At 68.7% G+C, this 205,991-nt stretch carries 197 protein-coding genes, 6 tRNA genes, 1 other RNA gene, 3 pseudogenes and 1 riboswitch (1 of these 208 cut by a window edge); of the genes and pseudogenes, 90 read left to right on the plus strand and 117 right to left on the minus strand.

Annotated features, from left to right (window positions below):
- Window positions 1-404, minus strand: partial view of a C40 family peptidase gene (locus TBIF_RS01765; RefSeq protein ID WP_038169386.1) — the 5' portion only. The gene continues 202 nt to the left of window position 1, outside the view; 404 of the gene's 606 nt are visible here — the first part of the coding sequence; it begins with the start codon at window positions 402-404; its stop codon lies off the left edge, out of view.
- Window positions 405-420: 16 nt separating this feature from the next.
- A riboswitch (cyclic di-AMP (ydaO/yuaA leader) is annotated at window positions 421-572 on the minus strand.
- Window positions 573-959: 387 nt separating this feature from the next.
- Between TBIF_RS01765 and TBIF_RS01770 the strand changes: the two genes are divergently transcribed.
- Window positions 960-2,696: a DEDD exonuclease domain-containing protein gene (locus TBIF_RS01770; protein WP_200182721.1), complete on the plus strand. Its 1,737-nt coding sequence runs from the start codon at window positions 960-962 to the stop codon at window positions 2,694-2,696.
- A gap of 34 nt (window positions 2,697-2,730) precedes the next feature.
- Window positions 2,731-3,006, plus strand: a complete 276-nt coding sequence (locus tag TBIF_RS01775) for an Lrp/AsnC family transcriptional regulator (protein ID WP_024793168.1) — start codon at window positions 2,731-2,733, stop codon at window positions 3,004-3,006.
- A 25-nt stretch (window positions 3,007-3,031) separates the two neighbouring features.
- Here the strand turns inward: TBIF_RS01775 and trpD are convergent, their stop codons facing one another.
- Both trpD and TBIF_RS01785 read right to left on the minus strand, forming a co-directional pair.
- Complete coding sequence (trpD, locus tag TBIF_RS22660) at window positions 3,032-4,132, minus strand: anthranilate phosphoribosyltransferase (protein WP_051461306.1); 1,101 nt, start codon at window positions 4,130-4,132, stop codon at window positions 3,032-3,034.
- 95 nt (window positions 4,133-4,227) lie between these two features.
- On the minus strand, window positions 4,228-4,716 hold the full coding sequence (locus TBIF_RS01785) for a hypothetical protein (RefSeq protein WP_235174427.1): 489 nt from the start codon (window positions 4,714-4,716) through the stop codon (window positions 4,228-4,230).
- Between the two features lie 146 nt (window positions 4,717-4,862).
- Here TBIF_RS01785 and ctaE point away from each other — a divergent pair, with 146 nt between their 5' ends.
- The 5 genes from ctaE (at window position 4,863) to TBIF_RS01810 (ending at window position 10,844) form a co-directional block, all read left to right on the plus strand.
- Window positions 4,863-5,474: an aa3-type cytochrome oxidase subunit III gene (gene ctaE, locus TBIF_RS01790; protein WP_024793170.1), complete on the plus strand. Its 612-nt coding sequence runs from the start codon at window positions 4,863-4,865 to the stop codon at window positions 5,472-5,474.
- An 82-nt stretch (window positions 5,475-5,556) separates the two neighbouring features.
- Window positions 5,557-6,441: a cytochrome bc1 complex diheme cytochrome c subunit gene (gene qcrC, locus TBIF_RS01795; RefSeq protein ID WP_024793171.1), complete on the plus strand. Its 885-nt coding sequence runs from the start codon at window positions 5,557-5,559 to the stop codon at window positions 6,439-6,441.
- Window positions 6,438-7,589, plus strand: coding sequence for a cytochrome bc1 complex Rieske iron-sulfur subunit (qcrA, locus tag TBIF_RS01800; protein ID WP_024793172.1), 1,152 nt, complete (start codon window positions 6,438-6,440; stop codon window positions 7,587-7,589). Before qcrC ends, qcrA begins: the two co-directional genes overlap by 4 nt.
- Window positions 7,586-9,199, plus strand: a complete 1,614-nt coding sequence (gene qcrB, locus TBIF_RS01805; RefSeq protein ID WP_024793173.1) for a cytochrome bc1 complex cytochrome b subunit — start codon at window positions 7,586-7,588, stop codon at window positions 9,197-9,199. The genes qcrA and qcrB overlap by 4 nt, the downstream gene beginning before the upstream one ends.
- Before the next feature lie 133 nt (window positions 9,200-9,332).
- Complete coding sequence (locus tag TBIF_RS01810; RefSeq protein WP_024793174.1) at window positions 9,333-10,844, plus strand: 3-hydroxyacyl-CoA dehydrogenase NAD-binding domain-containing protein; 1,512 nt, start codon at window positions 9,333-9,335, stop codon at window positions 10,842-10,844.
- A gap of 20 nt (window positions 10,845-10,864) precedes the next feature.
- Here the strand turns inward: TBIF_RS01810 and TBIF_RS01815 are convergent, their stop codons facing one another.
- Window positions 10,865-11,197 (minus strand): cupin domain-containing protein, encoded by a 333-nt coding sequence (locus TBIF_RS01815; RefSeq protein ID WP_024793175.1) that lies wholly within the window; start codon window positions 11,195-11,197, stop codon window positions 10,865-10,867.
- 154 nt (window positions 11,198-11,351) lie between these two features.
- Between TBIF_RS01815 and TBIF_RS01820 the strand changes: the two genes are divergently transcribed.
- Entirely contained in the window at window positions 11,352-11,801 is a 450-nt protein-coding gene (locus TBIF_RS01820; RefSeq protein WP_024793176.1) for a carboxymuconolactone decarboxylase family protein, read from the plus strand.
- Window positions 11,802-11,914: 113 nt separating this feature from the next.
- Here TBIF_RS01820 and TBIF_RS01825 read toward each other — a convergent pair whose 3' ends face one another.
- The gene (locus TBIF_RS01825) at window positions 11,915-12,331 is read right to left on the minus strand and encodes a cytochrome c oxidase subunit 4 (protein ID WP_024793177.1); all 417 of its coding nucleotides are present in this window, start codon (window positions 12,329-12,331) and stop codon (window positions 11,915-11,917) included.
- Between the two features lie 14 nt (window positions 12,332-12,345).
- The gene (gene ctaC / locus TBIF_RS01830) at window positions 12,346-13,461 is read right to left on the minus strand and encodes an aa3-type cytochrome oxidase subunit II (protein ID WP_038169393.1); all 1,116 of its coding nucleotides are present in this window, start codon (window positions 13,459-13,461) and stop codon (window positions 12,346-12,348) included.
- A 263-nt stretch (window positions 13,462-13,724) separates the two neighbouring features.
- Between ctaC and asnB the strand changes: the two genes are divergently transcribed.
- The gene (gene asnB, locus TBIF_RS01835) at window positions 13,725-15,650 is read left to right on the plus strand and encodes an asparagine synthase (glutamine-hydrolyzing) (protein ID WP_024793179.1); all 1,926 of its coding nucleotides are present in this window, start codon (window positions 13,725-13,727) and stop codon (window positions 15,648-15,650) included.
- Between the two features lie 61 nt (window positions 15,651-15,711).
- Here the strand turns inward: asnB and TBIF_RS01840 are convergent, their stop codons facing one another.
- From TBIF_RS01840 to TBIF_RS01850, 3 genes are all read right to left on the minus strand, one after another.
- Window positions 15,712-16,689 carry a carbohydrate kinase family protein gene (locus TBIF_RS01840; protein ID WP_024793180.1) on the minus strand — a complete coding sequence of 326 codons (978 nt, stop codon included), beginning with the start codon at window positions 16,687-16,689 and terminating at the stop codon, window positions 15,712-15,714.
- Window positions 16,690-16,790: 101 nt separating this feature from the next.
- A complete protein-coding gene (locus TBIF_RS01845; protein ID WP_024793181.1) occupies window positions 16,791-17,156 on the minus strand; it encodes a HesB/IscA family protein in 366 nt (121 codons plus the stop codon).
- A 157-nt stretch (window positions 17,157-17,313) separates the two neighbouring features.
- Entirely contained in the window at window positions 17,314-18,363 is a 1,050-nt protein-coding gene (locus TBIF_RS01850; RefSeq protein ID WP_024793182.1) for a glycerate kinase family protein, read from the minus strand.
- 67 nt (window positions 18,364-18,430) lie between these two features.
- Here TBIF_RS01850 and TBIF_RS01855 point away from each other — a divergent pair, with 67 nt between their 5' ends.
- The 3 genes from TBIF_RS01855 to TBIF_RS01865 are packed head-to-tail and all read left to right on the plus strand — an operon-like array spanning window position 18,431 to window position 20,995.
- A complete protein-coding gene (locus TBIF_RS01855; protein WP_024793183.1) occupies window positions 18,431-19,123 on the plus strand; it encodes a DUF3043 domain-containing protein in 693 nt (230 codons plus the stop codon).
- A 5-nt stretch (window positions 19,124-19,128) separates the two neighbouring features.
- Window positions 19,129-20,205 carry a nicotinate-nucleotide--dimethylbenzimidazole phosphoribosyltransferase gene (cobT, locus tag TBIF_RS22665; protein ID WP_038169395.1) on the plus strand — a complete coding sequence of 359 codons (1,077 nt, stop codon included), beginning with the start codon at window positions 19,129-19,131 and terminating at the stop codon, window positions 20,203-20,205.
- Between the two features lie 49 nt (window positions 20,206-20,254).
- Window positions 20,255-20,995: an adenosylcobinamide-GDP ribazoletransferase gene (locus TBIF_RS01865; RefSeq protein ID WP_235174455.1), complete on the plus strand. Its 741-nt coding sequence runs from the start codon at window positions 20,255-20,257 to the stop codon at window positions 20,993-20,995.
- Between the two features lie 29 nt (window positions 20,996-21,024).
- Here the strand turns inward: TBIF_RS01865 and TBIF_RS01870 are convergent, their stop codons facing one another.
- Window positions 21,025-22,128: a branched-chain amino acid aminotransferase gene (locus TBIF_RS01870; RefSeq protein ID WP_024793185.1), complete on the minus strand. Its 1,104-nt coding sequence runs from the start codon at window positions 22,126-22,128 to the stop codon at window positions 21,025-21,027.
- A gap of 144 nt (window positions 22,129-22,272) precedes the next feature.
- On the opposite strand from TBIF_RS01870, the gene TBIF_RS01875 reads away from it, so the two are divergent.
- Both TBIF_RS01875 and TBIF_RS01880 read left to right on the plus strand, forming a co-directional pair.
- On the plus strand, window positions 22,273-23,004 hold the full coding sequence (locus TBIF_RS01875; RefSeq protein WP_024793186.1) for a DUF6544 family protein: 732 nt from the start codon (window positions 22,273-22,275) through the stop codon (window positions 23,002-23,004).
- Between the two features lie 81 nt (window positions 23,005-23,085).
- The gene (locus TBIF_RS01880; protein WP_024793187.1) at window positions 23,086-24,594 is read left to right on the plus strand and encodes a leucyl aminopeptidase; all 1,509 of its coding nucleotides are present in this window, start codon (window positions 23,086-23,088) and stop codon (window positions 24,592-24,594) included.
- 66 nt (window positions 24,595-24,660) lie between these two features.
- On the opposite strand, the gene TBIF_RS01885 is transcribed toward TBIF_RS01880, so the two are convergent.
- The gene (locus TBIF_RS01885) at window positions 24,661-25,032 is read right to left on the minus strand and encodes a hypothetical protein (protein WP_024793188.1); all 372 of its coding nucleotides are present in this window, start codon (window positions 25,030-25,032) and stop codon (window positions 24,661-24,663) included.
- A 441-nt stretch (window positions 25,033-25,473) separates the two neighbouring features.
- Between TBIF_RS01885 and sucB the strand changes: the two genes are divergently transcribed.
- The 5 genes from sucB (at window position 25,474) to TBIF_RS01910 (ending at window position 30,931) form a co-directional block, all read left to right on the plus strand.
- Window positions 25,474-27,231 carry a 2-oxoglutarate dehydrogenase, E2 component, dihydrolipoamide succinyltransferase gene (gene sucB / locus TBIF_RS01890; RefSeq protein ID WP_024793189.1) on the plus strand — a complete coding sequence of 586 codons (1,758 nt, stop codon included), beginning with the start codon at window positions 25,474-25,476 and terminating at the stop codon, window positions 27,229-27,231.
- 129 nt (window positions 27,232-27,360) lie between these two features.
- Entirely contained in the window at window positions 27,361-28,248 is an 888-nt protein-coding gene (locus TBIF_RS01895) for a TIGR01777 family oxidoreductase (protein WP_024793190.1), read from the plus strand.
- Between the two features lie 48 nt (window positions 28,249-28,296).
- Complete coding sequence (gene lipB / locus TBIF_RS01900; RefSeq protein ID WP_024793191.1) at window positions 28,297-29,061, plus strand: lipoyl(octanoyl) transferase LipB; 765 nt, start codon at window positions 28,297-28,299, stop codon at window positions 29,059-29,061.
- A gap of 58 nt (window positions 29,062-29,119) precedes the next feature.
- Window positions 29,120-30,130: a lipoyl synthase gene (lipA, locus tag TBIF_RS01905; protein ID WP_024793192.1), complete on the plus strand. Its 1,011-nt coding sequence runs from the start codon at window positions 29,120-29,122 to the stop codon at window positions 30,128-30,130.
- Window positions 30,131-30,172: 42 nt separating this feature from the next.
- Window positions 30,173-30,931 (plus strand): DUF4191 domain-containing protein, encoded by a 759-nt coding sequence (locus TBIF_RS01910; protein ID WP_024793193.1) that lies wholly within the window; start codon window positions 30,173-30,175, stop codon window positions 30,929-30,931.
- A gap of 169 nt (window positions 30,932-31,100) precedes the next feature.
- Here the strand turns inward: TBIF_RS01910 and TBIF_RS01915 are convergent, their stop codons facing one another.
- Window positions 31,101-31,577 carry an RDD family protein gene (locus tag TBIF_RS01915; RefSeq protein ID WP_024793194.1) on the minus strand — a complete coding sequence of 159 codons (477 nt, stop codon included), beginning with the start codon at window positions 31,575-31,577 and terminating at the stop codon, window positions 31,101-31,103.
- Window positions 31,578-31,803: 226 nt separating this feature from the next.
- On the opposite strand from TBIF_RS01915, the gene glnA (TBIF_RS01920) reads away from it, so the two are divergent.
- The 3 genes from glnA (TBIF_RS01920) (at window position 31,804) to TBIF_RS01930 (ending at window position 37,078) form a co-directional block, all read left to right on the plus strand.
- Window positions 31,804-33,237 carry a type I glutamate--ammonia ligase gene (gene glnA / locus TBIF_RS01920; protein WP_024793195.1) on the plus strand — a complete coding sequence of 478 codons (1,434 nt, stop codon included), beginning with the start codon at window positions 31,804-31,806 and terminating at the stop codon, window positions 33,235-33,237.
- A gap of 160 nt (window positions 33,238-33,397) precedes the next feature.
- The gene (locus TBIF_RS01925; protein ID WP_024793196.1) at window positions 33,398-35,815 is read left to right on the plus strand and encodes a M28 family peptidase; all 2,418 of its coding nucleotides are present in this window, start codon (window positions 33,398-33,400) and stop codon (window positions 35,813-35,815) included.
- A gap of 75 nt (window positions 35,816-35,890) precedes the next feature.
- The gene (locus TBIF_RS01930; RefSeq protein WP_024793197.1) at window positions 35,891-37,078 is read left to right on the plus strand and encodes an RtcB family protein; all 1,188 of its coding nucleotides are present in this window, start codon (window positions 35,891-35,893) and stop codon (window positions 37,076-37,078) included.
- A 1-nt stretch (window position 37,079) separates the two neighbouring features.
- On the opposite strand, the gene TBIF_RS01935 is transcribed toward TBIF_RS01930, so the two are convergent.
- On the minus strand, window positions 37,080-38,252 hold the full coding sequence (locus TBIF_RS01935; RefSeq protein ID WP_024793198.1) for an NADH:flavin oxidoreductase: 1,173 nt from the start codon (window positions 38,250-38,252) through the stop codon (window positions 37,080-37,082).
- Between the two features lie 103 nt (window positions 38,253-38,355).
- On the opposite strand from TBIF_RS01935, the gene TBIF_RS01940 reads away from it, so the two are divergent.
- The 5 genes from TBIF_RS01940 to TBIF_RS01960 all read left to right on the plus strand — a co-directional run bounded on the left by TBIF_RS01940 (window position 38,356) and on the right by TBIF_RS01960 (window position 42,679).
- Window positions 38,356-38,823: a limonene-1,2-epoxide hydrolase family protein gene (locus tag TBIF_RS01940; RefSeq protein WP_024793199.1), complete on the plus strand. Its 468-nt coding sequence runs from the start codon at window positions 38,356-38,358 to the stop codon at window positions 38,821-38,823.
- Between the two features lie 170 nt (window positions 38,824-38,993).
- Window positions 38,994-39,647 carry an ABC transporter permease gene (locus tag TBIF_RS01945; RefSeq protein WP_024793200.1) on the plus strand — a complete coding sequence of 218 codons (654 nt, stop codon included), beginning with the start codon at window positions 38,994-38,996 and terminating at the stop codon, window positions 39,645-39,647.
- Window positions 39,640-40,884, plus strand: coding sequence for an ABC transporter ATP-binding protein (locus tag TBIF_RS01950; protein ID WP_024793201.1), 1,245 nt, complete (start codon window positions 39,640-39,642; stop codon window positions 40,882-40,884). The genes TBIF_RS01945 and TBIF_RS01950 overlap by 8 nt, the downstream gene beginning before the upstream one ends.
- Window positions 40,881-41,678 (plus strand): ABC transporter permease, encoded by a 798-nt coding sequence (locus TBIF_RS01955; protein WP_235174429.1) that lies wholly within the window; start codon window positions 40,881-40,883, stop codon window positions 41,676-41,678. Before TBIF_RS01950 ends, TBIF_RS01955 begins: the two co-directional genes overlap by 4 nt.
- Complete coding sequence (locus TBIF_RS01960) at window positions 41,678-42,679, plus strand: glycine betaine ABC transporter substrate-binding protein (RefSeq protein ID WP_024793203.1); 1,002 nt, start codon at window positions 41,678-41,680, stop codon at window positions 42,677-42,679. Before TBIF_RS01955 ends, TBIF_RS01960 begins: the two co-directional genes overlap by 1 nt.
- A gap of 109 nt (window positions 42,680-42,788) precedes the next feature.
- On the opposite strand, the gene TBIF_RS01965 is transcribed toward TBIF_RS01960, so the two are convergent.
- Genes TBIF_RS01965 through TBIF_RS01975 form a run of 3 tightly spaced genes read right to left on the minus strand, consistent with a single transcriptional unit; the run spans window position 42,789 to window position 48,758 of the window.
- Entirely contained in the window at window positions 42,789-45,818 is a 3,030-nt protein-coding gene (locus TBIF_RS01965; RefSeq protein ID WP_038169398.1) for a bifunctional [glutamine synthetase] adenylyltransferase/[glutamine synthetase]-adenylyl-L-tyrosine phosphorylase, read from the minus strand.
- A 2-nt stretch (window positions 45,819-45,820) separates the two neighbouring features.
- Entirely contained in the window at window positions 45,821-47,161 is a 1,341-nt protein-coding gene (glnA, locus tag TBIF_RS01970; RefSeq protein WP_024793205.1) for a type I glutamate--ammonia ligase, read from the minus strand.
- A 46-nt stretch (window positions 47,162-47,207) separates the two neighbouring features.
- Entirely contained in the window at window positions 47,208-48,758 is a 1,551-nt protein-coding gene (locus TBIF_RS01975; RefSeq protein ID WP_038169400.1) for an alpha/beta hydrolase, read from the minus strand.
- 147 nt (window positions 48,759-48,905) lie between these two features.
- Here TBIF_RS01975 and panB point away from each other — a divergent pair, with 147 nt between their 5' ends.
- The gene (gene panB, locus TBIF_RS01980) at window positions 48,906-49,748 is read left to right on the plus strand and encodes a 3-methyl-2-oxobutanoate hydroxymethyltransferase (protein ID WP_024793207.1); all 843 of its coding nucleotides are present in this window, start codon (window positions 48,906-48,908) and stop codon (window positions 49,746-49,748) included.
- A gap of 19 nt (window positions 49,749-49,767) precedes the next feature.
- Window positions 49,768-50,223 carry a hypothetical protein gene (locus TBIF_RS01985; protein ID WP_024793208.1) on the plus strand — a complete coding sequence of 152 codons (456 nt, stop codon included), beginning with the start codon at window positions 49,768-49,770 and terminating at the stop codon, window positions 50,221-50,223.
- Between the two features lie 4 nt (window positions 50,224-50,227).
- Here the strand turns inward: TBIF_RS01985 and TBIF_RS01990 are convergent, their stop codons facing one another.
- From TBIF_RS01990 to rnpB, 3 genes are all read right to left on the minus strand, one after another.
- The gene (locus TBIF_RS01990; RefSeq protein ID WP_024793209.1) at window positions 50,228-51,646 is read right to left on the minus strand and encodes an RNB domain-containing ribonuclease; all 1,419 of its coding nucleotides are present in this window, start codon (window positions 51,644-51,646) and stop codon (window positions 50,228-50,230) included.
- Window positions 51,643-51,825 (minus strand): hypothetical protein, encoded by a 183-nt coding sequence (locus tag TBIF_RS01995; protein WP_024793210.1) that lies wholly within the window; start codon window positions 51,823-51,825, stop codon window positions 51,643-51,645. Before TBIF_RS01995 ends, TBIF_RS01990 begins: the two co-directional genes overlap by 4 nt.
- Before the next feature lie 24 nt (window positions 51,826-51,849).
- An RNA gene (gene rnpB, locus TBIF_RS24330) (RNase P RNA component class A) lies at window positions 51,850-52,272 on the minus strand.
- Between the two features lie 51 nt (window positions 52,273-52,323).
- Here rnpB and TBIF_RS02000 point away from each other — a divergent pair.
- A complete protein-coding gene (locus TBIF_RS02000; protein WP_024793211.1) occupies window positions 52,324-52,851 on the plus strand; it encodes a DUF1697 domain-containing protein in 528 nt (175 codons plus the stop codon).
- A gap of 103 nt (window positions 52,852-52,954) precedes the next feature.
- Here TBIF_RS02000 and TBIF_RS02005 read toward each other — a convergent pair whose 3' ends face one another.
- The 3 genes from TBIF_RS02005 to TBIF_RS02015 all read right to left on the minus strand — a co-directional run bounded on the left by TBIF_RS02005 (window position 52,955) and on the right by TBIF_RS02015 (window position 56,019).
- Window positions 52,955-54,046, minus strand: coding sequence for a bifunctional RNase H/acid phosphatase (locus tag TBIF_RS02005; RefSeq protein ID WP_024793212.1), 1,092 nt, complete (start codon window positions 54,044-54,046; stop codon window positions 52,955-52,957).
- Between the two features lie 2 nt (window positions 54,047-54,048).
- Window positions 54,049-54,789: a zinc ribbon domain-containing protein gene (locus tag TBIF_RS02010; RefSeq protein ID WP_235174431.1), complete on the minus strand. Its 741-nt coding sequence runs from the start codon at window positions 54,787-54,789 to the stop codon at window positions 54,049-54,051.
- A gap of 84 nt (window positions 54,790-54,873) precedes the next feature.
- The gene (locus TBIF_RS02015; protein WP_038169402.1) at window positions 54,874-56,019 is read right to left on the minus strand and encodes a Nif3-like dinuclear metal center hexameric protein; all 1,146 of its coding nucleotides are present in this window, start codon (window positions 56,017-56,019) and stop codon (window positions 54,874-54,876) included.
- Between the two features lie 87 nt (window positions 56,020-56,106).
- Between TBIF_RS02015 and TBIF_RS26665 the strand changes: the two are divergent.
- The 3 genes and pseudogenes from TBIF_RS26665 to TBIF_RS22675 all read left to right on the plus strand — a co-directional run.
- A pseudogene (locus TBIF_RS26665) lies at window positions 56,107-56,763 on the plus strand (HAD hydrolase-like protein); the annotation flags it as partial.
- Window positions 56,764-56,811: 48 nt separating this feature from the next.
- Window positions 56,812-57,261 carry a low molecular weight protein-tyrosine-phosphatase gene (locus TBIF_RS26670; protein WP_304941165.1) on the plus strand — a complete coding sequence of 150 codons (450 nt, stop codon included), beginning with the start codon at window positions 56,812-56,814 and terminating at the stop codon, window positions 57,259-57,261.
- A gap of 66 nt (window positions 57,262-57,327) precedes the next feature.
- Complete coding sequence (locus TBIF_RS22675; RefSeq protein WP_024793216.1) at window positions 57,328-58,287, plus strand: SURF1 family cytochrome oxidase biogenesis protein; 960 nt, start codon at window positions 57,328-57,330, stop codon at window positions 58,285-58,287.
- Here TBIF_RS22675 and TBIF_RS02030 read toward each other — a convergent pair.
- The 4 genes from TBIF_RS02030 to TBIF_RS02045 form a co-directional block, all read right to left on the minus strand.
- Window positions 58,213-59,190, minus strand: a complete 978-nt coding sequence (locus TBIF_RS02030; protein ID WP_024793217.1) for a cobalamin biosynthesis protein — start codon at window positions 59,188-59,190, stop codon at window positions 58,213-58,215. The genes TBIF_RS22675 and TBIF_RS02030 overlap by 75 nt on opposite strands.
- 349 nt (window positions 59,191-59,539) lie before the next feature.
- Window positions 59,540-59,611, minus strand: a tRNA-Val gene (locus tag TBIF_RS02035).
- Window positions 59,612-59,643: 32 nt separating this feature from the next.
- The gene (locus tag TBIF_RS02040; RefSeq protein ID WP_024793218.1) at window positions 59,644-60,108 is read right to left on the minus strand and encodes a peroxiredoxin; all 465 of its coding nucleotides are present in this window, start codon (window positions 60,106-60,108) and stop codon (window positions 59,644-59,646) included.
- Window positions 60,105-60,539 (minus strand): DUF3052 domain-containing protein, encoded by a 435-nt coding sequence (locus TBIF_RS02045; protein WP_038169403.1) that lies wholly within the window; start codon window positions 60,537-60,539, stop codon window positions 60,105-60,107. The genes TBIF_RS02040 and TBIF_RS02045 overlap by 4 nt, the downstream gene beginning before the upstream one ends.
- 415 nt (window positions 60,540-60,954) lie before the next feature.
- Between TBIF_RS02045 and aceE the strand changes: the two genes are divergently transcribed.
- From aceE to TBIF_RS02085, 8 genes are all read left to right on the plus strand, one after another.
- Entirely contained in the window at window positions 60,955-63,717 is a 2,763-nt protein-coding gene (gene aceE / locus TBIF_RS02050; protein ID WP_024793220.1) for a pyruvate dehydrogenase (acetyl-transferring), homodimeric type, read from the plus strand.
- 89 nt (window positions 63,718-63,806) lie between these two features.
- Window positions 63,807-65,042 (plus strand): PucR family transcriptional regulator, encoded by a 1,236-nt coding sequence (locus TBIF_RS02055; RefSeq protein WP_024793221.1) that lies wholly within the window; start codon window positions 63,807-63,809, stop codon window positions 65,040-65,042.
- Window positions 65,043-65,175: 133 nt separating this feature from the next.
- A complete protein-coding gene (locus TBIF_RS02060) occupies window positions 65,176-66,084 on the plus strand; it encodes an ACP S-malonyltransferase (protein WP_024793222.1) in 909 nt (302 codons plus the stop codon).
- Between the two features lie 106 nt (window positions 66,085-66,190).
- Window positions 66,191-66,463, plus strand: a complete 273-nt coding sequence (acpM, locus tag TBIF_RS02065) for a meromycolate extension acyl carrier protein AcpM (protein ID WP_024793223.1) — start codon at window positions 66,191-66,193, stop codon at window positions 66,461-66,463.
- The gene (locus tag TBIF_RS02070) at window positions 66,460-67,707 is read left to right on the plus strand and encodes a KasA/KasB family beta-ketoacyl-ACP synthase (RefSeq protein WP_024793224.1); all 1,248 of its coding nucleotides are present in this window, start codon (window positions 66,460-66,462) and stop codon (window positions 67,705-67,707) included. The genes acpM and TBIF_RS02070 overlap by 4 nt, the downstream gene beginning before the upstream one ends.
- 88 nt (window positions 67,708-67,795) lie before the next feature.
- Window positions 67,796-69,217: an acyl-CoA carboxylase subunit beta gene (locus TBIF_RS02075; protein ID WP_024793225.1), complete on the plus strand. Its 1,422-nt coding sequence runs from the start codon at window positions 67,796-67,798 to the stop codon at window positions 69,215-69,217.
- Between the two features lie 55 nt (window positions 69,218-69,272).
- Window positions 69,273-70,001 (plus strand): polyprenol monophosphomannose synthase, encoded by a 729-nt coding sequence (locus TBIF_RS02080; protein ID WP_024793226.1) that lies wholly within the window; start codon window positions 69,273-69,275, stop codon window positions 69,999-70,001.
- Between the two features lie 104 nt (window positions 70,002-70,105).
- The gene (locus tag TBIF_RS02085) at window positions 70,106-71,098 is read left to right on the plus strand and encodes a TIGR03617 family F420-dependent LLM class oxidoreductase (protein WP_024793227.1); all 993 of its coding nucleotides are present in this window, start codon (window positions 70,106-70,108) and stop codon (window positions 71,096-71,098) included.
- 5 nt (window positions 71,099-71,103) lie between these two features.
- On the opposite strand, the gene TBIF_RS02090 is transcribed toward TBIF_RS02085, so the two are convergent.
- The 6 genes from TBIF_RS02090 to TBIF_RS02115 all read right to left on the minus strand — a co-directional run bounded on the left by TBIF_RS02090 (window position 71,104) and on the right by TBIF_RS02115 (window position 74,154).
- Window positions 71,104-71,616, minus strand: coding sequence for a DUF3145 domain-containing protein (locus tag TBIF_RS02090; RefSeq protein ID WP_024793228.1), 513 nt, complete (start codon window positions 71,614-71,616; stop codon window positions 71,104-71,106).
- Between the two features lie 148 nt (window positions 71,617-71,764).
- Entirely contained in the window at window positions 71,765-72,097 is a 333-nt protein-coding gene (locus tag TBIF_RS02095; RefSeq protein WP_024793229.1) for a DUF202 domain-containing protein, read from the minus strand.
- Window positions 72,098-72,110: 13 nt separating this feature from the next.
- Window positions 72,111-72,473, minus strand: coding sequence for a YidH family protein (locus tag TBIF_RS02100; protein WP_024793230.1), 363 nt, complete (start codon window positions 72,471-72,473; stop codon window positions 72,111-72,113).
- A gap of 51 nt (window positions 72,474-72,524) precedes the next feature.
- A complete protein-coding gene (locus TBIF_RS02105; protein ID WP_024793231.1) occupies window positions 72,525-73,331 on the minus strand; it encodes a serine hydrolase domain-containing protein in 807 nt (268 codons plus the stop codon).
- Between the two features lie 54 nt (window positions 73,332-73,385).
- The gene (locus TBIF_RS02110; protein WP_024793232.1) at window positions 73,386-73,943 is read right to left on the minus strand and encodes a dihydrofolate reductase family protein; all 558 of its coding nucleotides are present in this window, start codon (window positions 73,941-73,943) and stop codon (window positions 73,386-73,388) included.
- A 136-nt stretch (window positions 73,944-74,079) separates the two neighbouring features.
- Window positions 74,080-74,154, minus strand: a tRNA-Ile gene (locus TBIF_RS02115).
- 129 nt (window positions 74,155-74,283) lie between these two features.
- Between TBIF_RS02115 and TBIF_RS02120 the strand changes: the two genes are divergently transcribed.
- Window positions 74,284-74,754 carry a TM2 domain-containing protein gene (locus tag TBIF_RS02120; RefSeq protein WP_024793233.1) on the plus strand — a complete coding sequence of 157 codons (471 nt, stop codon included), beginning with the start codon at window positions 74,284-74,286 and terminating at the stop codon, window positions 74,752-74,754.
- Window positions 74,755-74,761: 7 nt separating this feature from the next.
- Here the strand turns inward: TBIF_RS02120 and TBIF_RS02125 are convergent, their stop codons facing one another.
- Both TBIF_RS02125 and TBIF_RS02130 read right to left on the minus strand, forming a co-directional pair.
- Window positions 74,762-75,331 (minus strand): hypothetical protein, encoded by a 570-nt coding sequence (locus TBIF_RS02125; RefSeq protein ID WP_024793234.1) that lies wholly within the window; start codon window positions 75,329-75,331, stop codon window positions 74,762-74,764.
- A 392-nt stretch (window positions 75,332-75,723) separates the two neighbouring features.
- Window positions 75,724-75,795: transfer RNA gene (locus tag TBIF_RS02130), tRNA-Asn, on the minus strand.
- Window positions 75,796-75,970: 175 nt separating this feature from the next.
- Here TBIF_RS02130 and TBIF_RS02135 point away from each other — a divergent pair.
- Complete coding sequence (locus TBIF_RS02135) at window positions 75,971-76,219, plus strand: hypothetical protein (protein WP_024793235.1); 249 nt, start codon at window positions 75,971-75,973, stop codon at window positions 76,217-76,219.
- A 193-nt stretch (window positions 76,220-76,412) separates the two neighbouring features.
- Here the strand turns inward: TBIF_RS02135 and dnaG are convergent, their stop codons facing one another.
- From dnaG to TBIF_RS02150, 3 genes are read right to left on the minus strand one after another with little or no spacing between them, the layout of a single operon-like run.
- Window positions 76,413-78,374, minus strand: a complete 1,962-nt coding sequence (gene dnaG / locus TBIF_RS02140; protein WP_024793236.1) for a DNA primase — start codon at window positions 78,372-78,374, stop codon at window positions 76,413-76,415.
- A 17-nt stretch (window positions 78,375-78,391) separates the two neighbouring features.
- Window positions 78,392-79,657 (minus strand): deoxyguanosinetriphosphate triphosphohydrolase, encoded by a 1,266-nt coding sequence (locus TBIF_RS02145; RefSeq protein ID WP_024793237.1) that lies wholly within the window; start codon window positions 79,655-79,657, stop codon window positions 78,392-78,394.
- Window positions 79,654-80,304, minus strand: a complete 651-nt coding sequence (locus tag TBIF_RS02150; RefSeq protein ID WP_024793238.1) for a YdcF family protein — start codon at window positions 80,302-80,304, stop codon at window positions 79,654-79,656. Before TBIF_RS02150 ends, TBIF_RS02145 begins: the two co-directional genes overlap by 4 nt.
- Window positions 80,305-80,401: 97 nt before the next feature.
- Here TBIF_RS02150 and TBIF_RS02155 point away from each other — a divergent pair, with 97 nt between their 5' ends.
- The 5 genes from TBIF_RS02155 to TBIF_RS22680 all read left to right on the plus strand — a co-directional run bounded on the left by TBIF_RS02155 (window position 80,402) and on the right by TBIF_RS22680 (window position 85,614).
- Window positions 80,402-82,429, plus strand: a complete 2,028-nt coding sequence (locus TBIF_RS02155; RefSeq protein ID WP_024793239.1) for a TPM domain-containing protein — start codon at window positions 80,402-80,404, stop codon at window positions 82,427-82,429.
- The gene (locus TBIF_RS02160) at window positions 82,430-83,107 is read left to right on the plus strand and encodes an AzlC family ABC transporter permease (protein ID WP_024793240.1); all 678 of its coding nucleotides are present in this window, start codon (window positions 82,430-82,432) and stop codon (window positions 83,105-83,107) included.
- A complete protein-coding gene (locus tag TBIF_RS02165; RefSeq protein WP_024793241.1) occupies window positions 83,100-83,423 on the plus strand; it encodes a branched-chain amino acid transporter permease in 324 nt (107 codons plus the stop codon). The genes TBIF_RS02160 and TBIF_RS02165 overlap by 8 nt, the downstream gene beginning before the upstream one ends.
- A gap of 69 nt (window positions 83,424-83,492) precedes the next feature.
- Window positions 83,493-85,043 carry a succinyl-CoA:acetate CoA-transferase ScpC gene (scpC, locus tag TBIF_RS02170; RefSeq protein WP_024793242.1) on the plus strand — a complete coding sequence of 517 codons (1,551 nt, stop codon included), beginning with the start codon at window positions 83,493-83,495 and terminating at the stop codon, window positions 85,041-85,043.
- A 4-nt stretch (window positions 85,044-85,047) separates the two neighbouring features.
- A complete protein-coding gene (locus tag TBIF_RS22680; protein ID WP_024793243.1) occupies window positions 85,048-85,614 on the plus strand; it encodes a nitroreductase family deazaflavin-dependent oxidoreductase in 567 nt (188 codons plus the stop codon).
- Between the two features lie 37 nt (window positions 85,615-85,651).
- Here TBIF_RS22680 and TBIF_RS25585 read toward each other — a convergent pair whose 3' ends face one another.
- Window positions 85,652-85,801, minus strand: coding sequence for a hypothetical protein (locus TBIF_RS25585; protein ID WP_158506303.1), 150 nt, complete (start codon window positions 85,799-85,801; stop codon window positions 85,652-85,654).
- A 280-nt stretch (window positions 85,802-86,081) separates the two neighbouring features.
- Here TBIF_RS25585 and TBIF_RS02185 point away from each other — a divergent pair, with 280 nt between their 5' ends.
- The 4 genes from TBIF_RS02185 to TBIF_RS25895 all read left to right on the plus strand — a co-directional run bounded on the left by TBIF_RS02185 (window position 86,082) and on the right by TBIF_RS25895 (window position 88,229).
- On the plus strand, window positions 86,082-87,341 hold the full coding sequence (locus tag TBIF_RS02185; protein ID WP_024793244.1) for a PucR family transcriptional regulator: 1,260 nt from the start codon (window positions 86,082-86,084) through the stop codon (window positions 87,339-87,341).
- A 351-nt stretch (window positions 87,342-87,692) separates the two neighbouring features.
- Window positions 87,693-87,842: a hypothetical protein gene (locus TBIF_RS25885; RefSeq protein WP_162835008.1), complete on the plus strand. Its 150-nt coding sequence runs from the start codon at window positions 87,693-87,695 to the stop codon at window positions 87,840-87,842.
- A gap of 11 nt (window positions 87,843-87,853) precedes the next feature.
- Window positions 87,854-87,997 carry a hypothetical protein gene (locus TBIF_RS25890; protein ID WP_162835009.1) on the plus strand — a complete coding sequence of 48 codons (144 nt, stop codon included), beginning with the start codon at window positions 87,854-87,856 and terminating at the stop codon, window positions 87,995-87,997.
- Between the two features lie 64 nt (window positions 87,998-88,061).
- The gene (locus TBIF_RS25895) at window positions 88,062-88,229 is read left to right on the plus strand and encodes a hypothetical protein (protein ID WP_162835010.1); all 168 of its coding nucleotides are present in this window, start codon (window positions 88,062-88,064) and stop codon (window positions 88,227-88,229) included.
- Between the two features lie 114 nt (window positions 88,230-88,343).
- Here TBIF_RS25895 and TBIF_RS02210 read toward each other — a convergent pair whose 3' ends face one another.
- The gene (locus TBIF_RS02210) at window positions 88,344-89,738 is read right to left on the minus strand and encodes a glycine--tRNA ligase (protein ID WP_024793245.1); all 1,395 of its coding nucleotides are present in this window, start codon (window positions 89,736-89,738) and stop codon (window positions 88,344-88,346) included.
- A gap of 152 nt (window positions 89,739-89,890) precedes the next feature.
- Between TBIF_RS02210 and TBIF_RS22685 the strand changes: the two genes are divergently transcribed.
- The 3 genes from TBIF_RS22685 to TBIF_RS02225 are packed head-to-tail and all read left to right on the plus strand — an operon-like array spanning window position 89,891 to window position 90,977.
- On the plus strand, window positions 89,891-90,247 hold the full coding sequence (locus TBIF_RS22685) for an ArsR/SmtB family transcription factor (protein ID WP_051461310.1): 357 nt from the start codon (window positions 89,891-89,893) through the stop codon (window positions 90,245-90,247).
- Window positions 90,244-90,651, plus strand: coding sequence for a Fur family transcriptional regulator (locus TBIF_RS02220; RefSeq protein WP_024793246.1), 408 nt, complete (start codon window positions 90,244-90,246; stop codon window positions 90,649-90,651). Before TBIF_RS22685 ends, TBIF_RS02220 begins: the two co-directional genes overlap by 4 nt.
- Window positions 90,648-90,977, plus strand: coding sequence for a YnfA family protein (locus TBIF_RS02225; RefSeq protein WP_024793247.1), 330 nt, complete (start codon window positions 90,648-90,650; stop codon window positions 90,975-90,977). Before TBIF_RS02220 ends, TBIF_RS02225 begins: the two co-directional genes overlap by 4 nt.
- A 110-nt stretch (window positions 90,978-91,087) precedes the next feature.
- Here the strand turns inward: TBIF_RS02225 and TBIF_RS02230 are convergent, their stop codons facing one another.
- Entirely contained in the window at window positions 91,088-91,717 is a 630-nt protein-coding gene (locus tag TBIF_RS02230; RefSeq protein WP_024793248.1) for a class I SAM-dependent methyltransferase, read from the minus strand.
- 131 nt (window positions 91,718-91,848) lie between these two features.
- Here TBIF_RS02230 and TBIF_RS26410 point away from each other — a divergent pair, with 131 nt between their 5' ends.
- A complete protein-coding gene (locus tag TBIF_RS26410) occupies window positions 91,849-91,977 on the plus strand; it encodes a hypothetical protein (protein WP_268746890.1) in 129 nt (42 codons plus the stop codon).
- A gap of 70 nt (window positions 91,978-92,047) precedes the next feature.
- On the opposite strand, the gene TBIF_RS02235 is transcribed toward TBIF_RS26410, so the two are convergent.
- Window positions 92,048-93,220 carry a TerD family protein gene (locus TBIF_RS02235; RefSeq protein ID WP_024793249.1) on the minus strand — a complete coding sequence of 391 codons (1,173 nt, stop codon included), beginning with the start codon at window positions 93,218-93,220 and terminating at the stop codon, window positions 92,048-92,050.
- A 64-nt stretch (window positions 93,221-93,284) separates the two neighbouring features.
- Entirely contained in the window at window positions 93,285-94,598 is a 1,314-nt protein-coding gene (locus tag TBIF_RS02240; protein WP_235174433.1) for a vWA domain-containing protein, read from the minus strand.
- 247 nt (window positions 94,599-94,845) lie between these two features.
- Here TBIF_RS02240 and TBIF_RS26080 point away from each other — a divergent pair, with 247 nt between their 5' ends.
- Window positions 94,846-94,965: a VWA domain-containing protein gene (locus TBIF_RS26080; protein ID WP_235174435.1), complete on the plus strand. Its 120-nt coding sequence runs from the start codon at window positions 94,846-94,848 to the stop codon at window positions 94,963-94,965.
- A gap of 76 nt (window positions 94,966-95,041) precedes the next feature.
- On the opposite strand, the gene TBIF_RS02250 is transcribed toward TBIF_RS26080, so the two are convergent.
- The 6 genes and pseudogenes from TBIF_RS02250 to TBIF_RS22690 form a co-directional block, all read right to left on the minus strand.
- Window positions 95,042-96,145, minus strand: coding sequence for a DUF475 domain-containing protein (locus tag TBIF_RS02250; RefSeq protein WP_024793251.1), 1,104 nt, complete (start codon window positions 96,143-96,145; stop codon window positions 95,042-95,044).
- A 164-nt stretch (window positions 96,146-96,309) separates the two neighbouring features.
- Window positions 96,310-96,885, minus strand: coding sequence for a TerD family protein (locus TBIF_RS02255; protein ID WP_024793252.1), 576 nt, complete (start codon window positions 96,883-96,885; stop codon window positions 96,310-96,312).
- 134 nt (window positions 96,886-97,019) lie between these two features.
- Entirely contained in the window at window positions 97,020-97,475 is a 456-nt protein-coding gene (locus tag TBIF_RS02260) for a tellurite resistance TerB family protein (RefSeq protein ID WP_024793253.1), read from the minus strand.
- A gap of 262 nt (window positions 97,476-97,737) precedes the next feature.
- The gene (locus tag TBIF_RS02265) at window positions 97,738-99,180 is read right to left on the minus strand and encodes an MFS transporter (RefSeq protein ID WP_024793254.1); all 1,443 of its coding nucleotides are present in this window, start codon (window positions 99,178-99,180) and stop codon (window positions 97,738-97,740) included.
- Window positions 99,181-99,283: 103 nt separating this feature from the next.
- Window positions 99,284-100,144, minus strand: coding sequence for a LuxR C-terminal-related transcriptional regulator (locus tag TBIF_RS02270; protein WP_024793255.1), 861 nt, complete (start codon window positions 100,142-100,144; stop codon window positions 99,284-99,286).
- Window positions 100,145-100,228: 84 nt separating this feature from the next.
- Window positions 100,229-101,609, minus strand: a pseudogene (locus TBIF_RS22690) (cholesterol oxidase substrate-binding domain-containing protein).
- A gap of 150 nt (window positions 101,610-101,759) precedes the next feature.
- On the opposite strand from TBIF_RS22690, the gene TBIF_RS02280 reads away from it, so the two are divergent.
- The 5 genes from TBIF_RS02280 (at window position 101,760) to TBIF_RS02300 (ending at window position 105,277) form a co-directional block, all read left to right on the plus strand.
- Entirely contained in the window at window positions 101,760-102,176 is a 417-nt protein-coding gene (locus TBIF_RS02280; protein ID WP_235174437.1) for a GntR family transcriptional regulator, read from the plus strand.
- A complete protein-coding gene (locus TBIF_RS02285) occupies window positions 102,173-103,027 on the plus strand; it encodes an ABC transporter ATP-binding protein (protein WP_024793257.1) in 855 nt (284 codons plus the stop codon). The genes TBIF_RS02280 and TBIF_RS02285 overlap by 4 nt, the downstream gene beginning before the upstream one ends.
- Entirely contained in the window at window positions 103,024-104,061 is a 1,038-nt protein-coding gene (locus TBIF_RS02290) for an ABC-2 membrane transporter-related protein (protein ID WP_024793258.1), read from the plus strand. Before TBIF_RS02285 ends, TBIF_RS02290 begins: the two co-directional genes overlap by 4 nt.
- Window positions 104,062-104,132: 71 nt before the next feature.
- Window positions 104,133-104,654 (plus strand): hypothetical protein, encoded by a 522-nt coding sequence (locus TBIF_RS24310; RefSeq protein WP_024793259.1) that lies wholly within the window; start codon window positions 104,133-104,135, stop codon window positions 104,652-104,654.
- Window positions 104,648-105,277 carry an RES family NAD+ phosphorylase gene (locus TBIF_RS02300; protein ID WP_024793260.1) on the plus strand — a complete coding sequence of 210 codons (630 nt, stop codon included), beginning with the start codon at window positions 104,648-104,650 and terminating at the stop codon, window positions 105,275-105,277. Before TBIF_RS24310 ends, TBIF_RS02300 begins: the two co-directional genes overlap by 7 nt.
- Before the next feature lie 346 nt (window positions 105,278-105,623).
- Here the strand turns inward: TBIF_RS02300 and TBIF_RS02305 are convergent, their stop codons facing one another.
- The 3 genes from TBIF_RS02305 to recO are packed head-to-tail and all read right to left on the minus strand — an operon-like array spanning window position 105,624 to window position 107,594.
- Window positions 105,624-106,025, minus strand: coding sequence for a hypothetical protein (locus TBIF_RS02305; protein ID WP_024793261.1), 402 nt, complete (start codon window positions 106,023-106,025; stop codon window positions 105,624-105,626).
- On the minus strand, window positions 106,022-106,837 hold the full coding sequence (locus TBIF_RS02310) for an isoprenyl transferase (RefSeq protein WP_084611486.1): 816 nt from the start codon (window positions 106,835-106,837) through the stop codon (window positions 106,022-106,024). The genes TBIF_RS02305 and TBIF_RS02310 overlap by 4 nt, the downstream gene beginning before the upstream one ends.
- Entirely contained in the window at window positions 106,791-107,594 is an 804-nt protein-coding gene (gene recO / locus TBIF_RS02315) for a DNA repair protein RecO (protein ID WP_024793263.1), read from the minus strand. Before recO ends, TBIF_RS02310 begins: the two co-directional genes overlap by 47 nt.
- Before the next feature lie 107 nt (window positions 107,595-107,701).
- Here recO and TBIF_RS02320 point away from each other — a divergent pair, with 107 nt between their 5' ends.
- Together TBIF_RS02320 and TBIF_RS02325 are read left to right on the plus strand one after the other, a co-directional pair.
- Window positions 107,702-109,114: an amidase gene (locus TBIF_RS02320; protein WP_024793264.1), complete on the plus strand. Its 1,413-nt coding sequence runs from the start codon at window positions 107,702-107,704 to the stop codon at window positions 109,112-109,114.
- On the plus strand, window positions 109,081-109,665 hold the full coding sequence (locus TBIF_RS02325) for a TetR/AcrR family transcriptional regulator (protein ID WP_235174440.1): 585 nt from the start codon (window positions 109,081-109,083) through the stop codon (window positions 109,663-109,665). The genes TBIF_RS02320 and TBIF_RS02325 overlap by 34 nt, the downstream gene beginning before the upstream one ends.
- Before the next feature lie 124 nt (window positions 109,666-109,789).
- Here TBIF_RS02325 and era read toward each other — a convergent pair whose 3' ends face one another.
- The 7 genes from era to hrcA all read right to left on the minus strand — a co-directional run bounded on the left by era (window position 109,790) and on the right by hrcA (window position 116,747).
- Entirely contained in the window at window positions 109,790-110,719 is a 930-nt protein-coding gene (gene era, locus TBIF_RS02330; RefSeq protein WP_024793266.1) for a GTPase Era, read from the minus strand.
- Window positions 110,703-112,082, minus strand: a complete 1,380-nt coding sequence (locus tag TBIF_RS02335; protein WP_024793267.1) for a hemolysin family protein — start codon at window positions 112,080-112,082, stop codon at window positions 110,703-110,705. Before TBIF_RS02335 ends, era begins: the two co-directional genes overlap by 17 nt.
- Window positions 112,083-112,102: 20 nt before the next feature.
- A complete protein-coding gene (gene ybeY / locus TBIF_RS22700; RefSeq protein ID WP_038169408.1) occupies window positions 112,103-112,636 on the minus strand; it encodes an rRNA maturation RNase YbeY in 534 nt (177 codons plus the stop codon).
- Entirely contained in the window at window positions 112,633-113,595 is a 963-nt protein-coding gene (locus TBIF_RS02345) for a PhoH family protein (RefSeq protein ID WP_084611505.1), read from the minus strand. Before TBIF_RS02345 ends, ybeY begins: the two co-directional genes overlap by 4 nt.
- A 128-nt stretch (window positions 113,596-113,723) precedes the next feature.
- A complete protein-coding gene (locus TBIF_RS02350) occupies window positions 113,724-114,503 on the minus strand; it encodes a 16S rRNA (uracil(1498)-N(3))-methyltransferase (RefSeq protein ID WP_024793269.1) in 780 nt (259 codons plus the stop codon).
- Window positions 114,503-115,669 carry a molecular chaperone DnaJ gene (dnaJ, locus tag TBIF_RS02355; RefSeq protein ID WP_024793270.1) on the minus strand — a complete coding sequence of 389 codons (1,167 nt, stop codon included), beginning with the start codon at window positions 115,667-115,669 and terminating at the stop codon, window positions 114,503-114,505. The genes TBIF_RS02350 and dnaJ overlap by 1 nt, the downstream gene beginning before the upstream one ends.
- 34 nt (window positions 115,670-115,703) lie before the next feature.
- The gene (gene hrcA, locus TBIF_RS02360) at window positions 115,704-116,747 is read right to left on the minus strand and encodes a heat-inducible transcriptional repressor HrcA (RefSeq protein WP_024793271.1); all 1,044 of its coding nucleotides are present in this window, start codon (window positions 116,745-116,747) and stop codon (window positions 115,704-115,706) included.
- Window positions 116,748-116,860: 113 nt separating this feature from the next.
- Here hrcA and TBIF_RS02365 point away from each other — a divergent pair, with 113 nt between their 5' ends.
- Together TBIF_RS02365 and TBIF_RS02370 are read left to right on the plus strand one after the other, a co-directional pair.
- Window positions 116,861-117,187 (plus strand): type II toxin-antitoxin system VapB family antitoxin, encoded by a 327-nt coding sequence (locus TBIF_RS02365; protein WP_024793272.1) that lies wholly within the window; start codon window positions 116,861-116,863, stop codon window positions 117,185-117,187.
- Window positions 117,188-117,223: 36 nt separating this feature from the next.
- Window positions 117,224-118,057 (plus strand): undecaprenyl-diphosphate phosphatase, encoded by an 834-nt coding sequence (locus TBIF_RS02370; protein ID WP_024793273.1) that lies wholly within the window; start codon window positions 117,224-117,226, stop codon window positions 118,055-118,057.
- A gap of 116 nt (window positions 118,058-118,173) precedes the next feature.
- Here TBIF_RS02370 and hemW read toward each other — a convergent pair whose 3' ends face one another.
- The gene (gene hemW / locus TBIF_RS02375; protein WP_024793274.1) at window positions 118,174-119,370 is read right to left on the minus strand and encodes a radical SAM family heme chaperone HemW; all 1,197 of its coding nucleotides are present in this window, start codon (window positions 119,368-119,370) and stop codon (window positions 118,174-118,176) included.
- 363 nt (window positions 119,371-119,733) lie between these two features.
- Between hemW and TBIF_RS02380 the strand changes: the two genes are divergently transcribed.
- Genes TBIF_RS02380 through TBIF_RS02400 form a run of 5 tightly spaced genes read left to right on the plus strand, consistent with a single transcriptional unit; the run spans window position 119,734 to window position 125,186 of the window.
- Window positions 119,734-121,485, plus strand: a complete 1,752-nt coding sequence (locus TBIF_RS02380; protein ID WP_024793275.1) for a nitrite/sulfite reductase — start codon at window positions 119,734-119,736, stop codon at window positions 121,483-121,485.
- The gene (locus TBIF_RS02385; protein ID WP_038169411.1) at window positions 121,482-122,183 is read left to right on the plus strand and encodes a phosphoadenylyl-sulfate reductase; all 702 of its coding nucleotides are present in this window, start codon (window positions 121,482-121,484) and stop codon (window positions 122,181-122,183) included. The genes TBIF_RS02380 and TBIF_RS02385 overlap by 4 nt, the downstream gene beginning before the upstream one ends.
- The gene (gene cysD, locus TBIF_RS02390; RefSeq protein ID WP_024793277.1) at window positions 122,180-123,112 is read left to right on the plus strand and encodes a sulfate adenylyltransferase subunit CysD; all 933 of its coding nucleotides are present in this window, start codon (window positions 122,180-122,182) and stop codon (window positions 123,110-123,112) included. Before TBIF_RS02385 ends, cysD begins: the two co-directional genes overlap by 4 nt.
- Window positions 123,112-124,437 (plus strand): sulfate adenylyltransferase subunit 1, encoded by a 1,326-nt coding sequence (locus TBIF_RS02395; RefSeq protein ID WP_024793278.1) that lies wholly within the window; start codon window positions 123,112-123,114, stop codon window positions 124,435-124,437. The genes cysD and TBIF_RS02395 overlap by 1 nt, the downstream gene beginning before the upstream one ends.
- A complete protein-coding gene (locus TBIF_RS02400; protein ID WP_024793279.1) occupies window positions 124,434-125,186 on the plus strand; it encodes a sirohydrochlorin chelatase in 753 nt (250 codons plus the stop codon). Before TBIF_RS02395 ends, TBIF_RS02400 begins: the two co-directional genes overlap by 4 nt.
- A 115-nt stretch (window positions 125,187-125,301) precedes the next feature.
- On the opposite strand, the gene TBIF_RS02405 is transcribed toward TBIF_RS02400, so the two are convergent.
- The 9 genes from TBIF_RS02405 to TBIF_RS22710 all read right to left on the minus strand — a co-directional run bounded on the left by TBIF_RS02405 (window position 125,302) and on the right by TBIF_RS22710 (window position 133,201).
- Window positions 125,302-126,726: a dihydrolipoyl dehydrogenase family protein gene (locus TBIF_RS02405; RefSeq protein WP_038169412.1), complete on the minus strand. Its 1,425-nt coding sequence runs from the start codon at window positions 126,724-126,726 to the stop codon at window positions 125,302-125,304.
- A 561-nt stretch (window positions 126,727-127,287) separates the two neighbouring features.
- Complete coding sequence (locus tag TBIF_RS02410; RefSeq protein WP_024793281.1) at window positions 127,288-128,274, minus strand: diaminopimelate dehydrogenase; 987 nt, start codon at window positions 128,272-128,274, stop codon at window positions 127,288-127,290.
- An 84-nt stretch (window positions 128,275-128,358) separates the two neighbouring features.
- Entirely contained in the window at window positions 128,359-128,892 is a 534-nt protein-coding gene (locus TBIF_RS02415) for a hypothetical protein (RefSeq protein ID WP_024793282.1), read from the minus strand.
- Window positions 128,893-128,896: 4 nt separating this feature from the next.
- Window positions 128,897-129,850, minus strand: coding sequence for a sulfate/molybdate ABC transporter ATP-binding protein (locus tag TBIF_RS22705; RefSeq protein ID WP_038169547.1), 954 nt, complete (start codon window positions 129,848-129,850; stop codon window positions 128,897-128,899).
- 8 nt (window positions 129,851-129,858) lie between these two features.
- Window positions 129,859-130,674 (minus strand): sulfate ABC transporter permease subunit CysW, encoded by an 816-nt coding sequence (gene cysW / locus TBIF_RS02425; protein WP_038169414.1) that lies wholly within the window; start codon window positions 130,672-130,674, stop codon window positions 129,859-129,861.
- Window positions 130,671-131,558, minus strand: coding sequence for a sulfate ABC transporter permease subunit CysT (gene cysT, locus TBIF_RS02430; protein ID WP_024793284.1), 888 nt, complete (start codon window positions 131,556-131,558; stop codon window positions 130,671-130,673). The genes cysW and cysT overlap by 4 nt, the downstream gene beginning before the upstream one ends.
- Complete coding sequence (locus TBIF_RS02435; protein ID WP_024793285.1) at window positions 131,555-132,598, minus strand: extracellular solute-binding protein; 1,044 nt, start codon at window positions 132,596-132,598, stop codon at window positions 131,555-131,557. Before TBIF_RS02435 ends, cysT begins: the two co-directional genes overlap by 4 nt.
- 182 nt (window positions 132,599-132,780) lie before the next feature.
- A complete protein-coding gene (locus TBIF_RS26555) occupies window positions 132,781-132,888 on the minus strand; it encodes an Ms4533A family Cys-rich leader peptide (protein WP_369385325.1) in 108 nt (35 codons plus the stop codon).
- Window positions 132,889-132,973: 85 nt separating this feature from the next.
- The gene (locus TBIF_RS22710; protein WP_024793286.1) at window positions 132,974-133,201 is read right to left on the minus strand and encodes a hypothetical protein; all 228 of its coding nucleotides are present in this window, start codon (window positions 133,199-133,201) and stop codon (window positions 132,974-132,976) included.
- 107 nt (window positions 133,202-133,308) lie between these two features.
- Here TBIF_RS22710 and TBIF_RS02450 point away from each other — a divergent pair, with 107 nt between their 5' ends.
- The gene (locus TBIF_RS02450) at window positions 133,309-135,234 is read left to right on the plus strand and encodes a glycoside hydrolase family 15 protein (RefSeq protein WP_024793287.1); all 1,926 of its coding nucleotides are present in this window, start codon (window positions 133,309-133,311) and stop codon (window positions 135,232-135,234) included.
- 99 nt (window positions 135,235-135,333) lie between these two features.
- On the opposite strand, the gene TBIF_RS02455 is transcribed toward TBIF_RS02450, so the two are convergent.
- On the minus strand, window positions 135,334-136,263 hold the full coding sequence (locus TBIF_RS02455; protein ID WP_024793288.1) for an NAD(P)H-dependent flavin oxidoreductase: 930 nt from the start codon (window positions 136,261-136,263) through the stop codon (window positions 135,334-135,336).
- Between the two features lie 20 nt (window positions 136,264-136,283).
- On the minus strand, window positions 136,284-138,104 hold the full coding sequence (gene lepA / locus TBIF_RS02460) for a translation elongation factor 4 (RefSeq protein ID WP_084611506.1): 1,821 nt from the start codon (window positions 138,102-138,104) through the stop codon (window positions 136,284-136,286).
- A gap of 245 nt (window positions 138,105-138,349) precedes the next feature.
- On the opposite strand from lepA, the gene TBIF_RS02465 reads away from it, so the two are divergent.
- The gene (locus tag TBIF_RS02465; RefSeq protein WP_038169416.1) at window positions 138,350-138,865 is read left to right on the plus strand and encodes a type II toxin-antitoxin system PemK/MazF family toxin; all 516 of its coding nucleotides are present in this window, start codon (window positions 138,350-138,352) and stop codon (window positions 138,863-138,865) included.
- A gap of 152 nt (window positions 138,866-139,017) precedes the next feature.
- The gene (rpsT, locus tag TBIF_RS02470; RefSeq protein WP_024793291.1) at window positions 139,018-139,284 is read left to right on the plus strand and encodes a 30S ribosomal protein S20; all 267 of its coding nucleotides are present in this window, start codon (window positions 139,018-139,020) and stop codon (window positions 139,282-139,284) included.
- 150 nt (window positions 139,285-139,434) lie between these two features.
- Here the strand turns inward: rpsT and holA are convergent, their stop codons facing one another.
- From holA to TBIF_RS02525, 11 genes are all read right to left on the minus strand, one after another.
- Entirely contained in the window at window positions 139,435-140,409 is a 975-nt protein-coding gene (gene holA / locus TBIF_RS02475; RefSeq protein ID WP_024793292.1) for a DNA polymerase III subunit delta, read from the minus strand.
- 65 nt (window positions 140,410-140,474) lie between these two features.
- Complete coding sequence (locus tag TBIF_RS02480; RefSeq protein WP_051461313.1) at window positions 140,475-142,031, minus strand: ComEC/Rec2 family competence protein; 1,557 nt, start codon at window positions 142,029-142,031, stop codon at window positions 140,475-140,477.
- On the minus strand, window positions 142,028-143,005 hold the full coding sequence (locus TBIF_RS22715; RefSeq protein ID WP_235174442.1) for a helix-hairpin-helix domain-containing protein: 978 nt from the start codon (window positions 143,003-143,005) through the stop codon (window positions 142,028-142,030). Before TBIF_RS22715 ends, TBIF_RS02480 begins: the two co-directional genes overlap by 4 nt.
- A gap of 99 nt (window positions 143,006-143,104) precedes the next feature.
- Window positions 143,105-143,974: a DegV family protein gene (locus tag TBIF_RS02490; RefSeq protein ID WP_024793295.1), complete on the minus strand. Its 870-nt coding sequence runs from the start codon at window positions 143,972-143,974 to the stop codon at window positions 143,105-143,107.
- Window positions 143,971-144,744 (minus strand): diglucosylglycerate octanoyltransferase, encoded by a 774-nt coding sequence (gene octT / locus TBIF_RS02495; RefSeq protein ID WP_024793296.1) that lies wholly within the window; start codon window positions 144,742-144,744, stop codon window positions 143,971-143,973. Before octT ends, TBIF_RS02490 begins: the two co-directional genes overlap by 4 nt.
- Complete coding sequence (locus tag TBIF_RS02500) at window positions 144,734-145,378, minus strand: histidine phosphatase family protein (RefSeq protein WP_024793297.1); 645 nt, start codon at window positions 145,376-145,378, stop codon at window positions 144,734-144,736. Before TBIF_RS02500 ends, octT begins: the two co-directional genes overlap by 11 nt.
- Window positions 145,375-145,737 (minus strand): ribosome silencing factor, encoded by a 363-nt coding sequence (gene rsfS, locus TBIF_RS02505; RefSeq protein WP_372435108.1) that lies wholly within the window; start codon window positions 145,735-145,737, stop codon window positions 145,375-145,377. Before rsfS ends, TBIF_RS02500 begins: the two co-directional genes overlap by 4 nt.
- A gap of 82 nt (window positions 145,738-145,819) precedes the next feature.
- Window positions 145,820-146,503 (minus strand): nicotinate-nucleotide adenylyltransferase, encoded by a 684-nt coding sequence (nadD, locus tag TBIF_RS02510; RefSeq protein WP_084611488.1) that lies wholly within the window; start codon window positions 146,501-146,503, stop codon window positions 145,820-145,822.
- A gap of 22 nt (window positions 146,504-146,525) precedes the next feature.
- Window positions 146,526-147,971: a vWA domain-containing protein gene (locus TBIF_RS02515; protein ID WP_038169419.1), complete on the minus strand. Its 1,446-nt coding sequence runs from the start codon at window positions 147,969-147,971 to the stop codon at window positions 146,526-146,528.
- An 8-nt stretch (window positions 147,972-147,979) separates the two neighbouring features.
- Window positions 147,980-148,861 (minus strand): AAA family ATPase, encoded by an 882-nt coding sequence (locus tag TBIF_RS02520; protein WP_024793301.1) that lies wholly within the window; start codon window positions 148,859-148,861, stop codon window positions 147,980-147,982.
- 37 nt (window positions 148,862-148,898) lie between these two features.
- Window positions 148,899-150,200 (minus strand): glutamate-5-semialdehyde dehydrogenase, encoded by a 1,302-nt coding sequence (locus TBIF_RS02525; RefSeq protein ID WP_024793302.1) that lies wholly within the window; start codon window positions 150,198-150,200, stop codon window positions 148,899-148,901.
- Between the two features lie 128 nt (window positions 150,201-150,328).
- Here TBIF_RS02525 and TBIF_RS02530 point away from each other — a divergent pair, with 128 nt between their 5' ends.
- From TBIF_RS02530 to TBIF_RS02550, 5 genes are all read left to right on the plus strand, one after another.
- Entirely contained in the window at window positions 150,329-152,698 is a 2,370-nt protein-coding gene (locus tag TBIF_RS02530; protein ID WP_024793303.1) for a RecQ family ATP-dependent DNA helicase, read from the plus strand.
- 118 nt (window positions 152,699-152,816) lie between these two features.
- Window positions 152,817-153,338, plus strand: a complete 522-nt coding sequence (ectA, locus tag TBIF_RS02535; protein ID WP_024793304.1) for a diaminobutyrate acetyltransferase — start codon at window positions 152,817-152,819, stop codon at window positions 153,336-153,338.
- Window positions 153,339-153,433: 95 nt separating this feature from the next.
- Window positions 153,434-154,690, plus strand: coding sequence for a diaminobutyrate--2-oxoglutarate transaminase (gene ectB, locus TBIF_RS02540; protein ID WP_372435107.1), 1,257 nt, complete (start codon window positions 153,434-153,436; stop codon window positions 154,688-154,690).
- 40 nt (window positions 154,691-154,730) lie between these two features.
- The gene (locus tag TBIF_RS02545; protein ID WP_024793306.1) at window positions 154,731-155,129 is read left to right on the plus strand and encodes an ectoine synthase; all 399 of its coding nucleotides are present in this window, start codon (window positions 154,731-154,733) and stop codon (window positions 155,127-155,129) included.
- Window positions 155,130-155,176: 47 nt separating this feature from the next.
- Window positions 155,177-156,118 carry a D-isomer specific 2-hydroxyacid dehydrogenase family protein gene (locus TBIF_RS02550; protein ID WP_024793307.1) on the plus strand — a complete coding sequence of 314 codons (942 nt, stop codon included), beginning with the start codon at window positions 155,177-155,179 and terminating at the stop codon, window positions 156,116-156,118.
- 44 nt (window positions 156,119-156,162) lie between these two features.
- Here TBIF_RS02550 and proB read toward each other — a convergent pair whose 3' ends face one another.
- The 12 genes from proB to TBIF_RS02610 form a co-directional block, all read right to left on the minus strand.
- Window positions 156,163-157,263 carry a glutamate 5-kinase gene (gene proB, locus TBIF_RS02555; protein ID WP_024793308.1) on the minus strand — a complete coding sequence of 367 codons (1,101 nt, stop codon included), beginning with the start codon at window positions 157,261-157,263 and terminating at the stop codon, window positions 156,163-156,165.
- A complete protein-coding gene (obgE, locus tag TBIF_RS02560) occupies window positions 157,260-158,720 on the minus strand; it encodes a GTPase ObgE (protein ID WP_024793309.1) in 1,461 nt (486 codons plus the stop codon). Before obgE ends, proB begins: the two co-directional genes overlap by 4 nt.
- Before the next feature lie 132 nt (window positions 158,721-158,852).
- Window positions 158,853-159,119 carry a 50S ribosomal protein L27 gene (gene rpmA, locus TBIF_RS02565; protein ID WP_024793310.1) on the minus strand — a complete coding sequence of 89 codons (267 nt, stop codon included), beginning with the start codon at window positions 159,117-159,119 and terminating at the stop codon, window positions 158,853-158,855.
- A gap of 61 nt (window positions 159,120-159,180) precedes the next feature.
- On the minus strand, window positions 159,181-159,489 hold the full coding sequence (gene rplU / locus TBIF_RS02570; protein ID WP_024793311.1) for a 50S ribosomal protein L21: 309 nt from the start codon (window positions 159,487-159,489) through the stop codon (window positions 159,181-159,183).
- Window positions 159,490-159,685: 196 nt separating this feature from the next.
- Window positions 159,686-163,297: a translation initiation factor IF-2 N-terminal domain-containing protein gene (locus TBIF_RS02575; protein WP_024793312.1), complete on the minus strand. Its 3,612-nt coding sequence runs from the start codon at window positions 163,295-163,297 to the stop codon at window positions 159,686-159,688.
- A gap of 379 nt (window positions 163,298-163,676) precedes the next feature.
- Window positions 163,677-164,090, minus strand: a complete 414-nt coding sequence (ndk, locus tag TBIF_RS02580) for a nucleoside-diphosphate kinase (RefSeq protein WP_024793313.1) — start codon at window positions 164,088-164,090, stop codon at window positions 163,677-163,679.
- Between the two features lie 54 nt (window positions 164,091-164,144).
- Window positions 164,145-164,564 carry a DUF4233 domain-containing protein gene (locus TBIF_RS02585; protein ID WP_024793314.1) on the minus strand — a complete coding sequence of 140 codons (420 nt, stop codon included), beginning with the start codon at window positions 164,562-164,564 and terminating at the stop codon, window positions 164,145-164,147.
- Window positions 164,561-166,108 (minus strand): bifunctional tetrahydrofolate synthase/dihydrofolate synthase, encoded by a 1,548-nt coding sequence (gene folC, locus TBIF_RS02590; RefSeq protein WP_024793315.1) that lies wholly within the window; start codon window positions 166,106-166,108, stop codon window positions 164,561-164,563. Before folC ends, TBIF_RS02585 begins: the two co-directional genes overlap by 4 nt.
- A complete protein-coding gene (locus tag TBIF_RS02595) occupies window positions 166,108-168,822 on the minus strand; it encodes a valine--tRNA ligase (RefSeq protein WP_024793316.1) in 2,715 nt (904 codons plus the stop codon). Before TBIF_RS02595 ends, folC begins: the two co-directional genes overlap by 1 nt.
- Window positions 168,823-168,912: 90 nt before the next feature.
- Entirely contained in the window at window positions 168,913-169,557 is a 645-nt protein-coding gene (locus tag TBIF_RS02600) for a hypothetical protein (RefSeq protein ID WP_148302124.1), read from the minus strand.
- Window positions 169,558-169,666: 109 nt separating this feature from the next.
- Complete coding sequence (gene mobA, locus TBIF_RS02605) at window positions 169,667-170,257, minus strand: molybdenum cofactor guanylyltransferase (protein WP_024793318.1); 591 nt, start codon at window positions 170,255-170,257, stop codon at window positions 169,667-169,669.
- The gene (locus tag TBIF_RS02610; protein WP_084611508.1) at window positions 170,239-170,781 is read right to left on the minus strand and encodes a GNAT family N-acetyltransferase; all 543 of its coding nucleotides are present in this window, start codon (window positions 170,779-170,781) and stop codon (window positions 170,239-170,241) included. Before TBIF_RS02610 ends, mobA begins: the two co-directional genes overlap by 19 nt.
- A gap of 152 nt (window positions 170,782-170,933) precedes the next feature.
- Here TBIF_RS02610 and TBIF_RS02615 point away from each other — a divergent pair, with 152 nt between their 5' ends.
- Window positions 170,934-173,279 carry an FdhF/YdeP family oxidoreductase gene (locus TBIF_RS02615; protein WP_024793320.1) on the plus strand — a complete coding sequence of 782 codons (2,346 nt, stop codon included), beginning with the start codon at window positions 170,934-170,936 and terminating at the stop codon, window positions 173,277-173,279.
- The gene (gene fdhD / locus TBIF_RS02620; protein ID WP_024793321.1) at window positions 173,280-174,098 is read left to right on the plus strand and encodes a formate dehydrogenase accessory sulfurtransferase FdhD; all 819 of its coding nucleotides are present in this window, start codon (window positions 173,280-173,282) and stop codon (window positions 174,096-174,098) included.
- 101 nt (window positions 174,099-174,199) lie between these two features.
- Here fdhD and clpX read toward each other — a convergent pair whose 3' ends face one another.
- From clpX to TBIF_RS02645, 5 genes are all read right to left on the minus strand, one after another.
- Window positions 174,200-175,477, minus strand: coding sequence for an ATP-dependent Clp protease ATP-binding subunit ClpX (gene clpX, locus TBIF_RS02625; RefSeq protein ID WP_024793322.1), 1,278 nt, complete (start codon window positions 175,475-175,477; stop codon window positions 174,200-174,202).
- A 285-nt stretch (window positions 175,478-175,762) separates the two neighbouring features.
- Window positions 175,763-176,380, minus strand: coding sequence for an ATP-dependent Clp protease proteolytic subunit (locus TBIF_RS02630; protein ID WP_024793323.1), 618 nt, complete (start codon window positions 176,378-176,380; stop codon window positions 175,763-175,765).
- Window positions 176,381-176,437: 57 nt separating this feature from the next.
- Complete coding sequence (locus TBIF_RS02635) at window positions 176,438-177,028, minus strand: ATP-dependent Clp protease proteolytic subunit (protein ID WP_024793324.1); 591 nt, start codon at window positions 177,026-177,028, stop codon at window positions 176,438-176,440.
- Window positions 177,029-177,181: 153 nt separating this feature from the next.
- On the minus strand, window positions 177,182-178,552 hold the full coding sequence (tig, locus tag TBIF_RS02640) for a trigger factor (RefSeq protein ID WP_024793325.1): 1,371 nt from the start codon (window positions 178,550-178,552) through the stop codon (window positions 177,182-177,184).
- A gap of 105 nt (window positions 178,553-178,657) precedes the next feature.
- A tRNA-Pro gene (locus TBIF_RS02645) sits at window positions 178,658-178,731 on the minus strand.
- A gap of 145 nt (window positions 178,732-178,876) precedes the next feature.
- On the opposite strand from TBIF_RS02645, the gene TBIF_RS02650 reads away from it, so the two are divergent.
- From TBIF_RS02650 to TBIF_RS02660, 3 genes are all read left to right on the plus strand, one after another.
- A tRNA-Gly gene (locus TBIF_RS02650) sits at window positions 178,877-178,949 on the plus strand.
- 91 nt (window positions 178,950-179,040) lie between these two features.
- A complete protein-coding gene (locus tag TBIF_RS26085; protein ID WP_024793326.1) occupies window positions 179,041-179,742 on the plus strand; it encodes a hypothetical protein in 702 nt (233 codons plus the stop codon).
- Window positions 179,743-180,111 (plus strand): hypothetical protein, encoded by a 369-nt coding sequence (locus TBIF_RS02660; RefSeq protein ID WP_024793327.1) that lies wholly within the window; start codon window positions 179,743-179,745, stop codon window positions 180,109-180,111.
- 147 nt (window positions 180,112-180,258) lie between these two features.
- Here TBIF_RS02660 and TBIF_RS02665 read toward each other — a convergent pair whose 3' ends face one another.
- Both TBIF_RS02665 and TBIF_RS02670 read right to left on the minus strand, forming a co-directional pair.
- A complete protein-coding gene (locus TBIF_RS02665) occupies window positions 180,259-181,053 on the minus strand; it encodes an Fpg/Nei family DNA glycosylase (protein ID WP_024793328.1) in 795 nt (264 codons plus the stop codon).
- Window positions 181,054-181,069: 16 nt separating this feature from the next.
- Window positions 181,070-181,543 carry a ribose-5-phosphate isomerase gene (locus tag TBIF_RS02670; RefSeq protein ID WP_024793329.1) on the minus strand — a complete coding sequence of 158 codons (474 nt, stop codon included), beginning with the start codon at window positions 181,541-181,543 and terminating at the stop codon, window positions 181,070-181,072.
- A 126-nt stretch (window positions 181,544-181,669) separates the two neighbouring features.
- Here TBIF_RS02670 and TBIF_RS02675 point away from each other — a divergent pair, with 126 nt between their 5' ends.
- The gene (locus tag TBIF_RS02675) at window positions 181,670-182,905 is read left to right on the plus strand and encodes an NAD(P)/FAD-dependent oxidoreductase (RefSeq protein WP_024793330.1); all 1,236 of its coding nucleotides are present in this window, start codon (window positions 181,670-181,672) and stop codon (window positions 182,903-182,905) included.
- A gap of 71 nt (window positions 182,906-182,976) precedes the next feature.
- Here the strand turns inward: TBIF_RS02675 and TBIF_RS02680 are convergent, their stop codons facing one another.
- Window positions 182,977-183,636: a DsbA family protein gene (locus TBIF_RS02680; protein WP_024793331.1), complete on the minus strand. Its 660-nt coding sequence runs from the start codon at window positions 183,634-183,636 to the stop codon at window positions 182,977-182,979.
- 114 nt (window positions 183,637-183,750) lie between these two features.
- Here TBIF_RS02680 and pepN point away from each other — a divergent pair, with 114 nt between their 5' ends.
- Window positions 183,751-186,327, plus strand: coding sequence for an aminopeptidase N (pepN, locus tag TBIF_RS02685; RefSeq protein WP_024793332.1), 2,577 nt, complete (start codon window positions 183,751-183,753; stop codon window positions 186,325-186,327).
- A 69-nt stretch (window positions 186,328-186,396) separates the two neighbouring features.
- Here pepN and TBIF_RS02690 read toward each other — a convergent pair whose 3' ends face one another.
- The 3 genes from TBIF_RS02690 to TBIF_RS02700 are packed head-to-tail and all read right to left on the minus strand — an operon-like array spanning window position 186,397 to window position 187,743.
- A complete protein-coding gene (locus tag TBIF_RS02690; RefSeq protein WP_024793333.1) occupies window positions 186,397-186,882 on the minus strand; it encodes a DUF5130 family protein in 486 nt (161 codons plus the stop codon).
- On the minus strand, window positions 186,869-187,108 hold the full coding sequence (gene ctaJ, locus TBIF_RS25225) for an aa3-type cytochrome oxidase subunit CtaJ (RefSeq protein WP_024793334.1): 240 nt from the start codon (window positions 187,106-187,108) through the stop codon (window positions 186,869-186,871). Before ctaJ ends, TBIF_RS02690 begins: the two co-directional genes overlap by 14 nt.
- A gap of 59 nt (window positions 187,109-187,167) precedes the next feature.
- Window positions 187,168-187,743 carry an HNH endonuclease gene (locus TBIF_RS02700; RefSeq protein ID WP_024793335.1) on the minus strand — a complete coding sequence of 192 codons (576 nt, stop codon included), beginning with the start codon at window positions 187,741-187,743 and terminating at the stop codon, window positions 187,168-187,170.
- A gap of 99 nt (window positions 187,744-187,842) precedes the next feature.
- On the opposite strand from TBIF_RS02700, the gene TBIF_RS02705 reads away from it, so the two are divergent.
- The gene (locus TBIF_RS02705) at window positions 187,843-188,244 is read left to right on the plus strand and encodes a globin (RefSeq protein WP_038169424.1); all 402 of its coding nucleotides are present in this window, start codon (window positions 187,843-187,845) and stop codon (window positions 188,242-188,244) included.
- Here TBIF_RS02705 and TBIF_RS02710 read toward each other — a convergent pair whose 3' ends face one another.
- The 7 genes from TBIF_RS02710 to TBIF_RS02740 all read right to left on the minus strand — a co-directional run bounded on the left by TBIF_RS02710 (window position 188,245) and on the right by TBIF_RS02740 (window position 199,519).
- Window positions 188,245-188,934 carry a DUF8185 domain-containing protein gene (locus TBIF_RS02710; protein ID WP_024793337.1) on the minus strand — a complete coding sequence of 230 codons (690 nt, stop codon included), beginning with the start codon at window positions 188,932-188,934 and terminating at the stop codon, window positions 188,245-188,247.
- Entirely contained in the window at window positions 188,930-189,349 is a 420-nt protein-coding gene (locus TBIF_RS02715; RefSeq protein WP_024793338.1) for an acyl-CoA thioesterase, read from the minus strand. Before TBIF_RS02715 ends, TBIF_RS02710 begins: the two co-directional genes overlap by 5 nt.
- A gap of 37 nt (window positions 189,350-189,386) precedes the next feature.
- Window positions 189,387-194,333 carry an NAD-glutamate dehydrogenase gene (locus tag TBIF_RS02720; protein WP_024793339.1) on the minus strand — a complete coding sequence of 1,649 codons (4,947 nt, stop codon included), beginning with the start codon at window positions 194,331-194,333 and terminating at the stop codon, window positions 189,387-189,389.
- A gap of 168 nt (window positions 194,334-194,501) precedes the next feature.
- Window positions 194,502-194,906 (minus strand): acyl-CoA thioesterase, encoded by a 405-nt coding sequence (locus TBIF_RS02725; RefSeq protein ID WP_024793340.1) that lies wholly within the window; start codon window positions 194,904-194,906, stop codon window positions 194,502-194,504.
- Window positions 194,907-194,911: 5 nt separating this feature from the next.
- Window positions 194,912-196,585, minus strand: a complete 1,674-nt coding sequence (gene ettA, locus TBIF_RS02730) for an energy-dependent translational throttle protein EttA (protein ID WP_024793341.1) — start codon at window positions 196,583-196,585, stop codon at window positions 194,912-194,914.
- A 157-nt stretch (window positions 196,586-196,742) separates the two neighbouring features.
- Window positions 196,743-197,258 carry a single-stranded DNA-binding protein gene (locus tag TBIF_RS22720; RefSeq protein ID WP_024793342.1) on the minus strand — a complete coding sequence of 172 codons (516 nt, stop codon included), beginning with the start codon at window positions 197,256-197,258 and terminating at the stop codon, window positions 196,743-196,745.
- A 197-nt stretch (window positions 197,259-197,455) separates the two neighbouring features.
- On the minus strand, window positions 197,456-199,519 hold the full coding sequence (locus TBIF_RS02740; protein WP_024793343.1) for a bifunctional copper resistance protein CopD/cytochrome c oxidase assembly protein: 2,064 nt from the start codon (window positions 199,517-199,519) through the stop codon (window positions 197,456-197,458).
- Between the two features lie 128 nt (window positions 199,520-199,647).
- Here TBIF_RS02740 and TBIF_RS02745 point away from each other — a divergent pair.
- Together TBIF_RS02745 and TBIF_RS02750 are read left to right on the plus strand one after the other, a co-directional pair.
- Window positions 199,648-199,724 (plus strand) — tRNA-Arg (locus TBIF_RS02745).
- 88 nt (window positions 199,725-199,812) lie between these two features.
- Window positions 199,813-200,076 carry a hypothetical protein gene (locus tag TBIF_RS02750; RefSeq protein WP_024793344.1) on the plus strand — a complete coding sequence of 88 codons (264 nt, stop codon included), beginning with the start codon at window positions 199,813-199,815 and terminating at the stop codon, window positions 200,074-200,076.
- 19 nt (window positions 200,077-200,095) lie between these two features.
- Here the strand turns inward: TBIF_RS02750 and TBIF_RS22725 are convergent, their stop codons facing one another.
- From TBIF_RS22725 to TBIF_RS26095, 6 genes and pseudogenes are all read right to left on the minus strand, one after another.
- Complete coding sequence (locus TBIF_RS22725) at window positions 200,096-200,803, minus strand: TMEM175 family protein (protein ID WP_024793345.1); 708 nt, start codon at window positions 200,801-200,803, stop codon at window positions 200,096-200,098.
- A gap of 24 nt (window positions 200,804-200,827) precedes the next feature.
- A complete protein-coding gene (locus tag TBIF_RS02760; protein WP_038169427.1) occupies window positions 200,828-201,970 on the minus strand; it encodes an NAD(P)/FAD-dependent oxidoreductase in 1,143 nt (380 codons plus the stop codon).
- A gap of 603 nt (window positions 201,971-202,573) precedes the next feature.
- Window positions 202,574-203,179 (minus strand): annotated as a pseudogene (locus TBIF_RS24740) (NAD(P)H-dependent flavin oxidoreductase).
- A 95-nt stretch (window positions 203,180-203,274) separates the two neighbouring features.
- The gene (locus TBIF_RS22735) at window positions 203,275-203,595 is read right to left on the minus strand and encodes a hemerythrin domain-containing protein (RefSeq protein ID WP_084611492.1); all 321 of its coding nucleotides are present in this window, start codon (window positions 203,593-203,595) and stop codon (window positions 203,275-203,277) included.
- 14 nt (window positions 203,596-203,609) lie between these two features.
- Complete coding sequence (locus TBIF_RS26090) at window positions 203,610-203,924, minus strand: Rieske 2Fe-2S domain-containing protein (protein ID WP_369385326.1); 315 nt, start codon at window positions 203,922-203,924, stop codon at window positions 203,610-203,612.
- A 164-nt stretch (window positions 203,925-204,088) separates the two neighbouring features.
- On the minus strand, window positions 204,089-204,529 hold the full coding sequence (locus TBIF_RS26095; protein WP_235174446.1) for a DUF2231 domain-containing protein: 441 nt from the start codon (window positions 204,527-204,529) through the stop codon (window positions 204,089-204,091).
- Between the two features lie 135 nt (window positions 204,530-204,664).
- Between TBIF_RS26095 and TBIF_RS02790 the strand changes: the two genes are divergently transcribed.
- Window positions 204,665-205,991 (plus strand): glycoside hydrolase family 15 protein (locus tag TBIF_RS02790; RefSeq protein WP_024793348.1); only part of this gene is annotated, 1,327 nt, incomplete at its 3' end.

Raw genomic sequence — 205,991 nt, forward strand, 5'->3', positions numbered from 1 at the left:
CGGGGCAGGGCCACGCCGACCTGGTCGTAGGCCCACTGCACCAAGCCGGAGCAGTCGAACGCGTCCGGGCCGGTGGCACCCCACACATAGGGCGAGCCAACCTTGCTGTCGGCGGCCGCGAGGGCGCGCTGGCCCACGCCGCCCTGCGACAGGGGGCTCGACTGCGTGAGCTCGTCGATGCTGAATGCGGGCAAGCCCTGGACCACACCGGGGAACGCCGAGAGATCGGGAAGCGCGATGCCGGCCGGGACCTCGAAAGAACCGATGCCGTCCACGGTGATGGTGTCTGCTGCTGCCGGGCCTGCGGTAAGGGCCATGGCACCTGCGGCGACTGCGGTGACGGCGACTGCGCCTCGCACGCTCCTGCCGATGTTGGACTGCGTGTTCAACCTGTGTTTGGCCATAGCCTTGAGGTCACTCCATTTCTTCCACATCCACCGACCGAGTTAGCTGACGGGTTCGGGCTAGGAAGATTGCCCTACCCCGCCCGCGGTCAAGCAGGCAGGGATTCACCCCAGTAACGATTGGGTCCCCGGCTCGGCAGTACTACGCCGATTAGGTGGTGATTTGCGCTCCCGCCCCGGAATGGCGCGGTGATACTTCGCAATGTCTCAGGAAGGTTACGAAACGGTGACCTTCCGTGTCCAGTCCATCCGCCAGGCACGCGTGTCGGCCACGCCCCAGACCCGCGGGACGCCTCCGCACGCCACCTGGCGCACCCCCGCCCCCCGCGTCCGCCAGGCCGGTCGTCCCCGCTGGTCAGATTGGTATCCCCGTGCCACTTCCAGCCGGCAGGGCCGCGGCGATCGCCGGAATTACGGCGAACATGTTCTGCACAGCGCACTTTTCACTGTGACACACCTCTCTTTGCCAGTGTTGGGTGCGGCCGGATCAGCGGCGCCCGGCGGGGCAGCCGCCGCGCGGCAGTCATGTCAGAGGCGGCCTTTACCCTCGTTCCCATGACCTCCCCACCCGCCGGCGTGCAACTGCGACTCGACGAGCTCGATGAGCCGTTGAACCAGACCATCTTCGTCGTCGTGGACCTGGAGACCACGGGCGGCAAGCCGGGCTCGGACGCGATCACCGAGATCGGTGCGGTCAAGATCCAGGGCGGCAAAGTCCTTGGAGACTTCGCGACGCTGGTGGACCCCGGCCGCGGCATCCCCATCCACATCACCCACATCACGGGCATCACCACCGCGATGGTCGCCGAGGCCCCCCGGATCTCATCGGTGCTGCCAGCCTTCCTCGAGTTCGCGAGGGGCGCGGTGCTGGTCGCGCACAACGCGCCGTTCGATATCGGGTTCCTGAAGGCCGCCGCGCTGGAGTCCGCCACGCCCTGGCCCGCGTTCCGGGTGCTGTGCACCGTCAAGCTCGCCAGGCGGGTGTTGACCCGCGATGAGGCCCCGTCGGTGCGTCTGTCCGCCTTGGCCGAGTTGTTCCGCGTCAGCACCCTGCCCACCCACCGCGCCCTCGACGACGCCCGCGCGACCGTGGACGTGTTGCACGGACTCATCGCCCGCGTCGGCAATCAGGGGGTGCACAGCCTCCCCGAGCTGATCGACTATCTCCCGGCCGTGACCGCCGCCCAGCGGGGCAAGCGGCACCTCGCGGACGCGCTCCCCCGACGCCCCGGTGTCTATCTGTTCCGCGGCCCCTCGGACGAGGTCCTCTATGTGGGGACGGCAGTGGACCTGCGGCGCCGGGTGCGCACCTACTTCACCGGCTCCGAGACGCGGGGCCGGATCAAGGAGATGGTCGCGCTGGCCGTCCGGGTGGATCACGTCGAATGCGCCCACGCCCTCGAGGCCGCCGTGCGCGAGCTCCGGCTGATCGCTGCCCACGCACCTCCCTATAACCGCAAGTCCAAGCAGCCCTACAAGGCGTGGTGGATCAACTTGACCGCAGAGGCGTTCCCACGCCTCGTGGTGAGCAGGACCGCGACCATGGACTCGCTGGGCCCGATTCGCAGCCGGACCGCCGCCGCGGATATCGCGGACGCGTTGGCGACGGCCTGTGGGCTGCGCACCTGCCGCGCCAAGATTCCGGCGGCCGGCCGACACGGCGAGGACTGCGGCGCGCTCGGTCCGGTCGGCGGCTGTCCCGCCATCGCTGCGGACCAGGTCCCGGAGGACGCCGCCGCCTATGCCCCGCGGGCCCAACTCGTGCTCGACGTCGTCCGCGGCCGCACAGACAAGCCGCTGAGAGCCGCACGGGAGCGCGTCGAAGCTCTGGCCACCGCCGAGCTGTTCGAGAACGCCGCGCGGCTGCGAGACCGGCTGGGCGCGCTCACCGCTGCGCTGGGGCGGTCGCAAAGGCTGGGCGCGCTGGCCGCACTCGACGAACTGGTGGCAGCCCGGCCCGACGGCGCCGGCGGCTGGGAGTTCGCGGTGCTCCGCTGCGGACGCCTGGCGGCGGCGGGCTGCGCCGTCCGCGGGGTCGCGCCGATGCCCGTCATCGAGATCATTGGGAAGTCTGCGGCGACCGTCGAACCGTCGCCGGGCCCCCTCCGCGGCGGCATGGCCGAGGAGTTGGGCTTGGTGGCGAGTTGGCTCGCCGGGGACGGGGTACGCATCGTCCGCGGCACCGCCGGGTACGCGGAGCCCGCGCGAGGGGCGGGCGCCTGGCGGTCCTGGGCCGACCGCGCACGAGCGGGTCGCGCCGCCGCCGAGGCGCACTATCCGCCTAGGATCTGAGCACCGGCATGCCCACCACCACCAGAGGAGAACAATGATCACCGCCATCGTCCTGGCCCACGCCAAGCCCAGCCGCATCGTCGAGGCCGCCCAGGCCGTCGCCGACATCGACGGCGTCGAGTCCGTCTACTCCTGCGCGGGCGACGTCGACCTAGTCGCCGTCGTGCGCGTGCGCGACCACGCCCAGATCGCCGAGGTTGTCACCGAGGGCATCAACAGGGTCAAGGGCATCAAGCGCACGACCACCCACATCGCGTTCAACTCGTATTCCAGCGCGGATGTCGAGGCCGCCTTCTCCCTCGGCGAGTAGCCGCCCTCCCGGCTAAGCCGTTTGGCTAGGCCAGCCGGCCGCTGACCGCGACCCAGCTCTCCAGCAGCGCGGCGGCGTCGCCGCTGTCGATCGCCCGCGCGGCATCCACCAGTGCGGGGGCGAGGGCGTCGGCCAGCGACCCCGGCACGCCCCGATAGGCGGCGATCGCCGCGGCGGCATTGATCAGGACCGCGTCCCGCACCGGACCGGCCGCGCTGGCGAAGACCGCCCGCGCGATCGCCGCGTTCTCCTCGGCGTCGCCGCCGCGCAGCGCCTCCAGGGGGGACCGCGCGATGCCGAGTGTCGTCGGGTCCAACGTCTCTTTGCGGACCGTGCCGCCCTGGACGACGTACACGGTGCTGGTCGTCGAGGTGGTGATCTCGTCTAAGCCGTCGTCCCCGCGGACCACCAGCGCTGAGTTGCCGCGCTCCGCGAACACGCCCGCCACGGTCTCGATGAGGTCCTCGAACGCGCAGCCGATCAGGCCGGCACGTGGTTGTCCGGGGTTCGTCAACGGGCCCAGCACGTTGAAGACGGTGGGGATGCCGATCTGTTTGCGGGGCAGCCCCGCGAACCGCAACGCCGGGTGGAACATCGGCGCGAAGCAGAACCCGATACCGGCCTCCCGCACACACTCCGCGACGTCGTCCCCGGCCAGGCTGATCGTGACGCCCAGCGCCTCCAGCACATCAGCACCACCGGACTTCGAGGACGCGGCGCGGTTCCCGTGCTTGACCACCCGAATGCCCGCGGCCGCGACCACAATGGACGCCATCGTAGAGATGTTCACGGTGTTCGCCCGGTCCCCGCCGGTGCCAACGATGTCCACCGACTCGGCCACGCCGTCGATCAGCCGCGCATGGCCCAGCATCGAATCGGCCAGCCCGCGCAGCTCGGTGGCCGTCGGCCCCTTCATCTTCAACGCGACGCCGAAGGCCGCGATCTGGGCGGGCGACGCGTTGTCGGTCATGATCTCGTCCATAGCCCACGCGGTGTCCGACGCAGCTAGGTCCCGACGATCCGTCAACGCGCCCAGCACTAACGGCCAGGTGCGCTCCTGCGAGCCGCCTCCCGAAGCCGCCGAGAGATCCGGGCCAGTGGAGACCCGTCCTGGTTGTTCAGCCATGTGCGCCACCTCGTGGACTAATTGCGGCGAGACTGACCCAGCACGGCCGACCAGTCCCCTTATACAAGCTCCTCAAGCACTGCCCGGAAGCCTAGTCACCGCGCGGCGCCGCCCATCGGATCGGGTTGCAGCGCGTCCCAGCCAAGCGCCCGGCCGCCGTGACGCTGCGCCAGTCCAGCCATCCGGGACCGTTCCTGAGAGCAATGCAGCGCGTCGAGCACCTGGCTACGGGCCAAGACAAGGAGCACCTCCCCGGCCGCGGGCGACCCAACCGCCTCGGCACGGATCGCGGGCACGGGCTCGACGGGGCTATAGCCCGCCAGAGACCCGATACCGACCACCTCCTCGACGGCCGCCGCCGGCACCACCATCGGGTGCCGCAGCAACGCCTGCCGGTCGGCCGCCCACCGCGGGTCCGAGCCCGCCCCCCGCGCCAGCGCCGCCGAGCACGACTCCACATCGTCATAGCCGGCAACCACCACGACCAGGCCTGGGTCGTCGGGCTCCACCACCCCGGCCTCGGCACGACCAAACAACGCCCCGCGTACCCGTCGATACGCCCTCACCACTGCGAAATCACTCACGATCACGAGCTTGGCACGCCATGGGCCGCGTACGCTCATGGGGCCGTTTTGCAAACTCCCAGCTCAGACGCTCCCCAATAAAATTGACGGGACCAATTTTGGACCCGATTGGGCGGAAGTTACTACGAAGGGTCATACTTCCACTTGTGACGAGCGCAGTAGGGACTTCAGGATCCTCCATAACCCAGCGGGTGCACTCACTGAACAGACCCAACATGGTCAGCGTGGGCACCGTCGTTTGGCTCTCAAGTGAGCTCATGTTCTTTGCCGGCCTTTTCGCGATGTATTTTGTCGCGCGAGCGCAGGCACAGGGCGAGTGGCCACCCGAGCCAACCGAGCTGAACATTCCATATGCATTGGTGTTCACGACCATCCTGGTGATTTCATCTTTCACCTGCCAGATGGGCGTGTTCGCGGCTGAGCGCGGAGATGTGTTCCGCTTGCGAGCCTGGTACATCGTGTCATTGGTGTTGGGCACGATCTTCGTGATCGGCCAGGCCAACGAGTTCCGCGAGCTGGTTGGCCACGGCACCACGTTCTCGAGCAGCTCGTATGGCTCGGTCTTCTACATCACCACGGGCTTCCACGGCCTGCACGTGATCGCGGGATTGATCGCCTTTATCTACCTCATCGTGCGCACCAAGATGAGCAAGTTCACCCCGGCACAGGCCACCGCCGCCATCGTCGTGTCGTACTACTGGCACTTCGTCGACATCGTGTGGGTCGGGCTGTTCCTCACGATCTACATCGTTCAATAGCAAATACTCACAAAGTTAGATCGAACGCGAATACATCCGTCTCGTCGTTCAGTCCGTCCCGCGATACAACAAAGGGATACCGATGAACTCATCTCCCCCACCTGTCGTCGGAGCTTCCGACGATGAGTCCCAGGCGACGCAAGTCGCCATCGACCCCGCGAGGGCTAAGCGTCGCCGCAAGCTGCGTCGACGCGCAGCCGGCGCCACTCTGCTCCTCAGCGGACTGGTCGGCGCGGGCGTCTTGTCGGCAGTTCTGACGCCAGCCCCCCAGGTAGCGGTCGCTGATATCAACGACTCCGCTCTGATCCAAGAGGGCAAGCAGCTCTACGACCAGACCTGCATCACCTGTCACGGCGCGAACCTGCAGGGGATCGCGGAGCGCGGCACCAGCCTCATCGGTGTCGGCGAGGCGGCGGTCTACTTCCAGGTCACGACCGGCCGCATGCCGGCAGTGCGCCAAGAGGCGCAGATGCCCATGCGTGGTTGGAACCGCTTCACCCCCACGCAGGTCGACGCGCTCGGCGCGTTCGTCCAGGCGAACGGTGGCGGTCCCGTCGTGGTGCGCGACAGTGACGGCAGCATCGCCGAGGATTCGCTGATCGGCGACAACTCCGCGGTCGGTGGCGACCTGTTCCGCCAGAACTGCGCCTCCTGCCACAACTTCACCGGCAAGGGCGGCACGCTGTCCTCCGGCAAGTACGCGCCGAACCTTGATTCGGTCACGGAGTCGCAGATCTACACGGCTATGCTCACCGGCCCGGAGAACATGCCCAAGTTCTCGGACCGTCAGCTGACGCCGGAAGAGAAGAAGGACGTCGTCGCCTACGTGGTGAACTCCAATCAGGCTCTCCAGCCTGGCGGCTTGGGACTCGGCGGGTTCGGTCCCGCCGCAGAGGCCGGAGTCATTTGGGCAGTTGGCATCGTGGCCGTCGTTGGCGCCACCCTGTGGATCGGATCTAGGTCATGAGCGAGAACAGCGGTGAGAAGTACACCGAGGAGCAGCTCAACGCCATGAGCCAGGAAGAGCTGGTAACGCTCGGCACCAGCCTCGATGGCGTCGAGATTGCCCACCGGCAGGATCGCTGGGAGGTCGAGGGCACCAAGGCCGAGAAGCGCGCTGAGCGCACGGTCGCCATCTGGTTCACGATCGCCGGCCTGTCCGCGCTCGCGTTCATCGGCATCTACCTCTTCTGGCCTTGGCAGTACAAGGGCCTGGGCGAGGAGGGCGAGTTCGTCTACAGCCTGTACACCCCCCTCATCGGCTTCACGATGGGCCTGTCAATCCTCGCGGTCGGCATCGGCGCGGTGCACTTCACCAAGAAGTTCATCCCCGAAGAGGTCTCCATCCAGGTCCGTCACGACGGCCCCTCCGACGAGGTCGACCGCAGGACCATGGTCGCGCAGCTCACCGAGTCCTATGAGAAGTCCGGCCTCGGCCGTCGACGCCTCATCAAGGGCAGCCTGGGCTTCGGCGCGGCCGCCGCGGGCGTCATGATGATCCTCCCCCTGGGCGGATTGATCAAGAACCCGTGGAAGGCCAACGCCACCCTGGACAACAACGGCGACGGCACCTTGTGGACCAGTGGCTGGACCCCGCACTTCGAGGGCGAGGAGATCTTCCTCCGCCGCGACACCGGCAACCCGTACGACGTCGTGCTGGTCCGCCCCGAGGACCTCGACGCCGGCGGCATGGAGACGGTGTTCCCGTACCGCAAGACGGACGAGACGGCCCCCGACTCGCACCATCGCCTGCTCACCGCCATGCGCGGCTCACGCAACGCGGTCATGATCATCCGCTTCCGCAGCGCGGACGGCGCCAAGATGATCAAGCGCGCGGGCCAGGAAGACTTCAACTACGGCGACTACTTCGCGTACTCGAAGATTTGCACCCACCTCGGCTGCCCCACGTCGCTGTTCGAACAGCAGACCAACCGCATCCTGTGCCCGTGCCACCAGTCGCAGTTCGACGCGCTGGAATACGCCAAGCCGATCTTCGGCCCGGCCGCTCGTGCGCTCCCCCAGTTGCCGATCACGGTCAACGCCGAGGGCTACCTGGTTGCGCGCGGCGACTTCATCGAATCCCTCGGACCGGCCTTCTGGGAGCGTAAATCATGAGTAACAGTCGCCTGGCTGACGCCGGCAACAGCATGGACGAGCGCTACCGCGTCTCCGCGGGCCTGCGCCGTCAGATCAACAAGGTTTTCCCGACGCACTGGTCCTTCCTGCTCGGCGAGATCGCGCTCTACAGCTTCATCATCCTGCTCATCTCGGGTGTGTACCTCTCGCTGTTCTTCGACCCGTCGATGGCAGAGACCACGTACCAGGGCGTCTACCAGCCGCTGCGCGGCATCGTGATGTCCAAGGCCTATGAGAGCGCCCTGGACATCTCATTCGAGGTCCGCGGCGGCCTGTTCGCCCGTCAGATTCACCACTGGGCTGCGCTGATGTTCGTGGCGTCGATCATGGTGCACCTGTTCCGCATCTTCTTCACCGGCGCGTTCCGCAAGCCGCGTGAGGCGAACTGGGTCATCGGCTGCGTCATGCTGCTGCTGGGCATCGCCGAGGGCTTCTTCGGCTACGGCATCCCGGACGACCTGCTCTCGGGCACCGGTCTTCGCATCACCTCGGGCATTATGATCGGCCTCCCGGTCGTCGGCACCTGGGTGCACTGGGCGGCGTTCGGCGGCGACTGGCCGGGCACCATCATCATCCCGCGCTTGTACGTCATGCACGTCCTGCTGATCCCGGGCCTGTTGCTGGCACTGATCGGCGCGCACCTCGCGCTGGTCTGGTACCAGAAGCACACGCAGTGGCCCGGCGCCGGCCGCACCGAGAACAACGTCGTCGGTGTCCGCATCCTCCCGGTGTTCGCACTGAAGTCCGGCGGATTCTTCTTCGTGACCTTCGGCCTCCTCGCGATCATGGGCGGCGTCTTCCAGATCAACGCCGTGTGGAACCTCGGCCCGTACAACCCGTCGCAAGTCTCCGCGGGCTCACAGCCGGATATGTACATGCTCTTCACCGAGGGCCTAGCGAGAATCTTCCCGAACTGGGAGCTCTATCTGGGCAACTACACGGTCCCCGCGGTCGTGTGGGTGGCAATCGTGATGGGCGTGATCTTCGGGCTGCTGTTCACGTACCCGTGGATTGAGGCGAAGCTGACCAAGGACACGCAGCATCACAACCTGCTGCAGCGTCCCCGCGACGTCCCGGTCCGGACCTCGCTGGGTGCCATGTCGATCTCGTTCTACCTGATCCTCCTGCTCTCGGGCATGAACGACATCATCGCGCTCAATTTCCACATGTCGCTCAACGCGATGACGTGGATCGGCCGCATCGGCGCGATCATCCTGCCCCCGCTCGTGTACTTCGCGACCTACCGCTTCTGCCTCGGCTTGCAGCGCAGCGACCGCGATGTGCTGGAGCACGGCATCGAAACCGGCCACATCAAGCGGACCCCCCAGGGCGAGTACATCGAGGTGCACCAGCCCCTCGCTGGTCTGGACGAGCACGGCCACGCGATCCCGCTGGACTACCAGGGTGCTCCGGTTCCGAAGAAGCTCAACAACCTCGGTTCCGCCGGCCGTCCCCCGGCTGGCAGCTGGGTCAAGGCCGACCCGCTCGACGAGGCGGAGGCCCTCGACGAGGCTGCGCACGCCGGCGAGCAGCGCCAGCTGCAGATGCTGCGCGACCGCCAGGAGATCGAACAGGGCCGGACGGAGTAACACCGCCGCTCCTCGCTAGAGAAACGTGGGCCCCGAACCGAAACTGGTTCGGGGCCCACGTGTTTCGTGTTCCTCCCCTCCCCCACCGGTGAACCCCGTTCCTCCACTTCCGCCGAGACGCTAGGGTGTCTCCATGGTCGAGTACAGCAATATCCGCATCATCGGCGCCGGTGCGATGGGCCGCGGAATCGCCCAGAGCGCGGTGGCGGCAGGCTTTCCCGTCCAACTATGCGACGCAGTCCCCGAAGCGGTCCCAGCCGCCCTCGAATTCGTCGCCAGGATGCTCCGCCGCACCGCGGAGAAGGGCCTGCGCACTTCCGCCGAAGCGGAGGCCGCCATCGCGCGGCTCTCCGTGGGACCTGAGCCCCACGCAGCCTCCACCGAGGTGGATCTGGTCATCGAGGCCGTGCGCGAGGACTTGGCGATCAAGCAGGCCCTATTCGCCCAACTCGACGCCGCCCTGCCCAACGCGACCCTCGCCTCCAACACCTCCTCGCTGTCGATCACCGCCATCGCCGCTGTCGTCGCTGACCCCTCCCGCGTGCTGGGCCTGCACTTCTTCAACCCCGTCCCCCTCATGCGCTTGGTCGAGATCGTGCCCGGGATGCGCACCGACCCCAGCCGCATCGACGCCGGGATGGGATTCGTCCGGGCCCTCGGCCACACTCCGGTCCTGGCCAAGGACAACCCCGGGTTCCTCGTCAATCTGCTCGGCCGCGGGCTTCCTACAGAGGCCCTGTCCATCCATACCGAGGACATCGCGAATGTGGCGGACCTCGACCGGATCGCCCGTGACACCATCGGCCTCAAAATGGGTCCCTTCGAGCTCATGGACCTCACTGGACTCGACATCTCGCACCCCGTCCTCGAGAGCGTATGGCGGGGCTTCTACTGCGACGAGCGACTCCGCCCGTCCCTGTCCACCGGCATCCGCACCACCGCGGGGCTCCTCGGCCGCAAGAGCGGCGAGGGCTTCTACACCTACGTCGACGGCGCCCAGCAGGTCGCGCCCGAGCCCCAACTGGAGCAGGACGCGACGGCGATCGCCATCCACGTCGTGGGCGGCGGGCCGCTCACCGAGCTACTCGTCAATGCCAGCATCCGCGTCGTCGGCTCCCCCGGACCCGGCGTGATCTCCGTGGTCCAACCGCTGGGCCGGCCAGCGTATCTGGCGGCCATCGAGCACGGCCTCGATGCGAGCCGCACCATCGGTGTGGATCCCCTCAGCGTCGAGACCAAGCGGCTCACGGTCATCGCCCCAGTGCCGGTGGACGTCGAGCTCGGCCGCGCCGCAATCCGGGCCCTTGCGGCGACCGGCAAGGCCATCACCGTCACGGCGGACGGGCCCGCGCCCGTCGCCCAGCGCATTATCGCCTCCATGGTCAACGTCGCGTCCTCCGCCGCCCAGGACGGCCTTGGCACGCCCGCGGACATCGACCTCGGCGCGGAGTTGGGACTCGGCTACCCCCAGGGCCCGCTTTCGCTCGGGGACACCCTCGGGCCGTCGACCATCCTCGCTATCCTCGACGGCCTTCTCGACTACACCGGAGACTCCCGCTACCGGGCCAGCGGCTGGCTGCGCACCCGCGCCGACCTGGGGCTATCTCTGCTGTACGCCGGCACCCGTCCTGCGGCCCTGACCTAGCCAGCTCTCATCGACGCGGCCTAATGCATCTTCGCGACCGTCAACAGCACCGCGGAGTCCTCCACCGCCTCCAGGCTGTGGCTCGCATCGGGCACCACGAGCAGCGTCCCGGTGCGCGCCTCCCAGTAGTCGTTGCCCGAGCACAGCCGCACCCGGCCTGAGAGCACGAAGATGGTCGAGTCATCGAGGGTGACCCGGTCCCCCAGCTTCGCGCCCGCGAGAATACCGATCACCGTCTGGCGCAGAACCTTCTCATGGCCACCGAAAACGGTGGTTGCGGCGCGGCCGCCCGCGGCGGTTCCCGCGGCCAGCAGCTGTTCACGGGCGAGGGCCTCTACCGAGATCTTCTTCATGCCCACCAGTGTCCACGAACGCCCCAATGCGCCACAGGCTAATGGCCATTCCCGCGAGCCCCAGCCCGATCCGTCGGCCCTGGTTAGCATGGAGGACGGGGCGACCACGACGAGCCGTCCACGAAGGGCACGCCGCGGCCCCCAGGAGGCACAGATGAGCACACAGAGGTTATCCGTCTATGCGGTGGACCCCGACGCCTACAGTGGCATGCTGGCCATCGAGAAGTACATCCATGCGGGCGATCTCGCGCCCACAATCATCCATCTGCTGAAGATCCGCGCCTCGCAGATCAACGGGTGCGCCTACTGCCTGGACATGCACGCCGCCGAGGCCCGAAAGGACGGCGTGGTCCAGCGCCGCTTGGACGTGCTGTCCGCTTGGCGCGAGGCCCCGTCCTGGTTCAGTGAGGCGGAGCAGGCTGTCCTGGAGCTCACCGAGCAGGTCACGCAGATTGGCCAGGGCGGCGTCTCCGACGAGGTCTGGGCACGCGTGGGCCGCTCGTATAACGAGGGCCAGGTGGTTCGCCTGCTCATGGCGATCGGCGCGATCAACGTGTGGAACAGGCTCGCCATCGCCACCCATCAAGAGCTCCCGGCACTCTGAACGGCAGCTCCGAAACGACAGCTCCGAAACGACAATGTCGCCGCACCCCGGTGGGGATGCGACGACATTGTCATGTGCTCGGACGAACGGCCGTCACGCGGTTGGGCTGTGGATCAGTGCCGCTCCGCGTTGACGTGGTACTCGAAGACCATGCCGGCGGAGGCGATCAGGATGAACACGACGCCCACGACGAACAGCCAAATCAGCCACAGCGCGAAGCCGATGGCGAAGATGCCGCCGCCGAACGCGATCAGGACCGGCCACCAGCTGTGCGGGCTGAAGAAGCCCAGGTCGCCAGCGCCATCGCTGATCTCTGCGTCGTCATAGTCCTCGGGGCGCGTGTCGAGCCGCCGAGCCACGAACCTGAGGTACGTGCCGATGATCAGCACCAGGCCGCCGCCCAGCACCAACGCCGTCAAGCCCGCCCATTCGATACCCTGCTCGTCGAAGTGGGTGAAGATGCCGTACGCGATTGCGATGACGAAGAAAAAGATCGTCAGTAGCTCGAAGATTCTTGCTTCGACCTTCATATCAGTACCGTTCCTTAGTTACCGGTGGTGAGGCCGGCGACACTGTTCGCCTGCTGCAAGTACTTGGCCTCGAACGGTCGCGTCGTGGTCGACGTCGGGCTGCACAGCTCCTCGCCGCACTCCTCGGTGAACTCCGTCTGGAGCTGGGCGAGGGCCTGGGCGTTGCTCACGATGTCGCCGCCGTTGCGGGACACGTCCCGGATCTCGAGATACCGGGCGAACATCGGCTTGGGGATCGCGCGGATCTCGAAGTTCATCATCGAGTGATACGTGCCGCACATCTCCGCACAGCGGCCGACGAACGCGCCCGTCCGCTCGATCTCAGAGATCGTGAAGGTGTTACGGGACTGGTTCGCTGCGGGATACGGCATCACGTCGCGCTTGAACAGGAACTGCGGCACCCAGAACGAGTGGATGACATCGACCGACGCGAGGGTGAATGAGACGCTGGTGTCCACCGGCAGCACGAGGACCGGGATCTCCGTGGTGGATCCGGTGGTCTCGATGTCGTCCTCGAACAGGTAGGACATGTCCATGCCGGCCTTCGCCTGGCCCTTGATCGTCATCTCCTTGACCTCTTCCGAGACCTCGAGATTCGCGCCGCGCTGACCCTGCTCGTTGGACTCGGGATCGTTCGCGCCGCCGTAGTTGAACTCCGCCGCCTCGCGGTAACCGAAGGTCCAATTCCACTTCTTAGCGGTCACATCGACGACCACACCGACATCGTCGGGGTTCTTGTCGACGTAATTCTGCGTCTGCACCGTGAAGAAGAACAGAATCGCGACGGCGACGAAGGGGAACGCCGTGTAGGCGAGCTCCAGCGGCACGTTGTACCCGGTCTGACGAGGGAACTCAGGCGAGTTCGCACGCTTGCGGTGGAACAGGATCGTCCAGAACACGAGGCCCCAGACCAGCAGGCCCATCACCATCGCGGCCACAATCGACCATGTCCACAGGTGCTGCATGCGGGTGGCCTGAGGGGTGATGCCCTCCGGCCAGCCGGCACGAAGCACCGGGTTGTTGATATCGGTCAACGAACAACCTGATAGAGCCATTCCTGCAAGGCCCAAAGAGCCCGCTAGCCCAGTTCGCCGAATTATCCGACGCCGACCACCGTGTGCCACGTTCACGCCTTCCTGCCATGCCCGAATACGAGGGTTGCTCCTCGGAATACTACGCAGCGTAGACCAGAAGAACCAAAGAACCATCACTCGGGTGAGTACCGGGCCGCTCGCACCACGGTTCTCAGGGCGCCAGCGTGGGCCAACGCCGACCCCACTGCCCATTGTGCGGCATACTCGGCATGCGGAATTGCCGATTCGCCTTCTCTACGGTCTCTACGGTCTCGTCGGTCCTGGAGTATGTCGTCCCCAACAGTGAGGTGTGCGTCCACGTGTGTGGCCTACTCGGATTCTTGACCGCCGATCGATCTGCCGCAGCCGCGGTCCCCGCCATCGAGTCGGCACTGCACTGCCAGCGCCATCGCGGCCCCGACGAGTCGGGCACCTGGAATGACGAGGACCTGGTCTTCGGCTTCAACCGGCTCTCGATCATCGACATCGGGCACTCGCACCAGCCCCTGACCTGGGGCCCGGCGGAGTCGCCCAAGCGCTATACGATGACGTTCAACGGCGAGATCTACAACTACCTGGAGCTCAGGGCAGAGCTCACAAAGGAGCACGGGGCCCAGTTCCACACCTCTGGCGACACCGAGGCGATCGTGGCCGGCTTCCACCACTGGGGCCCCGAGGTCGTGCGCAAGCTGCGCGGCATGTTCGCCATCGCCATCTGGGACAGCCAGACCCGGGAGCTGTTCCTGGCCCGCGACCAGTTCGGCATCAAGCCGATGTTCCTGGCGACGGGCCCGAATGGCGCGGCGTTCGCGAGCGAGAAGAAGAGCCTGCTCGAGTTGGCCGACACCATCGGCATCGGCCTAGAACTCGACCCGCGCGCCACCGAGCACTACATGGTGCTGCAGTACGTCCCCGAGCCCGAGACCCTGCACGCGGACATCACCCGCCTGGAGTCCGGCTCCTGGGCCACCGTCTCCCCCGGCGGCGAGGTGCGCCAGCAGCGCTACTTCGAGCCGACGTTCCCCGTGCGGCCGTTCGCGCCTGGCAGTGAGGACGCCCGCTACCGCGAGATCGCGGCCGCGCTGGAGGACTCCGTCGCCAAGCACATGCGCGCGGATGTCACCGTCGGCTCGTTCCTGTCCGGCGGCATCGACTCCACCGCCATCGCGGCGCTCGCGATCCGCCACAACCCGGACCTGATCACCTTCACCACCGGCTTCGAGCGCGATGGCTACTCCGAGGTGGACGTCGCCGCCGAGTCCGCGGAGGCCATCGGCGCCCGGCACGTGGTGAAGGTCGTGAGCCCACGGGAGTTCGCAGATGCGATCCCGGAGATCATCTGGTACCTCGACGACCCTGTCGCCGACCCCGCCCTGGTCCCCCTGTACTTCGTCGCCAAAGAGGCCCGCAAGCATGTGAAGGTGGTGCTCTCAGGCGAGGGCGCCGACGAGCTGTTCGGCGGCTACACCATCTACCGCGAGCCGCTCTCGCTGGCACCGTTCGAGAAGCTGCCGAAGGCGCTGCGCCGCGGCGCGGGCAAGCTTTCCGAGCGCATCCCGGAGGGCACTCGGGGCAAGTCGCTGCTGCACCGCGGCTCGATGCCCCTGGAGGACCGCTACTACGGCAACGCCCGCAGCTTCAGCGACGCCCAACTCAAGGCCGTGCTGCGCGACTACCGCCAGGAGTGGACGCACCAGGACGTGACCGCGCCCATCTACGCGAAGTCCGAGGGCTGGGATCCCGTCACCCGGATGCAGCATCTAGACCTGTTCACCTGGCTGCGCGGGGACATTCTGGTCAAGGCCGACAAGATCACGATGGCGAACTCCCTCGAGCTCCGGGTGCCGTTCCTCGACCGCGAGGTGTTCGAGGTGGCCCAGCGGGTCCCCGTCGAACAGCGCATCACGAAGGACACCACCAAGTACGCGCTGCGTCGGGCCTTGGAGGGCATCGTCCCCCACCACGTGCTGCACCGCGCGAAGCTCGGCTTCCCCGTGCCGCTGCGGCACTGGCTGGCCGGCACGGAGCTCTACGACTGGGCGCACGAGGTGATCGCCGAGTCCGGCACCGACCACATCTTCGATAAGGCCGTCGCCGCGCAGATGCTCGTCGACCACAAGGCCGGGGTCATCGACAACAGCCGTCGCCTGTGGACCGTGCTGGCGTTCATGATCTGGCACGGCATCTTCGTCGAGGGCCGCATCAAGCCCAACATCCAGGAGCCCGTCTACCCGGTCAACCTGTAGTCCACACGCGGAGAAGGGGCGCGCCCGTTCAGCACGGCGCGCCCCTTCTCTATGTGCAGCCCTAGGCGGGCAGGAGCGCGCCGAGCTCCGCGGCGGCCGCAGGGCCGTACGCGTCGGACAGCCGCGCCAGCGCGACCCCACGGTCCAGCGTCCACTCCTGGGTGCCCGTGGTCTCGAGGACGTGGACGGCCACCAGCGAGCCGAGCTGGGCCGCTCGCTCGAGGCTCAGGCCCGCGCCGCGAGCGGTGAGGAAGCCCGCGCGGAAGGCGTCGCCCACGCCGGTCGGGTCGACGGTCTCATTCGCGGGCACGACGCCCACCTCAACCGTCGTCCCATCCTTGTCGACCATGATCGCGCCCTTCGAACCGAGCGTGGTCACCCGCAGGCCCACCTGCGCCGCGACCTCGGCCTCGGTCAGGCCGGTCTTCTGCAGCAGCAGACCCCACTCATACTCGTTTGTGAACAAGATCTCAGCGCCCTCGATGACCTCGCAGGCCTGCGCGCCGTCCAGACGGGCCAGCTGCTGCGAGGGATCCGCGGCGAATGGGATGCCCAGCTCGCGGCACTCGCGGGTGTGGGAGAGCATCGCGTCGGGATCGTTGGCGCCGATCAGCACCAGCTCCAGGGGTCCCTGCGACGTGGCGAGCTCCGCGATGGAGATGTCGCGGGCCTCAGCCATCGCGCCGGAGTAGAAGGTGGCGATCTGCGCCATCTCGGTGTCCGTGGTGCAGACGAAGCGCGCGGTGTGGGCGGTCTCCGAGATGCGGACGCCCGCACAGTTCACACCGTGGCCCTCGAGCCAGCCCTGGTACTCCGCGAAGTCCGCGCCTGCCGCGCCGACCAGCAGCGGGTTGCCGCCGAGCACGCCCATCGCGAACGCGATGTTGCCGCCGACGCCGCCCTTGCGCATCACCAGGTCGTCAACGAGGAAGCTGAGTGAGATGTGCTCGAGCTGGTCGGCGATCAGCTGCTCGGAGAACTTGCCAGGAAAGCGCATCAGATGGTCGGTCGCGATGGAGCCGGTGACTGCGATGGTCACTGAGGGGGCCTTTCGGTTTGATGATTGGGACAACTAACGCGCATTAGGGACCGCACCACGATCGGTGCGGTCCCTAATGTCCGAAGCTGGGTTCGAGAGCCTTAGTTGAAGGAGTCGCCGCAGGCGCAAGAGCCGCCAGCATTCGGGTTCTCGATGGTGAAGCCCTGCTTCTCGATGGTGTCCGCATAGTCGATGACGGCACCCTCGACGTACGGGCCGCTCATGCGGTCCACGATCAGCTTGACGCCGCTGAACTCGCGCACGAGGTCGCCGTCCAAGTCGCGGTCATCGAAGAAGAGCTGGTAGCGCAGGCCCGCACATCCGCCGGGCTGCACCGCGATCCGGAGCGCCAGATCGTCACGGCCCTCCTGCTCCAATAGCGCCTTGGCCTTCTGCGCAGCCTCATCGCTCATCGTCACGCTGTGGGTATCGACCGCAGCGGTGGTGGTGTCGTTCTCGACAGTCATGGGTTCTCCTTCAGCTGTACAGACCCGTGCCTACTAGTCGAACAGTACGCGTCTGGCTTTCATTCCCGGGGCTGGCATTATTTTTACGAACCGGAACTCGGCAAATAACTCTCGCCTCGACCCTAGTGCCCCGCAGGCGGAATGCGAAGCCCTCGGGTCACTCTCTCCACTCCACCGCGACAATCCGCGTGAGCGCCTCCAACTGTACCGGCGCGGCGGCCATCGCGGCGGCCACCGAACCCGCGAACTCGGTGAGCGAATACACGGCCCGCGTGCCCAGCTCCACCAGCTGCGATTCCGTCAACGACACCTGCCCGGCCAGCACAATCAGCGGCGTCCCCACCTCTCGTGCCTCGGCCGCGAGGCGGGCCACCACCTTGCCCTGCAGCGTCTGCCCGTCCAGCCGCCCCTCCCCCGTGAGGACGACGTCCGCGGCAGCCATCGCCGCCCGTCTGCCTGTGCGCTCCCCCACCACATCCGCGCCCGGCCGCAGCCCGGCGCCCGCGGCCAGCAGCGCCGCGCCCAGCCCGCCCGCGGCACCACCTCCCGCGAGCCCCCCGACAGCGATGCCGCTCGCCGCCGCCAACTGGGCCGACCACTGCGCCAGCCGCCGCTCCAACAGCGCGATGGTCGGCGCGTCGGCACCCTTCTGCGGGCCGTACACCGCGGCCGCGCCCGCTGGCCCCAGGAGCGGGTTGGCCACGTCCGACGCCGCAAGCAGCGGGACCGGGCGGAGGAGATCGAGGTACCGGTCGAGCCCGCCGAGCGCGTCGACCATCCCCCGGCCACCGTCGGTGCTGGCGCTGCCGCCAAGGCCGATCACCAACCTTCTCGCCCCCGCGCCCAACGCGTCGGCGATCATCTCGCCCACGCCGAAGGTGCTGGCCGCCACCGCCGCCCGTGGGGTGGGCCCGCCGCCGAGCAGGTGCAGCCCGCACGCCTGCGCCGCCTCCAGATACGCGACGGAGTCCGCCGTCAGCAGCCACCGTGCCCGCACCGGCGGCCCGAGCGGGCCGGCCACCGCCGTCTCGTGGACGACGCCGCAGCCGGCGAGGACGTCGACGAATCCGGGGCCGCCGTCGGACTGCGCGGCCACCGCCACCTCGTCGAACGGGCGGGCCGCGGACCACCCCGACGCCATCGCGGCAGCCGCTTCCAGCGCCGTCAATGTCGACCCGAATCCGTCCGGCGCCAGCAACACTCGCATCCGGCCAGGTTAGCGGCATAGGCCGCTTTGGCCATAGTGATCGTGCTCCCTATAGCCTTGTGGGGTGATGAAGCTGCGCCGCGGGGGCTCCGAGAAACCGTCCAAGCCTAGTGTCGACGATGTCGTCGACACAGACATCGATGACGCGTCGGCAGACGACGAGTCCACGGCGCGCGTCGCCAAGGGCACCACGGAGAAGAAGGGCCGCCCCACGCCCAGGCGCCGAGAGGCCGAGCGCAAGCGCGGCCCGGCCGGGCCCGCGCCCCTGAACTCCAAGGAGGCGCGCGCCCGCCGCAAGGTGAACAAAGACGGCACCAAGAAGTCGCGTGCCGAGCGCAAGGCGGAGGCCGCCGGCCGCCGGTCCACGATGTCCGAGCGCCGCGAACTGATGATGGACGGCGACGAGCGCTACCTCCATGCCCGGGACAAGGGCCCCGAGCGCAAGTTCGTCCGCGACTACGTCGACTCCAGCCGCCACCTGCTGGGCCTGTTCATGCCGCTGGCGATTGTCATGATCATCTCGCTGTTCCTGAACCCGGCCATCCAGTCTCTGGTCGCGCTATTCATGCTGGTGATGGTGGCCATCATGCTCATCGAGGGCTTCTTCCTCGCCCGCCGGATCTACAACATGGCGCTAGAGCGTTTCCCGAACCTGAACGACAGCAAATTCTCCCTGGGCTGGTACGCGTTCGTCCGCGCCTCGCAGCTGCGCAAGATGCGCACGCCGCGCCCGCAGGTCTCGGTCGGCGCCGAGGTCTAGGACCTGTGACCACCCCACTTCCAGCTTCCCTGTTCCCCACTATCGTGCCGCCTGACGCCGAGCTGCGCAGGGCCGCCGAGCAGCGCCAACTCCAGCTCACCAAGCCGCCGGGCTCGCTCGGCCGGCTAGAGGAGCTCGGCAATTGGATCGCCGCCTGCCAGGGCCAGTGCCCGCCGCATGACTTCAACCGACCCCGCGTGGTCGTCTTCGCCGGCGATCACGGGATCGCACGGCACGGCGTGTCCGCGTTCCCCGCCGAGGTCACCGTGCAGATGCTGCAGAACTTCCTCGCCGGCGGAGCCGCGGTCAATGTGATCGCCGAGGCGCTCGGCGTAGGTGTCCGGGTCGCCGATATCGCCGTGGACTGCGACGAGATCCCTGGCGTCCCCGCGCAGGTCCAAGCGCACAAGATCCGACGCTCCAGCGGCAGCATCGACCGCGAGGACGCGCTCACCGAGCAGGAGACCCTGGACGCCATCGCAGCCGGCCGCACGATCGCCGACGAGGAGGTCGACGCGGGCGCGGACCTGCTGATCTCCGGCGACATGGGCATCGGCAACACCACCCCCGCCACCGTGCTCATCGCCACGCTGACCGGCCTCGAGCCCGCCGTCGCCGTCGGCCGCGGCACCGGCATCAACGACTACGGCTGGATGCGCAAGACCACCGCCGTGCGCGATGCCATGGTGCGCGCCCGGCCCGTCGCCAAAGATCCCGTCGCACTCCTGCGCACCGCGGGCGGCGCGGACTTCGCGGCGATGGCCGGCTTCCTCGCCCAGGCAGCCGTTCGGCGCACACCCGTGATCCTCGACGGCGTCATCGCGGCCGCCGCCGCGCTGGTCGCAAGATCGCTCGCCCCCGGCGCCGAGCACTGGTGGGTCGCCGGGCATCGCTCCACCGAGCCCGCGCACACCTCGGCGCTGCAGCAACTCGACATGGTCCCGCTCGTGGAGATGGAGATGCGACTCGGCGAGGGCTCCGGCGCGGTGACCGCCGTGCCGCTGCTGCGCGCCGCCGTGGTCGTACTCGCGAATATGGCGACGTTCGAGACCGCCGGAATCAGCGCGGGCGATCCTGCCTAGTCCTCATCGTTCTAACCCTCAGCGTTCAGGTCTCCTGCGCGGCGCCGCGATCGGGGTGGCGCTGGCGTTCTCCTGGCTCACGGTGCTGCCGGTGCGTGGGCCGGCGGAGATCGACCGCGTCGCGGGCCGTCGGGCCATCGCCGCCGCGCCGCTCACCGGCCTCGTGCTGGGCGCCGCCGTCTTCGCCGTGCTGTGGGGACTGACATCACTGGGCATGGCTGCCGCGCTGGCCGGGTTGCTGGCGGTGGCCGTCCTCGCGTTGGCCACTCGCGGCATGCACATCGACGGATTGGCGGACACCGTCGACGGCCTCGGCTGCTATGGCCCGCCCGAGCGCGCCCTCGCGGTCATGCGCGACGGCGGAGCTGGCCCCTTCGGGGTAGCCGCGCTCGTCGTGTCCATCGGGGCCCAGGCCCTCGCCTTCGGCACCCTCGCAGAGCAATCCCGTTGGCTTGCAGTCATTCTCGCGATCGCACTGGGCCGGGTCGCCATTGTCCTCGCCTGCCGGCGGGGCACCGCCGCCGCGACCGAGACAGGATTCGGGGCCTTGGTGGTCGGCACCCAGCCACTGGCGACTCCCCTGCTGTGGGCCGCGATCCTCGCCGCGGCGGCCGTGTGGGCGGTGCCGGGGCAGCCCTGGCTGGGTCCCGTGGTCGTGCTCGCGGTGCTTGTCGCCACCGTCCTGCTCACGCGGCACTGCGCCCGGCGCTTCGGCGGCCTCTCCGGCGATGTCCTCGGCGCGGTGATCGAGATTTCCGTGGTGCTGTCCGCGGCCGCGCTCACCCTCTAGGCCGTCCACCCCGCAATAGCGCGGCCCGATCAGGCCAGGCGGGTCATCCAGCCATGAGTGTCCGCGAAGGTCCCGCGCTGGATCCCCGTGAGCGTGTCGCGCAGCGCCTTGGTCACCTCGCCCGCCTCGCCGTCCCCGATCTGGAATTCGCCGTCCACATGCTTGACGAATCCCACGGGGGTGATCACCGCGGCCGTGCCGCAAGCGAACACCTCGCTGATCTCGCCCGACGCGCAGCCGCGCTGCCATTCGGTGGTGCTGATGCGTCGTTCCTCAACCGGGTAGCCAGCGTCGGCGGCCAGCTGCAGCAGCGAGTCGCGGGTGATGCCGGGCAGCAGCGAGCCAGACAGCTCCGGGGTGACCAAACGGGCGTCGGAGCCGGTGCCGAAGACGAAGAACAGGTTCATCCCGCCCATCTCCTCGACGTACTCGCGCTCGATCGCGTCGAGCCACACGACCTGGTCGCAGCCCTGGTCCGCGGCATGGGCCTGCGCGATCAGGGAGGCGGCATAGTTGCCGGCGAACTTCGCGGCGCCGGTGCCGCCAGGGGCCGCGCGCACGTAGTCGCGGGAGAGCCACACGCTGACGGGCTTGAGCCCGCGCGGGAAGTAGGCGCCGGCCGGGGAGGCGATCAAGATGTACTGGTAGCAATCCGACGGGCGGACGCCGAGGCCCACGTCGGTGCCAATCAGGAAGGGCCGCAGGTACAGCGACTCCTCGCCACCGGCGGCAGGGACCCAACCCTGGTCGACGGCCAGGAGCTCGCGCAGCGATTCGAGGAACAGGTCCGCGGGCAGCTCGGCCATCGCGATGCGCTCCGCGGAGAGCTGGAAGCGGTGGGCGTTCGCGTCGGGCCGAAACGAGTTGATGGAACCGTCCGCGTGCCGATAGGCCTTGAGCCCCTCAAAAATCGCCTGCCCGTAGTGCAGGACCGTCGTGGCCGGGTCGAACTGGATGGAGCCGTACGGCCGGACGACGGCGTTGTGCCAGCCCTGCTCCGGCGAGTAGTCGATGGTCACCATGTGGTCGGTGAAGTGCTTGCCGAAACCCGGTGCCGCCAATACCGCCTCGCGCGCCTCCGCCGACTGTGGGGCGGGGTGGGGGACGTGGGCAAACACAGGAAGGCCAGTCATGCCGAATATGTTATCGCAAGCCGCTTTCGGGCCTCGTCGTCGCTCCCACGGCGATGCAACCCCCGTTCACCCCTCCCCCGAAGCCTCCGCGCGCATACTGTGCTCGTGGACAGCCAGCAGCAGCCCCCCGGTGTTGGAGCGACAATGTCCGATTGGCTCGCCCGGCTCCAAGGGGGCCCGGGGGTGACGGCGACATTCGATGAGTCGGAGATCGCCGGACTCGACGAGCCGGTGCGCCGATACCTCTCCACCGCGATCGCGCCCAATACACCCCTGCACTCGTGCGTGCAGATCAAGATGCGCGGCACCATCAAACTACGACGGTGGCTGCCGTTCCGCGCGCGGCAGATTCTCGCCCCCACGACAGGATTCATCTGGCGGGCGCGTGTGGCCGGGCTGATCTCCGGGTACGACCAGTATTTCGAGGAGTCCGGGGCCATGCGGTGGAGGCTGGGCGGACTCTTGCCCCTGGCGCAGATGTCGGGCCCTGACGTGTCCCGCAGCGCCGCGGGCCGTGGGGCGGCCGAATCCGTGTGGGCGCCCACCACATTGCTGCCCCGATTCGGCGTGCGGTGGGCCGCGGTGGACGAGACCACCATCACCGCGAGGCGAGCGCTGGGCCCCACGGAGACCTCGCTCACATTGCGCTTGGACGGCACCGGACAGATCGCCTCGTTCATCTTTGACAGGTGGGGCGACCCGGACTCCAGCGGAGCCTGGGGCCTGCACCCGTTCGGCGGGGAGGTCACGGCCCACCGCGTATTCGACGGGATGTCGATTCCCAGCGCGGGCCGGCTCGGATGGAATTTCGGCACTGGGGGCTGGGCTGCGGGCGAGTTCTTCCGGTTCGAGATCCGCGACCTCGCCGGAGCCTGATCCCCCTGCCTCCGCACCGCCCGGGGCCATCGGCGCCGATGGCTAGGATGGCGACATCAGCCAAACCGTCAGGAGCTATCTGTGACTGCCCGTACATTCCCCGCCCGCGACCTTGGACCGAGCCTGGTCCTGGCCACCGCTGTCGCCCCCGAGGCGCAAGCGCTGATCATCGGCGTGACCAACGCCGACAACGAGCTGCAATTGCTCATCGACTCCGAGGCGCTGCCCGAGGGCCTGTGGGATGAGCTGTTCCAGCAGCTCGAGGCCGTGGGTGCCAAGGGCAAGACCGACGAGGTCACCCGCATTCCGGCCCCCGCCGACTTGGGCGTCGCCAGCGTGATCGCCGTGGGCCTAGGCTCCGCCGATAATGCCGGGGACCCGGAGGCCGTGCGCCGCGCCGCCGGTGTCGCCGCCCGCGCGCTGTCCGGACTGACCCACGTCGCGACCACCCTGTCGCTGCTCAGCATCGAGGGCGCGGCGGAGGGCCTGTTCCTCGGCTCGTACACCTATAACGAGTTCAAGACGGCCGACGCCCCCGCGCCGCTGGCCCGGGTCGACCTGCTGGTCTCGGAGGCCGACGCGAGCGCCGAGTCCACCCTCGAGCGCTCCGTCGCCGTCGCCACCGCCGTGGCCACCGCGCGTGAGCTCGTCAACACCCCGCCGAGCCACCTCTACCCCGAGGAGTTCGCCGAGCGTGCACGCCTGCTCGGCGAGGCGACCGGCCTGGCCGTGACGATCCTCGATGAGGTCCAGCTGGCGACGCAGGGCTTCGGCGGCATTGTCGGTGTCGGCAAGGGCTCGTCCCGCCAGCCGCGCCTGGTCACGCTCGCCCACCGCGGCGGCGTCGAGGGCGCGCCAACCGTGGCGCTCGTCGGTAAGGGCATCACCTTCGACACCGGCGGCATCTCCATCAAGCCCGCCGCGGGCATGGAGCACATGACGTCCGATATGGGCGGCGCCGCGGCGGTGGTCGCGACGATCGCGCTCGTCGCCAAGCTGAACCTGCCACTCAACGTCACCGCCTATGTGCCGATGGCGGAGAATATGCCGTCGGCCACCGCGCAGCGCCCCGGCGACGTACTCACCCAGTACGGCGGCACCACTGTCGAGGTCATCAACACGGACGCCGAGGGCAGACTGGTGCTGGCCGACGCGATCGCGCTGGCCTGCGAGGCCAACCCGACCTACCTGATCGACACCGCGACGCTCACCGGCGCGCAGATGGTGGCGCTCGGCAATCGGACCCCTGGCGTGATGGGCACCGACGAGTTCCGGGACCGCGTCGCGAAGATCTCCCAGGGGGTCGGCGAGAACGCGTGGGCCATGCCGCTGCCGGCTGAGCTGCGCCCCGACCTCGACTCCCGGGTCGCGGACCTCGCGAACGTCACGAACCACCGCTGGGGCGGCATGCTCTCCGCGGCGTTGTTCCTCAAGGAGTTCGTCGCGGAGGGCGTGCAGTGGGCGCACCTCGACGTGGCGGGGCCGGCCTTCAACACCGGCGGGCCGTTCGGCTACACGGGCAAGGGCGGCACCGGCGTGCCGGTCCGCACAATTATCGGGGTCTTGGAAGACATCGTCGCGAAAGGCTAGTCGCGAAAGGCTAGCCGCGCAGGGCTACAGGAGTCCCCCGCAGGTTCTCGAGGGAGCCTGCGGGGCTCAGCCCTCGCTGCGCGGCATGTCGCGCAGCAGCTCCTCGCGCGCGGCCCGCTTGCGCAGGATCCGGGCGCGCTCGAGCTTGTCCCGCATGCGCTTGGGGTAGCCGACCTTGAGCACGTCGTAGACCGGCATCTCCAGCTCGCGGCCGAGCCGTTGCGCGGCCTTCGGCCCCGAGAGTGCGCGCCGGGTCCAGTTGCCGTCGATGTCCACGAGCACAATCGTCAGGTCGTTGAACTTGTTGGCCGGCTCGACGAAGCCCTCGACGCCGGTGTGCGAGGAGCCCCAGGCCATCAAATAGCTGAGATCGGCGTCGTGGGCGTCGCGCTCCGACTTGCTGGCGCCCCACGCGAAACGCCCGGTGAATCGCCCCATCGCGCACCCCTTCCAGGCACCCCATCCCAATGATCAAGACAAGATTGTGCCACTCCAAACTGTGCGAACGCTGAGCACCCCACCTCGCTGCCCCCACCGAGAGCCGCGGGGCGCTGACCCGGTTCGGGCAGGATTCTCGCGAGGGTGCAAGGATGGGGCACAGGGTTACCTTCGCCTATCTAGCAGGAGCAGAATTTGTTCGCGGTCGTCACCATCGAACGCACCGGATTCAGCCCACACGAGCGCGCTGCTGCGCGGTCGCCGTTGAGCTGTCCTATTCCGGCGATCGAAGACGTCCCGAGATTCTGCCCCGGAGTTTGGCATTCGAACCCGCCAGGCCTCCCGGCCGCACCAGAATGAAGCGAAATCATCTTCATAATCGATAGCCAGCAGTACCCGCGTCACCGCATAACCACCCCCAACGTCTAGGAGTCAGACGACATGGCCTTCTCCGTCCAGATGCCGGCGCTTGGTGAGAGTGTCACCGAGGGAACCGTCACGAGGTGGCTCAAGCAGGAGGGCGACACCGTCGAGATTGACGAGCCGTTGCTCGAGGTCTCCACCGACAAGGTCGATACCGAGATCCCCTCTCCCATTTCCGGCGTTCTCAGCAAGATCGTCGCCCAGGAAGACGATGAGGTCGAGGTTGGCGGCGAGCTCGCCGTCATCAGCGAGCCCGGTGAGGCCGCACCGGCCGCCGCCGAGCCCGCGCCCGAGCCCGCCGCCGCCCCCACGCCCACCACCGCACCCGAGCCCACAGCAGCAGCGCCCGCCGCGCCTGCCGCGCCCGCCTCCAGCGCGCCTGCCGGCGCCGGCAGCCCGGTGACGATGCCAGAGCTTGGCGAATCCGTCACCGAGGGCACCGTCACCCGCTGGCTCAAGGCCGTCGGCGATTCCGTCGCCGTGGACGAGCCCCTGCTCGAGGTCTCCACCGACAAGGTCGACACTGAGATCCCGTCCCCCGTGGCGGGCACCTTGCTGGAGATCAACGCCCAGGAGGACGACGTCGTCGAGGTCGGCGGCCAGTTGGCCCTGATCGGCTCCGGCGCACCCGCCGCCGCTCCCGCCCCAGCAGCACCGGCACCGACGCCTGCCGCAGCCCCGGCTCCGGCAGCACCGGCACCCACCCCCCCGCCGGCGCCGACCCCGCCGCCCGCGCCGACCCCGCCCCCCGCGCCGAAGCCCGCAGCGGCCCCGGCTCCGGCAGCGCCGGCTCAGGCTCCCGCCGTGGCAGTCGCGCCGCGGGCAACCGAGGCTGAGTCCGGGAACACCCCGTACGTGACGCCATTGGTGCGCAAGCTCGCCAACGAGCACAACGTGGACCTGAACGCGGTGCGCGGCACCGGCGTCGGCGGCCGCATCCGCAAGCAGGATGTGCTGGCCGCGGCCGAGGCGCAGAAGGCCCCCGCGCCCGCAGCAGCAGCTGCCGCTCCCGCGGCAAAGGCCGCCGCGAGCGTCCGGCCGGAGCTGGCGAATCTGCCCGGCACCACGCAGAAGGCGAACCGCATCCGGCAGATCACCGCGATCAAGACCCGCGAGTCGCTGCAGACCACGGCGCAGCTGACGCAGACCCATGAGGTCGACGTGTCGAAGATCGTGGCTCTGCGGGCCAAGGCGAAGGCGCGTTTCGCGGAGCGTGAGGGCGTCAACCTGACGTACCTGCCGTTCTTCGCGAAGGCGGCGATCGAGGCGCTCAAGGTGCACCCGAACGTCAACGCCAGCTACAACGAGCCCGCCAAGGAGCTCACCTACCATGCGGCCGTGCACCTCGGCATCGCCGTGGACACCGATCAGGGCCTGCTGTCCCCGGTGATCCACAACGCGGGCGATCTCTCGCTGGCCGGGCTCGCCCGCGCCATCGTGGACATCGCCGACCGGGCGCGCAACGGCGGGCTCAAGCCCGACGAGCTCTCCGGCGGCACCTTCACCATCACCAACATCGGCAGCCAGGGCGCGTTGTTCGACACCCCGATCCTGGTCCCGCCGCAGGCGGCGATGCTGGGCACGGGCGCGATCGTCAAGCGCGCGGCCGTCGTGGTGGACGAGAACGGCAACGAGTCGCTCGGTATCCGCTCGATGTGCTTCCTGCCGCTGACGTACGACCACCGCCTGGTGGACGGCGCGGACGCCGGCCGGTTCATGACGACGATCCGACACCGGCTGGAGGAAGGCGCGTTCGAGGCCGATCTGGGCCTCTGATCCTCCACCTATGGCCTCTGCATCGGCCATAACCGCTTAACCCGCATCTCGGGGGCACCGTCGATATGATGGTGCCCCCGAGCTGTTCCCAAGCTAGGGCTCGCAAGCCACAGAGGAAAGGCCGTCACCATGCGTATCGCCGTCGCCGGATCCCACGGATTGATCGGGACGGCGTTGGTGGCCGCGTTGCGCAGGGCCCACCATGAGGTGTTGCTGCTGGTCCGTCGGGAGGCCCGCGCCAGCGACGAGATCTCGTGGGATCCGGTCACCGGCCGGATCAACCCGGAGCAGCTGGCCGGGGTGGACGCGGTGGTGAACCTGTGCGGAGTCGGCATCGGCGACCGGCGCTGGAGCGGTGCCCGCAAGCAGGAGATCCGCGACAGCCGCATCGGAGCAACGGAGGCCCTGGCCGGTGCGGTGGCTGCGGCCGGCGTGCCGACGCTGCTCAACGCCAACGCCATCGGGTACTACGGAAACTCCGGCGACCGGATCGTCGACGAGTCCGCCCCCGTCGGCACCGGCTTCCTGGCCCGCGTGTGCGCGGACTGGCAGGACGCCACCGCGGCCGCGTCAGAGGCCGGCGCCCGCGTCGCGATCGTCCGCAGCGGCCTGGTCCTCGCGAGGACGGGCGGCATGCTCGGCCGGCTGGCGAACCTCTACCGCGCCGGGCTCGGTGGCCGTCTCGGGGAGGGCCGCCAGTACATGTCGTGGATCTCCCTCGAGGACGAGGTGCGGGCGCTGACCTTCCTCCTGGAGCATCCCGAGATCAGCGGGCCCGTCAACCTCACGGGGCCGGCGCCGGTGACCAACACCCGGTTCAACGCCGCGCTCAGCCGCACCGTCCGCCGGCCGGCGCCCTGGGCGGTCCCCGCCTTCGCCCTCAAGGCGGTCCTGGGCGAGTTTGCGGCGGAGGGGGTCCTCGCGGGCCAGCGCGCCATCCCAACCGTGCTGGAGGCCAACGGATTCACGTTCCACCACCACACCATCGGGCAGGCGCTGGACGCCGCCCTGGGCTGAGCGTCCCTGACCTGGGCCCGCTGCGGCCCACCGCGTAGCGTGACCAGCATGAGGAGCGTCACTGCGTCTGCGAGAGCGTCCGCCGAGCCCGTCGTCGTCACCGACCTGGGGCTGTCCGAATATCAACGCACGTGGGACCTGCAGCGTGAGCTCGCGACCAGTCGCGCCGACGGCGAGGGCCCGGACACGATGCTCCTGCTCGAGCATCCCCCCACCTACACCGCCGGCCGCCGCACCGAGCCCCATGACCGGCCCGTCGACGGCACCCCGGTCATCGATGTGGACCGCGGCGGCAAGATCACCTGGCACGGCCCCGGCCAGCTCGTCGGCTACCCCATCATCAAGCTCGCGGAGCCCATCGACGTCGTCGACTATGTGCGCCGCCTCGAGCAGGGCCTCATCGCAGCGTGCGAGTCGCTGGGCCTGGAGTGCGGGCGTATCGAGGGCCGCTCCGGGGTGTGGCTGCCCACCACCGTGGTCGACGGGGAGCTGCGACCCGAGCGCAAGGTCGCGGCCATCGGCGTGCGCGTGCAGCGCGGCGTCACCCTCCACGGCTTCGCGATCAACTGCGACGCGGACCTGTCCGGCTTCGGCCAGATCATCCCGTGCGGCATCCCGGACGCCGGAGTGGGCTCGCTGAGCTCCGAGCTCGGCCGCGTCGTCGCGGTGGCCGAGGTGCGGGACGCCGTGCGCGACGCCGTCCTGGCCGCCCTCGACGGCGAGCTGCCCGTCGCGCACCAGGACATCCGCCGCCCGACCATCGCCGAGTTGAGCCGTCCCGCCACTCCCCTGCCAACCCTGCGCCTGGCCTAGAAACCGCAGGCCGGGACACCACGGGCCCCCGCCAAGGGCGGCGCGTAGGGTGGGGATCGTGACTGTGGCCCCAGAAGGACGCAAGCTCCTGCGCATCGAAGCACGGAACGCTCTAACACCCATCGAGCGCAAACCGGAGTGGATCAAGACCCGAGCGAAAATGGGTCCCGAATACACCGCCCTCAAGGACCTGGTGCGCGGCGAAGGCCTGCACACCGTCTGCGAGGAGGCGGGGTGTCCCAACATTTTCGAATGTTGGGAAGACCGCGAGGCGACGTTCCTCATCGGCGGTGACGAGTGCACCCGCCGCTGCGACTTCTGCCAGATCGCGACGGGCAAGCCGAAGGAACTCGACCGCGACGAGCCCCGTCGCGTCGCAGAGTCCGTCAAGAAGATGGCGCTGCGCTACTCCACCGTGACCGGCGTGGCGCGCGACGACCTGCCCGACGGCGGCGCCTGGCTCTACGCGGAAACCGTCCGCCTGATCCACGAACTCAACCCCGACACGGGCGTCGAGCTCCTCATCCCCGACTTCGACGGCAAGCCGGACCAGCTGGCCGAGGTCTTCGCGACCCGCCCCGAGGTCCTCGCCCACAACGTCGAGACGGTGCCGAGCGTGTTCAAGCGCATCCGCCCCGGCTTCCGCTACCAGCGCAGCCTCGACGTGATCACCGCCGCGCGCGAGTACGGCCTGGTGACCAAGTCGAACCTCATCCTCGGCATGGGCGAGACGCCCGAGGAGATCACGGACGCGCTGCAGTCGCTGCACGACGCCGGCTGCGACATCATCACCATCACCCAGTATCTGCGTCCGTCCGCGCTGCACCACCCGGTGGACCGCTGGGTCAAGCCGGAAGAGTTCGTCGCGCACTCCAAGGACGCTGAGGAGATGGGTTTCGCCGGCGTCATGGCCGGGCCGCTGGTGCGCTCGTCGTACCGCGCGGGCCGCCTCTACGCCCAGGCGCTAGCCCATCGCGGCCAGGAACTGCCCGCGAACCTGGCGCACTTGGCCGAGGCCGGGACCGCCTCGCAGGAGGCCAGTTCCGTGCTCGCGCGCCTCAAGCGCTGACCAGGCGCACAGCGCTTCGCCGTCGTCCGTATCCTAAGGGGCATGGCGAAGGTGAAACCCAGCAAGGAACAGCGCAAAGCGGCCAAGGCCGTCAGTAAAGAGGCTTCCAAGCAGCGCAGGAAGCAAATCTGGCAGGCCTTCCAGATGCAGCGCAAGGAAGATAAGGCCCTTGTCCCGCTGATGCTCTTGTGCCTGCTCGGCACGACGGCCGTCGTGGTCGGGATCGGCGCGTTGATCGGCGACCTGGTGCTGTGGGCCTCGATCCCGATGGGCATCCTGCTCGGCGCGATGCTGGCCTTTATCCTCTTCGGCCGTCGGGTCCAGAAGAGCGTGTACAAAAAGGCCGACGGGCAGCCCGGCGCGGCGGCCTGGGCCCTCGACAGCCTGAAGGGCGCGTGGCGCGTCACCTCTGCCGTCGCGGCGACCACCCAGATGGACGCGGTGCACCGAGTGATCGGGCGTCCCGGCGTGATCTTCATCGGCGAGGGCGCCCCCCAGCGGCTCAAGCCGCTGATGGCGCAGGAGAAGAAGCGGACCGCCCGCTTGATCGGCGACACCCCCATCTACGAGTTCACGGTCGGCAACGACGAGGGCCAGATCCCCCTGTCCAAGCTGCAGCGCACCCTGACGAAGCTGCCGAAGAACATCGACACCAAGACCCTCGACGCGATCGAGGGTCGCATGACCGCGCTCAAGAGCAAGGGCGGCGCCGGCGCGGCGCTGCCCAAGGGCCCGATGCCCGGCAACGCCAAGCAGAAGGGCATGCAGCGCACGATGCGCCGCCGCGGCGGCGGCGCGTGACCCGCTGAGACAACAATCCCCCGAGGCCGCTGGCCCCGGGGGATTGTCCATTCCAGACACTGCTGCTGCGCCCGTGCCCGTGAGTCCGCCGCACCTGCACGGGTCCGCCGCGACTGCAAGCGGGGCCTCGCGGTCAAACCGCGGCGACCGCGGACCTTTCGGCGCTGGGCTAGCTGGTGCGGATGACCGCCGACTGGGTGGCGCGGTCATGCAGGCCGCGGCCGTCGATGTCGTTGAGGAGCGGCGGCATGATGAACACGGTCAGCAGCACGCGGAAGAACGACCGGCCCAGCCCCACCCGCACCGGCGCGTCCACCCGCACGACGCCCATGCCCAACGCGGCCTGGCCGGGGGTGAACGCGAACAGCCACACGCCGACCACGCTGACCAGGATCCACACCAGCAGGGTGGTCGTCGCCTTGTCCGGGGCGCCGTCCCACACGTTCATGACCAGCAGCCCGATGCCGACGCTCAGCAGCCAGTCGATCACCAGCGCCAGGACTCGCCTGGTGGTCGGCGCCAACGAACCCGCGCCGGTCTCCGGCAGCCCCATCCGCTCGCCGCGATATTTTTCCTCGGTACCGTCCTCGCCCTTGGGCAGGGCCGCGGAGGGGCCGTTGAGCCAGGAGCCAATTGAGTCGCGCATGCCTCATAGGGTACGTGGGCGCCGGCGGCTGGTCCCCCGCCGTCGCAGCGCACTGTGGCGCAGGTCCCTAAATCCCCGGGGAACCGGGTGGACGGCCCCAGATACCCGTAACGTGTAACACCGTCGCAACATGTGGTTGACGGCTGAGCAATACCGCGCCGCTACCGTGTGATGTGTAGCCGCGCCTGTCGCACCACGATGGGTATTGACCAAGGAGTCTAAAAAGGTGTTCAAATCCCCCGAAGAGGTCCTCGCCTATATCAAGAATGAGGACATCGAATACGTCGATATCCGCTTTTGCGATGTGCCCGGGGTCATGCAGCACTTCTCGCTCCCCGCGAAGGCCTTCACCGAGGACGTGTTCGTCGACGGCCTCGCATTCGACGGTTCCTCCGTCCGTGGCTTTCAGTCGATCCACGAGTCCGACATGCAGCTGATGCCCGACGTCACCACTGCGACGGTCGACCAGTTCCGCTCGGCCAAGACGCTGAACATGAACTTCTTCGTCCACGACCCGTTCACGCGTGAGGCGTACAGCCGCGACCCGCGCAACGTCGCCCGCAAGGCGGAGGAGTACCTGAAGAGCACCGGCATCGCCGACACCTGCTTCTTCGGCGCGGAAGCCGAGTTCTACATCTTCGACTCCGTGCAGTTCGACTCGTCGGTGAACAGCAGCTCCTATAAGGTCGACTCCTCGGCCGGCTGGTGGAACACCGGCAAGGCCACCGAGGCCGACGGCAGCCCGAACCTGGGCTATAAGGTCCGCATGAAGGGCGGCTACTTCCCCGTCGCCCCGTACGATCACTTCGTCGACCTGCGCGACCAAATGTCCACGAACCTGACCAACGCGGGCTTCGAGCTCGAGCGCCTGCACCACGAGGTCGGCACCGGCGGCCAGCAGGAGATCAACTACAAGTTCAACACGCTGCTCGCCGCGGCGGACGAGCTGATGCTGTTCAAATACATCATCAAGAACACCGCCTGGCAGGCCGGCAAGACCGTCACCTTCATGCCCAAGCCCCTGTTCGGCGACAACGGCTCCGGCATGCACGCGCACCAGTCCCTGTGGAAGGACGGCAAGCCCCTCTTCCATGACGAGTCCGGCTACGCGGGCCTGTCCGACATGGCGCGCCACTACATCGGCGGCATTCTGAAACACGCGCCGTCGCTGCTGGCGTTCACCAACCCGACGATCAACTCGTATAAGCGGCTGGTGCCCGGCTACGAGGCACCGATCAACCTGGTGTACTCGCAGCGCAACCGCTCCGCCTGCGTGCGCATCCCGATCACGGGCAGCAACCCCAAGGCCAAGCGCATCGAGTTCCGCTCGCCCGACTCCTCCGGCAACCCGTACCTGGCGTTCGCCGCGATGATGATGGCTGGCATCGACGGCGTCCGCAACAAGATCGAGCCCGCGGACCCCATCGACAAGGACCTCTACGAGCTTCCCCCGGAGGAGGCCGCGAACGTCGCCCAGGCCCCAACCTCGCTCAAGGACGTCATCGACAACCTCGAGCGCGACCACGACTACCTCACCGAGGGCGGCGTGTTCACCACCGACTTGATCGAGAAGTGGATCGAGATCAAGCGCGAGGAGGAGATCGCCCCGATCAACCTGCGCCCGCACCCGTACGAGTTCGACCTGTACTACGACTGCTAGTCAGCAGTTAGAGCTAGGCGGCGCAAGACCGCAACGCGACCGACGATGTTGAGGCATTCCTCGAGTAGGGGCCTCAACAACGTCGGTCGCGTTGTCGGTGGACGTACCCACGAAGGCCAATGCGCCACGGGACGGTCGTGCGACTCGATAGCATTCGGGCGTGTCGATACAAGGTGATCCAGGTCAGAGCCCGGGAGACGGAGACGTCTCCGCCCCACCCGCAGTCAACGAGCGCACGGCGGGCTCCCTCGCGCGGCGGCTGATCGGCCTTGGGGCCGTCGTCGTGCTGCTGCTCGTCGCCTTGTGGTCGGTGCTGAGCCTGCAACCGCCCGATCCCAAGGGCACTGACGCCCCAGCCGACACGTTCAGCGCCGGGCGGGCGATGGCGACCGTCGACCAGATGGCGGTCAAGGCCCACCCCACCGGCAGCGCCGCGAACGACGCGGTCCGCGAGCGCCTGGTCGCGGACCTCACCGCGCTGGGGCTCGACCCGCAGGTGCGGCCCGCGCTGAGCTTCGACGTCGACGCCCACGACGACATCGATGTCACCAACGCGCAGAACATCGTGGCCGTCATCGAGGGCTCGGACTCGACGGGCCGGCTGTTCCTCGCCGCACACTACGACTCCGCGCAGGTCTCCCCCGGCGCCGGCGACGATGCCTCTGGAGTGGGCTCGATCCTCGAGATCGCCCGCGCCCTCACGGCGGGGCCGACGCCCCGCAACGACGTCGTCCTCCTGCTCACCGACGCGGAGGAGGCGGGCACGCTCGGCTCGGAGGGCTTCGCGCACTCCGACCCGCTGGCCGCGGATGGCGGGGTAATCCTCAACTTCGAGGCCCGTGGCTCGCGCGGCCCGGTGGTGATGTTCGAGACCTCGGATGGCAACGCGGACCTCGCGCGGCTCTACGGCGCCAACGCGCCGCACCCTGTGGCGACCAGCGCGGCCGTAGAGGTCTATCGCAAACTCCGCAACAACACCGACTTCACCTCATTCCTCCAGGAGGGCGGCTTCACCGGGCTCAACTCCGCCTACTTCGACGGGGCGGCGGTCTACCACACCCCGCAGGACACGCCGGCCCGTCTAGACCAGGGCAGCCTGCAGATGATGGGCGCCAACGGCCTCGCGCTGACCCGCGCGCTCGCCGACGCGGACCTCGGCACCTACGCGCACGAGTCCGCCAACGACGCGACCTACTTTCCCGTGCTCGGCTCGCTGGCGCGCTACCCCGGCTGGCTCGTCTGGCCGCTCGCGGCGCTCGCGGTCGTCGCCGTCGCCGGGTTCGGCGCCCTCGCCCGGATCCGGGCGGAGACGACGGCCCCGCGCCTCGCCATCGGGTGGGTGGCCGCGCTGATTCCGCTGGTGCTCGCACCGCTGGCCGCACAACTGCTGTGGTGGCTGCTCGCCGCGATCCGACCCGGCTACGCCCAGAGCCTCGACCTGTGGCGGCCCGGCTGGTTCCGACTCGGCGTCGTCGCGCTGGTGGTCGCCGTATTCCTCGCGTGGGTCGCCGTGCTGCGGCGCCGGCTGGGGACCCTGCCGCTGGTGTTCGGCGCCCTGCTGTGGCTGGCCATCCTCGGGATCGTTCTGGCTGCCGTCGCGCCTGGCGCCTCCTATCTGACGACGTTGCCCGCGCTGGTCGGCGCCGGCGCGGCCATCCTCGCGCTGCTCGCACGCCAGCCTGCGGTCACGGCACTCGCCGCCCTCGTCGGCTCGGTCTTCGCGGTGCTCGTGCTGGCCCCGGCGATCGCGCTGTTCTTCCCGTCGCTCGGCATGTCGATGTCCGCGGTCACCGCGGTCATCGTCGTACTGCTGTGCTTCGCGATCTTGCCGGTGCTCGACCTGCTGTTCCCCGCCCCGCTGACAGCCGACCCGGACACCCGCGACCAGCGCCCGGCCCGGCTCGGCGCCGCCGCGGTCCCGATCACGGCGCTCGGCGCGGCCATCGTCCTCGTCGCGGTCGGGCTGTTCGTCGACACCTTCGACGCAGAGCACCCGGAGCCGGCCCACCTCATGTACGCCATGGACGCCGACACCCGGACAGCGCAGTGGGTCAGTGAGAGCTCCCCGAGCCGCTACACCGAGCAGTACCTCGACGGTCGTGCGGACATCTCCCAGGGCTTCCCGTTTATCGACGGGGAGGTCGAAGTCGGCCCCGCAGAGCCCGCCGAGTTGCCGCCCCCGACCATCACCGTCCTCACAGACACGGCGACCGCCGACGGCCGTGAGGTGACCGTCCGCGTCCAGCCGCAGCGGCCCGTCCGGCTCGTCACGCTGGGCGTGACCACCGACGGGACCATCGAGTCCGCGACGGTGCAGGGCCGCGCGCTGCCCGACGACGCGATGGGCCACGGCAGCAGCGTCGTCACCTTCCACGCGCCACCCGCCGAGGGCGTGGAGATGGTCTTCACGCTCACCGGGGACGGCCCCGTCCGGCTGCGCGCCGTCGACGGCAGCGACGGGCTGTCCGCGCTGCCCGGCTACCAGCCGCTGCCTGCGGACGTCGACATCGCCGGCACGCACAGCTCCGACCTGCTGATGGTCGCCACCGAGCAGGGGCTGCCCGCGGTCCCCCGGTAGACACCCCGGATTCGGTCCGACTCGCCCCGGTACCGCGCAGCGGGGATGATCTGACGGACACATGGAGGTAGTCGAATGACAATCGAGAAGCTGGGGCCGCGGCTGCTGAGCTGGGCCTCGCAGCTGGACGAGACCACCCGCGCGCAGGCGGAGCAGACCGCGCGAATGCCTTTCGTGCACCCGCACGTCGCGCTCATGCCCGACGCGCATGCCGGCAAGGGCTCCGCCGTCGGCACCGTGATCCCCACCCGCGCCGCCGTGATCCCGGCGGCGGTGGGCGTGGATATCGGCTGCGGCATGATCGCGGTGCGGACGCAATTCACCAAGCCCGACGTCGACGCCGTCCGCGGGTCGCTGGCCGGTCTGCGTAGCCAGCTCGAGGCAGCCATCCCCCTCTCGCCCGGCAACTACAACCACACCGAGTCCCTGGACCGCTGGCACGCCCGGCCGAAGATCGCCGAGTTGGAGGCGCTCGCAGAGGCCGAGGGCGTGGATCTGGCCCACTCGCCGAAGTGGCGCGAGCAGCTGGGCAGCCTCGGCGGCGGCAACCACTTCATCGAGCTGTGCCTGGACGAGGGCGACCGGGTGTGGCTGTTCCTGCACTCGGGCAGCCGGGGCGTGGGCAACAAGATCGCCCAGAAGCACATCGCGATCGCGCAGAAGCTGTGCAGGACATGGCATATCGAGCTGCCGAACCGAGACCTCGCCTACCTACCCGAGGGGATCGATGAGTTCGACACATATATCCGCGAGCTCGGCTGGGCCCAGCGCTTCGCATTCCTGAACCGGGCCGAGATGATGGACCGCTTCGCGGAGGTACTCGGCGAATGGATCGGCAGCGCGGTCCACGAGGAGGAGCGGATCAACTGCCATCACAACTACACCGAGCAGGAGCGCCACCACGGTGAGACACTGTGGATCACCCGCAAGGGCGCCATCGCCGCCCATGAGGGGACGGCCGGGGTGATCCCGGGCAGCATGGGCACCCGCTCGTATGTGGTCACCGGCAGGGGCTCCAAGGCCGGGCTGTCCTCCGCCCCGCATGGCGCCGGCCGACGCTACTCGCGCACGGAGGCCCGCCGCCGGTTCACCGCCGACGACCTCGCCGCCCGAATGACGGGGATCGAGTACCGCCACGGCGAGGAGTGGGTCGACGAGATCCCAGACGCGTACAAGGACATCGACCAGGTGCTGGCCGACGCCGCCGATCTCGTCGAGGTCCGGCACACGTTGCGCCAGATCCTCAACGTGAAGGGGACGTGACTCAGCCCTGGGGCACCAGCACACAGCGAGTGCCCGAGTAGATCGTCGGCATGCACTTGTTGCAGTGGATGCACAGCGACTCGGTGGCGGCGTCCGCCGCGATCTTGTTGATCAGGTCCGGCTCGCGCAGCAGCGCCCGGCCCATCGCGACGAAGTCGAAGCCCTCCGCCATCGCCAGGTCCATGCCCGCACGGTCGGTGATGCCGCCGAGCAGCACCAGCGGCATCTTCACGGCCGCCCGGAACTGCCGGGCGCTCTCGAGCATGTACGCCGGCTCGTAGGGGTAGGTGCGCAGGAAGAAGCGGCCGACGGCCTGCAGGCCCAGCTTCGTCGGCTGCGGGAAGGTCGCCGCGAACTCCTTCATCGGGACATCCCCGCGGAACAGGTACATCGGGTTCTTCAGCGAGCTGCCGCACGTCAGCTCCAGCGCGTCGAGCGAGCCGTCCTGCTCGAGCCACTGGGCCACCGCCATGGACTCCTCCAGCCAGAAGCCGCCCGGCACGCCGTCGTCCATGTTCAGCTTCGCGAGGATCGCGATCTCGGCGCCCACCTCGGCGCGGACAGCGGCGGCGACCTCGCGGGCCACGCGCGCCCGGTTTGCTAGCGAGCCGCCGTACTCGTCCTTGCGGCGATTGAGCTTGGGGCTCAGGAAGGCGCTGGTGAAGTAGTTGTGGCCGAAGTGGATCTCGACGGCGTCGAACCCGGACTCCACCGCGTGCCGGGCCGCGCGGGCGTGGTCGGCGGTGATCCGGGCGATGTCCGCCTTGGTGGCAGAGCGGGTCAGCATCATGCTCAGCGGGCTGATCTGGGCACTGGGGGCGAGGGCTGTGCGCCGGTTCGACTTCGCGTTGGCGACGGGGCCCGCGTGCCCGATCTGGGCCGAGGCCTTGGCCCCCTCCGCGTGGACTGCGTCGGTCAGCCGCCGCAGCCCGGGCACCGCCTCCGGCCGCATGTAGATCTGGTGGCGGTCGGTGCGCCCCTCCGGGGAGGCCGCGCAGTAGGCGACCGTTGTCATGCCCGCCCCGCCGGCTGCGACGGCGCGGTGGAACTCGATCAGCTCGTCGGTGACCAGCGCGTCGGGCGTCACGCCCTCGAAGGTGGCCGCCTTGATAATGCGGTTGCGGAGGGTGATAGGGCCGAGTGTGGCCGGGGCGAGGATGTCGGGGGTGGGCATGGGCTTGACACTACTAGAACTGGAACACGTTCTAAAGGGTGCGGGCGCCCTGGATTACAGTCCGAGGCATCGCACGCACCGACACAGGAGGCACGCAGTGGCTATGAACACGCCGCAGAATAATGGGTCGCACACCGGGCCCGATACCGACACCAGCCCGCTCCGGGTGGTCGCACGCTATCTCGACGCGCTGAACGATGGTCGCCTCGAGGAGGCGATGGCCCTGGTCGCCAAAGACATCGTGTACACCAACGTCTCGCTGCCGACGATCCACGGCCGCCGGCGGGTGGCCAAGCTGCTCTCCTTGTTCAACCACGACTGGCTGGACTTCGGCGTCGTCACGCACCGGATCGCCGAGAACGGCACGGCGGTCTTGACCGAGCGCCACGACGCCCTGACCCTCGGCCCGCTCCGCTTCCAGTTCTGGGTGTGCGGCACGTTCGAGGTGGTCGACGGTCAGATTGTGCTGTGGCGGGACTACTTCGACTACTTCAACATGGTCAAGGCCAGCGGCCGGGCGATCGCGGGGGCCGTCATCCCCGCGCTGCGCCCCCGCTTCCCGGACCGCTAACCAAGACAGCCCCACCGCCAGCTGGCCCAAATATCCGAACAATGGTCCCTTTCGTCACGTTCGGGTAACGGAACACGCGCTTTTCGCCCCTTCACCAAGCGGGAGTACCGCCGCTCGGGGCATGGTTGACGAAGCTCGTCGGTAGCTTGCCGACCAGGAAGGACCTGAGCGTGCTTCAAGATCTGTGGGACTTTGTCTCGACTCGAAGAAAACAGCTCGCGATCGATTCCTATCTGCATGTCAGCGCGGTGGTCCAATGCGTGATCATCGCGACCGTGATCGCGGTGATTATCGGGATCCTCGTCTATCGCAGCCCGGTCGGCTCCGCCCTTGCGACCGCCCTGGCGAGCAGTATCTTGACCATCCCGTCGTTCGCGCTGTTGGGCATCTTGATCCCGGTCGTAGGCCTGGGTGTGCCGCCGACCGTTATCGCCCTGACCCTCTACGCGCTGCTGCCGATCATCCGCAACACGATCGTCGGCCTGGACGCGGTGGACCCTGGGACCACCGATGCGGCAAAGGGCATCGGGATGAGCCGGCTCCACGTGCTCCGCACGATCGAGCTACCGCTGGCGTGGCCCTCGATCCTGACCGGGATGCGGGTGAGCACCCAGATGAGCATGGGCATCCTCGCCATCGCCGCGTACGCGAAGGGCCCCGGGCTCGGCAACCTGATCTTCTCCGGCTTCGCCCGCGTCGGCAGCCCCACCGCCGTGCCCCAGGCCCTGACCGGCACCGTGCTCATCGTCATCCTCGCGCTGATCTTGGACGGACTCTTCATCCTCATCGGCAAAGCCACGACCTCGAAGGGGCTCCATGTCTGAGCACGAGACCATCAACCAGCCCGAACGAGTGATCTCCGGCGTCGAGATCGTGCTCGACGAGGTGACCAAGCGTTACTCCGGCTCGAAGCTGCCGGCCGTCGACAAGGTCTCGATGACCATCCCCGCCGGCGAGATCGTCGTGTTCGTCGGCCCGTCGGGCTGTGGCAAGACCACGACGATGCGCATGATCAACCGGCTCATCGAGCCCACCTCCGGCCGCATCACCATCGGCGGCGAGGACGCCCTGTCGATCAAGCCCGACAAGCTGCGCCGCGGCATCGGCTACTCCATCCAGCAGTCCGGGCTGTTCCCGCACATGACCATCGCGCAGAACGTGGGCATGGTCCCGGGGCTCGTCGGCTGGAACAAGAAGAAGATCAACGACCGGGTGGACGAGATGCTGGACTTGGTGGGCCTGGACCCCGACCAGTACCGCGGCCGGTACCCGCGCCAGCTCTCCGGCGGCCAGCAGCAGCGCGTCGGCGTGGCCCGCGCGCTGGCCGCAGACCCGCCGGTACTGCTGATGGACGAGCCGTTCGGCGCGGTGGACCCGATCACCCGAGGGCTGCTGCAGGATGAGTTGCTGCGCCTGCAAACCGAATTGGGCAAGACCATCGTGTTCGTCACCCACGACTTTTCCGAGGCCGTCAAGCTGGGCGACCGCATCGCGGTGCTCGGCGACCAGTCGAAGATCCTCCAGTACGACACCCCCGAGGCCGTCCTCGCGAACCCCGCGGACGACACCGTCGCCGGATTTATCGGCTCCGGCGCGTCGCTGCAGCAGCTCACCCTGCTGCGGGTGCGTGACGTCGACCTGGCCACCTGCCCGACGGCCCACGAGTCCGACACCCCCGACAAGCTGCGCGCCACGCTCACCCCCCGCCCGCGATCGTGGGGGTTGGTGCTCGACGACCGCGATCGCCCGCTGCGCTGGGTCAACTCCCGCCACCTCGCCGGCGTGAACTCCTTGCGCAACGTCGGCGATCCCATCGGCGAGGTCGTCAGCACCCAGTCCACACTGCAGGACGCGCTCGAGGCGCTTCTGGCCGCGCGCAGCGCGTCGACCGTGGTGACCGGCTCCCGCGGCCAGTATGTGGGCCTGATCAGCATCGACACACTCGTCGGTACCATCCGCTCCCTCCGCGAGGCGCACGAGGACGATCATCTCGATTCGGACGACACCACCGAGACCGCCGCGCCGGAAGTTCTCGACAGCTCGACCGGGGCAACCTCATGACCGTCATCATGGAGCTCGAGGGGGGCGCCGCTCCCACCCAGAGCTACGCCAAGAGCTCGGCGGCCGTCGAGTGGGCGAAGCTCCTCATCCAGCCGGCCGTGGCGCTGCTCCTCGCCGCCGGCGTCCTGATCTGGGCGTTCGGCTTCACGGAGCTGAACGACACCCAGCGCGAGACCCTCAACGCGTCCGAATTGACGTCGCGGATCGGCCAGCACGTGGCGATCACGGCCGTCGTGACGATCATCGTCCTGGCCGTCGCGGTGCCCCTGGGTATCCTGGTGACCCGCAAGGGCTTCCGCAAGCTCTCCCCCATCTTGATCGGCATCGGCAACATCGGGCAGTCCTCGCCGGCCATCGGCCTGCTGGTGCTGCTGTTCCTGTGGACCGGCAAGACCGGCTTCTGGATCGGTGTGCTGCCCATCGCCTTCTACGCCCTGCTGCCGGTGCTCCGAAACACGATGCTGGGCATCGAGTCCGTGGAGCCCTCGCTGCTCGACGCCGGCCTTGGCCAGGGCATGACCTCGATGACGGTGCTGCGCCGCGTCGAATTTCCCCTCGCCGTGCCGTTCATCCTCGCCGGCCTGCGCACCTCCCTGGTGCTCGCCGTGGGCACCGCCACCCTGTGCTTCCTGGTGGGCGCGGGCGGCCTGGGCGTGCTCATCGACACCGGCTACAAGCTCCGCGACAATCCCACCCTGTACGTGGGCGCGGCCCTCGCCGTGGCGCTCGCCCTGTTCATCGACTGGCTGGGGGCGCTCGCCGAGCGCTACCTCGGGCCGAAGGGACTCCGCTGATGCGCCCGTTGACGACCCTTTCCCGAACCAGGCGGATCACCGCCGTCCTGGCCGCCGGGATGTGTGCCGCGCTGTTGGCATCGTGCGGGCTGCAGTCAGGCTCCGCCCTGCCGCTGAGTGTCGACCCCGGCAGCATCGTCCCCGTCGAGGGGTTGGAGGGCGCTTCGCTGACCGTCGGCTCCAAGGACTTCACCGAGAACATCGTGCTCGGCTATATCACCGCCTTCGCCCTCTCCGCCGCCGGAGCGGATGTGCGGGACATGACAAACATCCAGGGCTCCAACAGCGCGCGCGACGCCATGCTCGCCGGGCAGGTCGACGTCTACGTCGAGTACACCGGCACCGGCTGGATAAACTACCTGCACAACGAGCAACCCATCAAGGACTCCACCGAGCAGTTCGACGCGGTCCGCGACCAAGACCTCAAGGTCAACGACGTCGTGTGGGTGGATCCCGCGCCCCTGGACAACACCTACGCGATCGCCACGAACCAGGCCACCGCGGCGGAGACCGGCGTCAAAACAGTCTCCGACTATGCGGCGTTGATCACCGCGAACCCGGGCAAGTACTCCACCTGCCTGGAGACGGAGTTCAACAGCCGCCAGGACGGCTATCCCGGCATGGCCGCTGCCTACGGGTTCAACCCCGACGCCACCGACAAGAAGATCCTGCAGACCGGCATCATCTACCAGGCGACGGCCGCTGGCAGCGAGTGCCAGTTTGGCGAGGTCTTCACCACCGACGGCCGCATCAAGGGCCTCGACCTGGTGGTGCTCGAGGACGACAAGTCCTTCTTCCCGCACTACAACGCCGCGCTCACGATGCTGAGCAAGACCAACGACGCGTATCCGCAGATCGCAACGGTCCTGAAGCCGGTCATGGCCAAGATCACCAGCGACGAGATCGCCGCGATGAATACCCGCGTGGACGTCGACGGCATCGAGCCCTCCGACGTGGCCCGCGAATGGCTCGCCGACAACGGCTTCGTCACCATCCCCTAGATCTCGCCCTCGCCCCGCTCGACCTCGCCCCCGTATCTTGACCTCGCTGACGTTACAACAGGGGCCAGGTCAAGATACGGGGGCGAGGCGCGGGAAGGCCGGTCGGCGCTCAGCCGAAGACCTGCTCCACCACGGCCTTCGCCCGCCGCGTGACCCGCAGGTAGTGGTCCAGGAATCCACCGTCGTCCGGCCCGCGCCAACCCGCCGCGAAGGCAACCGCCTGCAATTGCGCGCCGGGACCGGGCAGTTGGTCGCTGGGCTTGCCGCGCACCAGCACCAGGGCGTTGCGGGCTCGGGTGGCCAGCAGCCAGGACTCCCGCAGCAGCGCCACGTCCTCATGGCCTAGCAGGCCCAATTCCCCGATAGCGTCGAGGGATTCGAGGGTGGACGTGTTGTGCAGCGCCGGATGCTCGTGGCCGAACTGCAGCTGGATCAGCTGCACGGTCCACTCGATATCGACCAGCCCGCCGCGGCCCAACTTCGTGTGGGTGGCGGGGTCGGCGCCGCGCGGCAGCCGCTCGGCGTCGATGCGCACCTTCATCAGCCGGATCTCGCGCACCGTCGCCGGATCGATGCCGCCCGCGGGGTAGCGCACGCGGTCGATCATATGCAGGAAGCGCAGGCCCAGTTCCACGTCGCCGGCGACGGTGGTGGCCCGCAACAGCGCCTGAATCTCCCAGGGCTGCGCCCACTTCGCGTAGTAGGCGGTGTAGGAGTTCAAGGTGCGCACCAGCGGGCCGCTGCGCCCCTCGGGCCGCAAATCGGCGTCGACCTCCAGGGGCGGGTCGACACTGGCGCCGCCAAGGACCTTGCGGACCCGCTCGGCGATCTCGATGGACCAGCGCACCGCGGCGGCCTCGGACTCCTGCGACAATGTGTCCCCGGCGGAGCCTTCCCGGCCGGGCTCGCAGACGAACAACACGTCCGCATCGGAGCCGTAGCCCAGCTCCCAGCCGCCCAAGCGGCCCATCCCGATGACGGTGATCCGCGCCGGGGCCGGCTCGCCCCGCTCCGCGACGGACGCCCGGATGACCGCCTGCAGCGCGGCCTCGAGCACCGCGGCCCACACCGTCGACAGCGCCCGGCACACCTGCGGCACATCCAACATGCCCAGCAGGTCGGCGGAGGCGACGCGGGCGAGCTCGTGGCGACGCAGCGAGCGGGCCGCAGCGACCGCCCGCGCGGGGTCGGCGTAGCGCGCGGCGGAGGTCAGCAGGCCCTTGGCGACGTCATCGGGGTCGATCGCCGTCAGCTTCGGTCCCGTGGCGCCGTCCGCGTACAGGCGCATGACCTCGGGCGAGCTCAGCAGCAGGTCCGGCACGTAGGCCGAGGAGCCCAGGACCATCATGAGCCGCTGGGCCAGCGCCCCCTCATCGCGCAGCGTCCGCAAATACCAGGTCTGCTCGGTCATCTCCTCGGAGATCCGCCGGTAGGCCAGCAGCCCTCCGTCGGGGTTGGGGGTCTCCCCCAGCCACGCCAGCAGAGTCGGCAGCAGCAGCGCCTGAATCCGGCCCTTGCGAGTGGCCCCCCTGGTGAGAGCGGTGAGGTGCCCGATGGCATTGCGCGGGGACATATAGCCGAGCGCCGCGAGCTGGCGCTCGGCTGCCTGGGGACTCAATTGCAGTGCGTCCGAATCGATCTGGGTGACCGACTCCAGCAGCGGGCGGTAGAAGAGCTTCACGTGCAGGCGGCGGATCCGCCGGGAGTTCTGCCGGAGCTCATCCTGCAGCACCCGCACCGCGTCGCGCCGGTGGTCCGGGCGGATGTGCGCAGCGCGGGCGAGCCAGCGCAGGCCCTCGGTGTCCTCCGGCGCCGGCAACGTGTGGGTGCGCTGCAGCCGCTGCAGCTGCAGGCGATGCTCGAGCAGGCGGAGGAACTCGTAGGACTCGGTGAACTTCGCGGCGTCGTCGCGGCCCACATAGCCGCCGGCCGCCAGCTGCGCGAGGGCCCGCACCGTGGACTTCGAGTGCAGCGACTCGTCCGCGCGCCCGTGCACCATCTGCAACAGCTGCACCGCGAACTCCACATCGCGCAGGCTGCCGTGGCCGAGTTTGAGCTCACGCGCCCGCATGTCCAGCGGCACCAGCTGCTCTACCCGTCGGCGCATGGCTTGGACCTCGGGCACGAAATCATCGCGCTGGGACGCCGTCCACACCAGCGGACTGAGCTGGTCCACATACTCTTGGCCCAGCGCCATGTCCCCGGCCATCGGCCGCGCCTTGAGCAGGGCCTGGAACTCCCAGGTCTTGGCCCAGCGATCGTAGTAGGCCAGGTGCGAGTCGAGAGTGCGCACCAGGACGCCGCTCTTGCCCTCGGGCCGCAGGCCCGCGTCGACGTCGAAGAAGGCACTCGAGCCGACCCTCATCATCTCGCCCGCGACGCGCGCCGCCATGGAGTCGGCGGGCTCCGCGACGAAGACCACGTCCACGTCGGAGACGTAGTTGAGCTCGCGCGCCCCGCACTTGCCCATCGCGACCACGGCCAGGCGCAAGTCGCTGGACTCATCCGCGGCCCCCTCTGGCACAACCGTGGCCACGGCCACCGCGAGCGCCGCCGTCAGCGCGGCGTCCGCGAGGTCCGACAGATGCACGCCCACCGAGCGGAACTCCAGCTCCGGCTCGTTCTCGACTGTCATGGCCAGGTCCCCGGCGGCCAGCAGCAGGAGGTGGTCCCGGTAGCGCAGGCGCAGGCGCATGATCGCCTCGGGGCCGATGATCGCCGCGCGGTGCACCGACTCCGAGACCCTCGTCGCCTCCACCTGTGCCAGGAGGTCCTCGATCAGGCTCTCCCGGCCCGGCAGCACGTCGGCGTCCGCGAGCACCCGCCACAGCTGCGGGCGCAGCACCAGATGGTCGCCCAGCGCAGTGGAGGAGCCGAGAACCGAGATCAGCCGGGCGCGCAGCCGGATGCTCGAGCGCAACTGCTGGTCCAGCTCGGGCCAACCGTCGCCCAGTGCGTCGCGCACCCGCACCAGGGTGCGCAGCGCGAGGTCTGCGTCGGGTGCGCGAGACAGCGCCCAGAGCAGCGCGACGTCCGAAGCTCCAGTCCAGCCCAGGCTCGCCAGCTCCGCAGCGGCGGTCGGCTCGATCAGCCCCAGCCGCCCCGGGCCGGGGACAGCGCTGCGTGCGGGCGGGCGCATCGTCACAGCCCCAGGTAGTTCTCGACCTCATAGGCCGTGACCTGGCCGCGGTATTCCTCCCACTCGTGACGCTTGTTGCGCAGAAAGAAGTCGAACACGTGCTCGCCGAGCGCCTCCGCGACCAACTCCGAGTGCTCCATCTCCCGCAGTGCGTCGCCCAGCGAGGTCGGCAGCTCCTTATAGCCCATCGCCCGACGCTCCTGCGCGGTGAGCGACCACACGTCGTCCTCCGCCTCCGGCGGCAGCTCGTAGCCCTCCTCGATGCCCTTGAGCCCGGCTGCGAGAAGCACCGCGAACGTCAGGTATGGATTGCATGCCGAGTCGGGGGTGCGGATCTCGACGCGCCGCGACGACGCCTTATTCGGTGTGTACAGCGGCAGGCGCACCAGCGCGGAGCGGTTGGCCCGGCCCCACGACGCGGCCGTCGGGGCCTCGCCGCCGTGGATGAGCCGCTTATAGGAGTTGACCCACTGGTTGGTGACCGCGCTGATCTCCGGCGCGTGCTCGAGGATGCCGGCGACGAACGACCGGCCGGTGGTGGAGAGCTGGAGCGGGTCGTCTGCGTCGTGGAAGGCGTTGTTCTCGCCCTCGAACAGGCTCATGTGGGTGTGCATCGCAGAGCCCGCGTACTCGGTGAACGGCTTGGGCATGAATGTCGCCCGCACGCCCTCCTGCATCGCGACCTGCTTGATCAGGTAGCGGAAGGTCATGACGTTGTCCGCCATGGACAGGGCGTCGGCGTACCGCAGGTCGATCTCCTGCTGGCCGGGCGCGGCCTCGTGGTGGCTGAACTCCACCGAGATGCCCATCGACTCCAGCGCGTCGATCGCATGCCGGCGGAAGTTCGGCGCGTGGTCGTGGACCGCCTGGTCGAAGTAGCCGCCGCGGTCGGCCGGGATGGGCCGTTCGTGCTCGTTCAGCTTCGTCTTGAGCAGGAAGAACTCGATCTCCGGGTGGACGTAGCAGCTGAAGCCCGCGTCGCTGGCCTTGCCCAGCTGGCGGCGCAGCACGTGGCGGGGGTCCGACCAGGATGGCGAGCCGCCCGGCATCAGGATGTCGCAGAACATCCGCGCCGCCGGCTGGCTGCCGTCAGCCCCAGCCCACGGCAGCACCTGGAAGGTGGACGGATCCGGCACCGCGACCATATCTGCCTCGGACACGCGGGAGAAGCCCTCGATGGCCGAGCCGTCGAACCCGATGCCCTCCGTGAACGCGCCCTCCAGCTCGGCGGGCGCGATGGCCACGGACTTGAGATAGCCCAGCACGTCGGTGAACCACAACCGGACGAATCGGATGTCGCGCTCTTCGAGGGTGCGCAGCACAAACTCCATTTGACGATCCATGGGCACGAGCCTATTCACTAGACGTTTCCAGTGTGTGACAACACTGCTAGCCCGGGCATGTCTGCTCGTCGGCGGGGACTGTCAGATCCAGCAAATAGGCGTTGATCGCCTCGTCGACGCAGACGTTGCCGAATGTCGCGGTGTGCGAGGTCCCCTCCACCGTGATCAGCGCCGCGCCGAGCAGCTTCGCCAGGTCCACTCCGGCTTGATAGGGCGTGGCCGAGTCCTGGGTGGTGGAAATGACGACCGTGCGCGGTATCTCTGGGATCTCTGGCGTCCAGTTCAGGGTCGCCGGCACCGGCCAGCGGTCGCAGATATCGCGCGGGGTCTGCCCTGTCCCGTGCCCATTGTCGAGGAACGGGGCGGCGGCGCGATAGGCCGCGTCGGTGGCGGCCCGCTCCTCGCCGGTGAAGCCCGGCCTAACGTCGACGCAGCGGATCGCGGTGAACGCGGCGGCAATATTGGACTGGTAGCGGCCATCGTCGTCGCGGCCCTCGTAGATGTCGGCCAGCAGCAGCAGCGAGTCGCCGCGCGCGTCCGCCAGCTCGGCGAGGCCGCTGCGCAGCGTGCCCCACATCGAGGTGCTGTAGAGCGCCTGAATGGTGCCCGTCAACGCGTCGGACTCGCTGAGCCCACGCGGGTCGGTGGTCTGGGCGGGCGCGCCGCGCAGCCCGTCGACCAGTTCCCGATAGCGCGCGACGGCGCGGGCGGGATCATCGCCCAGCGCGCAGTCCGAGACCTGGGCGCAGTCCCGCGCGAACTCGTTGAACGCGTCTTGGAAGCCTGCCCCCTGATTGACCAGCGCGGCCGCGGGATCCTCCGCCGGGTCCACCGCGCCGTCGAGCACCAGCGCCCGCACCCGGCCCGGGAACTCCTGCGCGTAGACGGTCCCCAGCAGCGTGCCGTAGGAGAAGCCGAGGTAGGTCAGCTGCCGATCTCCCAGGGCCGCGCGCAGGATGTCCAGGTCGTGCGCCGCCGACCTCGTGCCCATCGCCGCCAACACACCGGCGCCGGTGTTCGACACGCAGGCGTCGATGAACTCCTGGTCCTGCCCCTCCGCCGCGGCGACCCCGGCCGGGTCCCCCCAGAAGCTGCCCCCGGCCCGCACCGCGTCCATCTCGGCGCCGCCGAGGCACTCGATCCGCGGGGTCGACGCGCCCACCCCGCGGGGGTCGAAGCTCACCACGTCGAAGCCGTCGCCCAGGGGCCCGCGCGCCACGTAGTCCGCCTCGCCCAGCGCCCATTCCAGGCCTGACGCGCCCGGTCCACCCGGATTGACCACCAGGGATCTCTCGGCCGTGGGCTGTCCCGGCGCCTTGATCACGGCGATCTGCGCGGTCGGCCCAGTCGGATCCTCGTAGGCCAAGGGGACGTTCAACCGCGCGCATAGAAAGCCGGCGGCGGCCCGGTCCTGGTAGCTCGCGCTCACGGCGAAGCCGGCGCACGAGCCCCACGCCAGCTCCTGCCCATAGAAGCGCGCGAGATCTGCGGGCGTGTCCTGTCCGCCCACGACCTGGGCGGGGGTTCCGCAGCCCGCCACCGCCACCAGCACCGCGAGCAGCCAGGCCCTCCCCAGGCCTCGTCCCCGTAGTCGCATGCGGGCATCGTGCCATGCACCGGCGCGGAGCCGTGAGTTGCATCACCGGAGCTGGTCGGGAATTTCGCGCGGTGGCAGACTCGTGGGCGTCACCACCCACACCCGGGGACCCGCAGATCGGGCCTCGAGGTCAGAAAGGGACTGAAGATGACCGACACCTCCCCATATGGCGCTGCACCCGAGCAATCGGCTCCGCGCCGCAAGGTCCGCACCCATCATCTGCAGCAGATGAAGGCCGACGGCGAGCGCTGGGCGATGCTCACCGCATACGACTACTCCACCGCCCGCATCTTCGATGAGGCCGGCATCCCTGTGCTGCTGGTCGGCGACTCCGCCGCGAACGTCGTCTACGGCTATGACACGACGCTGCCGGTCAGCTCCGACGAGCTGATCCCCCTCGTGCGCGGCGTCGTCCGCGGCGCGCCCCATGCCCTGGTCGTCGCAGACCTGCCGTTTGGCAGCTACGAGGCCTCCGACGCCCAGGCGCTCGCCACCTCGGCCCGCTTCTGCAAGGAGGGCCTTGCGCACGCCGTCAAGCTCGAGGGCGGCGTCCGAGTCGCCTCCCAGATCACCGCGCTGGTCAACGCCGGCATCCCCGTGATGGCGCACATCGGTTTCACCCCGCAGTCCGTCAACGGGCTCGGCGGCTTCCGGGTGCAGGGCCGCGGCGAGGCCGCGCGCCAGCTCCTCGAGGACGCGCTCGCTGTCCAGGAGGCTGGGGCTTTCTCGGTCGTCATGGAGATGGTCCCCGCGGATGTCGCCGCCGAGGTCACCGCGAAGTTGTCCATCCCCACCGTCGGTATCGGCGCAGGTGCGCAGTGCGACGCCCAGGTGCTGGTCTGGCAGGACATGGCCGGCCTCACCAGCGGCAAGACCGCGAAGTTCGTGCGCCGCTTCGGGGAGGTCGGCCCCGCGCTGTCCGCCGCCGCGGCCGCCTATGCGGACGCGGTCCGCGACGGTAGTTTCCCCGCGCAAGAGCACTCGTTCTAACCACCTCACGGAGGCCCTGATGACCTTTACCCTGCGCAAGACCGCGCTGTCCGCCCTCGCCCTGGCGGCGGCCGGGCTGTTGGCCGCCGGCTGCACCACCGTCGGCGAGTCCACGAACACCGCGAACTCGGGGACCCCGGGGACCTCCGACACCTCCGCCCCGGGGTCTGCGCCCGCGCCGGCCCCGGTGGACGCGCTGCCGTCAGGGATCACGACCGACATGGCCCAGGACCTGTGCAATGACCTCAGCGCGCAGGCCCAGCCCATGCGCACCTACACGGTGACCGTCGGCAAGGTGACGCTCAACGGCACCGTCGGGACCTGGTCCATGCGGCACAACCTCAACCTCGTCGACCTGGCGCAGCACCGCGAGAAGATCGACCAGATCCTCGAGACGCAGTGCCCCGACGTGCGCGCCGAGGTCATCAGCGCGCTCCAGATCCCGGATATCGCGTCGGGCCTGCTCGGCACGTAGGAGCTCAGCCGGCGGAGTACTCGAATCGCACGGTCCGGGTCGTCGGGTCCACCGCCGCCAGCCGGACGGTGATCTGCCGACCCTCCGGCGGGTTTCCCTCGCATGCCGCAATGGTCGGCGGGTCCAGGACGAACACCTCCGCCGGCCGCTTGCCGTCGGCCGCCCGCGTCACCGCCGCCTCGAATGTCTGCCCGACGCGCGGCGCCAGCAGCGTGGCCTCGGTGAGATCCACGCACGCACGCTCCACCTTGCCGGCGACGGCGCCGGTGCTATGCATTGCCCCGCGCACCTCCGCCAGAGCCTCCGTGGCCCAGGCCGGCGCGGGCTCCCCTGCCGAGAGCGCCAGGCAGATCTCCGCGGCGAAGCGGTCGGCGAGCCGGCGCAGCGGCGCCGTCACGTGCGCGTACGGGGCCCCGATGCCGGCATGCTCGGTAAGTTCCGGCGGCGCGCCGTTGAAGGCGGTGTAGTCGGCCCCGCGCAGCAGCCGGGTCGCGGCCATCATCATGGGCAACGTCCGCGGGTCATCGCCCGCCAGAGCGGCGAGCACACGGCCGGCCTGCTCCCCCTCGGGCCAGTCCACGCCCAGCGCGAGCGCCACGGCCCGCAAGTTCGACAGGGCTGACTTCTCCGCGGGCGGCATGGTCCGCAGCAGCCCCACCCCGCCGTCGAGCATCAACTGCCCGGCGCACATCCCGGTCAGCAGGGAGATCTCCGCGTTCCAGTCGTCGAACTCGGTGCGCGGCTCGAGCTGGATGGACCACTGCCCGTCCACCCGCACCACATCCTGCTCCGGCATCCGCAGCTCGATGGCCCCGCGCGCCACGGCCCCCGCCATCCGCAGCGCGCCAATCACCGGCAGCGCCGCAATCGACGGGTGCAACCGGCCCGCCTCGTAATCGGCCTGCACGCCCCGGTAGTCCAGGCGCGCCACGGACCGCACCAGCGCCCGGCGCACGCTCACCGCCGTCGGCTCGCCCTTGCCGTCGAGCTCTATCCGCCACAGCACGCAGGGGCTCACCTGGTCTGGCAGCAGGCTCGAGGACCCCTCGGAGAGCACGCGCGGATGCAGCGGCACGGAGTCGTCGGGCAGGTAGACCGTCTGACCGCGGCGGCGGGTCTCCGCGTCGAGCGCGCCGCCGGGCGTCACCACCGCGCCCAGGTCGGCGATCGCGTAGTGCACCACGAAGCCGTCCCTCGCGGTCTCCAAGAATATGGCCTGGTCGAGGTCCTTCGCGCCGACCGGGTCGATGGTGACCATCGGCAGGTGCGTGCGGTCGTCGCGCGCGGCCGCATACCGGTCGACCGCCTGCCGCGCCTCCGCCAGCGCCTCCTCGGGGTAGTCCGCCGGCAGCTCGAACTCCGCCCGGATCTCGCTGAAATCGATGTCAGCCGTGGAGAAGCGGGGAAGCCTCTCCGAACTCACTCATCCCACCGGGAGTCGGCGTCGTCCGCGGCCTTGTTGCGGGCTCGTGCGATCTCCAGTGCCTGCGCCGCCGCCGCCTCGCTGGGATAGGGGCCCATCCGGTCGAGGCCGCGCGATTCCTTGCCTTGGCGGACGGTGTGGTCGCTCAAGCAGAAGTACCAGTCGTTGTCATCGCTCATGGCAACATTGTGCCCCGTGGGGGGCGGACGAGTCGGTATATAAGCCGGATCCTGTCCCGTGGCCCAGACTTGCGCCTGCGCCACGGTGGCGACCATCCATCTGGACACACCGTCGCCGGGTGCCTCATGCGGTCCACCCGCAGGCTCGGGCGAGCAGCCCTCGAACACCTGCGCAGCGGCACCCCTTCCAGGATGCCGCCTTTGACCTTGCTCCGGGCGGGGTTTACCTAGCCGCCCCAGTCACCTGGGGCGCTGGTGCGCTCTTACCGCACCGTTTCACCCTTACCGGCCTTGCGGCCGGCGGTCTGTTTTCTGTGGCACTGTCCCGCGAGTTACCTCGGGTTGCCGTTAGCAACCGCCCTGCCCTGTGGAGTCCGGACTTTCCTCGACCTGGGCCTGGGCGCATGCGCGCCTGGTCCCCTAAGCCGCGGCCGCCCAACCGACTCGTCCGCGTCGTAAACAATACGGGTTCCATGCACGACGGCATATTCTGGGCCGATGGCCAGATACATCGCGCTGCTGCGCGGGGTGAACGTGGGCGGGATCAACATCACGATGGCGCCGCTGCGCGCCGCGGTGGAGGCGTTGGGCCACGGCCACGTCCGCAGCGTGCTGGCGTCCGGCAACGTGCTGTTCACCAGCGACCGCACCGACGTGGGCGCATTGAAAGCCGAGTTCGAGGCGATGCTGCGCGCCAGGTTCGGCTATGACGCGTGGATTGTCCTCACCGACGCCGACGCGCTACGTGAGGTCGTGGCCGGCTATCCCTTCGATCCCGACCCGCCGGACCGCCAGCCATATGTGCTGTTCAGCTCGAAGCCCCCAGTATTGGCCGAGCTGGCAGCGCTCTCCGACACCATGGACCCGGCTGTCGAGCGGATCGCGGCGGGCCATGGGGTGATCTACTGGGAGGTTCAGCGGGGGCAGACGGTCAGATCCGCCTTCGGCAAAGCCACCGCCCGCGCGCGCTTCAAATCCTCCACCACCACACGGAATCTGCGCACACTCCACAAGCTCCTCGCCTGAGACCCTCGTGGGGCTGTCATCTGTTGTGCAGCTACGCAGCCCGTGCCCGCGTTTCTCCTGCACAGATGCACAACAGGTTCGGCGACCCTGGAGCAACCGGCCGCTACCGCAGGTGCGAGGTGTCGTTGACCAATCGCACCGAGGTGCCGCCATCAGCGTAAAACTCGGCGACGCTCAGCGAGGCCAGGTCCAGGTGCAGCTTGTAGAGCAGCGCCGGACCCGCGTCCAGTGCCTCGCGCAGCACCATCTTGATCGGCGTGACGTGCGAGACCAGCAGCACCGTCTGGCCGGGGTGCTCCGCGCATAGCTTTTTGCGGGCCCGCGTCACCCGCTGCTGCACCGCCGCGAAGCTCTCGCCGCCGGGCGGGGGCGTGCTCGGGTCGCCAAGCCAGGTGCGGTGCAGCTCGGGATCGGCTGCCATGGCCTCGCGAAAGGTCAGGCCCTCCCATGCGCCGAAATCGGTCTCGATGAGGTCGTGGTCGATCTGCACGCTCAGGCCCAGCGCCTGTGCGGCGGCCTCCGCGGTGGCGCGGGCCCGCGCAAGCGGCGAGGACACGACCACGTCGATGCCGCCCTGCGCCGCCAGCCGCTCCGCCGCGCCCGCGGCCTGCGCGCGGCCCAGCTCGGTCAGCTCCGGATTGCCCCGACCCGAGTAGCGCCGATCCACCGAGAGGGGGGTCTGGCCGTGGCGCAGCAGCAGAAAGCGTGTCGGCTGCCCGACCGCGCCGGTCCAGCCGGGGCTCGAGTCCGCGGCCTTGGCAGGTTCACGCGTGGCGGGTGCAGCTGCGCCTTGGTCCCAGGTGCCGTCCATCGCCGCGTTCGCGAGGCGGTCGGCGTGGCCGTTCTCCGCACGCGGGATCCACGTGAAGCTCACGGAATCGAACTTCGCGGCCAGGGCCCGGGCCTGCGCGGCGAGCGGGATCATGTCCGGGTGCTTGACCTTCCAGCGCCCGGACATCTGCTCCACCACCAGCTTGGAGTCCAGCCGTGCCCGCACCTGCGTCGCGCCCAACTCGGCGGCCGCCTGCAGCCCGGCGATCAGCCCCCGGTACTCGGCCACGTTGTTGGTGGCGCGCCCGATGCCTGATGCCCGCTCGGCGAGGACGTCCCCGCTCTCGCCGAGCACCACCGCGCCGTACCCGGCTATCCCGGGATTGCCGCGGGAGCCGCCGTCCGCCTCGATGGTGACCAGCATGGCTACTTCAGTCCCGACTCTTTGGTCCGGACCAGCACCGCGCCGCACTGCTCGCAGCGGATGACCTCGTCCGGCTTCGCGAGCGCGATCCGCTCCATCTCGGCACGGTCCAGCTCGATCCGGCAGGCACCGCAACGTCGAGCCTGCAGCAGCGCCGCACCGATGCCGGTGCGCGCGCGCTCCTTCTCGTACAGCGCGAGCAGGTCCTCGGGCAGGTCCCCGAGCAGACCGACGCGCTGTGCCTTGCAACGCTCCTCGGCGGTGTCAAGATCCGCGACGGCGTCGTCGCGGTGGCGGCGGGCGTCGATCAAATTCTCGTCGATGGCGTCCACCTGCGCGCCGGCGTGCTCGTGGTCGGCGACCACGGCCTCGCGACGCTCCATGACCTCCAGCAGCTCGTCCTCGAGGTTGCCGCGGCGGCGCAGCAGACTCGTGACCTCGTGCTCAAGCTCGCTGAGCTGCTTGGACGGGATCCCCCCGGCCTGCATCCGGTCGTTATTTCGCTTCTCGCGCAGGGCTACGGCCTCAACCTCGCCCTCGAGCTTGCGGATATCGCGCGCCAGGTCCTCGAGGTTGATCTCGATCAGCACTGCGGAGTCACGGCTGGCGATGCGATCAGCCTCGAGCCTCTCCACCTCCAGCATCTCCGGGAGGGTCTTGCGACGATGCTTGATGCGGTTGAGCTCGGCATCGACATTTGCGAGGTCGAGTAGCCGACTCTGCACTACGGATTCAGCTTTCACGCGGGTGTCTCCTGGCTGCTTTTGAGTTGGGTTCAACCGTACCCTGCCCGGAACCTGTCCCAGTACCAGTCCGCAGCGGCAATCTCAGTGGTGCGCCACCGTCCAGGGGTCTGTCCTGGTTTGGGCCACCGCCACTGTGATGCGGTCGCCAAACGCCGCGCGCAGGATGTCCCGTGCCTGCGCGCACCACGGCTGCTCGCTCGCCCAGTGCGCCACGTCCACCAGTGCCGGCCCGCCCGCCCGCAGATGCTCGTCCGCCGGGTGGTGGCGCAGGTCTGCGGTGACGTAGGCGTCCACCCCGAGCCTGGTCACCGCGCCGAGGTAGGAGTCGCCGGAGCCGCCGCACACCGCCACCGTGCGGATGACGCGGTCGGGGTCGCCGGCTGCCCGCACTCCCCACTCCGTCGCGGGCAGCGCCCGGCCCACGTGCGCAGTGAACTCGGCGAGGGTCATCGGCGCCGGCAGCTCGCCCACCCGGCCCAGTCCCAGCGCCGAGGCCAGCTCCGCGACCTCGAGCGCGTCGAACGCCGGCACCTCGTAGGGGTGCGCGGCGCGCAGGGCCGCGAGGACCTGCTCCCGGAGCCCGCGGGGCGCGAGGAGCTCGATCCGCTCCTCCGCCACCGTCTCCAGCTCGCCCACCTGCCCCAGGGCCGGGTTCGCGCCGTCGAGCGGCCGGAACTGACCGGTCCCCGGCACGCTCCAGCTGCACTGGTCATATGTCTCGATCTGCCCCGCGCCCGCCGCGAACATCGCCTGGCGCACCGCGTCGGCGCTCGCCGTTGGCACCAGCACGGCCCATTTGTCCACCGGAGCTTGGGGTTTCGGCGCGATGGGCCGCAGCGCGGTCAAGCCCAGGGCACCGGCCAGTGCGTCGGAGACCCCGGGGTCCGCCGAGTCGGCGTTGGTATGCGCGGTGAACAGCGCGCACTGGGCCCGGATCAGCTTGTGGACCAACGCGCCCTTGGGGGTGTGCGCGCCGACGGTGTCGACCCCGCGCAGCAGCAGCGGATGGTGCGCGATCAGCAATTGGGCCCCCGCCCCGATCGCCTCGTCCACCACCCCGGCCGTCGGGTCCACCCCGATGAGCACCGAGCTGACCGTCTCCCCCGGGTCTCCGCAGACCAGGCCCACCGAATCCCAGCTCTCGGCCAGCGCGGGCGGATACGCAGCGTCCAGCACAGCGATTATCTCGGCCAGCGTCACCGGCGCTGAAATCTCGGGACCAGTCATCTTCGGACCTCCTCGTGTCTCCGGCAAGCTATCGCATCACCCCGACACTGTGCGGCCGCGCCCGGAAGAACTGGGACAATGGACCGCATGACTGCTTCTGTGGCCACGCCCATCGTGCTGTTCGACCTCGACGGCACCCTCACCGACTCGGCCGCCGGCGTCGTGGCCGGTTTCCAGCACGCGCTCGCCGCCGTCGGCGCGCCCCTGCCCGACGGCGATCTCACGTCACTACTGGTCGGCCCCCCGATGGTCGACTCCTTCGCGCGCCAGGGCCTGGACGCGGTCCAGATCGAGGACGGGCTGGCCCACTACAGCGAGTACTACGACGCGACCGGTTGGGCCGAGAACTCCGTATACCCGGGCGTCGCGGAGATGCTCGACGCGCTGGCCGGCCAAGGCCTGCGCCTCGCCGTGACCACCTCCAAGAACGAGCTCCGCGCGGTGCGGATCCTGGAGCACTTCGGGCTGGCCCACCACTTCGAGTTCATCGCCGGCGCCAGCGACGACGGGGCCCGCCGCGCCAAGTCCGACGTCATCGCACGGGCCCTGGCCAAGCTCGACGCGGACCCCGCCGACGTGCTGCTGCTCGCGGGCGACCGTGAGCACGACGTGTCGGGCGGCAAGGACCACGGCGTGCCCACCGCGTTCGTGTCGTGGGGCTACGGCGCAGCCGGCGAGTCCCAGGGCGCCGCGTGGGTGGTCGACTCCCCCGCCGCGCTGGGCGAGGTCATCCTGGCCCGCGCGAACCCGCCAGCCTCCACCGCGGCCGACGTCAGCGGCGCCGACCTGCACGTGACTTTCATCTGCACCGGCAACATCTGCCGTTCCCCGATGGCCGAGAAGATCCTGGCCGAGGAGGTCCGCCGGGCGGGCCTGTCGGAGCGCGTGCGCGTGAGCAGCGCCGGCACCACGGACTGGCACGTCGGCAAGGAGGCGGACCCGCGCACCAACGACGCGCTGCGGGCGGGCGACTACCCCACCGGCCACGCCGCGGCGCAGATGTCCCCGGACCATCTAGCCGCGGACCTGGTGATCGCGCTGGACTCCGGGCACCGCCGCCTGGTCCTCGACGCCGGCGCCGCCCCGGAGCGCGTGCGCCTGCTGCGCAGCTTCGACGACCGCGCCGACCACATCGATGTGGACGATCCGTACTACGGCGGCCCCGCCGAGTTCGCCCGCACCCGCGCCGAGATCGAGGCCGCCATGCCCGGTCTGCTGGAGTGGATCCGTGCCGAACTCTGACCGGTGCAACGTCGGTCACATGGCCCGTGACCTGCACTCATGCGCGCATGCCTTACGGTTGTTCCTGTGCGAAGACTGAGTTTCCTCCTGCGGCCGGGCTGGCTGATCTTGATTGCGTTGTGCGGAGTGTTCATCTACCTGTGCTTCACGGTGCTGGCGCCGTGGCAGCTGAACAAGAATGACGAGAACTCGTACCGCAACGGGCTGATCGCAGAGTCGATGCAGGCCGAGCCGAAGCCGGTGGGCGAGTTGTTCGGCGAGCAGACGACGCTCGGTCCGGAGGACGAGTGGCGCCAGGTCGCCGCGACCGGCGTCTACCTCGCCGACAAGCAAGTCCTAGCCCGACTCCGCTCGGTGGACGCGGACCCCGCGTTCGAGGTGCTCGCGCCGTTCCAGCTCGACGACGGCCGCATCATCCTCGTCGACCGCGGCTACGTGTGGCCCGACGAGCACATGAAGCCGCCGGCGATCCCCGCGCCGCCGACGGGCACGGTCACCCTCGACGGCCGCGTCCGCACCTCTGAGAGCCCCTGGGGCACCCGCGGGCCGATCGTCGAGGGCGGGTGGACGCAGGTCTACTCCATCCACACGGCCGGGCTCTCCGAGCTCCTCGACGTGCCTCTGCTGGGCAACTACCTCCAGCTCAACGACGGCGCGCCGGGCGGGCTCGGCGTGATCGCGCTGCCGCAGCTCGACGCCGGACCGTACCTCTCGTATGGGCTGCAGTGGATCGCGTTCGGAGTCATGGTTCCGCTCGCCGCCGGCTACTTCGCGTGGGCGGAGATCAAGGAACGACGCCGTCGCGCGGAGGAGGAAGAGGAGCTCGAGGGCACTGCGGATGGCGAAGGCTCGGACGACGCCGACGGTCCCGGGGATTCTGGTGAGCGCGCCGACGATCTCGACCATGTGCTGCTCGGCCGTCGCAAGCGCAAGACAGAGCGCTATGTCCCGCTAGCGCCGCAGAAGGCCAAGCTGCCGCCTGAGCAGCAGGCCACCCTGGCGGAGCGCTACAGCAAGAAACGCTGAGCCGACCGCCGACGCCGTCTGCACCGCCACCGACATCCGCACGGCCCGGCGCAGGTCTGTGGCCGTCGGCGCCGGCCCGTCCCCCAGGCGCGGCCGCTCCTGGACTCCGTACATGTACTCGGTGCGCCCGCCCAGCATCACGCCGAGCGCGCCCGCCATCGACGCCTCCACCGGCCCCGCATTGGGGCTCGGGTGCGCGGCCGCGTCCCGCCGCCACGCCCGCCTGGCGTCCGCCGGCCGGCCGCCCACCAGCGGGGCGAGCACGACGGTCAGCGCCGCCGTCGCCCGCGCGGGCAGATAATTCGCCACGTCGTCCAGCCGTGCGGCCGCCCAGCCGAAGTTCGCATAGCGCGGCGAGCGGTGCCCCACCATCGCGTCCAAGGTGTTCACCGCGCGATAGCCCAGCAGGCCCGGCGCGCCCGCCAGCCCGCCCCAGAACAGCGCGGCGACCGTGGCGTCGGCGGTGTTCTCGGCGATCGACTCGAGCGCAGCGCGGGCCAGGCCATCCGAGTCCAGGACCGAGGCGTCGCGCCCGCACAGCGATGGCAGCAGCGCGCGGGCCGCCTCGAGGTCGCCGGCATCGAGGCGGTCGGCCATCTGCCCGCCCACCCGCGCCAGGCTCGTGCCGCCGCACACCGCCCACGTCGACGCTGAGACTGCGAGGGCATCCGCTGTGGGGCTGCGCCCCGCCGCCCGGTGTGCCAGCCACCCCGTGCCCACCGCACCCCCGACGAGCAGCCCCACATGCAGCACGCCGGCCGCGCGGGTGTCCCGGTAGGTGCTGCGCTCCAGCGCCGCCGCCGCGGTGCCGAACCCAGCAACCGGGTGCAACCGCTGCGGATCGGCCCACAGCCGATCGGCCGCGAACCCGACGAGGAGGCCAAGAGCCCTAGTGCTGATCACGTCGTGAAGTGTTCCCCATGGCCCTCGCCGGCGCTCATCGCGGGGTGTGGCCGCCCAGGCCTCGCCGCGAACCGTCCAATTCCTCACGAACCCCTCTGTGGCAGTTGCCGAATCCAGCATGAGCTGGGGATCCGACCCTAGGATTCGCGAGCGTGTATAGAACCGTGCAGGATTCTGCGAAAACTTGCACGTTCCTCTACACACTCACCGCGGGACGGGCCGCTGCGAGGGGGAGTAGCCGCGGGCTGCGACCACATTGCGGCCACAACGGGCCAGCTGGAACCGCCTGTCGGACGACACGACAAAGCCCCTCACCTTGTTCCCGCTGGTGAGGGGCTTTTCTATCGAGTGGGCGCGATAGGGATCGAACCTACGACCGCCTGTGTGTAAAACAGGAGCTCTACCGCTGAGCTACACGCCCGTGATGCGCCGGAGAACCTCCGGCGCATCCCTTCAGCAATCTAGCGCGGCAAGCGCATTCTCCCAAGCTGCCTGGTCACGGGGCTCGCCCGGACCGTTCATCTCGGCGAATCGCACGATGCCGGTCTTGTCCACAACGAAGGTGCCGCGGTTGGCGATGCCGGCGTCCTCGTTGAACACCCCGTAAGCCTGGGCGACCTCGCCGTGTGGCCAGAAGTCCGAGAGCAGCGGGAATGTGTACCCCTGCTCAGACGCCCACACCTTGTGGGTGGGCGACGGGCCGACAGAGATCGCGAGGATCTCCGCGTCGTCGTTCTGGAAGGTGGGGAGGTTGTCCCGCACCCGGCACAGCTCGCCCTGGCACACGCCCGTGAATGCGAGCGGGTAGAAGACGATCAGGACATTCTTGACGCCTCGGAAGGACGAGAGCGTCACTTCTTGGTTGTTCTGGTCCTTCAGGGTGAAGTCCGGCGCCTGCTCGCCCACGCTCAACGTCATCGGCGAGGCGCGCGGCTCTTCGGCTGGACCAGCCGGCTGCCCGACCAATCGCCAAGGTTCGCGGCGGAGGTCTGGTTCAGCCCTGCGGTAGGCGCCGACTCCGCGATCTCGCTGGGCACGACGTGCCCGGACAGACCGGTCTTGGGGGAAAGCACCCAGACGAAGCCCTCGTCGCCGAGCGGGGTGATGGCGTCCATCAGCTCGTCGACCAAGTCGCCGTCGCCATCGCGCCACCACAGCAGCACGACGTCGACTACCTCGTCGGTGCCTTCGTCCTCCATCTCACCACCAATGATGATCTCGACAGCCTCGCGCAGGCTGTCGTCTGTGTCCTCGTCCCAGCCCAATTCCTGCACCACCATCCCGGGCTCAATCCCGAGTATCTGCGCGTAGTTCGGGGCATCCGCGGCGACCACGGTGGTTGTCTCCATTCGTTCGAGGTATTCGAGGGACAAACCGCCCCAGGAACTGGTTTTAGATAGTACCGATCAATGAAAGCGAACATGGTCGGCGGCGATAGCGCAACCACGACACCCCCTTCGGCGTACGTATCACCGTCTCATTCTCCGCCATCGGACGCAGATTGGCACTAGGTTTTCGCCGAATTCTCGTCAGTCAGAGTCCAGTACGTGAGAACTACTCGCGAGTACCTTGTGAGGTAAGGCACGATGGAGGGGCACGGTCGCCCTGTCAACCTGTACCGGATTCGACCTGCACTGATGTTGTACGACGCCGCCCATACCCCGGGCTGGAGTCAGAGCCGGACGCCTACCGAGCGTCCACTTCGTTTAGGAGCATGGTTTGTCTAATGAGGTTGCGGGTTCCGACCCGCGCACGCCCGCACGGGTGACTGCCGTCGGCGACACCCGGGTTCGGGTGATTCGTGAGGGCGTCGCGTCGTACCTGCCCGATATCGACCCTGAGGAGACGTCGGAGTGGCTTGAGTCGCTCGATGACCTTCTGGCCCGATCCGGCCCCGGCCGCGCCCGCTACCTGATGCTGCGGATGCTCGAGCGCGCCGGCGAGAACCACGTGGCGTTGCCCGCGCTCACCTCCACGGATTTCGTGAACACCATCCCCACCGAGAACGAGCCGTGGTTCCCCGGCGACGAGGACGCGGAGCGCACCTACCGTCGTTGGATCCGCTGGAACGCCGCGATCATGGTGCACCGCGCGCAGCGTCCCGGTATCGGGGTGGGCGGCCACATCTCCACCTACGCGTCGTCCGCGGCGCTCTACGAGGTGGGCTTCAACTACTTCTTCCGCGGCAAGGACCACCCCGGCGGCGGCGACCAGATCTTCATCCAGGGCCACGCCTCCCCCGGCATTTACGCCCGAGCGTTCCTCGAGGGCCGTATCCCCGCCGAGCAGATGGACGGCTTCCGCCAGGAGAAGAGCCACGCGGCGAAGGGCGCGCTGCCGTCCTACCCGCACCCGCACCTGATGCCGGAGTTTTGGGAGTTCCCGACGGTGTCGATGGGCATCGGCCCGATGAACGCCATCTACCAGGCGCGCTTCAACCGCTACCTGCACAACCGCGGCATCAAGGACACCTCCGAACAGCATGTGTGGGGCTTCCTCGGCGACGGCGAGATGGACGAGGCCGAATCCCGTGGCCTAGTGCACATCGCGGCCATCGAGGGCCTCGACAACCTGACGTTCGTCATCAACTGCAACCTCCAGCGGCTCGACGGCCCGGTGCGCGGCAACGGCAAGATCATCCAGGAGCTCGAGTCCTTCTTCCGCGGCGCGGGCTGGAACGTCATCAAGGTCATCTGGGGCCGCGAGTGGGACGCGCTGATCCAGGCCGACAAGGACGGCGCCCTGGTCAACCTGTTCAACGCGACTCCGGACGGCGACTACCAGACGTACCGCGCGAAGGACGGCGCGTACATCCGCGAACACTTCTTCGGCCGCGACCCCCGCACCAAGGAGCTCGTCAAGGACCTCAACGACGAGCAGATCTGGAACCTCAAGCGCGGCGGGCACGACTACGTGAAGCTCTACGCCGCCTACCAGGCCGCGATGCAGCACACGGGCCAGCCGACGGTGATCCTGGCGATGACCGTCAAGGGCTACACGATCACGCACTTCGAGGGCCGCAACGCCACCCACCAGATGAAGAAGCTGACCCTCGACGACCTGAAGGGCTTCCGCGACAAGATGCGGATTCCCGTCTCGGACGCCGAGCTCGAGGCCGACCCGTATCTGCCGCCGTACTACCACCCCGGCGAGGCCGCGCCCGAGCTGCAGTACATGCTCGCCCGGCGCAAGACGCTCGGCGGTTTCGTCCCCGAGCGCCGCACCGCCGCGAAGCCGCTGACGCTGCCCGGCATCGAGCCGTATCAGGGCGTGCTGAAGGGCTCCGGCAAGCAGGAGGTCGCCACCACGCAGGCACTCGTGCGCATCTTCAAGGAGCTGCTGCGCGATAGGGAGATCGGCAAGCGCATCGTGCCGATCATCCCCGACGAGGCCCGCACGTTTGGCATGGACTCCTGGTTCCCGTCACTGAAGATCTACAACCCCAACGGACAGCTGTACACGTCCGTGGACGCGGACCTGATGCTGGCCTACAAGGAGTCCGAGACCGGGCACATCCTGCACGAGGGCATCAACGAGGCCGGCTCGATCGCCTCGTTCACCGCTGTCGGCACCTCGTACGCCACCCACGGCGAGGCGATGATCCCGCTGTACATCTTCTACTCGATGTTCGGCTTCCAGCGCACCGGCGACGGCATGTGGGCCGCCGCCGACCAGATGGCGCGCGGGTTCGTGCTGGGCGCGACGGCCGGGCGCACCACGCTGACCGGCGAGGGCCTGCAGCACGCAGACGGGCACTCGCTGATCCTCGCGGCGACCAACCCGGGCGTCGTCGCCTACGACCCGTCCTACGCATACGAGCTGGCGTACATCATCAAGGATGGCCTGCGCCGGATGTATGGCGGCACGGTCAACCCGGACGGCTCGCTGGCGGAGGGCTTCGGCGGCGAGAATATCTACTACTACCTGACCATCTACAACGAGCCCATGATCCAGCCCGCCGAGCCGGCGAATCTCGACCTCGAGGGCCTGCTCAAGGGCATCTATCAGATCAACTCCGGTGAGGGCTCCGGCCCGCGCGCGCAGTTGCTCACCTCCGGCGTCGGCATGCCGTGGGCACTCAAGGCCCAGCAGCTGCTGGCCGACGAGTGGGGCGTCGTCTCCGACGTCTGGTCGGTCACCTCGTGGAGCGAGCTGCGCCGCGACGGCATCGAGTGTGAGCTCGAGGCCCTGCGCCACCCGGCCGCCACCCCCCGCGTGCCGTACCTCAGCCAGGCCCTCGCCGGCGCCGAGGGCCCGTTCGTGGCGGTGTCCGACTGGATGCGCCAGGTGCCGGACCAGATCCGCAAGTGGATCCCGGGCGACTACACCACGCTGGGCACCGACGGCTTCGGCTTCTCGGACACCCGCGAGGCGGCCCGCCGGTTCTTCAACGTCGACGCCGAGTCCATCGTCGTCGCCGTGCTGGCAGCCCTGGCCGCGCAGGGGAAGGTCGACGCCGGAGCCCCGGCCCAGGCCGCGACGCGCTACCGGATCGCCGAGGTGCTCCCCAGCACCGAGCAGGGCTGACACCCCGCAAGACCCCACAGGACCCGCAGCCAACACGTCGGCTGCGGGTCCTGCGCCGTCCAGGCCAAAGGTCGCGGTAGCGTCGACTAATGACCGATGACCAGCCCGAGAAGGTTCTGTCTGAGATGCTCCTCAGACGAATCAAGCGCAACTCGCGCCGGTTGGCCGTCGAGGCCATGCGCTCGATGGAGCAGCAACTGCCGTTTGTGCGCGAGCTCGACGCGTCCCAGCGGGCCGATGTCCAGATGGTGGTGCAGACGGCCGTCTCCAACTTCGTGGACTGGCTGCAGAACCCCGACGGCGACATCCTCTCCACCGTGCAGGCCTTCCGCGTGGTGCCCCAGGACCTCACACGCAAGGTCAAGCTCCGCGAGACCGTCGACATGGTGCGCGTGGCGATGGAGTTCTTCGAGACCTGGCTGCCGCTGATGGCGCGCGACCAGGCTCAACTGGTCCTGCTCACAGAGTCGGTGCTGCGCTATGGCCGGGATCTCGGCTTCGCCGCGGCCGCCGTGTACGCCTCCGCGGCCGAGGCCCGCGGGGCGTGGGACACCCGGCTGGAGGCGATGGTGGTCGATGCGATCGTGCGCGGCGACTCCGGCGCGGCCATGCTCTCCCAGGCCGCCACGCTGAACTGGCAGCCGGCCACCACGGTCACGGCCATCGTCGGCTCCCCGCCGCCGTCCGACCGGGGCTACGCGGTGGGCCACGTGCATGCGGTCGCCAGCCGCCATGGCCGCTCCGCGCTGGCCGTCGTGCAGGGCACCCGGCTGGTGCTGGTGGTCAGCGGCGAGGTGGTCAGCGGGGAGCCGGGGTCGGCGGGCGAGTTCACCGAGGAGTTGTTGGAGGCCTTCGCCGACGGGCCGGTGGTGATCGGCAGATCGGTCCAGACCCTCGGCGCGGCGCATGAGAGCGCGCAGGAGGCACTGCGCGGTTTCCAGGCGGTCGTCGCCTGGCGCGGGGCTCCGCGCCCGGTCCACGCCTCTGAATTGCTCCCCGAGCGGGCGTTACTGGGCGACCGCACCGCGTTCCAAGCGTTGGAGGAGGTTGTGATCGCGCCGCTGGTCGCCAGCGGCGGCGCGCTCTCGGACACCCTGGATAGTTTCCTCGACTGCGGGAGCTCGATAGAGCGCTGCGCACGCGAGTTGTATGTCCATCCAAATACTGTCCGGTACCGCCTCCGAAAGATCGCGGCTGTGACTGGCCGAGATCCCAGCGATGCACGGGACGCATACGTCCTAAAGGTCGCTTTATCGGCGAGCCGGATGGTACATGCCGGGCTACTTCCGTTCACTGAAGTCACAAAAATCACTCCAGTAACATGATGTAACGATCCTGCATCCGCTACCGATACGGCAAGGTTCACCAGCAATTTGTATAGAACCTACAAAACCCGGCCAAAACCTTCGTTTCGCTCGACACTCCGGAACACCCCTCGGACAGTGTTGTCTGTAGTACGTGATCGCACTGCTCGCCCCAGGACAGGGGTCCCAGACGCCCGGCATGCTCGTGCCTTGGCTCAAGTTGCCCGGCGCCAGCGCCCGGCTCGGCCATTGGTCCGAGGCCACGGGGCTCGACCTTGAACGGCTCGGCACCACCGCCGACGCCGCGGAGATCACGGACACCGCGATCACCCAGCCCCTCGTTGTCGCCGCTGCCCTGCTCGCCTATGCGCAGATCCAGTCGGCGGGCCAGGCACCCGCCCAGCTGCTCACCGCGGGCCACTCCGTCGGCGAGCTGGCCGCCGCGGCCATCGCCGGGGTCATCACGGCCGACGAGGCCGTCACCCTTGCCGCGATCCGCGGCCGCGAGATGGCCCGGGCTTGCGCGCTCGAGGCCACCGGCATGAGCGCCGTGCTCGGCGGGGACGAGGCCGAGGTGCTGGCCTGGCTTGCGGAACTCGACCTCGAGCCCGCGAACCGCAACGCCAAGGGACAGATCGTCGCCGCCGGCACGCTCGTCGCGCTGGCGAAGCTGGCCGAGAACCCGCCCGAGAAGGCCCGGGTCCGCGCGCTGCCCGTCGCCGGCGCGTTCCACACCCACTTCATGGCACCCGCCCAGGACGCGGTCGCCGCGGCCGCCGCGGACATCACCCCCAAGGACGCCGTCCTCCCCCTGCTGTCCAACGCCGACGGCCAGACCGTCACCAGCGGAGCGGAAATCCTCTCCCGCCTGGTCACACAGGTCACCAACCCCGTGCGATGGGACCTGTGCTCCGCCGCGCTGCGCGCCGCCGAGGTCACTGGCATCGTCGAGCTGCCGCCGGCCGGCACCCTCGTCGGGATCGCCAAGCGCGAGCTGCGCGGCACGCCGACGCTGGCGCTGAAGACCCCGGCGGACCTCGACGCCATCGCCGGGCTGGGCTGATCAGCCCCACATTCTGCGCATGCGGGTCTGCGCACTAGTTCCACCGACCCGCCGCCTGCAACACCAGAGAATCCACACGCTGTTAAAGAAATGAAGGGACCACATCGTGGCTGTCAACAAAGATGAGATCGTTCAGAACCTCGCCGAGATCATCGAGGAGGTCACCGGCATCGAGCCGTCGGAGATCACCCTGGAGAAGTCCTTCGTAGACGACCTGGACATCGACTCGCTGTCGATGGTCGAGATCGCCGTCCAGACCGAGGACAAGTACGGCATCAAGATCCCCGATGAGGAGCTTGCCAGCCTGCGCACCGTCGGCGACGTCGTCGCCTACGTCGAGAAGCTTGACGCCGAGGGTGCCTCGGTCGAGGGCAAGTGAGCTCTCCCGTGAACTCCCTTTCGCTGCACCCGGTTGTTGTGACGTCGATGGCGATCACGACTGCGCTAGCGCCTGATCTGGACAGCACCTGGAAGGGGCTGCTCGCGGGCGAAAGCGGCATTGCCACCATCACCGAGGACTGGATGACGCAGTCCGACCTGCCGGTGCACTTCGGTGGTCAGCTCAAGATGAACCCGGCGGACCGTCTCAAGAAAATTGAGATCCGCCGGCTGGACTACATCCAGCAGCTCGCCGTCGTCCTAGGCCGCGATGCCTGGGCCGGGGCGGGCTCGCCGGAGGTCGACAAGGACCGGCTCGGCGTCGCGATCGGCACCGGGCTCGGCGGCACGGAGACGCTCTTCGCCACCACCGCCGCGCTGGATGCCGGCGGGTACCGCAAGGTCTCGCCGATCGCCGTGCCGATGGTCATGCCGAATGGTCCCGCAGCGGCCGTGGGGCTGGAGGTCGGCGCCCGCGCCGGCGTCCACACCCCCGTCTCCGCCTGCGCATCCGGCTCTGAGGCCGTGGCCATGGCCTGGCGGATGATCGCCATGGGCGAGGCCGACGTGATGATCGCCGGCGGCGTCGAGGGCAAGATCACCTCGCTGCCCATCGCCAGCTTCTCCATGATGCGCGCGATGAGCACCCGCAACGACAACCCGGCGGGCGCGTCACGGCCGTTCGATTCCGGTCGCGACGGCTTCGTCATGGGCGAGGCGTCGGCAATCATGGTGCTCGAGCGTGAGGATCACGCCCGGGCCCGCGGCGCGACCATCCACGCTCGAGTCCTCGGGGCCGGCACCACGTCGGACGGGTTCCACATTGTGGCGCCCGACCCCAATGGCGCGGGCGCGGCTCGGGCGATGAGCAAGGCGATCCGCTACGGCGGCGTCACCCCGGCCGAGGTGGGGCACATCAACGCCCACGCCACCTCGACCGGTGTCGGCGACCTCGCGGAGGCCCGCGCCATCCACACAGCGATCGGCAAGCACCCGTCCGTCTACGCCCCGAAGAGCGCCCTCGGGCACTCGATCGGCGCAGTCGGCGCGCTGGAGGCGGTCCTCACCGTCATGAGCCTGCGCGAGGGCGTGATCCCCCCGACTCTCAACCTCGAGAATCAGGATCCGGAGATCGACCTCGATGTGGTCTCGGGCAGCGCCCGGCACGGCCAGGTCGATGTGGCGATCAACAACTCGTTCGGATTTGGCGGGCACAACGTGGCCATCGCATTCGGCCGCGTCTGATCGACCAGGCAACAGGTGGGGGCCCAACCGGGCCCCCACCGTCCGCCGGGCCCCACGGCCCACACCCGGAATGCACTAGGAGAACGCAATGACTCTTCTCGCACCAGGACAGGGCACCGACTCCCGGCAGGATCCCCGCGACCCCCTGGGCCGCCTCGACATGCTGTTCGACGCCGGCACCACGCAGGTGCTGCACCCCCGCGACAAGTCCGGCGTCCTTGCCGCGGTCGGCGAGGTCGGCGGCGTGCGCACCATCGCCTTCTGCACCGACGGCACCGTCATGGGCGGCGCGATGGGTGTGGCCGGCTGCCGCCACATTGTCGACGCCTACAACCTCGCCATCGACGAGGAGTCCCCCATCGTCGGCATCTGGCACTCCGGCGGTGCTCGCCTCGCTGAGGGCGTCGAGGCCCTGCACGCCGTCGGATTGGTCTTCGAGGCCATGATCCGCGCGTCCGGGCACATCCCCCAAATTTCCGTCGTCGTCGGCTTCGCGGCCGGCGGCGCCGCGTACGGCCCCGCGCTCACCGACGTCGTGATCATGGCCCCAGAGGGCCGCGTCTTCGTGACCGGGCCCGACGTCGTCAAATCCGTCACCGGCGAGCAGGTCGACATGCTCGCCCTCGGCGGGCCCGCGACCCACCACCAGAAGTCCGGCGTCTGCCACATTGTCGCGGACAGCGAGCCCGACGCGTTCGCCCGCGGCCGCAACCTCGTCTCCCTCTTCGCCCAGCCCGGCCACTTCGACCGCGCCCGCGCCGAGGCCACCGACATGGACCTGAAGTCCCTGCTGCCGGCCTCCCCCCGCCGCGCCTACGACGTGCACCCGCTGATCGAGAACCTCCTGGACGAGTCCAGCTTCGAGGAGTTCCAGGGCAAGTGGGCGCGCAATATCGTCACCGGCCTCGGCCGTCTCGCTGGCCGCAGCGTCGGCGTGGTCGCCAACAACCCGCTGCGCCTCGGCGGCTGCCTGAACTCCGAGAGCGCCGAGAAGGCCGCCCGGTTCGTGCGGCTGTGCGATGCGTTCGGCATCCCGCTGGTCGTCGTCGTGGACGTGCCTGGCTACCTGCCCGGCGTCAGCCAGGAGTGGGAGGGCGTCGTGCGCCGCGGCGCGAAGCTGCTGCACGCGTTCGGCGAGGCGACGGTCCCCCGCGTCACGCTGGTGACCCGCAAGATCTACGGCGGCGCCTATATCGCGATGAACTCCCGCGCCCTCGGCGCGACCGCCGTCTACGCCTGGCCCGAGTCCGAGGTGGCGGTGATGGGCGCGAAGGCGGCCGTCGGCATCCTGCACAAGCGTGCCCTCGCCGCCGCCCCCGACCATGAGCGCGAGGCGCTGCAGGACCGGTTGGCGACCGAGCACGAGGAGATGGCGGGCGGGGTGGCGAAGGCAGTGGAGATCGGGGTTGTCGATGAGGTGATCGACCCCGCGAGGACACGAAGTATCCTTGCCGCAGCGCTAGCGAAGGCCCCGGAGCGCCGGGGCCGCCACAACAACATTCCCCTCTGACTTTTTAGACCCGCGCGGCCAGAGGCTTAGCGCCCCAGCGATCGCAAGGAAGCAAGTGACTAACAACACCCCCAAGGTGACCATCGTTGTGCCCACATACAACGAACGGGAGAACCTGCCCCAGCTGGTGCAGGCCCTCGAGCAGCTCGAGCTACCGGGCCTGAACCTGCTGGTGGTCGACGACAACTCCCCGGACGGCACCGGCCAGGTCGCGGATGAGCTCACCACCACATCCAGCCTGCCGATCCGGGTGCTGCACCGCACGGAGAAGAACGGCCTCGGCCGTGCCTACATCGCGGGCATGACCCAGGCGATGGACGAGGGCGCGGACATCGTCATCCAGATGGACGCCGACCTCTCGCACCCGTCGTCGGTGCTGCCGATCATGGTCCAGGCCCTCACCACCACCGACGCCGCAATGGTCATCGGCTCCCGCTACGTCCCCGGCGGCTCCGTCGCCGAGGAGTGGGCCTGGCATCGCAAGCTGCTCTCCGCGGGCGCGAACTTGTACGTCAACGCGATCCTGCGACTGGGCGTCAAGGATGCCACCGCCGGGTTCAAGGCGTGGAAGTCCGACACCCTGCGCCGCATCGACCTCAGCACCATCGAGAGCGGCGGCTACTCCTTCCAGGTGGAGATGAACTACCGCACGGTCCAGCGCGGAATGCGCATCGTCGAGGTGCCCATCCGGTTCGAGGAGCGTGTCGAGGGCGCCTCCAAGATGACCATGGCCGTGCAGCTCGAATCCGCCAAGATGCCGTGGAAGCTGCGCTTCGGCAAGTAGCCCCCGCACTAGGAGCGGTCGGCCTCCAGTTGGGGGCCGACCACCCCCACCCCCATTGGGAAGCTCGCCGAGGCCAGAGGGCTGTCCGCGATAACGTCAGCCCCATGAGAGTCTTCGCGCCGCTAGACGCGCAACTACCACTGGCCGAGGTGGCCGCCACGGTGTCCCGGATCGAACAACTCGGCTACGACGGCATCCACGTCCCGGAGACCACGCATGACTCCATGATGGTGGCGCTGCTCGCGCTGCAGAGCTCCACGGCGCTGACCGTCCGCACCGCGGTGACCGTCGCCTTCCCACGCAGCCCCATGGTGCTGGCCCTGGCCGCGTGGGATCTCGCGCAGTTCTCCGGCGGCCGCTTCGAACTGGGCCTCGGCACGCAAGTGCGACCCAACATCGAGGGCCGTTACGGCGTGCCCTGGTCCGACCCCGTGGGCCGGATGCGCGACTACGTCGGTGCGCTGCGCGCCATCTGGACCGCGTTCCAGGACGGCGGCCCGCTGCGCTTCGACTCCGCGCACTATAAGTTCACCCGGCTGCAGCCGTACTTCAACCCAGGTCCCATCGCCTGCCCCACCATCCCGGTCTACCTCGGCGGGATCGGCCCGGCCATGTGCGCGTTGGCGGGCACCGTGGCCGACGGGCTGATCACCCACCCCACCGGCGCATTGCCGGCGGTGCTCGCAGAGGCGTCCGCGGCGGTGCGCGCGCACGGCTCCGCGGCGGTGATCGCCTCTGCGCAGTACGTCAGCGGCGCGGACCCGGCGGCGATCGCCCTCAACCGGGAGGCCAAGCGCCGATCGCTGGCCTTCCTCTATTCGACGCCCGCCTATCGCGGTGCGCTTGAGCGGCTCGGCATGGCCGATCGGGCAGATCGGCTGCATCTGCTCAGCCGCGCGGGCGAGTGGTCGGAGATGGCCGCCGTCGTGGACGATGCGATGCTCGACGCGATCGCGCCCACCGCCTCCTACCCCGAGCTGCCTCAGCTACTGGCGGGCCGCTACGGCGCGCTTGCCGACGGGCTCGTGATCGCTCCGCCGGTGGACCCGGGCGAGGATCTGCTCATGGCGAGGGCGCTGGCGGTGCTGCGGGGCTGAGTGGCTCAGCCGACGCGGCGCGCCAGCCAGGAGACCTCGGCACCATCCCCGCCGCTGCGGAATTCCTCGAGCTCCTCATCCCAGGCCGCGCCCAGTGCCTGGGCAAGGTCTGCCGCCAGATTGCGCGAGCCGCCCTCGATCATCGCCCGCAGGCGCTGCTCGCCGAGCACGACGTCCCCGCATGCGCTGGTGTTGCCCCGCCAGAGTCCTAGCCCGGGCACATGGCTGTAGCGCTCGCCGTCCATGCCCTCGCTGGGGTCTTCGGTGACCTCGAAGCGCAGGAGCGGCCATTGACGCAAGGCTCCGGCCAGTCGCGCGCCGCTGCCGACTGGGCCCACCCAATTGCTTTCGGCGCGAAGGGATCCGGGCGCGGCTGGCTGGGGGCTCCACGCCAGTCCTGGGACCGCGTCGAGCACCCCGGCGAGCGCCCATTCCACATGCGGGCACAACGCAGCGGGCGACGAGTGGATATAGACCACACCAGACGTCGCGTCTGCAAAATGGTTCAACGTGCGCACTTTCAACCTCCGGCTTAGACGAGGGACGTCTTCCCCAACGGCCTCGTGTCGTTCCGAGATTGGCACTGCGCTTGTGCTATGCGTTAACCAAGTTACCAGTGTGGCAGGAGTGGTGCCAGGGGGAAATTCTGCGGAGGCCCAGAACGGCTCAGGTCGGCATGAGGGTGATCAGCGCGGCGGAGAGCGCACCCAGCGCCACGGCGATCGACGTCGCCGCCATCACGCGGCGGCGCGCGAGGGTGTTGGACGGGCCGATCCGGCCCTGGCTGAGGCTGTTGCCCCGGCGATAGCAGGCCAGCGCCAGGACCAGCAGGATTCCGACGCCCACCAGGGGGGCGAGCGCGGCCACATCGGTGCCGACCGACGCGGCCTGTCGGAGCATCAGCGCGGCGACCACCAGGGCGGCGAGGGCCGTGCGCCGCCACGACAACGCGGTGCGCTCCGGCTGCAGGCCGGGGTCGATATCCGGCGCCGCCGTCATATCAGCACCACGGTCACATCAAGACGACCGCGACGAGGGCCACAACCGCGATGATGGAGGTCCCGATCGCCAGCACCGGCACCAGCAGCGAGCCCGGCAGCGGTTCGCTGCGCCGCATCGCCTGCTGCACCGACCGCCAGTGGAAGTACGCGGCCCCGGAGACCAGGATCGCCAGCACCACGCAGCCGAGCGCGATCACGGTGCGCGCGGCCGAGTTCTTCAGCGGCTCGATGAGCTGGTGCACCACCACGCCGCCGGCGACCAGCCCTAGCGCCGTGCGGATCCAGGCCAGGAATGTGCGCTCATTGGCCAGGGTGAAGCGGTAGTCGGGCTCGCGCTCGATCGGCTCCGCCGCGTCGCCGATCTGCCCGCTCATCGTGCGACCTCGTTCACGGTGTCTGCCCTGCCCTCTCGTCTCGGCCGGTCGTCATCTGGACTGGCCAACCACATCGTCGCTCAAGCTGGCCCACAGCGGTTTCGCCCATGCGCCAAACGGCCGGTCCGTGAGCACCACCGTCCCAATCCCCAGGTCCGGGTCCACCCATAGGAAGGTGCCCGCCTGACCGAAGTGCCCGAATGTGCGCGGCGAGTTCTCGGCGGACGTCCAGTGCGGGGACTTCTCCCCGCGAATCTCGAAGCCGAGCCCCCAATCGTTGGGCCGCTGCCGGCCATAGCCGGGCAAGATGCCGTCGAGGCCCGGGAATTGCACCGTGGTGGCGTCCGCGACCGTCAGCGGATGCGCCAGGACGGGGTTGAGCAGCTCCAGGGCGAACCTCGACAGGTCCGCCACGCTCGAGCGCGCCTCGTGCCCCGCCACGCCCCACAGCGTCGTGCTGGCCATGCCAAGCGGCTCGAAGACCGCCTCGGCCAGATAGTCCGCGAACACGATGCCGGACTCCGCCGAGATCAGCTCCGCCAACACCTCGAAGCCCGCACTGGAGTAGATGCGCCGCTCCCCCGGTAGCGCCTCCACCGTCCGATCTGCGAAGCCCAGGCCCGACGCGTGCGCCAGCAGGTGCCGGACAGTGGAGCCCTCGGGGCCGGCAGGCTGGTCCAGCTCGATGACGCCCTCCTCCACCGCCAGCAGCGCCCCGTAGGCGACGAGCAGCTTGGTCACCGATGCCAGCTCGAAGACCTTGTCCAGGTCTCCCATCGTCGTCTGGCCATCTCGGGTGATCACGGCGGCCGCGGCGTTGTCGACCGGCCAGGAGGCAATCGCATTGAGGGGGTTCACAACGGCATCATAGGAGACGGGCTCCGCGCCCTCCACGTACACGTCCCGGCGAAATCACCTGCGGAGGCTGTAGCGCAGATAGACGACACCGTTGTCGAACCGCCGCTCGTCGAGCAGCTCGAGGTCGAAACGCACGCCGTCGGGCAGGAGCCGCTTGCCTCCGCCAACGTGCACCGGGTAAATGAACTGCTGGAACTCGTCCACCAGACCCGCCCTGATCGCGTGCCCCGCCAGCTGTGCGCCGCCGATGCCGACATCGGTGGGCGACTCGGCGACGAATCGCCGGACCCACTCCGCCTCGAACTCGCGCTGGATCCGTGTCCGCGCGCTGGCCGCGTGACCGAGGGTCCGCGAGAACACCACCTTCTCCGTCGCCCGCCACACCTGCGCGTAATCCTGCTCCTCCGCCGACAACCCGTCCAGCGGCATGTCCTCCCAGACCGCCATCACCTCGTAGAGCCGACGGCCATAGAGACAGGCACCGACCGGCCGCTCGAGGTCGTTGATGAACGCGTGCACCTGCGGGGTCGGCGCGCTCCAGTTGAACTCACCCAACGGGTCGGCGATGTAGCCGTCGATGGAGCAGATGCCGGTGTAGATCAGTTTCGCCATGTCGATGTCCCTTCCGCGGTTCCGCGGGACCGCGCGATATCGACTCAGAATACGACCGGGTGCCGGCCATTGCCAGTGCCTGTCACGCCGCTTGTGGCAGTGGATACGACGAGGCGGCGCGGACGTTCGAGAGCGGTGGGGCAGGTGGGGCTCGAACCCACGACCTGACGGATTATGAGTCCGCTGCTCTGACCAGCTGAGCTACTGCCCCGAGCCAATACGACTCCGAGCGATCACACTACAAGATGTGCTGCGCATCCCAACGCGCCCCGCCGACGGAACAGAGTTTGTCTGACGGTGGTGGTACAAATGGGAACCTCGCATGAAAGGAATCCGCACTGTGTCGAATCCCGATCTCTGGCAGGAGGACCCGAGCCAGTCTGGGTTCAACCAGCCGTCGTATCCCGGCCAGGCGCCGCTGTTCCCGCAGGGGCAATATCCGCCGGCCAGCTACCCGCCGGTCGGATACACCCAGCCCAGCTACCCCCAAACTGGGCCTGCCTACGCCCAGCAGTTCGCGCCTCCCGCCATGTCCGCGCCGTACGGGTTCCATCCGGTCACCGGCCAGCCGCTCTCGGACAAGTCGAAGGTCGCGGCAGGGCTGCTGTCGATCTTCCTCGGCTACTTCGGGGTCGGCCGCTTCTATGCCGGGAACACGGGCCTCGGGGTCGCGCAGCTGCTTGCCAACATCTTGTTGACCATCATCACCCTGGGATTCTGGCTGTCCGTCGCCTGGATTTGGCCGTTGATCGACGGCATCGTCCTGCTCACCGGAAATCCACGGGATGGCATGGGCCGCTTGCTTCGATAGACGACGGTCATCGGCTGGGGATCTGCCATTCCCAGCCGGCGGCCCCCGCCTGCGCCGCCTCTAGCCGCAGTGCCCGCGCCCCGATCGGCGCCACCAGCACCGCAGTCCCCTGTTCCTGCCGACCCGGGCCCAGCCCAGCCAGCCCCCAATCGGTCTCGGCGCAGTCCGCGAATTCTGGCCGGTCTGCAAATACGCCGTCCTGGTCCACAACGCCCCAGTTTCGCGCCTCTAGAATGCCGCCGATGAGCCGCTCGGGGTAGGTGAACACGCCCCGCGTCGTAGCAGCCACGGTGAACCGCACCAATTGTGTTCCGGGCGCCACGCCCACACCCGGGCACTGGAACCCCGGCTCGATATCGGTGACCGCGAACTCCAGGTCGCAGGCGCGGGCATCGGTGTCGTCGCAACCGATCCCGCCGAGTTCGCCGATTTCCTTTGGGGCGGCGGGGTTCAGCGGCGCCTCGAGGCCCTGAGTGGGCGCAGAGGGCTCCTGCGGGCTCGTTGTCGGCGAGACGTCCGTCGCGCAGCCAGTGGTCAGCACCACCGCCGCTACCACCCAGCCGAACCTCGCCCGCATCCTCGCCTCTCGTGCCCTGGTTTCCCCTGCCGTGACCCACACGCCCGGCGGACTCATCATCCGTCAGGTTATGGGTCCGGGTCCCACCTGCCCCACTGCCGGCACAGGTTCGCGTTGCGTTCGGCGACGACGTTCCCGACAACACCAACGACCCCGCTGGGCCCCTGCCATGACCGTTAGCGCCTCGAACAGGTCCCGTGGCAAACCCTGACCGCTCGAGTCTGCGGATACCAGGCGAGCTCGATGAGCGTGCGCCGGTCCGTGTGGGGACGACAGTGGCCGATGTCGAAGTGAGGTGGGGATCACTCACCTCCAGACCGAACGAGCCGCCTGACCCTCTAGATACAAGAAAACCCCAGGTGATTCGTGCTCTCACCTGGAGTTTCCCTCTGCTCCCCCGACTGGATTCGAACCAGTAACCCTTCGATTAACAGTCGAATGCTCTGCCGTTGAGCTACGGGGGAATGCTCTGCCGCTCTTGTGCGGCCGCTGTCAGACTCTAACTCATGACCCGGGGTAGATGCCAAATCGTCCCTCCCCGAAGCAGGCAGCCAACGCCTTCTGCCCCGGTCCACTACGCTGGCCGACGGCAGTAAAACCTGAACACCACGACATCTATATGCGGGAGGTTGGGCTTCGATGATCGGGATCCTTGTCGCGGCGGGCGCCGGCTACGTCCTCGGGACCAAGGCTGGACGCCGCCGGTATGAGCAGATCAGCGGCGTCGCAAAGGCGGTCGCGACCAACCCCGCCACCCGCGCCGCCATCAGCACCGGCCGCCGGAAGCTGTCGGAGGCGCTCAGCACTGAGCCGAAGTTCACCAAGATCGAGCCCATCGACGGGCTCACGTCGGTCTATATCCCCGAGGACAAAGACCGCACGGACTGATCCGGCCGCCACCACGTGCAGAGCCGCAACCTGCTGGGCGCTCCGCCAACATGAAGAAGATTGACAGTCTTCTCGATATTCGGTGAATCTTCTTCACATTCGAGAGCGATTTCCTCGAACGTGAAGAAGATTGACGGTTTCCTCGAAAATCAGGGAATCTTCTTCATGTTCGAGAGCCAATCCGCAAAGGGCCCTAGTAGCTGTCCTCGCGCGCGCCCACGGCTTGGTCCAGCAGCCCGCGTCGGTACTGCTCCAGCGCGACCAGGTCGCCGAACAGCGCCCGGTACTCATCGGGGCTCTCGGACGGGGACATGCGCTGCAACCGCGATTTCAGGTCCGCGATCTGGTTGCCGACCCACACCTCCTGCAAACGTGCCAGGACCCCGCCGATATAGCGCGGCACGTCTACCTCGGCCACGCGCATGGGCTCGACGGCCAACTCGGTGACCAGCGAGCGCAGCTGCTCCCCCGTGGCCTTGCCGATCTCGGCGGTGGTGTCGTCCCCCGCCTGGTACTGCTCGACGGTCGCGACGCCCGCCGCCCCGACGGCCTCCACCCACTCGGCCCCGCCCAAGCCTGCTGCGGTGCCCCCAGCGTCCTCGATGGCGGTGCGTAGTGCGCCATAGGCGGGGTGGGTGAAGCTCTCCGGCGGCAACGAGTCGAATACCGTGCCCGCGATGGCCGGCTCCTGCAGCGCCGATTTGAGCGCCTCGCGCTGCGGCCACAGCGCGGGGTCGCGCGGGTTGGGCCGGGGGATGCGGCTGGTCTGCGCGGGCTGCTCGGTCGCTGCCACGGGGCCACGGCCGCGGCCGCGCGCGCCGCCACGCGCCATCTGCCGCACGCGGCTGACCACCTGGGGGATGTTGGGCCAGCCCACCCAGTGGTCGGCGAGCTTAGTGGCGTAGCCGTCGCGCAGCGCGGAGTCCTTGATGCGGGCCACGATGGGGACGGCGCGGCTCAGCGCCTCGACGCGCCCCTCCTCGGTGTTGAGGTCGATGCCGGCCAGCATGGACAGGATCGCGAACTCGAACATCGGCACTCGTCGCGCGATCAGGTCGCGCACGGCGGCGTCGCCGGACTCCTGGCGCAGCTCACACGGGTCCTTGCCCTCAGGGGCGACGGAGACGAACGTCTTGGCGGCGACCTTTTGGTCGCCGTCAAACGCCTTGAGCGCGGCGGCTTGCCCGGCGGCGTCGCCGTCGAAGGTGTAGATGATCTCGCCGCGGAAGTGGTTATCGTCGATCAGGAGTCGGCGGATCAGCGTCAGGTGGTCATCACCGAAGGCTGTGCCACAGGACGCGACGGCGGTCGGCACGCCCGCCAGGTGCATCGCCATGACATCGGTGTAGCCCTCGACGATAACGGCCTGGTGCCGCTTGGAGATCTCGCGCTTGGCCAGGTCCAGGCCGAAGAGCACCTGGGACTTCTTGTACAGCAACGTCTCTGGGGTGTTGACATATTTGGCGGTCATCATGTCATCGTCAAAGAGCCGGCGCGCGCCGAAGCCGATGACGTCGCCGGCCAGGTTGCGGATGGGCCACAGCAGGCGGCGGTGGAAGCGGTCCATCGGCCCCCGCTTGCCCTGCCGGGACAGCCCCGCCGCCTCGAGCTCCGCGAATTCGAAGCCCTGGATCAGCAGGTGCTTGGTGAGCAGGTCCCAGCCGGCGGGCGCGAAGCCGCAGCCGAACTGCACCGCGGCCGCCATGTCGAAGTCCCGCCCGGTGAGGTAGTCGCGGGCCGCTTGCGCGTCGGGCATGGTCAGCCGCTCGGCATAGAAGGCCTGCGCGGCGGCGTTGGCGGCGACGAGCCGGCTGCGGGTGCCGCGGTCGCGGCGGATCGTGGCCCCGCCGCCCTCGTAGTTGATGGTGTAGCCGATTTTCTCGGCCATCTGCTCCACGGACTCGACGAAGCTGACGTGCTCCATCTTCTGCAGGAACGTGAAGACGTCGCCGCCCTCGCCGCAGCCGAAGCAGTGGTAGTGCCCGTGGTTGGGGCGCACGTGGAACGACGGCGACTTCTCGTCGTGGAACGGGCAGAGCCCCTTCATCGAGTCCGATCCGGCGCTGCGCAGCGACACGTAGTCGCCAACGATCTCCTCGATCCGGACGCGCTCACGGATCGAGGCAATGTCACGTTCAGGGATTCGGCCGGCCACGTCGTGCAGTCTAGTGGTTAGCCCCAGCCCGCCTGGTCCTCGCGGCTGACCTTGTCGATCCGTTCGAGGCGGCTCTCGGTATAGGACGCGATCTGGTCGACGACCACCCGCACGCGGTCGGCGTCGGACCGCGCGCGCTCCCAGTCCGCGGCCAGCATCGGGTCCAGCGAGCCGGGCGCGGCCGAGAGCAGCCACTGGGACAGCCGGTGGATGCGCTCGCGTTCACGGTCCTGGCGGCGCTGGTGGCCGGGGTCCGACATCACATAGCGCAGGGCGACGGTCTTGAGCAGAAGCACCTCGGCCTCGACGATCGGTGGCACGCACAGGTCCGCGTCGTAGCGGGTGAGGCGGCGCTCTCCCGTCACGTCGAGGGTGCCGGCGACCGCGGCCGACGCGAACCGGCCCACGAGCTCGCTGGTCATCTGTTTGAGCGCCACGGAAGAGGCCAGTGTCGCGTCATACCCCTTGATCGTGCGCACGACGGGCAGCTCGGAGAGCCGCTGGGCGGCCGCGATCAGCTCATCCACGGAGGGCCCGGAGAACTCGCGGCTGCCCATCTCGGCGAGTGCCCGCTGCTCGACGGGGTCGGCCAGCGCGCGCAGGTCGATCCGGCCGGCGATCACGCCATCCTCGACGTCGTGCACGGAGTAGGCGACGTCGTCGGCCCAGTCCATGACCTGCGTCTCGATGCACTGGCGCTGCTCGGGCGCGCCCTTGCGGACCCAGGCCAGCACGTCCGCGTCGTCGTCGTACGCCCCGAACTTCGCGCCGGGCTTGGGCCGGGTCCAGGGGTATTTCATGGCCGCGTCGAGGGCCGCGCGGGTGAGGTTGAGCCCGATGCTCCGGCCCTCGGAGTCGAGCACCTTCGGCTCGAGCCGTGCGAGGATCCGCAGATTCTGGGCATTGCCCTCGAAGCCGCCGCAATCGCGCGCCACCTCGTCGAGCGCGCGCTCGCCGTTGTGCCCATAGGGCGGGTGCCCGATGTCGTGGGCCAGGCCTGCGAGGTCCACCAGGTCGGGGTCGCAGCCGAGGCCGTTGGCGATGCCGCGGCCGATCTGGGCGACCTCGAGGGAGTGGGTGAGCCGGGTGCGGGGGGTGTCGCCATCGCGCGGGCCGACCACCTGGGTCTTGTCGGCCAACCGGCGCAAGGCCGCGCTGTGCAGGACGCGCGCGCGGTCCCGCGCGAACTCGCTGCGGTGCTCGCGGCTGGCGCCGGCCAGGCCGGCGGTCTTGGGCCCCTCGTCGCCGATGCGCTCGAGGTCCAACTCGGAGTACGTGCTCACTGGTCAACCACATCCGGGAAGTCGGCGGAGAAATGGGTCAATTGGTACCACAGCAGCGCGCCCGTCTCCCGGACGATGCCGTGCAGCTGCGAATCGCGGGTGTACACTGCGGGGCCGGTGCGCGTCGGCGCCGTCCAGGCCTCCAGGCCGGCGTCGCGCGCCATAGTGCGGGCACGCAGCGAGTGCCAGGGGTCCGACGAGATGACGACCGAATTGACGCCCCGCGCATGCAGCTCGTCCGCCACCCGGTCGATGCTCTCGAGCGTGTCGGAGCCCTCGCTCACGGGGATCACGCGGTCTGCCGGCACGCCGTGGGAGACGAGATAGTTCTTGCCAGCCTCGGCCTCGGTGTACACGTCGCCCGGCTGCTTGCCGCCCACAGTGACCACGAGCGGGGCGACGCCGTCCTTGAACAGCTCGGCGCCGCGGTCCAGGCGCGCCGCGAACACCGAGGAGGGCACCCCGTTGTACTGCGCCGCGCCCAGCACCAGCACGGCGCCGGCCGGCGTGAAGTTGTCGATCCGGGCCACCTGCCACACCCGGAAGGCAGCGCCGCACACCAGCACCGCCGAGACGATCAGCGCGCCGGCTATGCCGCGTCGAAGCCAACGGGCGATGGTGCCCCCGAAACCCAGTCCTGTACTCATCGCGGACCAGTCTGCCAGGCGCCATGTGGGTGCCGCCGAGCGCGCGCGGCGCGGCGGTAATATGCGCGAAGCATCACCTGCGGCTAGATTTCACGGTATGCCCCACGCCGCACGACGCCCCCTCTCCCGGACTCGCCCACTCGCCGCGCTCGCGATCTTGCTGGGGCTCCTGCTCACGCTCCTGGCCCCCGGGATGGCGACGGCCCAGGCCCCCCTGAACATGCCGACCCAGATCACGGACACCAACGGCTCGCTGGGCGGCAGCACCGCCGAGGTGCAGGCGGCGATCGACAAGCTGTACAGCGACACGAAGATCCAGCTGTGGGTGGTGTACGTCGACAGTTTCGACGGCCAGACCAACGAGCAATGGGCGCGGCAGACTTACCAGATGAGCCAGCTCGGCGACAACGCCATCATGCTGGCCGTCGCCACCGGCGATCGCGCGTTCTATCTGGCGGTGCCGACGTCCGGCACGGCCAGTCTCAGCGACTCGGCGCAGCGGTCGATCCGGGAAGACGACATCACCCCCGCGCTCGCGAAGAAGGATTGGCCGGGCGCGGCGACCGGCGCAGCCACCGGCATCGCCAGCGCGAAGTCCGGCGGGGGCAGCTCCGGGCTGATCTGGGTGCTGGTCGTCCTGGTGGTCGTCTTCGGTGGCGTGTTCCTGTGGGCCACGCTGCGTAAGCGCAAGCGGGCCGCCGCGGAGATCGCCGCCGCACGCGATGCCGACCTGTCCGATCCCCGGGCGCTGGACGCGCTCTCCGTGGACGCCCTGGACCAGCGGGCCCGCGACCTCCTCGTGGAGACGGACAACGCCGTGCGGACCAGCGCGGAGGAGCTCGAGCTCGCGGTCGACGAGTTCGGCGCCAAGCAGACGGAGCCGTTCCGGGTGGCTTTGGACAACGCGCAGCAGGCGCTGGCCGCGGCCTTCGGCATCCGCCAGCACCTCGACGACGCTATCCCCGAGACCGCCGCGCAGCGCCGCGCGATGCTCACCGAGTTGCTCACCCAGACCGACCGGGCCAACTCAGAGCTCAACGCGCAGTCCGCGGAATTCGACAAGATGCGGGACCTGCTCATCAACGCGCCCACCCGGCTCGACGCGCTCACCCAGAAGATGGTCGCCGTCACCGCCCGCTTCGACGGCTCCACGTCGAATCTCGCACGTTTGCAGGACCAGTTCGCCCCGTCGGCGCTTGCCTCCATCGCCCCCAACCTCGAGATGGCGCACGAGCGCGTGAGCTTCGCCGATGACAACATCACCGCGGCGCGCGAGGTCCTCTCCCGCCCCGCTGGCGCGCAGGGCCCGGCCGTGGCGTCCATCCGCGCAGCCGAGGCCGCACTGGACCAGGCGGGCCAGCTGCTCGACGCGATCGCGAGCGCCGACGCCGATATCCGGCAGGCCATCGCAGATCTTCCGGACACGATCGTGGACGCCCAGGAAGGCGCCGACGAGGCCGGCCAAATGCTCGAGTCCGGTCAGATCCTCGACCCGGCCCGGCGCCGCACCGTGGACTCGGCCCGCACCGCAGTGCTGGACGCCATCGCCGCGGCTGACGGGGCGACAGATCCGCTCGGCTCCTATCTGCGGGTGTTCGACACCGACGCCAAGCTCGACGCCCTGCGCGCGATCGTTTCCGAGAAGGCCGCCGAACGGCACCGCCTGCGCGGGCTGCTCGAACAGGCGCTGACCGCCGCGAACGCGCGGGTGCACGCGGCCGCCGACTTCATCGGCACCCGCCGCGGCGGCGTCGGCGCCGAGGCCCGCACCCGGCTCTCCGAGGCGCAGCGGTACCTGGCCGAGGCCACCCGCATCCGGGCGAGCGACCCCCCGCTGGCGCTGCAACACGCCCAGGGCGCCGGCACCCTCGCTGAGCAGGCGCTGCAGCTGGCTCAGAACGACGTGAACCGCTGGCAAAACCAGCAGGGCCCGTCGAACTTCGGCGGCGGCCGCGGCCGTGGCGGCGGAAACGTGGCCGGCGCCGTGCTCGGCGGCATCCTCATCAACTCGGTGCTACGCGGTGGTGGCGGTGGATTCGGTGGTGGCGGATTCGGCGGTGGAGGCGGCGGCGGATTTGGTGGCGGCGGCGGGGGCGGATTCGGCGGCGGGGGCGGCCGATTCTAGGTGCGCCCCCGCTCTGACCTGACGACGGCCGCGCGCGATACCGCGGCCGTCGGCTTCGGCCTCGTCCCGCTGGGGTTGGCCTTCGGCCTGCTCCTCGTCCAATCCGGCCTGCCGTGGTGGTGGGCCCCGATCTTCTCGATGACGATCTACGCAGGCTCGCTCGAGTTCCTGGCCATCGGCATGCTGATCGCCGTCACGCCCTTGGCCTCCGTCGCGGTGGCCAGCCTCATGGTGAACTTCCGGCACGTGTTCTACGGCCTGTCCTTCCCGCTGCACCGGGTGCGCGGGCGCGCGGCGAAGGCGTACTCGATGTACGCGCTCACCGACGAGGCCTATGCCGTGGCCGCCACGAAGGATCCGGAGTCGCTGAGCAGCTCGCGCATCCTGTGGATCCAGGTGCTGTGCCAGGTCTACTGGGTCGGCGGCGGAATCGTCGGCGCGCTGCTCGGCGCCGCGCTGCCCGGCGAGTTGCAGGGCCTGGAGTTTGCGCTGACCGCGCTGTTCGCCGTGCTGGCTATCGACGCGTTCCGAGTAAAACGGGACATCCCCACCCCGGTGTTGGCGCTGCTGAGCGCACTGGCCGCACTGGTGCTGGCCCGCGAGCAGATGCTGCTGGTCGCGATGGCGATCTTCACCGCGGCACTGCTGATCAGGTACTGGGCGACCCGCCGTGCCTAGCACCGGCTATCTCCTCGCCGCGCTGGCGGTAATCCTCATCGTGACGTTCGCGCTGCGGGCGCTGCCGTTCGCATTCATCGCCCCGGTCCGTTCCTCCGCGCTGCTGGCGTATCTGGGCGTGCACATGCCGTTGGGCATCATGTTGATCCTGACGGCGTACACGCTGAGCCCGGTGACAGCCGCGGCCTCCTCGTGGGGCCCGATGGCCGCCGCACTGGCGCTGACGGTGGGGTTGCAAGTGTGGCGAAGGAGCGCGCTGCTCAGCATCGTCGCGGGCACCGGCACGTATATGCTGCTCCTCGAGACTGTGGCATGACTCTCAACCATTGAATGGTCAAGCAAGTCGGTGTACGCGGGGCTTTCGGGTGCAACTATCCTTCTTGCCGTGACTGCGCATGTACAGAACCGCCCCGCCCCCGTCTCCTCGCGGATCAGCCACTCCGCGGCCCGCGGGAAGATCATGTCCGCGGCGGCCGCTGCGGAGCTTATCGAGCCCGGCCACACCGTCGCGATCAGCGGATTCGCCAGCGCGGGCACCCCCAAGGCCCTGATCCCGGCCCTGGCGGAGCGCATCCACCGCGTCCGCGGCACCGGTACGAATTTCACCATCAATCTGCTCACCGGCGCGTCGGTGTCCACCGAGACCGAGCGGCTGCTCTCGGAGATCGACGGCGTTGCCCTGCGCATGCCGTACCAGTCGGAGGCCACAGCCCGCCGCAACATCAACAGCGGCCGGATGGACTATGTCGACATCCATCTCTCGCACGTCGCCCAGCAGGTGTGGGAGGGCTACTACGGGGAGGTCGACGTCGCCGTGGTGGAGATCGCCGGCATCACCGAAGACGGCGAGCTGATCCCGTCGGCCTCTATCGGAAACAACAAGACCTGGCTCGACGTGGCCCACAAGGTCATCCTCGAGGTCAACTCCTGGGTGCCTGCCGAGATGACCGGCATTCACGACGTCTACTACGAGACCGCGCTGCCCCCGCACCGCAAGCCGATCCCGCTGCGCGCCGTGTCGGACCGCATCGGGCAACCGACCCTGCGGGTCGACATGGACAAGGTGGTCGCGATTGTCGAGACCAACGCGCGCGACAGCGCCAGCCCCCTGACCATGCCCGACGCGGTGAGCCAGGCCATCGCCGCACACGTGCTGGACTTCTTCAGCTACGAGGTCGCCGCCGGCCGACTGCCCGCGGGCTCCCTGCTGCCGCTGCAGTCAGGCGTCGGGAACGTCGCGAACGCCGTGCTACAGGGCCTCGACGCCGGACCGTTCAAGGGGCTGACCTGCTATTCCGAGGTCATCCAGGACGGCATGCTGCACCTGATCAAGCACGGCACAGTCGAGTACGCGTCGGCGACATCCCTCGCACTCTCCGACGCCGGCATCGACGAGCTCGTCGACAACATCGACTTCTACCGCAAGCACATCGTGCTGCGTCCGCAGGAGATCAGCAACCACCCGGAGCTGGTGCGCCGCCTCGGGATCATCGCGATGAACGGCATGCTCGAGGCCGACATCTACGGCAACGTGAACTCCACGCACGTGATGGGCACGAAGATCATGAACGGCATCGGCGGCTCCGGCGACTTCACCCGCAACGGCTACCTGTCCATGTTCATGAGCCCCTCCACGGCGAAGGGCGGCGCCATCTCGTCGATCGTGCCGATGGTCCCGCACGTGGACCACACCGAGCACGACGTGCAGGTGATCGTCACCGAGCAGGGCCTGGCCGACCTGCGCGGACTCTCGCCCCGCAAGCGATCCCGCGTGGTGATCGAGAGGTGCGCGCACCCCGATTTCAAGGACCAGCTGCTGGACTACGTGGGGCGCGCCGAGGCCTCCCCCACCCCCGGCAACACTCCGCACCTGCTCGGCGAGGCGCTCGCATTCCACCAGCGATACCTCGACACGGGATCGATGGCCGTACGCTAGCCCGATGACCCAGCACGCCCCGCCCTCGCACGGTGTCCGCCGCCCCCGCAATCCGCTCTCGATCCTCGCCCGCTGGCTGGGTAGGCACGAGACGCTGATGCGGCTGGCGCCGGCGATCATCTGGCTCGAGAGCCGCCTGCGTTCCTGGACCAATAATCGGGTGAGCCTCGTCGGCATCGCGGGCCTCGCGTCATTGCAGCTCACCGTGCCGGGCCGGAAGACGGGCCTCCCCCGGACGACGGCGCTGCTGTGCGTGCCCCTCGGCGATTCATACATCGTCACCGGGTCCAACTGGGGCCGGCCGAAGAACCCGGTGTGGTCGGTGAACCTGCTTGCCGCCCACGAGGCAGAGGTGAAGCTGGGCGCCGTCAGCCGCCGGATGAGTGTCCGACCGCTGGCCGGCCAGGAACGCGATCGGCTGTGGGAGGGCATCGTGCACTACTGGCCCGGCTATGAGATGGAGTTGCGCATCGCCGGCGGGCGCGAGTTCCGGATGTTCATGCTGGAGCCTCTGACCTCGACCGATCTCGGCCCGGACACCCTGGACGAGGACGGCCTGCGCTCGGCCTAATCCCCGCCAAACGGCCATGGGGGCGTCGCTGGTGCGCCTACCGAACGTCGCTGGCGAGCACCCCCATCCCCACCAGGAACTCAGCCTCCCGGACGCGGCGCAACCGATCCCGCGCCCGGCGAGCCTCATGCAACTGCGTCGCCCGCCTATCGGCCTGCACGCTTTCTCGATCGCTCTCCCTCACCACGGCCCTCTCCCCTTCACTCGCAACACAATCACAGTTGGTCGATCGTATAGCTGTAGCGGGCCTAAAGCCGCAGGTCGGCAAGCCTCATTGGTACATTTGATAGCTAGACGACCGTTCATGTGGTAGACATCACAACGCTGGGCGTAATGGGGAACGCCAGATGTTAGCGGCGAATATGTCCGCCAAATTTGGCCACTGCGGCGAGATCCGCACTCTGTGACGCGCCGAGCCGGCGGCCATCGCGCCGCGCGAAGCACTTGCCTAGAGGAGGCCTGCCCAAATGTCCCCTGCGCCACTGAACACCCCGGGTCCGCTCACGCTAGGAGGCGAGCCCGCCTCCACTGCGGTCCGCGACTTCGTCCCGCTGGCGGCCGATCTTATGACGCACTTCTCCCGCGCCAACCCGATCTTCAAGTCCTTCCACATGGAATCCGTGCATGAGGACTTGGTCGCGGTGACCGCGCAGGGGCTACAACTGGCGATCCGGCTCTTGGACCACAGGATGCTCCCCACCGACCGCGACCTGGACAGCATCCACACGCTGACTGTCCGACAAGCTCGCAAGGGCGTCCCGCTCAGCGCCATCCTCACCTTGACCGACGAGGGCATCAGCACCTTTCGCAATCTCATCCTCAGCCGAGCGGACGCCGAGGACACCGCCAATCTGAAGGAGCTCAACCACCTGCTGTTCACATTCGCGCAACGACTTCACTCCTTCGTCTCGGTCAGCTACCTGGCGGCGACCCCCGCGGGCACGCAGCTCGAGGAGCACTCCGCAGGCGCCCTCGTCAAGGCCATGCTGGATGGCGACGATCCGACCCAGCTCGCGTTGCAGCTGGGCATCGAGCTCGCACCCCGGTATCTCGTCCTACGGCTCCTCGTGAGCCTGCCGCAGCCTCGACCAGGTGCCCGGGACAGCGCGCACCAGCGCATCCAGGCCTACCGTGACCTCTCCGCGGCGCAAGCCACGATCGCCGCCCACTTCGGGGCGGCACTGCTCGAGGCCCCCGCTCCGCAGCGCGGCCTAGTCCTCATCGAGGGCACTCCCCACTGGGAATCAGTGTGCGAGGTCGTCCGCCAGGCGCAGGCCAAGATCGGGGTGCCGATCACGGCCATTGGCGAGGACGCCGCGCTCGCGGACGTCGCCGACGCCCAGGCCACCACCCGCGAGCTGGCGCACCTAGTCCGGCGGCTGGGGTTGCCGGCGCAGTCATACCGGATGCAGGACCTCGCGCTCGAGTACCAGTTGACCCGGAGCGGCCCCGGCCGCGACAGCCTGATCAACCTGCTCAAGCCACTCGACAGCAACCCGGAGCTGCTGCAGACGCTGTCCGTGCACCTGGCGAACGACCAGCACCGGCAGCGCACCGCGTCGGTACTGGGCCTGCACACGAACACCGTGGACAACCGGATCAAGCGCATCGCCCACCTGACCGGATTGGACCCGACTCTGCCCTCCGAGTTGATCAAACTGCGCGGGGCAATGATCTCGCTGGCCTTCGGCAGCACCGATACGGACAGTCGTCCAGTCAAATTGTGAGAATTCACATGACCCACTAGTAACCACCCACCCCGGACGCCCCAAACCCACTTTTCCCCACAGCGACGGGCTATAAAAAGTGTGGCGCAAATCACCGCGCTAACCTGTAACGAAAAAGGGGAACAACATGATCAATGGTCAGGATAACGCACTCCTCGGTGTCTTCGTCGACACGATCCTGCAGCTGTTCAACGCGGGCAGCACCGGCACCGGCTCGACGGATGGCGGCGGCGTCTCCTAGGGACGCTTTCGGGGCCCTGTGCGAAATCCTTCGCACAGGGCCCCGCTCTCGCCCCCACCACGCGAGGGGTGACCACACCGCCGTCCCCGCTGAGACCAGGAGCAAAAAATATGATCGCCGCACCAACCACCGGCGCGTTGGCCGTCGTCTTGAACACCGTCCTGCAGGCATTCAACGCGGGCAGCAGCTTCCTCTACACCAATAACTCCCCGATCCTCGGCGGCGGCGAAGATACCACCACGCCCGTGTCCGTGCCCTGACAGGAATCACCGTGATCAACCCGCAGCACATCCAGGGCAGCCTGGTTATCGACTTTGGCTCTCTCGCCAGCGCACTCGGCCTCGGCAGCGCCGGCCCCCTGGTGTCGTTCGGCAGCGCCGGCAGTCTTCAATTCAGCAGCGTCGGCGGATCTTGACAAACCACGCCGTCCCGCACGCTCGCATTCCCATCCATTCGCGCAACAGAAAGCAGGTCTCCCTGTGCCCACAATTCCACTCACCGGCGACCCCGTTGTCATCAACGTAATCGTCCAGCTCTTCAGCGCGGGCAGCAGCAATGCACTCGCCATGGGCGGCGTCGGGAGCAGCGGTCTCGGCAGCACCGGACTCGGCAGCTTCGACTCAGAGAGCCTCGGCAGCGCCACCTAGCATCAATCAATCCGCGCCAGACAGTATGAAGGGGTCCCGCTCAGATTTTTTGAGCGGAACCCCTTCACTTCTGTCTCACGGCGTCGACATGCGCCGCGCAGCCGACCCTGGCGCTTAGCTGCCGATCAGTCGCTGGGCCAGGTAGCCCTCAACCTGGTCCAGCGCGACGCGCTCCTGCGCCATCGAGTCCCGCTCGCGGATAGTCACGGCCTGGTCGTCGAGGGTGTCGAAGTCGACCGTGATGCAGAACGGCGTGCCGATCTCGTCCTGGCGACGGTAGCGGCGGCCAATGGCGCCCGCGTCGTCAAACTCGACGTTCCAGTGCTGGCGCAGCTGCTTGGCCAGGTCCTTCGCCTTCGGCGTGAGGTCGGCGTTGCGGCTGAGCGGGAGCACCGCGGCTTTGACAGGCGCGAGGCGGCGGTCCAGGCGCAGCACGGTGCGCTTGTCGACGCCGCCCTTCGCGTTGGGTGCCTCGTCCTCGGTGTACGCGTCGACGAGGAACGCCATCAGCGAGCGGCCGAGGCCGGCCGCGGGCTCGATGACGTATGGGACGTAACGCTCGCCATCGACCTGGTTGTAGTAGCTCAGGTCTGTGCCCGAGTGCTCACTGTGCGTCTTGAGGTCGAAGTCCGTGCGGTTGGCGATGCCCTCGAGCTCGCCCCACTCGCTGCCGGCGAACTCGAAGCGGTACTCGATGTCGATGGTCGATTTCGAGTAGTGCGAGAGCTTCTCCTGGGGGTGCTCGAACAAACGCAGGTTCTCGGGCGCGATGCCGAGCTCCGTGTACCAGCTCATGCGCTCGTCGATCCAGTACTTGTGCCACTCCTCATCGGTGCCGGGCGCGACGAAGAACTCCATCTCCATCTGCTCGAACTCGCGGGTCCGGAAGATGAAGTTGCCGGGGGTGATCTCGTTGCGGAAGCTCTTGCCGATCTGGCCGATGCCAAACGGGGGCTTCTTGCGCGAGGTCGTCAGGACGTTCGCGAAGTTGATGAAGATGCCCTGTGCGGTCTCGGGCCGCAGGTAGGCCAGGCCCTCCTCCGACTCGACCGGGCCGAGGAAGGTCTTGAGCATCATGTTGAAATCGCGCGGCTCGGTCCACTTGCCGCTGTTGCCGCAATCAGGGCAGTTGACGAGTTCCATCGACACGGAATCCGGGTCGTCGATGCCCTTCTTGGCCGCGTAGGCCTCCTGCAGGTGGTCCTGACGGTGCCGCTTGTGGCAGTTCAGGCACTCGACTAGCGGGTCGTTGAAGACCTCGAGGTGCCCGGAGGCCTTCCACACGTCGCGGGGCAGGATCACAGACGAGTCGAGCCCGACGGTGTCCTCGCGGCTGGTGATCATCGAGCGCCACCACTGGCGCTTGATGTTGTCCTTAAGCTCGACGCCCAGCGGGCCGTAGTCCCACGCCGACCTGGTGCCGCCATAGATCTCACCGCAAGGGAAGACCAAACCTCGGCGCTTGGCCAAGTTGACGACGGAATCGATGCGGTTGGATTTGCCTGCCAAGGGAGCCACTCCAGTCACGAGGTCCGCGGTGCGGACGGGTAGAGATACCGTGTCAGCCTATCCGGTCGGCGACCCTGTGCAGGAACCGCCCGATTCACAGCGCGGGAATCGCCCATTTGACATGCGCAATACTGCATATGAAAATGATTGTTATGACCATCGCCGAGGAGCCGCTGGACTCCCACACCGGCCACTCGCATTTCGACCATCCTCCGGTCCCCGACCGCGCCACCCTGGACTCCGCCGGCGAGCTGCTGCGCGCGCTGTCAGCCCCCCTGCGCATCGGGATTGTGCTGATGCTGCGCGATCACGCGTGCTGCGTGCACGAGCTAGTCGAGAACCTTGACGCCACCCAACCCCTGATCAGCCAGCATTTGCGCGTGCTCAAGGCCGCCGGCGTGGTGCGCGGCGAGCGTGCTGGCCGCGAGGTCCGCTATCGGCTGATCGACGACCATCTCGCGCACATCGTCGTGGACGCCATCGCGCACGCGCAGGAAGGCCAGCAATGACAACCCCAGCCCCTAAACCCGCGGTGCGCGCCACCCGCCAACGCAGCGCCATCAGCGCGCTGCTCGAGGACATCCCCGAGTTCCGCTCCGCGCAGGAGCTGCACGACGAGCTCCGCCGGCGCGGCGAGACGATCGGACTCACCACCGTCTACCGGACCCTCCAGTCCCTCGCCGAGGCCGACGCCGTCGACGTGCTGCGCACCGAGTCCGGCGAGGCCATCTACCGGCGCTGCTCCCTAGGGCACCATCACCATCTGGTGTGCAGCGAGTGCGGCTTCACCGTGGAGGTCGACGGTCCGGCGGTGGAGACGTGGGCCAAGGCCGTCGCCGCCGAGCATGGCTTCACCCGCGCCAGCCACACCGTCGAGGTCTTCGGGCTGTGCGCGGAGTGCAGCGCGAAGTGACCGCAGCCAGGTCCATCGCCCTGTTCATAGTCGCCGCACTGTTCGAGATCGGTGGTGCGTGGCTGATCTGGCAGGGCATCCGCGAGCACAAGGGCTATCTGTGGGTCGGCGCGGGAGTGCTCGCCCTGGGCGCGTACGGGTTCGTCGCCACCCTGCAGCCCGACGCGAACTTCGGGCGGATCCTCGCCGCCTACGGCGGGATCTTCGTCGCCGGCTCGCTGGCCTGGGCGATGGTGCTCGACGGTTTCCGGCCTGATCGCTGGGACATCACCGGCGCTGTGATCTGCCTGGCCGGGGTCGGCGTCATCATGTACTCGCCGAGGTAGGGGGAACCGCATGTCGCAGAGTCTCGACGACCGCCTGCATTGCACAAATATTCTCATCAGGCCCTGCACCAGGGTGTAGGTGTGTGCAGAGGCGGCTGAGTGCAGAGGCCTCAGGGCTTGCGCGCGACGAGCTTGTGGACCACGTCGAACGCGCCGCCGCGGCGGGCATCCTCGATCATGAAGCCTGCGGCCTCCAGGTAGGGCCCGGGCACGCGCATGAGGTGGTCGTGACCGAAGCGCACCGCCAGGGGGTCCACGGCCCGCATCATCGCCCTGACCAGTCCGTTCGCCGCCGGACCGTGCTCGGCCACCACGATCCGACCGCCCGGTCGCAGCACCCGGAACGCCTCGCGGCTCGCCTGCTCCGGGTCTGGAATGGTGCAGAACGTGAGGGTGGAGACGACGGTATCGACGGACTCGTCGCGCAGGTCCAACCGCTCCACGTCGCCCTGGCGTAACTCCACCCGCTGAAGGCCCTCCGCCGCCACCCGCTCACGCGCGACGTCCAGCATCCCCTCCGACAGGTCGATGCCGATGATGTGCGTCGCCTTGTCCCCATATAGCGGCAGGTTCAGGCCAGTGCCGACGGCGATCTCGAGCACCTCGCCCGTCGCCTCCCCGGTGGCCCAACCGCGGATCTCGCCCAGGAGATAGCGTTCCAGCAGCTGAATGCCACGGTCGTATTGGCCGGACATCTTGTCGAATGAGCGCTCGATGGCTGCGGCACTTGGCTGGCGCATGGGGGTTCCTCCGTGGGACTGGTTCACCCGAGCCTAGTGCGACGCGGCGGGCGTGGGCGGACCTTTCAACCCATCGAATCTGTCGACAACGTCGACAGATTCATCGCCGTCGCACCCGAATGTCTACGGAGGTGATCTCCACAGTCTGTGTGGACCGCCGTGAGATTCCCGCGGCCAAGCGGGACCAGGCCCGCCTGCGCGCGTCGGATCTGGGCAAGCGCTACGGCTGGCTCCACGCGCCTGCGGCTAGCGATCGGTGATCTGCGCGAGGACACGCGCGAGATCGTGCGCGCCGGCAGGCGTCCGGTCGGAGGTGCTGCCTGGGCGTTCTCAGATGTGGACGAATCCGGCCAGCTGCGGGGCGGCCTCGCCGAGGTGCTTGGCCTGGATGCCCTCGCCGATAGCTTGGAGTTTCCATCCGTCGCCGCCCCGGAACACCTTGGCCATCACCATTCCCGTGAACGGCATCCCGCCGTGCAGAGTGTAGCGGGCGAGCTCGTCACCGGCGGTGGTGGCGTCAATGAGCCGACAGAACGCGTTCTGCACCTGCTCGAACGTCTGCCCCTTATAAGAGGTGACGACGAACATGATGGTGTTGACGTAGGCGGGCACCCGGGTGAGGTCGACCATGATGACCTCGTCGTCGCCGTCGCCGGCACCGGTGCGATTGTCGCCCTGGTGCACCACCGAGCCGTCCTTGGACTGCAGCTGCCCGTAGTAGCAGACATCGGCGATCTGGTCGTCTGCGAACATGACCGCGGACGCGTCCAGGTCGATGTCGATGGCGCGGCTGCCGAACATCCCCCGCTTCTCGACCGGGTCCCAGCCCAGACCCATCTTCACCAGGGTCAGGGCGACGCCGCCGTCCTTGCGCAGGCTGACCCGCTGCCCCTTGACGAGGCTCACCGGCCGGCCCTTGGTCAGGTTGACCTCGGTGGACTGCGCCGGGGCCGGCGGCGAGGCTGCCGGTGCGGGCGCGGGGGTCGGCGCAGGCGCCGAGGCGGGCGCGTCGTCGACGCTGATGCCGTGGTCGGTGACCAGGTCTGCGAACCCACCGGCGTAGCCCTGCCCCACCGCCCGGACCTTCCAGGCGCCCTGGCGGCGGTACACCTCGAGCGCGACGACGACGGACTCGCTCGCCAGCCCGTCGATCGGGTACTCGTACAGCAGGCTTCCCGTCGCGTCGGCGACGCGCGCGGTCGGCGCGGGGAACTGCCCGAATGTGGCCCCCGGGTTGTCCAGGGTGATCACCGCGCGCACCAGGTCGATATCGGTGGGGATCTGGGCTGTGGTGATCTGCACTTCTGCGCCGCCGGGGCGGGTCAGCAGTTGGACGCCGGGGCCGCTGGGCTGGTTGAAGAAGACGAAGTCCGCGTCCGTGCGGACCTTGCCAGACTCGGTGAGCAGTAGCGCGGACACATCGGCCGGCGCGGATAGCGCGACGGAGATGGTGATCGTGTCGGCTTCCAGGGGCGCGTTCTGGCCTTTGGCGAGGGTGGGCATGCGGGGTCTCCTTCTCTCGGTGTCCTCGGCCCTCCGGCGGGGGCGCGTGACGGATGCGGCTGGGTCAGTCGATGATGCGGTGGCGGCGGGCTTCCCTGGTCCAGGCCGGGAACTCGGAGAGCAACCGGTCGTAGAGTTCGGCGTCGGGGATCTCGTCGATCTGGTCGACGGAGAAGAAGCCCACATTGTCGACGAGCCTGTCGGTGAGGTTGTCGAACTTCTCGAGAACCCCGAACCCGGCGCGGCCGAGGCCGATGAACTGCCAGAAGATCGGTTCGGCCACCGCGGCCCGCAGTTGCTCCTCGATCTCCTGGTTGCGGTGGACCCCGCCGTCGGAGAAGAACAGCACGAGGGTCGGGACGGACTGCGGATCGGCGGCGACCAGGGCGCGGACGTCGGCGATGACCTTCTGCTCCTCGTTCTGGATGCCGACGGCCCGCATGTCGACCTGGCCGGGTTCGAGGTTTTTCGCGCGGCCACCGAACAGTTTCAGCTGCCCGACGCGCACGTGCAGGCGGATCCACTCCGGCAGGTCGCTGAGCTCGAGGTCGGGCAGCCGTGCGCTGTGTGATGCGAACGTGAAGGCCTGCATGGCGCCGTCGTCGTCGAGGTGCGCGGCGACGGCCGCCATGCGCTCGACGATGCCGCCGACGATGCCCTTGGCGTAGAGCCCCCCCATCGACCCGGACGCGTCGAGGACCAGGACGATACGCGCCTTGAGCTGATCGCCGCCATGCTTTTGCAGCGACACCGCTACCTGCTTCTTGCGCAGGTCGAGGCGCTTGCGCATGTCCACCGGCAGGCGGTCCAGCGTCCCGGTCGGCAGCGCCATGGCCGGGGCGGCGGGCGCTGCCGTGGGGTCTGGGGCTGGGCCATCGTCGACGGCGACGCCGTGGTCGGTGACCAGCGCCGCGAAACCCCCGGCGTAGCCCTGCCCGACCGCGCGCACCTTCCAGGCGCCGTCGCGTCGGTAGAGGTCCACGGCGATGACGATCGACTCGGTGTCGAGACCGTCCATTCGGTACTCGAACAACAGTGTCCCGGCCGGGTCCCGCAGGTGCGTGACCGGCGGGCTGTGACGGCCGAAGGAACTGGTGGCGTCGGCCAAGGTGATGATCGCCCGAACCTGCGCGATCTCGGCGGGGATGGCGGCGAGGTCGACCGCGAGGCTGGCCGGCGCGCCCGCGAGTCCGGGCTGGAGGTGGACGCCGGGGCCGGCCGGCTGGTTGTAGAACACGAAGTCCTGGTCCGAGCGCACAATGCCGGCCTCGGTGACCAGCAGCGCTGACACATCCACGGCCGCGGATGCCGAGACGGTGATGATCATCTCACTGACGGCCAGGGGCGCGTTCTGCCCTCTGCTCAAATGCTGCGGCACGTCGACATCCTTTGCGGACCAATGGTTTCCGGACTGGTTGGGCGATGAGTCCAGGGGCGGATGTTCTCACCAGCGGTGATCAGGTTCTGGCCACCACATGATGTTATATCCCCCATCCCCATCTGCCGGCCGTCGCACCGACCGGAAGCCCACTCATACGATTTGCCGCGGACACGCGAATAGTCGACGACACAACGAAGGAACACCACCACCCAGCCTCGACCGCGACACCAGCGTCCCCACGCTCGTGCTGTTCTTCGCCGTCGACAACGCCGATGCCTCGCCGGACAGCCGCCTCTACGGGCTGTTGCTCTCGGAGTACGCGGACTGGTTGCGCGCCGCACGCGCCGCGGGTGTCCTCGCCTGATCACCATGGATGGCCTGCGCACCAAATGAGTTTGTGCCCCACCCCATAGCTGGGGTGGGGCACGATGCCCGGGGTGTCAGGGCTTGACTTGCACGCTCGCCGGCGCGTCGGCTGCTTCACCGACGTCGGGGTTGCGCTTGTTGCGAATGATGCTGGACACCAGCGCCGCAACGATCAGCACAACACCGGTCAGGCCGGTGACGATCTCCGAGACGTGGGTGCCGATCGAGTACAGCAGGATGAGCGAGAGGGCGCCGATGGCCCAGTGCGCGCCGTGCTCGAGGTACACGTAATCCGAGAGGGTGCCCTGCCGGACGAGGTAGACCGTGAGCGAGCGGACGAACATCGCGCCGACGAAGCCCAGGCCGAGCGCGATGATGATCGGGTCGGCAGTGATCGCGAATGCGCCGATCACACCGTCGAACGAGAACGACGCGTCGAGGACCTCGAGGTAGAGGAACAGGAAGAACCCGGCCTTGCCCGTGGCCTTGGCCAATTCACTGGGGCCGGTGCTGTCCTCGTCGACGTTGAACAACTCACCGAGCCCATTGACGACCATGTAGGTGATCATGCCCAGAGCGCCTGCGATCATCACGGTGGCGGTCTTGTCCTCCGGCGCGATGGCCGTGGCGGTGATGACCAGCAGCGTCGTCGCGATGACAACCTCGAGCTGGTTGAGCTTGCCAACCCGTGCCAGCGGCTTCTCGATCCACGACAGCCAGGTGATCTCCTTCTCCTCAAGCATGAATCCGAGGAACAGCATGAGGAGGAACATGCCGCCGAACGCCGCGATCTGCGGGTGCGCGTCGGTGATCAGCGTCTCGTAGCTGGCCGAGCCGTCGGGGAAGTACGCGGCGCCGTCCGCCGGCGGGTTCAACGCGAGGTCGAGCGCGGCGATCGGGCCGAGCCCGGAGGCGATCCAGACGATGACCAGCGGGAACACCAGGCGCATGCCGAACACGGCGATAACGATGCCGACCGTGAGAAAGATCTTCTGCCAGAACTCACTCATCCGCCGCAGCACGGTCGCGTTGATGACCGCGTTGTCGAACGAGAGGGAGATCTCGAGGATGGAAAGGATGGTGACCAGGAGCAAGGCTTGCGGGCCACCGTAGAGAAACGCCACCACGAGGGCGACGACGGTGACGGCAAACGAGACTCCGAAAATGCGGAGAACCACGAACGGTGGCCTTTCTCGGATTAGTCGGAACGTGACACCCTCATGGCCGCGTCACTCCAGAGAGGTGTGGAGAAGGCCGGAATCGAGGGCACTCGTGCTGGGGCCAGCTAGATCGGTGGCGGTGCGACCGATCGATCGGTCGCGCCGCAACCAAATTACATGTTCTAGACAGAGACTCCGAAATCGCGCGCGATGCCGGACAGGCCGGACGCGTAGCCCTGTCCGACTGCACGGAACTTCCAGTCCGAGCCATTGCGGTAGAGCTCACCGAACACCATGGCGGTCTCAGTGGACGCGTCCTCCGAGAGGTCGTAGCGGGCCAGCTCGGAGTTGTCGGCCTGGTTCACGACGCGGATGTACGCGTTGCGGACCTGGCCGAAGGACTGGCTGCGGGCGTCGGCGTCGTAGATCGAGACTGGGAACACGATCGAGTCGATGTTCGCCGGCACGGCAGCCAGGTTGACCTTGATGATCTCGTCGTCGCCGTCGCCCTCACCGGTGGTGTTGTCGCCGGTGTGCTCGATGGCGCCATCGGGGGACTTGAGGTTGTTGAAGAACACGAAGTGCTGGTCGGAGACGGCCTTCTTGTCCGCGCCCAGCGCGATCGCCGACGCGTCCAAGTCGAAGTCCTCCCCGGTCGTGACGCGCAGATCCCAGCCCAGGCCCACGGCCACCGCGGTCAGGCCCGGAGCCTCCTTGGTAAGTGAGACATTGCCACCCTTGGTCAGGCTCACGCCCATGTTTGTCCTCCTGGACTTGTTGTGCTGTGACAATTCCCGGCACGTGCCGGGAATCTGGTTTACAGCCTAGATTCAGCGCTGGCGCCTGCGACACGAAGCCATGCCATCGGAGCAGCCAGCAGTCTGAATAGTTCTCAGAGGTCGAACTCGCCCGGGTTGATCCCCACGGCGAAGCACGCTTCCTTGACCGCGTTCTTCTCGTGCTGGTCGAAGTCGCCATCCGCGCCACCGATGATGATGCCGATCTGGATCACCGCGCGCGCCTGCTCCGGCTTGGACTTGAGCTTGCCGATAGTGGCAGTCGCCTCGACCTTGCCGAAGTCGAAGTCGCCCTGCAGCTTGTCGCAGTACCAGTCGAACTTCTGTCGCAGCTCATCCGGGGTGAAGACCTTCAACGACTCATTCGACATGATCAGCGCGGCCGTCTTCTGCCGCTCCGCCGGGTCGATACTGCCGTCGGCGGCCGCGATCAACGCGCACATCGCCATCGCGCCGTTGGCGAACTCCTTGTTCTTGAACTGGGCAGTCTTCGTCTGCAACTGCCCGTTCAGCTCCTGGGTCTTCGCCTTGAGCTGGTCCCAGAATGCCATCGGTCCTCCTGTGTTAGGTGTAGGTGGCAACTAAAAGGGCCGCCACCTGAGTGGGGCTGCCCGATTACGGGTGGACGCGCGGTTGCGCGGCGCACTGCACTGCCAGGGTCGATACTAGGTGCATTTCTGGTCGGAGCTCCGCCTGCTGCACTTCGCCAGCCCAATTCGCCTGTCAGCGTTCGCGCTTGACGTCCGCTAGCGGGCCCCAATGCAGCGAAGGGGCCGACCCCACCGGGCCGGCCCCTCCACTGCATTTCAAGAACTACACCCCGGCGAGCACCTTCTCGGAGTTCGCGTCGATGCTCGAGTCGGATTCGCTCACGATGTCGTGGCCCTTCGTCTCGACCATCTTCCACACGCAGAACACGCTGACCAGCGACAGTGCCGCGAGCATGTAGCCGACGTACTCGGTGTGGCCGTTCGCCACGAACTGCGCGGCGGCCAGCGGGGGCAGCGCGCCGCCGAGGATCCCGGCGAGGTTGTAGCCCAGGCCAGCGCCGGTGTAGCGGTAGCGCTCGTGGAACATCTCGGGCAGCGCCGCGCCGGCCGGGCCGTAGGCGATGCCGAAGATCACCAGCGTGATGATCAGTGCCACCGCGAACAGCACGGGGTTGCCGGTGTTCAGGATCGGGAACAGCGCCAAGACCCAGACCACTGCCAGGATGCACGAGGACATGATGACCCGTCGGCGGCCGAGCTTGTCCGAGAGCATCGCGGAGCCCAGGATCGCGGCGCCGAAGAAGACCGCGGCCACCATGCCCATGGTCAGGACGAACGGCCGGGTGAAGCCGAGGGTCGCGGTGCCGTAGTTGGTCAGGAACGCGGTGCCGATGTAGAACAGCGAGAACAGGCTCGACAGCGCGCCGCCGGCGATCAGGATCTCCTTGCCCTGGAAGCGGATGGCGTCCAGGAACGGCAGCCGGTTGGCCGGGGCGCCGGTGGCGGCTGCTGCTGCGGAGTTGCGGCGCTGCACCTCCTTGAACACGGGGGTCTCGTCAACGGAGATGCGCACCCACAGGCCCACCGCGACGAGCAGTGCCGAGAGGATGAACGGCACGCGCCAGCCGATGGCCATGAATGTGCTGGTCGCGCCCATGTCGGAGCCGGCGGACAGGGAGAACAGCAGGAACGTGCCGCTGGAGAGGATGAAGGCGAACGCGGGGCCCATCTGAGGGAACGCGGCGTACAGCCCGCGCTTGCCCGGAGGTGCGTACTCGGCGGTCAGCAGCGTCGCGCCGGCCCATTCGCCACCGACCGCGAAGCCCTGCATGAACCGCATCGCCACCAGCAGCACCGGCGCGATGAGCCCGATGCCGTTGGGGAACAGCCCGAACACCCCGGTGTGCGTGCCCGGGAGCAGCCCGATGATCACCGTCGCGATGCCCATGATGAGCAGCGTCCACACCAGGGTCTGCTTGCGGCCGATCCGGTCGCCGAAGTGCCCGAAGATGATCGCGCCGACGGGCCGGGCGAAGAACGCGACAGCGAACGTCGCGAAGGATGCCATCGTGGCCATGCCGGGGCTCATGTCCGAGAAGAAGATCGTCGGGAACACGAGCGCGGCGGCGGTGCCATAGATGAAGAAGTCGTAGAACTCGATCGTGGTGCCGATGCTGCTGGCCAGCGCCACGCGACGAAGGCGAGCCTTCGACAGCGGCTGCGGTGTCGCGGTGGGTGTCGCCGCCGCGGGTGAGGTGGTGGGCATCAAACGCTCCTGGGGCTCAGGGCCACTGTGAGTGGCCTAACACCTCAGAACCGTAGTGATTATCACCACATCGTCACTACACCCAAAAGGGTGTAGCGACGATCTAGGGCAGGATCCCCAGGCTTCGCGCCCTGGTCACGGACTCGAAGCGGGTGCGGGTCCCCAACTTCTGCCCGGCGTTGCGGAGGTAGGCCTTCACCGTCTCCGGTTTGAGCGAGAGCCGCTGCGCCGTCTCGATGTTGGTGCAGCCGAGGGCCACCTGGGCCAGGACATCGATCTCGCGGACGGACAGCAGCGGGGCCGCCCGCATATGCGTCAGCACGGTCCCACCATCCCCGGCGCTCGACATCATCGGGTCGCTCCGGCTGATATCGGCCAGCTGCCCGCAGGCGCCCTCGAGGCGGTCCCGCACGGATTGATCGCCAATTTGGCCAGCGATCATCCTTAGCTCGGAGTACAGCTCACGGAGCATCTCGCGGTCGGTGCCCGCCACCCCGCCGGGCGCGTGCTCCACCGCCGCGGCCTCGGCATACTGGACCCGCCGATTGACCTCACGGCGAATCCGCAGCTCGTCAGACAATCCCCGCACCGCGTTGGCGACGGACCTGCGCACGCCGTCGCCGAAGGTCACCGCGGAGTGGTCGGCGCCGTAGAAGACCGCCTTAAGCCGGTTGTCCACCATCAGCGGGACCGCGATCATCGAGCGCAATCCCTCGGCGGCCACGTTGGAGCGGTATTCGGAGGTGATGCCGGACGACGCGCAGTAGTCGACCACCGCGGCGGCGCGGCCGGTATCCACCACCCGTCCGCCCAGACCGCTCCCGGTCCTGACGTCGAGGCCCTTTAGCGCACCTGTCCGCAGTCCAATGCCACCCTCAAGCCGCATGATCCGGGGCCCGACAATCCCGAGAAACGCGACCGGAAGTCCCGTTTTCGCGCGAATCTCCCGGAGGGTCGCGCGCACCGCGTCACCTTGAGGGTGAACTTCCAAGTCGTCGATGCCCAACACCTCCCAGCCGCTCCGCCCACCTGCGTGTACGCAGGGTCACTAAGTGTACCCGAGCGTGACCCGCGCACCTGGGAGTTCAGCCACGGGCCAAGTCCCGGCTGCCCCCCCCCCGCTCTGCCCTATCGCATGAACCGGTCGATGAAGGTGTTGCTGAATGGCGTGGTCCCAGTTCCCGTCGCCGCCCTGGCGGAACGTGTTCGGCACAGTGCGGGTGAGGAACTCCTCGTCCTGACACGCGGCCTCGTCGGTGAACGCCCAGCCCTTCGACCACTCCGGCCGGAAGGTGGCGTAGTCGCCGGAGTAGTTCGCGACCATCCACCGCTCCATCTCACGAAGGAATGCCGACAGCCCCGGCGTACTGCCCCTTCGACGCGTAGTGGGTCATCCGCTCGTTCAGCCAGCTCGTCATCTCATGGATCACGCGGGCGATGTTGGACCGCTTGGTGATCACGGCGCCGCCCCCGGCGACCACGCGCACCGTGGTGTGCCGCAGATAGAACCTGCATGCCCCTGGCAACCTGCCCCAGGGGCGTGGTCCCGTCTCGGAGAGGTTGTCGGAGAAGAAATAGTTGTACGGGCCGTGCACCTCCTCAACGAAGCTCTCGTAGGTCCGCCCCGGCGACCCGGGCGGCGCGAACAGCTCCCGCCACGGGATATCCGTGAAGCTCTGGCACCGCAAGCGGTAGTTCTCCCCGGCCTGCAGCGTCACCGACGTGATGAAGGTGCGCCCGAGGTGCGTCAGGAAGGCGGTGCTCTCGGAGTCCGTCCGCGCGAACTCGCGGAGCACATAGGAGCCCGCGGCGTCATCCCACACCACGGCGGTCAGTGCGGTGATCAGGTTGCTCAGCGAGCCGAAGGACTGTCCGGGGGTGACGGTCTCACCGGCGGCGGGGTACGTCGCGCCGATCGCGAGGGCGCCCGCGATGGACAGATCCCCGATCGCCGGCGAGTTGGCCCAACCCAGGCCCCGCCCCTGCAGCGCCGTGAGGATCGACTTGACGCTGGCGCCGGAGCCCGCCGTCACCGTCGAATGCGGTCCCGCGCTGTGGATGGCGACGGCGTTCAAGTGCACCATGGTGTCCACCAAGAGCACTCGATCGACGGGCTCCCCCGCGACCACCGTCAGGGGGCTCCAGCCGTGCATCGTGCCGCGCGCCCGGAGCGTGTACCCGTTCTCCCGCGCCCAGTTCGCGAGCGTGACGACATCATCGGCATGCCTGGCGTAGGCCTGCTGGGACAACGGGATCCCCGCCGGGAATGCGGGTGGGGCCGGCAGCGTGGATTGCGGGCCCCAGGGCACCGCCCCCGCGGGCGACCAGGTCAAACCGGCAAGGGCTAGCGCGCCTGCGCCGGCCGCGAGAAACCCCCGTCTGCTTATCGATCTGGTCGTCGATCTTTGATCCGCCGCGCTGTGTGCCACTGAACTCGCCTCTATCGAATGGGATGTACGTCATGCCCAATCTCGAACAAGATCTATTCCTGTGCCACTGGCCTATTAATCCGCGCAACCCAGACCCCCTGCTTGACAAAAGTCGTACCGTCAATCCATAGTCATTCCACTAATGAACTAGTGAAAGGGCAATGGATGATCGAGTTCCGCATCAACCGGCAATCCGGCCTCCCCACCTATGCCCAACTGATCGCGCAGGTGAAGCAGGCGCTCCGCTTGGGGATCCTCGTTCCCGGCGACAAGCTGCCCACCGCGAAGGACGTCGTCGGCGAGCTCGCGATCAACCCCAACACGGTGCTCAAGGCCTACCGCGAACTGGAGCATGAGGGCCTCGTGGCGGCAAAACCCGGCCTCGGCACCTTCATCACCGCCTCGCTCGCCAAACCCGGCATGGCCGAGCGAGCCGCGCTAAGTGAGGAACTCACGCAGTGGATCCGCCGCGCCGTCGCCGCCGGCCTCGAGCGCACCGACCTCGAGGCCCTCGCGGCCGACACCCTCGACGCCGAATTCGGCCCCGACACAGGAGAGACCACATGACCGCGCTCGCCATGGAAGATGTGCACAAGAGCTTCGGCAGGAAACGCGCGCTGCGCGGCTGCACCTTCCAGATCCCCCAGGGCAGCGTCACGGCCCTCGTCGGCATGAACGGCGCGGGCAAGTCCACACTGATGTCGATCGCCGTCGGTCTGCTCACCGCGGACTCCGGAGACATCGTCGTGCTCGGCCAGACCCCCGGCCAGTCCGGCATCAGCAAGGGCCTGTCATATCTAGCGCAGCACAAGCCGCTGTACCCGTCGTTCACCGTTGCGGAGACGCTGCGCTTCGGCAAGGAGACCAACCCCGACTGGGACCAGCCGTACGCTCTGAGCCTGATCGAGTCCGCCAACATCGCGCAGGACTCGAAGGTCAAATCCCTCTCCCCCGGCCAGCGTGCCCGCGTCGCCCTGGCCCTCGCCCTGGGACGACGCCCGAAGCTCCTGCTGCTCGATGAGCCCCTCGCCGACCTCGACCCGATCGCCCGAAGGTCCATCGCCGGGGCCCTGATGACCGACGCCGCCGAGCGCGGCACCACCATCGTGCTGTCCTCGCACATCATCGCCGAGCTCGCCGATGTGTCCGACCGCATCCTGCTGCTCGGCGCCGGCCGAGTTCGCCTGTCCTGCAGCCTCGATGAGGTCCTGGCAGATCATCACCGCCTGCTCGGGCCGGCCAACACTGAATACACCGGCTCCGGCGCGGTGGTCGAGACTCGTTCCGGCGCACGGCAATCCACGTTGTTAGTGCAGGGACCGCGCCCGACGCCCGCCGAGGGCTGGCAGATCGAGACCCCGACGCTCGACGACATCATTATCGCCCACCTGTCCGCCGCAGAATTGGAGTCCAAATGATCTGGGCCACTTGGCGCCAGCACCGCGCCAGCCTCATCGCCGCGCTGAGCGTGATCGGGCTGCTGATCGCCGCCGTCGTGGTCAGCACACTGATCCTGCGGCCAACCGGCGCGGTGCAGTTCCTCGGGGGCTATAGCGTCTGCTATGAATCCGGCTCCGCGGCCTGCAAGGCGGAGACGGTTCTCGACTTCACCACCCTGTTCTCTACGGTCCTGCCCCTGCTGCTCGGCGTCTTTGTCGGCGTGACGGTGTTCGCCCGTGACATCGCGCGCGGCACCCACGTGCTGGGGCTGTCGCAGTCGGTGAGCCGCGGCCGGTGGTTCTGGTCGAAGCTGCTGGTGGTGTTCGTGCCAGTCGTTGTAGCCGCGACCGCTCTCGGGGCCGCGCTGCAGTGGTCCCGTGGGTTTACCTTTTGGGCCCGCAACGGCTCCGTCCTGGATTTCCCGACGTTCCAGTCCTCGGCCCTGTTGCTGGGCGCGACGACCGCGTTCGCGCTGGCCCTCGGTGCCGCGATCGCCCTGCTCCTGCGCCGGTCCCTGGCCTCGATGGCGCTGACGGTGGTAGTCGCCGGTGCGGTCCTGGTCTCGCTCGGGGCCTTCGCCCGGCCGCACTACGCCACCCCGGATATCGACGCGCAGAGCCTCGACAACGGAATGCCCTACTACTCGTTTGGAACCACCAGCGACAACCAGCGAATCTGGACCGTCAGCTCCGGGTATGTCGACGCCGCTGGCCGCGGCATCACGATCGACCGCGGGTCCTGCCAGATCTATCAGGAAGACCAGGACTACCCCGAAGCCGCACCGGAGGAGACCACCGCCGCATTCGAGGCGCGATCGAAGGCGTGGCACGATGCCCACACCGCGACCGAGGTCGAGTGCCTACGGGCGCAGGGCGCGGACCACTATCAGATCAAGTACCACCCGGAGAGCCGGTTCTGGCGCTTCCAGGTCACCGAGTCCGCGATCCTGCTGCTGCTCGCCGGCGCCCTGCTGATCCCCGCACGGTGGGGGCTGCGGCGGCTGCGGCCGTAGCCTCGGACTCACACGGGCGACAGTTCCTACAATTTCCAGTATCGTAGGAACTGTCGCCCTAGGAGGAGTTCATGGCCTCAACGCTGTCCACCAGTAACCCCGCACTGCAGCGCGCGGTCGAGAACACGCTGCGCAGCGTGTTGGCGTTGGGCGTCGCGGTCCAGGCTGTCGACGCGCCGACGACGCCGCAGATCGCACGGGCCGTGCAGGCCACGGAGAATCGCTGGCGCGCCATTGAATCCGAATTCGGACTGCTTAACAGCACCGACGTCGCCCGGCTGCTCGGATCCCGCGCGTCGAATACCCGCAGCTTCACAGCCGACCAGCGCAAGGCCGGTAGGGTGCTCGGCATCCGCAGGGGGAAGAGCTACCTCTACCCCGGTTTCCAATTCGATGCGAACGGTGTTGTGCAGACGGCCATTCCCACGATCCTCCGCCTGGCCGCAGACGCTGATTGGTCGGCGGAGAGCACCGCGATGTGGCTGTGCTCTCCTAGTGGGTGGCTCGCCGACCGCCGCCCTGTCGACCTCCTGGCGACGGAACCCGATGCGGTACTCGCCGCCGCCCGGGCGAAGTTCAACACCCAATGGTGACGCCGAGCCCGCCTGAGCCGTTCAATCCGCACACGGTCACTCTGCCCGCCGGCAGCCAGTTGGTCCGCGTATTCAACAACGCTCCGGGCAGGACCGCGGCGATCTTCAATCCCGGCCTTGGCCCGGGCGGGCGCTTCTCCTTTTTTGGCAGCCCGCCGGTCCCCGTGCTGTACGCCGCGCAGACGCAGGAGGCCGCCATCTGCGAGACCCTCCTGCACGATGTGCCCGTCACCGGCGGGGTCCTGTTCCCCGAGGACTACGAGAACAAGGTGGCGGCCCGCCTCTCGACCACTCGGGATCTGCGGCTGGCGTCGTTCCTCGGCACGGGACTGCGGGCGCTCCGCATCGAGGCGGCGCAGCTGGCGGACACCACCGCCAGCGAGTACCCGCGCACAGTCGGGTGGGCTGAGGCCGCGCATCGCTGCGGGCTCGACGGCGTCGCGTGGATGTCCAAGCGCTGCAACAGCGACCGCGCGTATGTGTTGTTCGGCGACCGCCTTACGTCTACAGACCTAGAGATCGACCCAACCTATGGCCGGATCTTCGCCACCGGCGCTGACCTCGACTGGCTCATCGACTTCTGCGCGGGGCTGCACGTCGATGTTCTGGCGCCCCGGGTCTGACGTCCATCCGGTGCAGCCCTGCCGTATCAACACCCTCTGGTAGCCACCGACTGCGTGTCACCGGCTCCAAGTGTCAGTCTTCCTGGTCCGGGGGAACCATCAGCAAGCCCGATTCCTCGGTGACGCGGCACGATGCCTGGTTGCAGAGATAGCATCATCGCCGGGATGAGCCCAGGGGCGAGGACTACGTGCGCCACCTACCGAAGCCTCAACGTCGTCCGCAATCACTGTGCGCACCATGCTCGGCTGCGGAACCGACCGTTTCCCTACCCGCCAACGAAGGCACAGGCCAATCGTGACGTCCCGCCGGGCAGGGTACGCACCCTTGCTTCCACCGCGCGCCGGCTCAGCCCAGCGCCAGCTCCCGCGCGTCCGCCGCCCCGCCGAGGATCAGCAGCAGCATCGTCGTCAGCGCCGCCGGGGCGAGTCCACCCGCGGGAAATACGTACTGCAGCAAAAGGTCTGCCTGCTCGCCGCGATCCACCAGCTCCACGGAGCCGAACTGCACCAGCCGCCGTGCCTCGTCGGTCCGGCCGCGCAACCCTTCGTCTAGCTGCACGTCCCAGGCGAGCACGCAGGTCATCGACACCATCTCGAGCCCCGCCGCGAGCTCCACCACGCGCACCGACCACACGCAGCCCTCGTTCACGAAGCTCAGCGAGCCGTCGTCGGTGGTGGATATCTCCCCGGCCAGCCCCGCGAGCGCCGAGAGGACCCCAGCGTGCACCGCCTCCACCGCGTCGCTCATTTGACTGCTCCAAATCGTCTGTCCCGCTTGGCATATTCCACGCACGCGGCCCACAGGTCCCGGCGGTCGAAGTCTGGGAACAGCGTGTCCTGGAAGACCAGTTCGGCGTAGGCGGACTGCCACGGCAAGAAGTTCGAGGTGCGCATCTCGCCGGACGGGCGCAGGAACAGGTCGACGTCGGGCATATCCGGCTCGTCCAGAAAGCGCGCCACCGTCGCCTCGGTGATCTTCGCCGGGTTGATCCGGCCGGCGGCGACCTCCATCGCGATGGCCTTCGCCGCGTCGGCGATCTCGGCCCGGCCGCCGTAGTTCACGCACATCGTCAGCGTCATCACGGTGTTGTGCTGGGTGAGCTCCTCGGCGATCTCGAGCTCCTTGATCACCGACGCCCACAGCCGCGGCTTGCGCCCGGCCCAGCGCACGCGGACGCCCATCTCGTGCATCTCGTCGCGCCGGCGCCGGATCACGTCGCGGTTGAAGCCCATGAGGAATTTGACCTCCTCGGGGCTGCGCTTCCAGTTCTCGGTGGAGAACGCGTAGGCCGAGAGCCAGCCCACGCCCAGCTCGATACAGCCCTCGAGGGTGTCCATCAGGACGGCCTCGCCCTTCTCGTGCCCGGCGGTGCGCGGCAGCCCCCGCTCCTGGGCCCAGCGCCCATTGCCGTCCATCACGAGGGCCACGTGCTGGGGAATGAACTCGGCAGGCAGCGCCGGCGGGGTGGCGCCGGAGGGGTGGGGGGCGGGCCGGCGGATCACCCGGTTGGCCTCAGCTGCCGATGGCCGTGCTTTGCGTCGCTGGATCACGTTGACCATCTTGCCTGACGAGCCCGCTGTACGGGCTGGCGCGCTCGATCAACGGCAGCGTCCGCAACTGTCGCTCGAGGTGCCACTGCAGGTGGGCGGCCGTCAGGCCACTGGCCTGGCTGCGCTGGGACTCGGTCGAGGACTCGGTCTCGTCCCAGCGCCCGTGGTAGAGGGCGTCCATCAGGTCGAGGACCCCGGGCGAGGGCGTCGCAGACCCGGGCGGCCGGCAGTGCACGCACACGGACCCGCCGGCGGCCACGTGGAACGCGCGGTGCGGGCCGGGAGCGGAGCACTGGGCGCAGTCGTCGAGGGCGGGCGCCCAGCCGGCGAAGCTCATCGCCCGCAGCAGATACGCGTCGAGCACCAGGGACGCGGGCCGCTGGGCCAGCGCGAGGGCTCGAAGCGCGCCGACGGTGAGCTGCTGCAGCTCCCGCGCGGGCGCACGCTCCTCGCCGGCCAGTCGCTCGGCGGTCTCGAGCATGGCGCTGCCGGTGGTGTAGCGGCCGTAGTCGGAGGTCATATCCTCACTGAACGCGTCGAGGATCTGCACCTGGGTGACGATGTCGAGGTTGCGGCCGGGATAGAGCTGCACGTCGATGTGGGTGAACGGCTCGAGCCGGCCGCCGAATTTCGACCGGGTGCGACGCACGCCCTTCGCGACGGCGCGGACCAGGCCGTGCTCACGGGTGAGGAGGGTGATGATGCGGTCGGCCTCGCCCAGCTTGTGTTGCCGCAGCACGACGGCCCGATCCCGATATAACCTCACTGACCCAGCTTAGGCGCTGGCGCCGACAAACCTCCGCAGGCGACACTGTTCGTTCGAACGAACAGTGATAATCTCAGGGCACATCACCAATCCACGGAGGCCCTGTCTTGACGTCGACCATCTCCAGCCCGCGGACCCTGCACGGGCAATTGGCCCAGCTGCTCGACGAGTCCGTCAGCTCCGTCGAGCTCACCACTCGCTCGCTCGACGCCATCGAGGCCAGCCAGCCCACCCTCAACGCATTCCGCCGCATCCGCCGCGACGACGCCCTGGCCGAGGCCTTGGCCGCCGATCAGCGCCGCGCGCAGGGCGAGGACCTCCCGCTGCTCGGCGTGCCAATCGCGATCAAGGACGACGTCAACCTCGCCGGCCTGCCCACCGCCTTCGGCTGCGACGACGCGAATCTCCCGCCCGCCCGCGCGGACTCCGAGATGGTCCGGCGACTGCGCGCGGCTGGCGCCATCATCGTTGGCAAGACGAACACCCCCGAGCTGGGCCAGTGGCCGCTCACCGGCGGTGCCGGCAACCACACCCGGAACCCGTGGAGCCGTGAGCACACCCCCGGCGGGTCGTCGGGTGGCAGCGCGGCGGCCGTCGCGGCGGGCCTGGTCCCCGCGGCGCTCGGCAGCGACGGCGCGGGCTCGGTCCGCATCCCCGCCGCGTGCACCAACCTCGTCGGCATCAAGCCCCAACGCGGACGCATCCCCACCTTCCCGGACGCCGACCCGTTCTATGGCCTCACCGTCATCGGCCCCCTCGCGCACACCGTCGCGGACGCCGCTCTGCTCCTCGACACGCTCTCCGGCAACTACCCCGGCGACGCTGCCCAGCCGACCCCCGTCTCCGTCAGCGAATGGGTGGGTCGCGATCCCGGCAAGCTGCGGATCGCGCTCTCCCTCGATATCCCATTCACCGCGACGCCGTCCAAGCTGGACCGCCAGGTGATCTCCGCCGTGGAGAACGTCGGCGCGGCCCTGACCCGCCTCGGCCACGACGTCGTCATCGACAACCCCCGCTACGGCATCCTGTTCGGCCTGAACTTCCTGCCACGCTCGATGTGCGGGCTCGAGGACTGGCGCCAGCACTTCCCCGACCCCTCGCTGCTAGATCACCGCACGCTCGAGCACTCGCGCAACGGCCGTGTGCTGCACGGGCTTCCGCTGGCCGCCGCCCGCAAGGCCGAGCCCCGCATCCGACGTCGTATCGGAAAGGTCTTCGACCGCGTCGACCTCGTCCTCGCCCCCACCACCGCCACCCCGCCTGTGCGCGCCGACGCGATTGACGGGCTGAATGGCTGGCAGACTGACAAGGTCATCACCGCGTTCTGCCCCATGACGTGGCCATGGAACGTACTCGGCTGGCCCAGCGTGAACGTGCCCGCCGGGTTCGCCACCGACGGCCTCCCCCTGGGCGCGCAGATTATGGGCAACGCGAACTCGGAGCCACTGCTGGTGGCCGTCGCCGCACAGCTCGAGGAGGAACTCCAGTGGACCAGCCACCAGCCGACCCCGTGGTGGTGAGCGCCCGGGACCGGATCCTGTCCGCGGTCCTCGAGGTCATTGGCACCGACGGCATCCCGGCCGTGACAAATCGCCGGATCGCGGCCGAGGCCAAGGTCTCGCTCGGCTCGGTCACCTATCATTTCGCGACCCAGCCGGACATGCTGCGCGCGGCGCTCCTGCGATTTGTCGAGCAGCTGACCACCCGGCTGACCGCGGAGACCGCCCGGTACGCGGGCCTGGTCCCGGACCTGTCCGAGGCGGCCGCGCTAGTCTCCGAGGTCGCCGCCAGCCTGGCGTTCACCTCAGAGCAGGTCGCGTCCTTCGAGCTGTACCTGCAGGCTGGCCGCGACACGTACCTGCGCGAGTCCGCCGCAGAGTGCTTCGCCGCCTACGACGCGCTGACGATCACAGTGTTGACCGCGCTCGGCGTCCCGGACGCGCAGCGGCTGGCCCCGGCAATCGTCGGCATGATCACCGGCCTACAGTTGCGCCGCCTCGCCACCGGAGAGCCCGGCCAACAAGTCGGCGAGGCCCTTGCGCTACTGGTCGCCGGCACGGCCCGGCCCTGAGCGCGCCCGCCTAGAGGCGTCCCACACATAAACCGCAGCCCTTCCGGTCAGACGCGGCCCCGGCAGGGGCTGCGTCGTGCGGGAAGGGCTGCGGCCTTACGCCACAAGGCAGGAAGCGGGAACGCTAGAAGCCGAGCTTGCGCATCTGCTTCGGGTCCCGCTGCCAGTCCTTGGCGATCTTCACGTGCAGCTCCAGGTAGATCTTCACGCCGAGCAGCGCCTCCATCTGCTTGCGTGCGTTGGTGCCGACGGCCCGCAGCCGGGAGCCGCCCTTGCCGATGACGATGCCCTTCTGGCTGTCGCGCTCCACGTAGAGCAGCGCGTGCACATCGAGCATCTCGCCCTGCTCGGGGCGGCGGCCCTCACGCGGGATGACCTCCTCGATGACGACGGCCAGGGAGTGCGGCAGCTCGTCGCGAACACCTTCCAGGGCAGCCTCGCGGATGAGCTCGGCCATGAGCACGGACTCGGGCTCGTCGGTGAGCTCACCATCCGGGTAGAAGGCGGGGCCGGGATCCATCTTCGAGGCGAGGAGGTCGATGACGACCTCCGTCTGCTCGCCCGCCTTCGCGGAGACCGGCACGACGTCGCAATCGGGGCCGAGCAGCTGCGAGAGCGCGAGCAGCTGCATCGCGACCTGCTCCTTCGTCACCTTGTCGATCTTGGTGACGATGCCGAGGATCTCGGTCTTGGGCGCCATCTTGCGCACCTGCTCGAGGATCCAGCGGTCACCGGGGCCGATCTTCTCATCGGCGGGGATGCACAGGCCGATGACGTCGACCTGCGAGTACGTCTCCTGCACCAGGTCGTTCAGTCGCTGGCCGAGCAGGGTGCGGGGCCGGTGCAGCCCGGGGGTGTCGACGAGAATCAGCTGCGAGTTCGGGCGGTGCACGATGCCGCGGATGGTGTGCCGGGTCGTCTGCGGGCGGCTGGAGGTGATCGCGATCTTCGCCCCGACCAGCGCATTGGTCAGCGTGGACTTGCCGGTGTTGGGCCGGCCCACGAAGCAGACGAATCCGGAACGGAACTCTTGGGCATCAGCCTTGGTGGCCATGGTCGCGACCTTTCGCGTCGTACTTAGGTGTGTCGTGCTGGGATGCGTCTAGCTGGGCTGTCGGGTCCTGCTGGGAATCTTCGGGCGCCGACTCCTCGAGCCGGCTCGCGAGGATGGTGGTGACGCGGATGCGTCCGCGCGGGTCACGCCCGCCCTCGGCGGTGAGCGCGATGCCGTGGGTGCTGACCTGTGAGCCGGGGAGCGGGACGCGGCCGAGCTCGTGCGCCAGCAACCCGCCCACGGTCTCGACCTCGGGATCGTTCATCTCCACATCGAACAGCTCGCCGAGGTCGTCGATGGGCAGGCGCGCCGAGAGCCGGTAGGTCCCGTCCAGAAGCTCTTCTACGGGCGGGGTCTCTGACTGGTCGTACTCGTCCGCAATCTCGCCGACGATCTCCTCGATGATGTCCTCGATGGTGACCAGCCCGGCGATGCCGCCGTACTCGTCGACCAACATCGCCATGTGGTTGCGGTCGCGCTGCATCTCATCGAGGAGGGCGTCGAGCCGCTTCGAATCCGGCACGAACACGGCCGGGCGCATGAGTTGTCCGACGGTGACGCTGCGGCCGCCGTCGACCGAGTAGTAGGTCTTGGTGACGACATCCTTGAGGTACACGATCCCGATGACGTCGTCGGCACTGTCCCCGATCACGGGGATGCGGGAGTGCCCGCTGCGCACGGCCAGGGAGGTCATCTGCCCGGCGGTCTTGTCGGCCTCGATCCACACCATCTCGGTCCGCGGGACCATGACCTCGCGGGCCGACGTGTCGCCGAGGTCGAAGACGGACTGGATCATCCGCCGTTCGTCGTCGGCCACCACGCCGCGCTCCTGCGCCATGTCGACCAGCTCGCGCAACTCGATCTCGGAGGCGAAGGGGCCCTGGCGGAACCCCGGTCCGGGGGTGATGGCGTTGCCAAGCAGGATCAGCACGCGGCTGACGGGGTCCAGGATGGTCCCGATCACCTGCAGGGGCACGGCCGCGGCGAGCCCGATGGGATACGCGTGCTGGCGGCCGAGAGTGCGCGGCCCGACGCCGATCACGACGTAGCTGAGCACCACCATGATCGAGGCTGCCAGGGCCAGCGCCCCGACCTTGGGCAGCGCCCCGATCAGCAGCCCGGCCAGCAGCACAGTGGCCACCAGCTCGCAGGTGATGCGCAGCAGCACAAGGAGATTCACATACCGGGGTCGGTCTACGACAATGGTGGCCAGCCGAGGCGCGCCCGGGCGGCTCTCCTTGACCAGCTCGTCAATCCGCGCGGGCGAGACCGTGTTGATGGCCGAGTCGATCGCCGCGAACAGCCCGCCGAGAGGCACCAGCACCGCGACACCGACGATCAGCGCGATGTGCTCAGCACCCATGGAGGTCACCCATCCACGCTCTAGTCATCCAGGAACCCAGCGCGGCCCAGCAGCCGGGCATCGCGGGCGGCGAGCCACTCCTTGCGCGCCACCTCTTCCTGCTCGGTGCGGAAGGCCTGGAGCAGCTCGTTCTGGAGGCTGAACATCTCCTTCTCCTCGGCGGGCACCGCGTGGTCATAGCCGAGCAGATGCAGCACGCCATGCACGGTGAGCATCGCGATCTCGGCGCTGAGCGAGTTCCCAGACTCCTTCGCCTGGCCCGCCGCGAACTCCGGGCACAGGACGATGTCGCCGAGGACCGATGGACCGGGCGCGGTCGCGTCGGGCCGCCCGCCCGGGACGATCTCGTCCATGGGGAAGGACATCACATCGGTGGGCCCGGGCAGGTCCATCCAGCGCAGGTGCAGGTCGGCCATCGTGGTCATGTCGACCAGCGTGATCGACAGCTCCGCCGCCGGGTGCACGTCCATGCGAGCCAGCGCGTACTGCGCGGCCGCGATCATGTCCTGCTCGTCGACCTCGACGCCGGATTCGTTAGCTACCTCGATGCTCACCGCGCAACACGTCCTTTGATTCCTGGTTGATTCGAAAGCTTGATCCGGGCGGCCTCGTCGGCGCGCGCGTACGCGTCGACGATCTCGGCGACCAGGCGGTGGCGCACCACGTCGCGGCTGGTCAGCATCGAGAAGTGGATGCCCTCGATGTCCTGCAGGATCTCGCGCGCGGCGATCAGCCCAGAGCGCGCGGCCCCCGGCAGGTCGATCTGCGTCACGTCGCCCGTGACCACCACCTTGGAGCCGAAACCCAGGCGGGTCAGGAACATCTTCATCTGCTCGGCGGTGGTGTTCTGCGCCTCGTCGAGGATGATGAACGCGTCGTTGAGGGTGCGCCCGCGCATATAGGCCAGCGGGGCCACCTCGATCACGCCCGCCTCCATCAGCTTGGGGATCGCCTCGGGGTCCATCATGTCGTGCAGCGCGTCGTAGAGCGGGCGCAGGTAGGGGTCGATCTTCTCGCTCAGCGTGCCAGGCAAGAAGCCCAGCCGCTCCCCCGCCTCCACGGCCGGCCGAGTCAAGATAATGCGGCTGACCTGCTTGGACTGCAGCGCGGCGACGGCCTTCGCCATCGCCAGATAGGTCTTGCCGGTGCCGGCCGGGCCGATACCGAAGATGATCGTGTTCTCATCGATCGCGTCCACGTAGCGCTTCTGGTTCAGCGTCAGCGGGCGGATCGTCTTGCCGCGCCGCGACAGGATGTCCAGGCTCAGCACCTCGGCCGGCGACTCCGGGCCGCCGACGACGAGCATGTCGATGGTGCGCCGGACCGCGTCGGGCGTCGGGTGCTGGCCCTTGGCCGCCACCGCCGCCAACTGCTCGATCACGGTCTCCGCAAGGGCCACCTCGGACGGGGCGCCGGTCATCGTCATGGCACCCCCGCGCACGTGGATCTCCACCGTCAGGCCGCGCTCAAGCTCGATCAGGTTCTCATCCGTGGAGCCCAATAGCGTGCGCATCACCTCGACCGGAAGATGAAGCGCCGCTCGGACCTGACCGGCGCGCGGAGTGGTGCGACTGTTCTCGTTCTGCTGCGTCACGTGGCTGACGTGGCCTGCTCTCTAGTCTCGGAACTGATCATCACAGTCTAACTCCCCAGCTCGAGCGGACCGGCGTCCCACCGGCTGGTCAACACCCCGATAGCGCCGAGCGCGACGGCCGCCGCCGCCGACGTCCGCAGCACCTCTGGACCGAGCCGCACCGCGCGCGCCCCCGCGGCGGTGAGAGCCACGATCTCCGCGTCGTCCACCCCGCCCTCGGGGCCGACGATCAGCAGCAGCTCCTGTGCCGCCGCGACCTCCGTGCGCGGCAGGGTGCCGACGGCCGACTCGTGCAAGATCAGCACCAGCGCGCCGGCCGCAGAGGCCTCGTGCACCCGCTGGACCAGCATGGGCGTGGTGTGCAGCTCGTCAACTTCAGGCACGTGCGCACGCCGCGACTGCTTCGCCGCCTCCCGCGCGGTGGAGCGCCACTTCGCCAGGGACTTGGCGGACTTGTCGGTGGAGCCAGAGCGCCACTTCGACACGCAGCGCGTCGCCTGCCACGGCACGATGCGGTCCGCGCCGGCCTCGGTCGCCAGGTCCACTGCGAGCTCGGCCCGCTCGGACTTGGGCAGGGCCTGCACGACGGTGACCTGTGGGCTGGGCGCGGGGCTGGAGGCGCGGGCATCGACCATCAGCTCCAGGCGGTCCTTGCCGGCGGCGAGCACCGAGCACTCCGCGACGCCCCCGCGGGTGTCGGCGAGCAGCAGTCGATCGCCGGCCGCGAACCGGCGGACGGTCGCGGCATGACGCCCCTCGGGACCGTCGAGCACGGCGACCTGCCCGGCGGCGGGCAGGTCGTCGAGGTAGAAAACTGTTGCGGCCACTAGCGACCCGAGAACACGTCCCGCAGCTTCGAGAACAGGCCGCTGGAGTTGTGGCTGCGAGTGGACACGACCTCGGGTGCGTCCTTGTCCCGCAGCTCGCTGAACGCGCGCAACGCGTCGGACTGCTTGATGTCGAGCTTGGTGGGGACGACGACCTCGAGGTGCGCCACGATGTCGCCGCGGTGGCCCGTGCGCAGGCGGGGCATGCCCATGCTGGGCAGCTTGACGGTGTTGCCGGGCTGGGTGCCGGCGGGGATCTCAAGCTCCACGGGGCCGTCGATGAGGGTCTCGAGGGTGATCGTCGAGCCCAGCGCCGCATCGGCCATGGGCACCCGCACGGTGCAGTGCAGCGTCTCGCCCTCGCGGACGAACGTCTCGTGCTCCTGCTCGTGGACCTCCACGTACAGATCGCCCGCGGGTCCGCCGCCGGGGCCGACCTCGCCCTGGGCGGTGAGGCGGATGCGCATGCCGTCGCCGACGCCCGCCGGGACCTTCACGTTGATGTCGCGGCGGGACTTGACGCGGCCATCGCCACTGCACTTGTGGCAGGGGTCCGGGATGACCTCGCCGACGCCGCGGCAGGTGGGGCACGTGCGCATGGTGACCATCTGGCCGAGGAAGGAGCGCTGTACCGACTGCACCTGGCCGTGGCCCGCACACGTCTCGCAGGTCACGGCCTTGCTGTCGCCGTTGGTGCCCTTGCCGCGGCAGGAATCGCACAGGATCGCGGTCTCGACGGTGACCTGCTTGGTCACGCCGGTGGCGCATTCCTCGAGGGTCAGCGTCATGCTCAGCAGCGCATCGGAGCCCTGCTGGACGCGGCTGCGCGGGCCCTGCGCCTGGCCACCGCCCTGGCCGCCGAAGAACGCCTCGAACACATCGCCCAGACCACCGCCGCCGAAACCTCCGCCGCCGCCGCCGAAACCACCGAAACCACCGGAGCCAGCGCTGTCGAGGGGGTCACCGCCCAGGTCCACGATGCGTCGCTTCTCCGGGTCGGTGAGCACCTCATAGGCGGTGGTCACCTCGCGGAAGCGGGCCTGCGCAGCCTCGTCCGGGTTGATGTCGGGGTGCAGCTCCCGCGCCAACTTGCGGTAGGCCCGCTTGAGCTCCTGATCGCTGGAGTCCTTTTGAACACCCAGAATCGCGTAGTAGTCCCGTGCCACGTTTCGTCTTGTCCTTACTTAAATAAATAGCTAGTCAGGCGTCCGCGATGATGTCCCCGACGTATCGGGCCACCGCCGCCACAGATGCCATTGTCCCCGGGTAGTCCATCCGGGTTGGACCCAGTACCCCTATGCCGCCGAAAATGGTCTCCGCCGTGCCGTATCCGGTGGAGATGACCGAGGCGCCGCGGATCTGCTCGGCGTTGGTCTCGTCGCCGATCCGCACCAGCACCTGGCCCGGATTGTGCGCGGACTCCAGGAGTTTCAGCACCACCACCTGCTCCTCCAGCGCCTCCAGTACGGAGCGGAGGGAGCCGGGGAAGCCCGCGAAGCCGGAGAAGTCGTGCGAGTTGCGGGTCAGGTTCGCGGTGCCGCCGAGCAGCAGTCGTTCCTGGGGGTCCTCCACCAGCGTCTCGATGAGCACCGTCGCGGCCCGGATGACGGCGTTGCGCAGGTGCGGCGGCGCGGTGTCCGGCAGTTGCGCCACCGCGGACGACGCCTCGGCCAGCTTGCGACCCTCGAGCGCCCCCGCGAGCAGGTCGCGCAGGATCGTGAGGTCGTCCTCGGTGACCACGTCGCCGAACTCCACGATCCGCTGGTCCACCCGGCCCGAGTCCGTGATGACCACCATCATCAGCCGTGCCGGGGTGAGCTGGACGATCTCCAAGTGGCGCACGGACGACGCGCTGAGTGTCGGATACTGCACGACGGCTACCTGGTGGGTCAGCTGCGCGAGCAGCCGGACGGCCCGCCCGAGAACGTCGTCGAGGTCCACCGCGCCGTCGAGGAACTGTCGGATCCCGCGTCGTTCCGCGGCGGAGAGGGGCTTGATCGCGGCCAACTTGTCGACGAACTGCCGATAGCCCTTGTCGGTGGGCACGCGCCCGGAGCTGGTGTGCGGCTGCGTGATGTAGCCCTCGGCCTCCAGCGCCGCCATGTCGTTGCGGACCGTCGCGCTGGACACGCCCAAACTGTGCCGCTCGACCAGCGCCTTCGAGCCCACCGGTTCCTGGGTGGCGACGTAATCCGCGACGATCGCCCGCAGAACCTGGAAGCGTCGATCCTCCGTGCTACCCACGTGCGACCACCTCTCTAGTCCCGTATCGGCCTCTCAGTCTAGACGCCACCGCCCGCCGCCAATGCAGCCCGCTGCGAGTGCGCGCCTATGCGCGGAGCTCTACTGTTGGGCCCATGATCTTCAAGGGTGTCCGGGACGGCAAGCCATATCCGGAGCATGGACTGTCCACCCGGGACTGGTCCAAGATCCCGCCGCGGCAGATCCGCCTGGACCAGCTGGTCACCATCACCACGGTCCTCGCCCTGGATCGGCTGCTGTCCGAGGACTCCACGTTCTACGGCGACCTGTTCCCGCACGTGGTCCGCTGGCAGGGCGCCAGCTACCTCGAGGACGGCCTGCACCGCGCCGTCCGCTCGGCTCTGCGGAACCGCGAGGTGATTCACGCGCGGCTCTTCGACTACGACGCGCTGACCGGGCGCGCCGAGAACATGGAGAGCTAGCCCAGTACTCTCGTCGCGGTGAACCCAGTCGAGGCCATGACGTGGCTGCAAACCATCGTGCTCGGCGCCATCCAAGGCGCCACGGAGTTCCTGCCGATCTCCTCGTCCGGACACCTGCGGATCTTCTCGGAGCTGCTGTTCGGCAATGACGCGGGCGCGTCGTTCACCGCCGTCACCCAGCTCGGCACCGAGGCCGCCGTGCTGCTGTATTTCGCCAAGGACATCGGCCGCATCGTCGCCGCATGGTTCCGCGGGCTGTTCGACAAGGCCCAGCGGTCCAACCTCGACTACCGCATGGGCTGGTACGTCATCATCGGCACCATCCCCGTCGGCATCCTCGGCCTGTTGTTCAAGGACCAGATCCGCACCGGCGCCCGCAACCTGTGGCTAATCGCGACGATGCTGATCGTGTTCGCCGGCGTCATCGCCCTCGCCGAGTACGTCGGCCGCAAGACCCGCCCCATCGAGAAGCTGAACATGCGCGACGGCCTGATCATGGGTGGCGCGCAGGCCCTGGCCCTGATCCCCGGCGTCTCACGCTCCGGCGGCACCATCTCCGCCGGCCTGTTCTTGGGGCTGACCCGCGAGGCCGCCGCCCGCTACTCGTTCCTCCTCGCCATCCCGGCAGTCCTCGCGTCGGGGCTGTTCTCACTGCCCGACGCGTTCGAGCCCGTCGGCGAGGGCCTCGCGGCCAGCGGCGTGCAGCTGCTGATCGCCACGCTCATCGCCTTCGCCATCGGCTACGCCTCGATCGCGTGGCTGCTGAAGTTCGTCGTCAACCACTCGATGTACTGGTTCGTCGGCTACCGGGTGCTGCTGGGGCTTTTGGTGCTGGGACTGCTAGCCGGCGGGGTCATCTCGGCGACGTAGCTCGCGGTCCCCGCCACATCACCTCCGCCGAGTTCGCCGCGGCTTCACGGCGACGCTGCAGTTGCAAGCGCAGCGCGGCTACACAACCGCGGCAAGCTCGGCAGATGGCAAGGCGCTCAGGCCAGGATGTCGCGCACGACGGCGTCGGCCAGCAGCCGGCCGCGATCGGTGAGGATCAACTGGTCGTCCGCCACTCGGGCCAGCCCGTCGGCCACCGCCTGCCACGCGGCGGAGCGCTCGAGGTTGGACAGGTCCGCTAGGGGCAGTCCGGAGGCCAGGCGGATGGTCAGCATGACCCGCTCCATGTGCCGGTCCTCGGCGGTGAGCAGCTCGGAGCCCCCCACCGGCAGGGCCCCATCGGCCAGCGCGGCGGAGTACGAGGCGGGATGCTTGATGTTCCACCAGCGCACGCCGCCGATATGGCTGTGCGCGCCGGGGCCCGCACCCCACCAGTCGCCGTCGTCCCAGTAGCCGAGGTTGTGCCGGCACTCCCCTCCCGGCTTGGCCCAGTTGGAGACCTCATACCAATCCAAGCCTGCGGCGCGCAGGCGCGCGTCGACCATCTCGTAGCGGGCGGCGAGGACGTCGTCGTCGGGCTCGGGCAGTTCGCCGCGGCGGACCTTGCGCGCCATCGCGGTGCCGTCCTCGACAATCAGCGAGTAGGCGGAGACGTGGTCCACGCCCGCCTCGAGCACGGCGTCGAGCGAGGCCGCGAGGTCCTCGTCGCGCTCGCCGGGGGTGCCGTAGATCAGGTCCAGGTTCACGTGCTCGAAGCCTGCGGCGAATGCCTCCCGGGCGGCGGCGACGGGCCGGCCGGGGGTGTGCACGCGGTCGAGCGTGGCCAGCACGTGCTGCGCCGCCGACTGCATGCCCAGGGAGACCCGGGTGTAGCCGCCGGCGCGGAGCTTGTCGAAGAACACGGGCGAGGTGGACTCGGGGTTGGACTCGGTGCTCACCTCAGCGTCGGCCTTGAGCCCGAAGGTGGAGCGGGCGATGTCGAGCACCTCCACGAGCCGGCCCGCCCCCAGCAGCGACGGGGTGCCGCCGCCGACGAAGACCGTGTCGATCTCCGGGATTGCCGCGCCGCGGTCCGCGATCATCGAGGCCGCCATCGACATCTCCCGGCGGTACCCCTCCAGCCAGGATTCCGGCGACGCGGATGTGCCGAGCTCGCCGGCTGTGTAGGTGTTGAAGTCGCAGTATCCGCAGCGGGTCGCACAGAACGGGACGTGGATGTAGATGCCGAACGGCCGGGTGCCGAGGCCCGCCACAGCCTCGTCCGGCAACGTCAGGTCCACAATCTTGCTCCGCATCGCACACTCCGTTCGCGCCGAGCCTCGTGCCCGACGGTAACCAGTGTCCCAGGCTCTAGGCCGCCGGCGATATCCCCAGTTCACAGCATGTGGCAGGACCCACATTCCCGTTTCGGCCGCAAACGTGGCATAGTCGTCCACGTGATTGGATCCGGAGTGATGCTGGCAGCACGTCGCCACGTCGACCTCAAGCGCGTGTGTAGCGGCATCTGTATGCCGTCCATGCCCTGACCCATCATTCTGCTTTTCTTCTTCCGCATTCTGCGCGCTCCCCGCTGACTTGAACTGATTCCCTAACGGGCTACCCGTCTCAGTTCCACAGCCGTGAGTCCCTCAGGTGCGCAGCAACTTGGAGCCTGACTCATGTCACCGAACTCTGTCGCCGCCCCCACTCTTGACGCGGTCGCCACCACTCCTGACGCCGAATCGCCGGCCGCCCCGCGTGCCAAGCGCACGCCGCGACCTGCGAAGAAGAAGTCCGAGGGCCAGTGGGCTCTCGGGTACCGCGAGCCCCTGACGGCGCCGGAGCGCTTCAAGAAGGACGACGACGCCCTGAATGTGCGCAAGCGCATCGAGGACATCTACTCCAAACAGGGTTTCGCGAGCATCGACCCCAATGACCTGCGCGGACGCTTCCGCTGGATGGGCCTGTACACACAACGCACCGCGGACCTCGACGGCACGTTCACCGGCGACGACAACGCGGATCTCCTCGAGGCCCCGTACTTCATGATGCGGGTGCGCACCGACGGGAAGACGCTGACCACCACGCAGCTCCGGGTGGTCGCGGGAATCTCCAAAGACTTCGCGCGCGACACACTGGACATCACCAACCGGCAGAACTTCCAGTTCCACTGGATCGAGATCGAGAACGTGCCAGAGATCTGGCGCCGCCTCGAGTCCGTCGGGCTGCAGACGACGGAGGCGTGCGGCGACTGCCCCCGCGGGATGCTCGGCTCCCCCCTCGCGGGCCTGGCCGTCGACGAGGTTATCGACGCGAGCTCCGCGCTCAACGAGATCGTCCGCCGGCATATCGGCAACCCGGAGTACTCCAACCTGCCGCGCAAGTACAAGACCGCCGTCTCCGGCCTGCAGGACCTGCCGCACGAGATCAACGACATCTCCTTCGTGGGCGTGAACCATCCGGAACATGGTCCGGGACTTGACCTTTGGGTCGGCGGCGGGCTATCGACGGTGCCGATGTTCGCGCAGCGGCTCGGCGTCTGGGTGCCCCTCGACGAGGTGCCCGAGGTGTGGGAGGGCGTGACGAAGGTCTTCCGCGACTACGGCTACCGCCGTCTGCGCGGCAAGGCCCGCCTGAAGTTCCTCGTCAAGGACTGGGGCCCCGAGAAGGTCCGCGAGATCCTCGAGACCGAGTACCTGGGCCGCAAGCTGATCGACGGACCCGCGCCGGAGCCGCTCAAGCGCGTGCGCGACCACGTCGGCGTGCAGAAGCTCAAGAACGGGCTCAATGCCGTTGGCGCGTCGCCGGTCTCCGGCCGCATCTCCGGCACCATGCTCGAGGCCTTCGCCGACGCCGTCGAGCGCGCCGGCACCACCGAGGTCCGCACCACGCCGTACCAGAAGCTCATCGTCCTCAATGTCGCCGACGCCAAGGTCGGCCCGCTCGCCGCCGAGCTGGACGCGATGGAGCTGCCGGTCAACCCCAGCCCGTGGCGCCGCAGCCTGATGGCGTGCACGGGCCTGGAGTACTGCAAGCTCGCCTTCACCCAAACCCGCCACCGCACAGCGACTTTGCTGCCGGAGCTCGAGGAGCGCCTGGGCGAGTTCAACGCCGAGCTGGACGTGCCGATCACCATCCACCTCAACGGCTGCCCCAACTCCTGCGCCCGCATCCAGACCGCGGACTTCGGGTTCAAGGGCCAGCTGATCACCTTGGACGACGGCCAGGTGGTCGAGGGCTTCCAGGTGAACCTCGGCGGCAGCCTGGGCGCCGACGAGTCCCTCGGCCGCAAGCTCCGCGGGCACAAGGTCCTCTCCGTTGAGCTGGGCGACTACATCGACAGGGTCGTCCGGAACTTCATGGCGGCGCGCGAGCCCGAGGAGCGTTTCGCGCAGTGGACAGTTCGAGCAGAAGAGGAGCAACTTCGATGAGCATCACCGTGCGGGAGGACCTCCGGACGATTGCGGACCAGGGTGCCGCGAAGCTGGCCGGCGCCGACGCGCAGACGCTGCTGGAGTGGACCGCCGAGACGTTCGGCGAGAGCTTCATCGTCGCGTCGAACATGCAAGACGCGGTCCTGGTCGAGATGGCTGCCAAGGTCAAGCCCGGTGTGGACATCCTGTTCCTCGACACCGGCTACCACTTCGCCGAGACCATCGGCACCCGCGACGCCGCGGCCATGGTCTACGACGTGAACATCGTCAATGTGGAGCCGGAACACACTGTGGCGCAGCAGGACTCACTGGAAGGCAAGGACCTCTTCGCCAGCGACCCCGCCCGCTGCTGCAGCCTGCGCAAGGTGGTGCCGCTCAGCAAGTCCCTCGCCGGCTACGACGCCTGGGTCACCGGCATCCGCCGCGTGGAGTCCCCCACCCGCGCGAACGCGCCGCTCGTCTCCTTCGACGAGGCCTTCGGGTTGGTGAAGGTCAACCCGATCGCCGCCTGGTCCGACGGGCAGATGCAGGACTACATCGACGCGCACGGGATCCTCGTGAACCCGCTGGTCGACGACGGCTATCCGTCGATCGGGTGTGCGCCCTGCACCGCCAAGCCCATCCCGGGCAGCGATCCCCGAAGCGGGCGCTGGTCCGGCTCCTCGAAGACAGAATGCGGGTTGCACCAATCATGACAGTTGACTTGAATCCCCTTGAGCTCCAAGCCGACCCCGGCTTCGACACCCTCACCGCCCTCGAGTCCGAGGCCATCCACATCTTCCGCGAGGTGGCCGGAGAGTTCGAGCGCCCGGTGATCATGTTCTCCGGCGGCAAGGACTCCACGGTGCTGCTGCACCTGGCAGTCAAGGCCTTCTGGCCGGCGCCGATGCCCTTCCCCGTGCTGCACGTGGACACCGGGCACAACCTGCCCGAGGTCCTCGAGTTCCGCGACCGCATCGTCGAGCGCTACAACCTGCGCCTGCACGTCGCGTCCGTCGAGGAGTACCTGGCGGACGGGCGGCTGCAGGAGCGCCCCGACGGCATCCGCAACCCCCTGCAGATCCAGCCGCTGCTGGACGCCATCGGCGACAACCGCTTCGACGCGGTCTTCGGCGGTGCCCGGCGCGACGAGGAGCGGGCCCGCGCCAAGGAGCGCATCTTCAGCCTGCGCGACAGCTTCGGCCAGTGGGACCCCAAGCGCCAGCGCCCGGAGCTGTGGAATCTCTACAACGGCCGCCACGCCCCCGGCGAGCACGTCCGCGTGTTCCCCCTGAGCAACTTCACCGAGCTGGACATCTGGCGCTACATCGCCCGGGAGAACATCGACCTCGCGTCGCTGTACTACGCCCACGAGCGCGAGGTCTACTCCCGCGACGGCATGTGGATGACACCCGGCCCATGGGGCGGCCCCGCCGACGGCGAGGAGCTGGCGACCCGCACCGTGCGCTACCGCACCGTGGGCGATGGCTCCACCACCGGCGCGGTCCTCTCCGACGCCGACAACAATCTCTCCATCCTCGAGGAAATCACCGTGAGCCGGTTGACCGAGCGCGGCGCCACCCGTGGCGACGACCGAGTCTCCGAGGCCGCGATGGAAGACCGCAAACGACAGGGCTACTTCTGATGAGCACCAACACTATTCGTCCTGAACTCCTCCGCCTCGCCACCGCCGGCAGCGTGGACGACGGCAAGTCGACCCTCGTGGGCCGACTGCTCTACGACACGAAGTCCGTGCTGGCCGACCAGATCGACGCCGTGACCCGCGCGTCCGTCGACCGCGGCCTGGCCCAGCCGGACCTCTCACTGCTGGTTGACGGCCTGCGGGCCGAGCGCGAGCAGGGCATCACCATCGACGTGGCGTACCGCTACTTCGCCACCCCCAACCGCACCTTCGTCCTCGCGGACACTCCCGGGCACGTGCAGTACACCCGGAACACCGTCTCGGGCGCCTCCACGGCGCAGCTGGTGGTCCTCCTCGTCGACGCGCGCAAGGGCGTCATCGAGCAGACCCGCCGCCACGCCGCGGTCCTCGCCCTGCTGGGCGTGCCGCGACTTGTGTTGGCGGTCAACAAGATTGATCTCGTAGACGACGCTGCGGAGACGTTCACCCGGATCTCGGCGGAGTTCGCGGAGCTGACCCTGGGCCTGGGCTGGGCCCCGGACGCGGTGCAGGCCATCCCCGTCTCGGCGCTCAACGGCGACAACGTCGCGATCGCCTCGGAGAACACGCCGTACTACTCGGGGCCGACCCTGATCGAGCACCTGGAGTCGGTTCCGGTGGACAGCGAAAGCAACCTGAACGACGCCTCCGCCACCCCCGTCGGACTGCGCTTCCCCGTGCAGTACGTGATCCGCCCCCGCACCGCGGAGCACCCCGACTACCGCGGCTACGCCGGCCAGGTCGCGGCAGGCAGCGCCAAGCCCGGCGACGAGGTGATCGTCCTGCCGTCCGGCACCCGCTCGACCATCGAGCGGGTGGACACCCCCGACGGCTCGCTCGACTCGGCCCAAACCGGCCGCAGCGTGACCATCGTGCTCGCCGACGACGTCGACGTCTCCAGAGGTGACGTCATCGTCTCGGCGGCAGACGCGCCGACTCCGGTGCAGGAGTTCACGGGCACGATCTGCTGGCTGGCCGACACTCCCCTGCGGGCGGGGAGTCGCCTGCTGCTCAAGCACGGCACGCGCACCTCGCAGGTCATCGTGGGCAGCCTCGACGCCCTCTTCGACGAGCAGTCGCTGGCCGTCAACGGCGCTCCGGAATCGCTGTCACTCAACGAGATCGGGCTGGTGCAGCTGCGCACGGCCGAGCCCGTGGTGGCGGACCACTACGGCACCAGCCGCCGTAACGGCTCGTTCCTGCTGATCGACCCGGTCGGCGGCAACACCCTAGCCGCAGGCCTGGTCGGCGACGCGCTGACGTCCATCTCGGGGGTCGTGACAGCGTGAACACCGCCGTCCCGCTGATCGCCGTGGCCCACGGCAGCCGTGACCCGCGCAGCGCGCAGGTCATCGCCACCGTGGTCGCCGACGTGCGGGCCGCCAACCCCGGCCTGGACGTGCGGCTGGCGTTCCTCGACCTCAGCCTGCCCGCCGTGGCGGACGTCATCGCGGCGGTCGCGGCGGAGGGGCATCACGAGGCCATCGTGGTCCCCCTGCTGCTGGGCGACGCCTTCCACTCGAGAGTGGACCTGCCGGGCATCCTGGCCGCGGCCCGCCGCCGGCACCCAGGCCTGGCGCTGACGCAGTCGGACGTGCTCGGTAGCGGCCCAGAGCTGTTGGCCGCATTACACTCTCGGATTTCCGAAGCCGGAGCGGGCCCGGGCGATGGTGCCGTGGGCGTGGTGCTCGCCGCCGTCGGCTCCGCGCGGGCCGAGTCCAACGCGGCCGTGGCGGCTCTCGCCCGGCGGGCGACCGTCGGCACGGCGTGGGTCGGGGCCGAGGCCGCATTCGCCACCGGGGCCGCAGGATCGGTGGCGACGGCGATGGCCCGGCTCCGGGCGCGCGGCGCCCGCACGCTTGTGGTCGCGCCGTGGTTCCTGGCCCCAGGTCTGTTGCTCGACCGCGTCTGCACCCAGGCCGTCGCCCTCGACGCCGCCGTGGTGCTCGCCGATCCCCTCGGGGCGAGCACCGAGCTCAGCAGGGTCATCCTCGACCGCTACCGCTGCGCCCACATTCCACTGGCTGCGTCCGCCTAGCGCGGATACAGCCCTTCCTCACCGGGGGGCGGGAGAAATCCTCCACTCTTGGCCGCTGAATTGCCGATTATCGGCAATCTGGACGGTAAGAGTGGAGGATTTCTTCACCTCTAACTCAGCCCCGCCGCGCCTCCAGCAGCCGCAGCCACACCTCGCTGACCGTCGGATATGCCGGGACCGCATGCCAGAGCAGGTCCACCGGCACCCGCCCGACCACCGCGATCGTCGCCGCGTGCACCAACTCCGCCACCTCGGGGCCCACGAAGCTCGCCCCGATCACCACGTCCTCGACGCGGTCGATCAGCAGCTGTGCCCGGCCGCTGTAGCCATCCGCGTGCAGGGCGGCGCCCGCCACCGTGCCGATGTCCACCGCCACCACCTCGACTTCGAGCCCCTCGGCGTGGGCCTGCGCCTCGGTCAGCCCCACCGACGCGACCTGGGGCTGGGTGAACACCACCTGGGGCACCTCGCCGTGATCCGCCGATGCCGAGAACCGTCGGCTCGCGATGCCTCTGCCGTCCGCCCGAGCGGCGATCACGTCCCCGCAGACCCGCGCCTGGTATTTGCCCATGTGGGTGAGCGCCGAGCGGCCGTTCACATCCCCCACCGCATACAACCACTCGCCCACCGCGGCCAAGTGGTCATCGGTGGCGACCGCGCGGCCCGGCGCCAGTCCCACGGTCTCGAGCCCGAGGTCCGCGGTGGCGGGCTTCCGGCCCGCGGCCACCACCACCTCGTCGAATTCCAGCCTCTCGCCGCCCAGCATCACCTCGACCGGGCCGCCGTGGATATTGCCCTCGCCGGTGTCCCGGGCGCCGGGCCGGGCCACCGAGTCCAGCACCGCGCCAAAGCGGACGTCCGCGGCCAGACTCGCCGCCACCGCCGCCCCCGCGAACGGCTCCGCCTTGGCCAGCAGCGCAGAACCGCGGACTGCCATGACCACCTTCGCGCCGAGCGCCGCCAGCCACGTCGCCGCCTCGCAGGCCACAACCCCGCCGCCGATGATCAGCACACGGCTCGGCACCTCGCGCAGGTTGGTGACATCGCGGGAGGTCCAGGGCAGGGCCCCGGCCAGGTCGGGCGGGACCACGGCAGTGGAGCCGGTGGCCAGCACCACGGCGTGCCGGGCCCGCAGCTCCCGCGTGGACCCGTCGGCGGCGGTCACCCGCACCAGGCGCTCGCCGGCGAGCCGGCCGTGCCCCCGCACCACGTCGATGCCCTCGGACTCCGCCCAGCGGACCTGCCCGGAATCGTCGTGGTGGCTGGTGAAGCTGTCGCGCCGGCGTAGCACCCCGGCCACATCCAGGGCGCCGACGGGAACCCCCGGTATCGCCTGCGCGGCGGCGCGGACCTCGACCGGCCGGAGCAGCGCCTTGCTGGGCATGCACGCCCAATAGGAGCACTCGCCGCCGACGAGCTCGCGCTCCACGATCACCGCGGTGCGGGAGCTGCCGGCTATGGCGTAGCTGGCGGCGTTCTCCCCCGCCGGCCCGCCGCCGAGCACGATAACGTCGTATTCGCCTGCCGTCTCCACAGCCATGCCCGTCAGGGTAGGCCTGCTGTCACCCTCTGGCTAGGGTTCCGCTCGCCGCGCTGACCCGCCTTGTCTTCCCTATCCAAATGAACCAGCCACAGGCTGCAGGCCACGATCGCCAGAATTGACGGCCAATTGCCGGTCCACTCCACTGCCGCACTTGCCAAGGCGTTTTGCACGGATTTCACCAACACAAAGACCGAGACAACCCCCAGAATCACTCGAATGAGCATCGGCGACTGCAATGGATTTCTAATGAGCTGCCCCCGTTCGGCATTCGCGACGCCTTCGCCAGGTGAGCCCTACCGAAGTGTGTTGACGTCACGACGAAACTACCTGAGCCTGCGTGCCGTCCTGTCCAGATCTGCCAGAATTCATTGCGCATCACGACCGCAGCGCCGCTGGAATTTCCCTCCGCGCCGCGAGTCTGGATTGGCCCCATACAGGTGTGAGCATGGGGCCAATCTCAACGTCATCGCCACCGCGTCGACACGCCCGACCGCGGGGTGAAAAACGGTCCCGCGGGACCGTCGAGCGGTTCCTCGGGACCGTCTGAGCGGCGATCGGCTACAGCATCTTCTCGCGCAGTTCCGCCGCGGACATCGGCGAGAGCAGGCCCGGCGCCACGTCGAACGGGGTGACGGCGCCGTGCTGGCCGGCGGCGGACAAGCGGTGGGCGGCGCGGGCGTAGGCGACGAGGACGCTGGCGGTGAACTCCGGGTTGCTGCCCAGGTCCAGCTTGTACTCGATGACCTGGCGGTTGCCGGTGCCGGTGTCGCCGCTGCGGATCACGAAGCCACCGTGCGGCATCGCCGAGTGGTCCCGCGCCAGGACGTCGACGGTGATGAAATACACGGTGGTGTCGTACTGGTCGAAGTAGTGCGGCATCGTGACGATGGCCTCGCGCACCGTGTCCTCGTCCGCGCCGTCCTCGAGCACCACGAAGCACTCACGGGTGTGCTTCTCGCGGGTGCTGAGCTCGGGGCGCGAGCCGCCGCGCGCGGCATCGACCGCGGTCTCGTTCGGCAGCGTGTACTGCACGCCTGCCGCCACGCCCGGCACGCGGCGCACCGCGTCGGAGTGGCCCTGGCTGACGCCGCGGCCCCAGAAGGTGTAGGTGTCGCCGTCGGGCAGGATCGACTCGCCGTAGACGCGGTTGATCGAGAACAGGCCGGGATCCCAGCCGGTGGAGATCAGCGCGGTCTTGCCGGCCGCGCGGGCGACGGGGTCCACGGACGCGAAATACTCGGGGATCCGGGCGTGGGTGTCGAAGCTGTCGACGGTGTTGAAGCGCGCCGCCAGCTCCGGGCCCTGCACGGGCAGGTCCTCCTTGGAGCCGCCACACAGGATCAACACGTCGATGTCATCCTCGCGGCCCTGGAGCGAATCCCAGGAGAACACCTGCGTGGCCGGGTCAGCGGGGGTCAGCGTGGCCGGGTCGCGGCGGGGGAACACGCCCACGAGGGTCATGTCCGAGGTCTTCGCCACCGCGGCCTCGACGCCCCGTCCGAGGTTGCCATAGCCTGCGATACCGATCCGAATTGCTGCGCTCACCGATTCTCCTTCACCTGTCTGAACCTATCGAGGGTCAAGGCTACCCAGTGCGCAGATATGGCACGCGGGTGCCGGGTTTCAGGATTAGGTGTGACGCACGATCTCGCCGGTGAATCGATTCCGATGTTGGTGCAGGACCCGTGGGGAGGCGGCGGCCTGCCAGGTCTGGATCAGCATCCGCACCGCCGGCTGACGATCGCCAGGCGCAAATCCATCCCAGAACTCGGTCCGTCCCGTCGCAGCGACCCGCAGTCGGTACGTTCCCGGCCCGTGTGGCGTCAACCTATCGGCGCTCTCCTCCACTGGCCCGTTGAGAACGCTCACCAGCATCAGGTCGCCGTGGGGAGCCTCAATGGACGCCTCGCAGAGGTCCTCCCAGCCCGCCCGCAGCGCGTCGTCCACCGGCCCCGGATCGCGGTCCAGCGCCTGGATGGTCACCAAAATCGGCCCCCACTGGCCGGCGTGCACCAGAGCGCGATCGCCCTGCGCGTCGATCAACCACTCCTCGCCATAATCAAAGTGGCTAGCAGTGAGGGGCACCCCCTCCTGGATATCGTCATCGCCCTGGATGAAGAAGATGTTGTAATCCGCTGTGATGACGACCGTGGACACGCTCATCCAGTCAGCCTGTCACGGCCATCGTCGTCGCCCGCACGTACACCGTCTCCCCCACCTTCAGATCCAGCACGCGCGCGTCGCCCCGGGTGATCTGCGCGGACAGCCCCTGGGCGCCCGATTTGGGCCGCAACTCCACGCGCACCTCGAAGCCCAGGTGGGCCACGCGGGTGACCTCCGCGGCAAAAGATTGCGGCAATTGCTCGCGGTCGAGACGGATATCGTGCGGGCGCACCAGCTCCCCGTTGAGCTTGGCAACGGGCCCCAGGAAGGACATCACGAAGTCCGTTTTGGGGTGGTCGTAGAGCTCGTCCGGCCCGCCGACCTGCTCGATGCGCCCGTTGTGCAGCACGGCGATCCGGTCCGCGACGTCCAGGGCCTCGGACTGGTCGTGGGTGACCAGCACGGTGGTGACGTCGACGGTCTGGTGCAGCCGGCGCAGCCACTCCCGCAGGTCGTCGCGGACCTTGGCGTCGAGCGCGCCGAACGGCTCGTCGAGCAGCAGCACCTGCGGGTCCACGGCGAGGGCGCGGGCTAGGGCCATGCGCTGGCGCTGCCCACCGGAGAGCTGCGCCGGATAGCGGTGCTGGAACCCGGTCAGGCCCACCACGCCGAGCAGCTCGTCGACCTTGGCGTTGATCTCGCTCTTCTTGCGGCGGCGGATCTTGAGGCCGAACGCGACGTTCTCGCGCACCGACATGTGCTTGAACGCCGCGTAGTGCTGGAAGACGAAGCCGATGCCGCGGTGCTGCGGCGGCACCCCGGTGACATCCTTGCCAGCAATGGTGATGGTGCCGGCGTCGGGGTCGTCCAGGCCCGCGATGGAGCGCAGCAGCGTCGACTTGCCGGAGCCGCTCGGTCCCAGCAGCGCGGTGAGCGAGCCGGCGGGGACGGTGAAGTCCACATTGTCGAGGGCGAGGAAGTCGCCATAGCGCTTCGTCGCGCCCGTGACGGTGATCATGTCAGCCATCAGGCCTTGCTCCTTGCGTGAGAGTTCTTGTTGAACAACGACATCAGCAGCAGCGTCGCCACAGCGACGCCCATCAGCAGCGTCGCGGCGGCGTACGCGCCGTACTCGTTGCCGGCGTTGTGGCGGGCGTCGACGAGCAGGGTCAGGGTCTGGGTGTGCCCGGCCAGGCCGGAGGAGACCATGATCACGGCCCCGAACTCGCCGAGGCTGCGCGCCACAGTGAGCACGATGCCGTAGGTCAGGCCCCAGCGGATCGCGGGGAGGGTGATGCGCCAGAACGTCTGCCAGCGGCTCGCGCCGAGGGTGGCCGCGGCCTGCTCCTGCTCCTCCCCGATCTCGACGAGCACCGGCTCGACCTCGCGCACCACGAACGGCAGCGTGACGAACAGCGTGGCCAGCACCATGCCCGGCAGCGCGAAGATCACCTGGAAGCCGGCGTTCTGCACAAAGCCGAACCAGCCGCCCGCCCCCCACAGGAGGATCAGGGCGGTGCCCACCACGATGGGCGAGACGGCGAATGGCAGGTCCACCACCGCTTGGAGCAGACGCCGGCCGCGGAATCGGCCGCGTGCCAACGCCATCGCCGTGCCGAGCCCGAACACCACATTGAGCGGCACCACGATCACCACGATCAGCAGCGACAGGTTCAGCGCCGAGATCGCCGCGGGCGTGCTGATCCAGTCCCAGAAGGTGCCCAGGCCCTGCTCGAAGGTGCGCCACAGGATCAGGCCGATCGGGACCAGCAGCAGCAGCGTCACATAGGCCAGCGCGATCAGGCGCAGGGAGTACCGGCTGGTCCGCCCTGTCCGGATCATCGGTCCAGCTCCTGCCGCTTGGCCGCCCGGCCGGAGAGCCCGCGCAGCACCAGCAGCACTAGGAAGGACACCGCGAGGAGCACCACCGACACTGCTGCGGCGTCCACCGGGCTGTCCTGCTCGATGAGCGCGCGGATGTACTGGCTGGTCACCTCCGTCTCCTTCGGGATGCCGCCGCCGATGAGGATGACGGAGCCGAACTCGCCGATGGCCCGCGAGAATGCCAGGCCCGCCCCGCCCAGGATCGCGGGCGTCAGCGCGGGCAGGATCACCCGCCAGAAGATGGTGCGCCCGTTCGCCCCCAGCGAGGCGGCGGCCTCCTCGACGTCCTTGTCGAGCTCCATCAGCACCGGTTGCACCGCGCGCACCACGAACGGGAGCGTGACGAACGCGAGCGCGACGCCGACGCCGATCTGGGTGTGCTGCACGTGGATTCCCACCGGGCTGCCGGGCCCGTACAGGGCGAGCAGCACGATGGACGCGACGATTGTCGGCAGCGCGAACGGCAGGTCGATCACCGCGTTGACCACAGACTTGCCGGGGAACTCATCGCGCACCAGCACCCACGCGATGAGTGTGCCCATAATCGAGTTGATGACGGTCACGACGGCGGCGACCACGATGGAGATGCGGAACGACGCGAGCGCCGCAGGCGCCGTCACCGCGTCCCAGAAGCCGGCGAAGCCGTTGCCGGTGGACGCCACCAGGATCGCGGCGAGCGGCGCGAGCACGATCACGCTCAGCCACAGCACCGCGATGCCGCTGGCCAGGGGCGAGCCGCCGCGGTGCCGCAGCCGGACCTTGGGCAGGGAGAACCCGCGCGGGCGGGGCTGATCGGTCGGCGGCGCGCCGGGCGTGTCCACAGGTTCCAAGGTGGCGGTCATCGGGTCGCCTCCGCGTAGATCTTGGTGATCTCGCCGGTGTTCTTATCGAAGAGCTCCGGGTAGATCATCGCCCAGCCGCCGAGGTCGTCGACGGTACGCAAACGCGCTGGGGCGGGCAGCTCCGCGGCAAACTCCTGGGCCACCGCCGGGTCGACAGGACGAAAGCCCTGCTCCGCCCAAATCCTTTGCGCCTCCGCGGAATACAGGAACGTGGTGAACGCCCTCGCGTCCTCCGGATGCGGCGACTGCGAGAGCACCGCGAACGGGTTGTCGATGCGCATGGTGTCGTCGGGGACCACGTGCTCCACGTCCGCCCCGCCCCGCTCCATGAAGATCGCCTCGTTCTCATAGCTGATCAACACGTCGCCCGAGCCCTGCAGGAACAGGTCGGTGGCCGCTCGCCCCGAGGACGGCCGCGCGGTGACATGCCCCTGGACAAGATCCTGGACGAAGCTCAGGCCCGCCTCTTTATCGGCGCCGCCGTCACTCTTCGCCGCGTACGGGGCCAACATGTTCCACATCGCGGAGCCGGAACTGCGCGGGTCTGGCGTGATCACCTCGACACCGGGCTTGAGGAGGTCATCCCAGCCGGTGATGCCCAGCGGGTTGCCCTTGCGCACCGCCAGCACCACGACGGAGCCGAACGGCACGCCACGGTCCGCGCCCTGATCCCACGACGGGTCCACCAGGTCGGCGTCGACGAGGCGGGTCATGTCCGGCTCCACGGAGAAGCTGGCCAGGTCCGCCTTCAGCCCGGAGACCACCTTGCGGGATTGGTCGCCCGAGGGCCCGTAGGTCGCGCCGAAGCGCTGGTCCTTACCTTGTTCCGTCTGCTGGTAGGCCTTGATGACGGCCTGGAAGCCGAGTTCGGGGGTGGCCGCGGCGACGAGCGTCAACTGGTTGCCGGAGTCGTCGGCACCGCCCCCGCCCCCACCGATCTCGTCGCTGGAGCCGCCTGCGCAGGACGCCAACAGGGCGGCGGTCAGGGCCAGGGGGAGCAATATCCGTGCGGATCCACGTATCCGGGTGCGATAGGGCATGAGCGCAGAGCCTTCCGAGAAGGGCGGGCCGATGCGGCCCCCACTACCGACAGCAATGCAGGCCGACCACGAGGTCGGCGGGCATAGGCGGCATCATCCCATGGGGGAACCGGTCCGGGGAAAGAGCGAGGGGAACAGGAGAAAGGAGAGGCGAGACTCACGCGCTCGCTGACGAATGCGGATCAGCGACAGTGGACGTCGGATACCGCGAGCACACTGACAGCGATCAACGCCAAACGATGGCGGACCTGGTACCTGTCTACGGCTGACACGGTGATCACTCTACACACGCGGTTCAGAATAGGCTGACGAGCCAGGCGACCAAAATGATAAGCAGCAGCAACAGCAAGGCCTGTGTCACCCGTGACCTGGGCATTAGTTCTCCACCTCTAGTTGTTCCGGTACTACGCCCGCTTCGGGCTCGACGGACGGGTCCCCGCGGCCGATCAGCCGCAGCGCGCCCGCCAACACAATATCGAGAAGTCTCGCGATCCCGGCGGCCAGCGGCACCAGCACCACCATCACCACCACGACCTGCGGCACGAATGGGAGCCCGGTCACCCACAGCTCAACACTGTCCCACCAGTTTCCGAGTCCGCTCACGCGGTCAAGGGTAGTCAGGCCCCCCTGCGGCCCGCCACGCGCCATCACCTGGGGCCGATATCGCCGAGTGACGAGCGAATCTCGGGCGGGCAAGCCACTATGGAGTGATGGCCGATGCGAAGCTCTCCACCCCGGGTGTCTTTCCGCCCATCGCCGACTACGGATTCTTGTCCGACTGCGAGAACAACTGCTTGATCTCCTCGAGCGGCGCCGTCGAGTGGATGTGCCTGCCGCGGCCGGACTCCCCAAGTATCTTCGGCGCGATCCTGGACCGCAGCGCCGGGCACTTCCGCCTGGCGCCGTATGGCGTGCGGGTGCCGGCGGCGCGGCGCTACCTGCCCGGCTCCATGATCTTGGAGACGACGTGGCAGACCAGCACGGGCTGGGTCATCGTGCGCGACGCGTTGGTGATGGGCCCGTGGCACGACGAGAAGCGGCGCTCCGCGACCCACCGCCGCACCCCCACCGACTGGGACGCCGAGCACATCCTGCTGCGCACCGTCCGCTGTGTCAGCGGCACCGTCGAGATGGACCTCGCGTGCGAGCCGGCGTTCGACTACGGTCGCGCCGCCACCCTGTGGGAGTACAGCGGCGAGGACTACTCGCAGGCCACCGCCACGGCCCGCACGCCAGATGATTCCGAACACCCCGCACTCACTCTGACCACGAACATGCGGCTGGGCCTGGAGGGCGGGGAGGCGCACGCCCGGACCCGGATAGCCGAGGGCGAGGAGGTCTTCGTCGCCCTGTCCTGGTCGGAGGTCCCGCCACCGCGCAGCTATGCCGAGGCGACCGAGGCGTTGTGGCGCACCTCGGAGTGCTGGCGCCAGTGGATCAATATCGGCCGCTTCCCCGACCACCCGTGGCGCGAATACCTCCAGCGCAGCGCGCTCACCCTCAAGGGCCTGACCTACGCGCCCACCGGCGCGCTCATGGCCGCCGCCACCACGTCCCTGCCCGAGACCCCTGGCGGGGAGCGCAACTGGGACTACCGGTACACGTGGGTGCGGGACTCCACGTTCGCGCTGTGGGCGCTGTACACGCTGGGACTGAACCGGGAGGCCGACGACTACTTCAACTACATCGCCGAGGTCAGCAACGACCACAACTCGGAACCCTACCCCCTGCAGGTGATGTACGGCATCGGCGGCGAGCGCACCCTGGAGGAGTCCGAGCTGGACCACCTCACCGGCTACGAGGGCGCGAAGCCGGTCCGCATCGGCAACGGCGCCTACGACCAGGCGCAGCACGACATGTGGGGTTCACTCTTGGACTCCATCTACTTGAACCTGCGCTCACGCGAGGAGATCCCCGAGTTCCTGTGGCCGCTGATCGTCCGGCAGGTCGAGCAGGCCATCGCCAACTGGCAGCTGCCCGACCGCGGCATCTGGGAGGTCCGCGGCGAGCCCCAGCACTTCACCTCGTCAAAGGTCATGTGCTGGGTGGCCCTCGATCGCGGCGCCCGCATGGCCCGCATGCACGGCGAGGCGGAGTACGCGGAGAAGTGGGACGGCATCGCCGCGGAGATCCACGCGGACATCCTGGCGCACGGCGTGGACGAGCGCGGCGTGTTCACCCAGTACTACGGCGGAACCGAGCTCGACGCGTCCCTGCTGCTGGTGGTCTTGCGCCGGTTCCTGCCCGCCGACGACCCGCGGGCCCGCGCCACGGTCCTCGCCATCGCCGACGAGCTGACGATCAACGGCCTCGTCCTGCGGTACCGACCCGCCCAGACCGACGACGGGCTGAGCGGCGACGAGGGCTCGTTCACCATCTGCTCGTTCTGGCTGGTCTCGGCCCTGGTGGAAATCGGGGAGCTCGACCGCGCGAAGCGCCTCTGCGAGCGGCTGCTGTCCTTCGCCAGCCCGCTGAGCCTGTACTCCGAGGAGATCGAGCCCAACACCGGCCGGCACCTGGGCAACTTCCCACAGGCGTTCACGCACCTGGCGTTGATCAACGCCGTCGTACACGTGATCCGCGCGGAGAATCGGGTGCACACCGGCAGGTTCGAGCCGGCGCACCGGACCACCTGAATCCCCGCGCCCACCCATGCATCCGCGAGAGCGACGAAGTTGACGTCAGAATGCCGATCTGAGGTCAACTTCGTCACTCTCGATCCCCCGCACAGATCGCTAGCCCCAGCGGCGCAGCAATGCCTCGGCCTCAGAGCCCATCCTCCGCACGATGTCCCCCGCGGGCTCGCTGGCGTTGACCAACCCCGCGACCTGGCCCGCGTACACAACGCCGACGTTGGGGTCGGTGGGGTCGTAGGCCGCGGCGAGCTCGTCGGTGGAAGCCCCTGCCCCGTGCCAGCGCTCGGTGTAGTCGTTGGCCAGCGCGCGCCCGCCCCAGCGCTCCGGCCATGGCTGGCTGCGAGCCTGGTCGAACACCGACGTGTAGACGGTCTCCGCGCCGCGGGCCTGGATCAGGGCGTCCCGCGCGTAGTCCGGGCCGATGGTCTCCGGGCTGGCGAGCAGCGCCGTGCCCACCCAGCCGCCGACCGCGCCCGCCGCGAGGACCGCGGCCAGGCCCCGGCCGTTGGCGATGCCGCCAGCCGCGACGACGGGTAGCTTCGTGGACTCGAGGATCTCCTGCAGCAGCGGCAGCGTCCCGATGTGCCCGGTGTGCCCGCCCGCCTCGTGCCCCTGGGCGACGATCAGGTCCACACCCGCGGCCTCGACCACGCGCAGGTCCTCGAGAGTGTTGACCTGCGAGCACACGATCGCCCCGGCGGCGTGCGCCCGGTCGACATATGGCGCGGGGTCGCCGAAGGACAGCGAGAGCAGCTCGGGCCGCTGCTCGAGGGCCGCGCCGAGCAGGGTGTCGTCGTCATCGAGGGCCCACGTCATGAGCCCGATGCCGACCTTGCCGCCCAGGGCCCGCGCGACGGCGGCCTCGGCGGCGATCCAGTCCGGCGTCGCGTAGCGGGCGGCGCCGAGCATGCCGATGCCGCCCGCCCGGCTCACCTCGCCGGCCAGCTTCCCGCCCGCCCGGCCGCCCATGGGCGCGCCGACGATGGGGACCTGCAGGCCAAGCTTCTCCGTCAACCAGGTGGACAACATGGTGCTCCAATCGTGTTGCGCTACTTGCCCTTCGGCTTATCAGTGACGGACTCCGACGACAGCGCGGCCACGAAGGCCTCCTGGGGGACCTCCACGCGACCGATGGTCTTCATGCGCTTCTTACCCTCCTTCTGCTTGTCGAGGAGCTTGCGCTTGCGGGAGATATCGCCGCCGTAGCACTTGGCCAGGACGTCCTTGCGGATGGCGCGGATGTTCTCGCGGGCGATGATCTTCGAGCCGATGGCGGCCTGGATGGGCACCTCGAACTGCTGGCGCGGGATCAGCTCGCGCAGCTTGAGCGCCATCCGGTTGCCGTAGGCGTAGGCGTTGTCCTTGTGCACGATCGAGCTGAACGCGTCCACGGCCTCGCCCTGGAGCAGGATGTCGACCTTGACCAGCTCGGCGATCTGCGAGCCGGCCTCCTCGTAGTCGAGGCTGGCGTAGCCGCGGGTACGGGACTTCAGCATGTCGAAGAAGTCGAAGATGATCTCGCCGAGCGGCATCGTGTAGCGCAACTCCACGCGGGTCTCGGACAAGTAGTCCATGCCGCCGAGCTCGCCGCGCCGGGTCTGGCACAACTCCATGATGGAGCCGATGAACTCGGCGGGCGCGATGACCGTGCACTTGACGATGGGCTCGTGCACCGCGCGCAGCTTGCCCTCGGGCCAGAACGACGGGTTGGTGACCTCGACCTCCGTGCCGTCCTCCATGTCCACGCGGTAGATCACGTTGGGCGCCGTCGAGATCAGCTCCAGGTTGAACTCGCGCTCGAGGCGCTCGCGGCTGATCTCCATGTGCAGCAGGCCGAGGAAGCCGCAGCGGAAGCCGAAGCCCAGGGCCACCGACGTCTCCGGCTCGTAGCTCAGGGCAGCGTCGTTGAGCTGCAGCTTGTCCAGTGCGTCACGCAGCACCGGGTAGTCCGACGCGTCTAGTGGGTACAGGCCCGAGTACACCATCGGGCGCGGCTCGCGGTAGCCGGTGAGCGGCTCCGTCGCGCTGTTGCGGGCGCTGGTGATCGTGTCGCCGACCTTCGACTGGCGCACGTCCTTCACGCCGGTGATCAGGTAGCCGACCTCGCCGACGCCGAGGCCCTTGGTGGGCTTGGACTCCGGGGAGACGATGCCGACCTCGAGGAGCTCGTGTGTGGTGCCGGTGGACATCATCTTGATCTTCTCGCGCGGCCGAACCTCGCCGTCGACGACGCGCACGTAGGTGACGACGCCGCGGTAGATGTCATAGACCGAGTCGAAGATCATGGCGCGGGCGGGCGCGTCCGGGTCGCCGACGGGGGCCGGGATCCGCTCGCAGACGCGGTCGATCAGCTCCGGGACGCCCATGCCGGTCTTGCCGGACACGCGCAGCACGTCGTCGGGGTCGCAGCCGATGATCTTGCCGATCTCCAGCGCGTAGAGGTCCGGGTCGGCGGCCGGCAGGTCGATCTTGTTCAGGACCGGGATGATCTCCAGGCCCTTGTCCATCGCCAGGTACAGGTTGGCGAGCGTCTGCGCCTCGATGCCCTGGGCGGCGTCGACCAGCAGCACCGCGCCCTCGCACGCCTCGAGCGCGCGAGAGACCTCGTAGGTGAAGTCGACGTGGCCGGGGGTGTCGATCAGGTGCAGCACATGCTGCTGGCCCTCGAGCTCCCCGGTGCGCACGGTCCATGGCAAGCGCACGTTCTGCGCCTTGATGGTGATGCCGCGCTCGCGCTCGATGTCCATCTTGTCCAGGTACTGGGCGCGCATCTGCCGCTCGTCCACGACCCCCGTGAGCTGCAGCATCCGGTCGGCCAGCGTCGACTTGCCGTGGTCGATGTGCGCGATGATGCAGAAGTTCCGGATCATTGTCGGATCCGTGAACGTCGTCTCGGCGAAGTTGGTGGTCAAGCCGTTTTCCCTCGTCTCACTGTGGTCATACTCGCGGACGCGCGTCTGCGCGCGTCCCGCATCGGTCCCGCATTGGCACCGCTTTGACCTTGAATCTACTGCCTTCCCGGCCCGGCGGTCGTCGCCCGGATATAAGGAGAGCTCCTGCTCCAGTGTGCCAGCCTTGCCCGCGCCGCCCTCCCGCGGCCATTACGCTGTCCGGCGTGGCGACAAAATGGACTTCACTCGGCAAAGGGCTGAGCCAATTGGCGAGGGGCCGGCTGCCGCGACTGCTCGGCCTGTCGCCCACCCGGCCAGACCCCCAGCCCGCGGTGCACGGCTCAGTCACCGCGACCGCACCCACCGAGAGCCGTGCTCGACGCGTCGAGTACTCCCCCGATCTCGACGGAAAGGCGGACCCCGGCGAGGTCGTGTGGTCCTGGGTGCAATTCGAGGACGACCCCAGCCAGGGCAAGGACCGGCCGGTGCTCGTCGTCGGCCGCGAGGGCCCCCACCTGCTGGGGCTGATGCTCTCGAGCCAGGCCCGACGCGATGGCGAACAGGGCTGGCACGCCCTGGGCTCTGGCCCGTGGGACGCCGCGGGCCGGCCCAGTTGGCTGCGGTTCGACCGTGTCCTGGACGTGCCCGAGACCGGCATTCGGCGCGAGGGCGCGGTGCTCGACCCCACCCGCTTCGACCGCGTCGCGGTAGTGCTGCGGGCGGATTACGGGTGGGCCTGAGCCCTCGTCCGCCGGCCGCGGTTTGGGGATAGTCGACAGCGGCTGGTATTCTCGTACTTTGGCGCTGTCACTTGGACCCTCAATGGGTTCGGTGATGCCCGTCGACAGACGTCAGAGTAGTTTCCGGTAAGCCAAGACAGAGGTATTTACGCGTGGCCAACATCAAGTCCCAGGTGAAGCGCAACCGCACCAACGAGCTCGCACGAGTTCGCAACCAGTCGGTGCGGTCGTCCCTGCGCACCGCCATCCGCAAGTTCCGCGGCGCAGTGGAGGCCGGCGACAAGACCGTCGCCACCGAGCTGCTCGTGTCGACCAGCCGTGAGCTGGACAAGGCTGTTGCCAAGGGCGTTGTCCACCGCAACCAGGCCGCCAACAAGAAGTCCTCGATGGCAAAGGCCGCTAACAGCCTGAACGCCTGATCGCCAACTGTCGACGGACAGGCGACCACAGATCTTCACAGGAACCGCCCGGATCACTCCGGGCGGTTCCTGCTTTGCTGTCCACATGTGGGCGAAAGGCGTTCCGCCACTTCCCTATCCGCTTGTCGCGGTCGGTGGGCAAAGCGCGGCTTAGCGGCGCCCCTGCAGGTTCGCGACCGCGCCGACCGCCCGCTCCAGCGCGTACTCGGGGTCCGCAGCCATGCCCTTCACCTCACCATTGAGCCGGGCCACCACCTGCAGCGCGGCGCCGATCGACTCGGGGGCCCAGCCCCGGAGCTCGTTCTGCGCCTTCTTGATCTTCCACGGCGGCAGGCCCAGGGGACCCGCGAGCTTGAACGGGTCACCGCGCCCGGCCGAGCCGACGCGGGCGATCGTGTGCACGGCGTCGGCGAGCGCATCGGCGAGCAGCACGTGCGCGGTGCCGCTGAGCATCGCCCAGCGCAACGACTCGAGCGCGCCCGCACGGTCCCCTGCCACGGCCTTGTCCGCCACCTCGAACCCGGTGACCTCCGCCTTGCCGGCGTAATATCGGCGCACCGCGGCCTCGTCGAGGCGTCCGTCCGTGTCCGCGACTAACTGTGAGCTGGCCGCGGCCAGCTCACGCAGGTCCGAGCCCACCGAGTCGAGCACCGCCTGGACCACCTCTGGGGAGACCCGCACCCCGGCCGCCTTGAACTCGGCTCGTACGAAGGTGCCCAGAGCGTTGGACTTGATCTTGGCGCACGGGTGGACGCGCGCGCCCAGCTTCTCCAACGCCGACACCATGGCCTTGGTGCGGCCGCCGCCTGTGTGCAGGACAACGAGGACGATGCCGTCCGGCAGGTCGCCAGCCGTCGAAAGCACCAGTGCCGCAGGGTCTTTACCTGCCTCGGCCGCAGCCTCGAAGACCACCACCCGGTCCTCGGAGAACAGCGAGGGGCTCAGCAACTCCGCCATTTCCGGCACCGCGATATCGCCGGCGCGCATGCGGTTCACCGACACATCCTCGGCGGAAGGCGCACCGGCGCGGGTGTGCGCGATGATCTGCGCCACGGCACGCTCGATGAGCAGTTCCTCTTCCCCCAGAACGAGGTGCAATCGGTCCTGACTCCCGGTGTCGTTCACCCCGCCATGGTCCCACGAGCCCCTGACAATCTGGGCATCGGCGCCGACCGCCACCGGTGGCCCACTCACACCCAATGCGTGGGCACCCAGACCGCCCCGAACGCCAGCACCGCACCCACGACCATCCAGCGGGCCCGGGCGCTGGCCAGCCACGCCGTCGCCACCAGCCCCGCGCCGATCAGCAGCGTTGCGCCAAGCCAGCCGTCTGGCACTGCGATCCGCGCCCCGGGCAGACCCGCGCACCAGCGCGCCGTCCCCAGCAGCCACCACACCGCCGGCCCCGCGAGTCGGATCATCACCTCCGCGGCGAGGGGCCACACCAGGCCCACCGTGCTGGCCAACGCCCCCAGGATCGTTGCCGGCACCACCGCGGGGGTGGCCAGCACGTTCGCCAGGACCGCGACGAGGCTCACCTGCCCGGAGATGGCGGCGACCACGGGGATCGACACCAGATGCGCCGCCGCCGCCACTGCGAGGACCTCCGCCAACCCACGCGGGCAGCCCCATAACTTGAGACGGTCCGACCAGGTCGGCGCGATCATCACCAGGGCCGCGGTGGCGAACACCGACAGCGCGAACCCCGCGTCCACGGCCAGCGCCGGGCTGACGGCCAACAGCACCAGCACCGCAGCGGCCAACGCGGGCATCGCCTGCCTGCGGCGGCCCGTCACGAGGGCCACCAGCGCGATCAGACCCATCACCGCGGCCCGCAGGACGCTGGGCGAAGGCCGGACCACGATGACAAAGCCGACAAGCGCCACCGCGGTGAGGACTGCCGCCGGCCGCGGTCCCAGTGGCCGCACCACCAGGAGCACCGCTCCGCAGACCAGCGCGAAGTTGCTGCCGGAGACCGCGGTCAGGTGTGTCAGTCCGGCTGCCTTGAAGTCGTCCCGAATCGGCTCCGGCAACGCGGAGACGTCGCCCAGCACCAGCCCTGGCAACAGCCCGGCACCGTCATGATCGAGCACGTCTGCGCTCAACCTTGCGAACTGGGCCCGGACGCTGCCCGCCCCCCGCTGCAGCCGAGACGGCTCACTCACCTCCTCCGGCGGCTTGTCCGCCCGGATGGTCGCCACGCTCAGGTCCGCGCGCAGTGGCGCGTCGAAGCGGCCCAGGAAACCCACGCGCTGGCCGGGCAGCAGGTCCGCCCAGCCCTCGACCGGGGCGAAGACGAGCACCGAGCCTGTCGTCGGAGTCTCGGCCCCGCGGCGGCGGACGGACTCCAGATCACCGCGGACCAGGACTATCCCGCGCCCATCGAAGCCCGCCGCGGCCAGCGGGCGGGGGTCGTCGACGATGGTCAGCACGCCGCGGCTGCGAGTGCCAGCCAGGTCCCGGGCCACCGTGTCCGCCGCGCCCACCCGCAGCGCGGTGGCGAACGCGAAACCGGTGCAGCACAGCAGGACGGCGGCGATGAGCAGAAATAGCGTGCGCCGATCCGGCCGGCCCATTCGAGCGGCCAGCAGCGCTGCCACCACGCCCACGGTGCCCAGCACCGCCAGCGCCGCCGCGCACACCGTGCCGACCATGATGCCCAGGGCCACCACCAGCCAGCTCCCGGCAGCGGTGACGGCCAGGCGCACATCTAGCGGCCGGTGGATCTCGGCCGCGGCCAAGCTCACAAGGTCACCAGCTCCCGCAGCGAGGCGAGCCGGGCCGGTCCGATTCCCCGGACGTCGGCAAGCTCGTCAACGGAGGTGAACCGGCCGTTGGCGGACCGCCAGTCCACGATGGATTGCGCGGTCACCGGACCCACTCCGGGCAAGGTCTCCAGCTCGCCCACCGTCGCGGTGTTGAGGTTGACCACGCCGCCGGCCGGGATGGCCCCGGTGCTCGCCCCCGGCGCGGCGGAGCCGCCGGCCCCGGAGAGGGTGGCGCTGCCCAACTGGGGCGGTCCGCCATCGGTCGACGCGATCCCGACCAGGACTTGGTCGCCGTCCGCGAGCCGCTGCGCCAGGTTCAGACTGTGCAGGTCGGCGCCGTCCAAGGCTCCGCCCGCGGCCTCGATGGCGTCCGCCACCCGCGCGCCGGTGTCCAGCCGCACCAGCCCGCTCATCCCGACGAGGCCCTGCACACTGACGACGATCTCCTCCGGCACCGCCGCCGGGCCGCTGATCTCCCCTGGCTCCCCCGGCTCGCCCAGGTCGGTGGTCAGTCCGGTGGCGACCGGCTGGGGCACTTCTGGCAGTTCCGGCACCGGCACCGAGGCGGGCTGGTCGCGGGCGACGCCGACGCCCGCGATCGCTGCGACCACCAGTCCCAGGAGTGCCAGCACCACCAGCCCCCGGCCGCCGATGGCGAAGCGCGCGCCGCGCCAGCGCGCCGGCGCCCAGGCCGCCCAGCGCGACGGCAGGTCCGGCGCTGGCTCGACTGCGGCCAACTCCACCGATGGCGGGGCCAGTCGCGGCGATCGGGCTGCCCCAAGCCAGGCGGGTGTCGCGGGGCTCCTCGGCACCGCCGCCTGCACCTCCGGGTCGACCGGCGTGGGGTCGCCGTCGGGCAAGGCCGGCTCGCCACTCGGGTCCGCTGGCCCGGCCTCTGCGGACATAGCCGCGAGCCGGGAGCGGGATCGTTGCGAGGAAGTGGTGGGCCGCATGGTCGTCACGCTAGCGGCGGGCGGCCACCGGCCTCTCGAAAATTACGCCTACGGCGGCACCCTGTGGAAACTCCCCCAGGGTGTGGATAACTCGCCGGCTCAGGCGGTTTCGCTGTCCTTTTTGTCAGTGCGGGTGAGCACCGAGACGCCCGCGGAGCCGGCACCCAGGTGCAGGCCCAGGACGGGTCCGAACTCGCCCCGGAACACCTGTGTGTCCGCACCGATTCTGTTGCGTATCTCCTGCTCAAGGAGGGTCGCGCGGTCGGGAGCATGCCAGTGCTGAACGGCTAGCTCGACGTCCTGCGGGTCGATGCCCTCCCCGATCTCGGCGACCACCAGGTCAACCAGCTTTGCCAACGCCTTGCTGGGGATCCGGGTCTTCTCCCGCAATTCCAGATTTCCCCCGCCGAGGCGCAGCAACGGCCGCATCGACAATGCCGTCGAGAGGAAGGCGGCGGCCGTGCCGATTCGCCCGCCCTTGCGCAAGCTCTCGACCCGGTGGATGTAAACCATGCTGAAGGCCCGCTCGCACGCCTCGAGGGCGCACTGGTAAACCTCGTCCAACTTCGCGCCGCCAGTGGCGAGCCGGGCGGCCGAGACCGCCGCGAGCCCGATGGCCATCCCGGCGGCGCCGGAGTCCACCACCCGCACGTCAGGCCCTAGTGACTCTGCCGCCTGCCGGGCCGCGTCCCAGGTCCCCGACAGGTGCCGGGACATGTGCACGGCGACCACACCGTCGCCGCCGCTATCGGCGAGCGCCGCCGTGTAGGCCCGCTCCAGCTCTCCCGGCGAGGCGCCCGACGAGGTGAGGGTCTCACCCTTCGGCGCCTGCGCGGGGATCTCGTCGACGCCCTCGCGGAAGTCCTCCAGGCCCATCAGGATGTGCAGGGGGACGACGCGGATGTCGTGGGCTTGCGCCAACTCGGCGGACAGCCCAGCGGTGGAATCGGTCACAACGATGACGGTCACGAGTCCACCGTATGTGCTGCGCCCAGGCCCCCCGCCGCCGCCGTCGAAGTTGACAGCGCATCCAGCACCGCCGTGGCCACCGCCTCATGCCCCTCGAAGCCCCAGTGGATGCCGTCGGGATTGCCGCGACCTGCGAGCACGTGGTCGCCGACGGCCGCCCCGAGGTCCACCAGCGGCACATTCTTCTCCGTCGCCCAGCCGGTCAGCGCCCGAACCGTCGCGGGACGGCCCTTGTGCACGCGGCCGTACGCGTCGCAGATGTGCACCGATGGCAGCGTCGCCAGCACAGGCAACTCCGGCCGCAGATGCTCGAGCGCCTCCCGGCACTTCTCCAGGTACTCCGCGCTCAGGTGCGGCGGCAGTGCGAGGGGCCAGCCCAGCGGGGCCAGCCGGGGCTGCAGCCAGGAATACGCGTCGCGCACGGCGCGCCGCGCACTCTCGGGCCGCACGTAGCGGATCTGTTCGCGCAGTGCGGTCGGCAGCGGCGAGGGCAGGGAGTCCATGCCACTCACGCCGAACACCACCGCGCCCGCCTTGGGCACCGCGGCCCACACGCGGGGGTCCTGGGTCAGCGCCCACCAGGCATCACGCGAGGTCCACCCGATACGGGCGATCAACTCCACGCGCCAGCCCAGCTTGGCCGCCACGATGTTGGGCCAGATCTGCGGATGGTCCGCGGACAGTCCGCCCTTGGGCCCGAAGTAGGAGAGAGAGTCCGCGATGACGAGCAGCACGGGCCGGTCGTCGCCGGAATCATGGTTAGAGGACATCGTCCACCCCGGGTGCGGCGGCGTTCCACACGTCGAGACGCCAGTGGTCGTAGTGCTGGCCGTGGTGGCTGCTCAGCTCCGCCCAACTGGTGTTGCCGATGCCGCCGATGGCGGGCCAGCGGTCCACCGGAAGATCCAGCAGCGCGGAGGTCAGCGCCGCGATGAGCCCCCCGTGCGCGATGAGGACGACGGGCCGGTCATCCCAATCTGGCAGCTCCGTCTCGAGTTCCCGCACCGTCGCCAGCGCGCGGGCCGCGACCTGCACCCGGCTCTCGCCGCCGGGCGGCGCCCAGTTCGCGTCGGCGCGCCAGATCTTGCGGGCGCCGGGGTAGCCGGCGTCCACCTCTTGGTGGGTGTGGCCCTGCCAGTCGCCCAGATGGGTCTCGCGCAGGCGTGGGTCGGTACGCACAGCCATTCCGCAGGCCTGACCGATGGCCAGCGCGGTGTCATGCGCGCGGCGCAGGTCCGAGGACACCAGTAGCCGCGGCTTCATCGCCGCGACCACCTCGGCGACGCGTCGGGCCTGGCTGCGGCCCAGCTCGGACAGCTCTGTGTCCAGTTGGCCCTGCATCCGGCTACCGGCGTTATGCTCGGTCTGGCCATGGCGCAGCAACACCAGCCTGCGAGTTGTCACAGAGCGGACTCCACCTGACCCGCGGCTTCTAGGCCCTCGATCTCGATGACGGGGCAGTCCTTCCACAGCCGCTCGAGCGCGTAGTACTCGCGCTCCTCGTCGTGCTGGATGTGCACGACGATGTCGATGTAGTCCAGCAGCGCCCAGCGGCCCTCGCGGACGCCCTCGCGCCGGGCGGGACGATGCCCCGCGTCACGGAGCTTGTCCTCAATGTTGTCGATGATCGCGCCGACCTGGCGCTCGTTCGAGGCGGAGGCGATCAGGAAGCAATCGGTGATCACCAGATGATCGGAGACATCCAGGACGATAACGTCCGTCCCCTTCTTCTCCGCTGCGGCGAGCGCCGCGATCCGCGCCATCTCCCTGGCTACGTCGGATGCTGTCACAGCTTCGTCTCCCATGCGTTGTATTTCAAAAGTCGTTGGTCAGGCCGGATACGAGTCAGTGTGGGCTCGGGTCCGAGGTCCGTCTCGAGCCATCCGGGCGCACCGCGTCCGCAGGTCGATAGAGATTCCGCTTGGCGATGTACTGCACCACGCCGTCCGGAACCAGGTACCACACGGGTCTGGCCTGCGCTGCCCGCTTGCGGCACTCCGTCGAGGATATCGCCAAGGCGGGGATCTCCACCACACTGACCGCGTCAGCGGGACGTCCCTGGAGCTTTTCCTCGAGCTGTTCCACGTCCAAGTCGTAGCCCGGGCGGGTGACGCCGACGAACTTCGCCAGGTCGAATAGCTCCTCCCAGCGCTGCCAGGTGAGGATTGAGGAGATCGCGTCGGCGCCGGTGATGAAGTACAGCTCTGCATCCTCGTGCTGTCGCCGCAGGTCACGGAGGGTGTCCGCCGTGTATGTGGTGCCGGGTCGGTCGATGTCGACGCGGCTGACGGAGAACTGTGGGTTCGACGCCGTCGCGATGACCGTCATCAGGTACCGGTCCTCGGGATGGCTAACCGCGCGGCCCGCCTTCTGCCACGGGTTTCCGGTGGGGACGAAGATCACCTCGTCGAGATCGAAAAGGTCGGCCACCTCGCTGGCCGCCACGAGGTGTCCATGGTGGATCGGATCGAAGGTGCCGCCCATCACACCCAGTCGGCGCTTCCCGGTTTCGGCCGTTGCCTGTTGCATGAGAGTGGAGCTTACGGCCCACTCAGATTGGCAGCAGCCGCGAGATCACCTCGGTGAGCTGCTCGGCGTTGCGGCACTCGTACATCGGCACGATCGTGCCGTAGGTCATCGCCGCCGAATCGCCGGTCCCCCACTGGGACGCGGGCTCGGGATTGAGCCAATGCGACTGCCGGGCCGCGTCCCGCATCCGCTCGAGTGCGTCGGTGTTGACGGCGCGGTAGTTGTTGCGCCCATCGCCCAGGATCAGCAGGGAGCTGCGCCGGGTCAACGAGTGCGCGTACCGCTCCGCGAACACTCCGAGTGCGTGCCCATAGTCGGAGTGCCCGTCGTAGGTGATCAACTCGGCCTCGCGCACCATCCGTGACATCGCGACGCCTAGATCCGCGCCGGCCGAGAAGAATTCCGTGACCTCGTCGGTGGAGTCGATGAACGCGAAGATCCGCACCCGCGAGAACTGCTCGCGCAGCGCGTGCACCAGCTGGAGCGTGAAGTGGCTGAAGCCGGCGACCGAGCCGGACACGTCGCACAGCACCACGAGCTCTGGGCGGGCGGCGCGCGGCTTGCGCATCACCAGATCGATCGGCACGCCGCCGGTGCCCATGGACTTGCGCAGAGTGCGGCGCAGGTCGATCGCGCCCGAGCGGGACCGGCGCCGACGCGCGGCCAGCCTGGTCGCCAGGGCGCGGGCCAGCGGCACCATCGTCTTGCGCAGCTTCTGCAGGTCCGCGTCGGAGGCACGAAGGAAGTCGACCTGCTCCGCGATCTTCGGCACCCCGTAATTCGCGACGCGGTCGCGGCCGAGCCGCTCCGCGCTGCGGCGACGAGTCTCCCCGTCGACCATGCGGCGCAGCCGGCCAAGCCGTTCGATGGCCGTGCGCAGCGCCACCTCGTTCTCATGCACCGCACGGTGCTCATCCTCGTCCGATTTCGGGCCCAACATGCCGCTGAGCATCTTCTCGAGGATGTTGTCGCCGGACAGGCCCCGCAGCGCCTGGTAGGCGGAGAAGGACTCCCCCGACATCGACTCATAGCGCCCGAGCTGGTCGACCATCTCCGCGATGAGCTGCTCCAGCGCCTCGCGGCCCTCCGGGGTGTCATCCGACAACAGCTCCGCCAGCAAGGCCTCCAGTCCTTCGAGGTCCAGCTCGCCGTCCGGGGTCCGCGGCAGCTCCGCCTCCGGGCCTTCACCGTCCGCAGCCAGGCTGTGCCGGGCGCCGATCGCGGCCGGGAACCACAGGTCGAACAGCGCGTCGAAGGTGTCGCGGTGCACGGGCTTGCGCAGGAGCGCACTCGCCAGGCCCTCGCGCAGCACGTCGCGGTCGAGCAGGTCCAGGACCTCGAGCACCCGACCTGCATCCACGGTCTCCGAGGGGCCCACGGAGATGCCCTTGCCGCGCAAGGCTCCGATGAAGCCAACGAGATGGCCGGGGATGCCGTGGGGGGCGAGTGGTCCGGTGCTAGTGGTCATCGCGGGCCTCAGTTAAGCCTGAGCTCGGCGGCCGCGCGTACCTGGTCGCTCTGGTGTTTGAGGATCACACCGAGCGTGGCGCGCACCGCCGCATCGTCGATGGTGTCCAGGCCGAGCGCCAGCAGCGTGCGCCCCCAGTCGATGGTCTCGGAGACCGACGGCACCTTCTTCAGCTGCATGCCGCGCAGCACCCGGATGGTGCGCACCAGCTGCTCGGCCAGCACCGACGGCAGGTCCGGCACGCGGCTGAGCAGGATGCGACGCTCGAGGTCCTCGTCCGGGAAGTCCAAGTGCAGGAAGAGGCAGCGGCGCTTGAGCGCCTCCGACAGCTCGCGGGTCGCGTTGGAGGTGAGCACCGTGAACGGCTGCGTCTTCGCCTGGATCGTCCCGAGCTCCGGGATGGTGATGGCGAAGTCGCTGAGCACCTCGAGCAGCAGGCCCTCGATCTCGACGTCCGCCTTGTCAGTCTCATCAATGAGCAGCACGGCGGGGACCTCGCTGCGGATCGCGGTCAGCAGCGGGCGCGAGAGTAGGAACTCCTCGCTGAACACGTCATCGCGGGTGGCGTCCCACGAGTGGTCGGTCGCGGACTGGATGCGCAGGATCTGCTTGGCGTGGTTCCACTCGTACAGCGCGCGGGCCTCGTCGACGCCCTCGTAGCACTGCAGGCGCACCAGCTCCGAGCCGGTGCACTGCGCCACCGCGCGCGCCAGCTCCGTCTTGCCGACACCCGCGGGCCCCTCGATCAGCAGCGGCTTGCCCAACCGGTCCGCGAGAAACACAGTGGTGGCCGTGGCGATATCGGCCAGATAGCCGGTCTCCGCGAGCCGCGCTGAGACATCCTCGACGCTGGCGAACAGGGGCTCTCTGGTTGGTGCTACGCGGTCCACGCGGGTGCCTCTCGGTTGTGGGTGTGGGGGGAAGTGACTAGGCCGGCCGGGTGTGGCCGTCGCCTATCACGATCCACTTGGTGGAGGTGAGCTCCGGCAGCCCCATCGGGCCGCGGGCATGCAGCTTTTGGGTGGAGATGCCGATCTCCGCGCCCATGCCGAATTGCTCGCCGTCGGTGAAGGCCGTCGACGCGTTGACCATCACCGCGGCCGCGTCCACCCGGGAGGTGAACTCGCGGGAGGCCGCCAGATCGCTCGTGATGATGGCCTCGGTGTGCCCGGTGCCGAACTGGTCGATGTGGGCGATCGCCTCATCGATGCCGTCGACCACCTTGACCGCCACATCCAGCGACAGGTACTCGGTGGACCAGTCGTCGTCGGTGGCGGGGACCATGCCGGGCAGGTCGCCATGCATGGTCACGGAGTGCATCTGGAGGGTCTGAGCCAAGCCGGGCAGCATCTCGTCCGCGATGGCCTTGTCGATCAGGACTGTCTCGACCGTGTTGCAAACGCTGGGCCGACGGGTTTTGGCGTTGACGATGATCTTCTCCGCCATCGTCAGGTCCGCGGCTTTGTCCACGTAGATGTGCACCACACCGGTGCCAGTCTCGATCGTCGGCACCAGGGCGTCCCGCACGACGGCCGCGATCAGCCCGGCGCCGCCGCGCGGGATCACCACGTCGACGAGTCCGCGTGCGCGGACCAAGTGCAGCACGCTGGCACGGTCCTCGCTGGGCAGCAGCTGCACCACATCCGCGGGCACGCCACTAGCAATGAGCGAGTCCCGGATGATCCGCACGAGCTCCATGTTGGAGTGCGTCGCGGACGACGAGCCGCGCAGCAGCACGGCGTTCCCGGACTTGAAGGTCAGGCCGAAGCCGTCGACCGTGACGTTGGGCCGCGCCTCGTACACGATGCCGACCACGCCGAGCGGCACACGGACCTGCTTGGCCTCCAGCCCGTTGGGCAGCTGGGAGCCGCGCACGATCTCGCCGATGGGATCGGGCAGCCCGGCGACCTGACGCAGCCCGCTGGCGATGCCCGCGACCCGATCGGCGTCCAGGCGCAGCCGGTCTAGTTGCGCCTCCTCCGTGCCGAGCGCGGCGGCAGCGGTGATGTCGGCGTTGTTCGCGGCGAGGATCGTGTCGGTGGCGGCCACGAGGGCATCCGCCGCAGCGAGCAGCGCCGCGTCCTTGTCCCCGCTCGTCAGCTGCGCCAGCGTTTTCGATGCGGCCTTGGCGCGATGCGCCGCGGCGTGCACCTCGATGCGGAGCGGGTCCAGTGCCGAGTCGAGGTCGACGGCCACGGTGGATTCAGAGGATTGCGCGCCTGCGGTCATGGGTCCAGGGTATCTAACGCCGACTGGCGCTAATATCCTCGTCACATTCCAGCCGCTTCCCCGCCGGTCCGACCCGCTTCGACGCGGCCTCGCCCCGCGATGTCAGGGTCTCAGGGCACTATGGCCCCATGGACATCGACGGGAACCTCGACAGCGGGCACGGCGCCCAGGGACTGAGCGCTCAAGGACTGAGCGCTCAGGGACAAGACGGCGCGGGAGATCCGTGGCTGTCGGCACCGCCGTTCCTGGACGAGGCCCCATTTCCCGACGAGGCCCCATTTCCGGACGACGAGCTGAGCGATCCCTTCTTCGCCAACCCCGCCGTGGTGGCCGAGCCCGCGGACATCCCGGCGGCGGAGCCGTTCGCGAAGGCACCGGCACCGCGGCCGCGGCCGGTCCTCGACCCGGCGGTCCTGCGGGAGCAGGCCGAGGAGCTGCTCAAGCAGCTGGCCGGGCCCGACGCGACGCTGCGCGAGGACCAGTGGGTCGCGATCGAGGCCCTCGTGGCGCACCGCCGTCGGGCCCTGGTCGTCCAGCGGACGGGTTGGGGCAAGTCCGCTGTCTACTTCATCGCCGCGAAGCTGCTGCGCGCGCAGGGCTCCGGGCCGACGGTGATCGTCTCCCCCCTGCTGGCGCTGATGCGCAACCAGGTCACCGCCGCCGAGCGCGCGGGCGTGCGGGCGGCGACGATCAACTCCGGCAACGTCACCGAGTGGGACCAGATTCACGAGTCCATCGCCGCCGGCGAGGTCGACGTGCTGCTGGTCAGCCCCGAGCGGCTCAACAACCCGGACTTCCGCGACCAGGTCCTGCCGCAGCTCGCGGAGAACGCTGGGCTGGTCGTGGTCGATGAGGCGCACTGCGTCTCCGACTGGGGCCACGACTTCCGGCCGGACTATCGCCGGATCCGCACGCTCGTCGGGGAACTCGGCGCGGACACCCCGGTCCTGGCGACGACCGCGACGGCGAACAACCGTGTCGTCACGGACATCGCCACCCAACTGGGGGTCGGCTCCGGCGGCTCAGGCGAGGAACAAGCGCTAGTGCTGCGCGGCGGGCTAGACCGCGAGTCTCTCCACCTGTCCGTGGTCAAGATCCCGGACTCGCGGAACCGCGCGGCCTGGCTGATTGAGAACCTGGCGTCGCTGCCTGGCGCCGGCATCATCTACACGCTCACCGTCTCCGCGGCGGAGGACCTGGCCGCCGTGCTGTCCGCGCAGGGGCATCAGGTGGCCGCCTACACCGGCCGCACCGATCCCGCCGAGCGCGAGGCGCTCGAGGGCGATCTGCTCGCCAACCGGGTCAAGGCCCTCGTCGCGACCTCGGCCCTCGGCATGGGCTTCGACAAGCCCGACCTGGGGTTCGTCATCCACCTCGGCGCGCCGTCCTCCCCCATCTCCTATTACCAGCAGGTCGGCCGTGCCGGCCGCGCCACCGAGCGCGCGGAGGTGGTGCTGCTACCCGGCCCCGAGGACAAGGACATCTGGCGCTACTTCGCGTCGGTGGCCTTCCCGCCCGAGACGGTGGTGCGCGGGGTCATCGACGCGCTGACCGAGAGCCCCCAGTCCACTCCCGCACTCGAGTCGCGTGTCGATTTGGGCCGCAGCCGCCTGGAGATGGTGCTGAAGGTGCTCGATGTGGACGGCGCCGTCCGCCGGGTACGCGGCGGCTGGGTGGCGACGGGACAGCCGTGGGAGTACGACGGCGACCGCTACGACAACCTCGCCCAAGCGCGCCGCGCGGAGGAGCAGGCGATGCTGGACTATCAGTCCACCACTGAGTGCCGGATGGCATTCCTCCGCCGACAACTGGACGACCCCGGTCTGACCGGCGACGACAATTGCGGGCGCTGCGACAACTGCACCGGCGCCTACCGCTCGGCGGAGATCGACCAGGCCGCGGTCCAAGAGGCTCGGGCCCGGCTCGATCGGCCCGGTATCGACGTTCCGCCTCGCAAGCAATGGCCCACCGGCCTGGCACATCTGGGTATCCCGCTGAAGGGCAAGATCGCCGACGGCCCCGCGGAGGGCCGCGCGCTCGGACGCCTCACCGACCTGGGCTGGGGCCAACGTCTGCGAGCGCTCCTCTCCGGCCCAGACCAACCGGCCTCCGAGCAGTTGGTGGCGGGCTGCGTCGAGGTGCTCAAGACCTGGGGCTGGGCCACTCGCCCGGACTCGATCATGGCGGTGGAATCGTTGACCCATCCGGTGCTCGTTCGCACACTCACAGAACGGTTGTCCACGCTCGGCAGACTGACAGATTTGGGGACTCTCCACCGCCGGCCCGAGCACCCTCCGGTGACCGCGATCAACTCCGCATTCCGAGTGGCGCAGCTGAGCGAGTCCTGGGAAACCCCCCAGAATTTGCCGTCCGGAGCCACAATCTTGCTGGTCACAGAACTGCTCGAGTCCGGCTGGACTATGACAATGGCCGCTCGCGAATTGCGGTCGGCCGGAGCCGCCGCGGTGCTTCCTCTTACTCTCGCCACCCAGAACTGACCCAAATTGTGATGAGCATCACCAAGAGTGGCTGACCAGCGGTTAGGTCCACTTTTCAGGTGACGTTTCGATAACGGGGCTGACTTACCCCTAGCACTCTGGATACGTTCGAAGGTGAATGAAGCCCAACGAACCGGAAATACCCGCCCCATCCGCTCCAACAGCAGTGACGTTCCAGGTGCCGTCAATATCAGATGGCCGCCGCCTGTGGGAGATCGCGCGCGATTCGCGCGAGCTGGACCTGAATTCCAGTTACGCCTACGTCTTATGGTGCCGCGATTTCCAGAACACGTCGATTGTCGCGTTGGTGGATGGCAGGGTCTGCGGCTTCGTGACCGGTTACATCCGGCCCGAACGGCCCGACACGCTAGTAGTCTGGCAGGTCGCGGTGGACGCAGAGCAGCGCGGCAAGCGCATCGCTGGCCAACTGCTCGACGGCCTCCTCGACAGGCTCGCACCAGACGTCTCCCGCATGGAGACCACGATCAGCCCCGGCAACGCGGCATCGATCGCATTGTTCACTGGCACCGCGGGCCGCCGCGGACTTGAGATCAAGTCCGAGCCCCTATTCGGGCCGGCCGATTTCCCGGACAGCCACGAGCCCGAGGATCTTTACATCCTCGCGGCCCCACCGCGCTGACCCCCCAGAAATTGTCCATCGATTTCCTCGGTGGCCGATTAACCAATTCATCAAGTAGATATTCGCATCAGCGAAGAGGATACGACGAGATGACCATGCAATCAGATATGTCCATTTTCCCGCGCCGGGAATCCGAAGTCCGCGGCTATATCCGCAACTGGCCGACTGTCTTCGACACGTCCAAGGGAAGCTGGATCCGTGACGAGAACGGCCGCGACTACCTCGACTTTTTCGCCGGCGCCGGCTCCTTGAACTACGGGCACAACAACCCCATCTTCAAGGAAGCGTTGATCGACTACATTTCCCGCGACGGCATCACCCACGCCCTCGACATGGCGACGATGGCCAAGCGTGATTTCCTCGGCGCGATCGAGGATCGCCTGCTGACGCCTCGCAACCTGGACTACAAGGTCCAGTTCCCGGGCCCGACCGGGACCAACGCCGTCGAGGCCGCGCTGAAGCTGGCCCGCAAGGTCACCGGCCGCGAGTCGATCATCAGCTTCACCAACGCGTTCCACGGGATGACCCTCGGCTCCCTGTCGGTCACCGGCAACTCAATGAAGCGTGCGGGCGCAGGCATCCCGCTGGTCCACGCCACCCCCATGCCGTTCGACAACTACTTCGACGGCGTCAGCGAGGACTTCCACTGGTTCTCCCGTGTGCTGGACGACTCCGGCTCCGGGTTGAACAAGCCGGCAGCCGTGATCGTCGAGACGGTCCAGGGTGAGGGCGGCATCAACGTCGCCCGCCCCGAATGGCTGCGGGCGCTGGCGGAACTGTGCGCCGACCGCGATATCCTGATGATCGTCGACGACGTGCAGATGGGCTGCGGCCGCACCGGCGGCTTCTTCTCCTTCGAAGAGGCCGGCATCACCCCCGACATCGTCACGCTCTCGAAGTCCATCGGCGGCTACGGGCTGCCCCTGGCGCTGACCCTGTTCAAGTCTGAGCTCGATGTGTGGACGCCCGGCGAGCACAACGGCACGTTCCGTGGCAACAACCCGGCTTTCATCACCGCCACGGCCGCGCTGAACACTTACTGGTCCGACGACGTGCTCGAGAAGGACACCCTCCGCAAGGGCGAGCTGGTACGGGAGCAACTGCAGAACGTGGCAGACACCCTCCCGGGCCTGAGCACCCGGGGCCGCGGACTGGCCCAGGGCCTGCGCTTCGAGCAGGCCGACTACGCCGCCAAGGTCTGCCGCGCTGCCTTCGAGGCCGGCCTGCTGGTGGAGACGTCCGGCCCGTCCGACGAGGTAGTCAAGCTGCTCCCCGCGCTGACCACCACGGACGAGGAACTCAGCCACGGCCTGTCCATTCTGGCCGAGTCCGTGGCCAAGGTCATGGCCTAACACCACCGACTCCCAGCCCCTGACCGAGAGGACAGATCACATGATTGTGCGCACCACCGCCGAGATCACCGGCACCGACCGCGAGGTCACCCCCGAGAACGGCAATTGGGTCAGCAAGCGGATCGTGCTGGGCGGAGACCGCGTCGGGTTCTCCTTCCACGAGACGACCATCAAGGCCGGCACCGACAACGAGTTCCATTACGCCAACCACGTCGAGGCCGTGTGGCTCGTCGAGGGCGAGGGCGAGCTCATCGACCTCACCGAGGGCGGCAAGACCTACCCCCTGGCGCCCGGCACCATGTACCTGCTCAACGGGCACGAGCGCCATCGGGTCCTCGCCCGCACCCAGCTACGTATGCTGTGCGTGTTCAACCCGCCGGTCGTGGGCACCGAGGTGCATGACGCCGATGGCGTCTATCCCCTGGTAACCGTCGACTAGCAGTCGGGCTTCCCAGAGACGGAGTCGGTCATGGCACAGTTTGTGCCATGACCGACTCCGTTCTCATTCCGGTGCCCGTATTCATCGGCCCCGAGCCGCAGGACTGGCTGCGCGAAGCCGTGATCGCTGGCGGCGGCGTCGAGGTGCCGTTGACAGCTGCGCAGGCTGTGGTCTGGTTCGGGTTCCCCCACAACTTCCCCGCGCTGCCGCGCACCGTCCGTTGGGTGCAGCTCCCCTTCGCCGGTATCGAGTCCTGGATGGACGCGGGACTGCTCGACGCGAGCCGGACCTGGACGAACGGCGCCGGGGTCTATGCGGACACCGTCGCCGAGCATGCACTGGCACTGCTGCTCATGGGAGTGCGCGGGCTGCACACCGCTGCCACCATCCAGTCCTGGGATCCCACCCGCGTCGGACCTGCCATCGGCACGCTGCGCGGGGCCATCATCGGCGTCCTCGGCGCAGGCGGCATCGGCCGGGCGCTGATCCTCATGCTCCGTGCGTTGGGCGCGGAGGCCATCGCGATCAACCGCTCCGGCCGGGCGGTCCGGATCGAGGGTCAGCCGGCCATCGAGACTATCCCGGTGGAGTTGCTGGACTCGGCGCTGCGCCGATGCGACCACCTAGTCCTCGCGGCCCCCGGCACCGCGGCGACGCGCAACCTGGTGGGCGCGAGGCAGCTCGGCCTGCTCCGCCCACACAGCTGGATAATCAATGTCGCCCGCGGGACCCTGATCGACACCGAAGCGCTCACACTGGCCCTCACCGAACAGCGCATCGGCGGCGCCGCCCTCGACGTCACCGAGCCCGAGCCCCTTCCCGACGGCCATCCCCTGTGGGCCCTGCCGAATGTGATCATCACCCCGCATGTCGCGAACCCGCCACACGGCATCGCCACACTGCTGGCCGCCAGGATCACCGAGAACGTCGTACGATTCGGTGCGGGCCGCGAATTGCTGGGCGTGGTTGATCCCCAGCTGGGGTATTAGCTAAGCCAGCCTTGCCGAGCCTGCCCGCGGGACGCGCAGCCTGATCAGAGCTTGACGAGGTCGTCCGCGTGCACCACGGGGCGGATGCTCTCGCCAGGCAGCTCATGGGACTGGTGACCAATCATCGGCGGCAACTCAGCCGAGTCATAGGAGACCACGCCGCGGGCGATCACGGTGTGGTCGGGCGCGAGCAGCTCCACCACGTCGCCCTCGGAGAACCGTCCGTTGACCTCGGTGATCCCCGCGGCGAGCAGGGAGCTGCGACGTTGGACGACGGCCCGCACGGCGCCGGCGTCCAGGTGCAGGGCACCCGAGGAATCGGCGGCGTGCCGCACCCAGAACCTGCGTGCGGTCATCCTGCTGTCGCGAGGGCCGAACACCGTGCCGACGCTGCAGGCGCCGGACAGTGCCGCCTCCGCATCCGCGGCGGCCGCGAGCAGCACCGGAATGCCCCCGTCGGCGGCCAGTTTCGCCGCAGACAGCTTCGACGCCATGCCACCGGTGCCCAGCGACCCGCCAGCGCCGGCGACGACGCCATCCAGGTCCTCCGGGCCCAGCACCTCGCCGACGAAATTCGCGTGGCCCTTGCGGGGATCGGCGTCATAGAGCCCGTCGACGTCGGATAGCAGCACTAGCGCGTCCGCCCCGACCAGGTGCGCGACCAGAGCGGCGAGCCGATCGTTGTCGCCGAACTTGATCTCCGAGGTTGCGGTCGTGTCGTTCTCGTTGACCACCGCGATCGCCTTGAGCGAGCGCAGCCGGTCGAGCGTGCGCTGCGCGTTGCGGTGGGTGTCGCGGCGCGCGAAGTCGCCGGCAGTCAGCAAGACCTGGGCGACGACGCGGTTGTAGCGGGCGAAGGAGGTCGACCATTCGTTAACCAGCGCCAACTGCCCGACGGCCGCTGCCGCCTGCTTCGTCGCGAGGTCCCGCGGCCGCTTGGCCAACCCCAAGGGCGCGATGCCCGCGCTGACCGCGCCAGAGGACACGATCACCACATCGGAGCCCCGGCGCATGCGCCGCTCGATGGCATCGGCGAGCATCCCCAGCCGGACGGCGTCGAGGCCGCCGTCCAGGCTGGTCAACGCGGACGAGCCGATTTTCACCACCACACTGCGCGCGGCGGCGATATCCTCCCGGATCGTCACAGATCCCCCGTTTCCAGCCCCTCAAGGCCGCGACGGACCCGGCTGGAGTGCTTGCGCTCATCTGCAGTGGTGCGCTCCACCTGGTCCATACGAGCATCAGTGCCGCGGCCGGTCATGGTGATGTCGACACCGGCGGGCGTCTGCGGCTCCCACTCAAAACTCATGTCGCTGATGGTCACGCCGCAGCCGGGCTTCGCGCCCAGCTTGTGCAGTTCGTCCTCGACGCCGAGCCGGGCCAGCCTGTCCGCGAGGTAGCCGACGGCCTCATCGTTCGAGAACTGAGTCTGGCGGACCCACCGCTCGGGACGGATGCCCCGCACGATGAACGAGCCGGGCTCGTCAGCGTCCTTCTCGACGCTGAACGCGCTCTCGTCGCGGGGGATCGGGCGGATGACCGGGCGCGACGGCTCGGGCGGCGGATTGTCGATGCGGTACTGCTCGACCATCGCGGCGAGCGCGTACGTCAGCGGCTTGAGCCCGGCGCGGGAGACGGCCGAGATCGTGAACACCGGCCAGCCGCGGGACTCGAACTCCTCGGTGACGAACTCGGCGAGCTCTGCGGCCTCGGGCACGTCGGCCTTGTTGAGGATGACCACGCGCGGACGGGTTGCGAGATCGCTCAGTCCCCAGTCGCCGGAGAGCAACGGCTTATAGGCCGCCAACTCCGCCTCGAGCGCGTCGACGTCGGAGATCGGGTCGCGGCCCGGCTCCAGCGTCGCGCAGTCCACGACGTGGGCCATGACCGCACACCGCTCCAGGTGGCGCAGGAAGTCCAGGCCAAGGCCCTTGCCCTCGGAGGCGCCGGGGATCAGACCGGGCACGTCGGCGATAGTGAAGGTTGTCTCACCGCTGGAGACCACGCCCAGGTTCGGGACGAGTGTGGTGAACGGGTAGTCGCCGATCTTCGGCTTGGCCGCGGAGAGCACCGAGACCAGCGAGGACTTGCCTGCCGACGGGAAGCCGACCAGGCCGACATCTGCCACCGACTTCAGCTCGAGGGTCAGGTCCTGCTCGACACCCTCTTCACCGAGGAGCGCGAAGCCGGGGGCCTTACGGGCGCGGGAGGCGAGCGCGGCGTTGCCGAGGCCGCCCCGACCACCCTGGGCGGCGACGAATTCGGTGCCGACGCCGACGAGGTCCGCGAGCACCTCGCCGTCCTTGCCGATAACCATCGTGCCGTCGGGCACGGGCAGGATTAGGTCCTCGCCGCGGGCGCCGTCCCTGTTGGAGCCTGCGCCGGGCCTGCCGTTGGTGCCTCGGGCGTGCGGGCGGAAGTGGAAGTCGAGCAGCGTGTGCACGCCGTCGTCGACTCGCAGGATCACGGAGCCGCCGCGTCCGCCGTTGCCTCCGTCGGGGCCACCGAGGGGCTTGAACTTCTCTCGGTGCACCGAGGAGCAACCGTGTCCGCCGCTGCCGGCGCTGATGTGTAGGACGACACGGTCCACAAAGCGTGACATCGTGTGTCCTCCTCTCGATGCTGTTGGTCGTGAAGGTGTTGCGGGAAATCTTGAAAAACAGAAAACAGGGACGGACGGGGTTACTTCACCCTGCCCGCCCCTGTTCTGGAGCTGAATTTGGTTGAGAGCGAATTACGCCTCGACCAGTACCGGCACCACGATATTGACGGTCTTGCGACCGCGCTTGGTGCCGAACTCGACCGCGCCGGCGGACAGCGCAAAGAGCGTGTCATCCTTGCCGCGGCCGACGTTCACGCCGGGGTGGAAGTGCGTGCCACGCTGGCGAACGATGATCTCGCCAGCGTTGACTTCCTGGCCGCCGAAGCGCTTGACGCCAAGACGCTGGGAGTTGGAATCGCGCCCGTTCCGAGTGCTAGATGCACCCTTTTTACTTGCCATAGCTGGTTCCTCCTGGAAAAAGTTCGAGGTTCAGGTGGGCCGTTGCCAGCCCGATCCCCTACTACTTGTTGATGCCGGTTACCTTGACAACCGTCAGCTTCTGGCGGTGGCCTTGACGCTTGTGGTAGCCGGTCTTGTTCTTGAACTTGTGGATGCGGATCTTCGGGCCCTTGGTGTGCTCGACGATTTCGCCGGTCACCGAGGCCTTTGCCAGCGCATCCGCGTCAATGGTCAGGTCGGCTCCGTCGACGACAAGTGCGACCGGAAGCTCGATTGAGGCGCCAGGCTTCACCTCGAGCTTCTCGACCTTGACGAGGTCACCAACGGCGACTTTGTACTGCTTGCCGCCGGTCTTGACGATCGCGTACATCGAGGGCTACCCCTTGCTTGTTGAATAACTAATTGCCGTCGCACGTGCTGTGCGACTCACTGGTATTGGCCGCCCTGCGGCTACACTGCGCATTTGCATGCGAGTGTCACCGCGCAGCAGCGACTTTTCAAGGTTACGGGACGCACACTCTGATGGTCAAACCCGCAGCGTGTGCGTCCCGTAACCCGGGTGGAGATTAGGGCGCGACCGGGGGTCCGGCCTGGCGCCCTGCAGCGCGTCGTCGTGGCCGCCGGACAGCAGCCGCCGCCGTGGCCGCTGCATCGCCGGAGGGCGCTGCAGGCGCTGTCACAGCAGGCGCGGCTACCGGAGCGGCAACGGGCTGAGCTGCGGGAACAATAACCTCGGAGCGAACTGGCTCCGCCGTCGGCTGCGCATGCTCCACCGGTGCGGACGCGGGCCGAGCGGCCCGCCTCGAGCGCCGACGAGCAGGCGGACCCGACTCCGCGGCCGGGGCCGCTGGCGCCTGCTTGGGCTCCTCCGCCTTCACCACAGGCTCGGGGACTGTGGCAGGAACCACAGCCTTCGCCGCAGGCCTCTCGGGCTGCGATCCGCGACGGTTGCCGGACGGCGCCTGCTGGGTCCGCTTACGCGGGCCTGCGCTGCGGGCGACCGCGGCCTCGATCTTGGCCATCGCGTCGAGCTTCGCCTCCGACTTGGCGTCGGCCGCCGACTGCTCAGCGGCAGACCGCTGGGCGGTCGAGGGCTGGGTGGTCGAGGGCTGGGCGGTCGAGGGCTGGACCTGTGCCGGCGCTTCATCTGCGTCGGCCTCGTGAGCCGCCTCCGCCTGGCTTCCCGCCGAGCCTGCCGACCGCTGCCCACGCCGACCGCGTTCACGCCTGCTGGGACGGTCTTGGCCGGTCGACTCAGGTGCTGCCTGCTGGCCGCTTGCCGAGCCGGGCTCGATCTCATGCTCGGCGCTGTCGGCGGCCGATTCCGCGCCGTCCTCGCCATCGGGGTGCTCGTGCTCGGCCATCGCCTTGAACATCGGATGCTCGGCTGGGCTGTGCCCAGCCGCCTTCTCCTCAGCCGTCTCCACCGCGGGGGTGTCGTTGCCCTTGCCGCGGCGGGCACGGCGCGTGCCGGACTCGCCCCTGCTGGACCTGCCGGAGTCCGCCTCGGACTCCGAGACGATCGGGTCGGCGTGGATCATCAGGCCGCGCCCGTGGCAGTGCTCGCAGTTGGTCGAGAACGCCTCGATCAGGCCGGTGCCCATGCGCTTGCGCGTCATCTGCACCAAGCCCAGCGAGGTCACCTCGGACACCTGGTGGCGGGTGCGATCCCGGCCAAGCGCCTCGGTGAGCCGACGCAGGACCAGGTCCCGGTTCGACTCGAGGACCATGTCGATGAAGTCGACCACGATCATGCCGCCGATGTCCCGCAGGCGCATCTGGCGCACGACCTCCTCGGCCGCCTCCAGGTTGTTGCGCGTGACGGTCTCCTCGAGGTTGCCGCCGGAACCGGTGTACTTGCCCGTGTTCACGTCGACGACAGTCATGGCCTCGGTGCGGTCGATGACCAGCGTGCCGCCGGAGGGCAGCCACACCTTGCGGTCGAGCGCCTTCACCAGCTGCTCGTCGATCCGGTACGCGCCGAAGGCGTCGGTCGAGCCGCCGCGGCGGTCGTGCCGCTCGACGCGCTCCATCAGGTCGGGCGCCACGCGTCCGATATAGGACGAGACGGTGTCCCAGGCCTGATCACCGTCGATGACCAGCTTCGCGAAGTCCTCGTTGAACAGGTCGCGGACGACCTTGACCAGCAGGTCCGGCTCCTCGTAGAGGGCCTTCGGCGAGTTGGACTTATTCGCCTTCTCCTCGTCGGCCAGCTTCTGGATGGACTCCCAGAGCTTCTGCAGGCGGTCGACGTCGCGCGCCAGCTCATCCTCGCTGACACCCTCGGACGCGGTGCGGATGATAACGCCCGCGTTCGCCGGCACGATCTGCTTCAGGATCGCCTTCAGGCGCGCCCGCTCGGTGTCCGGCAGCTTGCGGCTGATCCCGGTGGACGAGCCGCCGGGAACGTAGACCAGGAACCGGCCCGCCATGCTGATCTGCGTGGTCAGGCGGGCTCCCTTGTGCCCCACCGGATCCTTGCTGACCTGCACCAGAACCTGGTCGCCGGGCCGCAGCGCTTGCTCGATCTTGCGCGACGAGCCGCCCAGGCCGGCAGCGGCCCAGTCGACCTCGCCGGCGTAGAGCACGCCATTGCGGCCGCGGCCGATGTCGATGAATGCGGCCTCCATGCTCGGCAGCACGTTCTGGACGCGGCCGACGTACACGTTGCCGACGATCGACGGGGTGGCCGCGCTGGTGACAAAGTGCTCGACGAGCACCTTGTCCTCGAGCACGCCGACCTGGGTGACAACGCCGCCACCGTGACTGTTGGCCTTCTCGCGCACCACCATCACACGGTCGACGGCCTCGCGGCGCGCCAAGAACTCCGACTCGCTCAGGATTGGCGGACGTCGGCGACCGGCCTCGCGGCCATCGCGACGGCGCTGCCGCTTCGCCTCGAGACGCGTGGAGCCGCTGATGCCCTGGACCTCGTCGCGCGGAGTCCTCTTGTTGCGGGGCTCACGCTCGTGGACCACGGTGTTCGGCGGATCGTCCTGTGACGTCTCGTCGTCGTCTCCCCCGCCGGAGCGGCGGCGACGGCGACGGCGGCGACGGCGGCTGCCGTTCCCGTCGTCATCGCCAGACGAATCCGAGTCCTCGTCAGAGGACTGCTCGTCGGACCCTGTCTCTTCTACGGACTCTGCGGGCTCCGTGTGGTCGGCGCCCGAGGTATCGGCGGGCGCGCTGTCCACGGTCTCCGTCGAATCGCTGCTGCTACTGCTGGCCCCGCTGGACCGGCTGGAGCGTCGCGAGCGGCGACGGCCCGTACGCGGCGCCGCCTCCTCCGCGTCGTCCGTGTTGGCCTCCCCGTCCTGGCCCTGCTCGACGCCCGCCTCATCGGAGGTGGACTCCGGCGCATCCAGCTCAGTCTGTGCCACGACGTCGGAGTGGTCAGCGTCCTCATCCGAATAGTGATCGGAATCCGAGCCATCCTCAGAGTGCTGCTCGCCGCGGCCACGACCGCGGCCACGACGGCCACGACGGCGCCGGCGCGAACGCGAGCTTTCCGAATCGTCCGAATCCGAATCATCCGAATCGGAGCCGTCGGCGTCCGAGCTGTCGGCGTCATCCGCATCGGGACCGGCGGCGGCCGGTACGTCGATCTCCACGGCAGGAGCCTCCGGGGTGGCGGTGCTCGTGAGCTCAGCAGGCTCCCCTGTGGGCTCCTCTGTGGTCTCTCCTGAAGGCTCCACCAGCTTCTCGACAGGTGCCGTCACGGCTGGCGTCTTCTCCGCCGTGGGCTCGGTGAAGGCGAGCGGCGCAGTCTTCTTCGCGGGCGCCCGCTTCTTGGGCGCGGCCACGCCCTTGGCAGGCTCGGGCGGCAGGAACAGCGGCTGCTCGAATGCCGGCGTGGCGGCAGGGGCCTCAGTCTTGACGGCCTTGGCAGCCTTAGGTGCCTTGGCTGTCTTCGGGGCCGGCTCCGCTGCAGGCGTTTGCTCCGCCGCGGGGGGCGCCACGTCGCCTGCGAGTGCGGATTGCACCCGCAGTGCGGCCGCGCGCTCCACGCTGGAGTGTGCGGTCTTGACCTGCTCGCCGAGAGCGGCGAGCTCAGCCAGTACCTGCTTGCTGGTCACGCCCAGCAGTTTCGCCAGAGCATGCACGCGCAACTTCTGTGGTATTTCCACGGCGGCATTCTCGGTGGTGGTCAGTTCATCGGGCGGCACTTGATCGGCCACGTGGTCTCCTCGACCCCCGGGCGCGTCGATCCCCTAGTTCGGGTATGCAGCGCGGCCACGCGAGGGCAGCTTCTAGGTGGGCTCACACCTGTAGGTGCGAGATCTTTTGGTCTCACGCCACGTTGACTTCACGCGACGCCTGGCTGGACAACCTAGGTGCGTTCTCGCCATCAAGCATGCTCAGCGAGGTAGAGGTGTTTCCTCGACCTGCGCGACCGCGATGACCGAGAATGACCTTCGGCGACATCCGGCTGCTGCGCGTACAGCAATTGCGCGGCAACTCTCGCAAGTATCCCACATATTCGCGTGACCACTGACCAAATATGGACCAGCGTCCTCAAAAGCCCTGCGTGGCAGGGCCCCCACCTCAGCCGACGAGTCAGCCGAGTTCCGGGAACCAGATGCCGATCTCGCGCGCGGCGGATTCCGGGGAATCGGAGCCGTGGACGAGGTTTTCCTGCGTCAGCGTGCCCAGATCACCACGGATGGAGCCGGGGACAGCCTTCTCCACGGGGTCGGTGCCGCCGGCGAGCTGGCGGAAGGCGGCGATCGCGCGCGGCCCCTCGAGCACCAGCGCGACCAGTGGCCGCGCGGTGATGAAGTCCAGGAGTCCGTCGTAGAACGGTTTGCCCTCGTGCTCGGCATAGTGCGCGGCCGCGACCTCGGTTGTCGCCGTGCGCATCTCGAGCGCGACAAGGGTGAGGCCCTTGCGCTCGATACGGCCAAGGATTTCGCCGACATGTCCGCGTGCCACCGCGTCGGGCTTGATGAGTACCAGGCTTCGCTCAGTCACGCGGATGAGACTATCCGCATAGCCGCCAGGTCACGAAATCGGCGTGGCGCGAGGTCAGCCGTCCTGGCCGAAATCGCGCTGACCGGGCAACAGCCCATGCGCCTCGCGCTCCTTCATGTCGCTGCGCAGATACAGCAGATAACCCCACAACGCCGCGAACACCAGGCCACACACACCCAGCGCGGGATGGACCCACCACGCCGCGACGGCCAGCACCTGCAGGGCGATATTGTACGGGATGGCCCAGCTGCGCCCCTGGAAACCGGCCCCGACGAACATCAGCAGGCCCAACACGGCGACGTACGTGAGCTTCGCCGACTTGAGATCCTCCGAGAGGTAGCTGACCACGGGGAGCGCCAGCATGACGATGATCGCCTGCAGCACCAGCGTCCCGGCCATGACGCCGCGGAACATCTTCCACGGATCCTTCAGCGGGGGGTTGAATTCTTCGGCCACTGTCAGCTCCTCGCTCATGAGGGTTCCCTTCCCAGCAGAGTGCGGGCCACGCCCACGGTGACGACGGAGCCGGTGACGATGACACCCGCGCCGGAGACCGCCTCGCCGGGCTCGGCGACCTCCTCGGCCAAGCCGATGGCGGTCTCGAGCGCCTCGGACATCGACTGTGCCACGTGGACGCGCTCCTCGCCGAATGCGGCGATGGCCAACTCCGCGAGGTCATCGGGATGCAGGCAGCGCGGCGAGCCGTTGAAGGTGACCACGACCTCGTCGAGCACCGGCTCCAGCGACTCCAGGATGCCGGCGACGTCCTTGTCCCCCATCACCGCGACGACGCCGACGAGCTTGCGGAAGTCGAACTCGTCCGACAGCGCGGCCGCCAGCGCGCGGGCCCCGTGCGGGTTGTGGGCGGCGTCGAGCAGCACCGTCGGCGCGTTGCGCACCCGCTCGAGCCGGCCGGGGTTCACGAGCGACGCGAAGGCCGCGCGCACCGCGTCGATGTCGAGCTTGCGGTCCTTGCCAGCGCCGAAGAACGCCTCGACGGCGGCGAGCGCGACCACGGCGTTGTGCGCCTGGTGCTCCCCGTGCAGCGGCAGGAAGATCTCGTCGTACTCCCCACCGAGGCCCTGCAGCCGCAGCTGCTGGCCGCCGATGGCGACCTGCCGGCCGAGCACCATGAACTCCGAGCCCTCGCGCGCCACGGCCGCGTCGACCTGCACGGCGCGGCGCAGCAGCACCTCCAGCACCTCGGGCTGCTGCTCGGCGAGGATCGCGACGGAGTCGGCCTTGATGATGTCGGCCTTCTCCCCTGCGATGCCGGTGAGCTCGGTGCCGAGGTACTCGGTGTGGTCGATGCTGATGGGGGTGAGCACGGCGACCCGGCTGTCGATGACGTTGGTCGCGTCCCAGCGCCCGCCCAGGCCCGTCTCGATGACCGCGACGTCGACGGGGGCGTCCGCGAAGCCCGCGTAAGCCATCGCGGTGAGGACCTCGAACTTGCTCATCTTAGGACCACCCGCCGCCGTCGACTGCTTGTCGACCATGCCGATGTACGGCTCGAGGTCGCGGTAGACCTCGACATAGCGCTCCGGGCTGATCGGCGCGGAGTCGATGGCGATCCGCTCGGTCACCACCTGCAGGTGCGGGCTGGTGGTGCGTCCGACCCGCAGGTGCAGGTGCGTCATCAGCGCGTCGATCATGCGGGTGACCGACGTCTTGCCGTTGGTTCCGGCGATGTGGATCGTCGGGTACGAGTTCTGCGGCGAGCCCAGCAGATCCAGCAGCGCCGCGATCCGGGTGAGCGACGGCTCGATCTTCGTCTCGGGCCAGCGCTGGTCCAGCTCCGCCTCGACCTGCGCCAGCTCGGCGAGCGCCTCCGGCGTCGGCGGCTCCACAGGGATCGCGTCCTCGTAGAGCGCCTCGTCGGTGAAGTCCTCGATGGACAGCCCGGACTCGGCCAGGGCCTTGGCGGCCAGCGAGTCGGTGCTGAGCACGTCGGCGACGCTGTCGTCCCCGGTGAGCTCGTCGGGATCGAGATCGTCGGGTGTGCGGTCGTCGGACATCACTTGCCACCCAGCTCTGCCAGGCGCGCGGTGAGCCGCTCGACCTCTTCGCCCGCCAGGGTCTGGCGGGCCTTGATCTTGTCGACGACGACGTCGGGCGCCTTCGCCAAGAACGCCTCGTTGGCCAACTTCGCGGCGGTGCCCTCGAGCTCTTTCTCCGCGGCGGCGAGGTCCTTCGTCATGCGGCGCTTCTCCGCCTCGACGTCGACCGTGCCGGAGGTGTCCAGATCGACGACGATCGTCGCGCTCGTCAACCGCACCTCGACCGAGGCGCTGGCCTCGAAGCCCTCCTCCTCGACGGTGACGCGGACCAGCGAGCGGATCGCATCCGCATGGGCGCCCAGGCCCGCGGCCTCGAGTCCGCCGAGCCGGGCGGGGACCTTCTGGCTGGGCTTGAGGCCCTGGTCGGAGCGGAAGCGGCGCAGCTCGGTGATGAGCTTCTGCACATCCGCGACGCGCTGCGCGGCGGCCTCATCGGTGGCGATGCCGGACGCGGCGGGCCAGTCCGCGACGACGACGGACTCGCCGCCCGCGAGGACCTTCCACAGCGTCTCGGTGACGAACGGCATCACGGGGTGCAGCATCCGCAGCAGCGCGTCGAGCACGTTGCCGAGCACGGCCCGCGTGGAGACGGCGCGGGGGTCGGAGAGATCGCCTTCCGGCCCGCCGAACTGGACCTTCGCCAGCTCGAGGTACCAGTCGCACACCTCGTCCCACGCGAAGTGGAACAGAGTCTCGGAGGCCTTGCCGAACTCGTAGCGGTCGAAGGCGTCATCGACCTGACCGCGGACCTGCTCGAGGCGGTCGAGGATCCACAGGTCGGCGTCGGTCAGCTCCGCGCGGGCGGGCAGCTCGGCCGGGGCCGCGCCGTTCATCAGCGCGAACTTGGTGGCGTTGAACAGCTTGTTCGCGAAGTTGCGGGAAGATTGCGCGTTGCCCTCGCCGACCGAAAGGTCCGAGCCGGGGTTCGCGCCGCGGGCCAGGGTGAAGCGCAGCGCGTCCGCGCCGAACTGCTCGACCCAGTCCAGGGGGTCGATGCCATTGCCCTTGGACTTCGACATCTTGCTGCCGTGCTCGTCGCGGACCAGTCCGTGCAGGAACACGTCCTGGAACGGGATCTGGCCGGCCGGGCCCAGCAGGGCGTCAGTGCCAGCGTCTTCCTTCGCGACGTACGTGCCGAACATCATCATCCGGGCGACCCAGAAGAACAGGATGTCGTAGCCGGTGACCAGCACGGATGTGGGGTAGAACTTGGCCAGGTCGGCCGTCGCATCGGGCCAGCCCATCGTGGAGAACGGCCACAGCGCGGACGAGAACCAGGTGTCCAGGACGTCGGGGTCCTGCGTGTAGCCGTCGGGCGCGGTCTCGCCGGGCGCGAGGCACACGGTCTCGCCCTCGGGGCCGTACCAGATCGGGATGCGGTGGCCCCACCACAGCTGGCGGGAGATGCACCAGTCGTGCATGTTGTCGACCCAGTCGAACCAGCGCGGCTCGAGGGAGTTCGGGTGGATGACGGTGTTGCCCTCGCGGACCGCGTCGCCGGAGGCCTTCGCGAGCTCCTCGACCTTGACCCACCATTGCATCGACAGGCGCGGCTCGATCGGCTCGCCGCTGCGCTCGGAGTGCCCGACGCTGTGCAGGTACGGGCGCTTCTCCGCCACGAGTCGGCCCTGCTCGGCGAGCGCCTCGCGGACCTTCACTCGCGCCTCGAAGCGGTCCATTCCGTCGAATTGCGTTCCGGTGCCGGTAATCTCAGCCGTCTTGCCCATGATGGTGGGCATCGGCAGGGAGTGCCGCATGCCCATCTCGAAGTCGTTGGGGTCGTGCGCCGGGGTGATCTTCACGGCGCCGGTGCCGAACTCAGGGTCGACGTAGTCGTCGGCGATGACCGGGATCTGGCGGTCCTGGAACGGGTGCGCCAGCGTGGTGCCGACGAGGTGCTTATAGCGCTCATCCTCGGGATGCACCGCGATCGCGGTGTCGCCGAGCATCGTCTCCATGCGGGTGGTCGCGACGACGATGTGCGGCTCGTTATCGTCCAGGGAGCCGTAGCGGAAGCTGACCAGCTCGCCCTCGACGTCCTCGTACTTGACCTCGATGTCGGAGATCGCGGTCTGCAGCACCGGGGACCAGTTGACCAGGCGCTCGGCCCGGTAGATCAGGCCCTCGTCGTAGAGACGCTTGAAGATGGTCTGCACGGCGCGCGAGAGGCCCTCGTCGAGGGTGAAGCGCTCGCGGGACCAGTCGACGCTGTCGCCCAGCTGGCGCATCTGCTCGCCGATGGCGCCGCCGGACTCGGCCTTCCACTCCCAGACCTTCGCGATGAACTCGTCGCGCGTCAGGTCGTCGCGGGCGATGCCCTGGGCGGCCAACTGCTTCGCCACGACGGACTGCGTAGCGATGCCCGCGTGGTCCATGCCCGGCAGCCACAGCACCTCGTAGCCCTGCATCCGCTTGCGGCGGGCCAGGATGTCCATCAGCGTGTGGTCGAGCGCGTGGCCCATGTGCAGGCTGCCTGTGACGTTGGGCGGCGGCAGCACGATGGAGAACGGCGGCTTGTCGCTGGTGGCGTCGGCGGTGAAGTATCCGGCATCCACCCAGCCCTTATAGAGCTCGGCCTCTACCGCCCCCGGTTCCCAACTCTTGGCCAAGGCGTCGGCGCCGGAGTTGTCGGGCTGGGCGGGCTGAGTCTGATCTGAAGCTGCACTGGTCACCCTGTGATTCTAGGCAAGGCGTCCAGCCGGGCCGACCCCGCCTGCTCCCGGCACCGTGAACGGGCACCGGAGCCGCGGCCGGCCACACCGTCAGTTGCCGCTTCCCGCACCCGAATTGCCGTTGAGCAGACCCTCGAGCGTCTCGGGATCCACGGAACTGGACAACATGTCCTCCAGCGAGGCGAACTCGACGTCTGCCGGGGCCCGGAGCAGGCCCATGTCACCGGTGTACTTCTCACACTTGAGGTTGTTCACCGCTGCCTCGTCTTGCAGGTCCAGGGGGCTCACGACCTGCTCGCCCTCTCCCGCGGTGCTCACATCCATCTTCAGGCCGACGGTGGTGTCGGGTGCCCACATGTAGAGATTGTCGCCCTCGCGGACCATCTGGATCGGGCCGTCCTCGGATATGCCCTCGAACCGGAAAAACGCTTCACCCTGGATGATCATCTTCCCGTCGACCCCGGCCTCGGAGAACTCGCAGACGACGGAGTCCTTGCCGCCCATCGCCCCCTCGAGGAGCTTGCGGTTCTTCTCGCCGATGGAGTCGTCCGCCCCAGCGCCGTCCTCGGCCACCCCATCCGCGGTCACCGCGTCCTCGACCACCGTGCCCGACGCGGAGTCGCCGCCCCCACTGGATCCGCAGGCCGCGGTGAAGCCGCCCATCAGAACAGCCGCCCCGACAACCGCCAGGACCTTGCCGGACTTGCCCATCACACGCATTGCCGTGGTTCCCACTTGACCGCCTCGTTTTGAATGCACCGCGCCAGCTCCGCCGAGCCGACCGCCCCCAGCCCAACAGTGCGCCGGGTGATCAGCACCATATCCCGCCGGCAGCCGGGCCAGGCTAGTTCGACAACCCACGCGCGCGATCCGCGTCGGCCGCTGTGTTCACGTTGAACGCGGCCACGCTGTCGGCCAAGGCGACGCGCCGCACGGTGCGGCCCGCGATCAGGTCCTGGAGCCGGCGCTGCCCCGCCGCGAGCAAGTCCGCCGCGGGCGACGCGAGGCGCGCGCGATAGAGCGCCACCAGGGGCTCGTCGCGCCCCTCGGCGGTGCCGATAACCGCGTCGACGTCCGCCCGCTCGGCGAGCAGCTGCCTGATCGCCGCCGCGGTCAGCAAGGGAGTGTCGGTCGCGGCGGCGAACGCCCACTCGAAACCCGCTGCCCGCGCCGCCGCGAGCCCGGTGGCGAGACCGCGCAGCGGCCCCTGATCAGGCACCGGGTCTCGGACGATGCCGGCGGCGACGGCGGGCAGCTGTTGACCGGGCGCGGCCACCACGATCACGTGCGGCAGCACCACGCGGAGCATCGCCACGACCGTCTCGAGCATCGTGGACTCGCCCCACGGCAGCGTCGCCTTGTCCACGCCCATCCGTGTGGAGCGCCCGCCGGCGAGCACGATCCCGCAGACGTCCGTCACCGCGGTTCGCGCCACATCGTCCACAGGGATGGGCCGCCTGGCAGCGCGATCTCTTGGACGACCTGGAACCCGAAGCGCTCGTAGAACGGGATGTTGGCGTGCTTGGAGGACTCGAGATACGCCGGGAGGCCCGCCCCGTCGCACTTGTCCATCCGGGATTGGAGCAGCGCCTTGCCGAAGCCGCCGCCGCGTCCGGCCGGGTCGGTGCCGATTGCCGAGAGGTACCAGTGCGGGGTGTTCGGGTGCACCGAGTCGAGGGCCTTGTCCATCGCCTGCCCCCGGCGGGCATAGCGGCCGAGGGCGCGCGTCATCCCGGGCAGCATCCGGATCTTCGCCACCAGCGACGGCTCCCAGCCATGCGGCGGATCCCAGGCCGCCGCGCCCATCACCCGGCCGGCGGCGTCCCGGGTGACCTCGGCCCCGCCACCGGCGAGGTGGTGGTGGCGCAGTTGCGTCGCGAACATCCGCTCGAGGCTGCGCAGTCGGGTGCGCGGGTCCGGCAGCATCCACGACATCGCGGGATCGTCGTCAAAGGCCATCGCCAGCACACGCGCGGCGGCGGGAATCTCCGAAGTGCGGAGAGGACTCGGCTGGGGGGAGGACTTTGGGGTCACCCGTCCAGCTTGGCACGGTCGCCGCCTCTCAGAAAGTGATAGCTGCTATTTTTGGCAAAAAGGGCCAAGATGGTGCAATGACGTGGAATGGTCCCCAGGAAGATATTGACGAGTCCCAGCTCAAGGTCACTGGCGCGAAGGAGTGGGCCGCAGGCGTGACCGCGGTCGGCGTGTCCATGAAACGCGACCTCGAGCAGATGGGGCCGGTCCGCACTGCCCGCACCCTGCTGCGGCTCAACCAGCGCGACGGTTTCGACTGCCCGGGCTGCGCATGGCCGGAGACCCTCGGCGGCCGCAAGATCGCCGAGTTCTGCGAAAACGGCGCGAAGGCCGTCGCGGAGGAGGCCACCCGCCGCCGCGTGCGCCCGTCGTTCTTCGAGGAGCACTCCATCGAGGAGCTCCGCGGCAAGACCGACTATTGGCTGGGCCAGCAGGGTCGCATCACCCACCCGATGGTGCTGCGCGCTGGCGCGAGCCACTACGTCCCCATCTCCTGGCCCGCGGCGTTCACGATGATCGCCGACGAGCTCAAGGCGCTCGACAGCCCGGACGAGGCGCTCTTCTACACCTCCGGCCGCACTAGCAACGAGGCCGCGTACCTCTACCAGCTGCTCGTGCGCAGCTACGGCACGAACAACCTTCCGGACTGCTCCAACATGTGCCATGAGTCCTCCGGCACCGCGCTCACCGACTCGCTGGGCATCGGCAAGGGCTCCGTCACCGTCGACGACGTTGAGAACGCCGACCTGATCGTCATCGCCGGCCAGAACCCGGGCACCAACCACCCCCGCATGCTCTCCGTGTTGGAGGCCGCGAAGGGCAAGGGCGCCGAGATCATCGCCATCAACCCGCTGCCTGAGGCCGGGCTGATCCGATTCAAGGACCCACAGAAGGTCAAGGGCGTGCTCGGCCGCGGCACTCCCCTGTCCGACCAGTTCCTGCAGGTGCGCCTCGGCGGCGACCTCGCGCTGTTCCAGGGTGTCGGCCGCATCCTCATCGAGGCCGAGGACGCGAACCCCGGCACCGTGCTGGACCGCGACTTCATCGAATCGCACTGCGCCGGCTACGAGGAGTACGCCGCGCACATGCGGGCGGTGGACTTCGACGCCGTGCAGGAGGGCACCGGCCTGACGCTGCCCCAGATCCGCGGGCTGGCCGACGCGCTGATGCGGTCCAAGCGCACCATCTTCTGCTGGGCGATGGGCCTGACCCAGCACGCCGACGCGGTGAACACCATCAACGAGGCCGTCAACCTGCTGCTGCTGCGCGGGATGATCGGCAAGCCGGGCGCCGGGGTGTGCCCCGTGCGCGGGCACTCCAACGTGCAGGGCGACCGCACGATGGGCATCTGGGAGCAGATGCCCGACGAGTTCCACGACGCGCTCGACGCCGAGTTCACCATCACGACCCCGCGCGCGCACGGCTACGACACGGTCCAGGCGATCCGGGCCATGCGCGACGGCAAGGCGTCGGTGTTCATCGGCATGGGCGGCAACTTCGCGTCCGCGACGCCCGACACCGCCGTGACCGAGGACGGGCTGCGCCAGTGCGCGCTGACGGTGCAGATCTCCACCAAGCTCAACCGCAGCCACGTGGTGCACGGCCGCACCGCACTGATCCTGCCGACGTTGGGCCGCACCGAGCGGGACAGCCAGGCCAGCGGCGACCAGCAGGTCTCCGTCGAGGACTCGATGTCGATGGTGCATCTCTCCCGCGGGCGCCTCGACCCGGCCAGCCCCTACCTGCGCAGCGAGGTCTCGATCGTCGCCCGTCTCGCCATCGCCCTGCTCGGCCCTGACCACCCCGCGCCCTGGGCCCAGTTCGAGGATGACTACGACGCTATCCGCGACTCCATCTCGCGCGTCGTCCCCGGCTTCGATGACTTCAACACGCGGGTGCGCCAGCCCGACGGCTTCGTGCTGCCCAACCCGCCGCGCGATGCCCGCGAGTTCCACACCCACACGGGCAAGGCGAACTTCACGACCAGCCCCATGGACTGGGTGCGCACCCCCAAGGGCCGCGTCATCCTGCAGACGATGCGCAGCCACGACCAGTACAACACCACCATCTACGGCCTGGAGGACCGCTACCGCGGGATCAGCGGCGGCCGCAGGGTGGTCTTCGTCAACGCCGAGGACATCGCCGAGTTGGGCTTGGCCGACGGTCAGCTGGTCGACTTGGTCTCCGAGTGGGAGATTCCCAACCCCGACGGCGCCGGCACACACATGGAGGAGCGGCGGGTCCACGAGTTCCGAGTCGTCGAGTACTCCACCCCGCGGGGCAATGCCGCCGCCTACTACCCGGAGACCAATCCCCTGGTCCCTCTCGACCATGTGGCGGCGCGGTCCAATACCCCGGTCTCCAAGGCCGTGGTAGTCCGTCTTGAGCCCTCCATGCCTGGGCCCTCCACGCAGGTCGGCTAGATGGGCCGGATCACCGCCCGCCGAAAGGTCACTCGCTACACCGACCACGGCGCCACCATCCGCGAGGATCACCTCGCGGTGGAGGAGCCGATGCAGATCCGCATCGGCTCTGAGCCCCTCGCCGTGACCATGCGCACCCCGGGCCACGACATCGACCTGGTGCATGGGTTCCTGCTCGCCGAGGGCATCGTCACCGCCCGCGAAGAGATCCGCGAGGTCCGCTACTGCGCCGGCGCGGACGTGGACGGTGTCAACACCTACAACGTGTTGGAGGTGCACCTCGACGGCCCGGCGTCGGCGCGCGAGCGGCGCCAGCGCAACTTCCTCGCGAACTCCGCGTGCGGCGTCTGCGGCACGTCGTCGATCGACGAGGTCGAGCGGACCAGCTCGCACTCCCCCGCCGACGACCCCGTCACCGTGGACCACCGACTGCTGTTGGCGTTGCCGGACCGTCTCCGGAGCCACCAGAGGATCTTCGACTCCACCGGCGGGCTGCACGCCGCGGGCCTGTTCACCGCGGCCGGCGACCTGGTCGCCGCGCGGGAGGACGTCGGCCGGCACAACGCCGTGGACAAGACGCTCGGCTGGGCGTTGAAGGAGGGCCGGGTCCCGCTGACGGGCTCGATGCTGATGCTCAGCGGGCGCGCCTCATTCGAGCTGGTGCAGAAGGCCTCGATGGCGGGCGTCGCGGTGGTCGTCGCAGTGTCGGCACCCTCGTCGCTGGCGGTGGAGCTGGCCGAGCGGTCAGGGATCACCCTCGTCGGCTTCGTGCGCGGCTCGAGCCTGAACGTCTACAGCCGGCCGGACCGCGTCCTCTAGCGCCCGTCAAACGAGTTCGCTCCAGCTGTTCGACTCCGCTGCGATTGCAAGGGCGGCGGACTCAAATACCTGGAGCGAACTAGCGGTATCGACGCGGGAGGCTAGGCGCTCTTCTCCTGGCGCTCGTCGTCCGCCGCGCGGGGCACGATGGTTGGGTTCACGTTGTCGCGCACCGTCTCGCCGGTCACGACAACCTTGGCGACGTCGTCGCGGCCGGGAATGTCGTACATCACGGGGAGCAGGACCTCCTCCATGATCGCGCGCAGGCCGCGGGCGCCGGTACCCCGCAGGATCGCCTGGTCAGCGACGGCATCGAGCGCGTCGTCGGTGAACTCCAGCTCCACGTCGTCCATGTCGAACATCCGGACATACTGCTTGACCAGCGCGTTCTTCGGCTCGGACAGGATCTTGACCAGCGATTCCTTGTCCAGGTTCGTCACCGAGGCGATGACCGGCAGCCGGCCGATGAACTCGGGGATCAGGCCGAACTTGATCAGGTCCTCCGGCATGACGTCGGCAAAGCGGTCGACCTTGTCCATCTCGGACTTCGAGCGGACCTCCGCGCCGAAGCCGATGCCGGTGCTGCCCGCGCGGTCGGCCACGATCTTGTCGAGCCCCGCGAACGCGCCGGCGACGATGAACAGCACATTCGTCGTGTCGATCTGGATGAATTCCTGGTGCGGGTGCTTGCGCCCGCCCTGCGGCGGGACGCTGGCCTGCGTGCCCTCGAGGATCTTCAGCAGCGCCTGCTGCACGCCCTCGCCGGACACGTCGCGGGTGATCGACGGGTTCTCCGACTTGCGGGCGATCTTGTCGACCTCGTCGATGTAGATGATGCCGTGCTCGGCCCGCTTGACGTCATAGTCCGCGGCCTGGATCAGCTTGAGCAGGATGTTCTCAACGTCCTCGCCCACGTAGCCGGCTTCGGTGAGCGCGGTGGCGTCGGCGATCGCGAACGGCACGTTCAGCATCTTCGCCATGGTCTGCGCCAGGTACGTCTTGCCGCAGCCGGTGGGGCCGAGCATCAAGATGTTGGACTTGGCCAGCTCGACCGTCTCGCCCTTGACGTCGCGGAACTTGTCGGTGGCCTGGATGCGCTTGTAGTGGTTGTAGACAGCCACGGCGAGGGTCCGTTTGGCGGTGTCCTGGCCGATGACGTACTTCTCCAGGAATCCGTGGATCTCCGAGGGCTTGGGCAGCTCGTCGAGCTTGACGTCGTTGGTCTCCGCCAGCTCTTCCTCGATGATCTCGTTGCACAGGTCGATGCACTCATCACAGATGTAGACGCCGGGCCCAGCGATCAGCTTCTTGACCTGCTTCTGACTTTTGCCACAGAAGGAGCACTTGAGCAAATCGCCACCATCACCGATGCGTGCCATGTTCGACGTCTCCCACTTCACTAGTTCACAACTGCTCTAGTTCGCCATTGGATCTATCTCGCGCCCGCCCGGGGCCCCTTGGATTGCCTCCACAGACTCATCCCGGTGTCCTGACGACGGTACCCGCTCCCGCCGCACTCGGTCGGGATTCGACGGCCGAGTCGGTCCCCGGCACGTCCGCCAGCGCCCGGCCAGCAACACTGGCCCCAGACGCCACATCGCCGGCCTACCCCGCCAGTTTCCTGGCGGACGGGGCCGGCGATGCAGCCGCACTGACGAGAGGTCTTACTTCTGCGCCGACGCCTTGCGGTACTCGAGCACGTTGTCGATGATCCCGTACTCCTTGGCCTGCGCGGCCGTGAGGATCTTGTCGCGGTCGGTGTCGATGCGGATCTGCTCCGCCTCGCGGCCCGTGTGGCGGGCGAGGGTCTCCTCCATGAGGCGGCGCATGCGCTCGATCTCGGCGGCCTGGATCTCCAGGTCGGAGACCTGGCCCTGGATGCCCTCCGTCGCGGGCTGGTGGATCAGGATGCGCGCGTTCGGCAGGGCCATGCGCTTGCCCGGCGTGCCGGCGGCGAGCAGCACCGCGGCGGCCGAGGCGGCCTGGCCGAGGCACACCGTCGAGATGTCCGCGCGGACGTACTGCATCGTGTCGTAGATCGCCATCAGCGAGGTGAACGAGCCGCCGGGCGAGTTGATGTACATCGTGATGTCGCGGTCCGGGTCCAGGGACTCGAGCACCAGCAGCTGCGCCATGATGTCGTTCGCCGAGGCGTCGTCCACCTGCGTGCCGAGGAAGATGATGCGCTCCTCGAACAGTTTGTTGTACGGGTTGGACTCCTTCATGCCGTAGCTGGAGTGCTCCACGAAGGAGGGAAGGATGTAGCGGGAGGAAATTGTCATCACGTGCTCCGTGTCTTCAAGAGGGAGGGACTGGCTGGAAGGGTGTGGCCGGATCTCTTAGTGAGAGCCGGTGCCGCCTGCCTGCCGGGCCCTGCTGACGACGTGGTCGACAAAGCCGTACTCGAGCGCCTGCTCGGCGGTGAACCAGCGGTCGCGGTCCGCGTCGGCCGTGACCTGCTCGATCGACTTGCCGGTGAACTGCGCGTTGAGCTCGTTCATCTCCCGCTTGGTCAGGGAGAACTGCTCCGCCTGGATCGCGATGTCGGCGGCCGAGCCGCCGATGCCCGCGGAGGGCTGGTGCATCATGATGCGCGCGTGCGGCAGGGCGTAGCGCTTGCCCTTGGCACCGGCGGCCAGGAGGAACTGGCCCATCGAGGCCGCGAGGCCCATCGCGTAGGTGGCGACGTCGCACTCGGCAAACTGCATGGTGTCGAAGATCGCCATGCCCGCGGTGACCGAGCCGCCGGGAGAGTTGATGTACAGCTTGATGTCGCGCGTCGGGTCCTCAGCGGACAGCAGCAAGATCTGGGCGCAAAGCCGATTCGCAATCTCGTCGTCAACCTGCGATCCGAGGAAGATGATCCGCTCCTGGAGCAACCGCTCAAAGACGGAATCGCTGAGATTGAGTCCGGCAGTGCCTGACCGCATGGCGGAATTCTGCAAACTCACGGGCGTGCCTTTCCAGTGCATCGGTGGTTCCTGTCATTGACCCTAACGAACGTGGGCGGCACCGTAGTCCCGGTACCGCCCACGTTCGCTGACAGCGTGAAGTTCTTGCGCGAAGGCAAGGGGTGAAAAGTCCTACTCTGCGGCGGCTTCAGACTCCGCAGCGGCATCCTCGGACTTCGCCGGGTTCAGGCCCAGGAGGTCGGAGATGTCGATGGCCGTGCCATCGGTGTCGGTGGCCTTGACCAGCTGCACGATCTCGGCGAGCGCCTTGCTGCGGCGGACCTCGGCGTAGAGCACGCCCAGGCGACCAGAGGTCTGGAGCTGCTGGGCCAGCTGGTCCGGCGCGATGTTGCCGCGACGGGCCTCGAACAGGAGGCGCTCGGTCAGCTCGTCCTGGCCGACCGTGATCTCCTTCTCGTCGGCGAAGGTGTCCAGCAGCAGCTGGGCCTTGATCGCCTTGGTGGCCGACTCCTTGGCCTCGGTCTCGAACTGCTCGCGGCTCGAGCCCTGCGCCTCAAGGAGGCGGTCCAGCTCGGCGTCGTTGTGGTCCAGGCTGTGGACGACCTCGTGGATCTGGTTGTCGGTCTCGGCCTGCACGATGCCCTCGGGCACCTCGAACTCGACGGTCTCCAGCAGGTGGTCCAGCACCTTGTCCCGCAGCTCGCCGGCCTGCTCGCTGCGCTTGGACTGGCCCACGCGCGCCTTCAGGTCCTCGCGGAGCTCGTCGAGGGTGTCGAACTCGCTCGCCAGCTGGGCGAACTCGTCGTCAGCCTCGGGCAGCTCACGGTTCTTGACGCTGTTCACGGTGACCGCGACAACTGCGTCCTCGCCCGCACGCTCACCGGCGACAAGCTTGGTGGTGAACTCGGTGGTGCCGCCAGCCTCGACGCCCAGGAGGACCTCGTCCAGGCCCTCGATCAGCTGGCCGGAGCCAACCTCGTGGGACAGCCCGTCTGCGGTGGCCTCCGGGACGGCCTCGCCGTCGATGGTGGCGGCCAGGTCGATGGAGACGAAGTCGCCATCGACGATGCCGCGCTCGACACCCACGAGGGTGCCGAAGCGTGCGCGCAGCGCCTCGAGCTGCTCGTCGACGGCCTCGTCGGTCACAGAGACAGAATCGACGGTGACGTCGATCTCGGCGAAATCGGGCAGCGTGATCTCGGGGCGGACGTCAACCTCGGCCGTGAACGCGATGTGGTCGCCGTCCTCGATCTTGGTGACCTCGATGTCCGGCTGGCCGAGGGCCTTGATGTCGTCGTTGGCGACGGCCTCGGAGTAGCGGGTCGGGACCACGTTCTGCAGAACCTGCTCGATGACCGAACCGCGGCCGACGCGGGACTCGATCAGCTTGGCGGGGGCCTTGCCGGGACGGAATCCGGGGATCCGAACCTGCTGGGCGAGCTGGGCGTAGACGGCGTCGAAGTCCGGCTTGAGTTCCGCGAAGGGCACCTCAACATTGATCCGGACTCGCGTCGGGCTGAGCTGCTCGACGGTGCTCTTCAAGGACTTGCTCCTTCGTCGTTCCGCGCTCCCGGAACCGGGCCACGCTGGTATTTCCGTATTGCCTGCCACCCAAGGATGGGTTCCAGGGGCCAACATCTCAAACAGTCGGGGTGACAGGAATTGAACCTGCGACCCTCCGCTCCCAAAGCGGATGCGCTACCAAGCTGCGCCACACCCCGTTCTCAGCAAGAACAGGTTGACCCTGAACTCGCCTCGTCGATCGTACGGTGCCCAATACTACTGGTACCCCCCGGGAGTTGATTCGCCGCCCAGGTTCGGTACAGTTTCCTCTCGCAGGCCCCGATATGGCAGCCTGTGATTCATGTCGGCGTAGCTCAGCTGGTAGAGCACCTGCCTTCCAAGCAGGATGTCGCGAGTTCGAACCTCGTCGCCGACTCTCCACGCGAAACCCCCGGTCCACCGCCGCATGGCGGCTGGCCGGGGGTTTCGTCATTAGCAGTGTGCCAACCGCCCCTCGAAAGGCCTCCGTGGAAATCCTCATCCTGCTCGTTGTCGTCGCCGCGGTCATCGGCTTCATCTACACGAACAAGAATAAGAAGGTGCAGTCCGACCAGGTCACGGACGAGCTCGCCGACGCCCACCGGTGGACCGAGCGTCTCGGCGGCCAGGTGCTGGCCCTCGACGGCGACGACGAGGCCTCGCGGCGGGCGATGGCCGACGCCTCCGAGCGGTTCACCGCCGCCTCCTCCCAACTGGAGCAGGCGAGCACTGTCCGCCAGGCCCGCCTCGCCCGCGACAGCGCCCTCGAGGGCCTCTATTACGTGCGCGCCGCCCGCCTCGCGATGGGCGTTGAGGCCGGCCCACCGCTGCCGGGCCTCGACGGCCAGGACATCGCCGGCGCCGTGACCGAGCAGCGCGAGGTGGAGTTCGAGGGCCGATCCGTGGCAGCCTCGCCCACCGCCACCGCGCAGACTCCCAACTATTATCCGGGCGGCCGCGTCGCCGGGCGCCCCGTCCCCGCCGGCTGGTACTCCGAGCCGTGGTGGCGTCCCGCTCTTGTGGCCGGCGCATGGGGAGTTGGCTCGATGCTGCTGTTCTCGACGATGTTCTCGGGCATGAGCGGGGTGGGCTATGACGCCCAGGCATTCGAGGAGGGCTACGGCGATGGATACCAGGACGGCCTCGACGGCATGGGAGACATGGGCGACTTCGGCGGCGGGGATTTCTAGATGAGCTCACGGACCGCGAGAGCCAGAGCCAGCGCGGACCTGGACCGCCTGGCCGCCGAGATCGACGCCCTGCCGTTCTCCCCCGAGATTGAGCAGGCCACGTCCTGCCTGATCCTCGGGGCGGCCGCGGTGGGATTCGGCGGCACGGACGAGCAAGTCGAGAATGGCGCGCAACTCGCCATCGCCGGGCTGCACCTGACCCGCCTGGCCCGCGTCGGACTCGGCCAGGACCCCGGCCCGATGCCCCCGCGGCTCGCGCCGGCCCCAAAGAGGTCGCGCCGCACCCCGCACTACTACCCAGGCCCCACGGCGGACTCCGAGTGGCCAATCCCCCCGGCTGGTACTCAGACCCCTGGTGGCACGCCGTGATGACCACCGGCAACGAGGGCGGCGGGCCGGGACTGGGCTCGATGATGCTCTTCGACGACGAGTTCCCGAGCTGAGCTGGCCTCTGTTGTGCACCTGCGCGGCTGGAATCGCAAATTCACCTGCACAGATGCACAACAGACGAGCGAATCAGGGCTGACAGGTGGGGCACCAGAACAGGTTGCGCGCCTGCAGCACCGAGTGCAGGACCGTGGCCCCGCAGAGCCGGCAGGGGCTGCCCGCGCGGCGGTAGACGTAGGTGCGCGGCTTGCCCTTGGCGTAGGCCGGATCCCCGTAGTCGTCCTGCGGCCGCACCACGACGATGCCGCCCTCCTCGACCCCGATGCGCATGAGCTCCACCAGATCGGCCCAGATCGCGTCCCACTCGTCGCGGCGCAGGTCCTTGCCCGCGCGGAGCGGGTGCACGTGGTGGCGGAAGAGGACCTCGGCGCGGTAGATGTTGCCGACCCCGGCGATGACCTTCTGATCCATCAGCAGTGTGCCGATAGCCGTGCGGGACTTGCTGATCCGAGCCCAGGCCCGCTCGGGGTCCGCGTCGGCGCGCAGCGGGTCCGGACCGAGGCGGGCCTGCAGCGCGAATAGCTCCGCCTCGCCGATGACGTCGCAGCGGATGGGGCCGACGAGGTCCGTGCCGACGCGCTCGCCGATCATCCGCATCCGCACCTGGCCGACGGGCTGCGCCATCGGCACGGGCTGCTCCGCGAACGTGCCGTAGATGCCGAGGTGGATGTGCACCATGAGGTCGCCGTCGTAGAAGTGCACAAGGTTCTTACCCCACGCCTCGGCATGCTCGAAGACCCGGCCGTCGACTAACCTCGCCCCCGCAGAGAATCGGCCCTGCGGGCTCGAGACCAGGACGGGGGCGTCGGCGAATGCACGCTGATGGATCCCAGCGAGCCGGTGCAGCGTGTGACCCTCAGGCATTTAAACGCTCAGGTATTTAGGCGCCGGGGACTACTGGCGCGTCGCCCGTGCGCTCGTACTCGGAGATGATGTCGATGCGGCGCTGGTGGCGCTCCTCGTTAGACCACGGCGTGGCGAGGAACGCGTCGATGATGGCCTTGGACTCCTCGAGGGAATGCATGCGGCCGCCGATGCTGAGCACCTGCGCGTTGTTGTGCTCGCGGGCGAGCTGCGCGGTCTCGACGGACCAGGCCAGTGCGCAGCGGATGCCGGGCACCTTGTTGGCGGCCATCTGCTCGCCGTTGCCGCTGCCGCCGATGACGATCCCGAGGCTGCCCTCGTCGGCCGCGACCTTGCGGGCGGCGTCGATGCAGAACGCGGGGTAGTCATCCACCGCGTCGTAGGCGAAGGCGCCGCAGTCGACGGGCTCGTGGCCGCTAGCAGCGAGGTGCTCGATGAGCTGGTTCTTCAACTCGAAGCCGGCATGGTCAGTCCCAAGGTAAACGCGCATGGCGGCAATTGTGTCATGCCCGGGGACTAGACACCGTTAGTAGGCTGGCCATAGAACACTTCAGCTACAGCCGCGACCCAGAGTGGTCTTCCCGCTCTGAGCCACGACGGAATCGAGTGCAGCGCTATGGCCGAGAATCAGAACCCCGGAGTGGTCATCGTCGGCGGAGGACTCGCCGGCGCGAAAACCGCGGAGGCCTTGCGCGAGCAGGGCTTCACCGGCGCGGTCACCCTGATCGGCGGCGAGCGGCACCTGCCCTATGAGCGGCCCCCGCTGTCCAAGGAGCACCTGGCCGGCGCGAAGCAGCTGCCGGACTTCACGGTCCACGACGCCGACTGGTATCGGGAGCACTCCATCGACCTGCGTCTAGGCGTGCGAGCCACGGCGATCGAGACCCTCGCGCGGCGCGTCACGCTCGATGACGGCCAGGCGCTCGACTACTCCGCACTGGTGCTGGCGACCGGTTCGAGCTCGCGGCGCCCGCCGATTCCCGGCTCGGACGCCGAGGGGGTCCACTACCTGCGCACTATCGAGGAGTCTGACGCGGTGCTCGCCGCCCTGACGGACGGCGCGCGACTGGCTGTGGTCGGCGGCGGCTGGATCGGCTTGGAGGTCGCGGCCAGCGCACGTGGGCGCGGGGTCGAGGTCACCGTCGTCGAGGCATCCGTGCTGCCGCTGCTGGCGGCGATGGGCCCCGAGCTAGCGCAGGTGTTCGCGGACCTGCACCGCCAGCACGGCGTGGACCTGCGCCTGGACGCGAAGGTCGCGGCAATCACAGTCGCCGGCGGCCGGGCCACCGGGCTCCAACTGGCCGACGGCACCCTGATCGAGGCCGACGCGGTGCTGGTCGCCGTCGGCGCGGCCGCGAATATCGAGCTGGCACAGGACGCCGGGCTCACCCTCGCGGCGGGCGGCATCGAGGTCGACGCAGGCCTGCGCACCAGCGCGCCGGATGTGTACGCGGTGGGCGATATCGCCGCCGCCGCGCATCCGTTGTTCGGCACGCGGATCCGCACCGAGCACTGGGCGAACGCGCTGAACCAGCCGGCCGTCGCGGCGGCGAACATCCTGGGCGGCGCAGCCGAGTACGCGAATCTGCCGTACTTCTTCACCGACCAGTACGACCTCGGCATGGAGTACTCCGGGCACTCGGCCGGCTACACCCAGGTGGTGCTGCGCGGGGATGCCGCCGCCCGGGAGTTCATCGCCTTCTGGCTCGACGAGAATCACCGCGTCCTCGCGGGCATGAACGTGAACATCTGGGATTCGACCGACGACATCAAGGCGCTCATCAGCGCCCGCAAGCCCGTGGACCCGCAGCGGCTCGCGGACGTGTCCGTGCCGCTGGGTGAACAGCTCTAACCGCGAGTTGACCGACGTTGTCGAGGCCTCGCCCGAGTGGGCAGGTCAACAACGTCGGTCAAATGGCGGCTTTAGTCGAACGCCGGGTCCTCGTTGCGGGACCGCTTGAGCTCGAAGAAGTGCGGGTATGCGGCCAACGCGACGACGCCGTCCCACAGCTTGCCGGCCTCTTCCCCGCGCGGGATGCGGGAGAGCACGGGGCCGAAGAATGCGGTGCCGTTCACGTGGATGGTGGGCGTGCCGACGTCCGGGCCCACCTTGTCCATGCCCGCGTGGTGGCTCACGCGCAGCGCGGCGTCGAACTCGTCCGTGTCGGCTGCGGCGGCCAGCTCGGCGGGCAGGTCCAGTTCCGCGAGGGATTCCCGGATGACGACGTCGAAGTCCTTGTTGTCGCCGTCGTGGATCCGCGTGCCCATGGCCGTGTAGAGCGGGCGCAGGATCTCGTCGCCGAACTTCTCCGCGGCCGCGATCGCGACGCGCACCGGGCGCATCGCCGGCACGAGCATCGTGCGGTAGTCCTCCGAGATGTCCTTGCCCTCGTTGAGCACCGCGAGGCTCATCACGTGGAAGTGGACGTCGATGGGGCGGACCTTCTCAACCTCGAGGACCCACCGCGAGGTGATCCAGCACCACGGGCACAGCGGGTCGAACCAGAGGTCGGCGCGGTCGAGGGTGGTCCCTGGGGTGAGCTCAGGGGTGATCGCGTCGGGGGCGATTGCGGTGTCCGTCATCAGCTGTGTCTCCTTGGAAAGTCCGGTGCTCACTGCAACACCACTCCCGGCACTTATCTTCCCGCGCCATGATGGGATAGAGATCGACCGTCGCCCGCCCGAAGGAGAACCACTGTGGCCCAACCCAATCTGACCAGAGACCAGGCCGTCGCCCGTGCCGCGCAATTGAGCGCCGTCGCGTACCGCATCGAGATCGACCTGACCGACGGCGCCGGCAATCCGGGGACCGACACGTTTGCCTCCCGCACCACCATCACCTTCGACGCAGCCGAGGGCACGGAGACGTTCATCGAGCTGATCGCGGAGCGGCTGAACGGGGTGAGCCTCAACGGCGATCGACGCCGCACGGACGACTACACCCTCGAGCACGGGCTGCCGCTGTCCGGCCTCAAGGCCACCAATGAGCTGGTCGTCGACGCCACGTGCGCCTACTCGAACACCGGCGAGGGCCTCCACCGCTTCCAGGACCCTGCGGATGACGAGGTGTACCTGTACTCGCAGTTCGAGACGGCGGACGCCAAGCGGATGTTCGCGTGCTTCGACCAGCCGGACCTCAAGGCCACCTATGCGCTGACCGTCATCGCGCCCCCGCACTGGAAGGTCATCTCCAACAGCGCCGCGCTCACGCTGGAACCGGCGGCGAACGGGGCCGTCAAGCACATCTTCGCGACCACCCCGGTCATGAGCACCTACCTGGTGGCGCTGATCGCCGGGCCGTACGCGCAGTGGGACGACGTGTACTCCGACGAGCACGGCGAGATCCCCCTGGGCCTGTTCTGCCGCTCCTCGCTGGCCGAGTTCATGGACGCCGAGCGGCTGTTCACCGAGACCAAGCAGGGCTTCGGCTTCTACCACCAGAGCTTCGGCATCCCATACGCCTTCGGCAAGTACGACCAACTGTTCGTCCCCGAGTTCAACGCGGGCGCCATGGAGAACGCCGGCGCGGTGACGTTCCTCGAGGACTACGTCTTCCGCTCCCGCGTCACCCGCTACTCCTATGAGCGCCGCAACGAGACGATCCTGCACGAGATGGCGCACATGTGGTTCGGCGACCTCGTGACCATGCGCTGGTGGGACGACCTGTGGCTGAACGAGTCCTTCGCGACGTTCGCCGCGGTGCTCAGCCAGACGGAGGCCACCGAGTACACCACCGCGTGGACCACTTTCGCGAACGTCGAGAAGTCCTGGGCCTACCGGCAAGACCAACTTCCCTCGACGCACCCGATCGCCGCGGACATGGTCGACATCGCCGCCGTCGAGGTGAACTTCGACGGCATCACCTACGCCAAGGGCGCGAGCGTGCTCAAGCAGCTCGTCGCGCTCGTCGGCCTGGAGAACTTCCTCGCCGGCGTGCGGGCGTACCTGGCGAAGCATGCCTACGGCAACGCCACATTCGACGACCTGCTGGCCGCGCTCGAGGACGCCTCGGGCCGCGACCTGTCCGGCTGGGGCGCCCAGTGGCTCAAGACGACGGGCCTGAACACGCTGTCCGCGGACTTCGACGTGGACACCGACGGCAAGTTCACCCGCTTCGCCATCGTGCAAGGTGGGGCCGAGCCAGGCACCGGCGAGCTGCGCCTGCACCGGGTGGCCGTGGGTATTTACGACTCGGCGACGGACGCAGACGACAAGCTGGTCCGCGCGCACCGCGTCGAGCTCGACGTCGATGGCGCCCGCACCGAGGTGCCCGAGCTCATCGGCGTCCACCGCGGGCAGCTTGTGCTGGTCAACGACGACGACCTGACCTACTGCTCACTGGCGCTCGACCCCGCGTCGCTGCGTACCCTGATGGGCCGCATCGGCGACATCGCCGAGCCGCTCCCCCGCACCCTGTGCTGGTCTGCTGCCTGGGAGATGACCCGCGGCGCACAGCTCAAGGCCCGCGACTTCGTGGCACTGGTGCAGTCCGGCGTGGTGGCCGAGACGGAGGTCGGCGTGGCGTCGCGGCTGCTGCTGCAGGCCCAGGCCGCGCTCGGCTCCTATGCGGAGCCCGAGTGGGCGGCTCAGCATGGTTGGCCCGCCTTCGCGGACCGGCTGCTGGAGCTGGCGCAGGCCGCGGAGGCCGGGTCCGACCACCAGCTCGCGTACGTCAACGCGCTGTGCACCTCGGTGCTCTCGCCGCGGCACACCGATGCGCTCAAGGCCGTGCTCGACACCGGAGGGGCCACCCCCGGGTTTGCCGGGCTGAGCGTGGACACGGACCTGCGGTGGCGCATCGTGCACTCGCTCGCCGCCGCCGGCGCCATCGACCAGGCAGTCATCGACGCGGAGCTGGCCACGGACAACACCGCGGCGGGCGCCCGGCAGGGGGCGAAGGCCGATGCGGCGCAGCCGTTGCCCGCGGTCAAGGCGCGAGTCTGGGAGCTGATGACCGAGGATGACTCGGTCCCCAATATCACCGTGCGCGCTATCGCCGAGGGGTTCGCCCCCGCCGGCCAGGACGCGCTCGTGGAGCCGTATGTGGGCCGCTACTTCGACACCATCGCTGAGCTCTGGGCGCGCCGCAGCAGCGAGGTCGCCCAGACCGTAGTCGTGGGCCTGTACCCATCATGGTCGGTACGCCGCGAGTCGGTCGCCGCGGCCGACGCGTTCCTCGCCGGCGAGCACCCGGCCGCGCTGCTGCGGCTGGTCTCCGAGGGCCGTGCCGGAGTGGTCCGGGCATTGGCGGCACGGGACTTCGACGGCCGATAGACAGACAAAAGCTAGCGCCCGCAACCGATCCGGTTGCGGGCGCTGGCTTTTGTCTAGAGTCGAACCGCGTTAGACGGCGACCGGGCGAACGGCCGCGGACATCACGCGGACGGCACTCACGAGGCCGTCGATCAGGTCCTGCTGCTTGAACGAGGCGAGCGCGGCGGACACGCCGAGCTGCGCGACACGATCGTTGAAGCGGGTCCCGAGGGCATCGCCGCCGAGGATCTCAATCTGCTTCTCGTTGGGCGAGACCGCGATCAACACCGTGCGCGCCGGGTCCGGCAGCGTCGAGTGCATCTCGCGCGCGGCGTCCGCGGGGTCGCCGCTGATCTCACCGATGTAGATCGTCCACAGGATGCCGGTGCGACGGGTCGCCTCGGTCAGCGCGTGGTCCATGCGCACCCGGTCCTCCATGGAGAACGGGGACTTGTCATAGGGCTCGTCGCCCGGGTGGGACACACCGGACACGCGACCGCTGGCGGTCACCACGAAGCCGAGAGGCAGCGTCTCCTGCCGGACGGGCACGAAGACCGCCTGATCACCAATTGCCACTTGCTGCTCCTCCACTAGTGCCTGCCGCGATTGCATGCGCGCCAGTGTGGGCCCGCCACGGGGCCTCGTCGACTGCGCCCCACCAGATCGGCTCCTCGTCCCACGGCTCGCCAAGCTTGTGCAGCCTCAGCGCGGGCACGCGGGCCGCCATCGCGAACCCGCCGATGACAGCAAGGATCAACAGCGGTGCGCCTGCATAGATCAGCAATGTCTCCCAAATGGTCACATGAAGACGTTAACCCACCGGCCCTCGATTGTGGTAGCGGAGTCCCCATCCCGGGAGTTTTAGGCCGCGCCCTCGCCCAGATAGGGCAGCCACTGAGGGTCCGGCGCCACGGCCCCCGCCAGTAGGCCGAAGTGCCGTCCACGCGGGGCGCTCGGCGCGGCCGGCAGCCGCCAGCCGAGCTCTTCGAGCAGCCGGTCCGCCTTCCGCCTGTTGCAGGGTCCGCAGCAGGCCACGCAGTTCTCCCAGCCATGGCCACCACCGCGGCTGCGCGGGACCACGTGGTCGATGGTGTCCGCCCGCGCCCCGCAGTACACGCAGCGGTGGCGGTCGCGGCCCATTAACCCAGCCCGCGTCATAGGCGCACGGGCCCGGAACGGGACATGCACGTAGACGCACAGCTGGATCACGGACGGCGCGGGCACCACGCGATGCTCGGAGTGCAGCAGCCGACCCTCGGCCTCCCCCGCCACTAATTCCGCCTTCCCGCCCACCAGCAGCACGACGGCACGGTGGAAGGCGACGGCCCCCAGCGGCTCCCAACTGGCATTGAGGAGCAGCACCCGCCGACGGCCCGAGGCCGTCTGAGCCGGGTGCGCACCTGTCCGCGGGTCGACGCGGTTGCCGTTATTTCCCATCAGATACTCCCAGCGGCATTATTGCCGAAGATGGGCCTGTTCGTCAGCGCTTCCGCGCCCGTCGGTCGGCGACGACGGACGACCAGGCATTATGGGGGCATGAGCGAATCACAGGTGCCGTCGACTTTCTACGACGAGATCGGCGGGGCGCCCACCTTCCAGGCGCTGGTCCACCGCTTCTACCAAGAGGTCGCCAAGGACGAGATCCTCAAGCCGATGTACCCCGAGGACGACCTCGTGGGTGCGGAGCGACGCCTCCGGATGTTCCTGGAGCAGTACTGGGGCGGCCCGCAAACCTATAACGACGAGCGCGGGCACCCGCGACTGCGGATGCGGCACGTGCACTACTCCATCGGCCCGATCGAGCGCGACGCGTGGCTGCGGTGCATGCAGGTGGCGCTGGCCAGCATCGACGACCAGACGATCGACGCCCCGCACCGCCAGGCGTTCATGAATTACATCAACATGGCCGCCGAGTCCCTTATGAACGCGCCGCTCTAGCTAGCTGATCAGCAGCGGTATCTCGCCGCCCACGCGCAGGCACACAGAGCCGTAGCGGGCGTCTAGTCGCAGCCAGGAGCGGGTGGCGCGCACGCGCACCGGCTCGTCGGCCGCGACCTTGGCCAGATCGACCTGGCCGGTCGCCGAGTCTTGGGCCGCGCCGGGTATGAAGCCCATCGCGGTGAGCGCGAACAGGCTCCGCAGCGGCACCTCCACCTGGTGTCCCCCGCCGTCCACTTCCAGCACGATCTGGTCCAGCAGCGAGCGCGGCGGGCCGGTGACGGTGCTGTTCTCCCGGGCCAGCTCCGCGCCCTGCGCCGAGAGCTCGACGAGGGTCCGGGCGGGGACGTCGTCGACGTGCTCGAAGCCATGCTCCGGTGGCAGCGAGCCCCGCCAGGAGGCGTCCATCGGGAAGCCCGGATCCACCCTGCCCCCCTCGGTTTTCGCCTGGAGCGCGGCGAGCAGGTGCTCGGCCCCCACGCAGAAGTCGGCGGGCTGGATCTGCGCGTCGAACACGCGGCCCGCGAGGGTGTCGAACCCGGAGGTGGTGGTCCACGCCGCGAGGGCCCCGTCCGCGCGGCGCTTGAACCGCACCAGCGCGTCCGGGTCCACCCGCACGGCGTGGCCGAGGAATACGGCCAGGTCGGCGCGCGCCGCCTCGCTGGGCACGTGCAGGAACCTGTCGTCAATCACGGCTGTACTCCTTCAGATAGGCCTTCTCGTCCGCGGTGAGCCGGCGCAGGCCCTGTGTCTCCACGTCGAACGCGGCGAGCTGCGCGCGGCTGACCACGGCGGCGGGCGTCGACTCGTCCTGGCCCGCCGCCCGGATCTCCGCGATGATCGTGAAGTCCGCGGCCCGCACCCGGGTCGTGTGCTGGACCACGTGCAGCGGGTTGTCCTCGTACACCAGCTGCCCGCGGTACTTCACGTTGAGCTCCACGATAAACATGCCGGAGCGCAGCCCGTCCGTCGGCCGGTCGGGGCCGAACAGGAACGGGATGCGCGCCTCCTCCAGGAGGGTGATCGCGGCGGCGTGGTTGATGTGCTGGAACGAGTCCATATCCGACCACCGCGCTCGGACTTCCTGCCGGTGTCCCACCTGCATCGATCATCCCCTCCTGGAGTTCTTGCCGTGCCAAGGTCTAGCTCGCCGTGTGGCTGCCCACGTGGATCATGCTGCGGAACTGTCGTGCGGCCACGGACAGGGTCGCCAGGTCCTGATTTCCCAGCGCCATGATGTCCGTCAACGCCGCGCGGGCCCGGCTCAGCCGCGCCTCGTTGTGCTGTTCCCAGTCCCTGATCTTCTGCTCGGCGGAGTCGGCGGCGGCGGCGGACTCCAGCACGTCGATGCACAGTGCGCGCATCGCCGCGTAGAGGTCCTCACGCAGCGTCAACCGCGCCAGCGCATGCCAGCGGTCGCCGCGATCCAATCGGGACACGGCCACCAGCAGAGCATCGAGCTGCAGGTGCCCGGACAGCGCGAAGTACAGTCGCGCCACCGCCTCCGCATCCCGGTTGGTCACATCGGCGATGGTGCAGATATCGAGCAGCGGGAACCGGTCCAGCAGCCCGAAGACCGTCGTGGCGAGCGCCGCCGGGGCGCCCTTCTCGACGGCGGCGTCCACATTGCCCTGCACCCGGGCGCGGCCCGAGCCGATCACCAGCTCGGGGACCAGGTCCGCGAGCGTGGCGACGGTCTCCGTGAACCGCGATGTCTCCGCCGCGATGGCGAGGGGCTGCGGCCGGTTGGTCAGGAACCAGCGCGAGGCCCGGTCCAGCAACCTGCGCGTCTCCATCTTCATCTCGTCGGCCATCGTCGAGGAGATGTCCGCGGAGTCGATCTCGGCCCACACGTCGTTGATCAGGAAGATCTCCGAGACCGCGGCGAAGGCGCGCACCGAGTCCTCGGCGCTGACCCCGGCGAGCTCGCGGAGCCGGAACGCATACGTGATGCCGCCGCCGTCGACGACCTGGTTGGTCAGGACTGTCGCCAGGATCTCCCGACGCAGCGGGTGGTCGGCGATGACATCGGCGAAGCGCTCGCGCAGCGGGGTTGGGAAGTACTCGGGCAGGTGGCCGGAAAGGGCCGCGATGTCCGGCACATCGCCGTCGAGCAGGAGGCCCTTCATCGTCAGCTTCACATGCGCCAGGAGCACGGACAGCTCCGGCGAGGTGATACCGAGGCCCGCGGCCTCGCGCCGGTTGAACTCCGCCTCCGACGGGAGCCCCTCGAGCTCGCGGTTGAGCCCGTGCTCGCGCTCAAGCTCGATGATCAGCCGCTCGTGGACCCGCATCATCGACGTGGAGCGCGCGCGCTCGACGCCGAGGACCCGGTTCTGGCTGCGGTTGTCGGCGAGTACCAGGTCGGAGACCTCCTCGGTCATCGACGCGAGCAGCTCGTCGCGCTTGCCGCGCTCGAGCTGTCCTGCCCCGATGGCGTGCTCAAGCAGGATCTTGATGTTGACCTCGCGGTCGGAGCTGTCGACGCCGGCCGAGTTGTCGATGGCATCGGTGTTGATCTTGCGGCCCTCGAGCGCGAACTCGATGCGGCCGAGCTGGGTCACGCCCAGGTTGCCGCCCTCGCCGATCACGCGAACGCGCATGTCGCGCCCATCCACCCGGACGCCGTCGTTGGCCTTGTCGCCGACCTCGGCGTGAGTCTCGCTGTGCGCCTTGATGTAGGTGCCGATGCCGCCGTTCCAGAACAGGTCGACGGGCGCGCGGAGCACCGCCCGCATCAGCTCGGGCGCGGAGAGCTCGAGGACGCCGTCGGCCAAGCCCAGCGCGGTGCGCATCTGGGGGCTGATCGGGATCGATTTGAGCGAGCGGTCCCACACGCCGCCGCCCTTGCTGATCAGGCGCGTGTCGTAGTCCGCCCAGGACGAGCGGGGCAGGTCATACAGGCGCTGGCGCTCGACGAAGCCGCTGCGCGCGTTGGGGTCTGGGTCGATGAAGATGTGCCGGTGGTCGAAGGCCGCGACGAGCCGGGTGTGCTCGCTGCGCAGCATGCCATTGCCGAACACGTCGCCGCTCATGTCTCCTACGCCGACGGCGGTGAACTCCTGCGTCTGGGTGTCCAGACCCAGCTCCCAGAAGTGGCGCTTGACGGACTCCCACGCGCCGCGGGCCGTGATGGCCATCTGCTTGTGGTCGTAGCCGCTGGAGCCGCCCGACGCGAAGGCGTCGGCCAGCCAGAAATCGTAGTCCTCGGAGACGCCGTTCGCGATGTCCGAGAACGCGGCGGTGCCCTTGTCCGCGGCCACCACCAGGTAGGTGTCGTCGCCGTCGCGGCGCACCACGCGCGCTGGCGGGACGACCTCGCCGGTGCCGCGCGCGAGGTTGTCGGTGACGTCCAGCAGCCCCGCGATGAACTTGCGGTAGCAGTGCACGCCCTCGTTGCGGAACGCGTCGCGGTCCGCCGCCTCGTCGCCGGTGGGCACGGGCGCCTTCTTCACCACGAAGCCACCCTTGGCGCCGAGCGGCACGATGACGGCGTTCTTCACGGCCTGCGCCTTGACCAGGCCCAGCACCTCCGTGCGGAAGTCCTCCAACCGGTCGGACCAGCGCAGCCCGCCGCGAGCGACCTTGCCGAAGCGCAGGTGCACACCCTCGATGCGGGGCGAGTACACGTAGATCTCATATAGCGGCCGCGGCTCGGGGAGCTCGGGGATCTCCTGGGCGGCGAGCTTGAGGGAGAGTTGCGAGCGAGACTCGCCGTTCTCGTCGAGCATGAAATAGTTGGTGCGCACCGTTCCCCGGATCAGGTGCAGGTACGCGCGCAGGACGCGGTCGGTGTCGATGCTGATGATCGACTTGAGCTCTGCGGCGATCTCGGCCGCGATCTCGTCGGCCCGCGCCGCGTCCGCGGACACGTCGAGGTCCGGATCGAACTGGGCGTGGAATAGCTCGCTGAGCGAGGCCACCACCTGCGGGTTGGAGCACAGCACGTTCTGGATATGCGTCTGGCTATAGGCGAAGCCGGCCTGCCGCAGGTACTTCCCGTATGCGCGCAGCACCATGGCCTGGCGCCAGGTCAGCCCGGCGCGCATAACCAGTTCATTGAAGCGGTCAGTCTCGGCGCGGCGTTCCCAGACGGCGACGAAGTTCTCAATGAACCGCTCGCCGACCTCGCCCATCGGCGTGATGTCGGTGCGCTCACGCAGGTCCGGCACGACGGTGATCGCGAACGAGTAGACCCAGCAGCGGGTGCCGTCCGGACGGGTGAGCGGGTAGGGCCGCTCGAAGATGACGTCGACGCCGAGGCTCTGCAGCACCGGCAGCACCTGGCTCAGGGAGATGCCCTCGTCGGCGATGTACATCATGAAGCGCCACTGGCCCTCGCGCCCGCGGGGATCGCGACGCCAGGCGACCTCCATGTCGTGCGCCGCGAGCGCCTCCAGCCGGACGATGTCCTCCAGCGCGTCGTCCGCGATGAAGTCCTCTTTATAGGAGTCCGGGAAGGCCTTGCCGTACTGGGTGATCAGCGCCCGCTGGATGCCGTGCTCGACGGTGCGCGCGGCCTCCGCCAGGGAGTCGTCCCAGCTGCGGGTCTGCTCGGTGAGCAGGTCTTGGATGCGGACCCGGTTCTCTTCGCTGAGGTCGGGGGCTTGGTCGTTGTCCCACGCGTTGGGGGTCTGCACCGTGTAGTGCACCATCGCCAGCGAGGACTCGCTGACGCGCGCGTTGTACTCCGCGCTGATGCCGCCGAGCTCCGCTACGAGGATCGCGCGCATACGCAGGCGCACAGCCGTGGTGTAGCGGTCGCGGGGCAGGTAGACCAGGGCCGAGACGAAGCGGCCGTTGCGGTCTGCGCGCAGGAACAGCCGGACGCCGCGGTTGATGCCGAGCGAGAGGACCTCGTTGACGATGTTCAGCAGCGCGGTGGTGCCGGTCGCGAACATCTCGGTGCGCGGGTAGGACTCGATGATCTCCAGGACGGACTGGCCGCTGTAGCTGTCGGCGGAATAGCCGGAGCGTTCGAGCACCTGGTGTGTGCGACGGCTGAGCACCGGGATGTCGAAGACGCTGCGGTGCAGCGAGGTCACGGTGAACACGCCGAGGAAGCGGTGCTCGCCGATCTGCCGGTTCTGCTCGTCAAAGATGCGGATCGCCACGTAGAAGGGGTGCACCGCGTGCAGCGCGAGGGCGGAGGACTGCCCCTGCGTGAGCATCAGCAGGCGCGTGGCGCTGGACTCGTCGGCGGCGTGTAGCCGGAAGCGACGGTCTGCCATCTCGCCGGAGTGCAGCACGCCGAGGCCGCTGGCGTCGACGGCCGATTGCTCGGTGGTCAGCCCGCCGTCGCGGTCCGCGGCGACCTCGGTGACGCGGTAGCGGCGGTAGCCGAGGATCGCGAGGTTCCCATCGGCCATCCAGCGCAGCAGCTCCGCGCACTCGGCGGCCTCGTCGCCAGTCGCGACACCGATGCCGTTGCCGGCGTCGAGGTCGGCCGCGATGGCGGTCATCTTTGCGCGCATCGCGGTGGTGTCGTCCACCACCCAGCTGATGTCGGCGAGCAGCTCGCGGACGCGCAGCTCCAGCTGTGGCAGCAGGGCGCGCGGGGTGCCGGTCAACTCGAGATGGATCCAAGACTCGGGGATGCCCTGGGCGGCCTCGGCGACGTCGCCGATCTCGCCGTGGATCCGGCCGAGCTGGCCGTCCTCGTCGCGCTCGACGAGGAGGATCGGGTGCACGATGTGGTCTACACCGATACCGCTGCTGCCGAGCAGTGCGGTGAGGGACTCGACCAGGAACGGCGCGTCGTCGGTCACGACCTGCAGGATGGACGCCGTCTCGATGTAGTCGCCCACGTTCGGGAGGGGGCCGACCTTCGCGGAGGAGCTGACGGCCGAGTCATAGGAGACGACCTTTTGCCCATTGCCGGTCTCGTCGGTCCAGATGCGCACGAGCGCGGAGCCCGGGGTGCGGACGGCCGCCAACGCGCTGTGGGTGGCGGCGAGCTCGTCGGCCCGCTTGCCCTGCGTGGAGCGGCGCCCGTGGGTCTGCGTTTGTCGATACAGCCGGGCCAACGCCCGGGCCCCAAACTCGGGCGAGACGTTCGCGCCAGTGTGACCGTCGACCTGCTCTGCCATATTCCAAACCCTCCGCCGCAGCGCGCACGTGCGCCTGCATCGATCTTGCATCTGCAAAAACAGCCTGCGACCCGAGGCTATGTGGCCGTCGGGTCGCAGGCGTTAAAACTCCCGGCAATCAAGATTGCGCGGACGCCGTGGCCCACAGTGCGCGGGCCATGCTCAAGATCACACGGCTACGAGGTTCTCCCCCAACAGCTTTCGCGCGCCATCGGGCAGCGGGATCGCCTTACCGGCCTCGAGGTCCACCAGGACGATCACCGAATTCAAGGTGGCGTACAGCACGCCGTCTAGGCCCAGAATCCGCTGGCGCATCGTGAAGGAGGTGTTCCCGATCTTGGTGACCGCGACCTCCACATTGATCGTCTTGGCCGAGTAAAGCAGCGAGCGCTCAAAGTCGACCTCCACGCGCCGCACCACCACCGAGCCGACTCTGATCCCGGCGTCCGCCCACCGCCCGAAGTAGCGCAGCCGTGCCTCTTGCGCGTACTCCAGGTAGTAGACATTGTTGATGTGGCCGAGGACATCGCAATCGCCCCAGCGCAGCTGTATCTCGCAGTCGTATACGGACATGTGCGTCAGCTCCGGGTGAGCTTGCGGTGCGAGGAGCGGTTCGGGCGCGACGGGTCGATGCCCAGGCGCTCGGTCTTGTTCTCCTCGTAGGCCTCGAAGTTGCCCTCGAACCAGTACCACTTGCCGGCCTCATGATCGCCCTCCCACGCCAGGATGTGGGTACAGGTGCGGTCCAGGAACCAACGGTCGTGCGAGATCACGACGGCGCAGCCCGGGAACTGCTCGAGTGCGTTCTCCAGCGAGCCGAGGGTCTCGATGTCGAGGTCGTTTGTCGGCTCATCAAGCAGGATCAGGTTGCCGCCCTCTTTCAGGGTCAGCGCTAGGTTCAGGCGGTTGCGCTCGCCACCGGAGAGCACTCCCGCCGGCTTCTGCTGGTCCGGGCCCTTGAACCCGAACGCGCTCACGTAGGCGCGCGAGGGCATCTCGTTCTGGCCCACCTGGATGAAGTCCAAGCCGTCCGAGACGATCTGGAAGACCGACTTCTTCGGGTCGAGGTTCTCGCGGTTCTGGTCGACGTAGCTCAGCTTGACCGTCTCGCCGACCTTGACAACGCCGCTGTCCGGCTCCTCGAGCCCGACGATGGTCTTGAACAGCGTGGTCTTGCCCACGCCGTTGGGGCCGATGACGCCGACGATGCCGTTGCGCGGCAGCGTGAACGAGAGGTCCTTAATCAGCTCGCGGTCGCCGAAGCCCTTATGCAGGCCCTCCACCTCCACGACAACACTGCCCAGTCGCGGCGGCGTTGGAATCTGGATCTCCTCGAAGTCCAGCTTCTGCAACTTATCGGCCTCGGCGGCCATCTCCTCGTAGCGGGCCAGACGCGACTTGCTCTTCGCCTGGCGGGCCTTGGCGCCGGAGCGCACCCAGGCCAGCTCGTCCTTGAGCCGCTTCTGCAGCTTCTGGTCCTTCTTGCCCTGCACCTCGAGGCGTTCGGCCTTCTTCTCCAGGTAGGTGGAGTAGTTGCCCTCGTACGGGTGCAGCTGGCCGCGGTCGACCTCGCAAATCCACTGCGCGACGTGGTCCAGGAAGTACCGGTCGTGTGTGACCGCCAGGACGGCGCCCTTGTAGTCGGCGAGGTGCTGCTCGAGCCAGAGCACGCTCTCCGCGTCAAGGTGGTTTGTGGGCTCATCGAGGAGCAGCAGGTCAGGCGTGCTCAGCAGCAGCTTGCACAGCGCGACGCGGCGGCGCTCACCTCCGGAGAGGTGGGTGACGGGCGATTCCGGCGGCGGGCAGCGCAGCGCCGCCATGGCCTGCTCAAGCTGCGAGTCCATGTCCCACGCGTCGGCGTGGTCCAGCTCCTCCTGCAGCGCGCCCATCTCTTCCATGAGCTCGTCTGTGTAGTCGGTGGCCATCAGCTCGGCGACCTCGTTGAAGCGGTCGAGCTTGACCTTGATCTCGCCCATCCCCTCCTCGACGTTGCCGCGGACGGTCTTCTCCTCGTTGAGGTGGGGCTCCTGCATCAGGATGCCGACCGTGGCGCTCGGGTCCAGGAACGCCTCGCCGTTGCTCGGCTGGTCCAGCCCGGCCATGATCTTGAGGATGCTCGACTTGCCGGCGCCGTTGGGGCCGACGACGCCGATCTTCGCGCCTGGGTAGAAGCTCATCGTGACGTCGTCAAGGATGACCTTGTCCCCGTGCGCCTTGCGCACCTTCTTCATCGTGTAAATAAACTCAGCCACTGACAAACTCCCAGTTCTCGACTATCCGCGCACGTCTAACCGGGCTCGCGCCCAAGGTCCAACCCGTCACCCTACCGCCTAGGCCCCAGAACGCTCCCGAGTGCGCCCGTGACCATGGGATTCGCACACGGGAACGTCCGGTGACGGGCCAGGCCGATCACGCTGGCGCAGGCTCCAACCCGTCGATCTCCGCGACCTCCGCGGGCTCCGCCTCCGGCTCGGTGGGGTCGGGCTCCGGACCGAGGCCGCCGGGACCGTCGGCCGTCGACTGCTCGGCCACCGCGGCCTCCTCGTCCGCGGTTGGCCCCACCTTGGCGGCCTTCTGGATCTGGCAGATGCAGCGTGCGAGGTCCGGGCCGATGGCGATAGCCCGCATCTCCAGGTCGCTGCGCGCGGTGCCGTCCTTCGCGGTGTACTGGCTGCTGCTCATTTGGCCGTGCACGATTACCGGCGAGCCCATGCCGATGGCCGCGCCGACCCCCACCACGAGCCGCCGCCAGCAGCTCACCGTCAGGTACAGCGTGCTGCCGTCCTGCCAAGTGTCAGAGCCCGGCGACCGATATCGCACCGTGCTGGCCATCCGGAAGCTGATGACCTCCTCACCGCCCTGCGTGGACCTGCGTCGCGGCTGGGTGATCACCGTGCCGATCACCGTCGAATATGTCTCGTACATGTCATGCCGTCCCCTCGGTCGTTCCCGCCTGGGCGGGAGCCGGCGGCGTGCGTGCCGCCTGGAGAGAACGATGCCGGGGGCCACGGAGCGCAAGCCCCTAATTCGGGCTAGTTTCGGGACTCCTGTGGAGAGCGGGCCAAATGTGGAGAACCAGCGCTTTACGCGCTGGTTCTCCAGAGAATTGTCGGTGCCACGTGCTAGCCGCGGTTCCTCTGCTCCTCGGCATCGCGACGGGCCAGTTCCTGGAACATGCGGTTGTGTGCCACGAGCTCCTCATCGTGGTCGCGCAGCGCCCGCCGATCGTGTTGCTTGGCCTCGCGGTCGTCCGCGCGGAACCACTGCACGGCCAGCGCGGTCATGATCAGCAGCAGTGGCAGCTCGCCGGCCGCCCAGGTGATGCCGCCGCCGGTCTTCTGGTCGGCGAGGAGATCCGGCACCCACGGCAGGGCCAGGCGGTTGTAGAACTCCAGGCCCATCACGGTGTCCGTCATCATCAGCGCGATGCCGAAGAACGCATGCAGGGGCAGCGTCGCCATGACGATGCCCAGTCGCGTCACTGGGGCGAGCTTGCGCGGGGCCGGGTCCAGGCCCAGCACGATCCAGTAGAACAGGTAGCCGCTGAGTAGGAAGTGGACGTTCATCAGCACGTGCCCGGTGTGCATCGGCACGATGATGTTGTAAATCCCGCCTAGGTACAGCCCGTAGAACCCGCCCACGAACAGCGTCGCCGCGACCACCGGATGGGTGATGAACTTGGAGAACTTGCTCTGCAGCCCGATCAGCAGCCACTCGCGGGGCCCGGGGATCCCGTTCTTGCCTGCGGGCCTGAGCGCGCGCAGCGCGAGCGTGATCGGCGTGCCGAGCACGAACAGCACCGGCACCAGCATCGACAGCGCCATGTGCGCGCCCATGTGGACAGAGAACATCGCCGTCATGTATTTGCCGACGCCCGAGGAGGTGGTGATCAGCAGGGCTGCGCACCCCAGGCCCCAGGAGATTGTGCGGCCCATTTTCCAGGCGTCGCCGCGCTGACGCAGACGCCGCACGCCCAGCAGGTAGACGACGAACAGCACGATGGCGGCGGTGCCGAAGATCAGGTCGAAGCGCCACTCGAACATCATCTTGCCGAGGGTGAACGGGCCGTTCAGGTCGTAGCCGAGGGCCATCGCGGTGTCCGAGGGGACCGCTGCCCCCTGCTCTGGCGTCGGGGTGGGGGCCGCGCCGAGCGCGACGGCCAGGCCGAAGGTCGCCGCGAACACAATCGCCTCGACGCTCGCGAGGCGGATCAACGGGCCACGCGCGGTCGGGTCGTCCTGCAGTGCACGGACCGAGCTGCGCCGCTGCAGGTAGCCGATGATGCCCAACACCAGCAGCGCCGCGACCTTGCCGACGATGAGGAGTCCGTAGGTGGTGGTGAACAGGGCTCCCAGCGGCACCCGCACCAGGGCATTGACGATGCCGCTGAGCGCGACCACGACGAACGCGACCGTCGCCATGTGGGAGTAGCGCCGGATCACCACATCCGAGTAAGCCCCGCGGCGGCGCGCGTGCGCGAGCACCGCGAACAGCCCGCCCGCCCATAGCGAGGCCCCCACGAGGTGGAAGGCCAAGGAGTTGACGCCGTAGTCGTGCCCGCCGCCCGCAGCCGCATGGCCGGTGATGGCCAGCGGCAGGATCGAGAGGATGCTCCCGGCCAGCAGGAACGGCACCCAACCCCAGCGCAGCACAAGGCGGCTGAACACCGCGACGAGGATCGCAATGATTGCGACGGCCAGCCACGCGCCGGACTTATTGACCTGCTCCAGGCCATCGAGCGCGTTCGCGGGCTGCATCGCCTCGCTGATCTTCATGCCCGAGGCTGCCGAGAGCTCCATCGGCACCATCACCAGGGCGATCGCCGCCCAAATCGCCGACGCGGTCGAAGCCATCCGCACCGCCCGATACCCGTCGACGTCTAGGACACCGGACTTTTGCGGCGGCACCAGGAACGCCGCCAGCAGCAGGGAGCCGACGGCAACGACGGCGACGATCTCGCCCGCCGCCCGCAGGAACGGCAACCCCCGGTTCGTGATCTCGCCGGGGTCGGAGACGCCGAGCTGGGTCAAGGCCTCCGTCATCGACAGCCCCGCGAGCGCGACGGCGACGATGCCGGCGATCAGCGCACACAGGAAGAAGATTGCGGAGGTGCTCGAATCGCCGCGGCTGACCGGGGAACGGTCGGGCTCGGCGGTCTGCGGGGAAGCAAGGTCGGACGTGGCCATGCGTACTAGGGTAGGCGGCGCCCATCGCGGCGACTCAGGAAGGTGACGCACCTAATCAACACTTCGCGCGCAGAGCCCCACACGCGCCTAGTACACTGCCAAGTCGGTCCGCCACGCGCTGGCCAAATGCCCTCGTAGCTCAGTTGGATAGAGCAAGAGCCTTCTAATCTCTAGGTCGCAGGTTCGATTCCTGCCGGGGGCACCACCTTTTCACGCAGGTCATACTATGTTTTCAAGAGTTTGACCGACGTGCGGTTCCCTTAGGATTCTTCTCGAGCACTCCTCCGACCTCGGTGGCGCTGGTTTCCCACAACCAGAACGGCCCCGGCCGCGTCAACCTGCAGGATCTCGACGGCGAACTGGTCAAAGACGACACCGACTCCGGCCGCTCGGCGCATTCACAGGCTCTCGCCTCGCGCCCCACAGAGGACGTGAAAACGAAAGCGTGGTCGCTGATCTTCAGTGGCTCGCGGACTACTCTGCCGCGCCGGTTGGTGATCGAGCAGCGTGATCATCTGGCACGGGACCTCCGGGCGCAGAGGTGCAACGAGCGGTAGGTGCACACGCATTGGCGGTCTACCCGTTGGCTCCGTCACCGCCGTCCTGCGTCGATCCCGACCGGCCAGCCTCTGCCGGAGTCTGCTGGCGCCGAACCAGCAGCGGCGCCAGCAGGTAGAACATGCCCATCGCGACGCAGACCGCCAGCGTCAGGTAAGGCGTCACGAGGCCCATGACTCCGGCGACCAGGTACGTCGGTGGTGCGACGGCACTGCGTAACAGGATCGAGCGCCGGTCAGCACCCGTCAGCGGCTCGCGAAGCAGGTGCGGACGACGCAACAGCAGGTGCCATTGCAGTCCGGCGAACACCGAGGAGGTCACCAGGAACGACCCGGCGTAGACGACGGCAGCGAGGTGACCACCGCTGGGTGCGTCGAGGTAGCTCGCCATGAGCGAGGTGGTGAACGGCAGCACCACGATGCACAACAGGAGCAGCAGGTTTAATACGAGGATCGAATGATCCACGCCCACAAGACGTCGCAGCATCGTGTGGTGGTTGGTCCACATGATGCCGATCGCGACGAAGGAGATGACATAGGCCACGTAGTTGGGCCACAGGTCGATTAGTCGGTGCCCGAGGCTGCCGGTGTCATCGGGCGCCGGCACCTGTAGGTCGAGGACCAGCAGGGTGATGGCGACCGCGATGACACCGTCGGAGAACGCTTCGATCCTGCTCTTGTCGATCGTGTCGGACTGTTCGGCAGCGGCCGAGTATTCGCGGCTCATAGGGTTTCAGCAACCGTCCTGAGCTCAGTAGCTTGTCCACTCCCGCCCGAACCACCGGCGGGCGCGAAGGGTGCCGAAGTCGGCCTTGGCCGCACGCAATGACTGCGACGGTTCGTCGAACGTCCCGGTCGGCGGCTCGCCGCTTCGGAAAGTGACCTCGACCCTGCCGATGCGGTCTTGTCCGAACTCGACGTAGCAGATTCCGGTGCCGTCGTAGGTCGACGCCGAGACCAAGTTCCTATGGCGGGCGATCAGCCGATCGGCCACGACAGCGGCCTGGCGCTCGGAGAACACGCCGGCCTTGGGGGTGCCGACGCTGGTGACATCACCCACCGCATACACGTTGGGGTAGTGCGTCTCGAGCGTCAGCGGGTCGACCGGGATCCAGCCGTCGACGCACATCCCGGACTCGGCCACGACCGAGGGCACCCGATGCACGGGCACACCCAAGAACAGGTCGAAGGGCATCTCGCCGCCATTGGCGAGCACCACGACTCGGCGCTGTGGGTCCAGGCTGCGCACGACGGCATCCGGGCACCAGTTGATCCCGCGCTCGGCGAACGCTGCGAGCAGCGCCTGTGACGCCGCCGGGGACGGTGGGACCGGGCTGCCGAGCGGCATCACCAGGGCAATCTCACTGGACTCGCGCAGGCCGCGGCCGACCAAGTAATCATGCAGCATCAACGCAGTCTCGCTCGGCGCGGGCGGGCACTTGAACGGCGTCGACGTCACGCCGATGATCACGCGACCGCCGCCGAAGGATTCCAGCACCTCCCGTGCCGCGAACGCGCCTTCCGGCGTGTAGTAGTCGTGTCCGGCCTCCGCCAGTCCCGGCGTCGCCGCAGGATCGAGATCGGCGCCGAGTGCCACCACCATCACGTCCGCCTCGAAGCGCCCGGCGTCGGTCTCCACCGCGCGATTGACGGGATCTATGGCACGGATGACGCTCTGGACGAACCGTACGCCCGGCTTGACCATGTCGCCGTAGGAGTGGTGCACCGCGTCGGCGGTGGTGCGCCCGAACATGACGTCGAGCTTCGAGAAGCCCATCACGAATCCATCGGCCTGGTCTATCAGCACGATGTCCGCCTCGTCGCCCAACTCGTCCGACAGCAGGGTCGTCAGTTCCAGTCCGCCGAAACCCGCGCCTAGCACAAGAACTCGCATGGGCACTCCGCTCCTATGGGCTTCCACAAGACGGCGGGGTCGCGCCGACCGGGCAACGCAGTATGTCGGACAATACTCCCTGTTACCGCCTGTGGGAGGCAGAATCCTCCCGCGACCCATCTCAGGTTCCCGTGGGTACGAGTGGTTCCCGACCATGAGCAGGCCGTGGGGCAGCTCGTAGTGGGTGATTCGCCTGGCGGCCACAACGGAAGAACCACCGAACACTCCAGCCAAGCACGCGACATTCTCCATCGAGCACACCTACCCGGGTCCGCCCAGCCAGGCATTCGCCGCCAGGGCGGACCCGGCGGTCAAGGCACGCTGGTTCGCCAGCCTCGTGACCGAGAACAAGCAGGACGACGGCCCGGACTTCACGTTCGCAGCGACCCACCAGGACATCGCGGCGGACGCCCGCATCGTCTACCGAGTACGGGGTGTTCCTCGACGGGCTCGAGCAACCGGACTGGCGGGGAGGCCGGCACCCGGGACTGGCTCGACAAGCTCACTGCGGAACTGGCCAGGACCGCACATTAGAGCCACCAACTACACATGGCGTTGCGGAGCCCAATCCCATGGCTCCGCAACGCCAATCCAGTCCCTGGCTCACACAAGCTGGCCAGGAAGGTCAGTCGCGATGATCCGTCGGGCCTCCGCCAGGATCGCCCCCTCCACCTCATCGCAGCTCGCGATCTCGTGGATCAACCCCTGCGCCTGGCTGCCCACCACGGGCCGCCCTCGACGTTGCCGTTCTCGTAGACCTCCTCCCCGCCGCGCTTCCCGTTGGCCAGGTGGGCGATGTCGTCGACGGTGGCCCCGGGCCGGCTCGAGACCTCGGCGATCTCCTCGGAGACCGAGTTTCGCGCCACGCGGGCGGAGTTATTGAACTCCCGGAAGACCATGACGGTGTCCCTCTCGGTGTTCTCCACGATCTGGCGCTTGACGTTCTCGTGGATGGGGGCCTCGGTCGTGGCCATGAACTGGGTGCCCATGTTCACCGCGGACGCGCCGAGCGCAAGGGCCGCGACGAGGCCGGAGCCGGTGGAGATGCCGCCGCTGGCGATGATTGGGATGGGTGAGTGCGGTGAGGAAGCCGAGCACGCCGGCGTTGGCGACGGCGGCGATCAGGTCGGCGGTGCCCACGGCGGTCATGCCGCCGCACACGATGGGGTGCTCGATGCCGAAGGTCTTGGTAAAGCTGGTGGTGAACATGGAATTGCTTTTTCAGTCAGGCGAAGGGCAGTTGGAACGCGCGGATGGCGTTCTCGCGCAGGAACGCGGGACGCCCTCTCCGACTATGACGTCGCCTAGGTGAACCTCGCGCTCGACGGGCCCGACGCGGCCGCCACCGCGCTCGACTCGCTGCGCCGCGCCCAGCGTCTCGTCGACGATCCTGACGGTGCCCGGTGCTCGGCGTGGGCGATTCCCACTAGCGGGCTGCCCCTGCGGACCGCCGGATAGTAGAGCCTGTCCTCGATCTGCATGTGGATATCCAGCTCGAACTTCACCTGGTCGACAAGTCCCCGGTGCTCAGACGATCCGGCAGTCGTCTCATCGAGCTGGTCGGTCAGCGCGCGCAGAAGGCGGTGCTGCCCGGCGAGCACCTCATTGGCGTTGCTAGCCCTCATAGTCGCTGACCTCTCTAGGGTTCTGACCGCACCCCCGGACGTCGACGAACTTCTATCTGACCATCGCGCTCGCGGACGTCATGACAAGGCAGCGGCGCGCTTGCCGGCCCGCGAGTTGCGGCGCCAGAGTCCAATTCAAAGCAGGACCCGTGCCAGGGGCACACCAGATCCCCGCGATAGAGCCAACCGTCAACCATCGGAGCACCGAGATGCGGGCACCGCTCGCCGAGGGCATACGTCTGAGTTTCGTTGCGGACCAGGACCATTCCCACACCGGCTGCGACAACTCCGCGTGGTTGGCCCTGCTCGAGCTCAACTATGGGAAGCACAGGGACGGACCGAGTTCGTTGGTTGAGTGGTCAACGCCGAGCTGGTGCCGATAGACGAGGTTTCCCCCTAGAAAGCTGCCAGCCACAGTAAGCCCGTAGCCCATGAGGCTCAGCGCCCGCGCCCGCCCGTGGCGGTCCATAAGACGGTCCCGCAGGGAAGCCGCTCACAGCGCCAGCGCTGTGCGGTTGACAAGTCCGTGGACCAATCCCGCCCGCCGCATCTCGTCGTGGGTGTACTGCCAATCCGTCAGGCCTGTGACCGCCGCGCCAGCGCTGCCAAGAACCCCGACAGCTACCGCGACCTGGGCACCCTCGCGGAACCCGAAGTGGTAGGGGGCCAGCGCGTCCGCGGCGTCGAGGGCCAGTGCCACCGTCCACGAGCCGACCGGCAGCGCCGCCAGCACAGGGCGCACGGGATGTCCGACCGGGGTCCCGTTCAATAGGCTTTGCACCGGTCTCCCCGCCCCGCCCAGCATGTTGAACGATAGCGCCATCACATGTTCGAGGCGGTAGCTCGGCCGGTCGAGCCACTCCAGTCTTTCGCTGGCCCGAGTCGCCGGCTCCACGAGGTCCCGGAGCTCAAAACTGCGCTTGTGCGCACTCATGAATGAAGCCTACGCCCGAAGAATGCCTGCCACGCGGTCTCGACCGGGGCGTTTCGGACACGGTCGTACGGGGTAGCCGATAAGCCCAACAGCGTGAGCACACCGGAGGCGCACTTGCCCAGACGCGAGCACGAGATGCGCCAGCACGGGTCCGTCGCGCCGGACCTGGGTGCCGCGATGTTCGCGCCCCAGGTGCTGCGCGAGTACGCGCTGCTCGCCGACGGCGAGCGCGGGGCGCTCGTCGGCTCGCAGGGCGAGTGCGCGTGGATGTGCGCGCCGCACTGGGACTCCCCCGCGGTCTTCGCCGCGCTGATCGGTGGTCCCGGCGGCTATGCGGTCACACCGACGGCGCGCTTCGTGTGGGGCGGCTACTACGAGGATGGGACGCTGATCTGGCACAGCCGGTGGGTCACCGACGACGGCATCGTCGAGTGCCGGGAGGCGCTCGCGTTCCCCGGCGATCCGCATCGGGCGGTGCTGCTGCGCCGCGTCCTCGCCGTCGAGGGCGACGCGCGGGTCCGCATTGCCCTCGACGTACGCACGGGCTTTGGCCGCTATCAGATGTCCGACGTCAAGTGCGACGATGGCGTCTGGTCCGCGCGCTCGGGGCCGCTGCGGCTGCGGTGGGCGGGCGCTCCCGGCGCCGAACGCACGGACGCCGGGACGCTCGAGCAAACGATCACGGTCCCTGCGGGCAGCAGCCACGACCTGGTCCTCGAAGTCTCGGAGCAGAAGCTGCCGGGATTGGCGTCGGCCGAGATGTTGTGGGGCGAGACTGAGCATGCCTGGTCGGCGGTGGTTCCCGACATCGGGGCGCCCGCGGCGCCGGCCGATGCGCGGCACGCGTACGCCGTCCTGCGGGGGCTTACCAGTGCTAGCGGCGGGATGGTCGCCGCGGCGACCATGTCCCTGCCCGAGCGGGCCGAGCAGGGACGCAACTACGACTACCGCTATGTGTGGATCCGCGACCAGTGCTACACCGGGCAGGCCATCGCGGCGAGCGGCCCGCACCCGTTGCTCGACGACGCGGTCCGCTTCGTCGCCGACCGGCTGCTTGAGGACGGCCCCGACCTGCGCCCCGCCTATACCGCCAGCGGAGGCCGGGTGCCCAGTGAGGAGGCGCTCACGCTGCCCGGGTATCCCGGCGGTGCCGTGAAGACCGGGAACTGGGTCAACGGGCAGTTCCAGCTCGACGCGTTCGGCGAGTCGCTGCTACTTCTGAGCGCGGCGGGGCGGCAGGAGCGGCTTGAAACGCGGCATTGGCGGGCGATCGGGCAGGCGGCGCAGGGCATCGAACGGAGGTGGACCGAGCCCGACGCCGGGGTGTGGGAGCTGCACGACGGACACTGGGCGCACTCCCGGTTGATCTGCGCGGCCGGCCTGCGCGGCGCGGCGGGGATCGCGCCGCGGCGGGGATCGCGCCGCGGCGGGGATCGCGCCGCGGCGGGGATCGCGCCGCGGC

The sequence above is a fragment of the Tomitella biformata AHU 1821 genome (assembly GCF_000524475.1).
GTDB classification, from domain to species: domain Bacteria; phylum Actinomycetota; class Actinomycetes; order Mycobacteriales; family Mycobacteriaceae; genus Tomitella; species Tomitella biformata.

What these genes read in the sequence shown, in the direction of transcription:
- TBIF_RS01770 (WP_200182721.1), top strand. Translation starts at nt 960, where the DNA reads ATGACCTCCCCACCCGCCGGCGTGCAACTGCGACTCGACGAGCTCGAT.
- TBIF_RS01775 (WP_024793168.1), top strand. Translation starts at nt 2,731, where the DNA reads ATGATCACCGCCATCGTCCTGGCCCACGCCAAGCCCAGCCGCATCGTC.
- trpD (WP_051461306.1), bottom strand. Translation starts at nt 4,132, where the DNA reads ATGGCTGAACAACCAGGACGGGTCTCCACTGGCCCGGATCTCTCGGCG.
- qcrC (WP_024793171.1), top strand. Translation starts at nt 5,557, where the DNA reads ATGAACTCATCTCCCCCACCTGTCGTCGGAGCTTCCGACGATGAGTCC.
- qcrA (WP_024793172.1), top strand. Translation starts at nt 6,438, where the DNA reads ATGAGCGAGAACAGCGGTGAGAAGTACACCGAGGAGCAGCTCAACGCC.
- qcrB (WP_024793173.1), top strand. Translation starts at nt 7,586, where the DNA reads ATGAGTAACAGTCGCCTGGCTGACGCCGGCAACAGCATGGACGAGCGC.
- TBIF_RS01810 (WP_024793174.1), top strand. Translation starts at nt 9,333, where the DNA reads ATGGTCGAGTACAGCAATATCCGCATCATCGGCGCCGGTGCGATGGGC.
- TBIF_RS01815 (WP_024793175.1), bottom strand. Translation starts at nt 11,197, where the DNA reads ATGAAGAAGATCTCGGTAGAGGCCCTCGCCCGTGAACAGCTGCTGGCC.
- TBIF_RS01820 (WP_024793176.1), top strand. Translation starts at nt 11,352, where the DNA reads ATGAGCACACAGAGGTTATCCGTCTATGCGGTGGACCCCGACGCCTAC.
- TBIF_RS01825 (WP_024793177.1), bottom strand. Translation starts at nt 12,331, where the DNA reads ATGAAGGTCGAAGCAAGAATCTTCGAGCTACTGACGATCTTTTTCTTC.
- TBIF_RS01845 (WP_024793181.1), bottom strand. Translation starts at nt 17,156, where the DNA reads ATGACTGTCGAGAACGACACCACCACCGCTGCGGTCGATACCCACAGC.
- TBIF_RS01850 (WP_024793182.1), bottom strand. Translation starts at nt 18,363, where the DNA reads ATGCGAGTGTTGCTGGCGCCGGACGGATTCGGGTCGACATTGACGGCG.
- TBIF_RS01855 (WP_024793183.1), top strand. Translation starts at nt 18,431, where the DNA reads ATGAAGCTGCGCCGCGGGGGCTCCGAGAAACCGTCCAAGCCTAGTGTC.
- TBIF_RS01870 (WP_024793185.1), bottom strand. Translation starts at nt 22,128, where the DNA reads ATGACTGGCCTTCCTGTGTTTGCCCACGTCCCCCACCCCGCCCCACAG.
- TBIF_RS01875 (WP_024793186.1), top strand. Translation starts at nt 22,273, where the DNA reads ATGTCCGATTGGCTCGCCCGGCTCCAAGGGGGCCCGGGGGTGACGGCG.
- TBIF_RS01885 (WP_024793188.1), bottom strand. Translation starts at nt 25,032, where the DNA reads ATGGGGCGATTCACCGGGCGTTTCGCGTGGGGCGCCAGCAAGTCGGAG.
- sucB (WP_024793189.1), top strand. Translation starts at nt 25,474, where the DNA reads ATGGCCTTCTCCGTCCAGATGCCGGCGCTTGGTGAGAGTGTCACCGAG.
- TBIF_RS01895 (WP_024793190.1), top strand. Translation starts at nt 27,361, where the DNA reads ATGCGTATCGCCGTCGCCGGATCCCACGGATTGATCGGGACGGCGTTG.
- lipB (WP_024793191.1), top strand. Translation starts at nt 28,297, where the DNA reads ATGAGGAGCGTCACTGCGTCTGCGAGAGCGTCCGCCGAGCCCGTCGTC.
- TBIF_RS01910 (WP_024793193.1), top strand. Translation starts at nt 30,173, where the DNA reads ATGGCGAAGGTGAAACCCAGCAAGGAACAGCGCAAAGCGGCCAAGGCC.
- TBIF_RS01915 (WP_024793194.1), bottom strand. Translation starts at nt 31,577, where the DNA reads ATGCGCGACTCAATTGGCTCCTGGCTCAACGGCCCCTCCGCGGCCCTG.
- TBIF_RS01930 (WP_024793197.1), top strand. Translation starts at nt 35,891, where the DNA reads ATGACAATCGAGAAGCTGGGGCCGCGGCTGCTGAGCTGGGCCTCGCAG.
- TBIF_RS01935 (WP_024793198.1), bottom strand. Translation starts at nt 38,252, where the DNA reads ATGCCCACCCCCGACATCCTCGCCCCGGCCACACTCGGCCCTATCACC.
- TBIF_RS01940 (WP_024793199.1), top strand. Translation starts at nt 38,356, where the DNA reads ATGAACACGCCGCAGAATAATGGGTCGCACACCGGGCCCGATACCGAC.
- TBIF_RS01950 (WP_024793201.1), top strand. Translation starts at nt 39,640, where the DNA reads ATGTCTGAGCACGAGACCATCAACCAGCCCGAACGAGTGATCTCCGGC.
- TBIF_RS01955 (WP_235174429.1), top strand. Translation starts at nt 40,881, where the DNA reads ATGACCGTCATCATGGAGCTCGAGGGGGGCGCCGCTCCCACCCAGAGC.
- TBIF_RS01960 (WP_024793203.1), top strand. Translation starts at nt 41,678, where the DNA reads ATGCGCCCGTTGACGACCCTTTCCCGAACCAGGCGGATCACCGCCGTC.
- TBIF_RS01965 (WP_038169398.1), bottom strand. Translation starts at nt 45,818, where the DNA reads ATGCGCCCGCCCGCACGCAGCGCTGTCCCCGGCCCGGGGCGGCTGGGG.
- glnA (WP_024793205.1), bottom strand. Translation starts at nt 47,161, where the DNA reads ATGGATCGTCAAATGGAGTTTGTGCTGCGCACCCTCGAAGAGCGCGAC.
- TBIF_RS01975 (WP_038169400.1), bottom strand. Translation starts at nt 48,758, where the DNA reads ATGCGACTACGGGGACGAGGCCTGGGGAGGGCCTGGCTGCTCGCGGTG.
- panB (WP_024793207.1), top strand. Translation starts at nt 48,906, where the DNA reads ATGACCGACACCTCCCCATATGGCGCTGCACCCGAGCAATCGGCTCCG.
- TBIF_RS01985 (WP_024793208.1), top strand. Translation starts at nt 49,768, where the DNA reads ATGACCTTTACCCTGCGCAAGACCGCGCTGTCCGCCCTCGCCCTGGCG.
- TBIF_RS01995 (WP_024793210.1), bottom strand. Translation starts at nt 51,825, where the DNA reads ATGAGCGATGACAACGACTGGTACTTCTGCTTGAGCGACCACACCGTC.
- TBIF_RS02000 (WP_024793211.1), top strand. Translation starts at nt 52,324, where the DNA reads ATGGCCAGATACATCGCGCTGCTGCGCGGGGTGAACGTGGGCGGGATC.
- TBIF_RS02005 (WP_024793212.1), bottom strand. Translation starts at nt 54,046, where the DNA reads ATGCTGGTCACCATCGAGGCGGACGGCGGCTCCCGCGGCAATCCCGGG.
- TBIF_RS02015 (WP_038169402.1), bottom strand. Translation starts at nt 56,019, where the DNA reads ATGACTGGTCCCGAGATTTCAGCGCCGGTGACGCTGGCCGAGATAATC.
- TBIF_RS02040 (WP_024793218.1), bottom strand. Translation starts at nt 60,108, where the DNA reads ATGACGTTGAGCGTGGGCGAGCAGGCGCCGGACTTCACCCTGAAGGAC.
- TBIF_RS02045 (WP_038169403.1), bottom strand. Translation starts at nt 60,539, where the DNA reads ATGGAGACAACCACCGTGGTCGCCGCGGATGCCCCGAACTACGCGCAG.
- TBIF_RS02055 (WP_024793221.1), top strand. Translation starts at nt 63,807, where the DNA reads ATGACCGATGACCAGCCCGAGAAGGTTCTGTCTGAGATGCTCCTCAGA.
- TBIF_RS02075 (WP_024793225.1), top strand. Translation starts at nt 67,796, where the DNA reads ATGACTCTTCTCGCACCAGGACAGGGCACCGACTCCCGGCAGGATCCC.
- TBIF_RS02085 (WP_024793227.1), top strand. Translation starts at nt 70,106, where the DNA reads ATGAGAGTCTTCGCGCCGCTAGACGCGCAACTACCACTGGCCGAGGTG.
- TBIF_RS02095 (WP_024793229.1), bottom strand. Translation starts at nt 72,097, where the DNA reads ATGACGGCGGCGCCGGATATCGACCCCGGCCTGCAGCCGGAGCGCACC.
- TBIF_RS02100 (WP_024793230.1), bottom strand. Translation starts at nt 72,473, where the DNA reads ATGAGCGGGCAGATCGGCGACGCGGCGGAGCCGATCGAGCGCGAGCCC.
- TBIF_RS02110 (WP_024793232.1), bottom strand. Translation starts at nt 73,943, where the DNA reads ATGGCGAAACTGATCTACACCGGCATCTGCTCCATCGACGGCTACATC.
- TBIF_RS02125 (WP_024793234.1), bottom strand. Translation starts at nt 75,331, where the DNA reads ATGCGGGCGAGGTTCGGCTGGGTGGTAGCGGCGGTGGTGCTGACCACT.
- TBIF_RS02135 (WP_024793235.1), top strand. Translation starts at nt 75,971, where the DNA reads ATGATCGGGATCCTTGTCGCGGCGGGCGCCGGCTACGTCCTCGGGACC.
- TBIF_RS02150 (WP_024793238.1), bottom strand. Translation starts at nt 80,304, where the DNA reads ATGAGTACAGGACTGGGTTTCGGGGGCACCATCGCCCGTTGGCTTCGA.
- TBIF_RS02155 (WP_024793239.1), top strand. Translation starts at nt 80,402, where the DNA reads ATGCCCCACGCCGCACGACGCCCCCTCTCCCGGACTCGCCCACTCGCC.
- TBIF_RS22680 (WP_024793243.1), top strand. Translation starts at nt 85,048, where the DNA reads ATGACCCAGCACGCCCCGCCCTCGCACGGTGTCCGCCGCCCCCGCAAT.
- TBIF_RS02185 (WP_024793244.1), top strand. Translation starts at nt 86,082, where the DNA reads ATGTCCCCTGCGCCACTGAACACCCCGGGTCCGCTCACGCTAGGAGGC.
- TBIF_RS25885 (WP_162835008.1), top strand. Translation starts at nt 87,693, where the DNA reads ATGATCGCCGCACCAACCACCGGCGCGTTGGCCGTCGTCTTGAACACC.
- TBIF_RS22685 (WP_051461310.1), top strand. Translation starts at nt 89,891, where the DNA reads ATGACCATCGCCGAGGAGCCGCTGGACTCCCACACCGGCCACTCGCAT.
- TBIF_RS02220 (WP_024793246.1), top strand. Translation starts at nt 90,244, where the DNA reads ATGACAACCCCAGCCCCTAAACCCGCGGTGCGCGCCACCCGCCAACGC.
- TBIF_RS02230 (WP_024793248.1), bottom strand. Translation starts at nt 91,717, where the DNA reads ATGCGCCAGCCAAGTGCCGCAGCCATCGAGCGCTCATTCGACAAGATG.
- TBIF_RS02235 (WP_024793249.1), bottom strand. Translation starts at nt 93,220, where the DNA reads ATGCCCACCCTCGCCAAAGGCCAGAACGCGCCCCTGGAAGCCGACACG.
- TBIF_RS02255 (WP_024793252.1), bottom strand. Translation starts at nt 96,885, where the DNA reads ATGGGCGTGAGCCTGACCAAGGGTGGCAATGTCTCACTTACCAAGGAG.
- TBIF_RS02260 (WP_024793253.1), bottom strand. Translation starts at nt 97,475, where the DNA reads ATGGCATTCTGGGACCAGCTCAAGGCGAAGACCCAGGAGCTGAACGGG.
- TBIF_RS02265 (WP_024793254.1), bottom strand. Translation starts at nt 99,180, where the DNA reads ATGCCCACCACCTCACCCGCGGCGGCGACACCCACCGCGACACCGCAG.
- TBIF_RS02285 (WP_024793257.1), top strand. Translation starts at nt 102,173, where the DNA reads ATGACCGCGCTCGCCATGGAAGATGTGCACAAGAGCTTCGGCAGGAAA.
- TBIF_RS02290 (WP_024793258.1), top strand. Translation starts at nt 103,024, where the DNA reads ATGATCTGGGCCACTTGGCGCCAGCACCGCGCCAGCCTCATCGCCGCG.
- TBIF_RS24310 (WP_024793259.1), top strand. Translation starts at nt 104,133, where the DNA reads ATGGCCTCAACGCTGTCCACCAGTAACCCCGCACTGCAGCGCGCGGTC.
- TBIF_RS02300 (WP_024793260.1), top strand. Translation starts at nt 104,648, where the DNA reads ATGGTGACGCCGAGCCCGCCTGAGCCGTTCAATCCGCACACGGTCACT.
- TBIF_RS02305 (WP_024793261.1), bottom strand. Translation starts at nt 106,025, where the DNA reads ATGAGCGACGCGGTGGAGGCGGTGCACGCTGGGGTCCTCTCGGCGCTC.
- TBIF_RS02310 (WP_084611486.1), bottom strand. Translation starts at nt 106,837, where the DNA reads ATGGTCAACGTGATCCAGCGACGCAAAGCACGGCCATCGGCAGCTGAG.
- era (WP_024793266.1), bottom strand. Translation starts at nt 110,719, where the DNA reads ATGGCCACCAAGGCTGATGCCCAAGAGTTCCGTTCCGGATTCGTCTGC.
- TBIF_RS02335 (WP_024793267.1), bottom strand. Translation starts at nt 112,082, where the DNA reads ATGGGTGCTGAGCACATCGCGCTGATCGTCGGTGTCGCGGTGCTGGTG.
- TBIF_RS02345 (WP_084611505.1), bottom strand. Translation starts at nt 113,595, where the DNA reads ATGCGCACGCTATTGGGCTCCACGGATGAGAACCTGATCGAGCTTGAG.
- TBIF_RS02365 (WP_024793272.1), top strand. Translation starts at nt 116,861, where the DNA reads ATGATCTTCAAGGGTGTCCGGGACGGCAAGCCATATCCGGAGCATGGA.
- TBIF_RS02370 (WP_024793273.1), top strand. Translation starts at nt 117,224, where the DNA reads ATGACGTGGCTGCAAACCATCGTGCTCGGCGCCATCCAAGGCGCCACG.
- hemW (WP_024793274.1), bottom strand. Translation starts at nt 119,370, where the DNA reads ATGCGGAGCAAGATTGTGGACCTGACGTTGCCGGACGAGGCTGTGGCG.
- TBIF_RS02380 (WP_024793275.1), top strand. Translation starts at nt 119,734, where the DNA reads ATGTCACCGAACTCTGTCGCCGCCCCCACTCTTGACGCGGTCGCCACC.
- TBIF_RS02385 (WP_038169411.1), top strand. Translation starts at nt 121,482, where the DNA reads ATGAGCATCACCGTGCGGGAGGACCTCCGGACGATTGCGGACCAGGGT.
- cysD (WP_024793277.1), top strand. Translation starts at nt 122,180, where the DNA reads ATGACAGTTGACTTGAATCCCCTTGAGCTCCAAGCCGACCCCGGCTTC.
- TBIF_RS02395 (WP_024793278.1), top strand. Translation starts at nt 123,112, where the DNA reads ATGAGCACCAACACTATTCGTCCTGAACTCCTCCGCCTCGCCACCGCC.
- TBIF_RS02405 (WP_038169412.1), bottom strand. Translation starts at nt 126,726, where the DNA reads ATGGCTGTGGAGACGGCAGGCGAATACGACGTTATCGTGCTCGGCGGC.
- TBIF_RS02415 (WP_024793282.1), bottom strand. Translation starts at nt 128,892, where the DNA reads ATGAGCGTGTCCACGGTCGTCATCACAGCGGATTACAACATCTTCTTC.
- TBIF_RS22705 (WP_038169547.1), bottom strand. Translation starts at nt 129,850, where the DNA reads ATGATCACCGTCACGGGCGCGACGAAGCGCTATGGCGACTTCCTCGCC.
- cysW (WP_038169414.1), bottom strand. Translation starts at nt 130,674, where the DNA reads ATGATCCGGACAGGGCGGACCAGCCGGTACTCCCTGCGCCTGATCGCG.
- cysT (WP_024793284.1), bottom strand. Translation starts at nt 131,558, where the DNA reads ATGACCGCCACCTTGGAACCTGTGGACACGCCCGGCGCGCCGCCGACC.
- TBIF_RS02435 (WP_024793285.1), bottom strand. Translation starts at nt 132,598, where the DNA reads ATGCCCTATCGCACCCGGATACGTGGATCCGCACGGATATTGCTCCCC.
- TBIF_RS02450 (WP_024793287.1), top strand. Translation starts at nt 133,309, where the DNA reads ATGGCCGATGCGAAGCTCTCCACCCCGGGTGTCTTTCCGCCCATCGCC.
- TBIF_RS02455 (WP_024793288.1), bottom strand. Translation starts at nt 136,263, where the DNA reads ATGTTGTCCACCTGGTTGACGGAGAAGCTTGGCCTGCAGGTCCCCATC.
- lepA (WP_084611506.1), bottom strand. Translation starts at nt 138,104, where the DNA reads ATGATCCGGAACTTCTGCATCATCGCGCACATCGACCACGGCAAGTCG.
- TBIF_RS22715 (WP_235174442.1), bottom strand. Translation starts at nt 143,005, where the DNA reads ATGCGGCCCACCACTTCCTCGCAACGATCCCGCTCCCGGCTCGCGGCT.
- octT (WP_024793296.1), bottom strand. Translation starts at nt 144,744, where the DNA reads ATGTCCTCTAACCATGATTCCGGCGACGACCGGCCCGTGCTGCTCGTC.
- rsfS (WP_372435108.1), bottom strand. Translation starts at nt 145,737, where the DNA reads ATGGCGCGGATCGCGGCGCTCGCCGCAGCGGAGAAGAAGGGGACGGAC.
- nadD (WP_084611488.1), bottom strand. Translation starts at nt 146,503, where the DNA reads ATGCAACAGGCAACGGCCGAAACCGGGAAGCGCCGACTGGGTGTGATG.
- TBIF_RS02515 (WP_038169419.1), bottom strand. Translation starts at nt 147,971, where the DNA reads ATGACCACTAGCACCGGACCACTCGCCCCCCACGGCATCCCCGGCCAT.
- TBIF_RS02525 (WP_024793302.1), bottom strand. Translation starts at nt 150,200, where the DNA reads ATGACCGCAGGCGCGCAATCCTCTGAATCCACCGTGGCCGTCGACCTC.
- TBIF_RS02530 (WP_024793303.1), top strand. Translation starts at nt 150,329, where the DNA reads ATGGACATCGACGGGAACCTCGACAGCGGGCACGGCGCCCAGGGACTG.
- ectA (WP_024793304.1), top strand. Translation starts at nt 152,817, where the DNA reads ATGAAGCCCAACGAACCGGAAATACCCGCCCCATCCGCTCCAACAGCA.
- ectB (WP_372435107.1), top strand. Translation starts at nt 153,434, where the DNA reads ATGCAATCAGATATGTCCATTTTCCCGCGCCGGGAATCCGAAGTCCGC.
- TBIF_RS02545 (WP_024793306.1), top strand. Translation starts at nt 154,731, where the DNA reads ATGATTGTGCGCACCACCGCCGAGATCACCGGCACCGACCGCGAGGTC.
- TBIF_RS02550 (WP_024793307.1), top strand. Translation starts at nt 155,177, where the DNA reads ATGACCGACTCCGTTCTCATTCCGGTGCCCGTATTCATCGGCCCCGAG.
- obgE (WP_024793309.1), bottom strand. Translation starts at nt 158,720, where the DNA reads ATGTCACGCTTTGTGGACCGTGTCGTCCTACACATCAGCGCCGGCAGC.
- rpmA (WP_024793310.1), bottom strand. Translation starts at nt 159,119, where the DNA reads ATGGCAAGTAAAAAGGGTGCATCTAGCACTCGGAACGGGCGCGATTCC.
- rplU (WP_024793311.1), bottom strand. Translation starts at nt 159,489, where the DNA reads ATGTACGCGATCGTCAAGACCGGCGGCAAGCAGTACAAAGTCGCCGTT.
- TBIF_RS02585 (WP_024793314.1), bottom strand. Translation starts at nt 164,564, where the DNA reads ATGAGCGAGGAGCTGACAGTGGCCGAAGAATTCAACCCCCCGCTGAAG.
- folC (WP_024793315.1), bottom strand. Translation starts at nt 166,108, where the DNA reads ATGTCCGACGACCGCACACCCGACGATCTCGATCCCGACGAGCTCACC.
- TBIF_RS02610 (WP_084611508.1), bottom strand. Translation starts at nt 170,781, where the DNA reads ATGGCCTTTGACGACGATCCCGCGATGTCGTGGATGCTGCCGGACCCG.
- TBIF_RS02615 (WP_024793320.1), top strand. Translation starts at nt 170,934, where the DNA reads ATGACGTGGAATGGTCCCCAGGAAGATATTGACGAGTCCCAGCTCAAG.
- fdhD (WP_024793321.1), top strand. Translation starts at nt 173,280, where the DNA reads ATGGGCCGGATCACCGCCCGCCGAAAGGTCACTCGCTACACCGACCAC.
- clpX (WP_024793322.1), bottom strand. Translation starts at nt 175,477, where the DNA reads ATGGCACGCATCGGTGATGGTGGCGATTTGCTCAAGTGCTCCTTCTGT.
- TBIF_RS02630 (WP_024793323.1), bottom strand. Translation starts at nt 176,380, where the DNA reads ATGACAATTTCCTCCCGCTACATCCTTCCCTCCTTCGTGGAGCACTCC.
- TBIF_RS02635 (WP_024793324.1), bottom strand. Translation starts at nt 177,028, where the DNA reads ATGCGGTCAGGCACTGCCGGACTCAATCTCAGCGATTCCGTCTTTGAG.
- TBIF_RS02660 (WP_024793327.1), top strand. Translation starts at nt 179,743, where the DNA reads ATGAGCTCACGGACCGCGAGAGCCAGAGCCAGCGCGGACCTGGACCGC.
- TBIF_RS02665 (WP_024793328.1), bottom strand. Translation starts at nt 181,053, where the DNA reads ATGCCTGAGGGTCACACGCTGCACCGGCTCGCTGGGATCCATCAGCGT.
- TBIF_RS02670 (WP_024793329.1), bottom strand. Translation starts at nt 181,543, where the DNA reads ATGCGCGTTTACCTTGGGACTGACCATGCCGGCTTCGAGTTGAAGAAC.
- TBIF_RS02675 (WP_024793330.1), top strand. Translation starts at nt 181,670, where the DNA reads ATGGCCGAGAATCAGAACCCCGGAGTGGTCATCGTCGGCGGAGGACTC.
- TBIF_RS02680 (WP_024793331.1), bottom strand. Translation starts at nt 183,636, where the DNA reads ATGACGGACACCGCAATCGCCCCCGACGCGATCACCCCTGAGCTCACC.
- TBIF_RS02700 (WP_024793335.1), bottom strand. Translation starts at nt 187,743, where the DNA reads ATGGGAAATAACGGCAACCGCGTCGACCCGCGGACAGGTGCGCACCCG.
- TBIF_RS02705 (WP_038169424.1), top strand. Translation starts at nt 187,843, where the DNA reads ATGAGCGAATCACAGGTGCCGTCGACTTTCTACGACGAGATCGGCGGG.
- TBIF_RS02715 (WP_024793338.1), bottom strand. Translation starts at nt 189,349, where the DNA reads ATGCAGGTGGGACACCGGCAGGAAGTCCGAGCGCGGTGGTCGGATATG.
- TBIF_RS02720 (WP_024793339.1), bottom strand. Translation starts at nt 194,333, where the DNA reads ATGGCAGAGCAGGTCGACGGTCACACTGGCGCGAACGTCTCGCCCGAG.
- TBIF_RS02725 (WP_024793340.1), bottom strand. Translation starts at nt 194,906, where the DNA reads ATGTCCGTATACGACTGCGAGATACAGCTGCGCTGGGGCGATTGCGAT.
- TBIF_RS22720 (WP_024793342.1), bottom strand. Translation starts at nt 197,258, where the DNA reads ATGTACGAGACATATTCGACGGTGATCGGCACGGTGATCACCCAGCCG.
- TBIF_RS02740 (WP_024793343.1), bottom strand. Translation starts at nt 199,519, where the DNA reads ATGGCCACGTCCGACCTTGCTTCCCCGCAGACCGCCGAGCCCGACCGT.
- TBIF_RS22725 (WP_024793345.1), bottom strand. Translation starts at nt 200,803, where the DNA reads ATGAGCCGCGAATACTCGGCCGCTGCCGAACAGTCCGACACGATCGAC.
- TBIF_RS02760 (WP_038169427.1), bottom strand. Translation starts at nt 201,970, where the DNA reads ATGCGAGTTCTTGTGCTAGGCGCGGGTTTCGGCGGACTGGAACTGACG.
- TBIF_RS22735 (WP_084611492.1), bottom strand. Translation starts at nt 203,595, where the DNA reads ATGAGGGCTAGCAACGCCAATGAGGTGCTCGCCGGGCAGCACCGCCTT.
- TBIF_RS26095 (WP_235174446.1), bottom strand. Translation starts at nt 204,529, where the DNA reads ATGAGTGCGCACAAGCGCAGTTTTGAGCTCCGGGACCTCGTGGAGCCG.